General features: G+C 54.1%; 215 protein-coding genes, 2 tRNA genes, 4 pseudogenes and 1 other annotated feature (2 of these 222 only partly in view). Of the genes and pseudogenes, 98 read left to right on the forward strand and 123 right to left on the reverse strand.

What is annotated here, in order from left to right; genetic code table 11:
• On the forward strand, window positions 1–601 hold the 3' portion of the coding sequence (locus AC6I8T_RS10150; RefSeq protein ID WP_208725473.1) for a response regulator transcription factor. 20 nt of this gene lie to the left of the window's left edge; 601 of the gene's 621 nt are visible here — the last part of the coding sequence; the start codon falls outside the window, past its left edge; the stop codon is at window positions 599–601.
• 2 nt (window positions 602–603) lie between these two features.
• On the opposite strand, the gene AC6I8T_RS10155 is transcribed toward AC6I8T_RS10150, so the two are convergent.
• From AC6I8T_RS10155 to AC6I8T_RS10175, 5 genes are read right to left on the reverse strand one after another with little or no spacing between them, the layout of a single operon-like run.
• Window positions 604–6,171 carry an ATP-binding sensor histidine kinase gene (locus tag AC6I8T_RS10155; protein ID WP_497833784.1) on the reverse strand — a complete coding sequence of 1,856 codons (5,568 nt, stop codon included), beginning with the start codon at window positions 6,169–6,171 and terminating at the stop codon, window positions 604–606.
• Complete coding sequence (locus AC6I8T_RS10160; RefSeq protein WP_021183233.1) at window positions 6,171–6,554, reverse strand: response regulator transcription factor; 384 nt, start codon at window positions 6,552–6,554, stop codon at window positions 6,171–6,173. Before AC6I8T_RS10160 ends, AC6I8T_RS10155 begins: the two co-directional genes overlap by 1 nt.
• Before the next feature lie 44 nt (window positions 6,555–6,598).
• The gene (locus AC6I8T_RS10165; protein ID WP_021183232.1) at window positions 6,599–6,853 is read right to left on the reverse strand and encodes a XapX domain-containing protein; all 255 of its coding nucleotides are present in this window, start codon (window positions 6,851–6,853) and stop codon (window positions 6,599–6,601) included.
• 2 nt (window positions 6,854–6,855) lie between these two features.
• Complete coding sequence (locus AC6I8T_RS10170; protein ID WP_036625194.1) at window positions 6,856–7,056, reverse strand: DUF1427 family protein; 201 nt, start codon at window positions 7,054–7,056, stop codon at window positions 6,856–6,858.
• A gap of 49 nt (window positions 7,057–7,105) precedes the next feature.
• Complete coding sequence (locus AC6I8T_RS10175; RefSeq protein WP_036625330.1) at window positions 7,106–7,792, reverse strand: hydrolase; 687 nt, start codon at window positions 7,790–7,792, stop codon at window positions 7,106–7,108.
• A 266-nt stretch (window positions 7,793–8,058) separates the two neighbouring features.
• Here AC6I8T_RS10175 and AC6I8T_RS10180 point away from each other — a divergent pair, with 266 nt between their 5' ends.
• The 4 genes from AC6I8T_RS10180 to AC6I8T_RS10195 are packed head-to-tail and all read left to right on the forward strand — an operon-like array spanning window position 8,059 to window position 12,844.
• Window positions 8,059–9,936 carry an amidohydrolase gene (locus AC6I8T_RS10180; protein ID WP_497833785.1) on the forward strand — a complete coding sequence of 626 codons (1,878 nt, stop codon included), beginning with the start codon at window positions 8,059–8,061 and terminating at the stop codon, window positions 9,934–9,936.
• Between the two features lie 4 nt (window positions 9,937–9,940).
• The gene (locus tag AC6I8T_RS10185) at window positions 9,941–10,369 is read left to right on the forward strand and encodes a DoxX family protein (protein WP_021183228.1); all 429 of its coding nucleotides are present in this window, start codon (window positions 9,941–9,943) and stop codon (window positions 10,367–10,369) included.
• The gene (locus tag AC6I8T_RS10190) at window positions 10,356–11,975 is read left to right on the forward strand and encodes an MFS transporter (protein ID WP_497833786.1); all 1,620 of its coding nucleotides are present in this window, start codon (window positions 10,356–10,358) and stop codon (window positions 11,973–11,975) included. Before AC6I8T_RS10185 ends, AC6I8T_RS10190 begins: the two co-directional genes overlap by 14 nt.
• A gap of 50 nt (window positions 11,976–12,025) precedes the next feature.
• Window positions 12,026–12,844, forward strand: coding sequence for an alpha/beta fold hydrolase (locus tag AC6I8T_RS10195; protein ID WP_208723441.1), 819 nt, complete (start codon window positions 12,026–12,028; stop codon window positions 12,842–12,844).
• Window positions 12,845–12,891: 47 nt separating this feature from the next.
• Here the strand turns inward: AC6I8T_RS10195 and AC6I8T_RS10200 are convergent, their stop codons facing one another.
• The 4 genes from AC6I8T_RS10200 to AC6I8T_RS10215 all read right to left on the reverse strand — a co-directional run bounded on the left by AC6I8T_RS10200 (window position 12,892) and on the right by AC6I8T_RS10215 (window position 16,581).
• Window positions 12,892–13,617 (reverse strand): pirin family protein, encoded by a 726-nt coding sequence (locus AC6I8T_RS10200; protein WP_208723442.1) that lies wholly within the window; start codon window positions 13,615–13,617, stop codon window positions 12,892–12,894.
• Between the two features lie 248 nt (window positions 13,618–13,865).
• Entirely contained in the window at window positions 13,866–14,867 is a 1,002-nt protein-coding gene (gap, locus tag AC6I8T_RS10205; protein WP_021183224.1) for a type I glyceraldehyde-3-phosphate dehydrogenase, read from the reverse strand.
• A 151-nt stretch (window positions 14,868–15,018) separates the two neighbouring features.
• On the reverse strand, window positions 15,019–15,453 hold the full coding sequence (locus AC6I8T_RS10210) for a helix-turn-helix domain-containing protein (RefSeq protein ID WP_021183223.1): 435 nt from the start codon (window positions 15,451–15,453) through the stop codon (window positions 15,019–15,021).
• 246 nt (window positions 15,454–15,699) lie between these two features.
• Window positions 15,700–16,581 carry a LysR family transcriptional regulator gene (locus AC6I8T_RS10215; protein WP_497833787.1) on the reverse strand — a complete coding sequence of 294 codons (882 nt, stop codon included), beginning with the start codon at window positions 16,579–16,581 and terminating at the stop codon, window positions 15,700–15,702.
• A gap of 106 nt (window positions 16,582–16,687) precedes the next feature.
• Here AC6I8T_RS10215 and AC6I8T_RS10220 point away from each other — a divergent pair, with 106 nt between their 5' ends.
• The 5 genes from AC6I8T_RS10220 to AC6I8T_RS10240 are packed head-to-tail and all read left to right on the forward strand — an operon-like array spanning window position 16,688 to window position 20,785.
• A complete protein-coding gene (locus tag AC6I8T_RS10220) occupies window positions 16,688–17,653 on the forward strand; it encodes an agmatinase (RefSeq protein ID WP_021183221.1) in 966 nt (321 codons plus the stop codon).
• A gap of 15 nt (window positions 17,654–17,668) precedes the next feature.
• Window positions 17,669–18,397 (forward strand): transporter substrate-binding domain-containing protein, encoded by a 729-nt coding sequence (locus AC6I8T_RS10225; protein ID WP_497833788.1) that lies wholly within the window; start codon window positions 17,669–17,671, stop codon window positions 18,395–18,397.
• 12 nt (window positions 18,398–18,409) lie between these two features.
• Window positions 18,410–19,081, forward strand: coding sequence for an amino acid ABC transporter permease (locus tag AC6I8T_RS10230; protein ID WP_208723445.1), 672 nt, complete (start codon window positions 18,410–18,412; stop codon window positions 19,079–19,081).
• An 8-nt stretch (window positions 19,082–19,089) separates the two neighbouring features.
• A complete protein-coding gene (locus AC6I8T_RS10235) occupies window positions 19,090–19,854 on the forward strand; it encodes an amino acid ABC transporter ATP-binding protein (RefSeq protein WP_497834290.1) in 765 nt (254 codons plus the stop codon).
• A complete protein-coding gene (locus tag AC6I8T_RS10240; RefSeq protein ID WP_208723446.1) occupies window positions 19,844–20,785 on the forward strand; it encodes an agmatinase in 942 nt (313 codons plus the stop codon). The genes AC6I8T_RS10235 and AC6I8T_RS10240 overlap by 11 nt, the downstream gene beginning before the upstream one ends.
• Window positions 20,786–20,788: 3 nt before the next feature.
• Here AC6I8T_RS10240 and AC6I8T_RS10245 read toward each other — a convergent pair whose 3' ends face one another.
• The 4 genes from AC6I8T_RS10245 to AC6I8T_RS10260 form a co-directional block, all read right to left on the reverse strand.
• Window positions 20,789–22,117: an NAD(P)/FAD-dependent oxidoreductase gene (locus AC6I8T_RS10245; protein WP_497833789.1), complete on the reverse strand. Its 1,329-nt coding sequence runs from the start codon at window positions 22,115–22,117 to the stop codon at window positions 20,789–20,791.
• A gap of 89 nt (window positions 22,118–22,206) precedes the next feature.
• On the reverse strand, window positions 22,207–22,602 hold the full coding sequence (locus AC6I8T_RS10250; RefSeq protein WP_013509118.1) for a VOC family protein: 396 nt from the start codon (window positions 22,600–22,602) through the stop codon (window positions 22,207–22,209).
• A 21-nt stretch (window positions 22,603–22,623) separates the two neighbouring features.
• Window positions 22,624–23,079 carry a GNAT family N-acetyltransferase gene (locus tag AC6I8T_RS10255; protein WP_208723448.1) on the reverse strand — a complete coding sequence of 152 codons (456 nt, stop codon included), beginning with the start codon at window positions 23,077–23,079 and terminating at the stop codon, window positions 22,624–22,626.
• A gap of 16 nt (window positions 23,080–23,095) precedes the next feature.
• The gene (locus tag AC6I8T_RS10260) at window positions 23,096–23,539 is read right to left on the reverse strand and encodes a GNAT family N-acetyltransferase (protein WP_021183214.1); all 444 of its coding nucleotides are present in this window, start codon (window positions 23,537–23,539) and stop codon (window positions 23,096–23,098) included.
• Between the two features lie 172 nt (window positions 23,540–23,711).
• Here AC6I8T_RS10260 and AC6I8T_RS10265 point away from each other — a divergent pair, with 172 nt between their 5' ends.
• Together AC6I8T_RS10265 and AC6I8T_RS10270 are read left to right on the forward strand one after the other, a co-directional pair.
• On the forward strand, window positions 23,712–24,551 hold the full coding sequence (locus AC6I8T_RS10265) for a class I fructose-bisphosphate aldolase (RefSeq protein ID WP_021183213.1): 840 nt from the start codon (window positions 23,712–23,714) through the stop codon (window positions 24,549–24,551).
• A gap of 63 nt (window positions 24,552–24,614) precedes the next feature.
• On the forward strand, window positions 24,615–24,944 hold the full coding sequence (locus AC6I8T_RS10270; protein ID WP_021183212.1) for a DHCW motif cupin fold protein: 330 nt from the start codon (window positions 24,615–24,617) through the stop codon (window positions 24,942–24,944).
• Window positions 24,945–25,064: 120 nt separating this feature from the next.
• Here the strand turns inward: AC6I8T_RS10270 and AC6I8T_RS10275 are convergent, their stop codons facing one another.
• The gene (locus tag AC6I8T_RS10275; protein WP_497833790.1) at window positions 25,065–26,324 is read right to left on the reverse strand and encodes an acid phosphatase; all 1,260 of its coding nucleotides are present in this window, start codon (window positions 26,322–26,324) and stop codon (window positions 25,065–25,067) included.
• 75 nt (window positions 26,325–26,399) lie between these two features.
• Window positions 26,400–26,639 carry a hypothetical protein gene (locus tag AC6I8T_RS10280; protein ID WP_036625193.1) on the reverse strand — a complete coding sequence of 80 codons (240 nt, stop codon included), beginning with the start codon at window positions 26,637–26,639 and terminating at the stop codon, window positions 26,400–26,402.
• A 311-nt stretch (window positions 26,640–26,950) separates the two neighbouring features.
• Here AC6I8T_RS10280 and hpxO point away from each other — a divergent pair, with 311 nt between their 5' ends.
• The gene (hpxO, locus tag AC6I8T_RS10285; RefSeq protein ID WP_021183209.1) at window positions 26,951–28,108 is read left to right on the forward strand and encodes an FAD-dependent urate hydroxylase HpxO; all 1,158 of its coding nucleotides are present in this window, start codon (window positions 26,951–26,953) and stop codon (window positions 28,106–28,108) included.
• 100 nt (window positions 28,109–28,208) lie between these two features.
• On the opposite strand, the gene dcp is transcribed toward hpxO, so the two are convergent.
• The 5 genes from dcp to guaD all read right to left on the reverse strand — a co-directional run bounded on the left by dcp (window position 28,209) and on the right by guaD (window position 36,223).
• Window positions 28,209–30,257 carry a peptidyl-dipeptidase Dcp gene (gene dcp / locus AC6I8T_RS10290; RefSeq protein ID WP_497833791.1) on the reverse strand — a complete coding sequence of 683 codons (2,049 nt, stop codon included), beginning with the start codon at window positions 30,255–30,257 and terminating at the stop codon, window positions 28,209–28,211.
• Between the two features lie 82 nt (window positions 30,258–30,339).
• Entirely contained in the window at window positions 30,340–31,113 is a 774-nt protein-coding gene (gene xdhC / locus AC6I8T_RS10295) for a xanthine dehydrogenase accessory protein XdhC (protein ID WP_021183207.1), read from the reverse strand.
• The gene (gene xdhB, locus AC6I8T_RS10300) at window positions 31,100–33,466 is read right to left on the reverse strand and encodes a xanthine dehydrogenase molybdopterin binding subunit (RefSeq protein ID WP_208723453.1); all 2,367 of its coding nucleotides are present in this window, start codon (window positions 33,464–33,466) and stop codon (window positions 31,100–31,102) included. Before xdhB ends, xdhC begins: the two co-directional genes overlap by 14 nt.
• Window positions 33,456–34,898 carry a xanthine dehydrogenase small subunit gene (xdhA, locus tag AC6I8T_RS10305; RefSeq protein ID WP_208723454.1) on the reverse strand — a complete coding sequence of 481 codons (1,443 nt, stop codon included), beginning with the start codon at window positions 34,896–34,898 and terminating at the stop codon, window positions 33,456–33,458. Before xdhA ends, xdhB begins: the two co-directional genes overlap by 11 nt.
• A complete protein-coding gene (gene guaD / locus AC6I8T_RS10310; protein ID WP_208723455.1) occupies window positions 34,895–36,223 on the reverse strand; it encodes a guanine deaminase in 1,329 nt (442 codons plus the stop codon). The genes xdhA and guaD overlap by 4 nt, the downstream gene beginning before the upstream one ends.
• Window positions 36,224–36,856: 633 nt before the next feature.
• Here guaD and AC6I8T_RS10315 point away from each other — a divergent pair.
• The 3 genes from AC6I8T_RS10315 to ydfG all read left to right on the forward strand — a co-directional run bounded on the left by AC6I8T_RS10315 (window position 36,857) and on the right by ydfG (window position 38,949).
• Window positions 36,857–37,270 carry a glycoside hydrolase family 19 protein gene (locus tag AC6I8T_RS10315; protein WP_497834291.1) on the forward strand — a complete coding sequence of 138 codons (414 nt, stop codon included), beginning with the start codon at window positions 36,857–36,859 and terminating at the stop codon, window positions 37,268–37,270.
• Between the two features lie 2 nt (window positions 37,271–37,272).
• Window positions 37,273–37,614, forward strand: a complete 342-nt coding sequence (locus tag AC6I8T_RS10320; protein WP_208723456.1) for a hypothetical protein — start codon at window positions 37,273–37,275, stop codon at window positions 37,612–37,614.
• A gap of 588 nt (window positions 37,615–38,202) precedes the next feature.
• Window positions 38,203–38,949, forward strand: coding sequence for a bifunctional NADP-dependent 3-hydroxy acid dehydrogenase/3-hydroxypropionate dehydrogenase YdfG (gene ydfG, locus AC6I8T_RS10325; protein WP_021183203.1), 747 nt, complete (start codon window positions 38,203–38,205; stop codon window positions 38,947–38,949).
• Between the two features lie 41 nt (window positions 38,950–38,990).
• On the opposite strand, the gene AC6I8T_RS10330 is transcribed toward ydfG, so the two are convergent.
• The gene (locus tag AC6I8T_RS10330) at window positions 38,991–39,320 is read right to left on the reverse strand and encodes a YnfA family protein (protein ID WP_021183202.1); all 330 of its coding nucleotides are present in this window, start codon (window positions 39,318–39,320) and stop codon (window positions 38,991–38,993) included.
• Between the two features lie 130 nt (window positions 39,321–39,450).
• Between AC6I8T_RS10330 and AC6I8T_RS10335 the strand changes: the two genes are divergently transcribed.
• A complete protein-coding gene (locus AC6I8T_RS10335) occupies window positions 39,451–39,786 on the forward strand; it encodes a DUF1283 family protein (protein ID WP_208723457.1) in 336 nt (111 codons plus the stop codon).
• 52 nt (window positions 39,787–39,838) lie between these two features.
• The gene (locus AC6I8T_RS10340; RefSeq protein ID WP_497833792.1) at window positions 39,839–40,132 is read left to right on the forward strand and encodes a DUF1161 domain-containing protein; all 294 of its coding nucleotides are present in this window, start codon (window positions 39,839–39,841) and stop codon (window positions 40,130–40,132) included.
• A 56-nt stretch (window positions 40,133–40,188) separates the two neighbouring features.
• On the opposite strand, the gene AC6I8T_RS10345 is transcribed toward AC6I8T_RS10340, so the two are convergent.
• Window positions 40,189–41,652 carry an MDR family MFS transporter gene (locus AC6I8T_RS10345; protein WP_208723458.1) on the reverse strand — a complete coding sequence of 488 codons (1,464 nt, stop codon included), beginning with the start codon at window positions 41,650–41,652 and terminating at the stop codon, window positions 40,189–40,191.
• A gap of 322 nt (window positions 41,653–41,974) precedes the next feature.
• On the opposite strand from AC6I8T_RS10345, the gene AC6I8T_RS10350 reads away from it, so the two are divergent.
• The 4 genes from AC6I8T_RS10350 to osmV all read left to right on the forward strand — a co-directional run bounded on the left by AC6I8T_RS10350 (window position 41,975) and on the right by osmV (window position 45,427).
• Window positions 41,975–42,691: an ABC transporter permease gene (locus AC6I8T_RS10350; protein ID WP_021183198.1), complete on the forward strand. Its 717-nt coding sequence runs from the start codon at window positions 41,975–41,977 to the stop codon at window positions 42,689–42,691.
• A gap of 94 nt (window positions 42,692–42,785) precedes the next feature.
• Window positions 42,786–43,634, forward strand: coding sequence for a glycine betaine ABC transporter substrate-binding protein (locus tag AC6I8T_RS10355; protein ID WP_497834292.1), 849 nt, complete (start codon window positions 42,786–42,788; stop codon window positions 43,632–43,634).
• A gap of 9 nt (window positions 43,635–43,643) precedes the next feature.
• Entirely contained in the window at window positions 43,644–44,291 is a 648-nt protein-coding gene (gene osmW, locus AC6I8T_RS10360; RefSeq protein ID WP_021183196.1) for an osmoprotectant ABC transporter permease OsmW, read from the forward strand.
• On the forward strand, window positions 44,291–45,427 hold the full coding sequence (gene osmV, locus AC6I8T_RS10365; protein ID WP_021183195.1) for an osmoprotectant ABC transporter ATP-binding protein OsmV: 1,137 nt from the start codon (window positions 44,291–44,293) through the stop codon (window positions 45,425–45,427). Before osmW ends, osmV begins: the two co-directional genes overlap by 1 nt.
• A gap of 90 nt (window positions 45,428–45,517) precedes the next feature.
• Here the strand turns inward: osmV and AC6I8T_RS10370 are convergent, their stop codons facing one another.
• From AC6I8T_RS10370 to AC6I8T_RS10405, 8 genes and pseudogenes are all read right to left on the reverse strand, one after another.
• On the reverse strand, window positions 45,518–46,867 hold the full coding sequence (locus AC6I8T_RS10370) for a hypothetical protein (protein WP_208723460.1): 1,350 nt from the start codon (window positions 46,865–46,867) through the stop codon (window positions 45,518–45,520).
• A 153-nt stretch (window positions 46,868–47,020) separates the two neighbouring features.
• Complete coding sequence (locus AC6I8T_RS10375) at window positions 47,021–48,394, reverse strand: nucleobase:cation symporter-2 family protein (RefSeq protein WP_208723461.1); 1,374 nt, start codon at window positions 48,392–48,394, stop codon at window positions 47,021–47,023.
• A 178-nt stretch (window positions 48,395–48,572) separates the two neighbouring features.
• Window positions 48,573–49,274: a dethiobiotin synthase gene (gene bioD, locus AC6I8T_RS10380; protein ID WP_208723462.1), complete on the reverse strand. Its 702-nt coding sequence runs from the start codon at window positions 49,272–49,274 to the stop codon at window positions 48,573–48,575.
• Between the two features lie 104 nt (window positions 49,275–49,378).
• Window positions 49,379–50,596 carry a sugar metabolism global transcriptional regulator Mlc gene (gene mlc / locus AC6I8T_RS10385; protein ID WP_021183193.1) on the reverse strand — a complete coding sequence of 406 codons (1,218 nt, stop codon included), beginning with the start codon at window positions 50,594–50,596 and terminating at the stop codon, window positions 49,379–49,381.
• Window positions 50,597–50,731: 135 nt separating this feature from the next.
• Window positions 50,732–51,265, reverse strand: a pseudogene (locus tag AC6I8T_RS10390) (LysR family substrate-binding domain-containing protein); the annotation flags it as partial.
• A gap of 571 nt (window positions 51,266–51,836) precedes the next feature.
• Complete coding sequence (locus AC6I8T_RS10395; protein WP_497833793.1) at window positions 51,837–53,414, reverse strand: tape measure protein; 1,578 nt, start codon at window positions 53,412–53,414, stop codon at window positions 51,837–51,839.
• The gene (locus AC6I8T_RS10400) at window positions 53,401–53,631 is read right to left on the reverse strand and encodes a hypothetical protein (protein WP_497833794.1); all 231 of its coding nucleotides are present in this window, start codon (window positions 53,629–53,631) and stop codon (window positions 53,401–53,403) included. Before AC6I8T_RS10400 ends, AC6I8T_RS10395 begins: the two co-directional genes overlap by 14 nt.
• Window positions 53,632–53,771: 140 nt before the next feature.
• The gene (locus AC6I8T_RS10405) at window positions 53,772–53,930 is read right to left on the reverse strand and encodes a hypothetical protein (protein ID WP_497833795.1); all 159 of its coding nucleotides are present in this window, start codon (window positions 53,928–53,930) and stop codon (window positions 53,772–53,774) included.
• On the opposite strand from AC6I8T_RS10405, the gene AC6I8T_RS10410 reads away from it, so the two are divergent.
• Entirely contained in the window at window positions 53,929–54,165 is a 237-nt protein-coding gene (locus AC6I8T_RS10410) for a hypothetical protein (RefSeq protein ID WP_497833796.1), read from the forward strand. The genes AC6I8T_RS10405 and AC6I8T_RS10410 overlap by 2 nt on opposite strands.
• Before the next feature lie 29 nt (window positions 54,166–54,194).
• On the opposite strand, the gene AC6I8T_RS10415 is transcribed toward AC6I8T_RS10410, so the two are convergent.
• From AC6I8T_RS10415 to AC6I8T_RS10470, 12 genes and pseudogenes are all read right to left on the reverse strand, one after another.
• Window positions 54,195–54,515 carry a hypothetical protein gene (locus tag AC6I8T_RS10415; RefSeq protein WP_497833797.1) on the reverse strand — a complete coding sequence of 107 codons (321 nt, stop codon included), beginning with the start codon at window positions 54,513–54,515 and terminating at the stop codon, window positions 54,195–54,197.
• 2 nt (window positions 54,516–54,517) lie between these two features.
• Entirely contained in the window at window positions 54,518–54,883 is a 366-nt protein-coding gene (locus AC6I8T_RS10420) for a hypothetical protein (protein WP_497833798.1), read from the reverse strand.
• Between the two features lie 209 nt (window positions 54,884–55,092).
• The gene (locus AC6I8T_RS10425) at window positions 55,093–55,398 is read right to left on the reverse strand and encodes a hypothetical protein (RefSeq protein WP_497833799.1); all 306 of its coding nucleotides are present in this window, start codon (window positions 55,396–55,398) and stop codon (window positions 55,093–55,095) included.
• Between the two features lie 103 nt (window positions 55,399–55,501).
• A complete protein-coding gene (locus tag AC6I8T_RS10430) occupies window positions 55,502–55,984 on the reverse strand; it encodes a hypothetical protein (protein ID WP_497833800.1) in 483 nt (160 codons plus the stop codon).
• Entirely contained in the window at window positions 55,974–56,384 is a 411-nt protein-coding gene (locus AC6I8T_RS10435) for a hypothetical protein (RefSeq protein ID WP_497833801.1), read from the reverse strand. Before AC6I8T_RS10435 ends, AC6I8T_RS10430 begins: the two co-directional genes overlap by 11 nt.
• Before the next feature lie 660 nt (window positions 56,385–57,044).
• Window positions 57,045–58,376: an AAA family ATPase gene (locus AC6I8T_RS10440; RefSeq protein ID WP_497833802.1), complete on the reverse strand. Its 1,332-nt coding sequence runs from the start codon at window positions 58,374–58,376 to the stop codon at window positions 57,045–57,047.
• Between the two features lie 370 nt (window positions 58,377–58,746).
• Window positions 58,747–59,829 carry a hypothetical protein gene (locus AC6I8T_RS10445; RefSeq protein WP_497833803.1) on the reverse strand — a complete coding sequence of 361 codons (1,083 nt, stop codon included), beginning with the start codon at window positions 59,827–59,829 and terminating at the stop codon, window positions 58,747–58,749.
• Window positions 59,829–59,987, reverse strand: a complete 159-nt coding sequence (locus AC6I8T_RS10450; RefSeq protein WP_497833804.1) for a hypothetical protein — start codon at window positions 59,985–59,987, stop codon at window positions 59,829–59,831. Before AC6I8T_RS10450 ends, AC6I8T_RS10445 begins: the two co-directional genes overlap by 1 nt.
• Window positions 59,987–60,409 (reverse strand): hypothetical protein, encoded by a 423-nt coding sequence (locus AC6I8T_RS10455; RefSeq protein WP_497833805.1) that lies wholly within the window; start codon window positions 60,407–60,409, stop codon window positions 59,987–59,989. Before AC6I8T_RS10455 ends, AC6I8T_RS10450 begins: the two co-directional genes overlap by 1 nt.
• Window positions 60,410–60,500: 91 nt before the next feature.
• Window positions 60,501–60,686: a helix-turn-helix transcriptional regulator gene (locus AC6I8T_RS10460; protein WP_497833806.1), complete on the reverse strand. Its 186-nt coding sequence runs from the start codon at window positions 60,684–60,686 to the stop codon at window positions 60,501–60,503.
• 154 nt (window positions 60,687–60,840) lie between these two features.
• On the reverse strand, window positions 60,841–62,109 hold the full coding sequence (locus tag AC6I8T_RS10465) for a tyrosine-type recombinase/integrase (protein WP_497833807.1): 1,269 nt from the start codon (window positions 62,107–62,109) through the stop codon (window positions 60,841–60,843).
• 157 nt (window positions 62,110–62,266) lie between these two features.
• Window positions 62,267–62,674 (reverse strand): annotated as a pseudogene (locus AC6I8T_RS10470) (LysR family transcriptional regulator); the annotation flags it as partial.
• Window positions 62,675–62,768: 94 nt separating this feature from the next.
• On the opposite strand from AC6I8T_RS10470, the gene ynfM reads away from it, so the two are divergent.
• The 4 genes from ynfM to AC6I8T_RS10490 all read left to right on the forward strand — a co-directional run bounded on the left by ynfM (window position 62,769) and on the right by AC6I8T_RS10490 (window position 66,474).
• Window positions 62,769–64,025 carry a multidrug efflux MFS transporter YnfM/SxtP(Kp) gene (gene ynfM / locus AC6I8T_RS10475; RefSeq protein WP_021183191.1) on the forward strand — a complete coding sequence of 419 codons (1,257 nt, stop codon included), beginning with the start codon at window positions 62,769–62,771 and terminating at the stop codon, window positions 64,023–64,025.
• A 166-nt stretch (window positions 64,026–64,191) separates the two neighbouring features.
• Complete coding sequence (locus AC6I8T_RS10480) at window positions 64,192–64,443, forward strand: hypothetical protein (RefSeq protein ID WP_208723463.1); 252 nt, start codon at window positions 64,192–64,194, stop codon at window positions 64,441–64,443.
• A gap of 111 nt (window positions 64,444–64,554) precedes the next feature.
• On the forward strand, window positions 64,555–65,097 hold the full coding sequence (cybB, locus tag AC6I8T_RS10485) for a cytochrome b561 (RefSeq protein WP_208723464.1): 543 nt from the start codon (window positions 64,555–64,557) through the stop codon (window positions 65,095–65,097).
• 192 nt (window positions 65,098–65,289) lie between these two features.
• A complete protein-coding gene (locus tag AC6I8T_RS10490) occupies window positions 65,290–66,474 on the forward strand; it encodes a sugar transporter (RefSeq protein WP_021183188.1) in 1,185 nt (394 codons plus the stop codon).
• A 53-nt stretch (window positions 66,475–66,527) separates the two neighbouring features.
• Here AC6I8T_RS10490 and bhsA read toward each other — a convergent pair whose 3' ends face one another.
• Window positions 66,528–66,785 carry a multiple stress resistance protein BhsA gene (gene bhsA / locus AC6I8T_RS10495; RefSeq protein WP_021183187.1) on the reverse strand — a complete coding sequence of 86 codons (258 nt, stop codon included), beginning with the start codon at window positions 66,783–66,785 and terminating at the stop codon, window positions 66,528–66,530.
• A 270-nt stretch (window positions 66,786–67,055) separates the two neighbouring features.
• Between bhsA and AC6I8T_RS10500 the strand changes: the two genes are divergently transcribed.
• Window positions 67,056–67,703, forward strand: coding sequence for a TetR/AcrR family transcriptional regulator (locus AC6I8T_RS10500; RefSeq protein ID WP_208723465.1), 648 nt, complete (start codon window positions 67,056–67,058; stop codon window positions 67,701–67,703).
• 84 nt (window positions 67,704–67,787) lie between these two features.
• Here the strand turns inward: AC6I8T_RS10500 and rhaM are convergent, their stop codons facing one another.
• Genes rhaM through rhaB form a run of 4 tightly spaced genes read right to left on the reverse strand, consistent with a single transcriptional unit; the run spans window position 67,788 to window position 71,666 of the window.
• Window positions 67,788–68,102, reverse strand: coding sequence for an L-rhamnose mutarotase (gene rhaM, locus AC6I8T_RS10505; protein WP_208723466.1), 315 nt, complete (start codon window positions 68,100–68,102; stop codon window positions 67,788–67,790).
• Complete coding sequence (gene rhaD, locus AC6I8T_RS10510) at window positions 68,092–68,934, reverse strand: rhamnulose-1-phosphate aldolase (RefSeq protein ID WP_021183183.1); 843 nt, start codon at window positions 68,932–68,934, stop codon at window positions 68,092–68,094. Before rhaD ends, rhaM begins: the two co-directional genes overlap by 11 nt.
• A gap of 10 nt (window positions 68,935–68,944) precedes the next feature.
• The gene (locus AC6I8T_RS10515) at window positions 68,945–70,201 is read right to left on the reverse strand and encodes an L-rhamnose isomerase (protein ID WP_497829021.1); all 1,257 of its coding nucleotides are present in this window, start codon (window positions 70,199–70,201) and stop codon (window positions 68,945–68,947) included.
• Window positions 70,185–71,666 (reverse strand): rhamnulokinase, encoded by a 1,482-nt coding sequence (gene rhaB, locus AC6I8T_RS10520; RefSeq protein ID WP_497833808.1) that lies wholly within the window; start codon window positions 71,664–71,666, stop codon window positions 70,185–70,187. Before rhaB ends, AC6I8T_RS10515 begins: the two co-directional genes overlap by 17 nt.
• A gap of 292 nt (window positions 71,667–71,958) precedes the next feature.
• Between rhaB and rhaS the strand changes: the two genes are divergently transcribed.
• Together rhaS and rhaR are read left to right on the forward strand one after the other, a co-directional pair.
• Complete coding sequence (gene rhaS / locus AC6I8T_RS10525) at window positions 71,959–72,780, forward strand: HTH-type transcriptional activator RhaS (protein ID WP_208723469.1); 822 nt, start codon at window positions 71,959–71,961, stop codon at window positions 72,778–72,780.
• Window positions 72,781–72,796: 16 nt separating this feature from the next.
• Complete coding sequence (gene rhaR, locus AC6I8T_RS10530; protein ID WP_497833809.1) at window positions 72,797–73,660, forward strand: HTH-type transcriptional activator RhaR; 864 nt, start codon at window positions 72,797–72,799, stop codon at window positions 73,658–73,660.
• A gap of 93 nt (window positions 73,661–73,753) precedes the next feature.
• On the opposite strand, the gene rhaT is transcribed toward rhaR, so the two are convergent.
• Window positions 73,754–74,788 (reverse strand): L-rhamnose/proton symporter RhaT, encoded by a 1,035-nt coding sequence (gene rhaT / locus AC6I8T_RS10535; protein WP_021183178.1) that lies wholly within the window; start codon window positions 74,786–74,788, stop codon window positions 73,754–73,756.
• A gap of 367 nt (window positions 74,789–75,155) precedes the next feature.
• Between rhaT and AC6I8T_RS10540 the strand changes: the two genes are divergently transcribed.
• The 3 genes from AC6I8T_RS10540 (at window position 75,156) to aldA (ending at window position 77,241) form a co-directional block, all read left to right on the forward strand.
• The gene (locus AC6I8T_RS10540) at window positions 75,156–75,479 is read left to right on the forward strand and encodes a hypothetical protein (RefSeq protein WP_021183177.1); all 324 of its coding nucleotides are present in this window, start codon (window positions 75,156–75,158) and stop codon (window positions 75,477–75,479) included.
• A gap of 24 nt (window positions 75,480–75,503) precedes the next feature.
• Window positions 75,504–75,602 carry a YoaK family small membrane protein gene (locus tag AC6I8T_RS10545; protein ID WP_150105782.1) on the forward strand — a complete coding sequence of 33 codons (99 nt, stop codon included), beginning with the start codon at window positions 75,504–75,506 and terminating at the stop codon, window positions 75,600–75,602.
• A 202-nt stretch (window positions 75,603–75,804) separates the two neighbouring features.
• Window positions 75,805–77,241 carry an aldehyde dehydrogenase gene (gene aldA, locus AC6I8T_RS10550; protein ID WP_208723471.1) on the forward strand — a complete coding sequence of 479 codons (1,437 nt, stop codon included), beginning with the start codon at window positions 75,805–75,807 and terminating at the stop codon, window positions 77,239–77,241.
• 45 nt (window positions 77,242–77,286) lie between these two features.
• On the opposite strand, the gene AC6I8T_RS10555 is transcribed toward aldA, so the two are convergent.
• Window positions 77,287–78,561 carry an MFS transporter gene (locus AC6I8T_RS10555; RefSeq protein WP_208723472.1) on the reverse strand — a complete coding sequence of 425 codons (1,275 nt, stop codon included), beginning with the start codon at window positions 78,559–78,561 and terminating at the stop codon, window positions 77,287–77,289.
• Window positions 78,558–79,979, reverse strand: coding sequence for a M20 family metallopeptidase (locus AC6I8T_RS10560; RefSeq protein ID WP_497833810.1), 1,422 nt, complete (start codon window positions 79,977–79,979; stop codon window positions 78,558–78,560). The genes AC6I8T_RS10555 and AC6I8T_RS10560 overlap by 4 nt, the downstream gene beginning before the upstream one ends.
• 149 nt (window positions 79,980–80,128) lie before the next feature.
• Here AC6I8T_RS10560 and AC6I8T_RS10565 point away from each other — a divergent pair, with 149 nt between their 5' ends.
• A complete protein-coding gene (locus tag AC6I8T_RS10565) occupies window positions 80,129–81,055 on the forward strand; it encodes a LysR family transcriptional regulator (protein ID WP_497833811.1) in 927 nt (308 codons plus the stop codon).
• Window positions 81,056–81,058: 3 nt separating this feature from the next.
• Here the strand turns inward: AC6I8T_RS10565 and AC6I8T_RS10570 are convergent, their stop codons facing one another.
• Window positions 81,059–82,654 carry an ABC transporter substrate-binding protein gene (locus tag AC6I8T_RS10570; RefSeq protein ID WP_208723475.1) on the reverse strand — a complete coding sequence of 532 codons (1,596 nt, stop codon included), beginning with the start codon at window positions 82,652–82,654 and terminating at the stop codon, window positions 81,059–81,061.
• 131 nt (window positions 82,655–82,785) lie between these two features.
• On the opposite strand from AC6I8T_RS10570, the gene pepT reads away from it, so the two are divergent.
• Window positions 82,786–84,012, forward strand: a complete 1,227-nt coding sequence (pepT, locus tag AC6I8T_RS10575) for a peptidase T (RefSeq protein ID WP_208723476.1) — start codon at window positions 82,786–82,788, stop codon at window positions 84,010–84,012.
• Between the two features lie 118 nt (window positions 84,013–84,130).
• Here pepT and AC6I8T_RS10580 read toward each other — a convergent pair whose 3' ends face one another.
• On the reverse strand, window positions 84,131–84,910 hold the full coding sequence (locus AC6I8T_RS10580; protein ID WP_021183170.1) for a transporter substrate-binding domain-containing protein: 780 nt from the start codon (window positions 84,908–84,910) through the stop codon (window positions 84,131–84,133).
• 15 nt (window positions 84,911–84,925) lie between these two features.
• Window positions 84,926–86,092, reverse strand: a complete 1,167-nt coding sequence (locus tag AC6I8T_RS10585; RefSeq protein ID WP_021183169.1) for a methionine aminotransferase — start codon at window positions 86,090–86,092, stop codon at window positions 84,926–84,928.
• Between the two features lie 129 nt (window positions 86,093–86,221).
• Here AC6I8T_RS10585 and AC6I8T_RS10590 point away from each other — a divergent pair, with 129 nt between their 5' ends.
• A complete protein-coding gene (locus AC6I8T_RS10590; protein ID WP_021183168.1) occupies window positions 86,222–87,103 on the forward strand; it encodes a LysR substrate-binding domain-containing protein in 882 nt (293 codons plus the stop codon).
• On the opposite strand, the gene AC6I8T_RS10595 is transcribed toward AC6I8T_RS10590, so the two are convergent.
• Both AC6I8T_RS10595 and AC6I8T_RS10600 read right to left on the reverse strand, forming a co-directional pair.
• Window positions 87,061–88,734, reverse strand: a complete 1,674-nt coding sequence (locus AC6I8T_RS10595; protein WP_021183167.1) for a methyl-accepting chemotaxis protein — start codon at window positions 88,732–88,734, stop codon at window positions 87,061–87,063. The genes AC6I8T_RS10590 and AC6I8T_RS10595 overlap by 43 nt on opposite strands.
• A gap of 213 nt (window positions 88,735–88,947) precedes the next feature.
• Complete coding sequence (locus tag AC6I8T_RS10600; protein ID WP_208723478.1) at window positions 88,948–90,465, reverse strand: carboxylesterase/lipase family protein; 1,518 nt, start codon at window positions 90,463–90,465, stop codon at window positions 88,948–88,950.
• A gap of 191 nt (window positions 90,466–90,656) precedes the next feature.
• Here AC6I8T_RS10600 and AC6I8T_RS10605 point away from each other — a divergent pair, with 191 nt between their 5' ends.
• The gene (locus AC6I8T_RS10605; RefSeq protein WP_021183165.1) at window positions 90,657–91,091 is read left to right on the forward strand and encodes a DoxX family protein; all 435 of its coding nucleotides are present in this window, start codon (window positions 90,657–90,659) and stop codon (window positions 91,089–91,091) included.
• 46 nt (window positions 91,092–91,137) lie between these two features.
• Here the strand turns inward: AC6I8T_RS10605 and hglS are convergent, their stop codons facing one another.
• Window positions 91,138–92,475 (reverse strand): 2-oxoadipate dioxygenase/decarboxylase HglS, encoded by a 1,338-nt coding sequence (gene hglS / locus AC6I8T_RS10610; protein WP_208723479.1) that lies wholly within the window; start codon window positions 92,473–92,475, stop codon window positions 91,138–91,140.
• Between the two features lie 88 nt (window positions 92,476–92,563).
• A complete protein-coding gene (locus AC6I8T_RS10615; RefSeq protein ID WP_208723480.1) occupies window positions 92,564–93,898 on the reverse strand; it encodes an MFS transporter in 1,335 nt (444 codons plus the stop codon).
• 312 nt (window positions 93,899–94,210) lie between these two features.
• On the opposite strand from AC6I8T_RS10615, the gene AC6I8T_RS10620 reads away from it, so the two are divergent.
• On the forward strand, window positions 94,211–95,131 hold the full coding sequence (locus AC6I8T_RS10620; RefSeq protein ID WP_021183162.1) for a LysR substrate-binding domain-containing protein: 921 nt from the start codon (window positions 94,211–94,213) through the stop codon (window positions 95,129–95,131).
• On the opposite strand, the gene smrA is transcribed toward AC6I8T_RS10620, so the two are convergent.
• Window positions 95,128–95,685 carry a DNA endonuclease SmrA gene (smrA, locus tag AC6I8T_RS10625; RefSeq protein ID WP_208723481.1) on the reverse strand — a complete coding sequence of 186 codons (558 nt, stop codon included), beginning with the start codon at window positions 95,683–95,685 and terminating at the stop codon, window positions 95,128–95,130. The genes AC6I8T_RS10620 and smrA overlap by 4 nt on opposite strands.
• 240 nt (window positions 95,686–95,925) lie before the next feature.
• Here smrA and fnr point away from each other — a divergent pair, with 240 nt between their 5' ends.
• A complete protein-coding gene (gene fnr, locus AC6I8T_RS10630) occupies window positions 95,926–96,678 on the forward strand; it encodes a fumarate/nitrate reduction transcriptional regulator Fnr (RefSeq protein ID WP_021183160.1) in 753 nt (250 codons plus the stop codon).
• A gap of 119 nt (window positions 96,679–96,797) precedes the next feature.
• Window positions 96,798–97,760, forward strand: coding sequence for a universal stress protein UspE (uspE, locus tag AC6I8T_RS10635; RefSeq protein ID WP_021183159.1), 963 nt, complete (start codon window positions 96,798–96,800; stop codon window positions 97,758–97,760).
• Window positions 97,761–97,847: 87 nt separating this feature from the next.
• On the opposite strand, the gene pntB is transcribed toward uspE, so the two are convergent.
• Window positions 97,848–99,236: a Re/Si-specific NAD(P)(+) transhydrogenase subunit beta gene (gene pntB, locus AC6I8T_RS10640; RefSeq protein ID WP_021183158.1), complete on the reverse strand. Its 1,389-nt coding sequence runs from the start codon at window positions 99,234–99,236 to the stop codon at window positions 97,848–97,850.
• 11 nt (window positions 99,237–99,247) lie between these two features.
• The gene (gene pntA, locus AC6I8T_RS10645) at window positions 99,248–100,780 is read right to left on the reverse strand and encodes a Re/Si-specific NAD(P)(+) transhydrogenase subunit alpha (protein WP_415173717.1); all 1,533 of its coding nucleotides are present in this window, start codon (window positions 100,778–100,780) and stop codon (window positions 99,248–99,250) included.
• A 540-nt stretch (window positions 100,781–101,320) separates the two neighbouring features.
• Between pntA and ydgH the strand changes: the two genes are divergently transcribed.
• Window positions 101,321–102,274: a DUF1471 family protein YdgH gene (gene ydgH / locus AC6I8T_RS10650; protein ID WP_208723483.1), complete on the forward strand. Its 954-nt coding sequence runs from the start codon at window positions 101,321–101,323 to the stop codon at window positions 102,272–102,274.
• 207 nt (window positions 102,275–102,481) lie between these two features.
• Window positions 102,482–103,873 carry a basic amino acid/polyamine antiporter gene (locus AC6I8T_RS10655; protein WP_021183155.1) on the forward strand — a complete coding sequence of 464 codons (1,392 nt, stop codon included), beginning with the start codon at window positions 102,482–102,484 and terminating at the stop codon, window positions 103,871–103,873.
• Here AC6I8T_RS10655 and AC6I8T_RS10660 read toward each other — a convergent pair.
• A complete protein-coding gene (locus tag AC6I8T_RS10660; RefSeq protein ID WP_021183154.1) occupies window positions 103,870–104,283 on the reverse strand; it encodes a hypothetical protein in 414 nt (137 codons plus the stop codon). The genes AC6I8T_RS10655 and AC6I8T_RS10660 overlap by 4 nt on opposite strands.
• A gap of 177 nt (window positions 104,284–104,460) precedes the next feature.
• Between AC6I8T_RS10660 and rstA the strand changes: the two genes are divergently transcribed.
• The 6 genes from rstA to AC6I8T_RS10690 all read left to right on the forward strand — a co-directional run bounded on the left by rstA (window position 104,461) and on the right by AC6I8T_RS10690 (window position 109,728).
• Window positions 104,461–105,186: a two-component system response regulator RstA gene (gene rstA / locus AC6I8T_RS10665; protein WP_208723485.1), complete on the forward strand. Its 726-nt coding sequence runs from the start codon at window positions 104,461–104,463 to the stop codon at window positions 105,184–105,186.
• Window positions 105,183–106,490 (forward strand): two-component system sensor histidine kinase RstB, encoded by a 1,308-nt coding sequence (rstB, locus tag AC6I8T_RS10670; RefSeq protein ID WP_021183152.1) that lies wholly within the window; start codon window positions 105,183–105,185, stop codon window positions 106,488–106,490. Before rstA ends, rstB begins: the two co-directional genes overlap by 4 nt.
• Before the next feature lie 14 nt (window positions 106,491–106,504).
• Window positions 106,505–107,992 (forward strand): carboxypeptidase M32, encoded by a 1,488-nt coding sequence (locus tag AC6I8T_RS10675; protein WP_208723486.1) that lies wholly within the window; start codon window positions 106,505–106,507, stop codon window positions 107,990–107,992.
• Between the two features lie 205 nt (window positions 107,993–108,197).
• A complete protein-coding gene (gene asr, locus AC6I8T_RS10680; RefSeq protein WP_021183150.1) occupies window positions 108,198–108,641 on the forward strand; it encodes an acid resistance repetitive basic protein Asr in 444 nt (147 codons plus the stop codon).
• Between the two features lie 83 nt (window positions 108,642–108,724).
• Window positions 108,725–108,805, forward strand: a complete 81-nt coding sequence (ydgU, locus tag AC6I8T_RS10685) for a small membrane protein YdgU (RefSeq protein WP_462982560.1) — start codon at window positions 108,725–108,727, stop codon at window positions 108,803–108,805.
• Between the two features lie 116 nt (window positions 108,806–108,921).
• On the forward strand, window positions 108,922–109,728 hold the full coding sequence (locus tag AC6I8T_RS10690; RefSeq protein WP_021183149.1) for a trypsin-like serine peptidase: 807 nt from the start codon (window positions 108,922–108,924) through the stop codon (window positions 109,726–109,728).
• A gap of 50 nt (window positions 109,729–109,778) precedes the next feature.
• Here the strand turns inward: AC6I8T_RS10690 and hrpA are convergent, their stop codons facing one another.
• The gene (gene hrpA / locus AC6I8T_RS10695; protein WP_208723487.1) at window positions 109,779–113,675 is read right to left on the reverse strand and encodes an ATP-dependent RNA helicase HrpA; all 3,897 of its coding nucleotides are present in this window, start codon (window positions 113,673–113,675) and stop codon (window positions 109,779–109,781) included.
• A gap of 245 nt (window positions 113,676–113,920) precedes the next feature.
• On the opposite strand from hrpA, the gene azoR reads away from it, so the two are divergent.
• Entirely contained in the window at window positions 113,921–114,520 is a 600-nt protein-coding gene (azoR, locus tag AC6I8T_RS10700; RefSeq protein WP_021183147.1) for an FMN-dependent NADH-azoreductase, read from the forward strand.
• Between the two features lie 53 nt (window positions 114,521–114,573).
• On the opposite strand, the gene AC6I8T_RS10705 is transcribed toward azoR, so the two are convergent.
• From AC6I8T_RS10705 to AC6I8T_RS10715, 3 genes are read right to left on the reverse strand one after another with little or no spacing between them, the layout of a single operon-like run.
• Window positions 114,574–114,894, reverse strand: coding sequence for a YdbL family probable chaperone protein (locus AC6I8T_RS10705; protein ID WP_208723488.1), 321 nt, complete (start codon window positions 114,892–114,894; stop codon window positions 114,574–114,576).
• Between the two features lie 11 nt (window positions 114,895–114,905).
• On the reverse strand, window positions 114,906–115,094 hold the full coding sequence (locus AC6I8T_RS10710) for a YnbE family lipoprotein (RefSeq protein WP_013509194.1): 189 nt from the start codon (window positions 115,092–115,094) through the stop codon (window positions 114,906–114,908).
• Window positions 115,091–117,712: a YdbH family protein gene (locus AC6I8T_RS10715; protein WP_208723489.1), complete on the reverse strand. Its 2,622-nt coding sequence runs from the start codon at window positions 117,710–117,712 to the stop codon at window positions 115,091–115,093. The genes AC6I8T_RS10710 and AC6I8T_RS10715 overlap by 4 nt, the downstream gene beginning before the upstream one ends.
• A gap of 164 nt (window positions 117,713–117,876) precedes the next feature.
• On the opposite strand from AC6I8T_RS10715, the gene AC6I8T_RS10720 reads away from it, so the two are divergent.
• On the forward strand, window positions 117,877–118,869 hold the full coding sequence (locus AC6I8T_RS10720) for a 2-hydroxyacid dehydrogenase (RefSeq protein WP_208723490.1): 993 nt from the start codon (window positions 117,877–117,879) through the stop codon (window positions 118,867–118,869).
• Window positions 118,870–118,884: 15 nt separating this feature from the next.
• Here AC6I8T_RS10720 and AC6I8T_RS10725 read toward each other — a convergent pair whose 3' ends face one another.
• Window positions 118,885–119,157, reverse strand: coding sequence for a putative hemolysin (locus AC6I8T_RS10725; protein WP_021183143.1), 273 nt, complete (start codon window positions 119,155–119,157; stop codon window positions 118,885–118,887).
• 349 nt (window positions 119,158–119,506) lie between these two features.
• Between AC6I8T_RS10725 and nifJ the strand changes: the two genes are divergently transcribed.
• On the forward strand, window positions 119,507–123,034 hold the full coding sequence (gene nifJ, locus AC6I8T_RS10730; protein WP_497833812.1) for a pyruvate:ferredoxin (flavodoxin) oxidoreductase: 3,528 nt from the start codon (window positions 119,507–119,509) through the stop codon (window positions 123,032–123,034).
• A gap of 39 nt (window positions 123,035–123,073) precedes the next feature.
• Here the strand turns inward: nifJ and AC6I8T_RS10735 are convergent, their stop codons facing one another.
• The 4 genes from AC6I8T_RS10735 to AC6I8T_RS10750 all read right to left on the reverse strand — a co-directional run bounded on the left by AC6I8T_RS10735 (window position 123,074) and on the right by AC6I8T_RS10750 (window position 127,486).
• Window positions 123,074–123,274 carry a DUF2767 family protein gene (locus AC6I8T_RS10735; protein WP_013509199.1) on the reverse strand — a complete coding sequence of 67 codons (201 nt, stop codon included), beginning with the start codon at window positions 123,272–123,274 and terminating at the stop codon, window positions 123,074–123,076.
• Between the two features lie 139 nt (window positions 123,275–123,413).
• Window positions 123,414–124,619 (reverse strand): FAD-dependent oxidoreductase, encoded by a 1,206-nt coding sequence (locus AC6I8T_RS10740; protein ID WP_497833813.1) that lies wholly within the window; start codon window positions 124,617–124,619, stop codon window positions 123,414–123,416.
• Between the two features lie 183 nt (window positions 124,620–124,802).
• Window positions 124,803–126,935, reverse strand: coding sequence for a TonB-dependent siderophore receptor (locus tag AC6I8T_RS10745; RefSeq protein ID WP_497833814.1), 2,133 nt, complete (start codon window positions 126,933–126,935; stop codon window positions 124,803–124,805).
• Between the two features lie 272 nt (window positions 126,936–127,207).
• Window positions 127,208–127,486, reverse strand: coding sequence for a hypothetical protein (locus AC6I8T_RS10750; protein WP_208723493.1), 279 nt, complete (start codon window positions 127,484–127,486; stop codon window positions 127,208–127,210).
• Here AC6I8T_RS10750 and AC6I8T_RS10755 point away from each other — a divergent pair.
• Window positions 127,421–127,649: pseudogene (locus AC6I8T_RS10755) on the forward strand (site-specific integrase); the annotation flags it as partial. The gene AC6I8T_RS10750 and the pseudogene AC6I8T_RS10755 sit on opposite strands and share 66 nt — an antisense overlap.
• 58 nt (window positions 127,650–127,707) lie before the next feature.
• The gene (gene ttcA, locus AC6I8T_RS10760) at window positions 127,708–128,643 is read left to right on the forward strand and encodes a tRNA 2-thiocytidine(32) synthetase TtcA (protein ID WP_021183138.1); all 936 of its coding nucleotides are present in this window, start codon (window positions 127,708–127,710) and stop codon (window positions 128,641–128,643) included.
• 50 nt (window positions 128,644–128,693) lie between these two features.
• On the opposite strand, the gene AC6I8T_RS10765 is transcribed toward ttcA, so the two are convergent.
• From AC6I8T_RS10765 to AC6I8T_RS10775, 3 genes are all read right to left on the reverse strand, one after another.
• The gene (locus tag AC6I8T_RS10765; RefSeq protein ID WP_021183137.1) at window positions 128,694–128,840 is read right to left on the reverse strand and encodes a hypothetical protein; all 147 of its coding nucleotides are present in this window, start codon (window positions 128,838–128,840) and stop codon (window positions 128,694–128,696) included.
• Between the two features lie 317 nt (window positions 128,841–129,157).
• Complete coding sequence (zntB, locus tag AC6I8T_RS10770; RefSeq protein WP_021183136.1) at window positions 129,158–130,141, reverse strand: zinc transporter ZntB; 984 nt, start codon at window positions 130,139–130,141, stop codon at window positions 129,158–129,160.
• 117 nt (window positions 130,142–130,258) lie between these two features.
• Window positions 130,259–131,878, reverse strand: coding sequence for a peptide ABC transporter substrate-binding protein (locus AC6I8T_RS10775; protein WP_497833815.1), 1,620 nt, complete (start codon window positions 131,876–131,878; stop codon window positions 130,259–130,261).
• Between the two features lie 224 nt (window positions 131,879–132,102).
• Between AC6I8T_RS10775 and mpaA the strand changes: the two genes are divergently transcribed.
• Window positions 132,103–132,816 carry a murein tripeptide amidase MpaA gene (gene mpaA / locus AC6I8T_RS10780; RefSeq protein WP_208723495.1) on the forward strand — a complete coding sequence of 238 codons (714 nt, stop codon included), beginning with the start codon at window positions 132,103–132,105 and terminating at the stop codon, window positions 132,814–132,816.
• Here the strand turns inward: mpaA and ycjG are convergent.
• Window positions 132,785–133,771, reverse strand: a complete 987-nt coding sequence (ycjG, locus tag AC6I8T_RS10785) for an L-Ala-D/L-Glu epimerase (RefSeq protein WP_208723496.1) — start codon at window positions 133,769–133,771, stop codon at window positions 132,785–132,787. The genes mpaA and ycjG overlap by 32 nt on opposite strands.
• A 153-nt stretch (window positions 133,772–133,924) precedes the next feature.
• Here ycjG and tpx point away from each other — a divergent pair, with 153 nt between their 5' ends.
• Window positions 133,925–134,428: a thiol peroxidase gene (gene tpx, locus AC6I8T_RS10790; protein ID WP_021183132.1), complete on the forward strand. Its 504-nt coding sequence runs from the start codon at window positions 133,925–133,927 to the stop codon at window positions 134,426–134,428.
• 89 nt (window positions 134,429–134,517) lie between these two features.
• Here tpx and tyrR read toward each other — a convergent pair whose 3' ends face one another.
• The 7 genes from tyrR to pspA all read right to left on the reverse strand — a co-directional run bounded on the left by tyrR (window position 134,518) and on the right by pspA (window position 140,286).
• Window positions 134,518–136,083 carry a transcriptional regulator TyrR gene (gene tyrR / locus AC6I8T_RS10795; RefSeq protein WP_021183131.1) on the reverse strand — a complete coding sequence of 522 codons (1,566 nt, stop codon included), beginning with the start codon at window positions 136,081–136,083 and terminating at the stop codon, window positions 134,518–134,520.
• Between the two features lie 212 nt (window positions 136,084–136,295).
• Complete coding sequence (locus tag AC6I8T_RS10800; RefSeq protein ID WP_497833816.1) at window positions 136,296–137,369, reverse strand: TIGR01620 family protein; 1,074 nt, start codon at window positions 137,367–137,369, stop codon at window positions 136,296–136,298.
• Window positions 137,366–138,751: a YcjX family GTP-binding protein gene (locus AC6I8T_RS10805; protein WP_208723498.1), complete on the reverse strand. Its 1,386-nt coding sequence runs from the start codon at window positions 138,749–138,751 to the stop codon at window positions 137,366–137,368. The genes AC6I8T_RS10800 and AC6I8T_RS10805 overlap by 4 nt, the downstream gene beginning before the upstream one ends.
• Entirely contained in the window at window positions 138,732–138,980 is a 249-nt protein-coding gene (pspD, locus tag AC6I8T_RS10810; RefSeq protein ID WP_021183127.1) for a phage shock protein PspD, read from the reverse strand. The genes AC6I8T_RS10805 and pspD overlap by 20 nt, the downstream gene beginning before the upstream one ends.
• A gap of 14 nt (window positions 138,981–138,994) precedes the next feature.
• Window positions 138,995–139,354 (reverse strand): envelope stress response membrane protein PspC, encoded by a 360-nt coding sequence (gene pspC, locus AC6I8T_RS10815; RefSeq protein ID WP_021183126.1) that lies wholly within the window; start codon window positions 139,352–139,354, stop codon window positions 138,995–138,997.
• Entirely contained in the window at window positions 139,351–139,578 is a 228-nt protein-coding gene (pspB, locus tag AC6I8T_RS10820) for an envelope stress response membrane protein PspB (protein ID WP_013509216.1), read from the reverse strand. Before pspB ends, pspC begins: the two co-directional genes overlap by 4 nt.
• Window positions 139,579–139,620: 42 nt before the next feature.
• Window positions 139,621–140,286, reverse strand: coding sequence for a phage shock protein PspA (gene pspA / locus AC6I8T_RS10825; protein WP_021183125.1), 666 nt, complete (start codon window positions 140,284–140,286; stop codon window positions 139,621–139,623).
• Between the two features lie 163 nt (window positions 140,287–140,449).
• Here pspA and pspF point away from each other — a divergent pair, with 163 nt between their 5' ends.
• The 7 genes from pspF (at window position 140,450) to fabI (ending at window position 148,426) form a co-directional block, all read left to right on the forward strand.
• Complete coding sequence (pspF, locus tag AC6I8T_RS10830; protein ID WP_208723499.1) at window positions 140,450–141,445, forward strand: phage shock protein operon transcriptional activator; 996 nt, start codon at window positions 140,450–140,452, stop codon at window positions 141,443–141,445.
• A 782-nt stretch (window positions 141,446–142,227) separates the two neighbouring features.
• A complete protein-coding gene (gene sapA, locus AC6I8T_RS10835) occupies window positions 142,228–143,850 on the forward strand; it encodes an ABC transporter substrate-binding protein SapA (protein WP_021183123.1) in 1,623 nt (540 codons plus the stop codon).
• A 2-nt stretch (window positions 143,851–143,852) separates the two neighbouring features.
• Window positions 143,853–144,818 carry a putrescine export ABC transporter permease SapB gene (gene sapB / locus AC6I8T_RS10840; RefSeq protein WP_021183122.1) on the forward strand — a complete coding sequence of 322 codons (966 nt, stop codon included), beginning with the start codon at window positions 143,853–143,855 and terminating at the stop codon, window positions 144,816–144,818.
• The gene (gene sapC / locus AC6I8T_RS10845) at window positions 144,805–145,695 is read left to right on the forward strand and encodes a putrescine export ABC transporter permease SapC (protein ID WP_021183121.1); all 891 of its coding nucleotides are present in this window, start codon (window positions 144,805–144,807) and stop codon (window positions 145,693–145,695) included. The genes sapB and sapC overlap by 14 nt, the downstream gene beginning before the upstream one ends.
• Entirely contained in the window at window positions 145,695–146,690 is a 996-nt protein-coding gene (sapD, locus tag AC6I8T_RS10850) for a putrescine export ABC transporter ATP-binding protein SapD (RefSeq protein WP_021183120.1), read from the forward strand. Before sapC ends, sapD begins: the two co-directional genes overlap by 1 nt.
• 2 nt (window positions 146,691–146,692) lie before the next feature.
• A complete protein-coding gene (gene sapF / locus AC6I8T_RS10855; protein ID WP_021183119.1) occupies window positions 146,693–147,496 on the forward strand; it encodes a putrescine export ABC transporter ATP-binding protein SapF in 804 nt (267 codons plus the stop codon).
• A 141-nt stretch (window positions 147,497–147,637) separates the two neighbouring features.
• Window positions 147,638–148,426, forward strand: a complete 789-nt coding sequence (fabI, locus tag AC6I8T_RS10860) for an enoyl-ACP reductase FabI (protein ID WP_021183118.1) — start codon at window positions 147,638–147,640, stop codon at window positions 148,424–148,426.
• 93 nt (window positions 148,427–148,519) lie between these two features.
• On the opposite strand, the gene AC6I8T_RS10865 is transcribed toward fabI, so the two are convergent.
• Window positions 148,520–149,113, reverse strand: coding sequence for a hypothetical protein (locus AC6I8T_RS10865; RefSeq protein WP_497833817.1), 594 nt, complete (start codon window positions 149,111–149,113; stop codon window positions 148,520–148,522).
• Window positions 149,114–149,527: 414 nt separating this feature from the next.
• Between AC6I8T_RS10865 and AC6I8T_RS10870 the strand changes: the two genes are divergently transcribed.
• Window positions 149,528–150,640: a CMD domain-containing protein gene (locus AC6I8T_RS10870; protein WP_208723501.1), complete on the forward strand. Its 1,113-nt coding sequence runs from the start codon at window positions 149,528–149,530 to the stop codon at window positions 150,638–150,640.
• On the opposite strand, the gene AC6I8T_RS10875 is transcribed toward AC6I8T_RS10870, so the two are convergent.
• The 3 genes from AC6I8T_RS10875 to AC6I8T_RS10885 form a co-directional block, all read right to left on the reverse strand.
• Window positions 150,637–151,533, reverse strand: a complete 897-nt coding sequence (locus AC6I8T_RS10875; protein ID WP_208723502.1) for a LysR family transcriptional regulator — start codon at window positions 151,531–151,533, stop codon at window positions 150,637–150,639. The two genes, AC6I8T_RS10870 and AC6I8T_RS10875, sit on opposite strands and share 4 nt — an antisense overlap.
• Window positions 151,534–151,549: 16 nt before the next feature.
• Window positions 151,550–152,269, reverse strand: coding sequence for a YoaK family protein (locus AC6I8T_RS10880; protein ID WP_036625134.1), 720 nt, complete (start codon window positions 152,267–152,269; stop codon window positions 151,550–151,552).
• A gap of 70 nt (window positions 152,270–152,339) precedes the next feature.
• Entirely contained in the window at window positions 152,340–153,929 is a 1,590-nt protein-coding gene (locus tag AC6I8T_RS10885; protein WP_497833818.1) for a PTS transporter subunit EIIC, read from the reverse strand.
• A 248-nt stretch (window positions 153,930–154,177) separates the two neighbouring features.
• On the opposite strand from AC6I8T_RS10885, the gene AC6I8T_RS10890 reads away from it, so the two are divergent.
• The 5 genes from AC6I8T_RS10890 (at window position 154,178) to pdeR (ending at window position 163,249) form a co-directional block, all read left to right on the forward strand.
• On the forward strand, window positions 154,178–156,484 hold the full coding sequence (locus AC6I8T_RS10890; protein ID WP_208723504.1) for an FdhF/YdeP family oxidoreductase: 2,307 nt from the start codon (window positions 154,178–154,180) through the stop codon (window positions 156,482–156,484).
• A gap of 125 nt (window positions 156,485–156,609) precedes the next feature.
• On the forward strand, window positions 156,610–158,544 hold the full coding sequence (locus tag AC6I8T_RS10895) for an exoribonuclease II (protein ID WP_497833819.1): 1,935 nt from the start codon (window positions 156,610–156,612) through the stop codon (window positions 158,542–158,544).
• 219 nt (window positions 158,545–158,763) lie between these two features.
• Window positions 158,764–160,830 carry a carbon starvation CstA family protein gene (locus tag AC6I8T_RS10900; protein ID WP_497833820.1) on the forward strand — a complete coding sequence of 689 codons (2,067 nt, stop codon included), beginning with the start codon at window positions 158,764–158,766 and terminating at the stop codon, window positions 160,828–160,830.
• Complete coding sequence (locus AC6I8T_RS10905) at window positions 160,823–161,107, forward strand: YbdD/YjiX family protein (RefSeq protein WP_021183109.1); 285 nt, start codon at window positions 160,823–160,825, stop codon at window positions 161,105–161,107. Before AC6I8T_RS10900 ends, AC6I8T_RS10905 begins: the two co-directional genes overlap by 8 nt.
• Window positions 161,108–161,263: 156 nt before the next feature.
• Window positions 161,264–163,249: a cyclic di-GMP phosphodiesterase gene (gene pdeR, locus AC6I8T_RS10910; protein ID WP_021183108.1), complete on the forward strand. Its 1,986-nt coding sequence runs from the start codon at window positions 161,264–161,266 to the stop codon at window positions 163,247–163,249.
• A 15-nt stretch (window positions 163,250–163,264) separates the two neighbouring features.
• Here the strand turns inward: pdeR and AC6I8T_RS10915 are convergent, their stop codons facing one another.
• From AC6I8T_RS10915 to araD, 3 genes are all read right to left on the reverse strand, one after another.
• A complete protein-coding gene (locus tag AC6I8T_RS10915; RefSeq protein ID WP_208723507.1) occupies window positions 163,265–164,131 on the reverse strand; it encodes a crotonase/enoyl-CoA hydratase family protein in 867 nt (288 codons plus the stop codon).
• A gap of 140 nt (window positions 164,132–164,271) precedes the next feature.
• Window positions 164,272–165,255 (reverse strand): 2-keto-3-deoxygluconate transporter, encoded by a 984-nt coding sequence (gene kdgT, locus AC6I8T_RS10920; protein ID WP_208723508.1) that lies wholly within the window; start codon window positions 165,253–165,255, stop codon window positions 164,272–164,274.
• 244 nt (window positions 165,256–165,499) lie between these two features.
• Window positions 165,500–166,198 carry an L-ribulose-5-phosphate 4-epimerase gene (gene araD, locus AC6I8T_RS10925; RefSeq protein ID WP_208723509.1) on the reverse strand — a complete coding sequence of 233 codons (699 nt, stop codon included), beginning with the start codon at window positions 166,196–166,198 and terminating at the stop codon, window positions 165,500–165,502.
• 349 nt (window positions 166,199–166,547) lie between these two features.
• Between araD and osmB the strand changes: the two genes are divergently transcribed.
• Window positions 166,548–166,763: an osmotically-inducible lipoprotein OsmB gene (gene osmB, locus AC6I8T_RS10930; protein ID WP_013509236.1), complete on the forward strand. Its 216-nt coding sequence runs from the start codon at window positions 166,548–166,550 to the stop codon at window positions 166,761–166,763.
• Window positions 166,764–166,836: 73 nt separating this feature from the next.
• Here osmB and yciH read toward each other — a convergent pair whose 3' ends face one another.
• From yciH to pgpB, 5 genes are all read right to left on the reverse strand, one after another.
• Window positions 166,837–167,160, reverse strand: coding sequence for a stress response translation initiation inhibitor YciH (yciH, locus tag AC6I8T_RS10935; protein ID WP_021183103.1), 324 nt, complete (start codon window positions 167,158–167,160; stop codon window positions 166,837–166,839).
• Window positions 167,160–167,867 carry an orotidine-5'-phosphate decarboxylase gene (gene pyrF, locus AC6I8T_RS10940; protein ID WP_021183102.1) on the reverse strand — a complete coding sequence of 236 codons (708 nt, stop codon included), beginning with the start codon at window positions 167,865–167,867 and terminating at the stop codon, window positions 167,160–167,162. The genes yciH and pyrF overlap by 1 nt, the downstream gene beginning before the upstream one ends.
• Window positions 167,868–168,066: 199 nt before the next feature.
• On the reverse strand, window positions 168,067–169,236 hold the full coding sequence (lapB, locus tag AC6I8T_RS10945; protein WP_021183101.1) for a lipopolysaccharide assembly protein LapB: 1,170 nt from the start codon (window positions 169,234–169,236) through the stop codon (window positions 168,067–168,069).
• 6 nt (window positions 169,237–169,242) lie between these two features.
• On the reverse strand, window positions 169,243–169,548 hold the full coding sequence (locus tag AC6I8T_RS10950) for a LapA family protein (RefSeq protein ID WP_208723510.1): 306 nt from the start codon (window positions 169,546–169,548) through the stop codon (window positions 169,243–169,245).
• A 127-nt stretch (window positions 169,549–169,675) separates the two neighbouring features.
• Window positions 169,676–170,440 (reverse strand): phosphatidylglycerophosphatase B, encoded by a 765-nt coding sequence (gene pgpB / locus AC6I8T_RS10955; RefSeq protein ID WP_208723511.1) that lies wholly within the window; start codon window positions 170,438–170,440, stop codon window positions 169,676–169,678.
• Between the two features lie 226 nt (window positions 170,441–170,666).
• Here pgpB and ribA point away from each other — a divergent pair, with 226 nt between their 5' ends.
• Window positions 170,667–171,260 (forward strand): GTP cyclohydrolase II, encoded by a 594-nt coding sequence (ribA, locus tag AC6I8T_RS10960; protein WP_021183098.1) that lies wholly within the window; start codon window positions 170,667–170,669, stop codon window positions 171,258–171,260.
• Window positions 171,261–171,292: 32 nt separating this feature from the next.
• On the opposite strand, the gene acnA is transcribed toward ribA, so the two are convergent.
• The 5 genes from acnA to topA form a co-directional block, all read right to left on the reverse strand.
• Window positions 171,293–173,974, reverse strand: coding sequence for an aconitate hydratase AcnA (gene acnA / locus AC6I8T_RS10965; RefSeq protein WP_497833821.1), 2,682 nt, complete (start codon window positions 173,972–173,974; stop codon window positions 171,293–171,295).
• A gap of 444 nt (window positions 173,975–174,418) precedes the next feature.
• Window positions 174,419–174,598 (reverse strand): YciX family protein, encoded by a 180-nt coding sequence (locus tag AC6I8T_RS10970; RefSeq protein ID WP_021183096.1) that lies wholly within the window; start codon window positions 174,596–174,598, stop codon window positions 174,419–174,421.
• A gap of 3 nt (window positions 174,599–174,601) precedes the next feature.
• The gene (locus tag AC6I8T_RS10975) at window positions 174,602–174,760 is read right to left on the reverse strand and encodes a YmiA family putative membrane protein (protein WP_013509244.1); all 159 of its coding nucleotides are present in this window, start codon (window positions 174,758–174,760) and stop codon (window positions 174,602–174,604) included.
• Between the two features lie 495 nt (window positions 174,761–175,255).
• Entirely contained in the window at window positions 175,256–176,230 is a 975-nt protein-coding gene (cysB, locus tag AC6I8T_RS10980; protein ID WP_021183095.1) for an HTH-type transcriptional regulator CysB, read from the reverse strand.
• A gap of 189 nt (window positions 176,231–176,419) precedes the next feature.
• Window positions 176,420–179,020, reverse strand: a complete 2,601-nt coding sequence (gene topA / locus AC6I8T_RS10985; RefSeq protein WP_021183094.1) for a type I DNA topoisomerase — start codon at window positions 179,018–179,020, stop codon at window positions 176,420–176,422.
• A 370-nt stretch (window positions 179,021–179,390) separates the two neighbouring features.
• Here topA and AC6I8T_RS10990 point away from each other — a divergent pair, with 370 nt between their 5' ends.
• Window positions 179,391–179,639 (forward strand): DUF2498 family protein, encoded by a 249-nt coding sequence (locus AC6I8T_RS10990; RefSeq protein WP_021183093.1) that lies wholly within the window; start codon window positions 179,391–179,393, stop codon window positions 179,637–179,639.
• Window positions 179,640–179,698: 59 nt separating this feature from the next.
• On the opposite strand, the gene sohB is transcribed toward AC6I8T_RS10990, so the two are convergent.
• A complete protein-coding gene (gene sohB / locus AC6I8T_RS10995; protein ID WP_208723513.1) occupies window positions 179,699–180,745 on the reverse strand; it encodes a protease SohB in 1,047 nt (348 codons plus the stop codon).
• 176 nt (window positions 180,746–180,921) lie between these two features.
• Between sohB and AC6I8T_RS11000 the strand changes: the two genes are divergently transcribed.
• Both AC6I8T_RS11000 and cobO read left to right on the forward strand, forming a co-directional pair.
• On the forward strand, window positions 180,922–181,686 hold the full coding sequence (locus AC6I8T_RS11000; protein ID WP_021183091.1) for a YciK family oxidoreductase: 765 nt from the start codon (window positions 180,922–180,924) through the stop codon (window positions 181,684–181,686).
• On the forward strand, window positions 181,683–182,273 hold the full coding sequence (gene cobO, locus AC6I8T_RS11005; protein ID WP_208723515.1) for a cob(I)yrinic acid a,c-diamide adenosyltransferase: 591 nt from the start codon (window positions 181,683–181,685) through the stop codon (window positions 182,271–182,273). Before AC6I8T_RS11000 ends, cobO begins: the two co-directional genes overlap by 4 nt.
• Before the next feature lie 31 nt (window positions 182,274–182,304).
• Here the strand turns inward: cobO and rluB are convergent, their stop codons facing one another.
• Window positions 182,305–183,177 (reverse strand): 23S rRNA pseudouridine(2605) synthase RluB, encoded by an 873-nt coding sequence (rluB, locus tag AC6I8T_RS11010; RefSeq protein WP_021183089.1) that lies wholly within the window; start codon window positions 183,175–183,177, stop codon window positions 182,305–182,307.
• Between the two features lie 809 nt (window positions 183,178–183,986).
• On the opposite strand from rluB, the gene AC6I8T_RS11015 reads away from it, so the two are divergent.
• The gene (locus AC6I8T_RS11015; RefSeq protein WP_208723516.1) at window positions 183,987–184,643 is read left to right on the forward strand and encodes a serine protease; all 657 of its coding nucleotides are present in this window, start codon (window positions 183,987–183,989) and stop codon (window positions 184,641–184,643) included.
• On the opposite strand, the gene AC6I8T_RS11020 is transcribed toward AC6I8T_RS11015, so the two are convergent.
• Window positions 184,644–185,264 carry an L-threonylcarbamoyladenylate synthase gene (locus tag AC6I8T_RS11020; RefSeq protein ID WP_021183086.1) on the reverse strand — a complete coding sequence of 207 codons (621 nt, stop codon included), beginning with the start codon at window positions 185,262–185,264 and terminating at the stop codon, window positions 184,644–184,646.
• 12 nt (window positions 185,265–185,276) lie between these two features.
• Window positions 185,277–186,161, reverse strand: a complete 885-nt coding sequence (rnm, locus tag AC6I8T_RS11025; protein ID WP_302474890.1) for an RNase RNM — start codon at window positions 186,159–186,161, stop codon at window positions 185,277–185,279.
• Window positions 186,162–186,316: 155 nt separating this feature from the next.
• Window positions 186,317–186,421, forward strand: a sequence feature (Trp leader region).
• Between the two features lie 23 nt (window positions 186,422–186,444).
• Between rnm and AC6I8T_RS11030 the strand changes: the two genes are divergently transcribed.
• The 5 genes and pseudogenes from AC6I8T_RS11030 to trpA all read left to right on the forward strand — a co-directional run bounded on the left by AC6I8T_RS11030 (window position 186,445) and on the right by trpA (window position 193,008).
• A complete protein-coding gene (locus AC6I8T_RS11030) occupies window positions 186,445–188,007 on the forward strand; it encodes an anthranilate synthase component 1 (RefSeq protein WP_208723518.1) in 1,563 nt (520 codons plus the stop codon).
• A pseudogene (gene trpD / locus AC6I8T_RS11035) lies at window positions 188,007–189,600 on the forward strand (bifunctional anthranilate synthase glutamate amidotransferase component TrpG/anthranilate phosphoribosyltransferase TrpD). Before AC6I8T_RS11030 ends, trpD begins: the two are co-directional and overlap by 1 nt.
• 1 nt (window position 189,601) lies before the next feature.
• A complete protein-coding gene (gene trpCF / locus AC6I8T_RS11040; protein ID WP_208723519.1) occupies window positions 189,602–190,969 on the forward strand; it encodes a bifunctional indole-3-glycerol-phosphate synthase TrpC/phosphoribosylanthranilate isomerase TrpF in 1,368 nt (455 codons plus the stop codon).
• Window positions 190,970–191,014: 45 nt separating this feature from the next.
• The gene (gene trpB, locus AC6I8T_RS11045; protein ID WP_208723520.1) at window positions 191,015–192,205 is read left to right on the forward strand and encodes a tryptophan synthase subunit beta; all 1,191 of its coding nucleotides are present in this window, start codon (window positions 191,015–191,017) and stop codon (window positions 192,203–192,205) included.
• Entirely contained in the window at window positions 192,205–193,008 is an 804-nt protein-coding gene (gene trpA, locus AC6I8T_RS11050; protein WP_021183081.1) for a tryptophan synthase subunit alpha, read from the forward strand. Before trpB ends, trpA begins: the two co-directional genes overlap by 1 nt.
• A gap of 42 nt (window positions 193,009–193,050) precedes the next feature.
• On the opposite strand, the gene AC6I8T_RS11055 is transcribed toward trpA, so the two are convergent.
• Window positions 193,051–193,491, reverse strand: coding sequence for a hypothetical protein (locus tag AC6I8T_RS11055; RefSeq protein WP_497833822.1), 441 nt, complete (start codon window positions 193,489–193,491; stop codon window positions 193,051–193,053).
• A 201-nt stretch (window positions 193,492–193,692) separates the two neighbouring features.
• Here AC6I8T_RS11055 and AC6I8T_RS11060 point away from each other — a divergent pair, with 201 nt between their 5' ends.
• The 3 genes from AC6I8T_RS11060 to AC6I8T_RS11070 all read left to right on the forward strand — a co-directional run bounded on the left by AC6I8T_RS11060 (window position 193,693) and on the right by AC6I8T_RS11070 (window position 196,325).
• Complete coding sequence (locus AC6I8T_RS11060; RefSeq protein ID WP_208723522.1) at window positions 193,693–194,007, forward strand: BON domain-containing protein; 315 nt, start codon at window positions 193,693–193,695, stop codon at window positions 194,005–194,007.
• 205 nt (window positions 194,008–194,212) lie between these two features.
• On the forward strand, window positions 194,213–195,883 hold the full coding sequence (locus AC6I8T_RS11065) for a lytic polysaccharide monooxygenase (RefSeq protein WP_208723523.1): 1,671 nt from the start codon (window positions 194,213–194,215) through the stop codon (window positions 195,881–195,883).
• A gap of 91 nt (window positions 195,884–195,974) precedes the next feature.
• Complete coding sequence (locus tag AC6I8T_RS11070; RefSeq protein ID WP_497833823.1) at window positions 195,975–196,325, forward strand: hypothetical protein; 351 nt, start codon at window positions 195,975–195,977, stop codon at window positions 196,323–196,325.
• A 54-nt stretch (window positions 196,326–196,379) separates the two neighbouring features.
• Here AC6I8T_RS11070 and ompW read toward each other — a convergent pair whose 3' ends face one another.
• Entirely contained in the window at window positions 196,380–197,012 is a 633-nt protein-coding gene (ompW, locus tag AC6I8T_RS11075) for an outer membrane protein OmpW (RefSeq protein WP_021183076.1), read from the reverse strand.
• A gap of 248 nt (window positions 197,013–197,260) precedes the next feature.
• Here ompW and AC6I8T_RS11080 point away from each other — a divergent pair, with 248 nt between their 5' ends.
• The 4 genes from AC6I8T_RS11080 (at window position 197,261) to yciA (ending at window position 199,513) form a co-directional block, all read left to right on the forward strand.
• Window positions 197,261–197,677: a YkgJ family cysteine cluster protein gene (locus AC6I8T_RS11080; protein WP_208723525.1), complete on the forward strand. Its 417-nt coding sequence runs from the start codon at window positions 197,261–197,263 to the stop codon at window positions 197,675–197,677.
• A 27-nt stretch (window positions 197,678–197,704) separates the two neighbouring features.
• Window positions 197,705–198,439 (forward strand): YciC family protein, encoded by a 735-nt coding sequence (locus AC6I8T_RS11085; protein WP_021183074.1) that lies wholly within the window; start codon window positions 197,705–197,707, stop codon window positions 198,437–198,439.
• A 51-nt stretch (window positions 198,440–198,490) separates the two neighbouring features.
• Window positions 198,491–199,030: a septation protein A gene (locus AC6I8T_RS11090; protein ID WP_497833824.1), complete on the forward strand. Its 540-nt coding sequence runs from the start codon at window positions 198,491–198,493 to the stop codon at window positions 199,028–199,030.
• A 66-nt stretch (window positions 199,031–199,096) separates the two neighbouring features.
• A complete protein-coding gene (gene yciA, locus AC6I8T_RS11095; RefSeq protein WP_208723527.1) occupies window positions 199,097–199,513 on the forward strand; it encodes an acyl-CoA thioester hydrolase YciA in 417 nt (138 codons plus the stop codon).
• A gap of 36 nt (window positions 199,514–199,549) precedes the next feature.
• Here yciA and tonB read toward each other — a convergent pair whose 3' ends face one another.
• The gene (tonB, locus tag AC6I8T_RS11100) at window positions 199,550–200,293 is read right to left on the reverse strand and encodes a TonB system transport protein TonB (protein ID WP_208723528.1); all 744 of its coding nucleotides are present in this window, start codon (window positions 200,291–200,293) and stop codon (window positions 199,550–199,552) included.
• Between the two features lie 204 nt (window positions 200,294–200,497).
• On the opposite strand from tonB, the gene AC6I8T_RS11105 reads away from it, so the two are divergent.
• Both AC6I8T_RS11105 and AC6I8T_RS11110 read left to right on the forward strand, forming a co-directional pair.
• Entirely contained in the window at window positions 200,498–200,794 is a 297-nt protein-coding gene (locus tag AC6I8T_RS11105; protein WP_021183070.1) for a YciI family protein, read from the forward strand.
• Between the two features lie 200 nt (window positions 200,795–200,994).
• Window positions 200,995–201,738: a hypothetical protein gene (locus tag AC6I8T_RS11110; protein ID WP_208723529.1), complete on the forward strand. Its 744-nt coding sequence runs from the start codon at window positions 200,995–200,997 to the stop codon at window positions 201,736–201,738.
• Between the two features lie 125 nt (window positions 201,739–201,863).
• On the opposite strand, the gene AC6I8T_RS11115 is transcribed toward AC6I8T_RS11110, so the two are convergent.
• Both AC6I8T_RS11115 and AC6I8T_RS11120 read right to left on the reverse strand, forming a co-directional pair.
• Entirely contained in the window at window positions 201,864–202,334 is a 471-nt protein-coding gene (locus AC6I8T_RS11115) for an anti-virulence regulator CigR family protein (protein WP_208723530.1), read from the reverse strand.
• Window positions 202,335–202,544: 210 nt separating this feature from the next.
• Window positions 202,545–202,718, reverse strand: a complete 174-nt coding sequence (locus AC6I8T_RS11120; RefSeq protein ID WP_152521863.1) for a YciY family protein — start codon at window positions 202,716–202,718, stop codon at window positions 202,545–202,547.
• 162 nt (window positions 202,719–202,880) lie between these two features.
• On the opposite strand from AC6I8T_RS11120, the gene cls reads away from it, so the two are divergent.
• Together cls and AC6I8T_RS11130 are read left to right on the forward strand one after the other, a co-directional pair.
• Entirely contained in the window at window positions 202,881–204,341 is a 1,461-nt protein-coding gene (gene cls / locus AC6I8T_RS11125) for a cardiolipin synthase (RefSeq protein ID WP_021183067.1), read from the forward strand.
• Between the two features lie 36 nt (window positions 204,342–204,377).
• Window positions 204,378–204,707: an HI1450 family dsDNA-mimic protein gene (locus AC6I8T_RS11130; protein WP_013509338.1), complete on the forward strand. Its 330-nt coding sequence runs from the start codon at window positions 204,378–204,380 to the stop codon at window positions 204,705–204,707.
• A 45-nt stretch (window positions 204,708–204,752) separates the two neighbouring features.
• Here AC6I8T_RS11130 and oppF read toward each other — a convergent pair whose 3' ends face one another.
• The 7 genes from oppF to AC6I8T_RS11165 form a co-directional block, all read right to left on the reverse strand.
• Window positions 204,753–205,754, reverse strand: a complete 1,002-nt coding sequence (oppF, locus tag AC6I8T_RS11135) for a murein tripeptide/oligopeptide ABC transporter ATP binding protein OppF (protein WP_021183066.1) — start codon at window positions 205,752–205,754, stop codon at window positions 204,753–204,755.
• Window positions 205,751–206,764, reverse strand: a complete 1,014-nt coding sequence (locus tag AC6I8T_RS11140; protein WP_497833825.1) for an ABC transporter ATP-binding protein — start codon at window positions 206,762–206,764, stop codon at window positions 205,751–205,753. The genes oppF and AC6I8T_RS11140 overlap by 4 nt, the downstream gene beginning before the upstream one ends.
• Before the next feature lie 11 nt (window positions 206,765–206,775).
• On the reverse strand, window positions 206,776–207,684 hold the full coding sequence (gene oppC / locus AC6I8T_RS11145; protein WP_036625040.1) for an oligopeptide ABC transporter permease OppC: 909 nt from the start codon (window positions 207,682–207,684) through the stop codon (window positions 206,776–206,778).
• A gap of 15 nt (window positions 207,685–207,699) precedes the next feature.
• The gene (oppB, locus tag AC6I8T_RS11150) at window positions 207,700–208,620 is read right to left on the reverse strand and encodes an oligopeptide ABC transporter permease OppB (RefSeq protein WP_013509342.1); all 921 of its coding nucleotides are present in this window, start codon (window positions 208,618–208,620) and stop codon (window positions 207,700–207,702) included.
• Between the two features lie 80 nt (window positions 208,621–208,700).
• Window positions 208,701–210,341 (reverse strand): oligopeptide ABC transporter substrate-binding protein OppA, encoded by a 1,641-nt coding sequence (gene oppA, locus AC6I8T_RS11155; protein WP_208723532.1) that lies wholly within the window; start codon window positions 210,339–210,341, stop codon window positions 208,701–208,703.
• Window positions 210,342–210,503: 162 nt separating this feature from the next.
• Complete coding sequence (locus AC6I8T_RS11160) at window positions 210,504–212,138, reverse strand: ABC transporter substrate-binding protein (protein ID WP_208723533.1); 1,635 nt, start codon at window positions 212,136–212,138, stop codon at window positions 210,504–210,506.
• A 575-nt stretch (window positions 212,139–212,713) separates the two neighbouring features.
• Window positions 212,714–213,361, reverse strand: a complete 648-nt coding sequence (locus tag AC6I8T_RS11165) for a YchE family NAAT transporter (RefSeq protein ID WP_021183061.1) — start codon at window positions 213,359–213,361, stop codon at window positions 212,714–212,716.
• 436 nt (window positions 213,362–213,797) lie between these two features.
• On the opposite strand from AC6I8T_RS11165, the gene adhE reads away from it, so the two are divergent.
• A complete protein-coding gene (gene adhE / locus AC6I8T_RS11170; protein ID WP_021183060.1) occupies window positions 213,798–216,485 on the forward strand; it encodes a bifunctional acetaldehyde-CoA/alcohol dehydrogenase in 2,688 nt (895 codons plus the stop codon).
• A 51-nt stretch (window positions 216,486–216,536) separates the two neighbouring features.
• Here adhE and tdk read toward each other — a convergent pair whose 3' ends face one another.
• On the reverse strand, window positions 216,537–217,157 hold the full coding sequence (tdk, locus tag AC6I8T_RS11175; RefSeq protein ID WP_021183059.1) for a thymidine kinase: 621 nt from the start codon (window positions 217,155–217,157) through the stop codon (window positions 216,537–216,539).
• Window positions 217,158–217,575: 418 nt separating this feature from the next.
• On the opposite strand from tdk, the gene hns reads away from it, so the two are divergent.
• On the forward strand, window positions 217,576–217,983 hold the full coding sequence (gene hns / locus AC6I8T_RS11180; RefSeq protein ID WP_036625038.1) for a histone-like nucleoid-structuring protein H-NS: 408 nt from the start codon (window positions 217,576–217,578) through the stop codon (window positions 217,981–217,983).
• A 97-nt stretch (window positions 217,984–218,080) separates the two neighbouring features.
• Here the strand turns inward: hns and AC6I8T_RS11185 are convergent, their stop codons facing one another.
• The 5 genes from AC6I8T_RS11185 to rssA all read right to left on the reverse strand — a co-directional run bounded on the left by AC6I8T_RS11185 (window position 218,081) and on the right by rssA (window position 223,594).
• Window positions 218,081–219,088, reverse strand: coding sequence for an NAD-dependent epimerase (locus tag AC6I8T_RS11185; protein WP_497833826.1), 1,008 nt, complete (start codon window positions 219,086–219,088; stop codon window positions 218,081–218,083).
• Between the two features lie 14 nt (window positions 219,089–219,102).
• A complete protein-coding gene (locus AC6I8T_RS11190; protein ID WP_208723535.1) occupies window positions 219,103–220,443 on the reverse strand; it encodes a UDP-glucose dehydrogenase family protein in 1,341 nt (446 codons plus the stop codon).
• A gap of 23 nt (window positions 220,444–220,466) precedes the next feature.
• Window positions 220,467–221,375 carry a UTP--glucose-1-phosphate uridylyltransferase GalU gene (gene galU, locus AC6I8T_RS11195; protein ID WP_021183055.1) on the reverse strand — a complete coding sequence of 303 codons (909 nt, stop codon included), beginning with the start codon at window positions 221,373–221,375 and terminating at the stop codon, window positions 220,467–220,469.
• A gap of 194 nt (window positions 221,376–221,569) precedes the next feature.
• Window positions 221,570–222,586, reverse strand: a complete 1,017-nt coding sequence (gene rssB, locus AC6I8T_RS11200; RefSeq protein ID WP_021183054.1) for a two-component system response regulator RssB — start codon at window positions 222,584–222,586, stop codon at window positions 221,570–221,572.
• 102 nt (window positions 222,587–222,688) lie between these two features.
• A complete protein-coding gene (gene rssA, locus AC6I8T_RS11205; RefSeq protein ID WP_036625018.1) occupies window positions 222,689–223,594 on the reverse strand; it encodes a patatin-like phospholipase RssA in 906 nt (301 codons plus the stop codon).
• Window positions 223,595–223,688: 94 nt separating this feature from the next.
• Between rssA and AC6I8T_RS11210 the strand changes: the two genes are divergently transcribed.
• From AC6I8T_RS11210 to AC6I8T_RS11225, 4 genes are all read left to right on the forward strand, one after another.
• The gene (locus AC6I8T_RS11210) at window positions 223,689–224,144 is read left to right on the forward strand and encodes a YchJ family protein (protein WP_208723536.1); all 456 of its coding nucleotides are present in this window, start codon (window positions 223,689–223,691) and stop codon (window positions 224,142–224,144) included.
• Window positions 224,145–224,201: 57 nt separating this feature from the next.
• Window positions 224,202–225,050 (forward strand): formyltetrahydrofolate deformylase, encoded by an 849-nt coding sequence (gene purU, locus AC6I8T_RS11215; protein ID WP_021183052.1) that lies wholly within the window; start codon window positions 224,202–224,204, stop codon window positions 225,048–225,050.
• 144 nt (window positions 225,051–225,194) lie between these two features.
• Window positions 225,195–225,279: transfer RNA gene (locus tag AC6I8T_RS11220), tRNA-Tyr, on the forward strand.
• A 42-nt stretch (window positions 225,280–225,321) separates the two neighbouring features.
• Window positions 225,322–225,406 (forward strand) — tRNA-Tyr (locus AC6I8T_RS11225).
• Between the two features lie 15 nt (window positions 225,407–225,421).
• Here the strand turns inward: AC6I8T_RS11225 and AC6I8T_RS11230 are convergent.
• Window positions 225,422–226,315, reverse strand: a complete 894-nt coding sequence (locus AC6I8T_RS11230; RefSeq protein ID WP_208723537.1) for a LysR family transcriptional regulator — start codon at window positions 226,313–226,315, stop codon at window positions 225,422–225,424.
• A 101-nt stretch (window positions 226,316–226,416) separates the two neighbouring features.
• Between AC6I8T_RS11230 and AC6I8T_RS11235 the strand changes: the two genes are divergently transcribed.
• Window positions 226,417–227,046: an NADPH-dependent F420 reductase gene (locus tag AC6I8T_RS11235; protein WP_021183050.1), complete on the forward strand. Its 630-nt coding sequence runs from the start codon at window positions 226,417–226,419 to the stop codon at window positions 227,044–227,046.
• A gap of 149 nt (window positions 227,047–227,195) precedes the next feature.
• Window positions 227,196–228,002 (forward strand): exodeoxyribonuclease III, encoded by an 807-nt coding sequence (xthA, locus tag AC6I8T_RS11240; RefSeq protein WP_021183049.1) that lies wholly within the window; start codon window positions 227,196–227,198, stop codon window positions 228,000–228,002.
• Between the two features lie 32 nt (window positions 228,003–228,034).
• On the opposite strand, the gene AC6I8T_RS11245 is transcribed toward xthA, so the two are convergent.
• On the reverse strand, window positions 228,035–228,331 hold the full coding sequence (locus tag AC6I8T_RS11245) for a YnjH family protein (protein WP_497834293.1): 297 nt from the start codon (window positions 228,329–228,331) through the stop codon (window positions 228,035–228,037).
• Window positions 228,331–229,025: the end of a DNA topoisomerase III gene (locus AC6I8T_RS11250; RefSeq protein ID WP_021183047.1), read on the reverse strand. It continues 1,234 nt past the right edge of the window; 695 of the gene's 1,929 nt are visible here — the last part of the coding sequence; its start codon lies off the right edge, out of view; its stop codon occupies window positions 228,331–228,333. Before AC6I8T_RS11250 ends, AC6I8T_RS11245 begins: the two co-directional genes overlap by 1 nt.

Below are 229,025 nucleotides of genomic sequence, written 5' to 3' on the forward strand. Positions count from 1 at the left end.
TGTTGATGATGACGAGTCGGTACGTTCTGCTCTGAGTAACCTACTTAGCTCAGAAAATTATGACGTTATCGCTTTTTCTACCGCCCAGGCCTTTCTTGACTATGCGTTTCCACAGGTTCCCGGTTGTCTGATTCTGGATATTAATATGCCGGGTGCCGATGGTTTTGCCGTGGCGAATGCGCTGAATGCGCGTGGTTATGTTATCCCAACCATTTTTCTCACCGGTTTCGGCACCATTCCGGTTACGGTTCGGGCGATGAAAACCGGCGCTTGTGAGTTTCTGACCAAGCCAGTCGATCCGGATCGCATATTACAAGCGGTGGCCGAGGCGCTGGCGATCGCGGAAGAGAATCTGGCTTCCTCGCAGGAAAAGTACGACATCACGTCCCGCCATCAATCGCTGACGCCGCGTGAAAGTGAGGTGATGTTGCTGGCGATCAGCGGCCTGCTCAATAAGCAAATCGCCGCTGAGATGGGTATCAGTGAAATCACCGCCAAGGTACACAAACGTCGGGTGATGGAAAAAATGAATGTCCGTTCGTTATCCGACCTGGTGCGTGCTGCTGAACGACTGAATATTCTCAGCACGCGCCGTCGCTAATCTTATACGCTGGCTGGCGGTTCGGTGGGTAAGGTAAACCAGAACACACTGCCGCAGTCAGCCCGGTTTTCCCCTTTCAGCTCACCACAGTGCTTTTTAATGATGCCGTGACTGATGGTCAGACCCATGCCCATCCCCTCTTTTTTCGTGGTATAGAACGAATCAAAGATATGTTCCTTCACCGCGTCAGGAATACCTGAACCGGTGTCCCGCACCTCAAAACGGATGGTACCCGGTGTGGGGTTAGCGGTGGCAAGCGTCAGGACCAGTCCACGATCTTCGATGCCGGTCATAGCATCAATGGCGTTCACCACCAGGTTCAGTAGCACCTGCTGAATCTGGATGCGGTCACAATAAACTTCCGCGTGCTCGGCGTGCAGCTTCAGCTCCAGTGAGATCCATTTACGTTCAATCTCCGCCCGTGAAAGCGCCAGGATATCGCGCGCAATTAAATGCAGGTTGGCTTTGGCATACACCGAGTCATGTTTGCGGGTTAACGCCTGCAAGCCGCGAATAATATCGCCGGCGCGTTTGCCTTCCTGCAAAATCTCATCAAGGCTGAAGCAGGCATTCTCAATATGGCTCTGCTCACGTTTCAGCCAGCGCAGGCTGGCACCGGCATGCGCGACAATCGACATCAGCGGTTGGTTGATTTCATGCGCAATTGACGCGGTTAACTGACCGACGGTGGTGGCGCGCGAAACCCGCGCCAAATCCGCCTGCGCCATCCGGGCGGCATCTTCAGCCCGGCGTTGTACCGTGATGTCCGAAATGGTGCCGAAATATTCTTTCACCTCCGGCCAATTATTCACCGGATCGCCGATCCCTTTGATGTAACGACATTCACCATCCGGGCGGATAATACGAAATTCCGCCTGCATGCTGATGCCGTTCTGTACGCTGTCGCTGACCAGGTCGTTGATACATTGATGGTCATCGGGGTGCACGAAGGTCATAAAATCCGCCATCGACAGCGTTTTCGGTTGTTCCGGCAAACCGAGAATACGTAGGTACTCATCCGATACCGACATTAAATCCTGTTCAATCTCCCAGCTCCAGGTGCCGGTATGACTGATTTTCTCCCCCAGCATCAGCGACGTCTGGCTGGTGCGTAATTGCTTCTCCACCCGGCGGCGATGGATGTTCTCCTCCAACAATTCCGCATATAAACGGGCGGTTTCGATTGAAACGGCGGCCTGGGCGCTCAGGGTTTTCACGATATGTGATTGTTCGGCGGTAAATACATCCGGCATCAGGCGGTTTTCAAGGTACAACACCCCCACCATATTGGCCTGTTTGAACATCGGTACGCACATCACCGCCGCTCCCGAGGAAACCAGATACGGGTCCTGACTGAAGGGGCTGAAATCCTCCGGTTTGCCGGTACGGATCTCCTGCCCGGTGCGGATCACCGCGGAAAGCACCGACAACGGCAAATCGCTGGCTGTCGGGCGTTGTTTAACGATCCTGACTTTGACGCCATCGGCATTCGCTTCCGCCCAGGCTTCCGTTTCCGGGATATTGCCATCCAGCACGCGAATCAGCAGGCAACGCTGTGCGCCCGCGCGCTCCAGCAGCATACGCATCAGGATATGGATCAACCGGTCGAGATTGATCTCCTCCGTCAGGGCGCGCACCGCCGTGACCACGCTCTCGAGGTCGCGAATCGATTCATCCTCAAACGGAATGGTGGTGAAGGCATTGCCCGGTTTTTGCGTCGCCAGTTGGGGATAGCGTTGCTCAAGCTGCCGCACTTTGGCGAGCGCCCCCCAGTTTTCCCAGCCGCTGATGGCCCCTTTTAAATAGGCATCGGCCGGGACATTCAGGTTCCAGGCCTTGGCGCAATCCCCCGCCAGCTCGTAAGCCAATGCATTGATATGCACGTAACCTGCTTTGCGCGACAGATTGATCGCCATTTCGTACTGACTCAGCGCCTCGCCCACTTCACCACGCAGGCGCGCCAGTTCAGCAGCCAGTAGTGCCACCTTGTCAGCAAACAATTCGGGATTCAGCACCGACCACTGCACCAGCTGCTCAAAATGCGCGTGGACGGTTTTGTGCAGCGCAGCATTCGCCTGGCCGCTTGCCAGTGGGACGGTGAGCGTCAGGGCGCTGAAGAAATGTAAATCCATCAGGTAGATATAACCCGGTACGGCTTTGACCAGGTACGCGGCTTCGGCAAAACAGGGGGTGGCCTGCGTATATTCACCGGCATAGAAATGCGCCATACCGCGATACAGCCACGACCAGAACAACACCATCGCTTTTGGCCCGGAAACGGGGCCTGGCTCGCTGCCGACCAGGTGAGTTGGAAAGGCATCGACACCGCTAAATTTTTCCCGACGGCTGCCGCGCAGATGCATCACCAGATGCTTTTGCATCAACAACACGTTTTCCACATCGGGATAAAACGATTTCTGCGTAAACGCCAGCCCCCGTTCAATGGTAGTCTGCACCGACTCCAGATGATCGCCACGCGTCAGGTAGTTCATCACCTGATGACGCAATGAAAGACAGGCAAAGGATTTGTCGCCATGCGCCAGCGCCACATTGAAACTTTTCTTCGCGCAATCGATTGCGAAGGCCAGCGGTTGCGTCCAGATCCCCACTTGATCAAGAGGCAGCAACGTGCGGGCTTTAAAACGTAAAAAATTATGTTTCTCAGCCAGTTGGCTGGCGAGCAGCCCGGACTTAAAGCCGTAATGATATTCCTGGTAGCGGTCAGTAATCAGCACGCTAAACCACGACAGACCGAACACCGAGGCCCCGGCAATGCCATGATCCAGCGTCATATCGAGGATTTTGCACACCAGCAGCAGGTGCAGCTGGGGACAATCGTACGACGACGCAAAGATGGTGCTGGCCATCAGGTTCAGCACCGACTCTTTTTCGCGATTCGCCATCAGCGGCAATACGCCCAGTGTGGCCGCCGGGTCTGGCCCCAGCCGGGCTTTCAGGGCATACCAGGCCGCATTGCACTCCTCTTCGTCGGGATAGCGATTAAAGTGCACACCAAATACCGAAAGCCATGCCAGGGCTGTCTCCAGCGCCAGAAAGTTGTCCGACTGGCGCATATGAATTTCCGCCGACAGGCAGGCCGCGGCCGATTTCTCGGTCAAACTGCCGGGCATACCGAGCAGCGCGGTACAGCGCGTTTGCGCCTCGTTAAGATTACCCTGCAAAAACTGGCACTCCGCCTCTTCAAAGCCGAGCAGGAAATGCTCGCCCTCGCCGCGCTGATCATTCAACACGCGCGCGGTGCGCAAATAGCGTAACGCAGAGGCATAATCCCCTGCCCGTTTGGCGCGCTGCGCTGCCGTCAGGCTCAGTTGAAAGTAGTTACGATGTTGCACCGCATCTACCGGCATATCCGCCGCCATCGCAATATGATGCACCGCGCGGAACAGCATCTCATTGCCTTCGGCACGCGGTGCGGATGCAGCCAGCAACGCTGCCGCCTGCTGATGGATAAGCAATTTCTGTCTGGGACCGATCAATAAAAACGCCGCGTCATGAACTCGACCGTGGGTAAAGGCGTAGTCATTATCGGTAATGGTGATAAACCGTGCCGCCAGCGCCGGTCTTAACCGTTGCTGAACATGATGCGGGCGGGTGCCAAGAATCTGGCTGAGCAGTCCCAGTTGTCCCTTGGCACCGAGACAGGCCATGCTCCCCAACAGTTGGCGTGTCGGCTCTGGCATCCGTTCCAGTTGTCGTACCACCAGGCTGGCGACATTATCGGTGTAATGACGTGCCCGCAAAGCACCTTGATCGTAATGCCACTTCAGCGGGTCCTGGGTATAGAAAATCAACCCGTCAGCGATCGCCTGCTTGAAAAATTCCTGTAAAAAAAGCGGATTACCCCCAGTTTTCTCATGGATCAGCTGCGCCAGTTCAGTCGTTCCGCTGCTGCGGGTATGCAACATCCCGGCCAGCCAGCGCGCCACCATTTTGGCATTCAGCGGCTCAGGGGTGATCTCAGTCAGACGTGCGGCCGCGCCACGGATACGTGTGAGAAAATCCGCTACCTGCGGACAAGGCATCGATTCTGCGTCACGGTGGGCGATCACCAGCAAAAAAGGCAGATGGTCATTACGCTGAAACACATTTTCCAGCAGTTGCAGGCTGGCCTGATCGGCCCAGTGTACATCGTCAATTAACATCACCAGCGCTTTGCCAGAAGAGGCAAACGCCTTGATCAATGCGCACGCCATCTGATGAAAACGTTCGCGCGCATCGCTTAATGTATCGGTGGTCAGCATCGTCTGAGGGATATCCAGCAGTTGACGCAATTCCGGCACCAGTTCGATAGCCAGATCGCAATCATCACCCAACGCGCGCAGCAGACGCGCGCGCCAGACCATCACGTCGGCGGCAGACAAGCCAAGCAGATATAAAGTGAGCGTTCGGAACGCGGCGCTGAGCGCCGAATAAGGCACCTGCGGCGAATGTTGATCCGCTTTGCCGACCGTGAGCAGAATCGGCTTGTGTTGCAGCTTTTTCAGTGCCGACGCGATAATTGCTGATTTCCCTGCTCCCGGCGCGCCCCCAATCATCACCAGATGATGCGTGCCGCTGCGTTGTACTTCATCCAGCGCATCCAGTAACACCCGAGCCTGGGCATGGCCGGTAAACAGCGTTTCGACACGATAATTGCTGGTGAAACGCTCCTGAAGTCCGAGGGTAAAAGCAGCGATGGTGCCTTGTGGCGTCAGGGTCGCTTTGCAGCGTCGCAGGTCAGCCAGTAAACCATCGATGGTTTGGTAGCCATCCAGCGGCGATTTTGCCAGCAAACGCAGGATAATGGCCGACAGCATGGCCGGTACATCGGGGCGAATCGCTTCAGGTGGGCGCGGTGCGGTGGCCAGATGGTGATGGATCCACTCCGCCTGGCCAGCCTGCGGAGAGCCAAAGGGTAACTTACCGGTCAGCATTTCATACAGCACCACGCCGAGGCTGTAGAGATCACTCAGATTGCTGACCGGAAAAGGGGTGCGCCCGGTATGTTCTGGCGACATGTATGCCAGCGTGCCACCGGAGGCGCGCAGCGAATTTTTCAGTTGCGAATCCAGCGTCACCGAGGCAAGGCCAAAGCCCCCGAGACGAAAAGATCCATCGTTGTTCAGGAACAGATGCGCCGGTTTGATATCGCCATGCACAATGCCCTGATGATGCGCCTGGCTTAATGGCAGACAGAGTTGGATGGCATTACGCAGGTAATCGGCAATCTGCTCGGGCGGCATCGCAATAATCCCCGCCAGCGTGCGATAAGGAAAGGCCGGGTACACCAGCGCATAGTGTCCCTGATAGCGGGTGTAGCCGAGGGGTTTTACCGCCCAGCGGGTTGCCAGATGCGGGGCCAGCGTCAGCTCATTTTTGAGTAGCTGCGTCCCCTGAAATGCCAGTTCGTCACTGGCGGCGGTAGCGATTATAAAAGCTTCACCGGTCGTCTCTCGTCCCATTAGCCAGGCGATGCTGCCATCCTGCGCCAGTGGGGTCAGCACCATCTCGTCCGGCAAGGTGATTTTCTGTTCTTCGTTGCCTTCCTGCGGGAGCGAGATTATGCCCATTAGCGTGTTTCCCCGTGAGACAGTTCGTTACGTATGATGGTCAGGAGCGTATCAACATCAATAGGCTTGCGCAAAAAGGTCACCGCGCCGAGCGCAATGGCATACCATTGCACCGCCTCTTCCTGCTCCGCGGAGATAAAAATCACGGGTAAGGTCACGGATTGTTGTTGCAGGATGGCGAACAGCTCAAAACCGCTCATCCCCTTCAGTCTGACGTCGATGATCAACATGGCCGCGCCGGTTAACGCTTTGTCATCGCAGAGGAGTTCTTCGCCTGATTCGTACAGGCTGGTGGTGTATCCGTCAGAATGCAGTAAATTGCTCAGGCCATTACGGACTGAGCGTTCGTCGTCAACGATAACGATATGCTGTGGCAGCGTCATGCTGTAATCCTCCGATAATCCTCACGCAAGCGTGAGGATGTTCCTTAGGGTTCCTTCTCTCCTTCGGGCGGCGGTGTGCCACTGATTTTTGGCACACATTCGTGGCGGAACCAGGCCAGAGTCACCGGCTGACGGCGAATCAGCCGTTGCGCCAGCGGCACCAGTTGCTCCCCCACCAGCATGCCAAACAATCCCAGCAAGGCAATCACCGGTGGCGCCGGGGAATTCACATCGATCAGGCCGTAGATCACACCGGCCAGAACACCTACCCCCAACGAGATAACGTAGGATTTCAACATGTTCAGCCGACCTTATCAACGTGGGTGGTGATGGTGCTGGCCTGCGGCTGTGGCTTGACATGCGCCATAATCTGCCCACCAATAATCATGCCCAACAGGCCGACTAACGCAATCGCAGGCGGTGCTGGCGATCGTACCCGCAGTAGCGCGTAAAACAGCCCCACCAGCACGCCCGCCCCCAGAGAAATGATCAACGGATTCATCATGATCCTCCTGTGACCGGCACAACAGGTGCCGGTCAACCGCAGGGAATTAGCGTGCCGGAACCGGTGCCAGGGTGCGGTGCTCGCTCTCCTGACGTGAAGGTGCTTTGTGCACCATCGTGTAGGCATAATCCACGCCAATGCCGTATGCGCCGGAATGCTCTTTGGCGATCTTCATCACTGCGTCGTAGGTATCACGGTGTGCCCAGTCACGCTGCCACTCCAGCATTACCTGTTGCCAGGTTACCGGGATCACGCCCGCCTGGATCATGCGCTGCATGGCATAGTCATGGGCTTCTTTTGAGGTGCCGCCAGACGCATCAGCCACCATATAGATTTCGTAACCCCCTTCCAGCATGGCGCACAGCGCAAAGCTGTTGTTACAGACTTCAGTCCACAGGCCAGACACCACCACTTTCTTCTTACCGTTTGCAGCCAGCGCATCACGTACTTTCTGGTCGTCCCATGAGTTCATCGAGGTACGTTCCAGAATATCCAGCCCCGGGAACACGTCCAGCAGCTCAGGGTAGGTATAGCCGGAGAAACTTTCGGTTTCGACGGTGGTGATAATCGTCGGGATGTTAAACACCCTGGCCGCTTTCGCCAGCGCGACGGTGTTATTTTTCAGCACCTGACGGTCGATTGACTGTACGCCAAACGCCATCTGCGGTTGCTGATCGATAAAGATAATCTGGCTGTTAAGCGGGGTCAGAACTTCAAGTTTTGAGTTGGACATGAATTTACCCATTGAGGTTAGTAACTGGATTTCCGCGAACAAAGATACGGAGCAAAAGTGGCAGTCACCGGCTGGTCACTGTCCGATCTGAGTTTAGGTGGCATGGGGGGGCCGGACCATTATCTCTGTGTATAGGTATACGTTCGTATAGGTATCCCTTTGTATAACTAGACGGTGTTTCTCCCCGCTAACCATAATCCTGAGCTGATGGTGCGACCGCGCACTCCCCGTCCGGCCAACCCGGACATCTCAGTTCAGGAGGATCTATGGTGACGCTCGGTAAGGCAGAGCTGATTTTAATCAACGGCAAATTCCACACCGTCGACCGCGCCAACCCGGTAGCCGACGCTGTAGCGATTCGCGAAGGAAAATTTCTGGCGGTGGGCAGTCAGGCGGAAGTGATGGAACATCACTGCGAAGGTACGAAGGTGATCGACCTTAAAGGTCATACTGCGGTGCCTGGCCTGAATGACTCGCATCTGCACCTGATCCGTGGCGGTCTCAATTACAACCTCGAACTGCGCTGGGAAGGCGTGCCTTCACTGGCCGATGCACTGCGTATGCTGAAAGAACAGGCGCTGCGCACGCCATCGCCGCAGTGGGTGCGCGTAGTGGGAGGCTGGACCGAGTTTCAGTTTGCTGAACGCCGCATGCCGACGCTGGAAGAGATCAACGAAGCTGCACCCGACACGCCGGTGTTTATCCTGCACCTGTACGATCGCGCCCTGCTCAACCGCGCCGCCCTGAACGTGGTGGGATACACCAAAGACACCCCCAACCCACCGGGTGGCGAAATCCAGCGCGACAGCAACGGCAACCCGACCGGCATGCTGATTGCGCGCCCGAATGCGATGATCCTCTACGCCACGCTGGCGAAAGGGCCGAAATTGCCGCTGGAGCTGCAAATCAACTCCACCCGTCAGTTTATGCGTGAACTGAACCGTCTTGGCCTGACCAGCGCCATCGACGCCGGGGGCGGTTTCCAGAACTACCCCGACGATTATGAAGTGATCGCCGAGCTGCACAGCAAAAAGCAGATGACGGTGCGTATCGCCTATAACCTGTTTACCCAGCGTCCCGGTCATGAACTGGAAGATTTTGAAAAATGGACCGATATGCTGACGCCAGGCCAGGGCAGCGACTATTTCCGGCATAACGGTGCCGGTGAAATGTTGGTGTTCTCCGCCGCCGACTTCGAAGATTTCCTTGAGCCGCGCCCGGATTTGGCCCCCGGTATGGAAGATGAACTGGAGCGCGTGGTGCGTCATCTGGTGGAACACCGCTGGCCGTTCCGCCTGCACGCCACCTACAACGAATCCATCAGCCGTATGCTGGATGTGTTTGAGAAGGTGGATCGCGAGATTCCGTTTAACGGCCTGCACTGGTTCTTTGACCATGCCGAAACAGTGACGCAGAAAAATATCGACCGTATCAAAGCCCTCGGCGGCGGCATTGCGGTGCAGCATCGTATGGCGTTCCAGGGGGAATACTTTGCGGAACGTTATGGCATTGAAGCTACCCGCCATACCCCGCCGGTGGCGCGCATGCTGGAAACCGGCGTACCGGTTGGTCTGGGTACCGATGCGACTCGCGTCGCCAGTTATAACCCGTGGACCGTGCTGTACTGGCTGGTTTCTGGTCGTACCGTGGGTGGCATGCAGATGTATGACGTCAACGCGCGTCTCGACCGTGACACCGCGCTGATGCTGTGGACGCAAGGCAGTGCCTGGTTCTCCAGTGAGCAAGGTAAAAAAGGCCAGATCAAAGTCGGCCAACTGGCGGATATGGCGGTGCTGAGCAAAGACTTCTTCAGCGTGCCCGAGGAGGAGATCAAAGGGATCGAATCCGTGCTGACGGTGGTGGATGGCAACGTGGTGTATGCCGCCGGGACGTTCAGCAGCGAAGCGCCACCGACCCTGCCGGTACTGCCGGAGTGGTCGCCGGTGGTGAAGGTACCGGGCCACTACCGCAGTGCGCCTCCCGGTGCCACCACCCGCGTTGGCATGATGCCGCAGGCGCACCATTGCAGCGGCCCTTGCGGTGTGCACAGCCACCAGCATGATATCGCCCGTGGCGCTAACGTCCCGGTAGCCGAAGACAACGCCTTCTGGGGCGCGCTCGGTTGCAGCTGCTTTGCGTTTTAAACTTATGAAAACGTCATCGGTTTTCTCATTCCCGCCCCGGATCGATCTGGGGCTGTTCTTCCTGCGCCTGACCGGCAGCCTGTTGCTGCTGCATGTACATGGTCTGCCCAAGGTGTTTCATTTCCAGCAGGAACTGACGCGCATTGAAGACCCGTTCGGCATGGGGCCGTATATGAGCCTGATCCCGGCGATCATCGCCGAGGTTGTCTGCCCGATCCTGATCATTCTGGGTTGGTGGTCACGACTGGCCTGCCTGCCAATCATCGGCGTGCTGCTGGTGGCGATGCTGGTGGTGCACCCGGACTGGACGATTGCTGACGGCCAGTTTGGCTGGTTGTTGCTGATCATCTTCACTACCCTGGCGCTCACCGGTCCGGGTGGCTGGCGTATCGGCGTCAAAGCAAAACAGGAGCTGCGTCATGGCTCAGGTTAATGATATGCACAGCGCGATGGTAACGGAACTCCCGGCGCAAGCCGCCTCGCCGTGGCAACCGTTGCAGCAGCCGGTTTTCCGTATGCTGTGGCTGGCGACAGTGGTTTCCAACATCGGGTCATGGATGAACGATGTCGGCGTTAACTGGAGCATGTTGACGTTAAGCGCCGATCCGCTGTCGGTGGCGCTGGTGCAGGCCGCCAGCAGCCTGCCGATGTTCCTGTTCGCGCTGCCCTCCGGGGTGATGGCCGATATCGTCGATCGCCGTAAATATCTGCTGTTTTCGCAACTGTGGGTGTTTATCGCTGCCGCCGGTCTGACGCTGCTCTCCTTTTTGGGTCTGGTGACGCCGTGGGTGTTGCTGGTGGCGGCTTTCCTGCTCAGTACCGGTGCCGCGATGAGTTCACCGCCCTTTCAGGCCATCGTGCCGGATTTGGTGGAGAAACATGAACTGGGACCGGCCATCGCGCTTAACTCGCTCGGCATTAATATCAGCCGCGCCATTGGTCCGGCGCTGGGTGGTCTGATCCTCTCTTTTGCCGGTCCGTGGATGGTGTTCCTGCTCAATGCCCTGTCGGTGCTGGGCGTGGCCTGGGTGTTGTATCGCTGGAAAGCGCCCGCCAGCATCCAACGCCTGCCGCCAGAACACTTCTTCCCGGCGGTGCGGGTGGGATTGCGCTACGTCCACGCTGCCCCGGTGTTTCGTAACGTGCTGGTACGCACCTTTGCCTTCTTCCTGTTTGGTAGCGCCGGATGGGCATTGTTGCCGCTGGTCGCTCGGCGTGAACTCGGTCTGGGGCCTGGCGGTTACGGCATTATGCTGGCCTGTATCGGCGTTGGTGCCATCTGTGGCGCGGTGCTGCTGCCCGGCTTACGCAAAAAATTCAGTGCCGACCGCCTGATGGTGCTCGCCAGCATGCTGTTTGGTCTGACAATGCTGGCGCTGGCCTTAATCCGCCATTTCTGGTGGCTCAACGCCTGTGAGTTCTTTACCGGTTTTGCCTGGATTGCGGTGCTTTCCACCCTCAACCTCGGCGCGCAGCGGAGCGCGGCAAAGTGGGTGAAAGCGCGGGCGCTGGCGGTTTACCTGACGGTGTTTTTCGGTTCAATGACCATCGGCAGTGCCGTGTGGGGACAACTGGCGGCTCATTTCTCCATTCCGCTGTCGCTGACCTTCGCCGCCGTCGGCATGTTTCTTTCCTGCGCGACCGTCTGGCGTTGGCGGCTCGATCAGGACCCGGATTTAAATCTGGAGATCCTTAATGACACCGACAACAACCCGACGCCCGAGATCCACCACAACCGTGGCCCGGTGATGGTCAGCTATGAATATGTGATCCGCAATGAAGATGCCCATGATTTCACGGTGTGTATGCAGGATATGCGCCGGGTACGCCGTCGAGGCGGGGCCATCAACTGGTCGATTTATGAAGACGTGCTGCAACCGGGCATTTTCGTGGAAACCTTTGTCGTCGGTTCGTGGATGGAGCACCTGCGTGAAAAGGAGCGCTACACCATGAACGACCGCAAAATCCAGAGCCGGGTTTACGCCTTCCATCAGGGCGAAAGTTTGCCCGAAGTTCGTTATCTGGTTGCTCCGGCATGACGCCGCAACCCTGACATATCAACCCACAACAGCAATAAGAGGTCCATGCAATGAGCACGTTTAAAACCACAGATGGTACGCAGATTTATTTTAAAGATTGGGGCAAGGGTAAGCCGGTGCTGTTCAGTCACGGCTGGCCGCTGGATGCAGATATGTGGGACAGCCAGATGAATTTTCTGGCCGAACGTGGCTATCGTGTTATCGCTTTTGACCGTCGCGGTTTTGGTCGTTCCGATCAACCGTGGCAGGGCTACGACTACGATACCTTCGCCTCCGACATTAACGATCTGATCAACCATCTGGGTCTGGATAAAGTGACACTGGTGGGTTTCTCGATGGGCGGTGGCGATGTGACCCGCTATATCGGCAACTACGGCAGCGCGCGCGTCACCAGCCTGGTGCTGCTGGGCGCGGTTACCCCTATTTTCGGTAAAGCGGCAGATTACCAGGAAGGCGTCGATTTGTCGGTGTTTGCCGGTATTCGCGACGGTTTGCGTAAAGATCGTGCTCAGTTTATCAAAGACTTTGCTGCACCTTTCTATGGCACCAATGCCGGCCAGACTGTCTCTGAAGGGGTGCTGACCCAGACGCTGAATATCGCCCTGCTGGCCTCGCTGAAAGGCACGCTGGATTGCGTAACGGCGTTTTCTGAAACCGATTTCCGCGCCGATATCGCCAAAGTGGATGTGCCGACGCTGGTGATCCACGGCAGTAACGATCAGATTGTGCCGTTTGCGACGACCGGTAAAGTGGCGGCGGAGATGATTTCCGGTGCTGAACTGAAAGTGTACGACAATGGCCCACATGGCTTCGCCGTGACTCATCAGGATCAGTTGAATGAAGACCTGCTGGCGTTTCTGCAACGTTAAGGTCTGATACGTAGCGGCGCGATAACTCGCGCCGCTACGGAACATTATCAACGGGAAGGATGGTTCACTTCCAGCGGGCGCAGATCAAACAACAACACTTCTGCGGCCTCACCCTCGCTAAACGTCAGTGTCTTCTCATTACGTACTCGCGCGCCATCTCCGGCTTTGAAGGTCACGCCATTAACGGTGACGTTACCGCGTGCCACATGAATATAGGCGTAACGATCATCATCCAGCGTGATGGTTTGCTGCTCGCCGGCATCGAATAACCCGGCATAAATCCGCACGTCCTGACGGATGCTGAGTGCGCCCTGCTCACCCTCTGGTGACACAATCAGCCGCAGATGGCCGCGTTTTTCATTCTCTGGCACCGAGATCTGCTGGTAGCCCGGCGGGGTATTTTTCTCATCCGGCACCACCCAGATTTGCAGGAAGTGCACCCCGTCTTCGCTGGAGTGGTTGAACTCGCTGTGCGTCACGCCGCTACCGGCGCTCATCAGTTGCACATCACCGGGGACAATCACCGAGCCGGTACCCATTGAGTCTTTATGTTCCAGCGCCCCTGCCAGCACATAGGAGATGATCTCCATATTGCTGTGCGGGTGAGCGCCAAATCCACGGGCTTTTGCCACCCGGTCATCATTAATCACCAGCAGGTCAGAAAAGCCCACCTGTTTCGGGTCCCAATAGTTGGCGAATGAGAAGGTATGGTGTGAATGCAACCAGCCGTGGGCACCTACACCACGTTGTTCTGACAGGCGTTGTTCAATCATGATTTGCTCCTTAATCTTCTGTGTTTAACCGGATAAAGGGGTTGTTTCCCTTCGTTGAACACAGATTAAGGTAAACAAATTTGCCGAACAATTACGTCAATCTGCAATCAGTGTAACGATTTAGTGGACAATCATGTGATAAAAAAGCGCGAAAAATCGCGCCGCTACGCAAGTCTGTCGCGGCGCGATGCATCGCGCGTTAAAAGTCTGCCAGTTTGTAGCGGCGCGATTTATCGCGCGTCAGGCAATTACAGATTGGAGAACTTATGCAGCACCCGCACCAACTGGGTGACAAATCCGTATTCGTTGTCGTACCACGACACGGTTTTCACCAGCTGGACATCGCCCGCTTCGCTGATTTCCGTCTGGGTGGCATCAAAAATCGAGCCAAACGGCAGACCAATCACATCGGAAGAGACAATCGGGTCTTCGGTGTAATTAAAGGATTCGTTGTTTTCACATGCCAGCTTCAGCGCGGCATTGATCTCCGCCACCGTCACCTTTTTATCCAGCACCGACACCAGCTCAGTCACAGAACCGGTTTTGACCGGTACGCGCTGCGCATGGCCCTTTAGCTTGCCGGACAGCGCCGGGATCACCAGACCAATGGCTTTAGCCGCCCCGGTGGTGTGCGGAATCACGTTTTCCACCGCTGCGCGGGAAGCGCGGAAATCTTTACCCCGTGGCCCATCCACCAGCGCCTGGGTACCGGTATAGGCGTGCACGGTGGTCATGGTGCCAACCTTAATACCAAAACTGTCGTTCAACGCTTTCGCCATCGGAGCCAGGCAGTTGGTGGTGCAGGATGCCACCGAGATAATGGTGTCATCGGCGGTCAGGGTGTCGTCATTGACGTTGAAGACGATGGTTTTCATCTCCCCGGCCGGGGCTGAGATCAGCACTTTTTTGGCCCCGGCATCCAGGTGCGCCTGGGCTTTTTCCGCCGAGGTGTAGAAGCCGGTACATTCAATCACCACATCCACACCGAGATCGCCCCAGGGAATGTTCTTCGCTTCTTTTTCGGCAAACACCTTGATGTTGTTGCCGCCGACCACCAGGTTTTGCCCCTCCGCGCTCACGGTCGCCGGGAATGCGCCATAGTTGGAGTCATACTTCAGCAGGTAAGCCAGCATTTCTGGTGAGGTGAGATCGTTAATGGCAACAATTTCAACGGGTTCTTTTTGCTCCAGCAGGCGACGCAGAACCAGCCGACCGATACGTCCAAAGCCGTTAATACCGATTTTTTTCATAACAGAAGTCCTTGCCAATGGTGAAGAGGAATTCAATAACAACCGGGAAAGATGACAAATAAATTAACGCAACTGCGGCCTTTGCCCCACACATTCTGTGCGCAAAAAAACACCAGCCTGGCGGCGAGTGTTGGCAGGTTGAATGAAAGTGTTATTTTTTCATCAGGTTCCTGGTGATCCTGAAAAAGGCATGCTTATCGTTGGCATGTAAAAGCCTGATTTCACCCGGCGTGGCATGCATATATTTTTTATAGACGCGGGTGAAGGTTTGCTGGCTGGTAAAGCCATTTTCCACCGCAATCTCCAGCAAGGTTTTGTCGCTGTGGATAATGGCGAAAGTAGCTCTGATAACCCGGCGCAGACGCATATATTCACCGAGGTTATAGCCGGTCACCTCGCGGAAAATACGTTGAAAATGCCAGTGACCATAACCACTTTTGCCGGTGATGGTACTGACACGAATCGTTTCGTCATACAGGTGTTCTTCAATCCAGTGAATAATGTCATCCACCACCGAATAAATCATTTTGTCTTGCGTTGGATAAAAGGTCGGCAAAAACGGTTTTACAGCAGTGATAGCATTCATATCACACCCAGCTTTGCAGAGATTGGGTGACAATATCAGTCATGCGCGCTGGAAAAGGTAGTTATACAAATGGATAGGTATACGAAGGGATAATTGATTGTTGCTCAGGATGCGCGATAAATCGCGCCGCTACGGCTGAGCACATTTTTGTAGCGGCGCGATTTATCGCGCGTTTTTGATATGAATTATCTATCTCTGCCACCGTCAGGCCGCAGCTAACCATAACCAAAGCCGATTACCCCGCCATTACATCATCTGCTGTGCCTGCCGCAGTTCTCTGATCATTTGTTCTGCTGCCGGGGAGACGGGATAGGCGGCATGGGTGACGGCATAATGGGTCACTGTCCATGTCGGTGAGTCCGGTACGCAGACCAGCGGAAAGCGCGTCTGCATCAACTGTGCATAATGGTGCGGCAGGATACCCACCACATCGCCCGCGGCAATCAGCATCGCTACCGCCTCAATCCCCACCGCCTCCGGTCCCCGGCTCAGGTGCAGACGCGCCAACGCGTCCTCAACAAACGGCTGCTGTGCACGCCAGACTAACGGTAACTGCCGCGCGCGCAACTCATTGCCAGCCAGCGTATACAGGCCGTGCGACTCGTCAAACAGGTCGACATAGTGCAGTGATGGGGTCTTCTGGTAATCCATCACCCCTTTGATGACAATGTCCAGTCGTCTGTCCAGCAACGCCTGAATCAATTGCGATCCCGCCATGACACTTAACGATAGCTGGACTCCCGGTGCATGGTGGCGCAACGCACGCAACGCCTGTTGCAGATGCGAACCCCTGTGGCTGATGACATTGTCGGTGATCCCCATCACCAGCGGCCCGGAAATCACGCCGCGACTGGCATCCATCGCCGGGAATATGCGATCCAGCGCGCCTAACGCTTCGCGGGCATACAGCAGCGCTGACTCCCCCGCCACCGTCAGCTCGAAGCCTTTCGGCCCGCGCGTACACAGCGCCGTTCCCAGGGTTTCTTCGATCGATTTGATCTGACGACTGATGGTCGCCTTGGTCATATTCAGGGATTTCTCAGCAGCAGAAAATCCGCCAGATTGCGCCACTGCGCAGAATATTCGCAAGGCGCGCAGGTCTTTCTCATTCAATGTCCGGGGTTTCATGGTTGCTGTTTCCGTAACCGTGATTACAAATAAGATCAGTTTTCCTGGTAAACCGGCATCCCTACACTCGCCTCAGTTCGTTTTTCGCCAATACCAGGAAATCATTATGTCTTTACCGTTAACAGTGCCACCGCAAACTAATCATAAATCACTGCTGTTTTCCGAATTAGCCCTCGATCTCGATAATTTGCAAGCACATTTTGCCGTGCTGGGGATGCCTTACGGCGCGGCTTACACCCCGCAGGACTACAACAATGACCAGGTTCGCGCCCCGACCGCCATTCGTCAGGCCTCCGATCGTGTCATTCGCAGCCCCGAACGCTACGACTTCGATATCGATGGTCCGTTATTGCAGGGCCGGGATGACGTGCGTTTTGTCGACTGTGGCGATGTCCCTGCTGACCTCAATGATCCACGCGGTCACTTCGTTCGCGCCGAACAGGCCGTGCGTAAGATTCTTGCCGCCGGTGCGATTCCCATCGTCCTGGGTGGCGATCACGGCATTACCAACCCGATCCTGCGCGCCTTTGACGATCAGGGGCCGATCACTATTGTCCATCTTGATGCGCATCTCGACTGGCGTGATGACGTCAACGGCGTGACTGACGGCTTATCCAGCCCGATGCGCCGTGCTTCTGAACTGCCGTTCATCAAAGACATTATTCAAATCGGTATGCGGGCCTCAGGGAGTGCCCGCCAGGAAGAAGCCGATTATGCCCGTGAATGGGGAGCCAAAATCATCACCGCTTATGAGCTGCATGATCAGGGTATGGACGCCGTACTGGCGCAGATCCCGGACGGCGGTCGCTATTACCTGACCATTGATGCTGATGGTTTTGATCCGGCGGTGATGCCTGCCGTGGCTGGCCCGGCACCGGGCGGCGTGACCTTTGTTCAGGCACGTAAACTGATTCACGGTTTAGTGAAAAAAGGCCGGGTGGTCGGCATGGATATCGTTGAAATCCAGCCGGCCAAAGATGTTCATCAGCTCTCCTGCATGACCGCAGGCCGTCTGGTGCTCAATTTGATTGGTGCGGCAATTCGCGCCGGTTACTGCGACAGCAATATTTAACCTTTTGGAGGACCTATGACTCTTCGCTCGCTTCTGCTCAGTGCGCTGCTGTTTTCATCTGTTTCTCAGGCTGCTGACCCTATTCGGGTGGCGATTGATCCCACCTTCCCGCCGATGGAATATATCCAGAACAACCAGCGCACCGGCTTTGATGTGGATTTAGCGGCCGCCCTGTCGAAACAGATGGGCCGTCCGTTGGTGTATACCGATATGGATTTTAAAGCGATGGTGCCATCGGTGTTGGCGGGACGTCAGGACATCGTGTTATCTGCCATCTACATCACCGACGACCGCAAAAAAGTGGTGGATTTCACCGACCCCTATTTCTCTGCCGGACTGGTGGTGATGGTGAAAAAAGGCGACACCCGCATCAAAACACCACAGGATCTGGCCGGTAAACGCGTTGCCGTGCAGGTCGGCACCAAATCGGTCAAGGTGTTGGCGGATCAGTTCCCCAGCGCACAAACCGTGGAAGTGGAAAAGAACGAAGAGATGTTCAACTCACTGGAAGCGGGCCGTGCCGATGCGGTGGTGACCGGTAAACCGGCCGCGCTGCTTTACAGCAAAACCCGTGGCACCACGCAGATCCTGCCGGAACCGCTCACCCACGAAGAGTACGGCATTGCGGTGAGCAAACGTGAGCCGGAACTGCGCCAGCAACTCAATGACGCGCTGAAAGCCATCAAAGCGAACGGCACTTACGATGCGTTGCAGAAAAAATGGTTTGGCACCGCCACACAATAAGCCGGGGTAAGCATGGTTGAATTTGATTTTACCCCCGCGTTTGCTGCCTGGCCGGAGTTGTTGTCAGGGGCCTGGGTGACGATTGAGGTCACCCTGTGCGCCCTGCTGATCAGCTGCTGTCTCGGTACCTTAATCGGTCTGGGGAGGCTCAATCCCCAGCGCAAACTGGTGTGGTGGCTGTGCAACAGTTACGTGGTGTTCGTCCGTGGCACGCCGCTGCTGGTGCAGCTGTTTATCCTCTATTTCGGTCTGCCCTATTTTAACATCGTTATCCCGGCCTTCGTCTGCGGCATTATCGGTCTGGGATGCTACTCGGCGGCGTATGTCTCTGAGCTGGTACGCGGTGCAATTTTGTCGATCGATCGTGGGCAAACCGAAGCGGCGCGCTCAATGGGGATGTCCGGTGCCCAGGCGATGCGCCTGATTATCCTGCCGCAGGCGTTGGTACGCATGGTGCCGCCGCTGGCTAATGAATTTATTGCGCTAACCAAAAATTCCGCACTGGTTTCGCTGGTGACCATTCACGACCTGATGCATGAGGGGCAGAAAGTGATCAGCGTCTCCTACCGCTCGCTGGAGGTTTACATCGTGATTGCCTTTATCTATCTGCTGATGACCAGCAGCACCATGCTGCTGCTGCGCGTGGTGGAGAAAAAACTGCGTGCCGGGGGGATGGTGCAATGAGTACCGCCATCATTGAGGCGCTTAACCTCGATAAGTATTTCGACCAGCACCATGTGCTGAAGCAGGTCAGCCTGTCGGTGGCTCGCGGTGAGGTGGTGGTGATTATCGGCCCCAGCGGCTCCGGTAAAAGCACCTTTTTACGCTGCTGCAACGGCCTCGAAGTCGCACAGCTTGGCAGTATCCGCCTGTGTGGCCAGCAGTTATTGCAGGATGGCAAACTGCTGACCGAGCCGGACCTGAACATCCTGCGGCGTCAGGCGGGGATGGTGTTCCAGTCCTTCAACCTGTTTCCCCATCTGTCAATTCTCGATAATGTCGCCATTGGCCCACACAAAATTCTGAAACAGGGTCGCGCCTTCGCCCGGCAACTGGCGCTGGAACTGCTGGGAAAAGTCGGGCTGGCGCATAAGGCACAGGCGATGCCTGCCAGCCTTTCCGGCGGTCAGAAGCAACGCGTTGCGATTGCCCGCGCACTGGCATTGCAGCCCGAGGTGATGCTGTTTGATGAACCTACCTCGGCCCTCGACCCGGAACTGACCAGGGAAGTACTGGAGGTGATGAAGCAACTGGCGCAGGACGGAATGACGATGATCATCGTCACACACGAAATGAACTTCGCCCGTGAAGTTGCCGACCGGCTGGTAGTGATGGAGGATGGTGTGATTGTCGAGCAAGGTCCGACCCGCACGCTGTTCTCCTCCCCGACTCACCCGCGTACCCGTGCACTGTTGCAGCATGCGCTGATTTCCGCTGGAGAAAAACATGAGCATTAATCTGCGCGGCAGCGAACGGCTGAACCGCGCGTTTACCGGTATTCCCACCTTTCTGCGCGCGGATTATTGCGCCAGCCTGAGCGAACTGAATGCGGCGGTGGCGGTATTTGGCGTGCCCTTTGATGAAGGTTCCCCCTGGCAACCGGGCAGCCGTTTTGCCCCGCGCAGCATTCGCGAACATTCAATGCGTTTTGCCCCGACGGGTTTCTTTGATGTTGAGCGTCAGCAACATTTCCTGACCGATGTGGTGACGCAGGGGCGTCTGGTGGATGTCGGGGATGTGGATGTGTTGCCAACCAATGTGATGGGTACCCATGACAATATCAGCGCTATGACGCAGTCGATTCGCCAGCGTCAGGCGATTCCCGTCGCCATCGGCGGCGATCATTCGGTGTCCTGGCCGCTGATTCGCGGCATTCAGGAGCCGGTGCATGTGGTGCAGTTCGATGCTCATCTCGATTTCGCCCCGGTCACCAACGGCGTGCATTACAGCAACGGGCAACCCTTCCGCCATATCATGGCGCTGGAACAGGTACAAAGCCTGACGCAGATTGGCATACGCAGCCGACGTGTGCGCCCCTCGGAATTCAGCGATGCCACGGCACAGGGCAGCACCATTATCACGCACCAACAGTTCCGCCAACGCTCAGCCGAGGCGCTGTTTAACCATCTGCCCGCCGGGGAAAAATGCTACATCAGTATCGATATTGATGTGCTGGATATGGCGCTGGTGCCCGGCTGTGCGTCCGCCGAACCGGGTGGGATGCAATATGACGAACTGCTGCGGTCGCTGTTGGCGCTGATGGCACGCATGGAGGTGGTGGGGATTGACCTGGTGGAGGTTAACCCGCAACTGGATGTTGCTACGGGTGTCACCTCATATCTTGCTGCTCATCTGCTGGTGGAAATGCTGGGCCACCTGCTGCAATAAGCGTTACATCATCTGCGGTTCACGAATTGCATTGCCCCGGTCAAAGCGACTTAAACGGTAAGGCGACAAATCGGTATAGGGTTGATCGTGCATCACCATCTGCGCGCACAACTTACCGGCTCCTGGCCCGATACCGAAGCCATGACCGCTAAAACCGCTGGCGACAATCAACCCCGGAATCTGGCTGATTTCGTCAATTACCGGCACCAGATCCGGGGTGGTATCAATCCAGCCGCCCCAGGCGTGATCAACCGCAATCCCCTGCAATTGCGGGAATTCGTGCACCATTTTAGCAATCGCCTCGCGCAGAATTTGCTTATCTGCCGCCGGATCAAGCACGCGGATCTTTTCAAACGGTGAGATCCCGTCCATTGACCAGGATCCGGCAGCTTCCGGGCCGGAGAAGAAGGATCCATTGAGGCGAATTTTCAGCTTTTTGGCGATTTTGCTGCGGTACATCGGATAGAAGCGCGTGGCGTAGCGCAGGTTTTGCGGCGCCAGATCGAGCTGTCCACGCCCGGAAATCGCCACGGTGTAGCTGCCATCCAGCCGACGACGAATCGCCAGGCCCGGCACACTCAGGCACCCTTCTGTCACCTGGGGCGCAACCGTGGTTTTAAATGCCGTGCCCAGAATGTTGGCGCTCGGCAAATCAATGCCGTAGCGGCTACAAAACCGTGAACTCCAGGCGCCACCGCACAGGATCACCTTGCTGGCCTTCACCAGCCCGCGTTCAGTCCAGACGCCGGTTACCCGTCCAGCGCTGATGTCGAGGCCACGTACCGCGCAACGCTGTTGAATATTGGCCCCCAGCTTTTGTGCCCCGATCGCCAGCGCTGGTACCGCCTGGGAAGGTTCCGCACGACCATCGGTGGGGGACCAGACGCCGCCGAGCCAGGATGTCTTACCACCAATACGTTCCTGCACCTCTTTGGCAGATAAGATCTGGCTATGGAACCCGATATTTTTTGCCTGTTTGCCCCAGTTCTCCCATTTCGCCAGGTCGGCGGCTTCGGTGGTGCCATACAGGATACCGCTACGGCGAAAACCCAGGTCCCTACCAATTTCTTCACCCAGTTCGGACCAGCGTTGCAGGCTGTACATCGCCATAGGCAACTCGTACAGATCGCGATTCTGTTGTCGCACCCAACCCCAGTTACGGCTGGATTGCTCACCGGCCATCACCCCTTTCTCAAACAGCGCCACCGCTACGCCACGTTTCGCCAGTTCGTAGGTGACCGAGGTGCCAATAATTCCGCCGCCAATTACCACCACGTCAACTGCCTCAGGAAACGACGGGCTGTCCGGTACTGCATCAATCTTTACGCGCATACAACATCCTCAAGGTCACAGGCTCATCGCTCATTATTGATTTAACGGACAATAATTAACTATCGGAGTTATTTATGGCCGGTCTGCAACTAGGCGTTCTGGTAGAGATCCCAACGATTACCGTAAATATCTTCGAACACCACCACCATGCCGTACTCTTCTTCGCGCGGTTCTTCGCAGAACGTGACGCCATTGGCTTTCATCTGCTGGTAATCACGCCAGAAGTCGTCGGTTTGCAGAAACAGAAATACGCGCCCGCCGCATTGGTTGCCGATAAATTGTTCCTGGCGTGGATTGGAGGCTTTCGCCAGCAACAAATTGCAGTCGCTTTCCGGGTTGGGATTCACCACCACCCAGCGTTTGCCGGGCTGCGGCGTGTCTTCGATTAAATGGAAACCCAGTTTCTGGGTGTAATATTCAATCGCGCGGTCGTAATCATCCACGACAATTGCCACATATCCCATGCAACGTTTTTGCGTGCGCATTACTTCACTCCCTTGTCAGTTTTAAAGTGGTTTCATCATAAAGACACTCAGCGGATCAGGCTGATACGGCGGGAAGGCCTCGCACTGGCGATAGCCCAGGTTTTCATACAAACGAATGGCGGCGAGCTGCTGATTGCCGGTTTCCAGTCGGGCCTGGTCGCAGCCCTGTGCGATGGCGATCTTTTCCAGCCGCTGTACAATCGCCTCGCCCAATTGTTTGCCACGCCAGGCGCTGCGTACGTAGATACGCTTGAGTTCCGCGCTGCCATCCTGCTGCATCAACACCGCGCCACAGCCAACCGGCTGATTTGCATCACCGGTGACAATCACACAATGCAGCCCATCTTCCGCGACGGTGGTCAAATCAAGGCAATGGTTACTCTCCGCCGGATAAAGCACGCTCTGGAAGGCATCCAGCTCGGCCACCAGCAATTGGAAATGGCGGTCATGAGCAGATGTGGTTTTGATAGCAAACATCCCTGCACTCCTGTTATCACGCACCCAGCAATTTGCGATATTGAATAAATTCGGTTTTGCTGGCGATCTGATCATAAAGTTTGCGCGCGGTGGCATTGGACTCCTGCGTTGTCCAGTACACCCGCGAGCAACCCAAGGCTTCGGCCTGCTGATAAACGGCCAGGATCAGCGCTTTCCCTACCCCTTTACCCCGCGCCGCTTCACTGACAAACAGATCCTGGAGATAACAGTAATCACCGACAGTCCAGGTGGTGCGGTGCGTCAGATAATGCACCAGGCCAATCAGCTTCCCGTTCTCTTCCGCGACCAGGCAGTACATGGGTTGGCTATCGGCCATAAATCGACGAAAAGTCTGTTCGGTGGCGACATCGCTGATACTGGCTGCATAAAAACGTTGATAGCCCTTCCATAACTTTTGCCACGCAGAACGATCGTCAAAACTTAACGCGCGAATTTCCATGATGATTCATTCTCCTGTTTTGCATTGATCATTCTGTAAACGACGCACCACTATAGAACCTTTTCCAATTAAGTGAACAACTTCACAACTGCGTCACCGCAATTAGTCGCTGAGACGCAGCGGGACTTACAATGATTTTCTTATCTCGCGGTTTTTCAGGAGGAAACACGTCATGTTAGTCACCCCGAAAGTACGCATGAATCGCCTGTTTCAACAGGGCAAATGCCTCGATGTGGCGATCGATCACGGCATTGCTAATGAACCCGATTTTCTGATTGGGCTGGAGAATATTGAAGGCGTGATGCGCAACCTGATCGCCGCCCAGCCGGATGCTATTCAGGTCAACTATGGTCAGGCCGACTTGTTGCAACGCGAAGCAGGACGCAAACCGGCGCTGGTGATGCGCACCGATGTCGGTAATGCCTACAACGCGGCCCGCCATCGCGAGATGTGGGCGGTGCTGCACAACCCGGAAGAACCGATTCTGGCGGCGTTGCAGATGGATGCTGCCGCAGTGGTGGTCAATCTCTATCTGATCCCGGATGAGCCAGGCATCTTCCGTATGTGTGTCGAGAACATTGGCCGTCTGCGTCAGGCCTGCGATCGCTACGCCATGCCGTTAATGATTGAGCCACTGGTGATGGCCCCGGCCGGACAAGGTGCCGCTTACGGTTCGCTGGGCGATGTCGAAAAAATCGTGCCGCTGGTGCGACTGGCGCGTGAACTCGGTGCGGATATTGTCAAAGCCGACCCCACCGATAACGTGGAAGACTTTCACCGTGTGGTAGAAGCCGCTCGCTGCCCAACGCTGGTACGCGGCGGCGGAAAAGGTGAGCTGGGCGCAGTGCTGCAAAAAAGTGCCGCGCTGATGGCGCAAGGGGCCAGCGGCATGGTCTACGGACGCAACGTTTATCAGCACGATAATCCATCACGGGTGGTGAAAGCGCTGATGGCGATCATTCATCAGGGCGCGAGTGGCCCGGATGCGCTGGAGATTTATCAGCAGGGGTAAGGGTTTGCAGCGGGTTGAAATGCATGTATAAACAATCATCTACCTGATGAAAGGATCGGCAACATGCAGATTAACCAGTTACCTTTTGGCATTACCCAATGGGATCAGATTGAACCGGAAACTCACACCGGCGATCGCGGCTTTGCGTTGTGGCGTACCCAACGTTTCAACGATATTCGTGTGCGCATGGTGGAATACTCGCCGGGGTATCTGGCCGATCACTGGTGTCTGAAGGGACATATTTTGCTGTGTCTGGAAGGGGAAATGGTGACAGAACTGGAAGATGGTCGCCGTTTTACCCTGACGCCTGGCGTCAGTTATCAGGTGGCGGATAATGCCGAAGCGCACCGTTCCTCAACGGAAACCGGGGCGAAGCTGTTTATCGTTGATTGATGCCATTATCCCGTAGCGGCGCGATTTATCGCGCAAATCCGTGCGCGATTTATCGTGCAAATACGTGCGCGTTGTGAGAAAAATCCGCGCGATAAATCGCGCCGCTACGTGATGAAATACTTAAGGTTGAGTTGCCAGCGCGTAAGCCGCTGTCAAATCCAGACGTTGCCAGAATGACTGCTCCGCATTGCCGGAAAGCGGATAACCGCCGGGCAGTGCCGATTTCACCATCAACGCGCGCCGTTGCGCAGCAGACAATTGTGGCAGCGCGGTTTTCAGCAGCACTTCAGCCCCGGCAGGTACCGTCACCGCGACATGTTTGCCGGTTGTTTGCGGCAGGTTGTAGCTCAGGGTGAAACGGTAAAATCGTTTCATCTGCGGTGACCGATATGGATCATCCTTGCCGGTACTGCGCGCGCACTCCGCCAGTGAGGTGCCACACTCTTTCTCCAGCGCCGCACGCAGTTGCTCGCGAGCTTCACTGAACAATCCCTGATAGCGGGCATCGTTGAGATAATTCGCCACATTGCGTTCCGCCACCATGCGTGAACCCATCACGTCGAGGGGGTAATGCACCCCCAGCACCAGACGCGAGTAACCGTAACGCGCACCACGGGTGACCAGCGCTTCGAAACGCTCCGGCACCATCTCCGCCAGCAACAGCGCATCGGTATAACCGGTATTGGTATGCCCGCTCGGGAAAGAACCGCCCTCGGCGGTGTACGGGTGGTTATCCTTCACCACCACATCGTCCGGCACCAGGTGAATGGTGTTGCCTTGATGCAGGAACGGACGCGGATAGTTGAAGTGTTTTTTCGCCGCACTGGTGCTGACTTCGCTGGCTTTAATCAGCGCCGCCGCTTTGCCCAGTTCTCCTTTGTCATAGGCGGTCAGAAAGGCTCTTCCGAGGCGCGGGCCAAGCGCATCGGCGAGGAAATAGAGATGGTTGATACCTTCGGCATCAGCCAGCGCCTGATGGCGTGTGCCCTGCGTGGCATTCAGGTTGATTTGGGTGACGGTGGCGCGGTTCGCATCCAGTACGCTGGCTGGCAGCGAACTAAACCCCGCCAGCAGCGCGATACCCGCCTGCTGATTGGCTTTGGTCTGGAAATCGTAGCCACTGCTTTTCAGCCAGGCGTAATCCGCCTGCGTGGGGGATTGTTTGGCTTTTTCCAGCAGATTACGTGTGAGCTGCGGGTTGTTACCCTGTAACGCCGCACGCAACGCTTGTTGCATCTGCTGTTCAAGATCGTTGTAACCTGCCTGAGCAGAACCGATGGAAGTCTGACTGGCGAGCGCAGCGGCGTCCGGCAGTGAGAGCGCCTGCGCCTGCTGCGCCAGCAGCAGCAGGGCTGCGATCAGAGTGAAGCGGGTTTTCATTATTTTCCCCTGTTATCAGAATATTACCTTGCCGGGGAAACACGCTAACACCCTGTTATGACAGTTTTATTTCAGTTAACGACACTGGCTGGCACAGTTTTGTACACAAATTTGTGCCAGCGAGCCACATGCGCCGTTTTTGTCGTTGTTGCATTGTGACTGCTGGATATAACAATTCTGCTGACAGGCCGACACATCGCATTTCGCCGCCGCAGGCGTGAGCTGCGGGATCGGGGATTTGCCTTCTGGTTGCCAGCGGGTTTGAGCAGCTGCGCCAATGCTGACGAGCAGCAGCAACAGGATGGTCCACTTCATCGCCTTACCCTCGTGTGGTTAATCGGAAAGAGTATGGCTGTCGCGGCGCGATTTATCGCAGGCTTTTTGTCGTTGTGCGATATTGCGCGATAAATCGCGCCGCTACGAATGAAACCATTGATTCACACCTCAGCAAGAATTGAACCAATACGGTGCAAGCTGATGATGCATCGTTGTGCAGCCTTGTGAAATTACCCTGATATAAATTGATTAATATCAATAAATATCAGCGCATTGCTGCCTGGGAACCTGACCTTCCGTTATTGGTACAAAAGTTGCAAGCTTGTTCCGGTATAGCAAAGGAGAAGGTTATGAAAGCGATTGTGATTGGTGCCGGTATCGGCGGGATGAGCGCGGCAATTGCGCTGGAAAAAGCAGGCTTTACCACTGCCGTGTTTGAAGCGGTCAAAGAGATGAAACCGGTAGGCGCAGCCATTTCAATCTGGCCCAATGGGGTGAAGTGTCTCAATGCGCTGGGTATGAAAGCGTCCCTGCGGGCGCTGGGCGGCAATATGGCGTTTATGGCCTACAACGATGCCCATAGCGGCGCTACCCTGACCCGCTTTAGCATGGATCCGCTGGTGCAGCAGGTTGGCGAACATCCTTACCCGGTCGCACGCGCCGAGTTGCAGGCAATGCTGATTGATACTTATGGCCGTTCACGCATTGGCTTCGGCAAGCGCGTCACCCAGGTTGAGCAGACCGCCACTGGCGTGACGGCATGGTTTGATGATGGCAGCCAGCAGCAAGCTGATTTCCTGATTGCCGCCGACGGCACCCATTCGGTCATTCGCCATTACGTGCTGGGCGAAAGCGTCGAACGTCGCTATGCCGGTTACGTTAACTGGAACGGGCTGGTGACCATTGACGAAAGCATCGCTCCGGCGGATCAGTGGACCACCTTTGTCGGCGAAGGCAAACGTGTTTCGCTGATGCCGGTGAGCGGCAACCGTTTTTACTTCTTCTTTGATGTACCGTTGCCGAAAGGTTTGCCGGAAGATCGCAGCACGTTGAAAGACGATCTGCGTGGTTACTTTGCTGGCTGGGCCGATCCGGTGCAGCGACTGATCGATGCGATCAACCCGGAAACCACCAACCGCGTGGAGATTCACGATATCGAACCTTTCAGCCAGTTCGTCAAAGGGCGGGTGGCGCTGCTGGGCGATGCGGCGCACAGCACGACGCCGGATATCGGTCAGGGCGGTTGTGCGGCGATGGAAGACGCGATCGTGCTGGCGCAGACGCTGGCGGCACATTCGCTGGGGATTGAGGATGGCTTACTGCGTTACCAGGCGCGTCGGGTGGAGCGCACGAAAGATCTGGTGCTGAAGGCGCGTAAGCGTTGTGACGTTACCCACGCCAAAGATGCAGCGATTACCGCCGCATGGTATCAGGAACTGAAAAATGAAACCGGCGAGCGCGTGCTCGCCGGGATGTGCGATACCATTGAAGGCGGCCCGCTGGGTTGATCCTCTCCCCCCGCTGGCATAATGCACTCGTCCTTCTCCCGCTTACGGGAGAAGGACGGGATGAGGGCAACCGCACGCGCTGAACCGATAAATCGCGCCGCTACGACGACAATCCGCGGTTTTTCAGCATCGGGCCGATTTCCGGCGCTTTGCCGCGCCAGGCCAGCCACAGATACTGCAAATCGGTGCTGTTGCCGCGCGACAAAATCTGCTCGCGGAATCGCTGCCCATTTTCGCGGGTTAAGCCGCCCCGCTCCTCAAACGCCTGATAGCCATCGTCAGCCAGCATTTGCGTCCAGATATAGGCGTAATAACCTGCGGCATAGCCGCCGCCCCAGATATGGCGGAAATAGCTGGAACGGTAGCGCGGTGGCACCGCACTCAGCGCGATATTCTCCGCAGCCAGCGCTTGCAGCTCGAAATGGCTGACATCTTCCGGGTTATCCGTCGTGGTCAACGAATGCCATTGCAGGTCGAGCAGTGCCGCCGCCAGCAGCTCGGTCATGTCATAACCTTTGTTGAACGTTGCCGCACGCACCATTTTTTCGCGCAGTTCGGCAGGCATGGGTTCCCCACTTTGATAGTGGCGGGCATAGTTGGCAAACACCTGCGGGTTACTGGCCCAGTGTTCGTTAATCTGCGACGGAAATTCGACAAAATCGCGCGGTGTCGCGGTACCGGAAATGCTGACATAACGCTGCGACGCGAACAAACCATGCAACGCGTGACCAAACTCGTGGAACAAGGTGATGACTTCGTCCCAGCTCAGCAACGCAGGTTGACCACTGGCGGGTTTGGTGTAGTTGCACACGTTGTAAATCACCGGTTTGGTGTCGAGCAGCGTCGACTGATCGACAAAATTGCTCATCCACGCGCCACCGCTTTTGTTATCGCGCTTGAAGAAATCGGTGTAGAACAACGCCAGTGGCGTGTCGTCTGCATCAAAAATTTCATACACACGCACATCAGGGTGGTAGACCGGCAGATCGTGGCGTTCGCTGAAGCGAATGCCAAACAGCTGACTGGCCGACCAGAACACCCCTTTCTCCAGCACGTTTTCCAGCGCAAAATACGGGCGAATCTGGCTTTCATCCAGGTCATATTTGGCTTTACGCACCTGCTCTGCGTAGAAATTCCAGTCCCAGGCGCGCAGCGGAAAACTGTGATGGGCCTGTTCAATCGCCTGCTGGATATCCGCCGCTTCACGTTCAGCGCGTTCACGCGCCGCGGGTACGATGTTGCGCATAAAACTGAACGCGGCTTCCGGGGTCTTCGCCATCTGATCCTGCAACCCCCACTCGGCATAGGTTTTAAAGCCGAGCAGGCTGGCGCGCTGCGCACGTAACTGCGCCATCCGCAGCACCAGCGCGCGGGTGTCGTTATCGTCGCCCTGCTCACACCGTGACAGCGCACGCTGGAACAACGCTTCACGCGTGGCGCGTACGCTCAGTGACTGCAACGCGGGCTGTTGAGTGGTGTTCTGCAATGGGATCAACCACTCGCCAGATAAGCCGCGCGCCTCAGCCGCTGCTTTAGCGTGAGCCAGTTCTTCGACACTCAACCCAGCCAGCGCTGCGGGGTCGCTGACGGTATACGCCCCCATTTTGGAGGCCGCCAGCAGGCGGTTACCAAATTTGGTGCCGAGCGTCGCCAGCTCCTGATTGCAGGCGCGCAGTTGCGCTTTATCTGCGTCATTCAGTGCGGCACCGGCCAGTTTAAAATGTTGCCAGGTGACTTCCGTCAGCCGCATCGCTTCCGCATCCGGGCAGAGTGAACCCCGATGCTGATAAACATAATCCAGTCGGCTGAACAATTGGCTGTTGAGGGTGATCTCATCGGTCAGCGCGGTCAGTTTAGGGGTGATCAACTCATCAATGTCCTGGAGTCGTTCGCTGGTATTGGCTGAGGTCATGGCACCAAACACCAGGTTGACACGACTGAGCAGTTGGCCACTGCGCTCCAGCGCCTCATAGGTATTTTCGAAGCTGGCAGGCTCTGGATTGCTGGCGATCGCCGCGACTTCCCGGCGTTTTTCGTCAATGCCGGCTTCCAGCGCCGGGAGAAAATCGTCTTCCTGAATAAGGTCAAACGGTGGGGTTTGATACGGTAAGGTGCTGGCAGTGAAGAAAGGATTGGCTCTTGAATTCATTATCGCTCCTGATCATCAGCAACGCCGGAGCAAGCCCCGGCGGAATGTTTCTATCCTGGCAGTTTCAGCGCGTCTCAACAACTCACGTCTGCCGCTGATAAACACTGATGATCTCACCCGCCACCGCTACGGCTATTTCGGCGGGTAGCTTCCCTTTGACATCCGGCAACCCCAACGGACAACGCAGGCGCGCCAGCGTATCTGCCGCAATACCTTTACCTTCGAGCCGGTAACGGAAGCGTTGTGCTTTGGTTTCTGAACCAATCACCCCGGCATAACGAAAGTCGCCGCGTCGCAGGATGGCTTCGCTCAACGCCAGGTCGAGCGGATGATGATGGGTCATCACCACAAAATAGCTGCCTGGGGCGGCTTCCGCCACGCAGTCCAGTGGGTCATCCACCTGACATACCGTGACGCCTTCCGGCACGTTGCGGAACTGCGCCGCACGGCTGTCAATCCAGGTTATGTGACAGGGTAACGTCGCCAATAGCTGCACCAGCGCCTGCCCGACATGCCCGGCACCGTACACCTGAATTTCTGGTTGTTGCTGCATCAGCGGTTCAAACAAAATGGTCGCCATGCCGCCACAACACTGACCGAGCCGCGCGCCCAGCGCGAACTCTTCCGTATGCGGTGCAGCGCGCTGCTGCTGCAACATCTCGCGAGCCTGAGCGATACATTGATACTCCAGATGGCCGCCGCCGATGGTGAGAAAACTGTCACTGGCGGTGACCACCATTTTGCTGCCGCTGTCACGCGGCACCGAACCGCGCTCGCTCAGCACGGTGACCAGCACACAACTTTCCCGTTTTTCCCGCAGGCGATGCAGCACGCTAATCCAGTCATGGTAGATCATCATCCGCTCCTGAGAGGCGCTGTACGCCCCAGAAAACCCGTTCTGGCGTGGCTGGCGCATCCAGCAGCGGATGTTGACGGTAATCCGCGACACTGGCGACCGCATCCTGCAACGCGCACCATACGGCAATCCCCAGCATAAACGGCGGCTCGCCCACCGCTTTGGAATGGAACACCGTCTGCTGCGGGTTTTTGCGGTTCTCCACCAGAGTCACGCGCAGATCGGCAGGCACATCGCTGATGGCCGGAATTTTGTAGCTGGCCGGACCGTCAGTGAGCAGTCTGCCCTGGTCATTCCACACCAGTTCTTCGCAGGTCAGCCAACCCATGCCCTGCACAAAACCGCCTTCCACCTGACCAATATCGATGGCCGGATTAAGCGATGCCCCGACATCATGCAGAATATCGGCGCGTAGCAAGCGGTACTCGCCGGTTAAGGTATCCAGCAACACCTCGCAGCAGGCGGCACCGTAAGAGAAGTAGTAAAACGGCGTGCCGCGTCCGGCGTTGCGGTCATAATGGATACCCGGCACCCGATAAAAACCGGTAGCCGACAGCGGCACCTGGTTGAGCCACGCCTGCTGGCATACATCGGCGAAGGTGAAATGCTGCTCCCTGACGCGCACGATACCGTTGCTGAAGTTGACCTGCTCAGCCTCACATTGATGCAGCTTGCACAACATCGCGGTTAAGCGATCACGCAAGGTCTGCGCCGCATCCTGTGCCGCTTTGCCGTTAAGATCGGCTCCGCTGGAGGCCGCCGTTGGCGAGGTGTTGGGCACCTTGCCGGTATCCGTGGCGGTAACCTGAATGTGGCTGATGTCGATTTGCAGCACCTCCGCCACAATTTGCGCCACTTTGGTGTTCAGCCCCTGTCCCATCTCAGTGCCGCCGTGATTGAGCTGCACCGTGCCGTCGGTGTAGATCAGAATCAGCGCGCCCGCCTGATTCAGAAAGCTGGAGGTAAAGGAGATGCCAAATTTTACCGGCGTCAGTGCCAGCCCGCGCTTCATCACACGATTGGCGGCGTTAAATGCCTGAATTTCCGCGCGCCGCACGGTGTATTCGCTGCTGGTTTCCAGTTGGTTGGTGATCTCATCCAGCAGGTTATCCTCTACCTGCTGGTGATAATGGGTGATGTTGCGATCCTGCTTGCCGTAGTAGTTACGCTTGCGCAGTTCCAGTGGATCGAGCTGCAACTCGCGCGCGATGTGATCCATGATCTGCTCAATCGCCACCATGCCCTGCGGCCCACCGAAGCCACGGTAGGCGGTATTCGACGCGATGTTGGTACGGCAGCGATAACCGGTAATCAGCGCATCGCCGAGGTAATAAGCATTATCTGCATGGAACATAGCTCGATCGACTATCGATCCACTAAGATCGAGTGAAAAACCGCAATTTCCTGCCAGATCGAGCTTCACACCACAAAAACGTCCCGTGTCATCAAATCCGACATCGTAACGCACGTAGAACGGATGACGCTTGCCGGTGATACGCATATCGTCACGGCGTGCGAGGCGCATTTTCGCCGGTCGTCGCGTCTGACGTGCGGCGATGGCGCACAGGCAGGCAACGCCCGCTGCCTGAGTTTCTTTGCCGCCAAAACCCCCGCCCATCCGGCGCATATCGATGGTGACGTTATTCATGCTGATCCCCATCACCTCAGCCACCAGCTTTTGTACCTCGGTCGGGTTCTGGGTGGAGGAGAACACCTGAAGCGCATGGTCTTCACCGGGGATCACTAATGCCGTCTGGGTTTCCAGATAGAAATGTTCCTGACCACCAATATGGAAACTGCCCTGAATACGGTGCGGTGCACGGGCCAACGCTGCATCCGCATCGCCGCGCTGGTGGACGTGCGGCTGCTGGACAAAAAGCCCCTGCTCCAGCGCCTGACAAACATCGAGGATCGCCGGTAACGCTTCGTATTCGACAATCGCCGCCTCGACACCGGCGCGCGCGGCTTCCGGTGAATCTGCTGCTACGGCTATCACCACCTGGCCGAGATACTCCACCTTTTCTTGTGCCAGCAGCGGATCGCCCGGTTCTAACGGGCCAACATCGTTGCTGCCCGGCACATCACGCCAGGTCAGTACGCTGACCACGCCAGGCACTGCGTAACAGGGCTGCACATCCAGTTTGGTAATACGCGCGTGAGCATGAGGACTCAGCAGCGGGCAGAGATGCAGTAAACCCGGCAGATCGGGTTTGTCATCGATATAAATCGCTTCGCCGGAGACATGTTTATCCGCACTTTCATGTTTACGGCTACGCCCGACACCGCTTTGTATACCGGCGTCAAACTGGGTTTTTAACAGGGTTTCATTCAGTTGCGGGCGATTATGAGACATAGCGCGTCACCTCTGCGATGGTCAGTTCGCCGCTGGCCTGTGCGTAGTAGCGACGCAACAGATTCCGCGCCACCTGCAAACGGTAGGCAGCGCTGGCGCGGAAATCACTCAGCGGCTGGAAATCCTGGCTCAGGGCGGCGCAGGCCGATTCGATAGTTGTCAGGTCAAACGTGGCACCGTTGAGCACCGCTTCAGCATTGAGCGCACGTTTGGGGGTGGCCGCCATGCCGCCAAACGCAATGCGGACATGCTGCACCGTGCCGTCCTCAACGTGAAGGTTGATGGCGGCAAAAATTGCAGAAATATCGTCGTCGAGGCGTTTGGATACCTTCCAGGCGACAAAGTCAGGTGACGCTGTCACGCGAGGTATGATGATAGTGCGAATAAACTCGCCGGGTTGCAACACCGTCTGGCGATAACCAGTAAAGAACTGATCCAGCGGCACTTCCCGACACTGTTCCCCCTGCTGTAATTCGAGTCGGGCATTCAGCGCCAGCAGCATCGGCGCAGCATCACCAATCGGCGAAGCGTTGCCAATATTGCCGCCCAGCGTGCCCTGATGACGAATTTGCAACGAGGCAAAGCGTTCCAGCATACGGCTGAACGCCGGAATGCGTGCTGCGAGAAATTGATAGCATTGATGCAGTGACGCCCCTGCGCCCAGACGCCAGTGCGCTTCATCTTCGCTGCATACCTTCAGCTCTGCGACCTGCTCCAGCGCGATCAACAGCGGAATCTGCTGATATTGCTGGGTAATTTGTAACGTCAGGTCGGTGCCGCCCGCCAGCAAACGCGCGTGCGGATGTTGTTGGTAGAGGGCTGCCAGCTGATCCAGGGTTTTTGGCACCAGGCAGCGGTTGCCGTTGGCTTCCAGTATCTGCACCTCGTTGCTGACCAACGCCTGTAAGCGTTGCACCACGCTGGCTTCGCTCTGGCTGAAGTTGTCGCAGACCGGCTGCTCACAGGCCTGCTGTGCCGCATCCATAATGGGCCGATAACCGGTGCAGCGACACAGATTGCCCGCCAGCGCCTGTTCCGCCTGGTGCCGGTCCCAGCCGTGGCTGTTTTTCTGTAATGTGAACAACGACATAACAAAACCTGGCGTGCAGTAGCCACACTGCGAACCGTGACAATCGACCATTGCCTGCTGTACCGGGTGCAGATCGCCCCCCTGGCGTAAATCCTCGACGGTAATCAGTTGCTTGCCTTGCAGGCTGCTGACCAGCGTCAGGCAACTGTTCACCGTCTCATAATGCATGCGTCCATCCATCACCTTCCCCAGCGTCACGGTGCAGGCACCGCAGTCGCCCGAGGCGCAGCCCTCTTTGGTGCCACGACGTTGCTGATGATTACGCAAATAATTCAATACGGTGAGGTTCGGATCGAGATCGCGTTCAGTCACCAGTCGATTATTGAGCAGAAACTGAATCATGCCGCTTTTACCCCGCTTTCCCGTTGCCAGACCGGCTGACCATTGACCCAGGTCTGCGCGATATTGCGATCGTCACCCAGTGTCATCAGCACAAACAATTTTTCCCAGATATCTTTGCTGTTGGCGTAACGCAATTGCTGCAACGCTGAAACAGCGGGGTCGAGCACCACGAAATCCGCCTCTTTACCCGGATTGAAGTTACCGATGGCATGATCGAGATCCAGCGCATGCGCTCCGCCGAGCGTGGCATGATAAAAGGCTTCGCAGGCGCTGAGTTTATAGTGCTGAAGCTGGCCGACTTTGTAAGCCTCACCAAGGGTTTGCAATATGTTAAAGGTGGTGCCAGCACCGACGTCAGTGCCGATCCCCATCCGTACGCCCTGCTGCCAGCAGCGTTTGATGTTAAATAACCCGCTGCCGAGAAACAGGTTGGAGGTCGGACAGAAAGCAATTGATGAATCGGTATCGTGCAGGCACTGCCATTCATGGTCATCCAGATGCAGACAGTGGGCAAACACGCTGCGTTTGCCGGTGAGCTGATGCTGGTGATACACATCGAGATAGCCGTCATGCTCCGGGAACAGTTCTTTGACCCAGGCGATTTCCTGCGGATTTTCGCTCAGATGGGTGTGCAACCAGGTGTCGGGGAACTCTGCCCGTAGCTGACGGACTTTTTCCAACAGCTGTGGCGACGATGTCGGGGCAAAGCGTGGCGTCAGCGCATAACTCAGACGGCCACGATTATGCCAGCGTTCAATCAAGGCGCGGGTTTGCAGGTAGCTTGCCTGCGGGGTTTCGGTCAGATAAGCCGGTGCGTTGCGATCCATCATCACCTTACCGGCAATCAGACGCATATTGAGCTGCTCTGCGGCGCTAAACAATGCTTCCACCGACTGCGGATGCACGGTACCAAATACCAGCGCGGTGGTGGTACCGTTCGCCAGCAGCTGATGCAGAAAGAACGCTGACATCTGTGCCGCATGATCGGGACAGTGGTACTGGCTCTCGACCGGGAAAGTGTATTGGTTCAGCCATTCCAGCAGTTGCTCACCAAACGCCCCTATCATCTCGGTTTGCGGATAGTGAATGTGGGTATCGATAAATCCCGGTACGATCAGTTTGCCGCGCAGGTCGATCAGCGTGGCAGGGTTGATGCGCGACTGTGCGCTTTCCCAGCTCTCCAGGCTGACAACTTTTCCGTCGTGCAGCGTCAATACACCATCTTCGAGGTAGCGCGCCTGATCAGCAATGGTATCGGGTTGTTGTGCCACGCCGGTAAAATCAAAAAAACTGGCGCGCAGCGTGGTTTCGGATGCAAAAGGCATAAAGTAGTTCCTTGCGTTATCTTTGTTATGGCAGGTGATGGCCTTTAAGGAGTTTTGCAAACACCATGCCAACACAAATAACTTATTTTTATGTTTATATTCAATATATTAGGTTGTTATAAGGGATTTCTATGGCAGCATGCCCAGGCAACCGAATGCGCAAACGGTTGCCATGCTTCGCAATCGGTTGCGATTTAACAACCGCCGGTGAGACGGGCTTTTTGTACCCTTTGCGTGGCAATGATTTGTGCCATATTGGTGCGGTTGTGCGCTGAAATCGTGCAGGTGGAATTAAGCAAAGCCTTTGGATGGCCAAAGGGCTTGTGCTGATGGTACGGAAACATTTCTGGACAAAGTCAGTTGTTAAAATTTCTTAAAGTCACGTTACAATGAGTATCTACAGAACTGATGTGCTCAATGCTTTTTTGAATGGATGGAAGTTTCAGTTAAATGGAGGAAATCATTCAATGTTCCGCATCACACCCGTTTTTTTTATGGAAAATCGCTCAGCATTATCTTCATGAAAGAAGCCTTCTAAATTCTCAACAGCACAATGTCAGTGCTCTTGTCCCCTCACTCAACCAATGGTTACCGTTTTACTAAATCGACTCAGACCTCCGACTCGCACACTTTCTGGCACAGTCTTGTGTTGAAACTGCAAACTTTTCATCGCTGACGGAAAGAGCCAGAAACGGCGGTAAGGAGTACGAATACAACACCGCTGTTGGTCGGGCGCTCGGTAACAAATATCCGGGTGATGGTCCTAAATACATCGGCAGAGGTATGCTCCATCTCACTGGTCGCGAGAATTACGATCAGTATGGACGTATTCTCCATGAGGATTTGGTTAATCACCCTGGACTGGTTTCATCTAATCCTGATGTAGCCGTCAGGACTGCCTGTGAATTCTGGCACAAGCGACACGTAAACATACCTGCCGACCGAGATGATTTCAAAGCAGTAACCTATGCCGTTAACGGTGGTTATAACGGACTTGTTGAGAGGAAGCGTGCACTTGATCGGATCAAGAATGAGATGGGTATTTGACAATGTTAAAATTTAAATTTGTTTTCTCTTTAGTTTTTCTGCTCTCGGCTTTCAGCTCATACGCAGCCGGACAACAATCGTCAATGACGTGTAAAGATACGGCTCTTAAAGATGCAAAAAAACTCCTGTCTTTTTATCGGGATAATGATGACCGAATCTCTATAGACAACAAAGTAACTCCGCTGGAGAAAGTGAGTAATCCTCAGAATCCATCACAAAAATTCGATGTATTAGAAGCGTGGGGTTATATCTACAAAGGCAAATACAGAATGCGTTTCAGTTACTATTCCGACCTTGATTGCACGCTCATGGGCGAAGAAATTCTTGAATACGCAGATTTGTAACAATCAGGCTTCCCGACGGCTTTATCGAATATCATCCAAAAAAAACCGCTTGCGCGGGTTAATAACATGAAGCAGTGATTAGGGTTGGTACTGAAAAGCTCACATATAATATGAAAGCAAAGCGTGTCACATTCGCGTATCACACGCCTTTAATTTAAATCTGTTTTATGCCGATAATTTTGATAAATATCAATTGCACAACTTCATGTTAAATATAGATATTCTCATTTGACGCCCAATGTTAATTATATTCCGGCTGTTCAATTCGATAAAGATATTGGCTATCCACATTTTAACAATTTCAGAATGAGTAACGTATCGCCTTACAGCGCATACATCAGCCCTGTGACACTTATGCGTGATGGATGTACCTGTCCAACATGCAACGTGACCCAGATGGGCCATGAAAATGCACAGATGGTTTATGATGTTTAAGGTTCATGGATTTTGGCGTTAAGCGGCGATCAGGTCGCCATGCTTAACACCTTGCTGGCAGTTTTGTTTTGCCCTCTTTCGAATTTTAGGTGGATTTTTCCAATTTGAATCAATAGATTAATTGTGACACGCAATCGTTTAAGGAACAGTGAGATGATTATTTTTGTTACCGGTGCGACGGCCGGTTTTGGTCAAAGTATCACCCGCCGCTTCATTGCTACAGGTCATAAAGTGATCGCCAGCGGACGCCGCGTTGAGCGTTTGCAGGAATTGAAAGACGAACTGGGCGACAATCTCTACACCGTACAACTGGATGTGCGCAACCGTGCCGCTATCGAAGAAGCTATCGCCGCACTGCCGGCTGAATGGCGCAATATCGATGTGTTGGTCAACAATGCCGGTCTGGCGCTCGGTATCGAACCCGCGCATAAAGCCAATATCGAAGATTGGGAAAATATGATCGACACCAACAACAAAGGTTTGGTGTACATGACGCGCGCCCTGCTGCCCGCTATGGTGGAACGCAACGTTGGCCATATCATCAACATTGGTTCGATTGCCGGAAGCTGGCCGTATGCCGGTGGCAACGTCTATGGTGCAACCAAAGCCTTTGTGCGCCAGTTCAGCCTGAATTTACGTACCGATCTGCACGGCACCGCGTTGCGCGTCACCGATATCGAACCGGGTCTGGTGGGCGGTACGGAGTTTTCTAATGTGCGTTTCAAAGGTGACGACGGTAAAGCCGATAAGGTTTATGAAGGGACTACCGCACTGACCGCCGAGGATGTCACCGAAGCGGTATACTGGGTGGCGACGCTACCGAAGCACGTCAATATCAACACGCTGGAAATGATGCCGGTGACGCAAACCCTGGCGGGTTTGAAGGTACATAAGGACTAAAAATACCTGGCGGCGCGATCAATCGCGCCGCTACGCGAAACTCAGGCCCGTCCCCAACCCGCGACAATAATCAGCATGCCGCTCAAGGCAATCAACGCCCCGGCCCAATCCCACGGGCTGAGTTTTACCCCATCCACCACACGTAGCCAGATCAACGCGGTCAACACATAAACGCCACCGTAAGCGGCATAAACGCGACCACTGGCCGCCGGATGCAGGGTCAGCAACCAGACAAACAGCATCAGGCTGGCCGCCGCAGGCAGTAACAACCATGCTGTCGCGCCCTTCTTCAGCCATAACCACGGCAGAAAGCACCCAACAATTTCCGCAATCGCAGTTAAAAAAAACAGCAAGGTGGTTTTCACCAGCATAAAAAGTCTCTCAGAAGTCTCAACAAATGCCTCACCGCTGGTGAGTAAAGAAGCAGCGATGATATACTACCGGGCATTGTTGTTACAGCCACCATCGCGATGGTGCTGGCGTTAACTAAAGGAAAAGACGATGAAAAAATTGTTTCCCGCACTGCTTGCAGCGGTACTGACTTCCAGCGTTTTGCTGGCTGCCCCACTGGCTTCAGCGCAAACCGATCGCCTGATCATTGAAAACGGCAACAGCGCGTCCAGCAATGAGGCGGCACGTCAAAGCAAGGAGCAATGGAATGACACCCGCAACCTGCGCAATAAAGTGAATACCCGCGTCGAGAAAGAGTTTGATAAAACCGATAAAGCGTTTGATAGCCGTGATGCCTGCGAGAAAAGCTACAACGTTAATGCCTATTGGGAACCCAACACGCTGCGCTGCCTTGACCGTCGCACCGGTCGTATCGTCACACCATAAGTTGCTGACGCTGCTATAGTTATCAAGGGAGTTCAAACCAAAGGAGTGTGTGATGAAAAAGCGTCTTGCCGTGATGTTGCTGTCCCTGCTGGCGTTACCGATGCTTTCGCAGGCCTCCTGCGAAAGCGTTAAAGCAGAGATCAGCAAGAAACTGGTCAGTAACGGGCTGGCTGAATCGGATTTTACACTGGAGATCGTCCCTAACGATCAGGCCGACCAGGCGGGTGGTCAGGTGGTGGGCCATTGTGAAAATGACACCCAGAAGATTGTCTACAAGAAGCTGAGTCGCGACGCACAAAGCAACGTCCCGAATGATGCTGGCAGCTCACACGATACACCACAGTAAACGATCGTAGCGGCGCGTTTTTTCCTGCAATGCGAACTAAATTGCGCCGCTACGGATTAATCCTCGTTCTCCGGCCGCTGGTGCGGCATCAGCCAGGCGATCCACAGCGTCAATGCGGCAATCAACAACGCCACCACGAAAACCCAGTGCAATGAGCTGGCAATTTGCGTAATCCATTCCTGTAAAGTGCCGTGTGGTAACGCCTGGCGGCTCTCGTGCGACATGATTTTTTGCATCGGATCGCTGGCCTCCGGTAAGCGCCGCATCAGATTGTAATTCAACACCGCCCCCATCAACGCCGTACCAATCGCCGATCCCAGCATCCGGCTGAACATGATTGAGGCAGTGCAAATACCGCGAATTTCGTAATGCGCGTGATTCTGTACCGAGACCAGAAAGGTCGTGCTGGTCATCCCCATGCCGGTACCGATGACAAAGGCTGTCAGCCCCGCCTGCATCAGCCCGCTGTCGGCGCGCAGCAACAGCAATAAGGCGCTACCGGCAATCAGCAGCAATGCGCCCAACTGCGCGGTAAATCGGTAAGACGTGACCAACATCAAACGACCACTCAGGGTGCTGGCAAGCGGCCAACCAATTGACATCATTGCCAGCGCACTGCCCGCCTGCAACGGCGTACCGCCAGTAATTCCCTGAATCCAGGTTGGCAGAAAGGCACTGATCCCCATCATCGCTGCGCCAATGATCAGATTTCCGGCATTCCCCGCCACAATCAATCGACTGCGCCAGATAGCCAGCGGAAACAGCGGCGCGCTGGCGCGTTGTTCATGACGTTTGAGGAACACAGCGGCGATCAATGCCAGCAGCAGAAATAGCAGCAACCAATAGCCCAGCACTTCGGCCTGCAATAAGGCGATTAACAGCGCGCTGACGCTGATCATCAACCAGGCACAGCCGGTTATATTCAGCGAACTGTGCTGCCGCCGTTCCCGCGCCGGCAGAAAACGCGCCAGCAACAGCATCGAGATCAGGCCAATTGGTACGTTGACCCAGAAAATCACCGCCCAGCTAAAGTGCTGCACCAGCCAGGCTCCGCTTAACGGGCCGAGTATCGCCGCCACGCCCCAAACGCTGGAAAGCCAACCCTGCACGCTGGCACGCTCGCGCGGTGAATAAATATCCGCCACGATGGTGGTGGTCAACGGCATGATGGCACCCGCGCCTAAACCCTGAAACGCACGGAACAGAATCAGCCACGTCATGGTATGGGCGAAACCGCACAGCACCGACCCAATAAGAAACAGCGAGACGCCAATAAAAAATAGCGTCTTACGCCCCCACAAATCCGCCAGTCGACCATAAAGCGGCACTGTGACCGCCTGTGTCAGCAGATAGATAGAGAAGACCCAGCCGAAATGCGAAAACCCGCCCAGGTCGGCAATGATGGTTGGCATCGCGGTGGCGACGATGGTGACCTCAATTGCCGCCATAAACATCGCCAGCATGCAGGCCATCAGGATCCAGTGGCGGTTACCCGTTTGAATTTCTGCGCTCTCAGTCATTTTTCTTCCTTCCTTTGTCGTAATCCTGGCCGAATTTTTTAGCCGTCGATTTCCTCTGCGTGCTCCGCGTGTGTGACGGTGTCACAAAAAATCGATGAATTTTTTTTATTGAGGATTGTGCCTTATTTCACGCGGTTTAAGCCGGTTTTTTCCTCTTTTCTATCTGTCTGATTTTCCCCTAAAAACTGGCATGTCGCGATTAACGTTGCTATAGGTCTAAAACCACTTTCCCGATTCTCACTGGAAAAGTGGCATTAGATAGTCGTTTTATCTGTAATCAGGCAATTTTGGTTGTTTTTCACGAATCAGGGAGACATTCGCTATGCAAAACGCATCGCTCGCCCGACGCACCGGGTTAGCCGTGCTGGCCATTGTGCTGGTGGTGGGCCTGTTGGTTTGGGGGCTTGGGCTGGATACTCTGCGCGCCCGTAGGGTCGATCTGATCTACCTTGGGCAGCAGCACCTGTTTCTGGTGTTCTGGTCCATGTTTTTTGCGCTGCTGGTCGGCATCCCCAGCGGCATTCTGCTAAGCCGCCCGTTTGCCCGCGGGTGGGCTGAATACGTGATGCAAATCTTCAACGTTGGCAATACGCTACCGCCGTTAGCGGTGCTGGCACTGGCGATGGTGATTGTCGGCATCGGCGATCGTCCGGCGTTGATTGCGCTGTTTCTCGCCTCTCTGCTCCCCATCGTGCGTAATACCTATGCCGGACTGAGCGCGGTTCCCCCCTCGCTACTGGAAGCCGCCAACGGTATTGGCATGACGAAATTTCAGCGTTTGCGTCAGGTGGAAATCCCCAACGCGTTGCCGGTCATTCTCGCCGGGGTACGCATTTCCACCGCCATCAATGTCGGCACTGCACCACTGGCGTTTTTGATTGGCGCCAGCAGCTACGGCGAGCTGATTTTCCCCGGCATTTACCTCAACGACTTCCCGACGTTGATCCTCGGGGCAGTGGCAACCGCCCTGTTCGCCCTGATCCTGGACATGCTGTTAGCGGCGCTTGGACGTTACCTCAGCCCGCATGCAGCGGCATAACAACAGGAGTTTTGTGATGGCCACTGCCAACCGATTTGCGCGCTGGATAAAACGCAGCGCGCTGGTTCTGACCGCCACCCTGGCGCTTAGCCAGATGGCTGCTGCTGCCACACCGCTGGTGATGGCGACCAAAAGTTTTACCGAGCAACACATCCTTTCCGCCATGACGGTAATGTGGCTGGAAAAGAAAGGGTTTCAGGTGATCCCGAAAACCAATATCGCGACCACTATCGGTCGTAACGCAATGATTAACAAACAGATTGATATGACGTGGGAATACACCGGCACCTCACTGATCATCTTCAATCACATCACCAAACCGATGTCGTCACAGGAAGCCTATAACACGGTGAAACAACTCGACGGCAAGCTGGGACTGGTCTGGCTCGACCCGGCACCGATGAACAACACCTACGCCTTTGCCATGCAGCGCGCCAGGGCTGACAAGGAAGGCATTAGCACCATGTCGCAACTGGTGGCAAAGCTGGAGCAGATTCGTAAAACCGACCCGGACCATAACTGGAAACTGGGCCTGGATCTGGAGTTTGCCGGGCGTTCAGATGGCCTTGTTCCGCTGCAAAAAGCCTACAACATGCCGCTTGACCGCCCACAGATTCGGCAGATGGACCCTGGGCTGGTGTACAACGCCGTCAAAGAAGGGTTTGTCGATGCGGGGCTGATCTACACCACCGACGGGCGAGTAAAAGGCTTTGATCTCAAGCTGCTGGAAGATGATAAGCACTTCTTCCCAAGTTACAACGTCACGCCGGTAGTGCGTAAAGATGTGCTGGAGAGCCATCCCGGACTGGCGGCAGCGTTGAATCAACTGTCACCGCTGATTACCGACGCAGCGATTACCGAAATGAATAAGCGCGTCGATATCGATCACCAGTCACCTGAACAGGTGGCGCGTGATTTTCTCAAATCAAAAAACATGCTGTAAGGAGGCGTGATGGATACCCTGCATTACATCATGGATAACTGGGACAGCCTGCTGGCTCTGACATGGCAACATACCTGGCTGGTACTGGTGGCGGTCGGTTTTGCCATCTTGGTTGGCGTCCCGCTGGGGATTCTGATTGTGCGCTTTAAATGGCTGGCGACGCCGGTTTTGGGCATCGCCACCATTGTGCTGACCATTCCAACTATCGCGCTGTTTGGTTTGATGATCCCATTGTTTTCGCTGATCGGTCAGGGAATTGGTGCCCTGCCTGCCATTACCGCCGTGTTTCTCTATTCGCTGCTGCCCATCGTGCGCAACACCCACACCGCGCTGGAAAACCTGCCGCCGGGTCTGCGTGAAGCAGGTCGTGGTATTGGCATGACCTTCTGGCAGCGTTTGCGCTGGGTTGAAATCCCCATGGCGCTGCCGGTGATTTTTGGCGGTATCCGCACCGCCGTGGTGATGAATGTCGGCGTGATGGCAATTGCTGCGGTGATCGGCGCGGGTGGTTTGGGTTTACAGCTGCTGGATGGTATCAGCGGCAGCGATGTTCGTATGTTAATTGCCGGTGCGTTGATGATTTGTTTGCTGGCTATTGTGCTTGACTGGCTGCTGCATCGTTTGCAGTCAGCGCTGACTCCAAAGGGGATTCGCTAATGATTAAACTGGAAAACCTGACGAAAACCTTTACCCAGAAAAACGGTACGACCTTTAACGCCGTTGATAACGTCAGCCTTGACGTTCCCGCCGGGGAAATGTGCGTGCTGCTCGGCCCTTCCGGATGTGGCAAAACCACTACGCTGAAGATGATCAACCGTTTGATCCCGGCGACCAGCGGCAACATCCTGATTAACGGTGAAGATACCAGCGCCCAGGATACGGTGACGCTGCGCCGTAACATCGGATATGTGATTCAGCAAATTGGTCTGTTCCCGAATATGACTATTGAAGAAAACATCACCGTGGTGCCGCGCATGTTGGGCTGGGATAAAAAGCGTTGTCGTGAGCGCGCCACTGAACTGATGAGTATGGTGGCGCTCGACCCGACGAAGTTTCTGCATCGCTACCCGCGTGAGATGTCGGGCGGTCAACAGCAGCGCATTGGCGTGATCCGTGCACTGGCAGCAGATCCACCGGTGCTGCTGATGGACGAACCTTTTGGCGCGGTCGATCCGATTAACCGTGAGGTGATCCAGAACGAGTTTCTTGATATGCAGCGGCAGTTGAAAAAGACCGTGATGCTGGTCAGCCATGACATTGATGAGGCACTCAAGCTGGGCGACCGCATCGCGGTGTTTGGTCAGGGAAAAATCGTTCAGTGCGCCAGCCCGGATGAGCTGCTGGCAAAGCCCGCCAACGACTTTGTTGGATCTTTTGTCGGCCAGGACCGCACGCTGAAACGTTTGTTGCTGGTACAGGCGGGCGATGTCACCGATCAACAACCGACCATCACCGTGCAGCGCAGCACGCCACTCGCCGAGGCCTTTGCCACTATGGACGACAACGATATGCGTTCAGTGACGGTGGTCGATAACGACGGTAAACCGCTGGGATTTGTCAAACGCCGCGAAGCGCGTGGTGCCAGTGGTCGCTGTGAAGAGATGTTGCATACCTTCACCGTCACCGGCAAGGCGGAAGAAAACCTGCGCGTGGTGCTGTCGAAGTTGTATGAACACAATCTGGTCTGGATGCCGATTGTCGATGAAGAGGGCCGCTACAGTGGCGAAATTTCGCAGGATTATATTGCGGATTATTTGAGCTCCGGCCGGACGCGGCGGCGGTTAAATCCCTGAGAGGGATTGCCTTGCATTCACCTGATCTGACAATAACACCCGCTTTATCCGTTATTTGTCAGATCAGCTATCTACCTGGTTGCTGCTGCTTTATTCGCGATAATGCAATGATCTTATGCCAACCCTAAAGCTTTTAATTGCGATATGCTGGAATGATCTTTCCTCTGATTTCTTATTAGCGAACATAAAGGCCATTGCCTCATCTGCATTTATTTCACTATCATCCAGTAATACCGACAAAAACTGTTCATGACTTGCGCCCTTCTCACTACCAAGTTGAGTAATAATGCCATTGATAATGGTGATTTTTGGTTTTTCATTGCTCAGGAAAATATTCTTATAACGCAAACAGGCACTGTCATTTTTCAGGTTATTTACCTCGCTTCTTATTTCATTTTTCATCCCCTCCAGGTCAACACATTGGTCGAGACCAAAAAAATGTCCAATTTTGTTTTTAATTAAAAATGAGACGATATCTATCATACAATCCGTAATAAGTGGCCGCGATGAGATGATGCAAGTGAAAACACTGAGATTGTCTAGTGTATTGAGTTGTTTAATGACTCGTTCGATTTTATCAAGGTATGAGCCTTGAATGTCATCTGACTTGCTAAGGTTTACTGCCTCTGGATTGGTACCACCAACGATAACCGGGCCATGTCCGCGCGCCAGCGTATCGTCAAAGTCAAAAACGATGACAACTTTTCTGTGCTGCGTATTCACGTCACTGATTATCTCAACGACCTCACTCAGGGTGACATCCAATGGTGAATTGCAAACGTGATGACCTTTAGCGCGCCCAGTGTTGTCAGTGTGATCGGGTAGCTCGACACGCAGATAATTTGTCAGAAATCGACTATCGATATCGTTAATCACCCTGTCGGTAAGGCTATTCAGTTCATCAATTGAAAGTGGATATTCCACAGCAAGGCGCTGTTTGAAGCATTCAATATCAACCGGAGATGACAGAATTTTTTCCATGCTATAGAACAGGGCAATGTCTATTTCTTTTTTATCATGCAGAGTTCTATCATCATGGCTTTCTCTTTGGTAGAAATTAAAAGCAGTTAATATCTGTGAGGCTCGCATTTCAAAAGCCGTGATATGTTTACTTTCTGTCAGTCTCTCTGCGATCTTCAGGCAGCCGTCTTCGAACATCTTATATTTATTAAATAACGCAATGCATAAGTCTTGTGTCTCCATATAGGCATGTTTACGCAGGTCGGTAGGCTTGATGCGTAGTCTGGTAAAAATAGTTTTAACGGTTTTTTGGGCTGTTGAATGAATTTCGGTCACTGATGTTGTGGTGGGACGCGTGAACGTAACAGGTATCTCGGTTGTATTGATGCATCTGTTGATTAACCAGGTCGTGCTGCTGTCCGGGCTAATCAACGAAGCGGGCGTTGCTGTTGGTTCTGTTGCTCCTGTTGATGTAATCATATTCATCCTTAATTAAGATTAAGTGAGTGCGAATACGGTCAACATTAAAACTGAATGTTGACCGTATTGGCTCTTCATTATTCAATAATCAGGATAATCAAATGCTGATTTTTATCTGAGTATTCTCTTCATGTTGCGCTCTGGCACTGACACTTAATGTGACTCTTCTGCTGCTGAAGCGAGGGGCTGATGACTTTGCTCCGTGGGCAAAATCACGTTCAGCACAATCGCCAGAATCCCGCCGGTTGTCACCGCATGACCAAACAGATTGGTTACCAGCATCGGGAACTGTTTCAGCACATCCGGCACGGCTTCCACTCCCAGGCCCAGGCCGAAAGAGACGGCCACAATCAGCATTTCGCGGCGACCCAGCGGCGACTGTGTCATTACCCGGATACCGGCAGCCACCACGCTACCGAACATCACCAACGTCGCTCCGCCCAGCACGGGGGCGGGAATTTGCTGCAACAGGTTGCCAATCACTGGAAAAATACCCAACAGCACCAGCATCAAACCAATCACCATCCCCACATAACGACTGGCGACGCCGGTCATCTGAATCACGCCGTTGTTTTGGGCAAACGTGGTGTTGGGAAATGCGGAGAACATCGCGGCCAGCACACAACTGATACCATCCGCCAGGATACCGCCTTGCAGGCGGCGCTGAAAACCCTCGCCCTCAATCGGCTGACGCGATAACAGGCAGTTGGCAGTTAAATCCCCGACCGCTTCGATCACGCTGATCACCGATACCAGCGCAATCGGCACAAAGATCGCCCAGTCAAAATTAAAACCAAAGCGGAAGAAGCCCGGCATCACCAACCAACTGCTTTCGGCCATCGGTTTAAGTTGCAGATGGCCGGTCAGGGCGGCGGCGATACAACCCACTGCGATGCCCGCTACCACGGCCACTAAGCGCGCCCAGCGATTACGCGAACGGTTCAACGCCACAATCACCAGCAAGGTCAACGCCCCCAACGCCAGATTCCACGGAGCGCCGAAATCGGCAGCATTGTGACCACCCGCCCAGTCGGTGATGCTGACCTTGATCAGGCTGATACCAATCAGGGTAATCACCGTACCGGTGACTACCGGCGTCAGCACCTTACGCAACGGCGCAATGCAGCGGCTAATCAACATCGGGATTAATGCGGCTATCAGGTTACAGCCAAAAATCATCGCCATAATGTCTTCTGGTGAACCGCCCCGCGCTTTCACCATCAAGCCACCGGATAAGATCACGCCAAGAAACGCAAAACTGGTGCCTTGCAGGCAGATCATCCCGGCACCGACACCCATAAAACGGCGCGCCTGAATAAAGGTTCCCAGGCCTGAAACCAATAACGACATGCTAATCAGATAAGGAATGTAAGCCTGTAACCCCAATACCGAACCGATAATCAGTGGTGGCGTGATAATGCCCACCACGCTTGCCAGCACATGTTGCAGTGCGGCAAAAAATGCGGGGGCTGGGCCAATGCGTTGTTCCAGCCCATACAGCAAACCTTTTTCATCTGAGTGCGACATAACGGTGCTCCGGCAGTAAATTCATCAGACCAGCTGATGCATGAATCACGCCAGAGCAATAAGATTCAGTGATATTTTTAACATATCATTGAATTTAAAAGAGATTAATCAACAAAAAAATACGGCTGAATCTGCAACCTTAGATTCAGCCGATTATCATTTGCCACTTTTCGTTTCATCATGCCGCAGGTTTTGCACTGTCGTTGTGCGCAACATGCGTCGCAAGCAAGGATAGATCGAGATAGCCGCTTAGCTCTCGTTGCTCGGCACGGGGTAAGTAAGGCAACTCACCTAACAAAGGGGCATGCAGTTTTTCACTCAGTACATCAATGATTTCAGCATAATGCGCAAGGCCAGGGTTGATACGATTTGCCACCCAACCGACCAGCGGTAAACCATCCTGAGCCACTGCCTCTGCGGTCAGTAAAGCGTGGCTGATGCATCCCTCTTTGATGCCCACCACCAGCACAACCGGTAATTGCTCCTTTTTGACCCAATTTGACAGCGGTTGCAGATCATTCATCAGGCTGCGCCAGCCGCCTGTGCCCTCCACCACCACATGCGGCGAACGATCCTGCAATGCGGCCAGTCCCTTACTCAGCAACGGGTAATCAATTTGGTGCGTTGGGCTGGTGCTGATTTCATCCTCTTCCAGGGTAATGGGGTTAATAGCGGCATAAGGTAATGCCAGGCCCGAAGCCTGCTGCAACAGCAGCGCATCTTTGTTGCGTAAACCCTCAGGGGTGGGTTTAGCACTTTTGGCAATAGGTTTATAACCTACGGCGCACTGACCATTCTGTGCAAAGCACTGTAACAGCGCGCGAGAAACCACGGTTTTGCCCACCGCGGTGTCGGTACCGGTGATAAAGAGTGTTTTCACCCTTCCTCCTTCGTTTAGCGATGTGAACCAGAGGTGACGAAGGAGCAGTTTAAGGAAATGTCGTACCTGACAGATTGCGTTAGAACAAACTTAAGGCGGGCGGATTAGCCCTGAAGCAGTTTTATCAGCAGATAACCGGAATAAAGGGCATCTTTCACTAACGCCGCGGCACCTAATGTGCCGGGATCGTTAAACGCGGTGGGAGCCAGTTGGATTTCATCGCTATAGGCCGGTAACGCCTGCTGACGGATGGTGCTACTCACGGCAGGAAACAGCACGTCGGCGGCCAGATTCAGTGGCGAGCCGATAAGAATTTGTCGCGGGTTGAAGATATTCACCATCATCGCCAACATGCGACCGATATGGTGCCCGACACCGGCAATCACATCACTCGCGAGACGGTCACCCTCCTGGGCGGCCTGACACAGGGCTTCAATGGTCAGCGGCACACCGTGCAAACGGCTTTCCGGCTGAGCGGGTAAACGCTGCGCTGCCAGGCCGAGCAGGCTACCGATGCTGGCCACGGTTTCCAGACAGCCATGATTACCGCAGTAGCACTGCTGACCATAGGGATCAATCTGGGTATGGCCAATTTCCACCAGCGCCCGCCCGCTTTTGTGCAGCAGCTGCCCGCCAGTAATCACCCCGGCACCCACGGTTTCATCAATCACAATCTGGATGACGTCCTGCGCACCGCGCGACGCGCCAAACAGCGATTCGGCCAGCGTCCAGGCAGAAATATCGTGCTGGACAAACACCGGCACGCCGGTGCGTTGCGACAGGGTTTCGCCCAGCGGCATATCCTGAATGGCGTAACCGGGCATACGATGCACCACCCCCGAGGCCGCATTGATCAAGCCGGGTAAGGTGATGGCGATGGCTGTCAGACGTTCAAGTTGTTTCTGATGGCGAATAAAAAAGGCATCAACCAGCTCCTGTAGCTCCTGCAACAGCGGTTTGTCCGGGCTGGCAATCAGTGGCAGACGATCTTCCTGTAAGGCGCGACTGCTGAGATCGCGTAATGTCAGGGTGATGTAACCCGGTTGAATGCGGATTGCCAGATAGTGCCAGGCAAGGGTATCGAGAACCAGACCAATAGCCGGACGGCCACGGCTGCCAGGCTCCTGAAACTCGGTTTCCTGCACCAGATGCGCGTCCAGCATTTCACGCACGATTTTGGTGATGCTGGCGGGAGCCAGTTGAGCACGTTTGGACAGTTCAATACGCGAAATCGGGCCGAAATGATCGATCAGTCGGTAAACCACGCCTGCGTTGGTCTGCTTTATTTGGTCAATGTGGCCAGGTTGACTGTCCAGATTCACGCCCTGCTCCCGGTTATTTTCGCGCTTCTAAATAAATAGCAACTATGGTGCGGCAGATTGGCGGATAGCGCCAAATATTTGATTAGATATGTGATTTGTCGCACATAATGTCGGGCTGTTTTCGCACCGTCTGGCTTAAGTTTCAGCGTTACGTTGTAACAGCTTCATCATATTTGCCATTTGCGCACTCGGCTCGCGCGTCGCTGACCACACCAGCCACACTTCAGACAACGCATCAGCCTCATGCAGCGGTAACCACACCACATCGGCGAGCCGTGCACGACGGAATGAGGCCGGTAAAATCGACACTCCCAATCCGGTAGCGACCAGGCCGAGGATGGTCATCGCTTCCCCGACTTCCTGGGTAATAAAGGGTTTGATCTGGTAGCGGTGCAGCAACGCCAGGATCTCGCCATATAAGGCGGTGCCCCCAAGTGGATCGAAAAAGACAAAAGGTTCGTTCGCCAACGCCTGAATCGAGATAGCCTCGGCATCGGCCAGTGGATGCGCCCAGTGCACCACTGCACACAAGGGTTCGCGCAGCAACAGCTGATGCTGCAAATCACTCGGTAACGGCGTATTACGCATCACACCAAGATCGAGACGCCCTTCGTGCAGCGGTGCCAGTTGTTGTCGGGTGTTAATCTCCTGCATCTGAATATGCATTCTTAGCGCGCTAATCGTCTTTAACCCCATTTAAATATGATGTTTTATCCTGCTGGTCGGTGGGGTAATGTTTTATTTACCATTAAGTTTACCACGATTCTGGTTTTGTCTGACGGGTGTCAAAACGGGTGGTCATTAAAATCCCTCCCCCGGCTTCGCCGGGTAAACCCCATAGGGCCGGGTGATTAAGCAAAGTGGAAAGTGTGACCCTTATGTGTTGCTCTCTTGCCGTTGCAGCATTGGGAGACATGCGAAGGACCAAAACCAGCGGCCACGATCTGAGCGCTACCCGTTAGGGTGAATGACACGCCTGTCTCCACGCTGGTGGCGATAACCGGCTTGGTTCTGGCAAGGCTGGCGGCGCGCGTCTGTGCCACTGTATCACGCAGTTTTCTCTCGGTGGTGGCGCGGCGCGGCCTGGGCGGCCTGTCCCGCAATGCAAAGAAATCATCGACCGCCTGCCGCCGATATTCAGGCAACCATGCCAGATGGCGCGCGCGTTGTGTGTTGATACTTCACCTCATCAACAAAAAAGGCCCACACGAGGCGGGCCAAAGGTACAGCTACAGGGTTTTTAAAAGGTGTCACTCATGGTCGAAAGGATTTGTGATCCTGACCGGAACCCGGCCGGAGCATTGAACTGATCCGCCATGCCTTTGGTAAAGTTTCTGCCAGCCTGCTCCGCCTGCGATGCGTCTGGAACTTGGACGGTTACGTTGATGCGTTGATTGTTATTCACGACATTATCACCAGGGATCGCCATTGCGGCACCGCCTGGCGTCGGGGCTGAGCTTTTCGGGTTAGAACTTTTTCCCCATCCGAAGGTATCTGATAACCACTGGTCGGCACTGCCAAAACCTAAGCCGTTATAGATACGGGTGAGCGCGTTATCGCTACCAGGACCTTGCCCGCCCTCCGTGCCACCCCCTTCACTAAATCCTTTCGTCGGCGCAAGCCCCACCATACCGCGCAGGGTGTTGGCGCTGTTCTGGAATTTAGTCAGGAAGTCAGCAACCTTTTCCAACCAGTCGTAAAACTCTTGCAGCTCTTTAATGCTTTCATCCTTGAAAGCCTTGATGGCTTTGCCAGCATCATCAAATACCGGTTTAACGTCTTTCCATGAGCCGAGCCATCGACCAATAAGCGAGTCTCCGCCATCCATCCAGGTGGCAACATCATCCCACGCCAGCGTTACCAGCAGCAGACCAATGAGCAGGAGTCCGAGAGGAGACAGCAGCATCATTAGCCCTTTATACAACGCCCCAGCGGCAAGGATAGCCCCAACAGCTTTCAGCATGTTACCGAAGTGATAGAAAGCCTGCTCGGTTCCGCCCAATGCATTCATCAGCCGGGTGGTGCCTTTGCGCAGCATTTCCCATGCGGTCATGATAGCTTTGGCGAGGCGAGGAATAATGCTCATTTGCTCGTTGATGCGGCGTGCACCAACGCGCACGTCGTTGGTGATGATCGTCCATGTATTAGCAACGGTCATGGGCGTTTTTTCCAGCAGCGCGAGCCACTTCTCATGCTGGGCGTTGACCGAGTCCATGAGCATTTTGGCCGTAACCTTGCCCGCCTGCTGCATCTTCTTATAGCCGGTAACGGTGCCGCCGATAGCCTCCATTACCTCTTTGGCTAAGGTGCCCTGAGCGTCAAGGAAACTATTCATCTCCTCGCCCTGGACGACCCCGGATTGCATCGTCTGGCCCAACTGGAATAACGCAGCGTTGGCCGACTCTGCCGCCGTTCCGTTAACTGTGAAAGCCGCTGATAGCGTATCAACGAATTTGGTTGTGTCGTCAGCCGTCCCGCCAAACCCTTTAATGCCCTGATTCATTTTCGCCCACGAATCAACGTAGGCGTCAACGCTGGTGCGGGTCGTGTTGGCGTGCTGCGCCAGCGCATCAAACACAGCGCCAGCAGTCTGGAAATTACCTGTTGATGCGCCAATCTGGCTTTGCAGTCGCTGCACTGAGTCCAGCAGGTTGATAATGCCGCGAACCGTCTGTGCGGCACCAATTGCAGCAATTGCAGCGCCTAGTGCCTGGAATCCGCGCCGCACCTTATGGACAGTATTGTCCACAGAACTCAGCTCACTTTCAGCCCCCCGCCCATCAACGCCGATGCGCACAAGAAGATCACGGATTACCATGTCGTGCCTCCAGGGCTTCCAGTCTGGTCAGGATTACGAAAAGCTCTTTGGCAATAGCGCTTTCATTTTTCGCGGCTTGCGCAAGGGTATCTTGCAACTCGTTGATAACAGCCTGTAGGCGTAGCTCGCGCTGCTGCACGTCACTGACGGCAAGGGCAAGTGTTGTTAGCCCTTTTTCAAGCTCTGCGAGTGTTAAAGGGGTTTGTTGTTTGGACATAATAGACACCACTGACTGATTAAAAAATAGCCAGCGATATCGCTGGCGTCTGTGTGTGATTGGCAATCTGGTTGGTAAATATCAGGCCCGGCATTGATATTACTGTGTTAGCAATATTCCAGCGCCAAATATTCACGGTGTTACGACGCGTTAGCGCCGGAAAGTAATTGTGCGGCCAGGGCGGCAATTGGCTGTTGTGACGCTTCACCATTGCCGGGTTGCTGCTTAGCAACTTCCGCTTTAATTGCGATCGCAGTCTCGACCGCCTCTTTAATCTGATCTGCCGTCGGCTTAGCCATGATGTTTAGTACCTCGTTTTTGATGGCGGAATTCGCCATGTGCTGGCGACCAGTGATAATCCTGGCCGGTGTAGTTTTCGCCGTGGCGCTGGTGGGTTGTCTTGGTGCTGCTTCTCGCGCCTCGCGGCGCTTTCTGGCGCGCTTCGCGCTCCAGCGTAGTCACATCAAGATGATCAGCCCGCTGGTGACAATCAATGAGGTGATCGCCATCCAACGCAGCCAGGGCGGCGTGTAATTCGTCCGATGCACGCTCATGGGTTCGCCTCACTTTTTATTCCCGTACAGGCGCTGATGGTATTCAGCCTGTGCCTGATCCGCTGACTTGGCCGGGCGCAGATCATCAACGATGCCCTGCACCTGTTTAGCGATTGGCTGGCCGCTGTTGGCCTGACCGTGGAAAGCGTTATAGCGGCCTTCGGGCTGGTTGGTTTCGCGCATATCGTAATTTCCTCGGTTGGCGAGTGTTCTGAAAATAATCTCAGCGTGATCCTGAGCGGCTTCAAAATCGCCGCTGGCGACCGCTTTTTGCAGGTCGGCCAATGTGTCTTTAACCCGCTTGCGGGTCTGTGCGTTGGGCTGGCTCATGCTCACTCTTCCAGACTAATCATGATCACGCGGTCATTTGCGCCACGGTCAGCAGACGGGCGGAAACGAAAACGAGCGCGTGGCTCTAACTTGTTTTTGTCGTACTGGCGACGGCGCTGTAATTCGCGCTGGAGCGATGCGGAGTTTTCGCACTTAACAGCGAAACCGTGTTCACTATTCAGCCAGCCATAGATAACCTCAGCAGCGGCTGAGACGCTATCGACAATAACAGGCTCACCCCTGTCGATTTGGTCAGCGACACGCAAGCGCGCGAATTCTTCCACGCTCAGGGCGGTGCGCAAGCCGGTATGGTCGCGGTGCTTTTTCAGCAGCTCAGGAAAGTCGCTGGTTTGTAAAATACTGGTCATCGTAGTGTCTCGCTGTGTGATTGGTTTGCCGAGCGCTGACGCCCCGGCGCGGCGTTGTTGGTGGACGGCCTCGCGTGCCGCTCAAACTTTCGACCGGGTTGGGGAGGATGGCCCGCCCGGTAGAATTACGATAACCGTCCGGTTGTCGGAAATACAGCGAATCATCATAGGGGCCACCCACTGTATCTATTTGATTTGTAAAGTGGTCGCTAGATTTCCGGGGCCATCGACTCGCAAGCCAGCGCCAGCGCGCATTGTGCGATCTCGTCGTGCGACGGCTCCCATCCGTGACGCCTGGTGACGGTTTGCTGAATGGTGTACGCGATCTCGTTCAGTCTCCCGGCGTGGTTTAACACCTCTTTTTCACACCCTTTGCGAGGCTTCATAAAAACGGCGTGGCTTTCCTGCGTAGCCGTCTTAAATTCCGCGCGCCACTCACCCATAACTCGCATGGTGCCCCGGATGATTGACCGGCGATTCTTCAGCGCGATTTGTCGGCAAACGTCTTTGATCATGTTGATTATCCTGGTATCACTTAGCTTTGGTGTTTAACTAATGATTTAAAATCATACTGTTATTAAGTGGTGTTAATATTCACTACTCGAATATTAATGGCGATTAATCCAGCGGGATTACGTCGAGTGATAGCAGCCATCCGCGCAGTGCATTAACCTTGCGCGCGCGGTCTACCGGCTCCCATACGCGACCGAAATTTATCAACCACTTTTCGCGCTGCTGGTGGTCCAGCCAGAGCAGCCATTCGCAATTAAGTTGACGCGGGGTGCCTTTATCTCCGTCGATGTGAATTTCAGTGTTTTTTAGTGCGTTAAAATCGAGCTGTAACGAATTCGGAGAGGCGCTATTTTCGGCCATGCGAAGATATTGCTCTGAGGATTTAACGCGTGAGAGCCACGCCAGCGCGTCAGATGGCTTATCAAACGGCGGCAACTCACCTACCCAAATTTTCCACGAGTCATCTTTAACAAAACACCAGCGTTCCAGCTCTTTCGACCAGGTTGCATGAGCAGGCACACAGGCCGGGCGCTTTGACGTTTTGGCCCGGCGCTCGCTCCGGGCCAGCCCACGAGGTTTAAATAGCATCAGCTTTGGCCTCCATTTGTTTGCGCATTTCTTCCAGCGCGTCACGCATTTCAGTAGAAATGATCGCGCGGTTGGTGTGGTTGAGCTGCGCAATCAGACCGCTGGCAACATCCGGGGCAATCTTTCCCTGTGCAACCGCCGCCATGAGCTGTTGAATAATTTCCAACAGGTCGCTGCCTGGCTTAATCGTGAATTTGACCGCCGCCTGCACCGGTTTAACTTTGCCGCGCACCAGTTCGATGATTCTCACCGCTCGGTTAAATTGCGTGTCGCTGACTGGCTCCTGCCCCTCATCCAGTGGAATAACGCCGATTGCCTGGTTAACGATCTTGTCGGCGGCAGGTAGCGCCATCCCCAATGGGTTGCCGGTGCGGTTGCGGCGCTTAACTTCTTGTTTCATTGTGTTTTCCTCACGCGTGCGCGCGCGTAGTCGCTGAATTTCGGTGGTCTGGCTGATGGCGGTCTTATATAAGCAATTGATTTTATTGTAATCACTCGCTTTTCCAGGCTTTATGCTGGTGGCTTCGCACGCACCAATAAGGCCGTATAAGGTCCATTTAAGGGACTTCTAAGCGAAAAAGCACATCTGTAACGGAGCAAAATATTCGGGGGTGGGATATTCAGTTGTTAGCGGTGTCGCTGTCTGGCTGGTTAGTTGTCAGTGGTTTTACCACGGGTGGGCTGATTCGGGCCTGCGGCCCTCGCTTCGCCGCTTCGCGGCTCTGGTGTGGGTTTTGGGGTTGGTTTTGGCCTGCGATAGCAGGCTGGATTGGTTTTGAACCACCCGAATTAACCACTTATCGATAAATCATAGTGGTTAATGCCCGTTTATAGAAAAAATAACCATGATTTTCAATTCTTTAATTAACCATTATGGTTGTGGTTAATTTAGTGGTTAATCCTTTCCGCACAAGCCCGAACGACAAATAAAAAAAGAGAGTCATCTAACTCTCTTTTTATTTATCTGGAGTGACAACGAATCAATTCAATTAACCAACCACTACCGTTTTATCTATAGGGTAGTGGTTAATGGTTGATTGTATTTTGACCAGATGTAAACCTACTCGAAATCGTCTTCGGCGTTGAGTTGTGACCACTGCGGATCACGCTGAGCATTGAATACAATTTCATAGTCGGCGCGGCGATTCTCAGTTTTTCCAACAAAGGCGATTGAGCCGCACGCCTCCAATTCGTTAATCACATAGTCGGCGCGTGACACGCCAGCAATCCCGGCATCAATGATTGCCTGTTTAAAATCACGACGCATCATGCGGCCAGAGGCGCGGATGATCGCTACAGCCTCACCCTTTGTGCGGTTCCCTTTGGCTTTCTGCGTTTTTGGCGCGTCTGGCGCGTCTTCCGTCGGCATATCGCAAGGGGTAGTCTCCAACACCAGGCTATCAACCCATTGGCCCGTCTTCTTGCTCTGGAAGATGTTTTGTTTAACTAGCTCAATCGCCATAGCTGCCGGTTCCTCTGATTCTTTCATTTCGGTGCATCGAATGATCACAGTTGGCTTTTGCACTGGCTGATCCTCACCCATAGCCGGGCGGTTGATAATCAGTTGCGCATCCAGAGCGCCCACAAGAGCCGTGGAGCCGCGCGCTTTTTTGGTCACGTCTTTACCCATGTGATGTACCACCAGCGCGCCAGTGTTGTGCTGTGTGCGCACGCGGTCAATCGCCTGGATAAAGTTACCCATGTCTTTAGCGGTGTTTTCGTCGCCGTCAAAACAGCGCGCCAGGGTGTCCCATACCACCAGCTCAACTTTTTGACCGGTCTGACGTTCGACCGCTGTGATCGCCTCACTGAGCGCCCGCTCATAGTTCTCCTGGGTCGGAAACACCGGTTGCGGGATAATCACGAGGTGATCGGCCTGCGTTTTACGGCGCAATTCCCATGCGCGTTTACGGCGGATGACGCCCTTGCCGGACTCGGCGGCGATATAGAGCACTGCACCGCGACAATCTACAGCGTTCCCAATCCACGGCGTACCGGTGGCGATTGAGGCGGCCATGTCGATGGCTACAAAGGTTTTGAATGATTTAGCGGCGGCGGTCATGACGCAAAAGCCCTTCGGGAGCCATGAGCGGATAAGAAAATCCTCCTCGTCGTCATAGCCTTCGGTGCCGTAAACCAGGGGGAGAGTGATCTTGCCCTTGCGTGGCTTGCGGTCGCTCTCAACCTTGCGGTCGCCAGAATATTCAGGGGGCTGTGCAAAGTTAAGGCCAGCGGCGGCAATTTGCCCCACCAGCGCTGGGAAATCAAAGTCATGCTCAAAGCAGTGCTGATCCGCTTCCGGCTTTGTCATGGACGACCATTCCTTTAACGTTTTGCCGTGGAAAAGGTCGCTAGATTCTTTGTTAATTGACTGGTTTTTGTCCTGAGACATTGATAAAATCCTTACCGAGATTTAGAGAAACCCCGCTGGCTGGCAGGCCATCAAGGCGGGGTTTTTTATTGCCCGCGTCCGGGGGATAGATGGTAAAAAGGCCGGATCAGAGTCAACGTGGTTGCAGCACGCATCATCATCACCAGCCTTTTCACCGCGACCCCTGCAACGGGGCGGCGGATCTGACCCTAACCGCATACGACAAATGATCTCAATTCTGTAACGGGTCATATATGTCATATACGCCGCATGACATTTTCTAATGCGTCGGATTATAAAAAGTAATGATAAAGGCGTCGGTATTCGCGGCCAGGATATGAAAAACCCCGCAGGAGCGGGGTTGTGGCAGTTGTTAACTCGCTGATTACCACTACAGTTTGTGAACCCACGAATTAGCCGGGATCAGTTTCATGGCTTCGCTCATTTCCTGCTCATCCTGGGTTTGCCACCCATTTCGGCGCGCGTTGGCGTAAATCGTGGCCGGACCATAAACTGCGCCGGTTGAATTCAGCGTTGCAACAATTCGGTCATAACGTTCCGGTGGTGCCACGGTCATTGGCGACTGACGGCGGGCCATCCAGTCAATAAGCGTATCCTCGTCGCCACCCGCGCGGAGCCACGCGCTACCGATAGCGAAGTGACCACACGCGACTCCATCCGGGGTTTCATCCGTCCATCCAACATCAGGGTCGCAGGCGTTGAGCGCGTCGCGTAATTCGGTCAGATCCGCCGTGAAATCGTGGTTTTCCGTGGCAACGCCACGGGAGAGGTTTTCAAGCCCACCCGGACGCCACAATCCCAGCGCACTGGACCGGCCATAAGGTGACGTTGTCACATAAGCGCCACGCGGTGGTAAATAGAACATGCGGCCACGGCTCCAGCTTTCCGGGCCTGCAATGACGCCGGTTTCCTCTCTAATGATCCCGGCCATGTGATACGCGGCCGCCTGGCGCTGGTCGCCGTCCAATGGTTCGGCCAGAGGGATGATCACCCGGAAAGAATCGGTAAACATGCCGTAACTGTCCACCTTCAGCGCGGAGCGGTGGCCGGTTGAGTGGTGCATCAGCCAGGAAAATTCCTGGTCGCGGAGCCATTCACAAACGCGCTCATAATCGCCTAACGGGCATTTATCAAAATCCAGAAACACCAGGCTGGTGGGTTTCTCGGTATCGCGGCGGCGATAGTTGCCGACATGCTGCGCACCAATGAACGGTTGCAGGCATTTGGCGACGTCATAGGCGGCTGCGTCCATAACCATGAATTCGCGCAATGATGGCCGGGAGTCGTCGGCTTTCGCATCCAGGAAAAGTCTTACTACATCCTCCCAAAACGTTGAGCGGTCATAATTAGAGCTGCCGGGCTGGGTTCGGGTGTCGCGATCCTGGTAGTTGGCCGGGTTAAATCCATACAGCAGGCGCGCGGTGCGTGGGCGGGTGTCAAAACGGGTGATCATTAAAATCCCTCCCCCGGCTTCGCCGGGCATTTGCGGCGTATAGCTTCCAGTTTGCGACGTTGCTCGCGGTTGAGTGGTTGCCGGTATTTCGCCCCGGCGTTATGGCATGAACCACCAGCGGCCAGCTCGTGTTGTGATTGGGCCAGGGGCTTGCTCATTATTTAACCGCCGAAAACAGACTGATCACGCGGTCAACGTCTTCAGGTTCGTGACGGCGTTTGATTTCTTCCAGGAGTGCCCCTGCTACGTTGAGGCGGTGATCCTGCTTTGCGTCAATCATCATGGAGTTGAGAAACTCGTCATCAAAGTCGTCGGCGGAATCTTCGCGGAACTGGTCAGTAATCAGAGGCCCGCGACTGGCATTCTCGCGTTCAAATTTAACCACCTCGCCGAGGGTCGGGAATTCCGACTCCGGGTCGCGCAGTAGGTTGTCCAGTGTCTGCCCCTCCGGACGGCGGATAAGCTCAAAGGCCAGAAAGGTGGCGCGGGTGGCCGCATATGCGAAATCGCCGCGCTCAAGGTCTGCCACCATGAGTTTTGCGATTTTGATCAGGGTGTCGTCATCAATTTCTTGTGACATGGCAAAAAATCCTTATTCGGTTGGTAAATTATTTGGTATCAAGCCCCACCAGCGTTTTTTGGTGGGGTGATTAATATTCAGGATGAGAGTATTAGCCGCGCGCGCCGAGGTTGGCGATATACGTTTCGACGTCGCTGAGGCGATATTGTGACTCGCGTGAGCCGGTTGCCAGCGGGCGCAATTTCTTACCGTGGTGGCGATAAAATGAAACCTGGGAGCAGCCCAGCATTTTCATTACCTCGGTACGTTTTATCAGTGTAGTTTCGGGGTTGCTCATGACTCATTGCCTTTTCTGTAAGTGATAAAGCAATGATAAAGATATGACAGGGATTGAGTAGCGAGCGAACATCAATCAAGGCGCTACGCTCAAAAAATAGACAGTGCCACGGGGATTCTGAGTGGGTCGGCGGGTATTACCCCGCCAGAATCCGTCATACAGCGCGAAGCGCGCCAGCATCAGTTGTTGCCACCCGGTCCCACCAGCTGGAAATCCATTCCTGCCACGACGGCCAACCCTCAGACATAACACGCTCACGTACTGCCGCGTCGCCGCCATAAGTATGGAAAACCTTATCCCCAATCTTATGACCGGTCATCGCATGTGCTATCACCATGTCGGTTTTGGCGTACTTCACCGCCAGCGGCATAAGTGAGCGCCGGATATCATGCACTGTAAAATCGATGCCTATTTCGCCCCGTAGTCGTTTGGTTGCGTTGTTCAGGGTGTTATCGGCCAGTTTTGTTCCTCCCTGCGTGAAAACCAGGCCGTTAGGATTAATCTCACTTCGGCGCAATGGTGCGACAATGGCGGCCATTTCAGCAGACCACGGGATCACCCTGTCCTCTTTCTCTGATTTCAAACGCCATTGCGGGATTATCCAGAACGGCGCGCCGTTAATGGTCTGGATTTCTTCCCAACGCATTCCCAATACCTCGTTTTTACGACAGCCCGTTAGCATCAGCATGAGCACTGCCCGACCGCTTAGCGTGCCCTTGTCGCCCATAATCCGGCGCAGTCTCTGAAACTGATCAAGGTCCAGCATTACAGACCGGGGTTCCGCGTTCTCGGTAATCCGCCCCCACCTGGCACGAGGTAGCACATATTTCATACGGCGCGGGATGGTTGGTTTACCCGGCTTGCCTGCAAAGTAATCATCCACCAGCGCATTAACCCGGATGATCAACTTTTCGGCCTGACTGTGTGACGCGTCGGCGCACTTTAGTAAGGCGGCTTTCACCTCGTCATAGTCCAGCGAATTAACCAGCATTCTCCCCAGGGTGGCGGCAGCGTGATTATCCCACCGGCAGCGCTCGTTTTTTTCGGTGTGGCGCGGTTTGGGTACTTCACCACGGGCGCGTGCCTCGCGGGAAAGCCTGCGACCTTCCTTTTCGAGGTCGCTGTGATAGTCGTTAAACAAATCACTCAGGGTTACTGGTTCGCCGTCTGGCTTGCCGTGTTTCCCTTCCCCGATAGCTGAAAGCATGGCCTCATGAGCCACCTGCGCGCCCTTCCAGTCTAACGCGTCGATACCCTTCAGGGTTTTGGATTTACCACGGCTGACGGTCTGCCAGAAAGGTGATTTTCCGGCGTGCTTAACGAGGTATAAGCCCTTAATCGTGGTGGTGCGTTTTATGGTGCTTTCACCAGCTTCTTTAAGTGCTTTCCTGATGCTGGCGATTGAATTTAGTTTGTCGGCCATTGTGCCCCCGCGAGCTGCGTTACCATACTTTTTACCAGAATAAAGCAGTATAAAAGCATGATAGGGCAATGATAAAGAGTGGTAAAGTAGTGATAAAAATTGATTATAAGTCGCTGTTTTTGCTCTGATATTCTAAAAAGTGGTATGCAAATAATTCAAGGAGTTGCGATTCTGGAATATTTTGCATCTGGATATGCACGGCCGGCCAGCGCTGGCGGAAATGGTAGAGTGCATCGGATACCAGCCCGGTAAAGGGTGCTGAGGAGGTGAAACCAATGCGCAGTTCCCCTTCCTGACCGTTATGGAGCCGCGCCGCACGGCTGGCCGCCTGTTCGACCTGAAGCAAAATCCCACGCGCATCCTGCAAAAATTGCTGCCCGGCGGCGGTGATCTGCACGCTGCGATTGGTGCGGGTGAACAGTTGCGCGCCAATTTCCTGTTCCAGTTGCTGAATCTGTTGGCTGAGTGGCGGTTGCGAAATATTGAGGCGGAGGGCCGCGCGACCAAAATGCAGCTCTTCAGCCACTGCAATGAAATAGCGAAGATGACGGAGTTCGATATTCATATTTTAAACGTCTCATTCGAGATTATTAATATATTGTACAACCTATTATCACTTTCCTACGATAGCAATACCTTTTGAAATTTGAGGATTTTCCGTGAGTCGCTCTTCTCAGGCGGTGACACTCGATGAGGACGAAGTGTCCGTCGTGCCTGCTTCTGCTCCAGCGTCAGTAACATGGATTGAACGCGGTTCGCCGCAATTTATGCGTGTTACCCTTGCCCTGTTCTCGGCTGGTCTTGCCACTTTTGCCTTGTTGTATTGTGTCCAGCCGATTCTGCCGGTGCTCTCCCAGCAGTTTGGCGTTTCGCCTGCGGCCAGCAGCATCTCGCTGTCGTTATCCACCGGCCTGATGGCGCTGGGTTTGCTGGTCACCGGGCCGCTCTCCGACGCTATTGGTCGTAAGTCGGTGATGGTCACCGCATTGATGCTCGCTGCGTTATGCACCGTGATTTCCGCCATGATGACCAGCTGGCACGGCATTCTGTTGATGCGTGCGCTGATTGGTTTGTCGTTGAGTGGGGTCGCCGCGGTGGGCATGACCTACCTGAGTGAAGAGATTCATCCGCGAGTGATCGCCTTTTCCATGGGCCTGTATATCAGCGGCAACTCGATTGGTGGCATGAGCGGTCGTCTGCTGACCGGGGTATTGACCGACCTCTTCTCGTGGCGCATCGCCATTGGTGTGATCGGCTGTTTTTCGCTGGCATCGGCGCTGATGTTCTGGAAAATCCTGCCGGCTTCCCGTCATTTCCGTCCGGCTTCATTACGTCCGCATAATTTGCTGATTAACTTCCGTCTGCACTGGCGTGACAAAGGCCTGCCGCTGCTGTTCGCCGAAGGTTTCCTGCTGATGGGCGCATTTGTCACCCTGTTTAACTACATTGGTTATCGCCTGCTGAGTGCGCCGTGGTTTCTCAGCCAGGCCGTGGTCGGTTTGTTGTCGGTGGTGTATCTGACCGGGTCCTGGAGTTCACCCAAAGCCGGAGCCATGACCAGTCGCTTTGGCCGGGGGCCGGTGATGATTACCGCCACGGCGATCATGCTGTGCGGCCTGCTGCTGACGGCGTTCAATACCTTGTGGATCATCCTGCCGGGTATGATGCTGTTTACCGCCGGATTTTTTGCCGCCCACTCGGTTGCCAGCGGATGGATCGGCCCACGCGCCCGTCGGGCAAAAGGCCAGGCCTCGTCGCTCTATCTCTTCAGTTATTATGTGGGTTCCAGCGTTGCCGGTACGTTAGGTGGCGTGTTCTGGCACAGTTTTGGCTGGGGCGGTGTGACCGCTTTTATCAGCGTGTTGCTGGTGCTGGCCTTGCTGGTCGGCTGGCGTTTGCAGTGCCGCCAATTGTAATTCTCTCCATCAGTATGCGGGGCCACTGTGCCCCGTTTCCCCTCGCGTAATCACACCTGTCGGCAAACTTTCAGTGCCAGTGAAAACAAAATAGCAATCGCTAGCTATAATTTATTCTATTCCAAAAATAGTTAGATTTTTTCTTTCACAGCAACGAGGAAGCCAAATGGAACTTTACTATTACGTCGATAAATACGCCGGCTATAACGACAATCATGTGGTACATGCAACGGGTTGCCCTTTCCTTCCTCCCGACGCCGCAAGGCGCTTTCTTGGCACTTTTTATACCGCTAACGCTGCCATTCAACAGGCGCGCAAGTTTTATCCTTCTGCACTGGGCTGTGAACATTGTTGCCCAATTACGGTAAAAAAAAACCTGACCACACAGAATAGCGTGGCGCTAAAACACATGGTCTGACTCTGATATTCCCAGTCTGAGACGGCCCGCGACGTTGCGCCATTTTGTTAAGTTTTCCTGTGGCATTTCGCTATGTTAGACACCAATAATATTGCTTCAGGTAGAACGCTCATGCGGGAAAAATACGCAACGTCGCAAATCGCCCTCCACTGGTTGACCTTGTTATTAATCGCTGTTGCCTATACCACCATTGAGCTACGAGGTCTGGCGGCCCGCGGTACGGTTGCGCGCAGCCTGATGATCATGACGCACTTTAGCTGTGGCGTATCGGTGTGGGTGCTGATGCTGGTGCGTGCCGCATTACGTCATCGTCATACATCGCCTGATATCAATCCCGCACCACCACGCTGGCAGCATATGCTCGCCCATCTGATGCATTTCCTGCTGTACGCGCTGTTTCTGGCGTTACCGACTCTCGGCGTTGCCTCGAAATATCTCAATGGTCGTCCCTGGCAGGTATTTGGCTTGTCGATGCCGGTGAGCAGCACACCGAATTTTGACCTCGCCGATACCTTGATTGGCTGGCATGAAACCCTGGCACCGCTCGGCTACTGGCTGATTGGCCTGCATGCCGTCGCCGCACTGCTGCATCACTATATTCTGAAGGACAACACGCTGATCCGCATGATGCCTGCGCGCAAGCGCAACCCGTAGCGGCGCGATGGTTCTGACGATAACCCCAGGCTATCAACCTGGGCGTCGGTGATAAAAAATATTCAGCAATAAAATACGGTTAGATGGTTTCCCTCAGCGTATTAATCCTCCACAATAGGCATAATTTGTGACAAAGGTCACTTTACATCGGGCCTTTCGCCCCTCATTTGCTGCCTGACTGATCTGAATTTCATGCAATCAACAACCGTCTCCCGTAAAACGGCCTGGCTACGCGTCGTGTTGCTGGCCATCGCTGCTTTTGTCTTCAATACCACCGAGTTTGTGCCGGTCGGCTTACTGTCAGATATCGCCGCCAGTTATGGGATGAGAACGGCAGATGTCGGCATCATGCTGACCATTTACGCCTGGGTGGTGGCGCTGCTGTCGCTGCCGCTGATGCTGCTGACGCGCAATATTGAGCGTCGTCTGCTGCTGTCGATTCTGTTTGTGTTGTTTATCGCCAGCCATGTGCTCTCCTCGGTCGCCTGGGATTTCACCTCGCTGGTTATCTCCCGCATTGGTATCGCGCTGGCACATGCGGTGTTCTGGTCAATTACCGCCTCGCTGGCCATTCGTGTCGCGCCGGCAGGTAAGAAAACCCAGGCGCTCAGTATGCTGGCGACCGGTACGGCGCTGGCGATGGTGCTGGGCGTGCCGATTGGTCGTGTTGTCGGCCAGTATCTCGGCTGGCGAACCACCTTCGGCATGATTGGTTTGTCTGCGCTGGTTTTGCTGGTGCTGCTGGCACGTATTCTGCCACGCCTGCCCAGCGAGCATACCGGGTCACTCAGCAGCGTGCCGATGCTGTTTCGCCGCCCGGCGCTGGTCAGCATGTATGTGTTGGTCACGGTAGTGGTGACAGCGCATTACACCGCCTACAGCTACATTGAACCCTTTATGCAGGTGGTGGCGAACGCCGGGGAAAACTTCACCACGCTGTTGCTGCTGCTGTTTGGATCGGCAGGAATTATCGGCAGCGTGCTGTTCAGCACCCTCGGCAATAAATATCCTTCGGCGCTGCTGATTGCTGCGATTGCGGTGATCACCTTATGCATGGGTCTGCTGATTTTTGCCGCCGTGCGCCCTGCCGCGATTACAACCCTGTGTATTTTCTGGGGCATGGCGATGATGATGATTGGTCTGGCAATGCAGGTGCGTGTGCTGTCGCTGGCACCGGACGCAACCGACGTTGCTATGTCACTGATGTCCGGTATTTATAACATCGGCATCGGTGCGGGTGCGCTACTCGGAAATCAGGTCAGCCTGCATTTGAAAATGGCGGATGTGGGTAATATTGGTGGGTTAATCGGCCTGGTAGCGCTGTTCTGGTGTATCTATATCTTCCGTCGTTATCCGCAGTTACGTTCCAACGGTTAAAAAAAGGGGCTTCAGATAGCCGCTATCTGAAGCCTGTCCCCTCTCGATCCCTACTATTTATAAAGCTCTGCGGTGCCATGCAGGTTGTTGTTGCCAGAGGTCGAAGTGATGCGGAAAGACTTTGCTCCCGCAGCGCTCGCCTTCTCCGCCAGTTGATTTTCCAGTGAAGTCAGATCCGTACTGCCAGATGCGCTTACCACACCGATTTGCTGTTGATTAACCGGTGCTTCGCTTACCAGGTCAGCCGCCATTGTACCGAATGCGATTGATGACAGGGCCACAGCGGCCAGGGTCAGTTTAATGCTTTTCATGATCGTCTCTCTTTGCAGATGAAGTTGGGTGGGTCGCCATTTAATTAACAACCGTTAAATAAATACTAAATCCAAAGTCGGATGCGCGTCAACTATTTTATTAACGGTCGTTATTTTAATGAGAAGTGGCGTAAGTATGGGCTTCAGCGCGTACCGGGACTTTACCATTCAGGGGATTTTGCCCAGGAAGGCACAAACGGACAAAGTGGTGTTGCATATTAATTTAATGATCGGTAATTTAATAAGCATGTTGAGCTGTGGTGAGGATCTATGAGCCAGATAACTGAACCGACCCTGCGTAAAAGTCGTGGCAGACCTAAAGTCTTCGATCGTGACGATGCGCTGGATAAAGCCCTGATGCTGTTCTGGGCACACGGCTATGAAGGCACCTCACTGGCGGATCTGGTCAGTGCCACTGGCGCCAAAGCGCCAACGCTTTACGCGGAGTTTGCTAACAAAGAAGGTTTGTTTAAAGCCGCCATGCAGCGCTATATCGAAAGGTTTAGTGCGCAGCGTAACGCGGTGCTGAATGATGCCTCGCTGGATGTGAAAACCGCGGTTGAGTCCTATTTTCGCGCCACCGCAGCCTGTTTTACCGAATGTGATAAACCCGCTGGCTGCTTTTTTATCTGCACCTCCAGCGCCCTGTCGGCCAGTTCTGAAGAAGTGGCGCACATGCTGGAACAACAGCATCATGCGCAGGAACGGGCCTTGCAGCAGTTCCTTGCCGCACGCCAGCAGCGCGGTGAGTTACCCGCGTGCAGCAATACCGCAACGCTGGCGAGCTTCCTCGCCTGTGTATTGCAGGGTATGTCTGTGCGCGCCCGTGAAGGCGCAAACCGGGAAGATTTAGAACAGATTGTGGATACGCAGATGGCGATCTGGCCCGCTTTGGCGGGATATTGCGCGCTTAACTAACCTGCCGCTTACATCCGTCCCCTCATCCCGGCCTTCTCCCGCAAGCGGGAGAAGGAGACGTGCAATATGTGGGATGGTCGTGGTTTAAGGCAGGAAAAACATCGGTTTTAGCTCAGCGCTGACCGGGCTGTGATCCGCGTTCGACGGCATCAAATCCTTCATGGACGCCCACCAGCGTTGGCAAACCTCGGTTTGCGCCACCGCCTGCCAGCGGGCTTCCGACTCGATTTCGACACTGGCAAACAGCAGATTGCGTTCCGCATCCAGCCAGATGGCGTAATTACTCGCGCCATGCGTCTTCAGCGTTGCCGCCAGTTCCGGCCAGATGGGTGAATGGCGACGCAGATACTCATCATGGCAATCCGCATGCACCTGCATCACGAAGGCTCTACGCAACATTGGCGCGCTCCACCTGTAAAGCCGCCTGCCACGGCTGCACCCCAAAACGCTCACCCAACGCAATCAACTGCTCGGTGGTGATACTCTGGCGAATCCCGCCCATTGATAGCGCCTTCACCACCACCTCTGACGACTTCTCGGCGGTGTCGATCAGCCCAAAGGTTTCATCAAGCGTCGGTCCGGCACCAAAAATACCGTGGAACGGCCACATCACCAGGCTGTGCGTCGCCATCTCATCCGCCGTGGCCTGGCCGATACCATCGGTGCCCGGCACCATCCACGGCAGAATACCCACCCCATCCGGGAACACCACCAGACATTCGGTGCTGCCTTCCCACAGCAGACGGGTGAAACGTGCCGCATCCAGTTCCACCACGTAGCTCAGCGCCATAAAGTTGGTTGCATGGCAATGCATAATCACGCGGTCGGCGCCGTTGCTCACCTGTTTGCGTACGCTATGTGACTGGAAATGCGCCGCCAGCTCTGAGGTTGGCAGCCCACCGTTGCTCAGACCCCAGTGGATTTTGTACGACAGCCCTTTATCATCCACCTGCAACAACACCAGGCTGTCAGCCGGATCCAGTTGCACATTGCGGAAAAACTTGCCGGAACCGGTCACCAGAAACCAGTCGTTCGCCAGCGCCGGGGCGGGTTTACTCAGTTCGATACAACGCGGTTCAGCATAAAAGTCGGCAGCATAGGGCTGCACCTCGTCCGGCAGCAGGCGCAGGCTGACATTCCCCCCGTTGCGCTCATCCCAGCCCTTCAGCCACATATCACTAGTCGCTTTAACCATTCCCTGTACAAACGCAGAAGAAAGAATACTTTGCATGGTGTGTCCCTTAACGTTGAGCCAGAATTTGTTGTTCATAGTGACGGACATCGCTCAGCCAACTGGCGTCGGCCGGGACATCGTGACGCAGGCACCAGGCCTCCCAGACTGCCTGCCACGGCAGCGATTTTTGTTCTTCCAGCAAGGCCAGACGAGCGGTGTAGTCCCCTGCTGCTTCCAGTTGGCGTAATTGATCCGTTGGCTCCAGTAAGGCACGCAGCAACGCTTTCTTGGCATTGCGCGTACCAATCACCCAGGCGGCGATGCGGTTGATGGAAGCATCAAAGAAGTCGAGGCCGATATGCACTTTGTCGAACAGTTTCTGGCGGGCGATTTCATGGGCGATCGCCTGGGTTTCATCATCCAGAATCACCACATGATCGCTGTCCCAGCGTACCGGACGGCTGACGTGCAGCAGCAGGCGCGGCACATACAACATGGCGGTAGAGATTTTGTCGGAGATCACCTCAGTCGGATGAAAATGGCCCGCATCCAGCGTCAGCGCCGTCTGGCGGCTACAGGCATAGCCGAGGTAGAACTCGTTGGAACCCACGGTGTAGCTCTCCGCACCGATACCAAACAGCTTGCTTTCCACTGCATCGATATGATGCTGAGGATTAAGTTTTTCGCTGATGATCTCATCCAACGCCGCCAGCAGACGCTGACGCGGGGCCAGACGATCGACCGTCAGATCTTTCATGCCGTCCGGCACCCAGATATTCATCACCGAAGGCGTCCCCAACTGCTCGCCAAAGAAGGCCGAAATGTGGCGACTGGCTTTGCAGTGATCAATCCAGAACTGGCGAATCCCCTTATCCGCGTGGGATAAGGTAAAGCCGTCGGCACTTAGCGGATGGGAAAAACAGGTGGGGTTGAAATCCAGCCCCAACTTATTATTTTTCGCCCATGCGACCCAATTGCTGAAGTGCGCCGGTTCAATCGCATCGCGCTCCACCGGTTTATCGCTTTCCAGGTAAATAGCGTGCAGATTGAGGCGCTTCGCGCCGGGGATCAGCGACAGGGCTTTGTCGAGGTCAGCACGCAGTTCCTCGGCATTACGCGCCCGGCCAGGATAGTTGCCGGTGGCCTGAATCCCGCCGGTGAGCGCGCCGTGCGGATTCTCGAAGCCGCGTACGTCATCGCCCTGCCAGCAGTGCATCGAGACTGGAATGCGGTCCAGTTGTGTCATCACCTGTTCTACATCGACGTTAATCGCAGCGTAACGTTGTTTCGCCAGGTCAAAGGCCTGTTCAATCAGCTTTGTCATAAGCAAGTTCCTTAGCGGGTTGGCTCAGCGCGGCGAAGCGTGCCAGGTTGGCAGCAAAAGCGCTGTTGTTAAGCGGGGCAAATTTTTCTAACGGAAAGTTCTGGCTGATGCAGCGACGCAAATCCGCCACATCGCGCAATTCACCGAGGGCGATCAACTGGCAACCGACATTACCCAACGTTGACGCTTCTACCGGCCCGGCGAACACCGGTAACTGGCAGGCATCTGCACACAGTTGGTTCAGCAGCGGATTCTGACAACCACCGCCCACCACATGCAGTTGACGCAACGGTGACGCACGCAACTGGCCGAGTTCACCCATCACCTGGCGATACAGCAACGCGAGGCTGTCAAAAATGGTTCGCGCCAGCGCGGCAGCAGTTTGCGGCACCGGCATCTGCTGCTCCGCACAGGCATCCTGAATTTCCTGCACCATATTGGCGGGGTTAATAAAGCGATTGTCATTGGGGTTGATCAGCGCGATACAGGCGGGTTCATCGGCGGCTTGCTGAATCAAGGCGCACAAGTCGCTGATGTGCAACTCGCTGCATACGCGCTGCAACAGCCACAGGCCCATGATATTTTTCAGCACCCGATAACCTTCTGCGCCACCCTCGTTAGTGATATTGGCGTCGAGCGCTGCCGGGCTGAGCCAGGGTTGCAGGCTTTCAATGCCCATCAACGACCAGGTGCCTGAACTCAGATAGGCGGCGGCGTCCAGCATCAGCGGCGTCGCCAGCACCGCACTGGCGGTGTCGTGGGTCGCCACCGCGATCACCGGGATATGATGACCGCGTGGGCTGACCCAGTGGCCGACGGTGTTACCCGGTGCGCTGGGTTTGCCGAACCAACTGGCCGGTACGCCGGCCCAGGCGAGTAACTCGTCATCCCAGTCGCCATGAGTGATGTTCAGCAACTGCGTGGTAGTGGCATTGGTGTATTCCCAGTTCAACTGACCGGTCAGGCGATAATGCAGGTAATCAGGGATCATCAACGCATGGCTGACCTGCGCCTGCCAGTCAGGTTGTTGCAAATGCAGCGCGCGTAGCTGGTACAGGGTATTGAATGGCAGAAACTGAATACCGGTGCGCTGATAAATGTTGGATTTACCCAGCTCGTTGATCGCCTGCGCCATCTGGCCGTCGGTGCGGGCATCGCGGTAGCTGACGGCCTCGCCGACCCGCTGGCCGTCGGCATCCAGCAGGACGAGGTCCACGCCCCAGGTATCGATGCCAATGCTGTCCGGCACGATGCCTTCTTCATCCAGCTGTTGCAGTCCCTGACGGATCTCCTGCTCCAGCCCCTCCAGATCCCAACTGTCATAACCGGCACGCCGTACGCGCTGATTAGCAAAACGACGCACTTCACGCAGCGTGAGTCGCTGGGTTTCTGTGGTCCATTGCGCGAGCATCACGCGCCCGCTGGATGCGCCTAAATCAATGGCAACAATGTTACGCATACTCATGGCGTGTTCTTCCTGTAATGAGATGCGTACAGAGTAAAAATCCCGCCTTTTCCTCACCTTCCCGTTACTGCCAGCGCGTCAGACCCGCTGGCACCGTGGCAAAGATGTTCGTGAGACAGCTCACAGAACCACACAAGCGCCGAGTTGTGAGCTTTGCCGCATTTTCTGCATCAAGCCCGGAGATCTTGAAAAATTAGCCATTTTCCTGCATCACCCGGTGTGAAATTCAAGGTAAGGTGCTGATCGCCTGAGTAGACTCGGTTACGGTTTTGTTAATAATGAGAGGCGAACCATGACCGTGTTACACAGCGCAGATTTTTTCCCCGCTGGGGAGTACACCATTGCCGTCGAGCCGCGCGTGCCACAGCTGGCCTTCCCCGAACATCACCATGATTTTCATGAGATCGTGTTGGTGGAACAGGGTTCCGGCATCCATGTGTTTAATGGTCAGCCGCAGGCGTTGTGTGCCGGGTGCGTGTGTTTTGTACGCGATCACGATCGTCATCTGTATGAGCAAACCGACAATTTATGCCTGACTAACGTGCTGTATCGCAGCCCGGCCTCGTTTCGTTTTCTCTCCGGTTTGCAGGCGTTGCTCCCGCGTGAGGAAGAGGGCCAATACAGCTCGCACTGGCGCATTAACCACAAGGTGATGAACCAGGCGTTGCAGATCGTCGCGCAGATGAACCAGCCGGGCGTCTGGTCACTGGAGAAACAGGCGCGCCAGGAGCAAGCTTTCCTGCAACTGCTGGTGCTGCTGCGCGAGGCCGGTCATAACGAAGAAGCACAGGACCAGGAAGCTCGCCTGCATCGTTTGCTCGACTGGTTGAATGAACATTACAGTGAAGAAATTGCCTGGGAGGCGCTGGCTGACCAGTTTTCGCTGTCGCTGCGTACCCTGCATCGGCAGATGAAGCAGCAAACCGGCAATACGCCGCAACGTTATCTGAATCGGTTGCGTCTGTTGCAGGCGCGCCACTTGCTGCGGCACAGTGATATGCGCATTACGGATATCGCCTATCAGTGTGGATTTGGTGACAGTAACCATTTTTCCACGCTGTTTCGGCGGGAATTTGGCTGTGCGCCCCGAGCGGAGCGCCAGCAGATGTTGTAACCTGGAGTGCATCCTCATGTCGCTAATATTGACGCGCGAAGACTACTTCCCGGCCCCGAATCTGCCGATTGCGGTGGCCGAACGCCTGCCGCAACCCTCCTTCCCGCCGCATCGACATGAGTTCAGTGAGATCGTTATCGTCTGGCGCGGCAACGGTCTGCATATTCTCAATGACCGACCGTGGCTGATCACCTGTGGCGATGTCTTTTATATCCGCGATAACGACTGCCACAGCTACGACAGCGTAAACGATCTGGCACTGGATAATATTCTCTACTGCCGCGACCGTTTTCAGCTTGGGCTGGACTGGAGCCAGTTGCTGCCACCGGAAGATGCCGCCTGCCCCGGCTGCTGGCGCTTAACCACGCGCGGCATGGCGCTGGCTCGCGGCGTAATCACTCAACTGGAACGCGAAAGCCGCAAAAGCGACTCACTGTCGATCCAGCTCTCCGAAGCGTTGTTTTTGCAGCTGGCGCTGATATTGCGTCGCCACGGTTACGCCGCGGATCGGCCGTGGGCGTTACCGGAAGGCGAACAGTTGGATCTGCTGATGTCAGCGTTGCAGGGTGCGATTGACCGCCCCTTCGACCTCGCCGTTTTTTGTCAGCAGAATAAATTGAGTGAACGCGCGTTGAAGCAGTTGTTTCGTCAGCAAACCGGCATGACCGTTGGTCATTATCTGCGTCAGTTGCAGTTGTGCCAGGCAAAATACCTGCTGCGCACGCAGGATTGGTTAATCAGTGAAGTGGCCGCGCGTTGCGGTTTTGATGACAGCAATTACTTTTCGGTGGTGTTCACGCGGGAAACCGGTCTGACGCCGAGCGCCTGGCGGCAGCGATTTTTACCGCACCGCCCGGCGCTGATTGGCACACCGCATTAAGCCCCGGTAACGGCGCGATGCTGGAAAAAACAGCGCGATAAATCGCGCCGCTGCAAATCAGGCCATCGGATATACGTTATTAATCACGCCCCATCAGGATGCCATCCCCAGCCCGACAATGTTGGCCGCGATAATAATCACCACGCAGCCCAGTGACAACACGCGCACCGGACGTTGTCCTACGGCCTTCCACTCCTTCAGCACCAATCCGACCAAACCGCCACACAGCACATACAGGCTCATATGCAGCATCCAGCTGACAAAATCATACTGCGGCGGGATTTTGGCATGACCCCAGGCGTAGAAGAAAAATTGCAGATACCACATGGTACCGCCCAGCACCGCAAAGGCGATGTTGGCCAGCAACATCGGTTTGGCTACGGAGAAGTCAGCGCGAACGGAAAGTTCAGGTTTCACCGCCAGGCGGATAAAGCAGTACGCGAGGTTAACCAGCGCCCCGCCGCCCATAATCACCACATAACTGGGCAGCGCCACGTACAACGGATTGATACCCAGGCTGGCGGCTGCTTCGTGCATCGGTTTGGCCGCATCCATCGCAAAAGACATCCCGGCGGAGAAAATGCCGCATATTACCGCCAGCACCAGCCCCTTCTTCAGGTTAAACTCTTCCGCGTTAATCCCCAGCGCCCGCTCTTTTAACAATCCGGCACGGGAGACAATCGCCACGCCGATCAACGCAACAAATACGCCCAACAGCGTCAGCCGACCACCTTCTGAGCTGAACAGTTCGACAAAACGCCCCTGTAACAACGGCGTCATCAGCGTGCCCACCACCAGCGTAATGCCAATGGCAATACCGATACCCATCGACATCCCCAGATAGCGCATGGTCAGACCGTAGTTGATGTTGCCGACACCCCACATGGCACCAAACAGAAACACCGGCAACAGCTGGGAGAAGCTAAAGCTACCGTAGTAGGCCCAGAAATTCGGCAGCAGCACCGCGCTCACGACCCAGGGCAGAATCAGCCACGACATCACGCCACCGACCGACCACATGGTTTCCCATGACCACTTTTTCACCTGTTTAAACGGAGCATAAAAACATGCAGCACTGGCGGCACCCACCAGATGCCAGAAGATACCTGCAATGATGGCACTGTTCATTGTTATTCCTTCGTAAGGTTGAGGCCAACAGGAAACCGGCGGTCTCCCGATTACCCGGCAGTCTACGGCGGGCAGCTTTTCCTCAGCCTTTGAATGGCTGCCGGAGAGTGGGCGGAATTGGCAATATCCGGTGGGTTTTCAACATAAGGATCACAAAATCGCATTTGCAGGCAGGCACGTCAGAAAAAAAGATAACCTGTTTATTATTATCGATATTTTCTGGAAATGTTGTGTTGATCAGCACAGTTTTAACCTGACTGCCATGCGCATCGTTAACATGGCAATCACACAAAGCACGGATCGTGGCTTCCCCCGACTGCAATTAATCCGTATAACGTTGAGAAAAATCATCAGGACAAGGATTGGGATGAATACCAAGAGGTTGACGCTGTTGCTCTCACGTCCGGTGAGTCGCGTAATGCTGGATGATATCCGCGCCATTGTGCCGCCCGAGTCACTCAACATCTTTATTAACGGGCTGGAAGATATACACTATGCCCGTCTTGAGTGCGTGCAGAGCGAAGATAACTGTGCCCTGCTGGCCTCAGCGATTGTGGTGTGGCGGCAACTGGGTCATATTCACAGTATCCATTATCAGAAAGGTGAACACCTGCGTGAAATTGACGATGCCACGCAGTTCCAGCTGTTCAGTATGATGAAAACGCATCGCGCACTGGTTCAGCTTACCTGAACCCGCTTTCACTTTAGGATAATCATGAAAATCGGACTGCTTTTCCCCATCGCTATTATCATTGCCGGTGTCAGCTTTCTCGCCTGGTTTATCGCCAGTGGCGCGATGATGCCGGGGTCGTGACCTTTTTCAGACTTGGCCGTTCTGCCAGCTAACCTGCTGAATACGCAGCATTTCGCCAGATATGCTGCGCTTGTCATCTGTTTCTTCCCTTCGCTGCCATCTGCCCCCTTACCCTGGCAATGACAAAAAGGTGCTACACCTTGATCTGCTTCACTCTGCATTTCACACAAATTTAACGAAACCGATCGCGGAGACCCTACAGATGACAACGCACCATCAACATTTCATCAATGGCGAGTTTGTTGCCAATCAGAACGACAAATGGATTGAAGTGATTAACCCGGCCACCGAAGCGCTGCTGTCACGCGTACCAGAAGGCACCAGACAGATCGCCAGTCAGGCGATTGCTGCCGCAGAAGCGGCACAACCCGGCTGGGAAGCGTTACCGGCAATTGATCGCGGTAACTGGCTGCGCAAAATCGCCAATGGTATTCGTCAGCACGAGGCAGAACTCACCGCGACTATCGTGGCCGAGGGCGGGAAAACTCAGGGACTGGCGCAAACCGAGGTGCTGTTCACCGCGGATTATCTCGACTATATGGCCGAGTGGGCACGCCGCTACGAGGGCGAAATCGTCAACAGCGACCGCCCGAACGAAAACATTTTCGTGTTTAAGAAAGCTATCGGCGTGACTACAGGCATTCTGCCGTGGAACTTCCCCTTCTTCCTGATTGCGCGTAAAGCGGCACCGGCGCTGGTCACCGGCAATACCATCGTGATTAAACCGAGTGAGCTGACACCGAATAACGCCGCCATTTTCGCCGGGATCCTGCATGATATCGGTCTGCCGGCTGGAGTGATCAACGTTGTTTACGGCTATGGGCCGGAGGTCGGTCAGGAGCTGGCAGCTAACCCGAAAGTGGGACTGGTCAGCCTCACCGGCAGCGTGAATGCCGGTATCGCCACCATGGAAGCGGCAGCGAAGAATGTGACCAAAGTGTCGCTGGAGTTGGGTGGCAAAGCCCCGGCGATTGTAATGGATGATGCCGACCTCGATCTGGCGGTAAAAGCCATTGTCAGTTCCCGCGTCATCAATACCGGACAAGTGTGTAACTGCGCTGAGCGTGTTTATGTGCAGGAAGGTATTTACGATCGCTTTATCAGCGCCCTGACGGATGCCTTTAAACAGGTGAAATTCGGGAATCCTGCCGAGCGTACCGATATTGATATGGGACCCCTGATCACCGCGGCGGCGCTCGGTCGTGTCGAACAAAAAGTGGCGAAAGCCGTGGAGCAAGGCGGGAAAGTGATTCTCGGTGGAAAGCGTGTCGGAGAACAGGGCTTCTATTTTGAGCCGACCATCATCACTGACGTGCGTCAGGAGATGGAGATCATGCGCGAAGAGATCTTTGGTCCGGTGCTGCCGGTGATGACCTTTAAAACGCTGGATGAGGCGATTGGCCTGGCAAACGACTGCGAATATGGCCTGACTTCATCGATTTATACCCAAAATCTGAACACCGCGATGATTGCGCTGCGTCAGCTGAAATTCGGTGAAACCTACATTAACCGCGAGAATTTTGAAGCGATGCAGGGCTTCCATGCGGGCTGGCGGAAATCCGGGGTTGGCGGCGCGGATGGTCGCCACGGTCTGGAAGAGTATCTGCAAACCCATGTGGCCTATTTGCAGTTTGCATAAAAATAACCCGTCGCGGCACGACGTATCGCGCCGCGACGTAAGCTATTAACTCAGGCGTTGTTTACTACGGACCAGCGCAATGCCGCTCAGCAATGCGACTGCCATCAGATAATAACTCGGTGCCAGACTGGTGCCGGTCGCGCTAATCAACAGGGTACAAATCAACGGTGCAAAACCGCCAAACACCGTGACCGCAATGTTATAGCTGATCGCCATGCCACTGGCACGGGTGCCAATCGGGAACAGATCGGCCATCACCGAAGGCACCGTCGAGAAGTAAACTGATTTCAGCAGTGCCATCCAGCCCACCAGCAACATCAGCGTCAGCGGTGTGGTGTGATTGACCACCAGGGTAAACGCCGGATAGATGGTCACCAGCAGCAGAATCAACGATCCCCACATCAGCGGTACCCGACCGACCTTCTCGGCCCACAGCCCCATCAGCGGCGTCACCACCGTCAGGATCACCCCAGCCAGCAAAGTGGCGCTGAACGCCGCCGAACCCGGCAGATGCAGCGTTTTGGTGGCATAGGTCGGCACATAGTTGAGCATGTAGTTAACGGCGGTGGAGATCACCATCAAACCAATCGCCAGCAGCATCAGCTCCTTCTGACGACCAAACAGACGCTTCAGCGGTGCTGCTTCCGGCTGCTGCTGTGCAAAGCTGGCCGGTTCATGTACATGACGACGGATGTAAATACCCAGCGGGCCAATCAGCAGGCCAAAGGCAAACGGAATACGCCAGCCCCAGTCCTGAATCTGGCTTTCGCTCAGAATCTGCGTCAGACCCAGGCCAAACGCCGATGCCATCAGGGTACTGGCCCCTTGCGTAGCAAACTGCCAACTGGCGATAAAGGCTTTACGCTCCGGGAAGTGTTCCACCAGAAACGCGGTGGAGCTGCCGAATTCACCACCGGCGGAGAAGCCCTGAATCAGACGCGCCAGCAGAATCAACACCGGAGCGGCCAGGCCAATTGAGGTATAACCCGGCATAAAGGTGATAATCGCCCCGCCGAGCATCATCAGGTTGATCGACAGCAGCAGCGCCTTTTTACGGCCATGACGATCGGCGTAGTTACCGAGCACAATCGCCCCCAGCGGGCGGATCAGGAATGAGACGCCAAAGCTGCCAAAGGTCAGCAGCAGCGATACCGAGGGATCGCTGGTCGGGAAAAAGGCATGGGCGATATAGCTGGCGAAAAAGCCATACACCGCAATGTCAAACCACTCCAGCGCATTGCCGATGCAGGTGGCGAAGAGGGTTTTATGCAGATTGGGTTTAACCGCGCTGGTGGGTGCGCTGTGACTGATGCTACTCATTTGGCACCTCCGGCATGCGCCTGGTGACGGGCAATCAGGTCTGCGCCTTGCTCACCCAGATCCCACAACAGACGCGTCATGATTTGCAGCCCCTCACGGGCGATGGATTTCAACATATGTTCGTTAACGCCGTGCTGACCGCAGGCCGGATAGGAATGCGGCACCCACAGCGTCGGCAAGCCGAGGATGTCGGAGAACACTTCATTGGGCAGTGAACCGCCGAGATTCGGTAACAACGCCGGTTTTTTTCCGCTGGTTTGCGCCATGCTCTCCAGCACCCAGCTCACCAACGGATCGGTGGGGTCGAGACGGGTAGCTGGCGATCCGCGCATAAACTCGACCTTCACCTGGTCAAAGCCGTGGTTTTGCAGATGCGCTTCAATGTGCTGTGCCAGATTTTCCCAATCTGTTCCCACCACAAAACGTAACTGACACACGGCGGTCGCGCTGCCGGGAATGGCGTTCATAGGACGTGCCGGGTTGCCGGTGAGAAACGCCAGCACTTCCAGCGTGTTCCAGCCATACAGGCGTTCGGTCGGTGTCAGGCCCGGCTCACCCCAGTTCACCTCGATCGCCGGATCGCCGGGCATGCCACCCACCTCGATATCGCTGAGGATGGCGCGCACGTCGTCGGTCAGAGAGGTCGGTTTCAGTGCTTCAACCTGCAACACGCCCTGGGCATTGACCAGCGTGGCGATGGCATTTGCCAGTTGTGTTCCCGGATTGGTCAGTAAGCCACCCCAGTTACCGGAGTGGTACGCATTGTCGCGTGCGTTGATGGTCAGGCGGAAATTGACGCAGCCGCGCGATCCGAGGAACAACGTCGGACGCACCGCATTCAGGCGCGGGCCATCGGAGGCGATAAACAAATCGGCCTTCAGCAGATCGCCGTATTGCTCGCACAGCTCCGCCAGACCCGGTGAGCTAATCTCTTCCCCCATTTCAAACAGCATTTTGCAGTTAAAACCGAGGCGTCCACCGCGTGCCTGAAACACCTGCTCCAGCGCGGCCAGATTGACGCAGTGCTGGCCTTTATTATCTGCGCTACCGCGACCATACCAGCGATCGCCCTCTTCTTTCAGTTGCCACGGCGATAACCCGTCACGCCAGTTTTCATCATCGCCAAACACCACATCGCCGTGACCGTAGCTCAACAGCGTTGGCAGCGCCGGATCTTCGATGCGCGCCGCCACCAGGAACGGGCGATTTGTGGTGACGGGATTGTCGATAAAGTGCAGCGTGAAACCGAGCGCCACCAGTTGTGGGCCAATCTCCTTGTGCAAATAATCATGCAGCTGCTGGTCACGATCCGCACGCTGGCTTTCGGTGACCTGCGCCACCCGGCGCGTCAGCAGTTGCTGGAATTCCCCGCAGTCAAAATAGTCGCTGGCCTGTTGTACGGCCTGTTGTGCTGTCATGTTTGCCTGTCTGTTGTTGGTTTTATCATCATCCTTATCTTTGCGGAAAGGCTGATTTGCCACAATTATCAATTTATCGAGTAAGATTTGCTTTTAAAGCAAAGCTTAGCTGCCCGATTTTGAGGCATGCACCACCAGGAAGCAGAAATATGCAAAGCAGTGAAATCCGATATTTTCTCGCCGTCGTGAATGCCGGATCGCTAAGTGCTGCCAGTGAACAACTGTTTGTGGCGGTATCCGCCATCAGCCGTCAGATTCAACGCCTTGAGGCACAGGTTGGCGTGCCGTTGTTTGAGCGCCACGCGCGCGGCATGGTACTGACCGAAGCGGGGGAAATTTTTGCGCATCAGGTACGTAAAAATATGCTGGAGATGGAGTATGCGCTGGCGGAGATTAAGGGCTTAACGGCGGTACGCCGCACACAGATCCGCGTTGCCTGTACCGATGGCATGGCCTTCACCCTGTTGCCGCGCTTGTTTGCCGATTTTCGCCTCAGCAATCCCGGAGTGCTGTTCAGCCTGAAAGTTGGCAGCACTCAGGGGGTAGCCGAGTGGGTGCGCAACGGCGAATGTGATCTGGCGTTGCAGTTTAGTCTGCATGCCGAACGCGGTGTCGAAGTTATCGGGTCGTGGCCAGCACCGGTGCAGCTGGTGATGCATCACACCCATCCACTGGCAAACGCGACACAGGTGTCGCTGGCTGACCTCAGTCAATACCCGGTGGCTCTGCCGGAGCAAAACACCACGGTGCGCCAGCTATTTGATCTTTCCTGCCATATGAGCGGCTATGTGATTGAACCAGTGCTGACCTGCGATAACTTCTCCACCCTGTTCCATTTCTTACTGGGTACGCCGCTGGCGGTGACCATTTGCAGTCCGTTTACCGTGCGTTACGAGGCGAAAACGCACGGGTTGATATTGCGCTCGGTTGGCATCGATCAGCTGAATCAACGCACGTTGCAGCTCCAGACGCAATCAGGGCGGCCCCGTAGTGCCGCCCTGAATCTGTTGCTGGACTTTCTCCATCAGCAGCTCAACGCGCTGGAGGAACCCCTGCGCCAGCGCTGGAAGCCCTGAGATTTACTGCTGGATATCCACCGGATAGAGGATGTGTTTGCCAAACGGGTCCACCTGATAACCGGTAACCGATTTGCGTACCGGTTCGAAGATGGTCGAGTGGGCAATCATCACCGCAGGCATCTGGTCATGCATGATTTGCTGTGCCTCCAGGTACAGCGCAATGCGTTTGTTGTGATCCTGTTCGGCACGCGCCTCAGTGATGATTTTATCAAACGGTGCATAGCACCACTTCGCCGAATTCGAACCGTCCTTCGCCGAGGTGCAGCTATACAGCGGGCCGAAGAAGTTATCCGGATCGCCGGTAGCGGTGGTCCAGCCCATCAGCGCCGCCTGGTGCTCGCCATTGCGGATACGTTTGAGATATTCGCCCCACTCATAGCTGACGATATTGGCTTTGATACCCACTTTCGCCCAATCAGCCTGAATCATCTCAGCCATTCGTCGCGCATTGGGGTTGTAAGGTCGCTGGACCGGCATCGCCCACAGCGAGATCTCGGTGCCCGGTTTGATGCCCGCTTCCTGTAGTAAGGCTTTCGCCTTCTCAGGATCGTAGTCGTAATCTTTCAGATTGTTATCCGCACTCCAGACGCCGGGCGGCAGAATGTTTTTTGCCACCGTACCGGTGCCCTGGAACACCGCATCGATAATCGCCTGTTTGTTGATCGCCATCGCCAGCGCCTGGCGCACTTTCACGTTATCCAGCGGTGCTTTGGTGGTGTTGAAGGAGAGGAAGCCGGTATTTAGACCGGACTTTTGCATCAGGGTCAGGTCAGGATTTTTGCGCATTTTGTCGAGATCAGCCGGATTGGGGAATGGTATGATCTGACACTCGTTTTTCTCCAGTTTGGCGTAACGCACTGACGCATCCGGCGTGATCGAGAATACGATGCGATCCAGCTTCGCCTTGCCCTGCCAATATTCCGGGAAGGCTTTGTAGAGAATGCGGGAGTCTTTCTGATACTGCACCAGCTCAAACGGGCCAGTGCCAATCGGTTCCATATCCACCTTTTCCGGTGTCCCGGCTTTCAGCATCTGGTCGGCATATTCCGCCGAATGGATGGAGGCAAAATACCACGCCAGATCGGCGAGGAAAGGTGCTTCAGCATGCGTCAGCGTGAAACGGACCGTGTGGTCATCAACCCGATCGATTTTCTTAATCAGCGTGGCGAACTCCAGGCTGTTGAAGTTGGAATATACCCCGCCGGAAACGTTATGGTACGGATTGTTCGGGTCCATCTGCCGCATAAACGAGAAGATGACGTCATCAGCGTTAAAATCTCGCGTTGGCTTGAAGAATTTGTTGCTGTGGAACTTCACGCCCTGGCGCAGGTGGAAGGTATAGACCGTGCCGTCCGGGCTGATATCCCAGCTTTGCGCCAGGCTCGGCACCAACTCGGTGGTGCCTGGCGTGAAATCGACTAACCGGTTAAACACCGGCACCGCACTGGCATCGACGCTGGTACCTGCCGTGTAAAGCTGTGGGTTGAAGTTTTCTGGTGAGCCTTCGGAACAGTACACCAGGGTTTTGGCTGAAACGCTGCTGGCGATCGCCAGACCCAGCGCGGTGAGCGCCAATTTTGCCATCACATTTTTCATCTTGTTTCTCGCTTTTTATTGACTTCCATGAGCCAGCATCGGTATATCAGTCGTTCATCTGATTAATAATTAACATGATTTAGTCGCGCTGCGAACCCTCAACCACGCAATGAGACTGATAAGGAATTGTGATGACAGACCAACTCGCCCGCCAACTGACTCAGCGCTTCTATCGTTACCTGGCGGTCTCCAGCCAGAGCGATGCCAAATCCACCACGCTGCCGAGCACGCCATCACAACACGCCATGGCCGAGCTGTTGGCCGCAGAACTGCGCGAGTTGGGGCTTGAAGACATCATCATAGATGAGCATGCCACGGTGACGGCGCTGAAGCGCGGCAATCGTCCCGATGCACCGCGTATCGGTTTTATTACCCATATCGATACCGTCGATGTTGGGTTATCACCAGACATCCATCCACAAACCTTAACTTTCCAGGGGGAAGATCTGTGTCTGAACGTTCAGCAGGATATCTGGCTGCGCGTGGCGGAACATCCTGAGATTGCCCCTTACCTCGGTCAGGAGATTATCTTTAGCGACGGCACCAGCGTACTCGGCGCCGATAACAAAGCGGCGGTCACGGTGGTGATGACGTTGCTCGAGAACCTGCACGGTGACCACGGTGATATCCGGGTCGCGTTTGTGCCGGATGAGGAGATTGGCTTGCGGGGAGCCAAAGCGCTCGATCTGGAGCAACGTTTTAACGTCGATTTCGCCTGGACTATCGATTGCTGCGAATTGGGTGAGGTGGTTTTCGAAAACTTTAACGCTGCCGCTGCCGAGATTGTGTTTACCGGCGTGGCGGCACATCCGATGTCTGGCAAAGGCGTACTGGTCAATCCGCTGCTGATGGCGCATGACTTTATTGACCATTTTGATCGTCTGGCGACACCGGAGCATACCGAAGGCCGCGAGGGATATATCTGGTTTAACGATATGCAGGCCAACGCCAGCCGCGCGGTGCTGAAAGCCTCCATCCGCGATTTCGACCTTAAGGGTTTTGATGCGAAGAAACAGCAGTTGGTGGAGGTAACCGATGAGATTGCCGCCCGCTATCCCACCGGTACGGTATCCCTGAGTATCAATGATACCTACAGCAATATCAGCAATGCGATTGGTGAAGACCGCCGCGCGATTGATTTGATTTTTAGCGCGCTGGCGCAATTGGGCATTGAACCGAAGGTGATCCCGATGCGTGGGGGTACGGATGGTGCCGCATTGTCAGCCCGTGGATTGCTGACGCCGAATTTCTTTACCGGCGCGCACAACTTCCATTCTCGCTTTGAGTTTTTGCCGGTGCCGTCGTTTGTGAAGTCATATCAGGTGGCGGAAGCGTTGTGTTATTTAGCGGCTAAATAACGCAAAACATTGCGCGATAAATCGCGCCGCTACAGAAATAAAACATTGCGCGATGAATCGCGCCGCTACGACCCTGTACCATTTCGTAGCGGTGCGATTCATCGCGCGGTTTTAAACTTTATTTCGCGGCGCTAACGTCGATGCCAGGGAAGAACTTGGCGGCCAGCTTGGTAACCGTGCCGTCAGCCTGCACCTTGGTGATGGCTGCATCCAGCTCCTGCTTCAGTTTGGCATCACCCTTACGCAGGCCAAAACCGATGCCTGAACCCAGGATGGTGTCGTCTTCCACCGGTTTACCGGCAAACGCAAAACCTTTGCCCTGCGGCTTATCGAGGAAGCCTGACTGGCCTGCGGCAGACATCACCAGCGTGCCATCCAGACGACCGGCGACCATGTCGTTATAAACCTGGTTCTGATCCTGGTAAGAGGTGACGGTAACGCCCTGTGATTCCCAGTGCTTCTTGGCATAGGTTTCCTGAATGGAACCCTGCAACACGCCGATGTTTTTCCCTTTCAGTGACTCCGCGGTCGGCAGCAGGCCCTGGCCCGCTTTTGCCACCAGCATGGTCGGGATACGGTAGATCGGTTTGGTGAAATCGATGCTTTTCGCGCGTGCTTCGGTGATGTTCATCGCCGAGTTGATGGCGTCAAACTTCTTCGCCTGCAACGCCGGAATCAGCGCGTCAAAGCTGCTTTCTACCCAGCTACATTTGAAGTTGCCGGTCTGGCAAATGGCTTTACCCAGCTCGATATCGAAGCCTTCCAGCTCGCCCTGTGCATTACGGCTTTCAAACGGCGGATATTGTGATTCGAGGCCGTAGCGTAATGTTTCCTGCGCCAACGCATGAGCAGAGGTCAGCATACCCAGCGCGATAAAAAGTGCGTTTAATTTTTTCATTGTTATACCCTTGAGTTACCCTTTGACCCGGCAGAGCGCTTCTGCACCGGCCTGTAATGTCGCATCGTCTTTGGCAAACGACAAACGGATTAATTTATTGTCTGTGCCGTCCATATAAAACGCCGACAACGGAATGGTTGCCACACCGTGTTCGACGATGAGACGTTTTACCATTTCACTGTCGCTCTCGTCACTGAAATGTCCATAACTGGCTAAAACAAAGAAGGAACCGGCGCACGGCAGCAGCTTAAACGGCGAATCCTTCATCAGCGACATCAGACGATCGCGTTTCTGCTGATAGAACGGTGACAGCTGCAAATAGTTTTCCGGCCGTTGCAGGTAATGGGCGAAACCAACCTGCATCGGCGTATCAGCGGCATACATCATAAACTGATGCACTTTGACGATTTCGGTCATCAGCGCGGCCGGTGCCAACGCATAGCCAACGCGCCAGCCGGTAACGTGGAAGGTTTTGCCGAATGACGAGACGATAACGCTGCGCTGCGCCAGCTCTGGGTGTGTCGCCATGCCGCAATGGGGACGTCCATCAAACACGATGTGTTCATAGACTTCATCCGACAGCACCACGATATCGGTATTACGCGTCAGTTGAGCCAGTTGATCCAGATCCGCTGGAGTTAACACCTGCGCACTCGGGTTGTGCGGCGTGTTGATGATGATCATCCGGGTACGCGGCGTGATGGTGGCACGCAGTTCGTCCCAGTTGATGGCAAAATCCGGCACCTGCAATTTCAGGCCGATCGGCTTACCACCCTGTAAACGCACCACGGGCGCATAGCTGTCGAATGCCGGCTCGAAGAAAATTACTTCATCGCCCGGATGCACCAGCGCGGAGATCGCCATGTAGATACCCTGGCTGGCGCTGCCGGTGATCAGCACTTCGCTGCCCACATCATATTGCTGGCCATACAGGGTGTGTACTTTCTGCGCCAGCGCTTCTTTCAACGCCGGCAAACCGGTAAGCGGCGCATACTGGTTATGTCCTTCGCGCATCGCGTTGCTGACCAGTTCAACCAGTTGCGGATCGCACGGGAAGTTAGGCGCGCCCTGGGACAGGTTGATGGCTTTGTGTTGTGCCGAAAGCTGCCCAATCACGCTGAAAATGGTGGTGCCAACATCGGGTAATTTTGAAGAAGTCTGAACACTGGATTGGATGGACATGGTAACTCCGCCTAAAGGATTGCATAACCACGTAAGGAAATCAGATTTCTATTCAACGGTCTGTCACTTGAGTCGACAAGCGAATTGTTGTCATAATAGCCATGACTTTTAATCATAGCTGAGGCTGTTATGTCCCGCTCCGCTCTGCCACTCAACGCCATTCACGCCTTTCTGGTCACGGCACGTCACCTCAATCTGACGCGTGCCGCCGACGAGTTATGCATCACCCAGGGCGCGGTGAGCCGCAAAATTGCATCCCTGGAGAGCTGGCTGGGCTTTGCGTTATTCGAGCGCCATGCGCGAGGCTTGCACCTGACATCGCAAGGCGCAGCCCTGCTGCCGGAGTTACAGCAAGGTTTTGCGATGCTGGTGAATGCGACAGAGAAAGCCAGCCGCAGCAATGTGTCGATTCGGCTGAAAGCCCCAACCTGCGCGATGCGCTGGCTGGTGCCGCGCCTCGTGGCGCTGGAGCAGGAACGGCCGGAGATCCATGTGGCGCTCACCACCACCCTCGACCATGCCTCGCAACTGGATAATTTTGATGCGGCAATCGTCTATGGCAGTGCGCCGGCGGAGGCCATCCTCTTGTTTGATGAGCGCCTGACACCGGTGCTGGCCAGCAGCGTGACGCCACCCGCTAACGTGGCCGGGTTAGCGCGTTTTACCTTTCTGCACCCCACTAATGACACGCGTGACTGGCAGTTGTGGTTGAATGCGCAGCAGGTCAGCGTCCCCATGGCACGTAATCAACACTTTGCCACTATGGATTTGGCGATCAGCGCGGCGATTCAGGGATTTGGCGTAACGGTGGCGGATATGTCATTGGTCCAGAACGATCTGGCGAATGGCCGACTGATCGCCCCGTTTGACCACTGCGTCACTACCGGGGCGAGTTACAGCTTGCTCCATCGTGCAGAGCGGGATGCGCCACCGTTCCTTGAGGAACTGGTGGCGTGGCTTTGTCAGCCTCAGAAAGAAACCCACTCGTCTGCGCTGGCCGATTTAGGCTGATTGGCAGGCGGTGCGCTTAACGTCGGGCGACGTAACGGTGCCGCAGGTGGCGTGGCAGAGGCGATAGCCGCCGTCGCGGGTGCGAGACGGAATTTGGCGACCGATGCCTGAAGTTCTTCCGTCTGACGCTCCAGAGCGCTGGCCGCCGCCGACACCTCTTCCACCAACGAAGCATTCTGCTGGGTGACGCTGTCCATCTCCGTCACCGCCGTGCCCACCTGAGAAATGCCTTTGCTTTGTTCTTCTGACGCCGAGGCGATGTGCTTCATGATCTCATTCACATCCTGCACCGACTTCAGAATGTCGTTCATGGTATGACCGGCGCTGTTCACCAGATCCGAGCCTTTTTCGACACGCTGCACCGAATCTTCAATCAGGGTCGCAATCTCCTTCGCCGCGTTGGCGCTGCGTTGTGCGAGGTTACGCACTTCACTTGCCACCACCGCGAAGCCGCGGCCCTGTTCACCGGCACGCGCCGCTTCTACCGCGGCGTTGAGCGCCAGGATATTGGTCTGGAAAGCGATGCTGTTGATGACGTTAGTGATTTCGGCGATTTTCTTCGAACTGCCGGAGATGCCAGCCATCGTGGTGACCACTTCACCCACCAGACGGCCACCCTGTTGTGCGGTGCCGGTGGCGGTTTCCGCCAGTGAACTGGCCTGACGCGCGTTATCGGCGTTGAATTTCACCGTGGCGGTTAACTGTTCCATGCTGGCCGCCGTCTGCTCCAGGGCGGAAGCCTGTTCCTCGGTACGCGAGGAGAGATCGTTGTTACCTGCCGAGATTTCTGCCGCGCCGCGATAGATATTTTCTGTCCCGCTGCGAATCGCGCTAACCGCTTCACGCAGGCTGTCCTGCATCGCCCGCAATAACGGCACCAGTTTACCGACACAGTTACGACCAAACTCCTGCACCGGCTGGCTGAGATCGCCCTGCGCGATAATCGCAAAGTGATCGCGGATGCGATCCAACGGTTTCACCAGCATGGCAACCAGGTAGCGGTCAGTAAACAGCAGAATCAGCAGTCCCACCACCACCGCTGACAGAATGATCACCTTGGTGACATTGGTCAGTTTGTCCACGGTGACGCGTGTGTCATCCAGCTTGATGCCTGCCGCCTGGTTGAAACTCTCGGCGCTGGCACCAAAAGCACGGCTCAGGGCCGGGGTCACTTTATTGGCCTGGGCGCGGTAAGCGTCCAGCGTCCCTTGCTGGGCCAGTGAAACCTGCGGGGCAATCCCCTCATCCAACAACTTTTGCCAGTTGGCAATCACGCTATTGGCGGTGTCGGCATCCATCGGACCGGGTGCCATCGCTTTGAATTGTTCGAGCTGCTGCTTCATGCTGTCCAGCGCCTGCTGGACCGTAGCAAACGCATCAGCAGGCAACTCGGTGCCCGCCGCACGCATTTCCATCACGCGAGAAAGACGCGTCACCACCCGGAAATATTGATCATTACCTTTACTGAGCACCGTCATCTGATTCACCAGTTGACGATCCACTTCGTTACCCTCACCCAGAGCATTGAGAGAATGGACGCTAAATAAGCCGACGGCACACCATAACAGGCAAAACAGCCCGAGAATGGTCAGCATAACGGCGCGAATAGTAAAATTTTTTAAGATACCCATACGAAATCCCTTGATGTGAACCGCAATGGAGGCCCGATAAAATCGGGCATATTGCGTTTATCGGCAGTAGATTCAGAAAATGTACCGCTTTCGTAAGCTAATAAATTGCTGGTTCGCTCGGGCAAAGGAAAAGATTGTATGAATGAAATCAGAGGGATGCAGGAAAATTTGTTTTAAAAAAAGGTTTGCGAAATTTAACCATTAGCCAGTGAACTAAAGTTTCACCATGCTGCGCATCATCAGGCGGAACAGACGCAGCCGCCCGCGCATAAACCGGCGCTGCAAACTGAACGGTTTTTCCGCATCACGGCCAACCATCAGGGTGACATCGTTATCTGAACGCCACACCGGCCAGTCAATCTCACTGCGCAACTGGTAACTGAATTCGCTGGCATCGCGGGCAAAGGTGATCCACAGGGCGCTGAGGCGCGTCGCAACAGCATAATCAGCGGCGGTGTAACTGCGGCCCTCGGCTGGCGTCTGCGTATCTAAGGTATTAAACACATAGGGGACTTCATTACCGTGCCAGGCACCGTGGGGATAGAGGTCGTGCGACTGTTCAGAAACGTAATCAAACCAATAACGCCAACCAGACATACCAATATTGTGTTGGGCCTGCACGACCAATAATGGCAGCACGGAAAAGGCCATATCACGAGCCACGGCGCGCCCGAGCAGGGCATCATCGTGGATATCATATAACCATTTAATTAACTGATAACTCAGGCGATTTTTTTGGCGTAGCTGTTGCAGAACCTGGGTGGCATCCACACCAAAAAAATCGAGAACGCTGGCTTCATCGCTGTTGCTGCCGATCATCAAGGGAACCCGATGCTGCCTGCCAGCCATAAAGGTCGCCAACATCGGTTGTGGCAGGACGATATCGCCGCTGATCGGCACCGGACCAAGCGCCAGCGGGCGTTGCAGCGGCCAGAATCCATCCGCCGGTAACGCACGGAGATCGCTGGCGCTGGCATTCGCAGCCAGTCCAAAATGGGCCGCCACCTGTTGACCTACCTGCTGCGCTTGCACGCGCGGCGTATCTGGCAGGCTGTAGGCGCTCTGTACTATGCCCTTATGAAATAACCCCTCCGCCAATGGCGAGCAGCACAAGGACAGCACGCTACGCGCGCCTGACGATTCGCCAAACAGCGTGATATTGCGGCGATCGCCGCCAAACGCCGGGATATTACGTTGCACCCATTGCAGCGCCGCGATCTGATCAAGCAGGGCGAAATTATTCACCACGCTGTCGGCGGGATACTCTGCATCCAGCGCCGGATGGGCAAAAAAGCCGAAATGGCCGAGGCGATAGTTGAGCGTCACCACCACCGCGCCCTGCGCTGCCAGCGCCTTGCCGCGATAAGGATCCAGGCTGCCTGCGCCGATGCTGAATCCACCGCCGTGCAGCCACACCATCACCGGGAGCGGGCGCGCGGGTTCAATATCTGGCGTCCAGACATTAAGGTAGAGACAATCTTCGCTGAAATGACCCGGGTCGCCACCACCGGCAAGCAGACAATAGTCCCGATTTTGCCAGCTGGCCGGCCCCCATGCCGTGGCGTCACGTTCACCCTGCCAGGGTTGCAGCGCCTGCGGCGGCCGCCAGCGCAACGCGCCAACCGGGGGCGCGGCATAGGGTATACCTTTGAAGACAAACAGCTCATCATCCATTGAGCCTCTGAGTTCTCCTTCCGCAGTCAAGATCCTCAGACGTCGTTGGTTTTTCATTTCGGCTTCCCTGATCATCATTTCTCCATTATTTGCAGGACCGGGGCGAATGTCCATGTCGCTCAGGAATTTGCAGATTAAGCTGAATCATCACGCGAAATGCTGAACATCTCGTTCAAATTTTTTGGCTGGCAAACGTTTGGCAGTCTACATTAAGGTTACACGTTAACCTGGCGAGACGGAGAAGCGCGATGTTTGGTGGAATTAACCAACTGTTTACCCGGATGTGTGATCACCCGGATTTCGCTAAGCTGCTGCTCCGCCTGACATTTGGCGGTTTGCTGCTGTTCCACGGTGAATTTAAAGTGGTCCACGGAGTGGCATGGATCGAACATCTGCTCACCGTCAGAGGCATGCCAGGTTTCATCGCTTACGGTGCTTACATCGGGGAAATTTTGGCACCCATTATGATGATCGTTGGCTTAATGACGCGCCCTGCGGCCTTCATTATTGTGATCAACATGATTGTCGCCACGCTATTGGTAAAAATGGGGGTTGTCTGGCATCTGACGGATGTCGGTGCATGGTCCCTGGAGACGGAAGCCCTTTACACGCTAGGCGCACTTGCCATTATGTTTTTGGGTGCCGGGAAGTATACGCTGGTGCGCAATCCGCGCCTGCAATAATGAAAAAAACCGCCGGTCTGCCTGACGCAGACCGGCTTTTTTTATCTTATGCCAGACCACAACGCGCCAGGCTGCGCTGTTGCAGCTGTTGATATAACACCATTTCATCCTGCACAGCCGCACCGAGCGCCGTTTCAAACGCCGCCTTGCTGGCATGACCGGCACTGCGGACGTGCGCCTCATCACCCAGGTTGGACTGAAAAATCCCCGCAGCGCTGACCGGCAAAAAATCTTCATAGGTGATCGGTTCCGCCAGCAAGCGTCCTTCTGCCATCAACTGTTCCATACTCTCTTCGGCTCCGGGCGGTGACTGAATCCCTTTTTCCGTCAGCCGATAGCTGAACCACGCCAGTTGTTCGCGGCGCAGGCTGACTTCATCATCGGGAAAGGCGCGAAACACCTCCGCCAGATGCTGCTGATGCTGCTGGTTGTCCTTACCGGTACCTGCTTCCGCCAGCAGTTTGTCGTACAGGGCGCGACCTTTCGGCGTTAACGCCACGCCACGTTGTTCGATTTCACCAAAGCGGGCGGTGTGCGTACCCTGAAAACCATCGCGAAAATGCACCGGTTCCTCCAGCGCTTTAAAGCTGGTCTGACGCAGCAGGATCGGCACCTGACGTTGTGGTGGACCTTCAATCAGGGTTTTGGGATCGATACCGCGTGTCGGCATCAGCGTCTGCACCCGGTCAATGTCCAGGGTGCGGGGCGTCAGGTGGTTGATATGACAGCCGCGGAAGCAGACAACGTCGGCTATCAAACGGTGTTGATGGCTGAGCGCCAGATAGGTGGCGCTGTCGACCGTGGTATCGGCGTGCCAGCGGAAGGTTTCCAGCGCCTCTTTGACAAACTGCGCCGCATCCGCCGCGTTAAGACCACCCTGTTGCTGATGTTGGGCGATTAACGCCCGGCAACGTGGCGTGAAGATGTCGCGCGCCGCCAGAATGTCGGCGGCTTTCGCACGCAACGCCTCATCATTGATCAACTCCAGCCGCAGCAACGAGGTAAATACCCGGAACGGATTACGTCGCAGCGCGCTGTCACTGACCGGACGAAACGCGGTGGAATGCACCGGAACACCGGCCTGCGACAGGTCGTAATAACCCACCGGATACATCCCCATCACCGCAAACATCTGGCGCAACATGCTTAACTCTGCTGCGGTGCCCACGCGAATCGCGCCGTGGCGCTCCACACTCAGGCGGCTCAGTTCATCCGCCGCCGCCAGACGGTTTTTCAGATCAGGATTGGCTTCCAGCACGCGTTCATTCACGGCGCTGACCAGTTGGGTCAGCACACCGTACTGCGGCACTTCCTGCTGGTACATCGCCGACATGGCCTGGGAAAACAGCGTGCGGATGGCATCGCTGGTGAGGAAATTGTCCATGGTCATCACCTTGTGCTACGGGGGTGATGCTAATGTAGATCAACCCTTTAGCGCCGGGTAACAATTTCCTCGAAGTGTGATCGCGCTGTCACTCGTCGGCGGCTCGCGGGTCACCAAAGCGACATTTCAGCAACAGCATCACGGTGGTCAGCAGCGCCGGTAGCGCCAGCATCAGGAAGATATGGCTGAATGACCAGCCGAGGGAAAGCAGTTCCGCGCCGATAAAGGCACTGAGGATCGCCCCGACCCGCCCCACGCCATGCATCCAACTGGAGCCCGTGGCGCGTGCATGCGTGGGATAATAGCTGGCAGATAACGCATTCATCCCGGTGTTGGCACCGTTAAAACAAAAACCGCTACAAAAAGCGATGGCGCTCATCAGGTCGACCCGCGCCGGAGAGAAACCCATCGCGACAATGGCGATGCCGCCACAGAAGTAGATCACCGCCAGCGCCAGATTCGCGTTAACACGGTCCATCAGCCAACCGGTAAACAGCGAGCCGAGGGTGCCGCCCGCCTGATACATCGCGGTGATGATCGCGGCTGCGGTCACTGACATGCCAAGGGTATGGACCAGCGACGGTAACCAGCTACCGACCAGGTAGACCAGAAACAGCGCCATGAAGTAGCCGCCCCATAGCATCAGGCTGCCAAACAAATAACGGCGTGAGAGGACGGTGGCAATTGCGCCAGCACGCACGGTGGTGGGTTCAACGCTGTGGAAATGGCTGTTGGCCTGCACCGCGCCCGGCAACATGCGGTCGAGAATGGCGTGGATACGTGCCGCCGGTGCCTGACGGCTGATGAGAAAACGTACCGACTCCGGCAGGCCGCGCAGCAGAAAAGGCAACACCACCAGCGGTAGCATTCCGCCCAACAACATCACCGAGTGCCAGTCATAACGAGGCAGGAGCCAGGAAGCGGCAAAACCACCAGAGGCCGCGCCAAAGGTAAACCCGCAGAACACCACGGTAATAATGAAGGAGCGGCGGCGTTCCGGCGCGTATTCCGCCACCAGGGTGCCAACATTCGGCATCGCCGCGCCTAATCCCAGCCCGGTGAGAAAACGAAACAGCATCATCTGTTCGATGTTCTGCGCCATCGCTGTGGCCAACGTCCACAAGCCAAAGAACAGGACGCTAAGCAGAATCATCATGCGGCGACCATAGCGATCCGCCAGCGGCCCGGCGAACACCGCGCCCAGCGCCAGTCCAATCAATGCCGCACTGATCACCATACCCAGTTGATGATTGCTGACACCCCAGGCCGCGCGCAGCGTCGGCGCGATAAATCCCATCAGCGCGATGTCCATGCCATCCAGCGCCACGACGAGGAAGCAGAGCGCAATTAAGCGCTTTTGCCAGCGACTCAGCGTGCTCTGATTAATCAGCTGGCGTACATCTACTGCTTCAACGCTGGTCACGGCCGAACTCCTGCTTTTAAACATCAGTTTTGGTAAAAAAAACGGCGCTTATGATAGCGCATTGTTAATAATAACGGGCAGGATTTTTGAATGTAACTGAGAATTATTCAGGCTTAGCCATCTTAAGCATCTGAAACTTAAGAAGCTGATAACGACTCAACCAGATGAATATTCGGGATTTATTGTGATAACAGCAGCTTATGCGTTTGCCGTATTGCAAGCTAATATTGTTAATATAATTTTGCAGGTAAGTTAACAGAATTTCGTTTTGCCAGTTGCCTGCAACCCGGAAATCTCATTAAGTGTGAGGTTATGGACAAAAATATCCTTTTCAATCAGCGCATTCGCTTGCGCCATTTACATACCTTTGTTGCTGTCGCGCAACAAGGCACGCTGGGTCGGGCAGCAGAAACGCTGAACCTGAGCCAGCCTGCACTCTCGAAAACCCTTAATGAGCTGGAGGAACTGGCTGGAGCACGTTTATTTGAACGCGGTCGTCTCGGCGCCCAACTGACCACCCTGGGCGAACAATTCCTGACCCACGCGATTAAGGTGCTGGATGCCCTGAATCATGCAGGACAAAGCTTTAACTCACCGTTACCCGGACGCCCGATGGTCATCCGCCTCGGCGCGCTGACCACCGCCGCAATGGGTATGCTGCCGCAAATTTTAGATCGCTTTCACCAGCAGCAACCCAACACCACGGTACAGGTGGCGACGCTGCATAATAATGTGTTGTTAGCGGGCCTGCGGGCTGGCGAATTTGATATCGGTATTGGCCGTATGGCCGACAGTGAAATGATGGCGGGCCTGACTTACGAGTTGCTGTTTCTTGAATCGTTAAAGCTGGTGGTACGCCCGGAGCATCCGCTGTTGAGTGACAACGTCACGCTATCGCGCGCGATGCAGTGGCCCGTGGTGATCTCCCCGGAGGGCACGGCCCCACGTCGTATCGCGCAACAAATGCTGGATGAACAAGATTGTTCACTCCCCGCCAACTGCGTGGAAACGTCCTCAACGTCCCTGGCACGCCAGCTGGCGTTACGCTACGACTATGTCTGGTTTGTGCCTTCCGGGGCGGTTAAAGAGGATTTAAATCATAATGCGTTGTGCGCCCTGCCCATCTCGTCAGCCGGGCCAGGTGAGCCGGTCGGTATTATCACCCGTACCGGCAATACCCTGAGCCTGAGCGCAGAGGTGTTGATGGCCACCATCCGTAAGTTCCACAGCTAACGGCTGCGCTTGGCGTGCCGTTCGCGGTTATCCAGGCGGGCCTGATCGGTTTTACGCAAGCCAACATACAGCGCCCCGGCCCCGCCGTGGTGGGGTTGCGCGACGCAGAAGGTTTGCACCTCGTCGAATTGTGTCAGCCAGCGCGCCACATAGCTGCGCACGATATTGGCATGTGACTCGTCATCACGTCCCTTGCCGTGGATGATCAACAAATTACGTAACCCCTGCTTGCGCCCCTGCATCATAAAGCTGAACAGCGACTGACGGCAGGTTTCAACCGGCTGACGCAATAGATTGAGGCTGGCATCCAGCGGATATTTGCCCAGCCGCAATTTGTCCAACACGCCCTGCTGGATACCGTCCGCTTTATACTCCAGCGGCGTCGCCAGCGGAATAATTTCCAGAAAACCACGCGTCAGAAAGTTCTCTTCTTCCTCAATACGTTGCGGCACCCTGGTCGAGGGCGCACGCAGCCACTGGGTATTCGCGCAATCTTTCAACGGTGTCACATCACCCACGGCATCGCGGAACAGATCATCATCATCGAGGTTCATGGTTTTTTCTCCCAAGACAATTTAGCGTTGCAAGCTTAGCATGCACGCTGAGTGTCAACAAAACGTGCCAGATCAATATTCCCGTTGTAGAAATTATCCGCAAATAGCGGAGTTAGCGCTGATCAACTATTTTTGCGCCAGCCACACTTTTTTTGAGGATTATTACAGCTCGGACGAGTGCCCTTTGCATGAAAAAATGTTAAAATTGACGGCAGTCAATAATCATCGAGCGTACATATTATGATCCCGGAAAAACGCAGCATTCGACGTATTCAGTCTGGCGGTTGTGCCATCCATTGCCAGGATTGCAGTATCAGCCAGTTGTGTATTCCCTTCACGCTGAACGAACACGAACTGGATCAGCTGGATAATATTATTGAACGCAAAAAGCCCATTCAAAAAGGCCAGACGTTGTTCAAAGCCGGTGATGAATTGAAATCGTTGTATGCCATTCGCTCGGGCACCATCAAAAGCTACACCATCACCGAACAGGGTGACGAGCAAATTACGGGTTTCCATCTGGCAGGTGATTTGGTCGGTTTTGACGCCATTGTTAGCGCCCATCATCCCAGCTTTGCGCAAGCGCTGGAAACCGCGATGGTGTGCGAAATCCCGTTCGAAACCCTGGATGACCTCTCCGGTAAAATGCCCGCACTGCGTCAGCAGATGATGCGTCTGATGAGTGGTGAGATCAAAGGCGATCAGGACATGATTCTGTTGCTGTCCAAGAAGAATGCTGAGGAGCGTCTCGCCGCCTTTATCTGGAACCTGTCGCGCCGTTTTGGTCAACGTGGTTTCTCCCAACGAGAGTTCCGCTTAACCATGACGCGTGGCGATATTGGTAACTATCTGGGACTAACCGTAGAAACCATCAGCCGTTTACTCGGTCGTTTCCAGAAAAGTGGCATGCTGGCGGTAAAAGGCAAATATATCACTATCGAAAACCACTCAATGCTGGCAGAACTTGCTGGTCAGACTGAGCAAGCCGCCTGATACTCAGCCGGATCAATAATTGTTATTTTATTGATCCGGCAACAACTTTTTCCTTTCAGCACTGTCATAACTTAGGCTATCTTTAACCCAACTTGCTTTGGTTTTGAGGAGATTGCCCTATGTCCCGGTACCAAAATATTCTGGTCGCGATTGACGCACAACAGGATGATCAACCCGCGCTGCGGCGTGCGGTTTATCTCAATCAACGTATCGGCGGAAAAATCAAAGCTTTCCTGCCTATCTATGATTTCTCCTACGAAATGACCACCCTGCTGTCGCCGGATGAGCGCGCCAACATGCGTAAAGGTGTGATCAGCCAGCGTACCGAATGGATCCGCGAGCAGGCCCACGCTTATCTGGAGGCGGGCGTTGATATTGAAATTAAGGTTATCTGGCACAACCGTCCGTACGAAGCGATTATTCATGAGGTGATGACCCATCATCACGATTTGGTGCTGAAGATGGCGCATCAGCACGATCGTCTGGAAGCGGTAATTTTTACCCCCACCGACTGGCACCTGCTGCGTAAATGCCCTTGCCCGGTATGGATGGTAAAAGATCAGCCGTGGCCGGAAGGCGGTAAAGCACTGGTGGCGGTGAACCTCGCCAGCGAAGAACCCCATCATGACGCCCTCAATCAAAAATTGATTCGCGAAACCACCCAGTTGGCCGAAATGGTCAACCATACCGAAGTGCATCTGGTCGGTGCTTACCCGATTACCCCAATCAATATCGCTATCGAACTGCCGGATTTTGACCCCAGCGTGTATAACGACGCCATTCGCGGTCAGCATCTGGTGGCGATGAAAGCGCTGCGGCAGAAGTTCTCGATTAGCGAAGAGTTTACCCACGTCGCGAAAGGTTTACCGGAAGAAGTCATCCCGGATATCGCCAGCCATCTTAGTGCCGGTATTGTGGTGCTTGGCACCATCGGTCGCACCGGGTTGTCGGCGGCGTTCCTGGGAAATACAGCGGAACAGGTGATTGATCATCTGCGCTGCGATCTGTTGGCCATCAAACCTGATGACTTTAAATCGCCGATCGAGCTTGATGATGATGACGAAGAGGATGATGACGACTAACCTGCTGTGCTCGCTGGCAGAAAAAGCCGCGCGATAAATCGCGCAGCTACAGATAATGAAGGGCGACGGTATGTCGCCCTTTTTGTTTTATAACGCGCGCAGAATGCCTTCTACGCTGGCCTTCGCATCACCAAACAACATCTGGGTGTTGTCTTTGAAGAACAGCGGGTTCTGCACCCCGGCATAGCCGGTATTCATGGAACGCTTAAACACGATAACGTTCTGCGCTTTCCATACTTCCAGGACCGGCATACCCGCAATCGGGCTGCGCGGATCTTCCTGCGCGGCCGGGTTGACGGTGTCGTTCGCGCCGATAACCAGTACGGTGTCGGTATCGCTGAAATCATCGTTGATTTCATCCATCTCCAGCACCACGTCGTACGGTACTTTCGCTTCCGCCAGCAGCACGTTCATATGACCAGGCAGACGCCCTGCCACCGGGTGGATACCGAAACGTACCTTGATGCCGCGCGCGCGCAGTTTCTCGGTGATTTCCGCCACCGGATACTGCGCCTGCGCCACTGCCATGCCGTAGCCTGGGGTGATGATCACCGAAGATGACGCTTTCAGCAGTTCAGCGGTTTCTTCTGCGTTGATTTCGCGGTGTTCACCGGCTTCTTCGCTTTCACCACCGACGCTGGTGTCAGTACCAAAACCACCGGCAATCACGCTAATAAAGGAACGGTTCATCGCCTTACACATGATGTACGACAGGATGGCACCGCTCGACCCCACTAACGCACCGGTGACGATCAGCAGATCGTTGCTCAGCATAAAACCGGCGGCTGCGGCTGCCCAGCCTGAGTAGGAGTTCAGCATCGACACCACGACCGGCATATCGGCACCACCGATAGAAGCCACCAGATGCCAGCCAAACGCCAGCGCAATCACGGTCATCAGCAACAGCGCGAACACCTGTGCGCCGGTACTTTCGGTACGAACAAACCACACCAGCAGCAGGAACGATACCACCAACGCCAGCAGGTTAAGCTTATGACGATGCGGCAGCATCAGCGGGCGAGATGAAATCTTACCGCGCAGCTTACCAAAGGCGACAATCGAACCGGTGAAGGTCACCGCACCGATAAAGATACCGAGGAACACTTCGGTCAGATGGATATTTTCCATCACCGCCGACAGACCCGGTGCGTGGTCGAGGTAGCTGTTGAAGCCCACCAGTACCGCCGCCAGACCCACGAAGCTGTGCAGAATCGCCACCAGCTCCGGCATCTCGGTCATCTCGACTTTCTTCGCCAGACGTACGCCAATCGCACCACCGATCACCATCGCCAGCAGGATCCACGCAACGTTGCCGCTGTTGGGGCCAAAGATCGTAGCGAGCAGCGCAATCGCCATCCCGCTCATACCAAAAATGTTACCCTGCTTTGACGTCTCGTGTTTCGAGAGACCTGCAAGGCTGAAAATAAACAGAATCGCGGCAACAATGTATGCTGCAGTGACTAATCCGCCAGACATGTTGTTACCCCTTAATTCTTACGAAACATTTTCAGCATGCGCTGGGTGACGGTAAAGCCACCAAAGATGTTGATACTGGCGATCAGCACCGCGATAAACGCCAGCAGCGTAACCCAACCACCGTGGCCCATCTGCAACACCGCACCAACCACGATAATGCCGGAAATCGCATTGGTGACCGACATCAACGGCGTGTGCAGCGCATGGCTGACATTCCACACCACGTAGTAACCCACCACGCAGGAGAGCGCAAACACGGTAAAGTGCGACAGGAACTCTGGTGGCGCTACATTCGCCAGGCAGGCGAACAACACCACGGCCAGCGCCAGCAGCACCAACTTACGCCACGGTGACGCCGGTTTCTGCTCGACTTTCTCTTTCGGCGCGACGGCAGCCGGTGCCGCTTTTGGCGCAGCAGATACCTGAATCGGCGGAGCCGGCCAGGTGACTTCGCCTTCACGGATGACGGTGACACCACGAATCACCACGTCTTCGAAATCAACGGTGATTTGACCGTCTTTCTCTTTACACAGCAGCTTCAGCAGGTTCACCAGGTTGGTGCCGTACAACTGGGATGACTGGGTCGGCAGACGGCTTGGCAGATCGGTATAACCGATGATCTTCACGCCGTTTTCGGTCAGTGTGACTTGATCCGCCACGGTCAACTCGCAGTTACCGCCGGTTTGTGCCGCGAGATCGACGATCACGCTACCCGGTTTCATGCTGGCGACCATCTCTTTGGTGATCAGTTTCGGTGCCGGACGGCCAGGGATCAGGGCGGTGGTGACAATGATGTCGACCTCTTTCGCCTGATTAGCAAACAGCTCCATCTCTGCCTTAATAAAGGCTTCTGACATCACTTTAGCGTAACCATCGCCGCTGCCCGCTTCTTCCTCGAAGTCCAGCTCAAGGAACTCGGCGCCCATACTCTGCACCTGTTCCTTCACTTCCGGACGGGTATCAAAGGCACGCACGATAGCGCCAAGACTGCCCGCCGCACCGATCGCAGCCAGGCCCGCCACGCCTGCACCAATCACCATCACTTTGGCGGGCGGCACTTTACCTGCGGCGGTGATCTGTCCGGTAAAGAAGCGGCCAAATTCGTGGGCGGCTTCAACGATAGCGCGATAGCCCGCAATATTCGCCATGGAGCTGAGTGCGTCCAGTGCCTGAGCACGCGAAATACGCGGTACTGAATCCATTGCCATTACGGTCACGTTACGTGCCGCGAGTTTCTCCAGCAGCGCCGGGTTCTGCGCAGGCCAGATAAAGCTCACCAGCGTGCTACCTGCACGCGTCAGGGCAATCTCGTCATCATCAGGTGCATTCACTTTCAGCACGATATCAGACTGCCACACCGCGTCGGTGTTGCTGATGGTCGCGCCTGCGGCAACAAAACTGTCATCATCGAAGCTGGCCCGAATACCTGCGCCCTGCTCGATGGTTACGCTGAATCCCAGCTTGATCAGTTGCTCAACGGTTTTCGGCGTGGCAGCCACGCGCGATTCGTTGGCTAACCGCTCTTTGGGTATCCCAATTAACATACTGTTTCCTTTCATCGGTTAAAGGATGAGGGTCTGTAAGCGGCACAAGCTCATGCAACTGAAACAATGTTTCAGCTACTTATGAGCGAAATGCGCAATGTAACAAAGTCTTTATAACCTACTGAAAATATGAATAGCGATCCACAGCGATAATGCATACTTATGACATTCACACAAATATTCAGAAGCAAAGATTGATTGCCGCGTTTTGCCACTAGATTTCGGCCATAATAAAAAATTATATGCTGAGCAAAATCGTGTCACGGCGAATTAAGTGTTATTAAAAACCTTTATTTAACAATACTTTAACTATTACGGTACTAAGTATTACCAGATTTAGTGGTAACGCGCACAAAAAAACGCCATAGCAGATAGTGATGACAACCAAATGAATAATTCGGGATGATTGTCAATTCAGGCCGCATAAATTGGCTGAGACAGGCTGATTATTACATGCAATAATCAGCGGCTAATCTGTTATACATCAAGAGTCCAGCACGTTTTCGTACTCATTTTTGCGTAAGGCGAAGGATCATTTTTATGAAGCTGAAGAACACCATTCTGGCGTCCACCTTGTTATCTCTGCTGGCAGCCAATGCGTTTGCTGCGCAGGAACTGACGCCGGAAAAAGCGGCCGCTTTGAAGCCATTCGAACGTATTAATATCACCGGCCGTTTCAACGCCATTGGCGACGCTGCTGACGCTGTCTCAAAACGTGCAGACGAATTGGGCGCAGCCTCTTTTTATATCCAGGGCATCAACGATGCCACCGGTAACAGTGGTAACTGGCGTGTGACGGCTGACCTGTATCATGCCGATGCCCCAGAAGCGTCCAAAACGACGGAATACCTGACCTACAACGGCGTTAAAGCGCTGCCGAAAGCGGAAGCCTACCGTCTGGAACCGTTCGATACCGTTTCCGTCAGCGGCTTCTTTTCCAGCCAGCCGGACGTCAACGATGCCATTTCAAAAGCGGCCAAAGAGAAAGGTGCGGCTTCCTTCTTTATTATTCGTCAAATTGACGCCAACAACGGTGGCAACCAGTACGTGACGGCCTATGTCTACAAGGCCGATGCCAAAGAACGTAAGGTACAAAGCCCGAACCTGATTCCGGCCGATTCTGAAGCCGGTAAAGCTGCGCTGGCAGCCGGTGGCGCAGAAGCGAAGAAAGTGGAGATCCCGGGTGTTGCTTCATCAGAAACGCCAAGCAACAGTGTAGGTCGTTTCTTTGAAACCCAATCCTCCACCGGCCAGCGCTATACCGTCACCCTGCCAAACGGCACCAAAATTCAGGAAGTGAATGCCATCACGGCGGCACAAATGCAGCCGTTTGATACCGTGACCTTTACCGGCCACTTCGGTTCACCGACTGAGATCTCTGAAGAAGTGGCAAAACGCGCCGCGGATAAAGGGGCGAAGTTCTACCATGTCACCCGTCAGTGGCAGAACCAGAGCGGCGGTAACCTGACCGTCACGGCTGATCTGTTCAAGTAATCTCCCTACAGGGCGGCACCCGTCGCCCTGCTATTTGCATAAATGCTGAGCATCTCTGCATCATCATGCATTGCCTTCCCGTGTTGCACTCCGTAGAATCTGCCGCCTGATTTTCAGGGTATTCCGTGTTAACGACGGCAATTCGTCGCATTAATCTCCAGCGGAATCGTTTTTACCCAGCAGACTCTGCTGTTCAGGAATGGCGTTTTGGATAAAAAATTAGGTCTTAGCGCGCTCACCGCGCTGGTGCTCAGTTCAATGCTCGGCGCAGGGGTATTTAGCCTGCCACAAAATATGGCCGCAGTTGCCGGTCCTGCGGCATTGCTGATTGGCTGGTTAATCACCGGCGTCGGAATTCTGTTGCTCTCACTGGCGATGCTGTTTCTGACGCGTCTGCAACCGGAGCTGGATGGCGGCATCTTCGCCTATGCGCGTGCCGGATTTGGTGAGTTGATGGGCTTCTGCTCGGCGTGGGGCTACTGGCTGTGCGCAGTGATAGCCAACGTCTCCTATCTGGTGATTGTTTTTTCCGCCCTGAGTTTTTTCACTGACAGTCCGGGTCATGTGGTCTTTGGTGACGGCAACACCTGGCAGGCGATGCTCGGTGCATCGGTGCTGTTGTGGCTGGTCCACGCCCTGGTGCTGCGCGGGGTGCAGACGGCAGCCAGCATCAATCTGTTGGCAACTCTGGGTAAACTGGTGCCGTTGCTGCTGTTTGTGGTGCTGGCCGTGCTGGCGTTTAACCTCGACCGTTTCCGTCTCGATTTCACTGGCGTTGCCCTGGGCAAACCGCTGTGGGAACAAGTAAAGCAGACCATGCTGATTACCTTGTGGGTATTTATCGGCGTGGAAGGTGCAGTGGTGGTGTCAGCTCGCGCCCGCCATAAGAAAGATGTCGGACGCGCCACCCTGCTGGCAGTGCTGGCGGCGCTGCTGGTGTATCTGCTGGTGACGTTGCTGTCGCTTGGCGTGGTGCCGCGTGCCGAACTGGCGCAGATGCGCAATCCCTCGATGGCGGGCTTAATGCAGCATCTGATCGGCCACTGGGGTGACGCGGTGATTGCCATCGGGTTGATTATCTCGGTGTGCGGCGCTTATCTGAGCTGGACCATTATGGCAGCCGAAGTGCCGTTCCTCGCGGCGCAGCAAGGGGCCTTCCCGCGCAGCATCGCCCGCCAGAATCGCCACAACGCGCCTGCGGCATCGCTATGGCTCACCAACGCTAGCGTTCAGGTCTGTCTGATTCTGATTGCCGTCACCGGCGCCGATTACAATACCTTGCTGACCATCGCGTCCGAGATGATCCTCGTGCCCTATCTGCTGGTTGGCCTTTACCTGATCAAGGTGGTACGCGGCCAGCAGAAACCGTTATTGATGCTGACCGGCATCGGTGCCAGCCTGTATGGCATCTGGCTGCTGTACGCCTCTGGTCCACTGCATCTGCTGCTTTCGGTGGTGCTGTACGCGCCGGGTGTGTTGCTGTTTCTCTATGCGCGCCGTGGCGGCCGTGCCAGCAACGCGCTGTCACAGCTGGAACGTATCGCGATTATGATGTTGATGGCCGCGTCCCTGCCCGCCGTGTGGCAGCTGGCGAATTAATGCGGCTTGCCGGGAATGGTGACACACAGCAGGTCGCCCTGCTGTGTCAGGTTGAGCGGCTTACGGTATTCATGATGGATAGCGTCAAGCTGCTCCGCCGACAGCGGATAAGGTAACTGGATATCAAAGCGGCTGATGTGCTGCTGTTCAGCAAGGGTAATCAGGCGAGCAATGTTAATCTCGTCACTGACCTGGGTTGAAATGATTTGTAATGCTAATTCTTTCAGATGGTCATCGCTGGCCTGTAAACTGTGCGCTGATTTACGGGTGACCATGCCGAAAATTGGCAACACTCCATAGATAGCATCGACGAAGCTCCAGCGTTTTTTACACGAGGCGGAAAGGAAATCACTGTAATTGAAGCAGATGCGGTCACTGTATCCGGCTGAAGCCAGCTCTTTATCAGACACCCTCGCACTCCTCCTGTTTTTCATTACGGTTCCGAACCTTGCGCTACAACGCGTCGGTAATAATGGCACATTTCACCGTGCGGATACCAGAGAGCAAAGGATATTTCGTGCTGTAGCATAGAGCTGAAAGGCCGAAAAAGCTATGCTGCTGTCCATACTCACCAGTCGCAGTGGATTATGAACAAGATTGTATATGTGGAAGATGAACCGGAAGTCGGCGAACTGATTGCCGCCTACCTTGGGCGTCATGATATTGACGTGATCGTGGAAACGCGCGGCGATCGCGCTGAAGCCACCATTGCCGCTGCGGATCCTGACCTGGTGATGCTGGATATCATGTTACCAGGGAAAGACGGTATGACCCTGTGTCGCGACTTACGCGCCAGCTGGCAAGGACCGATTGTGTTGCTGACCTCGCTGGATAGCGATATGAACCACATTCTGGCGCTGGAAATGGGTGCCAACGACTATATTCTCAAAACCACCCCACCCGCTGTGCTGCTGGCACGTCTGCGTCTTCATTTACGCCAGGCGCACATCGGCCAGCCGGAAATCGCACCGGCGGTCCAAAGCTCGCAAAAAGTGTTGCGTTTTGGCTCGCTGACCATCGATGCGCTGAATCGTCAGGTCACGCTGTTTGATGAAAACATCACCCTGTCGACCGCTGATTTCGATCTGCTGTGGGAGCTGGCGAACCACGCCGGACAGATCCTCAATCGCGATGCGCTGTTACAAACCCTGCGTGGCGTCAGCTATGACGGGATGGATCGCAGCATTGATGTGGCAATTTCGCGCCTGCGCAAAAAATTGTACGACAGCGCAACCGAGCCGTTTCGCATCAAAACCATCCGTAACAAAGGTTATCTGTTCGCGCCGCAGGCCTGGGATACCCGAACCGCATGAGAAAGCTCTTTATCCAGTTCTATCTGCTGCTGTTTGTCTGTTTTCTGGTGATGACCCTGCTGGTTGGGCTGGTGTACAAATTCACGGCCGAACGCGCCGGACGCCAGTCGATGAACGATTTAATGGCCAGCTCACTGTTTCTGATGCGCAGCGAGTTGCGCGAGATCCCGCCACATGACTGGAACAAAACCATTCGTAGCCTCGATCTCAACCTCTCGTTTGACCTGCACATCGAGCCAATGAGTAAATATGAACTTGATGAGCTGAATATGAAGCGGTTGCGCGCGGGGGAAATCGTCGCGCTCGACGATCAATACACCTTCCTGCAACACATCCCGCGCAGCCACTATGTATTGTCGGTCGGCCCGATCCCTTATCTGTTTTATCTGCACCAGATGCGCCTGCTGGATATCGCGTTGCTGGCGTTTATCGGCATGTCGCTGGCATTGCCGGTGTTTATCTGGATGCGCCCGCACTGGAAAGAGATGCTGCGGCTGGAAAAAGCTGCGCAGCGCTTCGGCCGCGGCGAGCTGGACGTACGTACCCATTTCGACAGCACCTCCAGCCTGTTCCGCCTCGGCGTGGCTTTCAACCAGATGGCTGATAACATCAACACGCTGGTCGCCAGCAAAAAGCAGCTGATTGACGGCATCGCCCACGAATTACGCACCCCGCTGGTACGCCTGCGTTACCGCCTGGAGATGAGCGAAAACCTCAGCGAAAGCGAATCTGCCGCGCTTAATCGTGACATCGGGCAGCTGGAGAGTCTAATTGAAGAGTTGCTCACCTATGCACGTCTCGACCGCCCTCGGGTCGACCTGAGCCTGAAATCGTTCGATCTTGCTGAATGGCTGCGGCTGCATATTGAAGATGTACAGGCGATCAATCCACAGGCGCAAATCGATCTCGACATTCCGCAACGTGAAAACTACGGCGTTGCCGACACCCGTTTGATGGAACGCGTACTGGATAACCTGGTCAACAATGCGCTGCGCTACGCCCAGTCACGGTTGCGTGTCAGCCTGTGGTTTGACGGCAGCGTTGGTTGTTTGCAGGTGGAGGATGATGGCCCCGGCATCCCGCAGGAAGAACGCGAACGCGTGTTTGAACCCTTTGTACGACTCGATCCCAGCCGCGATCGCGCCACCGGGGGTTGTGGTCTGGGGCTGGCGATTGTCCACTCCATCGCGCTGGCGTTGCAGGGCAACGTCACCATTGAAAGCAGCCCGCTGGGCGGAGCCAGCGTTCGCTTTTGCTGGCCGGTTGACTTACCGTTGCGGGAAATCCCCTCGCGCTTAACTTAACAAGGAGTTTGCCTGTGTCCTCAGCTTATCAGGAACTTAGCCGCACTTTTCTGCGCCTGTCTCGTTTTGGTCATTTAGGTGCCATTGCTGGCGTAGATATGCAAACCGCCATGCCAGCCGGAGGCAGCCGTGCCCGGGGCGAAGCGATGGCGGAACTGAGCGTGTTTATGCACGAACTGCTGACCGATAAACGCCTTGGTGGCCTGTTCGCGGCGGCGCAGCAGGAGTCGCTCAACGATGTTGAGCAGGCAAACCTGACGGAAATGCAGCGTGCCTGGCAGCAGGCTACCCTGCTGCCCGCCTCGTTGGTGGAAGCCAAGTCTCTCGCGGGATCACGCTGCGAACATGCCTGGCGTACCCAGCGTCCGGCCAACGACTGGCAAGGTTTCTCCGCCAATCTGAAGGAAGTGGTGAAATTAAGCCGCGAAGAAGCCCAACTGCGCGCCGAAGCGTCCGGTAACTCGCGCTACGATGCCCTGCTGGATGTGTTCGAACCGGGGATGACCAGCGCCCAACTCGACCAGACGTTTGGTGATTTAAAAAGCTGGCTGCCGGATCTGCTGCAAAAGGTGGTGGCAAAGCAACAGCATCAGACCACCCTCGCCCCGGTTGGTCCCTTTGCCATTGAGGCACAAAAGCAGCTCGGCCTGAGCCTGATGGCGACGCTGGGCTTCGATTTTAATCATGGCCGCCTCGACGTCAGCGCTCACCCGTTTTGTGGCGGGGTACCCGAAGATGTCCGTATCACTACGCGCTACAACGAGAATGACTTCCTCAGCGCCATGATGGGGGTGATCCACGAAACCGGTCATGCCCGTTATGAGCAAAACCTGCCGCAGCAGTGGCGCGGCCAGCCGGTCGCGCTTGCACGCTCCACGGCGATGCATGAATCGCAGAGCCTGTTTATGGAGATGCAACTTGGACGCAGCCGCGAGTTTCTCCAGCATATCCAGCCGCAGGTTATTGCCCTGATGGGTGATCAACCTGCCCTGAGCAGTGAAAACTTTATTCGGCTGACCCAACGCGTGAAACCTGGTTTCATTCGCGTCGATGCCGATGAACTGAGCTATCCGGCGCATGTCATCCTGCGTTACGAAATCGAACGCGCATTGATTGAAGGCGAAATTGAAGTTGATGACATTCCGGCGCTGTGGGACGAAAAGATGCAGCAGTCTCTGGGTATCGACACCCGTGGTAATTACCGCGACGGTTGCATGCAGGATATTCACTGGACAGACGGTGCCTTTGGCTACTTCCCGACTTATACCCTGGGCGCAATGTATGCCGCTCAACTGTTCCAGGCGGTTAAACGCGCGCTTCCACAGATTAGCGAGCTGATTCAGCACGGCGAGCTGCAACCGGTGTTTGACTGGCTGCAACAAAACATCTGGCAACACGGCAGTCGTTTCCCCACCCAACAGTTACTGGTGAACGCCACCGGAGAAACCTTAAATCCGGCCTATTTCCGTCAGCATCTTGAACAACGTTACCTGACTGATTAAACTGCGCGGCGTTTTCGTAGCGGCGCGATTCATCGCGCCTTTTTCGCCGTATAAAAACCCACGCGATAAATCGCGCCGCCACCTTTGTACATTCCGTTACACGCCGATACCAATCCCTCACGGAAAGAACTGTTGCGATTACATATAGTCATTTCACCGGCCCCGCAGTGGGCTACACATGAAAAAATAGTTCGAGGAATTTGCAATGAAAAAATTATTTGCGCTGGTGATCGCCGCTGCTATGGGTCTGTCTTCTGTAGCTTTCGCAGCTGAAACCACTGCTACTCCGGCTCCGGCTGCTGCTGCAACCACTACTGCTGCACCGGTTAAGCACAAAGCAACTACGCACAAACACAAGAAAGCCGCTGCTCAGAAAGCTCAGGCTGCCAAGAAGCACAAAAAAGTAGCTAAGAAAGCCCCGGCTGCACAGAAAGCTCAGGCTGCTAAAAAGCACCACAAAAAAGCAACCAAACCAGCTGCACAGAAAGCCCAGGCTGCTAAAAAGCACCACAAAAAAGCAACCAAACCGGCTGCACAGAAAGCCCAGGCTGCTAAAAAGCACCACAAAAAAGTAACTAAACCTGCTGCACAGAAAGCTCAGGCTGCTAAAAAGCACCACAAAAAAGCGACCAAAAAAGCCGCTAAATAAGGTTGCCTTCGCGCGCCCGACCTTGCATTAATGATTGAAAACACCCGGTTCTGCCGGGTGTTTGTTTACTGGAGTAGCGGAATATGGTGCGTCGCTATCGCTTCGAAATCATTTTGATTGTGGTGATCCTGTGCGGCATTGTCGCAGCCAGTTTTTTTATTTAGTCGTTGTAGCGTGCTGATTATTCCAATATTTCTCCCTTTTTTACCGCTCTCCGACTATAGTTATCGCTCAAGCGTGATGACAAAAACCTCTACTTATTCTCGCCATTGAGAGAACTATGCGCCTGGCTATCCTGTTATTTGTTGGTATTTTCAGCTTTAACCTCGCAGCACATGCCGATGATGAAGACGGGCCAAGCCCTGATGACATCAAAACCCTGTTCTTTGGCAAGGATCACCGCAAAGCGATCAGCGATGTCAGCGCTGCCCCCTGGGACGCCATTGGTCAACTGGAGACCGAAAGTGGCAACCTGTGCACCGCGACGCTGATCTCTGCCCATCTGGCGCTCACCGCCGGTCATTGCCTGCTCACCCCGCCCGGTAAGTTCGACAAACCGGTGGCGTTGCGTTTTATGGCAGGCAGCAAGGGCTGGCGTTATGAAATCCATGATATCGACGCCCGCGTCGAACCGTCGCTGGCGCGTAAGTTAAAAGCCGATGGCGAAGGCTGGATCGTCCCGCCTGACGCCGCCCCTTATGATTACGGTCTGGTGATTCTGCACAATCCACCCTCGGCGATTACCCCGATTCCCTTGTTTGATGGATCACGCGGCGATTTAACCGATGCGTTGAAAGCCACCGGTCGTAAAGTGACACAGGCGGGTTACCCGGAAGATCATCTGGATACGCTGTATTCACACAGCGATTGCCTGGTGACTGGCTGGGCGCAACGCGCGGTGCTATCGCATCAATGCGATACCCTGCCCGGCGACAGCGGTTCACCGTTGTTGCTGAAGAAAGATGATGGCTGGCAGCTGATTGCGGTACAAAGCTCGGCACCTGCCCCGGCCGACCGTTATCGTGCGGATAACCGTGCGATTGCCGTCACCTCGTTCCGGGACAAGCTGGAAGCATTAGCGCAATAGCATTGCGCTAATGCCCCGTATCGGCGCGATAAATCGCGCCGATACGAAGGTCATCCCATCTGCTCCATAGTCTGCACAATACGCTTATCCGAAATCGGATAAGGGGTGCCCAGTTGCTGAGCAAAGTAGCTGATACGTAATTCTTCCAGCATCCAGCGAATCGCCAGCACCTCTGCATCGTCCTGACGTTGCGGCGGCAGCTTGTTACGCCAGCTCTGCCACGCCTGCTCCACCGCCTGCACTTTCAACATCCGCGCCCGATCGCTGTGCGGGTCCACCGGCAGCTTCTCCAGACGGCGTTCGATGCCCTGCAAATAGCGTAAGGTATCCGCCAGCCGCTGCCAGCCATTGCTGGTGACGAAACCACGGTATACCAGGCCATTCATCTGATTTTTGATATCAGCCAACGCCAGCGCCAGCGACATATCCACCCGGCCCTTCAGGCGTTTGTTGATATTGAATACGCAGGTCAGAATCTGCTCCACCTGCTTCGCGATGGTGACCACCGTTTCATTCAGTTCGGCACGCACTTTGTCACGTAGCTGCTCGAAATTCTCCTGCTGCCACGCCGGACCACCGGCTTCACCCATCAGCTTATCCACGCCACAGGCGATGCAGTCATCAATCAAATCCAGCACTTTGCCGTACGGGTTAAAGTACAGACCGAGCTTGGCTTTGTTCGGCAGCTTCTCATGCAGATATTTGATCGGTGACGGGATATTGAGCAGCAGCAAACGCCGCTGACCGCGCCACATCATCTTTTGTTGTTCCTGTTCGCTGTCGAACAGGCGGATGGCAACGCTGTCTTTTTCATCCACCAGCGCAGGCCAGGCTTTGACCTGATAACTGCCCCGCTTCTGTTCATAGCTTTGTGGCAAATCACCAAAGCTCCAGATATGCAGGCCGCTCTGCTCCAGCCCATCATCCGCCACTTTCGACAGGGTTTCCTGTACTTTGCCTTTCAGCGCCTGCTTCAACTGATGCAGGTCCTTGCCTTCCTGCAACTTACGGTTGTGTTCGTCAACCACGCGGAACGTCATTTTCAGGTGATCGGGCACCTGATCCCACTGCCAGGCTTCGCGGTCAATGGTGACACCGGTCATGCGGCGGAACTCACGCTCCAGCGCATCCAGCAACGGCAGCTCCAGCGCCGTAACGCGTCCAAGGAAGGCCTCAGCATAGTTCGGGGCGGGCACCAGATTACGTCGAACCGGTTTCGGTAATGACTTAATCAACGCAATCACCAGCTCGCGGCGTACGCCCGGGATCTGCCACTCAAAGCCACCTTCCTCCACCTGATTGAGTAGCGGCAGCGGAATATGCACCGTCACCCCGTCAGCATCTGCGCCCGGTTCAAACTGGTAACTGAGTTTCAGCTTCAGGTTGCCCTGATGCCAGAAATTCGGGTAATCGAGTTGGCTGACCTTTTCCGCGCCATCTTTGATCAGCATCTGCTTATCAAAACTGAGCAAATCCGCGTTTTCTTTGCTGGCCTTTTTCCACCAACTGTCAAAATGGCGCGCGGAAACCACCTCGCTGCCGATACGTCGGTCGTAGAAAGCAAACAAGGTTTCATCATCAACCAGGATGTCACGGCGGCGTGATTTATGTTCCAGGTCTTCCACTTCGCTACGCAGTTTTTGGTTGCTGCGGAAGAAGGCGTGACGGTTCTGCCAGTCCCCCTCCACCAGCGCGTGACGGATAAACAATTCACGGCTTAGCTGCGGATCAATCTGGCCGTAGTTGACCTTGCGCGCCTGTACAATCGGCAAACCGTACAGCGTCACTTTTTCACTGGCCATTACCGCACCCTGGGCTTTTTCCCAGTGCGGTTCGCTGTAGCTGCGCTTCAGCAAATGCTGCGCCAGTGGTTCGATCCATTCAGGATCGATGCGTGCCGCAATGCGTCCCCACAGACGGCTGGTTTCCACCAGCTCCGCCACCACGGTCCACTTGGGCGGCTTCTTAAACAGCCCGGAACCGGGGAAGATGGAGAAGCGGGCGTTGCGTGCGCCGGTAAACTCTTGTTTTTCTGCGTCTTTCTGCCCGATATGTGATAGCAAGCCCGTAAGCAACGCGCAGTGTACTTCTCGATAAGGCGCAGGTTCGCTGTTGACCGGCATACCTTGTTCACGCACCACCTGACGCAACTGGGTATAGATATCCTGCCATTCACGCACACGCAGATAGTTGAGATAGTCGCTTTTACACTGGCGACGGAACTGATTGCCCGACAGCGCCTTTTGTTGTTCCTGGAGATAGTTCCACAAATTAACGAAAGCGAGAAAATCTGACTCTTTGTCAGCAAATCGCCGATGTTTTTCGTCTGATGCCTGCTGTTTCTCCACCGGACGCTCTCGCGGATCCTGAATCGACAACGCAGCGGTGATGATCATCGCTTCACGTACGCAGCCAAATTTCTGCGCTTCCAGCACCATGCGCGCCAGACGCGGATCGACCGGCAGCAACGCCAGTTGCCGTCCTGATGCCGTCAGTTTGTAGTGACCATCCTCATTGACGGTGATCGCCCCCAGCTCCTCCAGCAGACGCACCCCGTCCTGGATATTGCGCTTATCCGGTGCTTCGACAAACGGGAAGGCAGCGATATCGCCCAGCCCGAGCGCAGTCATCTGCAAAATAACCGACGCGAGGTTGGTACGCAGAATCTCCGGGTCGGTAAACTCAGGACGGCTGAGGAAATCGTCTTCTGAGTAGAGACGAATACAGATACCTTCCGAGACGCGACCACAGCGGCCTTTACGCTGATTAGCCGATGCCTGGGAAACCGGCTCAATCGGCAGGCGCTGCACTTTGGTGCGGTAGCTGTAGCGGCTGATACGTGCCGTGCCGGGGTCGATAACGTACTTAATACCCGGCACGGTCAGTGAGGTTTCCGCCACGTTGGTCGCCAGCACGATGCGGCGTCCACTGTGCGACTGGAACACCCGGTTCTGTTCGGCATTCGACAATCGCGCGTACAGCGGCAGAATCTCGGTATGCGGCAAATCGCGTTTCATCAGCGCATCGGCGGTATCGCGAATTTCGCGTTCACCACTCATAAAGATCAGGATATCACCCCGACTTTCCTGTCCCAGTTCATCCACCGCATCGAAAATCGCCTGAAGCTGGTCACGATCGGTATCCTCGGCTTCTTCAACCACAGGACGATAACGCACCTCCACCGGGAAAGTGCGCCCGGAGACTTCAATCACCGGCGCATTGTGAAAATGGCGTGAAAAGCGCTGAGGATCGATGGTCGCCGAGGTGATGATCACCTTCAAATCGGGACGGCGTGGCAGCAATTCGCGCAGATAACCGAGCAGAAAATCGATGTTCAGGCTACGTTCATGCGCTTCATCGATGATGATGGTGTCATATTGCAACAACAGGCGGTCCTGCTGGATTTCTGCCAGCAAAATACCGTCAGTCATCAGCTTCACCTGGGTGGTGTCGCTGACCTGATCATTAAAACGCACCTTGTAGCCGATGCAGCCACCGAGTGACGTCTCCAGTTCATCCGCGATGCGGTTCGCTACGGTGCGCGCCGCCAGACGGCGGGGTTGCGTATGACCAATCAACCCTTTAACCCCACGGCCCAGCGCCAGACAAATCTTCGGTAACTGCGTGGTTTTCCCCGAACCCGTTTCACCGGCAACGATCACCACCTGATGGTCGCGAATCGCTTCAGCGATCGCCTGCTGCTTCTGGCTGACCGGTAGATTTTCCGGAAAGGTAATGCGCGGCGTAGCCGCCATACGTTGCGCCACGCGCTGCTCCGCGAGGGTGAACTCGGCGGCCAGATCGGTCGCAATCCCCTGTTGTGCTTCAGGATTTTTTACTTTTGTCGCGCCCTGGAGTCGCCGTTGTAACCGTTGGCGATCGCGTAACATCAGGTTATCAAGTCGCGTCCAGAGCGGCGCTAAAGGAGAAGTAACGGATGATGACATAGTAATGAGTTACCTGTTGTGGCAGGGCAACCGGTGCGCTGCCGGCCGAAAATCACGGCGGATTCAATCAATTAATGGACGGCATCATAGCATAATTTGCCCCTGCCGCCCTGACCGCGCGTGCGGCCTTATTCAATAAATTCGAACATAGCTCTCGAAATATTGCGCTTTTCACCGCAGGGGGATCTCCGTAGAGTGTAACGCATTGAGCGGTAAGCCTTCCGCGTAACAAACAGGAAAACACCATGAGCAAAGTATTAGTTCTGAAATCCAGCATCCTCGCCGGTTACTCTCAGTCCAACCAACTGGCTGATTTCTATGTTGAACAGGCACAGAGCAAAGGTGATACCGTCACCGTTCGTGACCTGGCCGCGAATCCGATCCCGGTTCTGGACGGTGAGCTGGTGGGTGCGCTGCGTCCGTCTGACGCACCACTGTCTCCGCGTCAACAAGAAGCGCTGGCTCTGTCAGACGAACTGATTGCTGAACTGCAAGCTCATGACGTCGTAGTTATCGCTGCGCCGATGTACAACTTCAACATCCCGACTCAGCTGAAAAACTACTTCGACCTGATTGCCCGTGCTGGCGTAACTTTCCGTTACACCGAAGCAGGCCCGGAAGGTCTGGTGAAAGGTAAACGTGCAGTGATTCTGTCCAGCCGTGGCGGCATCCACAAAGATACCCCGACTGACCTGCTGACGCCGTACGTTAAGCTGTTCCTCGGCTTCATCGGCATCACTGATGTGAACTTCGTGTTCGCAGAAGGTATCGCTTACGGTCCGGAAGTGGCGACCAAAGCGGCCAGCGATGCGAAAGACGCGATCAAAGAGATTGTTGCTGCGTAATCTTTAAAAAGAATGCTATCTTTTTGCCGGGCCTGAGTGCCCGGTTTTTTTTGCTATTTGCGCAACCATTGTCCATTGATGCCCTGCACATATTCGCCAGCACCGGCACGATCCACCAGTTTTTCCCCGGCAATGCGTGCCACCTCACTGCTGGTGAGATTGTTCTGCTGCGCCACGCGTTGATATTGCTGGCTGCGTCCCTCATTGATACGTTTCACCAGCGCCAGGGTTTCACTGTCCTGCTGACGCGCCGCAATATAACCGCTCAGGGTTTCGCCGACGCGCCCCTGCTGACGTGCCTGATCAAGCGTCAGTGCCCAGGCGGAAGGTACCAACAGCATCGCCAGCAACCACGCGATTCCTTTTTGTTTCATCGCTGCCCTCCTCAAAATAAACCGCTCTGATTTTTCAGCAGCGCTTCCACATCTTTATCGACCTTGATGTGGATTTCATGCTCGATTTTCACATTCATATTGATGGTGATTGGCTCTTTCGGCGCAGCAACTTCAATGCGCGGCACACAGCCGATCAGCGGCAGCCCGGCTGCCAGCACCAGTAATGCCCTCAGGCTCATGGTTGGGGATCCTTCTTGGATGGCAGGGTGGCGTTTTGCTCCACCCAGGATTGCAAATTATCGCCAAAGCGCAGGCTGCGCCACAGCTGGAACAGGTTTTCCTGATGACGGTAGTTAAGATTGACCGACTGCCGCCGGTTGCTGAACTGGCTGGTGCCCTTTACCTCAGATTGCAGGGTCAGATTGCCAAAGTTATCCAGATCCAGCGTGGCCCATGAGCGGGAGATCTCCATATAGCGCAGCCAGTCCATCGCCGCGCCTGCGGCAATGTTGTTTGTGGTGATGGCATCGGCCATATCTTTATCCATGCGAAACGTCAGTGGTCCCCCATTGGCAATCCAGCCTTTTTCAATCAGCCAGCGCGGATTGTTGACCCACAGCGGCAGCTCGCCATTCACCTTGCCGGACATGGCAAATTGCTTTGGTTTGATGGCGGTGATCAGGCGGCTGAGATCAATGTCACGCAGAGAAATCAGCGCCGCTTCGTGCTGTGGCAGGCGCAGATCTGGCAGGCTGACATGCCCGCCCAGCAGGTCAAGATTGACGTTAGATAGCCGCAACGGCTGACGTTCCTGCCACGGATAATGCCCCTGTAAATCGGCGGTGATGTTCTGCAAGGCAAACTGGTTTTTTATTTCAGCAATGCGCAAAGAAACCGGCCCACGTCGTCCCAACTGCCACTGGTCGGCCTTCAGTCGAAACGGCAGCGAGAAATCGATGCCGTTGATTTCGCTATCCGGCATCCAGACGCTGCCATTTTTCACTGTCCAGTGACCACCCGCCTCGAAACCTTGATCGGTAGCGGCGGAGAAAGCCACCTGTGCCTGGAGTTGACCAGACTGAATGCGCATCTTCAAATCGCTACTGAGCAACGGCTGAAATACCGCCAGTGATTGTGCTGGCCACCAGGCCTGGCCGCGCAGACGCGCACCATCCCAACGACCATTCACCCGCAACGGACCGATCTCACCCGCCTTAAGCTGGCCGTGCCAGATAAACTGACTGGGGTCGCTGCCTTTGGCCGCAAACTCAAGCTCTGACGGCGGCAGCCAGCCGCCATAGCTGAAATGCGTCTGGCCGGATTTCAACACAAAGCCACCAGCAAAGCTGGGTTGCTGCGCATCGCGCTGCCAGCGTACCGGTGCGGTCAGGGTCAAACGCGGTTTGCTCACCTGCGCCATACCATATGCCAGTTGGTCAAATCCGGTGTCCAGCGTATCCAGGCTAATCAGGGTATCCTGCCAACTGCCGGTCCCTTTGACATCCCATTTAGCGTTGAGCGGCTGCATCATGCCATCGCCCCAGTAGCGCCAGTTCCAGCGTCCACTGTCCGGCCAGAATTGCGTGGCGCGCCCGTCGAGGTGCAGCCGCAAACGGCCAAAACTGGGGTCGTGCGCTTGCAGAATCGCCTGCAAACGTCCGTTGATCCCCTCGCTGCTCAGGGTCACGCCCGCCAGCGGCCAGCGCGCCTCATCCACCTCCAGCGTTGACAACAACCGACCACGCAGGCGCAACAAGGCACCCGGTTTCAACACCAGCTGCGGGTCGGTCAGCATCCCCTGCAACTCGCCGGGGATGGCGCCATATAATTGCAACCGGGCGAATTTGCTTTCGCCAGTAAGCTGGAATGGCAAGGCGCTGTTATTCAGGCTGAGCGTCCCTGGCCCGACACTCAACACCAGGTTGCCCTTGCCCCCTTTGCCTTGTGTCAGCAGGTTAAATCGTCCCTGAACCTGGGTGTGATCCAGTCCCTGCTGCCAGTCGGTTAAGGTCAATGCCAGACCGCCCGACAGCGGCTGATCGGGCTGTGGCCAGCGCCAGTGTCCCTGGGTAATACGAATGTGTTGTTGATCGACCTGCCACGGTAGTTGCAGCAACGGCTGATCGTCGCCCTGCTGACTCACGGTTAGCGTCCCTTGCTGCTGCTGCCAGTTCAGCGCCAGCCGCAGTGGCTGCGGCCATTGGCTCAGACTTGCATCCCCCGTTAACTCACCCGCGACCGGAAGGCCGTCGGCAAAGGTGGGCAGCGTCAGCGTACCCTGGAGATCCAGTGGTTTGGGGAGCAACGGTTGCGTTAGCGTCAACCGCGAGAGTTGCAGTTGTTGTCCTTGCAGACGGGCGTCAACGGTAAGATTCTCGCCCTGATAACGCAGTTGCTGCGCGGTTTTATCCAGGGTGAGATCAAACTGCCCGGCATATTGCTGCCACGGCAGCAACACCAGTTGGTCAAGGTGGATATCCGCGCCGGGCAGCAATGCCTGCCACTGCGCCAGCGTACGTGGCGCATCGTTCGGGGTGGTGTTTTGCGGCAGCGATTGCAGGCAGTTGCTGTCGAGTTGTACCTGGCGGGCGTGCAGTTGCCAGCGATGCTGGTGCCAACCGAGGATGGCATCGCTGACTTTCGCCAGCTCACAATCACCCGCCAGGTAACGCACTGCCGGGAAATAGAGGCCACCCTGCTGCCAGCCTGGCGCGCCGTTCAGCTCCACGCGGGTATCTTCCGGCAGCCAGATGCCTGCCAGCCGGGGTAACCATTGCGTCACCGTCAGCAGCAGTCCCAGTAGCAGCAGTATCAGCGCCAGTAGCGCAGCAAGTGTTCGGCGAAGGCCCCGCGTCATGGCAGCTAACGTTCCTGTTCCTTACAAAATCCTGACGAAGATGATGGCATGTTATACCGGGTAAATGAAGGTTTTACCCGGTGGCATGCGATCATTGCGCGCTGTTTCGACCAGAAAACGTTATCCTGTCCTCTGCCAACATGCCATTTTTCAGGAGCGAAACAATGAAAGTTGCGGTTTACAGTACCAAACAGTATGACCAGAAGTATCTTGAACATGTTAACGCCAGCTATGGATTCGAGTTGGTGTTCTTCGACTTTCTGCTGACGGAAACCACAGCCAAGAACGCCGTAGGCTGTGATGCGGTGTGCATCTTCGTGAATGATGATGGCGGCAAAGTGGTGCTGGAGGAGTTGGCTGCGCTGGGCGTGAAATATATCGCGTTACGCTGTGCCGGTTTTAATAACGTCGATCTGGACGCTGCCGCCGCTCTCGGTTTGCAGGTGGTGCGTGTTCCCGCCTATTCGCCAGAAGCCGTTGCGGAACATGCAGTTGGCCTGATGATGACGCTCAACCGGCGTATCCATCGCGCTTATCAACGTACGCGTGATGCGAACTTCTCGCTGGATGGCTTAACCGGCTTCAATATGCACGGTAAAACTGCCGGGATCGTCGGCACCGGCAAGATTGGCGTGGCGGCGATGCGTATTCTGAAAGGGTTTGGTATGCGCCTGCTGGCGTTTGATCCCTATCCCAGCGCCCAGGCACTGGAATTGGGAGCCGAATATGTTGATCTAAAAACCCTGCTGTCACAATCGGATGTCATCACCCTGCACTGCCCGCTGACGCCAGAAAACCACCATCTGCTGAATGCCGCGGCCTTCAGCCAGATGAAAGATGGCGTGATGATTATCAACACCAGCCGTGGCGGCTTGATTGATTCACAGGCAGCAATCGATGCGCTGAAGCAGCAGAAAATCGGTTCACTGGGGATGGACGTGTATGAAAACGAACGCGATCTGTTCTTTGAAGATAAATCGAATGATGTCATTCAGGATGACGTGTTCCGTCGTCTCTCTGCCTGCCATAACGTGCTGTTTACCGGCCATCAGGCGTTTCTGACGGCGGAAGCATTGACCGCCATCTCCGAAACCACGTTAAACAATCTGGGTCAGCTGGAACGCGGTGAAACTTGCCCTAACCAGGTGAAAGCCTGACACCCGGCGCCTGCGTTAGCGGGCGCAGCTTCCACCGATCAGCGCCTGCTCATCGCAGCGACGGCCATTCGCCATCTGGCACATGCCGATGCGCGAACCATCTAACTGGCGTGAAAACGCCAGTGTTCCCCCGGCATTGGCACAGTTAGTTTCAGCCAATGACGACATCACCACCTGCGGTTGAATATGCGCAGCGGTCGCCTGTTGTGGCGGTTCATTATCACTATTGCTGCTGCAAGCGGAAAGTAACAGCGCAACACCGGCCAGCAGGAAGGAAGCGGCTTTCATCGATCAGGCTCCGGGCGGTTCGGGGGAAAAATTCGAACCAGCATATGTCAGGCGCAGCAAGGGGTCGAGAGGCGACACAGCTTTTTACAAAATTTTCTTTCACACTTTGCAACCAGAATTATCCTGATTACCCTTTTTTCACCTCTTATCCGCACCCGTCATGATGTAAAAAGCAGCAACCTTAGTCAGTGGTGCGACAAGCCACTGACATCACACGGATGAGAAAGTGATGCCTGCCCGCTTTGCTAGACTGAGATAATTAACCCCGGAAACTTTATGGCAATCCGTATCGCGCGATAAAGCATGACGTAATGTTTACGGGCATTCTCAGCGAAGCAAAGGACGATTTATGATTACCGTCGACGGCAATGGCGCAGTGGCTTCTGTCGCCTTCCGCACCAGCGAAGTTATCGCCATTTATCCCATAACCCCCAGTTCAACCATGGCTGAACTGGCCGATGGCTGGTCCGGGGAAGGCCGCCGCAATATCTGGGGCGATGTGCCACGCGTGGTTGAGATGCAATCCGAAGGGGGGGCGATAGCCACCGTGCATGGCGCGTTGCAAACCGGGTCGTTATCCACCTCCTTCACCTCATCGCAGGGGTTACTGCTGATGATCCCTAACCTGTACAAACTGGCTGGGCAATTGATGCCGTTTGTACTGCATGTCGCCGCACGCACCGTCGCCACCCATGCGTTATCCATCTTTGGCGACCACTCCGACGTGATGGCGGTGCGCCAGACCGGCTGTGCGCTGCTCTGCGCCTCCAGCGTGCAGGAAGCGCAGGATTTTGCCCTGATCGCCCAGATGGCGTCACTCAACAGCCGCATCCCGTTTATCCATTTCTTCGATGGCTTCCGTACCTCACACGAAATCAACAAAATCGTGCCGCTAAGTGACGAAACATTGTTGGCGCTGATGCCGCAGCAGGCGATTGCGCAGCATCGCGCCCGCGCCCTGACGCCGGATCACCCCACCGTTCGCGGCACCTCGGCCAACCCGGACACGTACTTCCAGTCGCGGGAAGCAACCAACCGTTGGTATGACGCCTGCACCGGGCATGTCGAAAACGCCATGATGGCGTTTGCGGAACAAACTGGCCGCCGCTACCAACCCTTTGAGTTTTATGGCCATCCGCAGGCGGAACAGGTGATTGTCATGATGGGGTCCGGCTGCGGTACCGCTGAAGAGGCCATTGATGAGTTGCTACAACGCGGTGAGAAAGTCGGGCTGGTCAAGGTACGTCTGTATCGACCGTTCTCGGCTCAACATCTGTTAAGCGTGTTGCCGACAACGACGCAACGTGTGGCGGTGCTGGATCGCACCAAAGAACCTGGCGCGCTGGGTGAACCGCTGTTTCTTGATGTGATGACCGCGCTGGCAGAAGCCTTTAGTCGTGGAGAACGCAGCACTCTGCCGCAGGTGTGTGGCGGGCGTTATGGCTTGTCGTCGAAAGAATTTGCTCCCGATGCGGCGCTGGCGGTGTTCCGTGCATTGCAACGCCCACAGCCGCCTGCACGCTTCACCGTGGGGATTTATGACGATGTCACCCATCTCTCGTTGCCGCCTGAAGCCAACATTGTGCCGAATCGCGCCCATCTTGAAGCGTTGTTCTACGGGCTGGGCAGCGATGGCAGCGTCAGTGCCACCAAAAACAACCTGAAAATTATCGGCAACGCCACACCGTGGCAGGTGCAGGGCTATTTCGTTTACGACTCGAAAAAGGCGGGCGGCCTGACGGTTTCACATTTACGCGTCAGCCAGCAACCGATTCAGTCGGCCTATCTGATTCAGCAGGCCGATTTTATTGGCTGCCACCAATTACAATTTATCGACAAATATTCGATGCTCGATCAACTGAAACCAGGCGGCATTTTTCTGCTGAATACCCCTTATGCCGTCGATGAAGTGTGGCATCGCCTGCCGCAGGAGGTACAGACGCAGCTCAACGATAAACAGGCGCGTTTTTATGTGATTAATGCAGCGCGAATTGCGCGGGAATGCCAGCTCGGCGCGCGTATCAATACCGTAATGCAGATGGCGTTCTTCCAACTGACACAAATTCTGCCAGGCGACAGCGCCCTGACCGAACTGCAAAACGCCATCGCCCGCAGTTATCGCAGCAAAGGCGAGGAGCTGGTGCAGCGTAACTGGCAGGCGCTGGCAATGGCACAACAGGCGCTGGAAGCAGTGCCGTTGCAGGCGGTGGATGCGAGCAGCCCACATCGCCCACCTGTGGTTGCCGACAATGCCCCCGACTTTGTTAAAACCGTCACCGCCGCCATGCTGGCCGGGCTGGGCGATAAGTTACCGGTTTCCGCCCTGCCGCCGGATGGCAGTTGGCCTACCGGCACCACGCAGTGGGAAAAGCGAAATATTGCGGAAGCGATCCCCATCTGGCAGCCCGACCTGTGTACCCAGTGCAACCATTGCGTCGCGGCCTGCCCACATGCTGCCATTCGCGCCAAAGTCGTGACACCGGAAGCGCTGGAGGGTGCCCCCGCCAGTCTGGCGTCGCTGGATGTCAAATCGCGTGATATGCGCGGACAAAAATACGTGTTGCAGGTCGCTCCCGAGGACTGCACCGGATGTAATCTGTGCGTCGAAGTCTGTCCCGCCAGCGACCGCCAGCACCCGGAAATCAAAGCCATCAATATGCAATCGCGGCTGGAACACGTTGAAACGGAGAAAATCAATTATGACGCGTTCCTCGCCCTGCCGGAGATCACCGCAGAACAACTGGAGCGTATTGATATCCGTACCTCACAGCTGATCACCCCGCTGTTTGAATATTCGGGAGCCTGTTCCGGCTGCGGTGAAACGCCGTATATCAAGATCCTCACGCAGCTGTATGGCGATCGACTGTTGATTGCCAACGCAACAGGTTGCTCCTCCATCTACGGCGGCAATCTGCCTTCCACGCCTTACACCACCAACGCCGAAGGGCGCGGCCCGGCGTGGGCCAATTCGCTGTTCGAAGATAACGCCGAATTCGGCCTTGGCTTCCGCCTGAGTGTTGATCAGCAGCGCCAGCGTGCCCTGCGCTTGCTGGATCAGTGCGCCTCTGCGTTGCCAGCAGCGCTGGTGGCGGCACTAAAAAGTGACAACGTCACCACTTCACAACGTCGCGAACAGATTAGTCAGCTACGTGCTGAGCTGAAGAATGCGCCGCACGCCGCTGCTCAGGCGTTAATCTCTGCGGCTGATGCGCTGGTTGATAAATCGGTGTGGTTAATCGGCGGAGACGGCTGGGCCTACGACATCGGTTACGGCGGGCTGGATCATGTGATGAGCCTGAGCGAGAACGTCAATGTGCTGGTGCTGGATACGCAATGTTATTCCAACACCGGCGGTCAGGCGTCAAAAGCCACCCCGCTCGGCGCGGTCACCAAATTTGGTGAGCAGGGAAAACGCAAGGCACGTAAAGATCTCGGCATGGCGACATTGTTGTACGGGCATGTTTATGTGGCGCAGATTTCCCTCGGCGCGCAGTTGAATCAAACCATGAAAGCGATACAGGAAGCCGAAGCCTGGCCCGGTCCCTCGCTGATCATCGCCTACAGCCCGTGCGAAGAACACGGCTATGACCTGGCGTATAGCCATGAACAGATGCGCCTGCTGACCACCAGTGGATTCTGGCCGTTGTATCGTTTTGATCCGCAACGCGCGGAACAGGGAAAAGCTGCGTTGTCACTGGATTCGCGCCCACCGACTTCCGAGCTGGAGCAGGCATTGATGAATGAGCAGCGCTTCCGCCAGTTGCAAACCGAACAACCGGAAGCCGCTGCGCAGTTGTGGCGGGATGCCAGCGAGGCCGCTAACCAACGTTATCAGCGGTTAGCGGAGCTGGCTGGCAAAGCGGAGAAAAGCGAGTGATAAACAAAGCCCGGCACAGATGGCCGGGCTTGATGATGATTAACAGGGCTTGAGTTGCGTGATTGCCATCTCCACCGCCCGGTTGGGGGAACCGGTTAATTCGCGGTAACGGAGTTGCAGATTTTGTAACTCCGTTGCCAACACATCTTTTTCTGTTGCCACGCCACGCTGTGCCAGTTCCAGGTAACATTGACCGACTAACCGGCACGCTTCTTCAAAAACCATATCGTAAGTTTGCATCCGCCTCTCCTCACCCTTTAGAAACTAAAGTAACTCATGCCTTCATCCTGTCAGCGTGGCGCATGCAAAATCTTCGCGCAGATCAATAAATGCACAAATAATTCGGGCAAAGAATGCTGATCTTTATTCTGAGCGGCAATTAACCGGAAAAACGCGGCTTCTCCATCCGGAATCCCAGCCCGATCAGGCGACCAAACACAAAACGCAGGAACGGGAAACGACGGATAAGGGTCGGCATCGGGCTTTTCTTACCGGGCTTGCGTTTATTGCTGCTCATTTTAATTTGCAGGAACTGGGTGGCCACCGTCGGGAACTGACGCCGCTTCTGGACTTTCGCCAGGTCACGCAGGGTGACATCTCCCCTGCGCAACGGCTGCGTCAGATAATTGGCGGCGGCGACCGCATCCTGTATCGCCAGATTCACGCCAACACCGCCAATCGGCGACATGGCGTGCGCCGCATCACCGATGCAGAGTACACCGGGTTTCATCCAACTATCGAGGCGGTCAATACGGATCGACAGCAACTTAAATTGCTGCCAGTCGTCAATCTGAGACAGTCGTGCCACATCAAAGGGCGCGACTTGCGCAATCGCCGCCTTGAATGGCTCCAGACCCGCCGTTTGCAGCGCAGCAAACTCTCCTTTGGGGATGGTGTAGCCACATTGCCAATACTCACCCCGGTCGATAACGATAAAGTTTTGCCGTGGCCCTTTATGCCCCATACCCCAGGTGGGATCGCCCTGCTGCTTATCCAGCCGGAACCAAACCACATCGCGCGACGCACCAAACGCCTGGCTGGTTAACCCGGCAGCGGCACGGACAGCGGAGTTTCGTCCATCAGCGCCGACCACCAACTGCGACCGGATTTCCACCGGCCCCTGTTTGGTGATGGCGTGAATGCCACCCACGCGCCCCTGATTGTCGATGAAGCGATCAAACGTGGTGGATTGCAGCAAGGTAAATCCGGCAAAGCGCGCGCTTTGCTGTGCGAGAAAGTTGAGGAAATCCCATTGCGGCATAAAGGCGATAAAACGGTACTGGACGGGAAGGCGGGAGAAATCGGCCATCGTCACTTCCTGACCGGCGATTTCCGCCTGTAACTTTTCGGCACGCTGATGCGGCAGTTGCAGCAGTTCCTCCACCAGACCAAGCTGATGCATGATCTCCAGGGTCGAAGGATGAATGGTATCTCCACGAAAATCACGCAGAAAATCGGCATGTTTTTCAATCACCACCACCCGCAGACCAGCACGCACCAGCAGATACCCCAGCATCAACCCGGCCGGACCGCCGCCAACAATGCAGCAATCGGTGTTCAGGATCGCATTCGCTTCAGGCTTCATTATCGCTCCTTGGTCAGCACCACCAGAGTTTATGATAATAATTATCATTTGTGTATAGCGATTGGTGCTGCGGGCTTAATGTCCACCCATGACGTCATGGTCGTAATAATAAACGGCTCCCTATCCAACAGAGCCGTTTGGTATTCCTGAACTATTTTGGAATAACTGTGAAGAACCTCAGCCTCAGAACTCGACGCTTGCGCTGAGCACCAGATTGCGCGTTTCACCTTCAGCAACGCGCAAATTGCCGCCACTTGAGGTGTAATAGTGCTTGTTAAACAAGTTGTTGAGGTTCAATTGTAAATGCGTTTTTTTACCCAGCAGTTGATTGTCCCAGCCAATAAAACTGTCCGCGACGGTGTAAGCAGGCAGGGTGAAACTGTTGCTCGGATCACCCGCACGCGTGCCCATATAACGAACCCCGCCGCCAATACGGAAACTGCCCGGCAACAGATTGAAGCGCAGATCGTGGCTTAAATAGACCGCGCCAGAATTTCGTGGTGCGTTTTGCAGACGGTTACCATTATTAGTCGGGTCGGTTTTATCGTTAACGATTTTCGCCTCGTTGTAACTGTAATTGGCGCTAATATCCCAGTCAGGATAAATCTCACCGTTAACCTCTAATTCAATGCCACTGGAACGAGCTTTATCTACGGCATAGGTTCCATCGTTTAATGCTAAGGCAACATTGCGCTCATCTATACGGTAGAGCGCAACCGTGGCAAGCAGTGCCGGTGTCATCTGCCATTTGCTGCCGACTTCATAGGTCGTACCCTGTTCCGGTGCTTCAACGTCGCCGTTGTCATCCGGATTAGTCGATGGCGTAAACGATTTACTCAAACTGCCATAGAAAGATACTGCCGGTGTCAGCTTATAAATCAGCCCTGTTTGAGGCAAAAACTTATTACCTTCATCGCTATAAGTCAGAGTGGAATCACTGCCTCTTGATTCACGTTGTTCGAAGTGCTGATAACGAGCGCCAGCTACCACGGTCCATTGCGACGTCAGGTCAATATTGTCTTTAAAATAGACCGAGCGATTGTGAATGCGATTGAGCAAATTACTGTCGGCAGTTTTTTCCGTACTGCTGTCGGTGATGGTTGCTAATCCATAAACCGGGTTGCTCAGAGTGAAGTCAGTATTTTTTGTACCGTTATAAGCGTGTGCCCGGTAGGTTTGGTTCATTTCATAATCAGTACCGACCACCAGGTTATGCGTCATGCCAAATATTTCGGGCGTCCCGATGGCATCCCACGAAACATATTTTGTTTTGTGGTTAAAGCCGCGGAAGGCATCCGGACGTCGCGTAACGACACCGGTGGTTGTATTAATGGCGGTGGTTGTCACGGTATTGCTGTTGTACTTGCGCTGGTTCATCCCTACGGTAACGCGGGTCGACCAAATGTCATTGAACTGATAATCCCAGTAGCTGTTGAAGGTCTGATTACGCCCCCACGCATGGTTGGAATAATCATCCAGACGGGTTTTATAACCGATATTGATCGGTTTCCCATTAATAAATGCCGTGCCGCGATCGTACGGAATATCATACTGATAACTTTCATAGCTGATATTAAAACTGGCTTTTTCGCCATACCACTGTAATGAAGGTGCCAGCAGATTATGTTTTTCGTTACCGTATCCGCGCCAGTAGTTCTGCGCTTGTTTTTCGGCAATCAGACGGAAAGCAAAACCATTGCCCAGTGGGCCGGTAATATCAATATTTCCTGCACCGCCTCCAGTACTGTTGTAGTGTCCACCAACAATTGTGTGCCACTCATATTGCGGTTTTTTACTCACGACATTAATCATCCCACCGGGATTTAAAATACCGTATAACAGCGAAGACGACCCTTTCAACACTTCAACGTGATCCGTGGTGGCATCGAGATTGAGTCCCTGGCTACTACGGATACCGTCACGGAACACAGAACCATCGGAGTTTGAACCAAAGCCGCGGCGAACAATACCATCTTCCGTCTGGCCCAGCGTATTCGCCTGCGCAGCGCCACTAACAAAACGCATAGCATCGGACAGGGTGGTGGATTGATAATCACTCAGTTGTTTATTTGTCACCACGCTCACCGACTGCGCTTCATTCAGTTTAGAGGTGGGCGTTTTACTGGCGACCGACGTAGTTGGGCTGGAATATCCGGTGTCGGGTTGTTCTGTCTGTTGGGCGGCAGTCACCGTCAAGGTATTATTGTCGGTAGCGGCATAGCTGCCACCTGAAGAAATTAACGCACCACTGTAAACCGCAAGCCATATTTTCCCCAAAGGGCGCTTGTGGTGTTGAATATTTTTATATTCATTCATTTCTGATTTTTTTCCCTGGCAATTATCACAAACTGTTTTTTCATACTCTGACGCAATCCTGTCATGCTGCCGGCTGTTGTTGCGCGGAAGTGCGTGATCGGCAGGTCCGGTATTGTTATCAAGACAAGGCGCAGTTGATAATGTAATTGATAATCATTCAAACATGAGGAATTGTAGTAGTAAATATAAATTTTAGCTTTTCCGCTACAGATGCCCCCGCCACTTCCCTGGCAAAAAAATGGATATCAACAATACAAATAAATACTTATATTTCATTGATTTAAATTAAGATCACCTTGCCGGGCAATCATCGACAAATTGAAATTGACCTTGCTTTTTTTGCCTGTATTTTTCGCTTTACTACTACATTCTATGCGCGCAGATCGCGAAAGATAATGATACTTATTACTTTTTGCAAGGGTGTATTCCACGTTACCAAACGGCTTATCGTCAACGTCACCCTTCAGCACCGAGCATGATCGGAGGCAGCCTGGAATGCTGCTATAAAACGTGCTGGCATTCGCCGCCGTAATCCGTACCATACGCGACATACTTTTTGCCTGCTGGCTGATGCCAGCAGGTGCGGTCCCGTCGTTTATTGCGAATCAGATGGGGATCGAGAATGCGCAGAGGGTGTACCAGATTAATGCTACGGGGATTGAAGAGATGAATAGCAAGCAGGTTAAAATACTGAACGCTACAGTCGCCTGGTAGTGGATAGTGCCCCCGTCATGCCCCTTTTGCTGAAAATCGCTGGCTGAGACAGTAAATAATGCAACATAATCAAGATAATACAAAAAAAGAGCAGTACAACCTGAACAAATTGCAAAAGCGTCTGCGTCGTAACGTGGGCGAAGCGATTGCCGATTTCAATATGATTGAAGAAGGCGATCGCATCATGGTGTGCCTGTCTGGAGGTAAAGACAGCTATACCCTGCTGGAAATTCTGCGCAATCTGCAACAAAGCGCGCCGGTTAACTTCTCGCTGGTGGCGGTCAATCTCGACCAGAAGCAACCCGGTTTCCCGGAACATGTGCTGCCAGCGTATCTGGATGCACTGGGCGTTGAGTATAAAATCGTTAACGAAGACACTTACTCCATCGTTAAAGAGAAAATCCCGGAAGGAAAAACCACCTGTTCGCTGTGTTCACGCCTGCGTCGTGGCATTCTTTACCGCACCGCGACGGAACTGGGTTGTACTAAAATCGCGCTCGGACATCATCGCGATGACATCCTGCAAACCCTGTTCCTGAACATGTTCTACGGCGGCAAAATGAAAGGTATGCCACCGAAGTTGATGAGCGACGATGGTAAGCATATCGTGATCCGCCCGCTGGCCTACTGCCGCGAGAAAGACATCATCCGCTTTGCCGAAGCCCGTCAGTTCCCGATTATTCCGTGTAACCTGTGCGGCTCTCAGCCTAACCTGCAACGCCAGGTGGTGGCGGATATGCTGCGTGACTGGGATAAACGCTATCCGGGACGGATCGAAACCATGTTCAGCGCGATGCAAAACATCGTCCCTTCGCATATGGCTGATATCAATCTGTTTGATTTCAAAGGTATTCAGCACGGTGATGCGGTGGTTGACGGTGGCGATCTGGCGTTTGACCGCGAATCGCTGCCGGTACAACCTGCGGGCTGGCAGCCGGAAGAGGAAGACGCACCCGATTTAAGCGCCCGTCTCGACGTATTGCAGATTAAGTAATTTCTCCCGGCACAAAAAAGGCGCGTCGCTTCGGCTACGCGCCTTTTTTATTAACGATGTGGCGGTGGATCGATGATCGGTGGATATTCGGGATCGTATGGCGGATCAGGTTCCGGCAACGGTTGTGGACGCGGAATCGGCTCCGGGATGGGAGGTGGATCGGTTGGAATGGGATCGGTGGCGTGGAATGTTTGCATGCCCTTCTCCTGGTTGCGAATGTCCTTTAAGCATAGGAAAAGGTCAGCGGCACTGGCAAACGGGCAAAAAAAAGCCGGCGGATAAGCCGGCGTTGTACGAATCAAATGTGCTATGCAGTAATTCAAAAAAGGAAGTAAGACAATATGGAGCGCAACGCCCATCGCTTGACGTTGCATTCACCTGCGAGAGAGAGTTTGCCCCTGTTGTCGGTTGCGGATATTGACGTCGATCAGTTTTTTTCCGCTTTTTTGCCCTTCTGGCCTTAATTTACAGCGAGTTACCTTTCGATAACCCATTGTTAACATTCGCAATGCGCTTATAACCATTTACGCCGTCTTAACCACCAGGCGAGTCCCACCACCAACACCAGCAGTAAAAAACAGAAAACGCTGAAGCCCATATGCCACGCGCCACCCGGTATCCCACCAAGGTTGACACCAAACAGGCCGGTTAAAAAAGTAGTCGGCAGGAAAATCATCGCCAGCAGAGACATGGTGTAAGTACGACGGTTCATCGCTTCCGCCATCACCGACGCAATTTCATCGGTCAGCACGGCGGTGCGCGCCACACCGGCATCCAGATCGTCCAGTCCACGACCCAGGCGATCGGCGATATCCTGCATACGCCGCCGTTCATCATCATCCATCCAGCCGAGTTTCTCGCTCGCCAGTCGCGCATAGACATCGCGCTGCGGGGCCATATAACGTCGCATCACAATCAATTGCTTGCGCAGCAGCGCCAGCTCACCGCGTGGTGGGATCTGCTGATCCATCAGCGCATCTTCCAGCTCGATAATCTTATCGTGCATCTCTTCAATAAATTCGCTGGCGTGATCGGTAAGTGCATCACAAACGTCAACCAGCCAGCTACCACCGTCCACCGGACCGTTACCGTTTTGCAGATCGGTAAGCACTTCATCAATCGCGTACACCTTGCGACGTCGCGTCGAGACAATCAGTTTGTCATTAATAAACACCCGCATCGCCACCAGTTGGTCCGGGCGCGAGTCGCTGTTGTGATTGACACTGCGCAGCACAATCATAAAGCCATCACCCAGACGAGTAACACGCGGGCGCATGCTGTCGCCCGCCAGCGCATCACGCACCGAGTCGGGAATTAACGGGGTGTTTTGCAACCATTCAGCGCTTTGCTGCTGGGTGTAATTGAGGTGCAACCAGCAGGGGCGCTCACAATTGACGACGTCAGTGTCCTCAATGGCGATCAATCCCCCCTGACCGTCAAGCTGACAAGCCACAATGGCATCCGAAACCTGCAATGCTTTACCTTCAATGACGTTCACGTACTCGCCTCTCTATCAAAATCAATACGATACAGTCTAGCGTGGCGGCGAGGAGTTGCAATCTTCAGGCTGTGAGCAAACATGACAGGCGGCCAGAAAGGCCGCCAGAAAGGTAACTTAGTGTTTAGCAATCCACAGTTCGCGACTGTAGGCCACATCTTCCGGGTTGGTGATCGGGTAGCCCTTCACCCACGGCTTAATCAGACGCCCATTGGTGTACTGATAAATCGGCGCAATCGGGGCCTGCATCGCCAGAATTTGCTCGGCGCGGTTGTAGTCCTGATTACGCGCCTGCGCGCTCGTCTCGTTACTGGCTTTTGCCATCACCGCATCATAATCCGCGTTACGGAAACGCGCGATATTACCGGTATGACTGGAGGTCAGCAGGCTGAGGAAGGTGGACGGTTCGTTATAATCTCCCACCCAGGAGGCACGGATCACATCGAAGTTACCGCTGTTACGGCTGTCGATGTAGGTTTTCCACTCCTGGTTTTGCAGCGTGACATCAACCCCCAGATTCTTTTTCCACATCGACGCCACCGCGATAGCGATTTTCTGGTGACTTTCTGAGGTGTTATACAACAACGTCAGGTGCAGCGGTTTAGCCGGACCATACCCGGCGGCACTCAGCAGCGCTTTGGCCTGAGCGTTTAACTCCTGCTGACTGTGCTGTTGCAGATAGCTCTGCTGCGGGGTAAAACCTGCGGTGACATCCGGCGTGAAATGCCAGGCCGGTTTTTCACCGGTACCTAACACTTTTTCCGCGATGATGCGGCGATCGATAGTCCATGTCAGCGCTTTGCGCACCCGTACATCCGCTGTTGGGCCTTTTTCGGTGTTAAAGGCGTAATAGTAAGTGCCTAGCTGGTCCGGGGTGTAGACCTGACCCGGCAGCTCCTTCTTCAACAACGCGTACATGTTTTTCGGGAAGGATTCGGTGATATCGATATCACCGGCACGGTAGCGTTTGGTGGCGCTTGATTCTTCATTGATGGGGATAAAGGTGACTTTAGTCAGCACCGAATGGGCGTCATCCCAATAATGCGGGTTGCGCACCAGCACAATTTTCTCGTTCACCACCCGCGACTGAAGCTGATAGGCACCATTGCCGACCAGCTTGCCCGGCGCCGTCCAGCCATCACCGGATTCGGCGATAACTTTTTCAGGCACCGGAAACAAAGCGGCATTGGCAACCATACTTGGGAACCAGGGGACCGGGAGTGACAATGTCACCTTCAGTCGATTGCCATCCAGTGCCGTCACCCCAAGTTTATCGGCACTCATCTGGCCTTTGGTGATGGCCTCGGCATTTTCGATACCACTCAGGGCCGCGAACCAGGCGGAGGATGAGCTGTTTTTCGGATCAACCAGGCGCTGCCAGCTGTAAACAAAATCCTGGGCGGTGACCGGATCACCATTGGACCAGCGCGCATCTTTACGCAGGTTGAAAATCCAGGTTTTGTTGTCGTTACTGCTCCAGCTTTGCGCCACACCCGGCACGATATGACCTTGCGCATCCTGATTGGTCAGTCCTTCGAACAGGTCACGCATCACCTGGATTTCCGGCAGACCGACGGCTTTCATCGGGTCGAGCGAGGCGGGTTCATCTTTGATGTGGCGCACGATTTCCTGCACCGGGGCCAACTGCGCCCCGGATGGCACGGAAGCGGCCAACGCCGGTGTGATAGCACCGATAACCATTAAGGCAGCCAGGGTCTTGCGAAACGCTATTTTCATCACCACTCCTTTTACCCGAAAAAAGGCGGCTGCGAAAAAGGGAGGCGCCGCCAGCGACTTTTGGCACTTTATCGCAGATTGATGATTGATAAATAGCTATTTTCTGATGTGCTGTTTACCGTTATGTTGAGGCTGGAGCCACGGTCACACTTCGCGTCATGTCGGGAATTGTTGGCACATTAAAACACGCGCGATAAACCGCGCTGCTACGAGGAAGTTTGCTTATGTCGTCACTACACCCGCGCCCGTTGCGCGGCACGCTGGATGCTGTCTGGCAACAATATGGGCAATCGGTATTGGGTGCCCCGCTGCTGTGGTTTCCTGCGCCAGCGGCAGACGCCGATAGCGGTTTGATCATTGCCGGTACCCACGGCGATGAGAACGCGGCGGTCGCCACCTTGTCCGGCGCCATGCGTACCCTGCCGGAATCCCTGCGCCGTCATCACGTTATTCTGGCAGTGAATCCTGACGGATGTCAGCTTGGGCTGCGCGCCAATGCACGCGGTGTCGATCTCAACCGTAATTTCCCGGCCGCCAACTGGCAAAGCGGTGACACCGTGTATCGCTGGAATAGCGTGGCGGATGAGCGCGATGTGGTGTTGTCGACTGGAGAGCATCCCTCTTCCGAACCGGAAACCCAGGCGTTGTGCCAGCTAATCCATCAACTTAAACCACGCTGGGTGGTGACCTGGCATGAACCGCTCGCCTGCATTGATGATCCCCATCACAGCGAGCTGGCGCAGTGGCTGTCGCAGCAAACCCAATTGCCGGTGGTGAGCAGCGTCGGTTATGCCACGCCAGGCTCCTTCGGTAGCTGGTGCGACGATATCGGCCTGTTGTGCATCACCGCCGAAATGCCACCGATTTCGGTGGACGAAGCCACCGAAGTCTATCTGGAAACCATGATCAATCTGCTACGCTGGCAGCCGCAGGCATAAGCACACCGTTGGCAAAGTGTAACGACGGTTCCACATCTGCGGCCAGCCAGGTGGGGCCGTCGAGATCGGCGAATTGCGCCAGCGGCGTCAGCGGTAAGGCCGCCCGAATTGCACGCGAGGTGCACAGCATGCAGCCGAGCATAATAGCGAAGCCCTGCTGCCGCGCACTGACCGCCAACGCCAGCGCTTCCGTCAGGCCACCGGTTTTATCCAGTTTGATATTCACCATGTCATAACGCCCGCGCAGGGCTGCCAGGCTGTCACGCGTGTGGCAGCTTTCATCGGCGCAAATCGGCAGCGGGTGGATAAAATTCGCTAACGTGGCGTCATGCGCCGCGGGCAATGGTTGCTCCAGCATTGCTACCCCGAGGTCGGCCAGCAACTGGCAGCGCGCCGCCAGACCTTCTGCCTGCCACGATTCGTTAGCATCGACAATCAGCGTGGCCTCCGGCACCGCGCTGCGAATGGCGACCAGACGTTCGCTGATAAAGTTATTATCCAGCTTTATTTTCAAAAGCTGCGCACCATGTTGCCACAGCGCCAGCGCGCTACTGGCCATAGCGTCAGGGGTATCGATGCTGACGGTATGGGCGGTGACGATGCGCGATGCCAGAGTGACGCCACATAACTCAGCCAGGCTTTGCTGCTGTTGCTGGCGCTCCAGATCCCACAGGGCGCAATCAATCGCGTTACGTGCTGCGCCAGCCGGCAGCGCCTGCTGTAACGCCGCGCGCGTCATACCGTTCTGCAACGGCGTCAGCACTGAGGCAATCTGCGCCAGCACCGAGGCTTCACTTTCGCCATAGCGCGCGTAAGGCGTGGCCTCACCGATGCCACGAACGCCATTTTCTTCCATTTCCACCACCACCACCTGCGCCTCGGTGCGGCTACCACGCGAAATCACAAAAGGGGAATGCAGCGGCCAGGCTTCCGGATAACTTTTCACCTTTCTCATTATTTCTCCTTAAATCCATCACTTAAATGCGAGCTGGCGCAGTTTCCGCTACGATTTGCCCTCGAAAACCCTTAAAAAATATGTCATAAACAACGGCTATACCTGTTCTGACCAAGTAAAAGTCAGATTTTTTCATCGTTAAAAGGAAATCGTATGTCTCAGAATGTTCACTTCCAGGGCAACCCGGTGCCAGTAGCAGGCCAGTTCCCACAGGCAGGCGCACAGGCTAAACCGTTCTCTCTGGTAGCTAAAGATCTCGCTGATGTGACCCTTTCTCAGTATGCAGGCAAACGTAAAGTCCTGAACATTTTCCCGAGCATTGATACCGGCGTTTGTGCCGCTTCTGTGCGCAAGTTCAACGAACTGGCTGGCAAAGCTGACAACACCGTGGTGCTGTGCATCTCCGCTGACCTGCCGTTTGCGCAGTCACGTTTCTGTGGTGCTGAAAGCCTGAATAACGTGGTGACATTGTCAACGCTGCGCGGTGCAGAATTTAAAGAAGATTACGGTGTGGCGATTGCCGATGGCGCGCTGAAAGGCCTGACCGCCCGTGCGGTGGTGGTACTGGATGAGAACGATAAAGTGATTTACAGCGAACTGGTGAACGAAATCACCAGCGAGCCGAACTACGATGCGGCGCTGGCTGCACTGAACTAAGTCACGGCACTGACCCGTAGCGGCGCGATTTATCGCGCGTCTGATAAAGAATCGCGCGATAAATCGCACCGTTACGGGATCATTCCCGGTTATTCGCTGTCGTTACGCTTCTGGCTCAAGCCGTATTCACGTAACTTGTTGGCAATCGCGGTATGCGATACACCGAGTCGTTTCGCCAACTTGCGCGTACTGGGATAAGAAAGATACAGCCGCGTCAGGATTGAACGCTCAAAACGGCTGGTGATCTCATCCAGCGTACCTTCCATCGCCTCTTCCCCCATGGACACATCCAACGCCTGTTCCGGCAGGACGATATCCTGTGGGCGCAACTCGTATCCTTCCAACTGCGTCATCGCGCGATACAGCGCGTTTTTCAACTGTCGCACGTTGCCGGGCCAACTGTAGCGTGTCAGGAAAGCAGTCAGTTGCGGTGACAACCGAGGTCTTGGCAACCCCTGTTCATCGGCAAAGCGCGCGACAAACATCTCGGTCAACGGCAGGATATCCTGCGGGCGCTCACGCAGCGGCGGCAGATTGAGCGTCAGCACGTTGAGGCGATAAAACAGGTCTTCACGGAATTCGCCGCGCTGCACCAGTTCCACCAGATTCTTTTGCGTCGCGCAGATCACGCGCACGTCCACATGCACTTCGTGTTCTTCACCCACCCGGCGGAAAGTACCATCGTTAAGGAAGCGCAGCAGTTTGGTTTGCATACGCGGTGACATCTCACCGATTTCATCCAGCAACACCGAACCGCCGTTAGCCTGCTCGAAGAATCCTTTTTTGCCTTCCAGCGCATTGGGATAAGCGCCTGCGGCGTGACCAAACAGTTCACTTTCCGCCACGTCATCGGGCAACGAGGCGCAGTTCAGCGCGAGGAACGGCTTCTTGCCGCGCGCGCTGCGCAGATGGCAGGCCCGCGCCAGCATATCTTTGCCGGTGCCGGTGTCACCAACAATCAGCAACGGGGCATCGTGCATCGCCAGCTTGCGCGCCTGGTCCAGCACCTGACGCATTTTCGGCGTCACCGCGACGATATGATCAAACTCCGATTCATCCGTCACAGTCAGATTCTGCAACTGACGTCCCATGCGGGCGGTGGATTTCAGGGTGATCATTGCGCCAACCGGCTGATCGCTCTGCCCCTCTTCTTCCGCCAGATAGATTGGCCGTGCTTCCAGCAGGAAATCACGCCCCTGAATCACCACATGTTGCACTTCCGCTTCCACGCGATCGTTTTCAATCCAGCGTTGGAAGTTAAAACCGCTGATTAAGGAACCGGCATTCTGGTTGCGGATCTTTTGTTCGTCGAGGTTAAACAGGTTTTGTGCTGCCGGGTTAGCCAGTTCGACTTTACATTTCAGGTCGATAGACAGCACTGGCTCCGGCATCGCCACCAGCAAGGCGCTGAGCGCACGGTGCTCGCGTTCTGACGGCATGTACGCCACGGTACGAACGTCTGTCACGCCAGGTGTACGGCGGATCTCCGCCATCAGCGAACTGAAAGATTCGAATTCCAGGGCAGAAAAGTTGAGGTAGATACGGCCAAGCGGGGCAATTTCAATGCCGCGCAGGTCGATATTGCGTGCAACCAGCAGGTCGAGCAGCTCGCGCGCCAGACCGATACGGTCCTGGCAGAAAACTTCCAAACGCATTGCGATGGCCTTAATCAGGTTTCGATTTTAGTGATAATACGCTAACTTGCGACGCCTCAGAAGGGGCCTGTCAGGAAAAGTTGACAGTCAGAGGCAGGCGATGGGCAAAATTGTAACGGAACAACCACGATTAATCCCGTCAAAAATCACAATTAACAAAGAAAATCTCACCTTTCACAGACTTTTTAGTGTGAAAGGTGAGCAGGCAGCGATTATTTAGCACTCTGCCCTGCTTTGCCCTCACTTTTTCTCAGGGTTTCTTTCAACTGGCCGATCAGCTCGCGGCGGAAGTCACCCAGTCGCGGTTTATCATCTTCCAGCCACGGCAGCGGGCGGCACAGCTCCATCGCTTTGATGCCAAGGCGTGCCGTCAACAGCCCGGCACCAATCCCCTGTGCGGCTCGGGCTGACAGGCGAGCGGCAATATCCTGTGACACCCAATCCATACCCACTTCGCGCACCAGTTCAGAGGCACCGGCAAACGCCATATTCAGCAACACCAGACGGAACAAACGCAGACGACTAAAATAGCCCAGCTCAATGCCGTAAACAGTGGCGATGCGGTTCACCAGCCGCAGGTTGCGCCAGGCGATAAACGCCATATCCACCAGCGCCAGCGGGCTGACGGCGATCATCAGCGTCGCTTCTGCGGCATGGCGACTGATTTCGCGCCGTGCCTGGCGGTCCAGCACTGGCTGCACCAATTGGGCATACAACGTGACGATCTCGCGATCGTTATGGGTTTCATGCAACGCCGCGTGCCAGCGTTGCAACGCCGGATGCGCTTGATCGAGTTGGGCCTGCTGCGCCAGTTTTTCACAGAACGCACGCGCCTGACCGATGCCGTGGCTGTGCAGCAACTCGCGCCCCACATCGCGCTCCTCCGCGCGCTGGCGCAAGCGATACAACCGACGCCACTCACCAGCCAACGCTCCGGCACCCGCAGCGACAATCAAGCCACCCGCCACGCCGCTGCCCAGCGCAAACCAGTCGCGCGTCAGCCAGGCATCATGCATCCACTGCACCCCCTGGGCCACCACGCTGACAGCAAAAATCGCCAGGCCTGCCCCCACCATTTTGCGCCACAGGCTGCGTTTCGGACGCAGGGCGGCTTCCACCGCTTTTTCACCCGCGCCCTCCTCCAGCGGCTCCTCTTCACGCAGAGCAAGAAAGGCTCCTTCGGCATCAGCGTCGAAGGTCTGCGCGGCACGGAGTGGTTTCTCCACGTTGCTTTCCAGTGGGCGGGCAAAATCAATCCGCGGTTTTAACGGTGTTTCATCGTTCATCGCAATTTATCTCCCAGTAAAAATTCCAGCGCGGCATCCATGCGAATATGCGGCAGCGGACGATCAACATCGAGCTGCTGCGGCCGGAACTGTTCAAACTGAAATCCCTGTTGCTGCCAGAAACTGTGGCCAGGCAAACGTGGCGGCACTTCGCCGGGATAAAATGTCAGGGCTTCGCCATCTTCAAGACGATGCCCGCGCAGCGCTGGCAGTTTTTCGCCCCGATGATCCACCAGCCCACTCTCGGTCGCCTGCACTGAGGCAAGGCCAAGACAATCCATGCTGATACCTTCGAACGCCGCGTTTTGCCACGCATCCTGCACCAGTTGTTGTAACAGCGACACCATATTGGCGTGCTGATCGGCGGTGATGTGATCGGCCTTGGTGGCTGCGAATAACAACTTATCGATCACCGGGGAAAACAGGCGGCGAAACAGCGTGCGTTGACCGTAATGAAAACTCTGCATCAGTTGCGTCAGTGCCAGTCGCATGTCATTAAACGCCTGCGGCCCGCTGTTCAGCGGTTGCAAACAATCGACCAGGACAATCTGACGATCAAAACGCAGAAAATGATGCTTGTAGAAGCCCTTCACCACATGCTGGCAATAGTAGTTAAATCGCTGTTGCAACATCGCGTAGTTGCTGCCTGCCGGGGCCTGGCGCTGGATGTCCTCCACCTGCGGCCACGGGAAAAACTGCAACGCCGGTGCGCCTGCCATGTCTCCCGGTAAAACAAAGCGGCCAGGCTGGATAAAATGCAGACCCTGGTTTTTGCATTGATGCAAATAATCGGTCCAGGCAGCGGCAATCGCCGCCAGCCGGTTTTCATCAGCAGGAGCATAGGGATCGAGATCGGCACACAGGCTGCGCCACTGCTGCGCCCATATCGCGCGATCGCCCTGCAACAAACCGAGCATCTGCCGCGACCAGCCCGCATAATCCTGTGCCAACATCGGTAAATCGAGCAGCCATTCTCCCGGATAATCGACAATTTCCAGGTACAGCGTGGCGGTATCTTTGAAATGCCGCAGTAGCGATTCATCCGGACGATAGCGCAGCGCGAGACGGATTTCACTGACACCCCGGGTAGGTGTGGGCCAAATGGGCGGCGTGCCATAGAGCTGGGCCAGGCCTTCGTCATAGGTGAAACGCGGCGTACCCAATTCGCGCTGCGGCACCCGTTTCACGCCCAACAGACGCTCTTCGCGCACCACGCTGAACAGCGGCAATCGGGAGCCGCTGTGGACATGGAGAAGCTGATTAACCAGCGAAGTAATAAAGGCGGTTTTGCCGCTACGGCTCAGACCGGTCACGGCAAGGCGCAGATGACGATCGACACCGCGATTCACCAACGCCATCAATTCATTTTGCAGTCTTTTCATCGCTCTCCCTGATGAAGCGTGCTGACAGGCGGTTAAACACCTTGCTCAGCAACGGTTCCAGCGCGACCGCCAGTAACAGACGTAACGGACGACGCGCCACCGATTTTACCGCCCAGCCCGCAATGCCGCCAGGCGCGTAAGTGACTGCACTGATAATGATAAATTTCCCCGCCGACTTCAACGCCGGTGCTGCGCGGCGGCGCAGAGTAGAAAAACGTTGGTCAGACAAGGCAACCTCCAGCATCAGATTTGACGAAAACGACTACGCACACTGAATGTTTCCGAGGTGACGTAGCGTTCAATATCCCGCACATGGCGTTCATCGAATTTGAGCGCGTCATCCAGCTCATCCAACAACTGGCTGGCGCTCGGCGCGCGGTCAGCCGGTTCATCATCGGGTTTTACATCCAGCACAAAGCCAAGAATAAAGTAGATGATCAGGGTGAAGCCGAACAAACCAAAAAACATCGACAACACCACAATCACTCGCAGCAGCGTCACCGGAATGTCGAGATACTCGGCCACGCCCGCGCAGACGCCACGCACTTTGCCCTGCTGAGGAATACGCCACAGCTTGCGCCCCTTCAGGCTGTTTCCGCTCATGGCTGCCTCCAGTTCGGGTGTTCTGCATCCAGAATCGCTTCCAGTGCTTCAACACGCTCGCGCATCCGGCGTGCATCCTGGGTCAGCTGCTGCAAACGCTGCATATCGTTTGATGATAGCTCCGCACCGCCGTTGCGTTTGTTGCTGTAGTGGAGCCATAACCAAATCGGTGCGACAAACAGCACGAAGATGGTCAGCGGTATGGCCAGAAAAAGTGCGCTCATTGACTCTCCTTAATCATTTAACCGGTCGCGGGGGCAGCCCAATTATTCGCCGCGATTCATTTTTTCTTTCAGTGCAGCCAACTGCTGGCTGATTTCGTCATCAGCTTTCAATTCTGCGAATTGCTGGTCCAGGCTTTTCGGCTTACCAAAACGCTGGCTTTCAGCTTCGGCTTCCATGTGGTCGATACGACGTTCGAATGATTCGAAACGTGCCATCGCGTCATCCAGTTTGCCGCTGTCGAGCTGGCGACGTACATCACGCGATGAAGAGGCGGCCTGATGACGCAGGGTCAGCGCCTGCTGACGGGCACGGGTTTCGCTGAGTTTTTTCTCCAGCTCACCAATCTCGCCTTTCATCCGTTCCAGCGTCTCTTCTACCTGCGTCACTTCCTGCTGCAACGCCGCGATTAAATCGGTCAATTTCTGTTTTTCGATCAACGCCGAACGCGCCAGGTCATCTTTATCTTTGCGCAGCGCCAGTTCGGCTTTCTCCTGCCATTCGGCCTGCTGAATATCTGCCTGCTCAATGCGGCGCAGCAGTTGTTTCTTCTCTGCCAGCGCCCGGGCTGAGGTGGAACGCACTTCCACCAGCGTGTCTTCCATTTCCTGAATCATCAGGCGTACCAGTTTCTGCGGATCTTCGGCGCGCTCCAGCAGCGAATTGATGTTAGCGTTCACGATGTCGGCAAAACGAGAAAAAATACCCATAATGATGTTCCTCTAAGTGTCATAGGTTGGCGCCAGGCGCTCATCACTAATACAAAAGCCGTGCCAGTTTTTATCTTATTGAATTAACTGCAATTGATTATTTTACACTCCCCACTTTTTCCCTTAAGGTAGTGAAATTGATTAACTGATAGTGAAATTCATCATGGCGAATGGCAACGATAACCTGCTGGGCGAATCTAACAACTTTCTTGAAGTGCTGGAACAGGTTTCCCGCCTTGCCCCACTGGAAAAACCGGTGCTGGTGATTGGTGAACGCGGCACCGGCAAGGAACTTATTGCCAGCCGCCTGCATTTTCTCTCCGACCGTTGGCAAGGCCCGTTTGTCTCCCTGAACTGTGCCGCATTAAATGAAAACCTGCTCGACTCTGAATTGTTCGGCCATGAGGCAGGGGCATTCACCGGCGCACAAAAGCGCCATCTTGGCCGCTTTGAACGTGCCGATGGTGGCACATTATTTCTGGATGAGCTGGCGACAGCACCGATGCTGGTACAGGAAAAACTGCTGCGGGTGATTGAATATGGCCAACTGGAACGCGTGGGTGGCAACCAGTCGTTGCAGGTAAACGTCCGTCTGGTGTGTGCCACCAATGAGGATCTTCCTGCGCTGGCGGCGGCGGGAAAATTTCGCGCCGACCTGCTGGATCGACTGGCGTTTGATGTGGTGCAGCTACCGCCGCTACGCGAAAGGCGCAGCGATATTCTGGTGATGGCGGAGCACTTTGCGATTCAGATGTGCCGTGAACTGGGCTTGCCGCTGTTTCCCGGTTTCACCGAACAGGCGCAGCAGACGCTATTAAATTACGGCTGGCCGGGAAACGTGCGAGAGCTGAAAAACGTGGTGGAACGTTCGGTTTATCGCCATCACAGCGTCGACACTCAACTGGATAACATCATTATCAATCCGTTTGCGCCACGAAATACGCCTGCGCCCGATGTGGTCAGTGGAGAAAGTGGCGTGCCTGCCCTGCCACTCGATTTGCGTCAATGGCAAAATCAGCAGGAGCGCCAACTGGTTGATCGCAGCCTCGCAGAGGCGAAATATAATCAACGCCGTGCGGCCGACTTGCTGGGGGTGACCTATCACCAGCTACGGGCAATGATGAAAAAACACGGGATTCAGGTGCGGGACGAAGGTTAACTCCCGCGCATGTCCGACTCGTAGCAGCGCGATTTAGCGCGCTGTTTTGGAAAGGCGCGCGATAAATCGCGCCGCTACGGGAGCATACCTGAGTATATGACCGGGGTGAGCAATCACAGCCAACGCCGCTACGTTGTTGTAAACAGGCTTTTCGAAATATTTTGTGCTGTAGCAAGGCGGCAAGGGCGCGAATCCCCGGGAGCATACCTGAGTATGTGACCGGGGTGAGCAATCGCAGCCAACGCCGCTACGTTGTTGTAAACAGGCTTTTCGAAATATTTTGTGCTGTAGCAAGGCGGCAAGGGCGCGAATCCCCGGGAGCATACCTGAGTATGTGACCGGGGTGAGCAATCGCAGCCAACGCCGCTACGTTGTTGTAAACAGGCTTTTCGAAATATTTTGTGCTGTAGCAAGGCGGCAAGGGCGCGAATCCCCGGGAGCATACCTGAGTATGTGACCGGGGTGAGCAATCGCAGCCAACGCCGCTACAGTGCAAAATATGAAGAAAAAAAAGCCCGCAGAAGCGGGCAACTTAATACTGGAAGCAATGTGAGCAATGTCGTGCTCTTCTTCGGTAGAGCCACCGTCGAAGCGCAGAAGAATAATAATCATTCTTATTATCATCTGTAAAGCCCTAATTGAGAATTTTTCTCATTTCCACACTAACGGTGTGATTACCCCGCCGTCGGTATGGCGAAAAAGACAGCACAATTCGCCTTAATTTGGGGAGTACCCGGCGTTTGCGATACACTCTCGCTATTGCCTCAGAATCGTTGAGTTCTATGCCAAAATTAATCCCCACGCTGCTGCTCGGTCTCAGCGTATTGAGTGCGTCTGTCTGGGCTGCACCTGCGAACGACATCCGTCAAAGCGGCTTTGTTTATTGCGTTAACGGCACGGTAAATACCTTCAATCCGCAAATGGCGAGTAGCGGTCTGGTGGTCGATACCCTCGCCGCGCAGCTTTACGACCGTCTGCTGGATGTCGATCCTTACACCTATCGCCTGGTGCCTGACCTCGCGCAGAGCTGGGAGGTGCGGGATAACGGCGCGACTTACCGTTTCCATCTGCGCAAAGATGTGCCCTTCCAGCACACCAATTGGTTCACCCCTACCCGCAATATGAATGCCGACGATGTGGTGTTCAGCTTTGCCCGCATGTTCGATCGCCAGCACCCCTGGCATAACGTCAACGGTGGCAGCTATCCCTATTTCGATAGCCTGCAATTTGCTGACTCGGTGCAGAGCGTGAAAAAACTCGACAACGATACCGTCGAAATTCGCCTGAACAGCCCGGATGCATCATTCCTGTGGCATATCGCCACCCATTACGCACCGGTGCTCTCCAAAGAGTACGCTGACAAGCTGACTGCTAAAGGCCAGCAGGAGCGACTGGATCGGGAACCGGTCGGCACCGGCCCGTTCCAGCTTAGCGAATACCGTACCGGGCAATACCTGCGCCTGGCGCGCAATCCCCATTACTGGAAAGGCGTGCCGCGTTTACAACAGGTGGTCATTGACCTCGGTGTCGGCGGGACCGGTCGCTTATCAAAATTGCTGACCGGCGAGTGTGATGTGCTGGCCTATCCTGCTGCCAGTCAGCTCAGCATTCTGCGTGACGATCCCCGCCTGCGCATGACGTTACGTCCGGGGATGAATATCGCCTATCTGGCATTTAATACCCGTAAACCGCCGCTGGATCGCCCCGAAGTCCGCCACGCGCTGGCGCTGGCAATCAATAATGAGCGTCTGATGGAGTCGATTTATTACGGCACCGCGGAAACGGCGGCCTCGATTCTGCCGCGCGCGTCCTGGGCGTATGATAATGATGCGCGGGTGACCGAATACAATCCGGCCAAAGCGCGGGAACAATTGAAAGCGTTGGGGGTGGAGAATCTCCATCTGCGGCTGGTGGTGCCGACAGCATCGCAGGCGTGGAATCCCAGCCCGCTAAAAACTGCTGAATTGTTACAGGCCGATTTGTCACAGGTGGGGGTACGCGTCACCATCGTGCCGGTAGAGGGGCGTTTTCAGGAAGCGCAACTGATGGCGATGAACCATGATATTACCCTGACCGGCTGGGCCACCGACAGCAACGATCCCGATAGCTTCTTCCGCCCGCTGTTGAGCTGTGCGGCGATTCGTTCGCAAACCAACTACGCACACTGGTGCTCGCCAGCATTTGATGAAGTGTTGCAACGCGCCCTGCTGTCACAACAGTTGTCAGCTCGCATTGAGAGTTATGACGAAGCACAGCAGATCCTGGCGCGAGAGTTGCCGGTGTTGCCACTGGCGTCATCGCTGCGATTGCAGGCGTATCGCCACGATATTAAAGGTCTGGTACTGAGTCCATTTGGCAACGCCTCGTTCGCAGGCGTTTATCGTGACGAACGCAGCGAGGAATAATCATGATCATCTATATCTTGCGTCGTCTGCTGCTACTGATCATTACGCTGTTTTTGCTGTCGCTGGTCAGCTTCAGTCTCAGTTACTTCACCCCGAATGCCCCGTTGGAAGGTGCGTCGCTGTTTGATGCCTGGTGGTTCTGGTTTAAGGGGTTGTTGCAGCTCGATTTTGGTGTTTCCAGCACCAACGGCCAATTGATTGATCTCCAGTTGCGCGAGGTTTTTCCTGCCACCCTTGAACTGTGCATTCTGGCGTTTATGTTGGCCCTGCTGGTCGGTATTCCGCTAGGGATCTGCGCCGGGGTGATGCGTAATAAGTGGCAGGACAAGGCCATCAGCGCGCTGGCACTGCTTGGCTTCTCTATGCCGGTGTTCTGGCTGGCGCTGCTGTTTACCCTGTTCTTCTCATTAACCCTCGGCTGGCTGCCGGTATCAGGGCGTTTTGATTTGCTCTACCCGGTGCAGAACGTCACCGGTTTTGCGCTGATTGACGCCTGGATAAGCCATTCACCGTGGCGTCATGAAATGTTGATGAGCGCGCTGACCCATATGATTTTGCCGGTGATCGTACTGGCGGTGGCACCCACTACCGAAGTGATTCGCCTGCTGCGCGGCAGTACCAGCGAAGTGATGGATAAGAACTATGTCAAAGCAGCGGCCACGCGGGGTTTGTCACGCTTTACCATTATCCGTCGTCATGTGCTGCATAATGCGTTGCCGCCAGTGATCCCACGTCTGGGTTTGCAGTTCTCCACCATGTTGACGCTGGCGATGATTACTGAAGTGGTATTCAACTGGCCGGGGCTGGGCCGTTGGTTGATCAACGCCATTCGCCAGCAGGATTATGCAGCGATTTCAGCTGGCGTGATGGTGGTGGGTAGCCTGGTGATTGTGGTTAATGTGTTATCTGACATTGTCGGTGCCGCACTTAATCCATTGAAACATAAGGAATGGTATGCCCTACGATAATATCTACGCCGAAAAACGGCAGCCCGGCACCTTCCGCCTTAGCTGGCAGCGTTTTTACCACGACACCAGCGCGATGATTGGTCTATACGGCTTCGGCGCGTTGCTGTTTTTGTGCCTGTTTGGCGGTTTGCTGGCCCCTTATGGCATCGACCAGCAGTTCCTGGGCTACCAGTTGCTACCGCCGTCGTGGTCCCGCTATGGCGATGTGTCGTTCTTTCTCGGCACTGACGATCTGGGCCGCGATGTATTGAGCCGTCTGTTGAGCGGTGTCGCGCCCACAGTGGGATCCGCCATTCTGGTGACATTGCTGGCCAGCTTCTGCGCCCTGTTACTCGGCGTGCTGGCGGGCATTACCCACGGTTTGCGTTCAGCGGTGATGAATCACGTACTGGATACCCTGCTGTCAATTCCGTCGCTGCTGCTGGCGATCATCGTGGTGGCGTTTCTTGGCCCGCGCCTCGAACATGCAATGCTGGCGGTATGGCTGGCGCTGATCCCGCGACTGGTGCGCGAAATCTACACCGCCGTGCATGACGAGATGGAAAAAGAGTATGTGGTGGCGTTGCGCCTTGATGGTGCGCGCAATCTGAATATTTTGTGGAACGCGGTGCTGCCGAATGTGCTGCCGCTGCTGGTTGGGGAATTTACCCGCGCCCTGTCGATGGCGATCCTTGATATCGCGGCCCTCGGCTTTCTCGATCTTGGCGCACAGCTGCCTTCGCCCGAATGGGGCGCGATGCTGGGTGACTCGCTGGAACTGATTTACGTTGCGCCCTGGACCGTGATGCTGCCCGGCGCAGCGCTGATGGTGAGTGTGTTGATTGTTAACCTGCTGGGCGATGGCATCCGTCGCGCCGTAGAAGCGGGAGCTGAATAATGCCGTTACTTGATATTCGCAATCTGACCATCGAATTTATGACTGCCGAAGGGCCGGTAAAAGCCGTCGACCGCATCAACCTCACCCTGACCGAAGGCGAAGTGCGCGGTCTGGTGGGCGAATCCGGCTCCGGCAAAAGCCTGGTAGCGAAAGCCATCTGTGGCGTCACCAAAGACAACTGGCGCGTCACCGCCGACCGTATGCGTTTCGATGATATCGATTTACTGCGCCTTTCGCCGCGCGAGCGCCGTCGCATCGTCGGCCATAACGTGTCGATGATTTTCCAGGAGCCGCAATCCTGCCTTGATCCCTCAGAAAGTATTGGTCGCCAGTTGATGCAGGCCATCCCACGTTGGACCTTTAAAGGTCACTGGTATCAACGGCTGTGGTTCTGGCGCAAAGCGCGCGCCATTGAGCTGTTGCACCGCGTCGGCATCAAGGATCATAAAGACATTATGCGCAGTTTCCCCTATGAGCTGACCGAGGGGGAGTGTCAGAAGGTGATGATCGCCATCGCGCTGGCGAATCAGCCACGTCTGTTGATCGCCGACGAGCCGACTAACGCGATGGAGCCCACCACCCAGGCCCAGATCTTCCGCCTGTTAAGCCGCCTTAACCAGAACAACAACACCACCATTTTGCTGATCAGCCATGACTTACGCACCATGAGCCAGTGGGCCGATCGCATTAACGTGATGTATTGTGGCCAGACGGTAGAAACCGCGCAAAGTGAAGACCTGATGGGAACGCCCCACCATCCCTACACCCAGGCGCTGATCCGCGCGATGCCCGATTTCGGTAGTGCACTGCCGCATAAAAGCCGTCTCAATACCCTGACCGGGGCGATTCCCTCGCTGGAGCATCTGCCAATTGGCTGCCGTCTCGGGCCGCGCTGTCCCTATGCACAACGCAAATGCATTGAGACACCGCGTCTCAACGGAAACAAAGCGCATCTCTACGCCTGCCACTTCCCGCTGAATATGGAGGGCCAGTAAGCATGGAAACGCTGCTTGAAGTGCGCAACCTGAGCAAAACCTTCCGTTATCGCACCGGGTTATTCCGCCGTCAGCATGTGGAAGCGGTGAAAGATGTTAGTTTTACCCTGCGCGATAAACAGACGCTGGCGATTATTGGTGAGAACGGCTCCGGCAAATCCACGCTGGCGAAGATGTTAAGTGGCATGGTCGCGCCGACTGAAGGACAGATCCTGATTGACGATCATCCGCTGGAGTATGGTGACTACGGTTATCGTAGCCAGCGCATCCGCATGATTTTTCAGGACCCGTCGACCTCACTCAATCCACGCCAGCGCGTCAGTCAGATCCTGGACTTCCCCTTACGGTTGAACACCGAGCTGGACGATGAAGAGCGCGAGAAGCGCATTATCGCCACGCTGCGCCAGGTCGGTTTGCTGCGCGATCATGCCGGGTATTACCCGCATATGCTGGCCCCCGGGCAAAAGCAACGCCTGGCACTGGCGCGTGCGCTGATCCTGCAACCAAAGGTGATTATCGCCGATGAAGCACTGGCGTCGCTGGATATGACCATGCGCTCGCAGTTGGTCAATTTAATGCTGGAACTTCAGGAGAAGCACGGCATCTCCTATATATATGTCACGCAGCATATCGGCATGATGAAGCACATCAGCGACCAGGTGCTGGTGATGCATCAGGGCGAGGTGGTGGAACGTGGCGGCACCGCCGATGTGCTGGCCTCCCCGCTGCACGAGCTGACCAAACGGTTAATTGCCAGCCATTTTGGTGAAGCACTCACCGCCGAAGCCTGGCGGCGTGAACGTTGATTGTTCGCTGCATCGCGGAAAACGCGGTGCGATTTACCGCATTTGACAGAGACGTGCTAGAATCCGCACGTCGATTAACGTCGGTCGCACACTTTTTAATCATTGCGACCGCCAACAACAATGACCATAAGGATTACAGCTATGGGTTTTCTTTCCGGTAAGCGCATTCTGATTACTGGCGTTGCCAGTAAACTTTCCATCGCCTACGGTATTGCGCAGGCGATGCACAAACAGGGCGCAGAACTGGCTTTCACCTACCAGAACGACAAACTGAAAGGTCGTGTGGAAGAGTTTGCTAAAGAATTGGGTTCAGACATTGTTCTGCCGTGCGATGTGGCAGAAGACGAGAGCATCACTGCGCTGTTCACCGAACTGGCAAAAACCTGGCCGAAATTTGACGGTTTCGTTCACTCCATCGGTTTCGCCCCAGGCGACCAGCTGGATGGTGACTATGTCAACGCCGTTACTCGTGAAGGCTTCAAAATCGCTCACGACATCAGCGCCTACAGCTTCGTCGCGATGGCCAAAGAGTGCCGTGCGATGCTGAACCCGAATTCAGCACTGCTGACCCTGTCTTACCTGGGTGCAGAGCGCGCTATCCCGAACTACAACGTGATGGGTCTGGCGAAAGCGTCTCTGGAAGCCAACGTTCGTTACATGGCGAACGCGATGGGTCCGGAAGGCGTGCGTGTTAACGCCGTGTCTGCTGGCCCGATCCGTACTCTGGCTGCTTCAGGCATCAAAGACTTCCGTAAGATGCTGGCACACTGCGAAGCGGTTACCCCGATTCGTCGTACCGTGACTATCGAAGACGTGGGTAACTCTGCGGCTTTCCTGTGCTCCGACCTGGCCGGTGGTATCACGGGTGAAGTGGTACACGTTGATGGCGGCTTCAGCATTGCCGCGATGAACGAGCTGGAACTGAAATAAGTTCCTGAGAATGCAACGCTTAAAAATATTTCCTGCCATCAGGAAATAGCATAGAAAGCCCGCCTTATGCGGGCTTTCTTGTTTCTGAGTACATCAATTTTTGTTGCCACTCCATATTGGCTCGCCAGGTGAAGATGAACCCGGAAACTGATACCCCATATATGTGACTGTATTGATGACCTCACATATGAGCATAACAACATGCTGCCTGATGGTGTCCAGAGATGTTTCATCAAGAGCCGTATCAAACTGCTCACCTTTCCTGGTTACAAAAAACGGTTTCGAGGCACCGCTGGCATCCGGTTTTTGCCATGAACCGTGGCAGAGAACATTTCTTATTATCGATGCCTCACGCAGTTGCGCCAATAAATCATCGTAGTGAAAGCTGGCAATCTCAGTATGCTCACGGAGAGATTTTCCGTAAGTATCAATCAGAGGAGCAAGCGTATCACTGACTGATCTTTCTAGCTTCACGACCCAATTTTCATACGCATCCAAGATCTGTGAATCGTTGTATTTTCTGGTGCTAGTCATCGCAAAAATTGCTTTACCGATAACTTCCTCTAAAAAACCGAATGTCGCCACTGTCCGTCCCAGTGTCTCCCAAAATTTTGAAGAATGGGCATGCGTAGGATAGTTATTTGGCAACTCCGATAAGTTAATGATAGATCGTTTAATTTCTCTCATGTTGGGCTTGCTCGAAGTGAATGTTGGGCAGGTTTAGTACATCAACTGCATTCCATGACTACATTATTATGACAACTAAAATCTATGTGGGAGCTAGTTCCGCTCTTAGCCCGCAACTCAGGAACATTCTGTAGCGGCGCGATTTATCGCGCTGTTCTTTTACAGAGTGTACAAAAATCGCGCGATAAATCGCGCCGCTACAAATTCATACCAAAACACTCGCCACACGCTGGCTCAATACTTGCTCAAACAATGCGATAAATCGCCCCTTATACATTCTTGCTATTAATTATCACCGATCATTCTTTTGCCCCGGACCGCCCTTCGGCGACGATAAGCTAGCCCTTTGGTGCGCCCAGAATTTTCAGATTGTGGCGACCGACACCGAGTCCGTTTTTTGCAAAAGGAATGACCATGGAACAACGGCGTTCTCCAGGCCATGACCAGTGGTTTTACGAAAGCCAGACCCGCCCGCAGCATAGCGCCGCCGCGCCGCTGGTGCCCGAGGCGGCTTATCTCGACGATCGTTTTCTGCTGGGTTTGCAGCAAGAAGCCAGTGCGTTACAGCCGCTGTTGCTGCGTTTTCAGCCGGCGCTGCTGGCAGCGCGCGATCTGAGCCAAATCCTGTTTCCCGATTCATTAACCCCCAGCCTGACCCATACGCTGACGTTGTACGATCGCCTCAGCACCGCGCTGACCGTGGCGCAGGTCGCCGGGGTGCAACGGTTGTGCAATCATTATGCGGCACGTTTGAATCCGCTGCCCGGCCCTGATTCATCGCGTGAAAGCAATAACCGGCTGACGCAAATCACCCAATATGCACGCCAACTGGCGATGCAACCGGCATTGATTACCGCCAACAGCATCAGCGCACTGGACGCCGTTGGACTGACCGAACCAGATATTGTCACCCTGAATCAGTTAGTGGGGTTTGTCAGCTATCAGGCGCGCGTGGTGGCCGCCTTGCAGGCGATCATGGGCCTGCCGGTGCGTTGGATCCCTGGCGTATCACCGCCACCCGATGCCGATGCGGCGCTGTTTCAACCGTCCCCGGTCTGGCAGCATGCGTTAAAACCGGTAGAACTGCGTTACGCCAGCGCAGAACAACTGGCAGCCATCACCTTTTGTCAGGGGATGGATGGTCTGGAAGATGCGGTTTGGCTGCTGGTGCATGACGCCCAGGCGCTGTATGGCTGGGCAACTTTACAGCAGCGACTCAACGATCATTTTGCGCAAGATGAAGCGTTGGTGCAGGCGGTGAGCGCACGCATCCTCGGCTGCCAGCGCCAGTTCGACCGCTTCGCGGGTAGCGCACGACAGACGCTGCTCAGGGAGGTTGCCGGTGACAATCCACTGGTGACGGTGAGCGCCCAGCTGACCCGTTTACCTGAAAGGTTCAGTGCTGCCCATCTGCAACCGCTGTTGAACGCGGGCTGGAGCGCAGAGCGAATATTTACCCTGCTTCAGGCGGTGGCACTGGCAAACTGGCAGGACCGCCTGTCGATGGCGTTGGGCGAGACGCGTTAATCGGGCAAATGCCCGCGTGCCTCATCGAAGAAGTGCTGAGCCAGCGGCGTCGCCCTGCCCGGCTCAGCAATCACCAACGCCGCCTGCCGTCCCATTGGGGCGATCGCAATCGGGCGGCGTTGCAGGTTTTGCAGCATTTCCGGCAACAGATGCCCGCACGGTGACACCATCACCCCCAATCCAACCTGTGCGCTTTGCAATAGCTGCATAATTGACGCGCTTTCGACGATCACCCGTGGCAGCAACTCCCGCGCTCGCAACTGGCTGTCGAGATAACGTCGGAAATAGCGAGTTGGCTCCGCGAGACATAAAGGCTGACTGGCAAGCAGTGGCAGATCCAGCGTCTGATGTTCCAGCAACGCCGGAAAAAATTCCGGGTTGAACACCGCCTCCACACCACTGTCCTTCAGCAGCGCCGTCTGGAAATGCAGCTCGCGCAGGGCATTGAGTTCAAAAAAACCAATCCCGCCATCAACGGTATGGCTGTTGAGCGCATCCAGCAGTTGATCGGCGCTCATGGCTGACACCCGGTAGTCAAGCTGCGGATAGCGGGCTTCCACCGCCTTCAACAACGCAGGTAACGCCACGCTGCACTGCGGCATCACGCCGAGACGCAGGGTGCCATTCACGCCGTGTTTTAGCGATTCCACTTCCAGCTTCAGTCCCTGATAGACGGAAACTATCTCGCGCGCCCACGCCAGCACCCGTTCACCTTCCGGGGTGAAGCCATCAAAATTGTTGCTGCGATTGATCAGCGATAACCCCAGCTCGCGCTCGAGGTTTTTCAGGCGCATCGACAGCGTGGGCTGGCTGACAAAGCTCGCCTCCGCCGCGCGGCCAAAATGGCGCTCGCGCTCAAGATTGCAAAGATAGATTAACTGTTTGATGTCCATACTTTTTTCACAAGGATTATCGTGCCACCTGGCGGGCGCGATGCAAGGCGGTCAGTGACATCATCGTCAACATCAGGCCAATCATTAATAACAATTTAAAGCTAATGGCTTTTAACAGCACGATACCCACTACCCCGCCACCGAGGAACGCCAACACCGTGAACAGATGCAGCTTCAACCGTTCAATGTACAACGGGGCATCCTTGGGGGATTCTTTGCGCCGCAGCACATCCAGCAGCATCGCCAACTCGATACCGATGTCGGTAGAGGTGCCGGAAACGTGGGTGGTTCTGACGCGCGCGTTGGAAATCCGCGTCACCACCGCATTCTGCAATCCCAACAAAAAACTCAGGCTGAAGATCAGTTGCACGCCAGAATCGTTATTGGGAAACCAACTCTCCAGCACGCCGAGCACCAGCAAGGCAATGCCCTCAATAAAGATATTAATGGCATAGATGCCACGAATTTCACGCCGCCGCCCGGCATTGATAATCAGGGTCGAGACGGAGGAACCGGCGATAAACAGCAGGATAATCACCAGGAAAAACAGGCCGATGTGGAGATCAACTTTTGCCAGGTGATCCGACAACAGCGAGACGTTGCCGGTCATATTGGCGGAGAAAAAACCCACGGTTTCAAACGCCGCGGTGTTCAGTGCCCCGGCCACCGCCGCCAGGGTACAAGCGAGGCGGCGGTCGGTATTGTAAGTTCTGGAACTTTCAGTGCTTAACAGCATGGTATATCCCTGACTACCATCAATTTGGCTATCATCCTGCCAGCGCTGAATATTCTCAAGCGCTTTCCGGTCAGGCGACACCCAACGCACTTTTCACCTCGTTGGCAATCTTTTCCACCTGGGGACCGTAAATCACCTGCACGTCATGCTCGCTGACTCGATTGACGCCATTGGCACCGGTGGTCATCAGTGTCTGGTCCACCACTTCATTCATCTGTTTGACACGTACGCGCAACCGGGTAAAGCAGCAATCGACGTCCTCGATATTGGCTTCACCACCCAACCCGCTGATGATGACCCGGGTACGTTCATCGACTGCCACCTGTACAGGTTTGTGTTCATCGTCAGATTCACGTCCCGGTGTTTCCACCCCCATACGGGTGATGACAAAGCGGAATCCGTAGTAGTAAATCGGTACGTAAATCACCCCCAACACCAGCGTCCACCACCACTGGGTTTTGCTGCCGCCGAGAATGCCGAACACCACCAAATCGATGGCACCACCCTGCACGTTTCCGATCATCAGGTGCAGCATCGACATCAGCATAAACGACAACCCCATCAGCAGCGCGTGCAGGATATACAGCACCGGCGAGACGAAGATAAAGCAGAATTCCAGCGGTTCGGTAATGCCGGTGGTAAAGGAGGTCAGCGCACCGGCCAGCATCAGCGCTTTGACGCGCTGCTTATGCTCCGGGCGGGCGGTGTGGTAGATCGCCAACGCCGCCGCAGGCAAACCGAACATCATCACCGGAATTTTGCCCTGGGCCAGAAACTGCGTCGCGGTACGCACGGTAGCATCCGGGATCGCGCCGGGATTAGTCAGCGAGGTGTTGAAAATGTTTAGCGCACCGACAATGGTTTGCCCGTCTACCGTCGCCATGCCGCCAATCGGGGTGAAACGGACGGTTTCATTGAGGATATGGTGCAATCCGGTCGGGATCAGTAACCGTTCGCAGGCACCCAGTAAAAACGCACCGTACTGGCCGCTTTTCCCAATCATCTGCCCCACCCATGCAATGGCGGCACCGATGGTCGGCCAAATCAACGCCAGCAACACCCCGATCAACGGCAACACCACGATGGTGACAATCGGTACAAAGCGTCGCCCGCCAAAAAAGCTAATGGCGGTGGGGAGTTGCTGAGTATAGAAGCGATTGTGCAGCGCCACGGTGGTAAGCCCCGCAATCACCCCTCCCAGCACGCTCATGTTGTAGGTGAAAATGCCCAGCATCTCGATATATTCCGCTGAGGTCATCATCGCGGTGGTCTGATCCATCCCCGCCTGTTGTAGCGCCTGCGGCGTGGTGGTGGCGGCTGTCAGCCCTTTGGCCGCCAGCGTGGTGCTGATACCGACATTCATGGCGATATAGCCAATCACGGCGGCAAAGGCGGCGGTGGGCTTCTCTGCTGTTGCCAGTCCAATCGCACTGGCAACAGCAAAGAACACCGGGAGGTTGGCGAACAACGCGCCCGCCACTTTACGGATAAAACCAATGATCAACTGCGGCACCTGCATCTGTACGAAGGCGTCACCGGTGATCGCCGGATTCTGCATGGCGGCGGCAAGTCCGAGGAAGATCCCGGCAGCGGCAATCACCGAGATGGGCATCATCAAGGCTTTACCGAAAGCGTGAATTTGGCTGGCCAAAGGCTTCATGGTTCAGTTCCTTGCAATAATTGAAAGTACAATTATTAGCCAGTTATCGACATCGCACGTAACCGCACCGCGTTGGCGATCCGCCAAAGTTTGAACTGGCTCACGCTTCTGTCCGTTTTACGCGATAAACGCCACCTATCGCACCATTAAGTCAATCAATTAGACAACTTTTGCTGTCAGTCGCAAACTTCTTGCCAACAGTCGTCATATCCTGATAACAACTCCTAAACAATAAGCCTGCATCTACTATGAAATTTAAACGTAAAATTCAGCCCTACCGCGCTGCTGCTGGTGGATGGGGCTCTTTGGAAGCGACCACCCGTTTTGTCCTTGACAGTAAAGCTGCCCTGAAAAACATGCGTAACCTGTTGCGCATGAATAAGGCGCGCGGCTTTGATTGCCCCGGCTGCGCGTGGGGCGATGACAACAAAAGTACTTTTAGTTTCTGTGAGAACGGTGCCAAAGCGGTCACCTGGGAAGCAACCCGCCGTGTGGTTGAGCCGGCGTTCTTTGCCCAGCACAGCGTCAGCACGCTGTATCAACAAAGTGATTATTTCCTCGAATATCAGGGCCGTCTGACCCACCCGTTACGTTACAACCGCGAAACCGACCATTATGAGCCAATCAGCTGGGACGACGCTTTCGCGCTGGTTGCCAGCCATTTACAGGCGATGGACAATCCCGACCAGATGGAGCTGTATACCTCCGGTCGCGCCAGTAACGAGGCGTCCTGGCTGTATCAATTGTTTGGCCGCCTGATGGGTACCAACAACTTCCCCGACTGCTCCAACATGTGCCACGAAGCCAGTGGCTCCGGCCTGAAACGTAGTATCGGCGTGGGTAAAGGCACCATTCGTCTCGACGATTTTGATCATGCAGATGCGATTTTCGTCTTTGGTCAGAATCCGGGGACTAACCACCCGCGTATGCTGCACAGCCTGCGTCATGCCGCCGACCACGGCGCACGCATCGTCACCTTTAATACCCTGCGTGAGCGTGGTCTGGAGCGTTTTGCCGATCCACAAAAACCGCTGGAAGTGGTGACCTCGATGGCGGGCACCATCAGCTCCGCCTATTACCAGCCGAATCTCGGCGGTGATATGGCTGCGATACGCGGCATGGTGAAAACGCTGCTGGAAACCCATCGCGCGCTGATTGCCGCCGGGGAAAAAGGTCTGTTTGACGAAACCTTTATCAACGCCGCCACGCAGGGCGTGGAAGCTTACCTGGCAGCGGTGGATAACACTCGCTGGGAAGATATTGTGCGTCAGTCCGGTCTGAGCGAAGCGCAGATCCGCGAAGCCGCCGCCATTTACCAAAGTGCTGACCGGGTGATCTGTACCTGGGCGATGGGCATCACCCAGCACAAGCATTCGGTGGATACGGTGCGTGAAATTGTTAACCTGCAACTGCTGTTTGGTCAGCTCGGCAAAAAAGGGGCGGGCCTGTGTCCGGTTCGTGGCCACAGTAACGTGCAGGGCAACCGTACCATGGGCATTGACGAGAAGCCGAGTAAACCCTTCCTCGATGCGTTAGGTCAGCATTTTGATTTTGAACCACCGCGTGAGCACGGCCACAACACCGTTGAGGCGCTGAACGCCATGCTGCGTGATGAAGTGAAGGTGTTGATCGCGCTGGGTGGTAACCTGGCAGCAGCCGCACCGGACTCGCCGCTGACGGAAGAAGCGCTGCAACGTTGTGGTCTGACGGTACATATCAGCACCAAGCTCAACCGCAGCCATCTGGTGCCGGGCCATGAGGGCTTGATTCTGCCGACGCTGGGCCGCACCGAGCGCGATCGTCAGGCAACCGGTAACCAGTTTATCACCGTGGAAGACTCCTTCAGCATGGTGCACGCTTCTGAGGGCGTAGGCATTCCGCTGGCGGATACCCAACGTTCTGAAACCGCGATTGTCGCCGGTATCGCTCATGCCACTCTCGGCAGCGATAAAGTGGACTGGCTGGCGCTGGCCGGGGATTACAATCTGATCCGCGATCATATTGCCGCCACCATCCCTGGCTTTGCCGACTTCAACACCAAATGTGACATCCCGGGGGGGTTCTACCTCGGTAACGCCGCCGCAGAATTGCGTTTCAACACCCCGTCGCAGAAGGCGGAGTTCAGCAATGCCGCCCTGCCCAGCTCGTTGTTCCCGCAGTTGGGCGACGTGGAAGTGCCGTTTACGCTGCAAACCCTGCGTTCACATGACCAGTACAACACCACCATTTACGGCCTCGATGACCGTTATCGTGGCGTCTACGGTCAGCGTGAAGTGGTGTTTATTCACCCGGATGATATGCAGGCACTGGGCTTCACTGAAGGCCAACTGGTGGATATCGAAACCCTGTGGAACGACGGTTTGACCCGTCGCGTCAGCGGTTTTAAATTGGTGCCCTACAATATTCCGCGTGGCAACCTGGCGGCGTATTACCCGGAAACCAACCCACTTGTCCCGCTTTCCAGCTACGGTGACGGCAGCGGCACACCGACCTCAAAATCGGTGCCAGTCAAACTGGCATTAACTGCCGCCGTACCCACCCAACGTATTGCCTGATCTGAAGGTTATCAGAAGGTAAAAAAGCCGCGTTAAGCGGCTTTTTACCCTGTTTTGGCCTTGCCGCGCGGGCATGATTCGCGTAAAACTGTCAGCCGCTCTTAGGCCACGAAACTAAATAAATTATGTTCCAGGATAACCCGCTGCTCGCGCAGCTGAAAGAGAAGCTCCACGCGCAGACGCCGCGCGCCGAAGGCGTGGTGAAAGGCACGGAAAAAGGTTTTGGCTTTCTGGAGGTTGATGCTCAGAAAAGCTACTTCATTCCACCGCCGCAAATGAAGAAAGTGATGCACGGCGACCGCATCGTTGCTGTGATCCACACCGATAAAGATCGCGAAAGTGCCGAGCCGGAAAGCCTGGTTGAGCCATTCCTGACGCGTTTTGTCGGCCGCGTACAGAAGAAAGATGATCGCCTGTCTATCGTGCCAGATCATCCGCTGCTGAAAGATGCTATTCAGTGCCGTGCTGCCCGTGGCGTGACCCACGATTTCCAGGCCGGTGACTGGGCCGTGGCTGAAATGCGTCGCCATCCTCTGAAAGGCGATCGTGGCTTTTATGCCGAACTGACCGAATTTATTACCACTGCGGATGACCATCTGGCACCGTGGTGGGTCACGCTGTCGCGCCACAACCTGGAGCGTGAAGCGCCGGAAGTCGGTTTTGGTGAGATGATTGATGAGCATCTGACGCGTGAAGACCTGACCGCGCTCGATTTCGTCACCATCGACAGCGCCAGCACCGAAGATATGGACGATGCGCTGTACGCAGAAGAGACTGCCGAAGGCAACCTGCTGCTGACTATCGCCATTGCCGATCCTACCGCTTATGTGCCGGAAGGCAGCGCGCTGGACAAACTGGCCGCGAAACGCGCCTTCACTAACTATCTGCCGGGCTTCAACATCCCGATGCTGCCGCGTGAACTGTCTGATGACGTTTGCTCGCTGCGCCCGAATGTACGCCGTCCGGCGCTGGCGTGCCGCGTTACCGTGTTGAAAGACGGTAGCCTGGCCGACGATATCCATTTCTTTGCCGCCTGGATCGAATCCAAAGCTAAACTGGTCTATGACGAAGTATCAGACTGGCTGGAAAACAACGGTAGCTGGCAGCCCGCCAGTGATGCCATTGCCCAACAGATTCGTCTGCTGCATCGTCTGTGTCTGGCGCGCGGCGACTGGCGTCAAACTCACGCCCTGGTGTTCAAAGACCGTCCGGATTACCGCTTTGTCCTGGGTGAAAAAGGTGAAGTGCTGGATATCATTGCCGAGCCTCGCCGCATCGCGAACCGTATCGTAGAAGAAGCGATGATCCTCGCGAACGTCTGTGCCGCCCGCGTGCTGCAACAGAAGCTGGGCTTCGGTATCTATAACGTGCATACCGGTTTCGACCTCGCCAACGCCGAACAGGCAGCAGGCGTGTTGGCCGGACACGGTATCACCGTTGATGCGCAGGCCATCACTACGCTGGAAGGTTTCCGTCAGCTGCGCCGTGAGCTGGATGCCCAGCCGACCCAGTATCTCGACAGCCGTATCCGTCGTTTCCAGGCCTTTGCTGAAATCAGCACCGAGCCAGGCCCGCACTTTGGCCTTGGTCTTGAGGCTTACGCTACCTGGACCTCACCCATCCGTAAGTTCGGCGATATGATTAACCATCGCCTGCTGAAAGCCATTATTCGCGGTGAAGCGATCAATCGCCCGCAGGATGATGTGACCGTGACCATGAGCGAACGTCGCCGCCTGAACCGTATGGCCGAGCGCGATGTCGGTGACTGGTTGTACGCGCGTTTCCTCGCGCCGTTTGCCGGTGGCGATCGCAAGTTCAGCGCAGAAATCATCGACGTTTCCCGTGGTGGTATGCGTGTGCGTCTGCTGGAGAATGGCGCGGTAGCCTTTATCCCTGCCCCGTTCATCCACGCGGTGCGTGATGAGCTGGTGTGTTCCCAGGAAAACGGCACCGTACAGATCAAAGGTGAAGTCGTTTATCGCGTCACCGATGTGATCGACGTGACCATCGCCGAAGTGCGTATGGAAACGCGTAGTGTAGTGGCGCGTCCTGCCAGTTAAGTTCTGACATCACCCGTAGCGGTGCGATTTATCGCGCAGGTTTTAAAAAGCGCGCGATAAATCGCGCCGCTACGGGACTCCTCCTTTTAAGTAATTGTTAAATTTGCACCTCGCTTCACACTTCTTCATCGATTCGCTGTCGCTTACATTCCATTACATTATTTTTAACTTGTTGTATTCGATCGTTTATTTTTCCCGGTCCCTACAAGGAGTTAACTCATGAACAACGTCAAAACCGGATTGATCTGGTTAGCGGTGGCGTTAATTGGTGCGGCGTCGTTCGCCATGCTGGCGCTAAGCCGTGGTGAACACGTCAATGCCGTCTGGTTGGTGATTGCCGCCGTGGCGTGCTACAGCATCGCTTATCGCTTTTACAGCCTGTTTATTGCCCGCCGTATTTTCGAACTGGACGATCGCCGCCGTACGCCAGCGGAGCGCTTTAACGATGGTCTGGATTACGTGCCTACCAACAAGTGGGTGCTGTTCGGCCACCACTTTGCCGCCATTGCCGGTGCTGGCCCACTGGTCGGCCCGATCCTCGCGGCACAAATGGGTTTCCTGCCAGGCACCATCTGGATTCTGGTCGGTGTGATGCTGGCTGGCGCAGTACAGGATTTCCTCGTGCTGTTTATCTCCACCCGCCGCGATGGGCGTTCGCTGGGTGAAATGGCGCGCCAGGAACTCGGCAGTTTTGCCGGGGTGATCACCATGCTTGGCGCACTCGGGGTGATGATCATTATTCTTTCGGCCCTGGCGTTGGTGGTGGTCAAAGCGCTGGCGAACAGCCCCTGGGGGTTGTTCACCATCGCCGCGACTATCCCGATTGCGCTGTTTATGGGCGTGTATATGCGCTTTCTGCGCCCGGGAAAAATCGCTGAGGTGTCGATTATTGGTTTTGTACTGATGATGGCGGCGATTATTTTTGGCGGTGATATCGCACAACATCCCTTCTGGGGACCGTTCTTCACCCTGAAAGGCACGGAACTCACCTGGGTGCTGGTGATTTATGGTTTTGTTGCCTCATCGCTGCCGGTATGGCTACTGCTGGCACCGCGTGACTATCTCTCTACCTTCCTGAAAATTGGCGTGATTATTGGTCTGGCGATCGGCATTTTGTTTGCCATGCCAGAATTGAAGATGCCTGCGGTAACTAAGTTTATCGATGGTACCGGCCCGGTGTTTTCCGGGGCGCTGTTCCCGTTCCTGTTTATCACCATCGCCTGTGGCGCGATTTCTGGTTTCCATGCGTTAGTCTCCAGCGGCACCACGCCGAAACTGGTGGAACGTGAAAGCCATATTCGTTTTATTGGCTATGGCGCGATGCTGATGGAATCCTTTGTCGCCATCATGGCGCTGATTTGCGCGTCGGTGCTGGATCCGGGCGTCTACTTTGCCATGAACGCCCCGACGGCGCTGATTGGCTCCACCGTGGAAAACGCGTCGCAGGTGATTAATGGCTGGGGTTTTGTCGTCACACCGGAAATGCTGACCACCATCGCTTCTGAAGTGGGTGAGAAGACCATCCTGTCCCGTGCGGGTGGTGCGCCAACCTTCGCCGTAGGAATGGCACATATCATTACTGAGGTGTTCAACAGCCGCGCCATGATGGCGTTCTGGTATCACTTCGCCATTCTGTTCGAAGCCTTGTTTATCCTTACCGCCGTGGACGCCGGTACGCGTGCCTGCCGTTTTATGGTGCAGGATTTGGTCGGCACCGTGGTGCCTTCACTTGCCAATAACCGTTCATGGCTCGGCAATATGGCGGGAACCACCGTGGCTGTTGCGGGTTGGGGTTTCTTTGTCTATCAGGGCGTGGTCGATCCCCTGGGCGGCATCAACACCTTGTGGCCATTGTTCGGTATTGGTAACCAGATGCTGGCGTCGATGGCGCTGATTCTCGGCACCGTGGTGCTGTTTAAGATGAAGAAACAACGTTACGCGTGGGTGACGATTCTGCCAACTGCCTGGTTGTTTATCACCTCAATGACCGCCGGATGGCAAAAGATTTTCCATGAAAAACCGTCGATTGGTTTCCTTGCCCAGGCGAATAAGTTCCGCAAAGGTCTGGATGAGGGCGTGATTATCGCACCCGCGAAAACCGTCGCTGATATGCAAACCATCGTGTTCAGCAACCAGATTAACGCCCTGCTGTGCGGTTTCTTCATGCTGGTGGCCGTCACCATGTTGATCGCGGCCTTCTTTGTCATTCGCCGTGCCCTGCGCAGTGACGTGCCGACCGTGCATGAGGCACCGGTGTCGCTGCGTAAGGAGGTGCGTAATGTCTGAGGCGATTTTAGCCTGGCGTAAACCGGCCGGGCGCTGGCAGATAAATCAGTGTCTGCCGCTGGGAGAGCCGCCGCGCACCCGCTGGCAAAAAATCTGGCGTGGCTTGCAGCAGAGCTTTCGCTTAATGGTCGGCGTACACGATTATCAAAATTATCTACAGCATATGCGTCTGCATCATCCCGAACAGCCCCCGATGAGTGAACGCGAATTTTATCGTTACTGCCTCGACGCCCGCTTTCCCAGCCAGCCAGGAAAATTGGGTAAGTGCCCGTGTTAATCCTGTTTAGCCCCAAATTTTTGGGGCTTTTTCGTGCCATTCATTTATCTAAACAAAAATATATTTGGATTGCATCTTGTGCTTACGCAAGAGGATGAATACTGTTGCTAAAATAATGAGATACCGCCTGCTGAGAACTCCCTGGAGGAAGTTTCCATGACCGATGAACAAGGGCAAACGTTGCTATACACCTTGTTTGGCACCACCAGCCCTCATTGGCGTCTGACTGCGGACAGCGATGCTTTACATTTTGCCGAAGAGGAAAATGCCCATACCAATCTGGCCGTTCCGCTAACCCCGGCACAGGCGAGTTTGTTGCGCGCCATGACCGTGATTACCTCCAGCATCAACCTGACGCTGTCGCTGCATGGCGTACCGGTGCCGATGCATTTTGTCGGTCGTAAAGTGAACCAGGCGACGTGGGCAGGCACCGCATCAGCCTGGGGAGACACCTCTTCTGTCGCACGCGATTTGACGCTGGGCCTGTCGTTTGCTGAGCAAGTGGTTTCCGAGGCCAACTCGGTGATCGTTATCCTCGACCAACGAGGTAACATTCAACGTTTTAATCGGTTAAGTGAAGAATACACTGGCCTGAAAGAACACGAAGTGATTGGCCGTAATGTGTTCCAGCTATTCATGACCAAACAGGAAGCCCAGGCCTCCCGCCGCAACATCGCCGGATTTTTTCGCGACGGCAACTCTTATGAAGTGGAACGCTGGATCAAAACCAAGAAAGGTCAGCGACTGTTTCTGTTTCGTAATAAGTTCGTTCACAGCGGCAGCGGAAAAAATGAAATTTTCCTCATCTGTTCAGGAACGGATATTACCGAGGAGCGCCGGGCCCAGGAGCGTCTGCGCGTGCTGGCCAACACCGATACGGTGACTGGGTTACCCAATCGCAATGCCATCCATCAGCAAATTAGTCTGGCACTTGAGACGGCGAAAGGCACGCAAACCGGCGTGGTGTATCTCGACTTAGACAATTTCAAGAAGGTGAATGACGCCTACGGGCACATGTTCGGTGACCAGTTACTACAGGCGGTTTCGCTGGCGATCCTTAGCTGCCTCGGCAAAGATCAAACCCTGGCGCGCCTCGGCGGTGACGAGTTTGTGGTACTGGCAGAAAATACCAGCCAGGCGGCGCTGGAAGCGATGGCTTCGCGGATCCTCGAACGGCTGCGTCAGCCTTTTCGCATCGGACTGATTGAGGTTTATAGCGGCTGCTCGCTCGGCATCGCCCTTGCCCCCTTGCATGGCGAAGACCGTGAAAGCCTGATCCGCAATGCCGATACCGCCATGTATCACGCCAAAGAAAATGGCCGCGGCAAGTTTTGCGTGTTTGCCAGCGAGATGAATCAGCGCGTGTTTGAGTATCTGTGGCTGGATACCAATCTGCGTAAAGCCCTGGACCAGGATCACCTGGTGGTGTATTACCAACCGAAAATCGACCGTGATGGCGAGGTGCGCAGTGCCGAAGCGCTGGTACGCTGGAATTCGCCGGAGCGTGGCCTGGTGCCACCAGGTGATTTTATTGCTTATGCGGAAGAATCCGGTCTGATTGTGCCGCTGGGGCGCTGGGTGATGCTGAATGTGTTGCAGCAGGTGATTGCGTGGCGCAAAGAAGGGATCTGGTTGCGGGTGGCCGTGAATGTTTCAGCCAAGCAATTGATTGATCAGAGTATCTATAGCGATCTGAAGCAGGCCCTGATTGAGAGTGGCATCAAGGATTGCCCGATTGATATCGAACTGACTGAAAGCTGCCTGATCGAAAACGAAGCCGATGCACTGAAACTAATGAAACAGTTTCAGGAGCTGGGGGCACAGGTGCATCTTGACGATTTCGGGACCGGTTACTCTTCCCTGTCACAGTTGGCGCGAGTACCGATTGACGCCATCAAGCTGGACCAGAGTTTTATTCGTAATATCAATAAGCAACCGGTGGCACAGTCCCTGGTGCGTGCCATTATGGCTGTGGCCAAAGCCCTGGAGTTGCAGGTGATTGCCGAGGGTATTGAAACCAAAGCCGAAGAAAAATTTGTGATGGCTAACGGCGTCGATGGGCGTCAGGGTTATTTTTACGCAAAACCAATGCCCGCAGACCAGCTCGGGCATTGGCTGGCTAAGCATCCTGCCCGCGTTTAACGCTGAACTGCGAGATTATCCGGCTTTGCGCAAGGATGCGCTATGACGGTTTTGCAGTTGCACCAGACGTTCCATATAAGCAATGTCTTTCGGTTCCAGCGTGAAGGCATAATCCACCCAATCTTCCGTTATATCCATCAGTTCCGCCCTTGAGAGTTGCAACACGCGCTGACGTGCTTTAAGCATCGCCCGTATGCCATTCAGTTTGGGACGTAAAGTGTCGATGAAGGTGCGTGTAGTGCGATAGCTGTCACCAGGCTGGAACACTTTGTCGACCAGACCACGGGTTTCATACCACTCCGCGCTGTGTGACTCCCCTTCACAAATTAACTCTTCAGCCAGCTTCATCCCCGCGCGGCGCGCCACTAACGAGTATCCGCCCATGCCGGGGAACAGGTTAAACGCAATTTCCGGGAACCCCATGCGTGCGCTGTTTTGCGCCAGAATGAAGTGGTGCGCCAGGGCGGCTTCAAATCCTCCGCCGAGAGCACTACCCTCGATCATTGCCAGCGTCACCGCGCCAGTATCAAAGCCTCGGGCGGCTGAATGGATGCAATCCACGCAGGCACGGGCGTAGGCACGCAGAGCTTCGCGCCGGTTGTTGCGAATGCATTCAACAAAGAAGCGTAAATCGCCCCCGGCGTTAAACATCTGAGGAACTAACGATCCCGTCACCCAGAAATCAATCGGTAAACCGGAACGCTGCGCCGCGTAGCTCAGGTTCATGATCTCTTCGATTAACTCGTGGTTGAAACTGGGTCGAGGTTGCGCCCGCAGCATCATCCACATGGTGTGACGCCCTTCTTCATAATAGGCAGCCAGTTGAGTGGTTTGTCCGACTTCGGTGAACAGTCGGCATGTCGGTTGGTTAATCACTGTCATAGTCTCATCCTCTAGTTATGTGATGCGTTAAACGCAATATCAGCGTAATCCAGAGTGAGGCCAGACCAAATGAGAGATTGATTTATAAAGCAAATTCCAGAGATTTCCCCGACACAGGGGTCGGGGAAAGATTAGCGGGCTTACTTAATAGCGGCGCGTTGGCCCACCGCAGCATGAAAACGCTTAACGCGGCGTGAATAAAGCGCCGTAATGATCGGCACCAATACTGAAGTGACAATTACTGATGTGGCCACTAAAGCGGTGGCGGCAGGCGCAACCGGTTTAAACTGCGGCAGCATTTCGGCAATCAACACCGGTGTCGCTACCGCTGCACCAGCGGTGCTGGAGGCAGCAATACCCGCCGTACCATCGCCGCCACCAATCAAGCGATCCGCCAGGATTAACGGAATGCCGGTGATGATGATGACCGTAACGCCAAGCAAAATACCGAGCAAACCGGTTTGGGCAATTACCGCTAAATCAATGGTGTTGCCGAGGGCAAAGGCAAAGAACGGAATCAGGGTGTGCACCGCCTTACCGAAAAACTCACGTAATTCAGGGTCAAGGTTGCCCAGGGCGAAGCCAACCAGGAATGGCAGAACTGCACCCACGAAGACGTGAGGTTCAAATGAGGCGATACCTGCGGTGCCCAGAATAACCATAGTCATCAGTGGTCCTGATTCGAGCGACATCAGCACAAACGCGCCCGCCTCCTCTTTCGAACCATATTGCTGCATGATTGACGCGTACAGGCCACCATTGGTCATATCCATCGCCGCCACCAGCGCCAGGGTGGAAAGACCGGCGAACATGCCCACTTCAACGCCATTTTCAGGCATGACGCGCGAGGCAATCGCAGCAACCACCCAGGCAACGGCGATTTTCGTTAATACCAGGGTGCCGGATTTACGCAGCACGGTACCGGTGGCACTGAGTTTGATCGATGCCCCCATACAGAAGAACCACACCGCCAGAATTGGCACGGTGCCGGTCATTAATCCATTGGTAAAGGAACCAAAATATTTGCCCGCGCCAGGGGAAAAGGTATGGCAAAGCGCGCCGAGAAACAGCGGGATCAACATCATACCGCCAGGAATTTTATCGATTGCACGTTTAATATGCATTTGAGTATCACCTGTACTAAGCCAGAGGGAGGTGCGTTATTTGTTGCCGTCAGGCATTACGGGCAAGATACCGGCTCACCACAGGCAAAAAAGTGATCGCAAATATATTTATGAAACGTTGTTTTATTTTTATTGGATTATCATTTTATTTTTTGATCAGCGTCGCCATACCAGTTGGTTGAAGGCAACAAAAAAGGCGCCAGATGGCGCCTGAAAGAGCTGCGCGATCAAGCGCGCCTGTTTATCACTTCTGCCCATACCAGGCGTTTTTGCCGTGTTTGCGCAGGTAATGCAGATCAAGCAACGTTTGCGAAATCGGTGGGAGTGCCTGGTGTAGTTGCTCGGTATGCAACGCCATATATGCGACCTCCTCCAGCACCACCGCGCTGTGCACTGCCGCATCCGCATCTTTCCCCCAGGCAAAAGGGCCATGCGAATTCACCAGCACCGCGGGAATCGCGGTGGGCGATATTTCGCGCTTAGCGAAGGTTTCGATAATCACCTGTCCGGTATTCCACTCATATTCCTGCTCGATTTCTTCACGCTGCATAGCCCGTGTGCAAGGAATGGTGCCGTAAAAATCATCCGCATGAGTGGTGCCCCAGGCGAGAATATCCCGCCCTGCCTGCGCCCAGATGGCAGCATGACGTGAATGGGTATGGACTATGCCGCCAATATCCGGCCAGGCGAGGTAAAGCGCGCGATGGGTGGCAGTGTCAGATGAGGGGCGCATCTTACCCTCCACCACTTTCCCGCTTTCCAGCTCCACCACCACCATATCGTCACGTTTCATATCAACGTACTTCACCCCGGAAGGTTTGATCACCAGCAGACCGCTTTCACGATCGAGGGCACTGACATTGCCCCAGGTAAAGGTCACCAGGTTATAACGTGGCAGATCCAGATTGGCTTCCAGCACCTGTTGTTTCAGCGCTTCCAGCATGTTTTTTCTCCCGTTAGATGTGATGGAGAAATTGTGCAAAGCCTGGCGCAAAAGCGTTATGGAAGGAATCGCTGTAAAAGCTGCTGAAAGTGGCTGAGGGCGTAAAAATGTGGCGTGAATTCGGAGTTTTCCATCTTCGGAAAAATCCCGTAATGATTAGACTGTCTCCAGCCAACCACGGGACGATTTTATTGCCCGGTGATGCGGCTATCACGCTGTTTTTGCATGCGGGCTGCGGATTGCAGGCTCAGGGATGAGAACCGTTATGAAACCACAGGGTGAAACGATTGCAGGAAACAACACCTATACTTAAAAGGTTGTCCCTGTATGTACAATCAAGGAGAAGTTTATGACAACAACAATGAAACGTCTGACCGCCGCCGTGCTGGCTACCACCCTGGTTATTGCCCTGAGCGGTTGTTCAAACTGGTCCAAGCGTGACCGCAATACCGCGATTGGTGCGGGTGCGGGTGCAATTGGCGGTTCTATTCTGACTAACGGAAGCGCATTGGGCACCATTGGTGGTGCTGCTGTTGGTGGCATTATCGGCCATCAGGTTCATTAATTCCGACTACATAACAAAAGGCTTACGCAGCGCATCTACATAAACAGGCCACTCACCGAGTGGCCTGGTCATTTCAACCGCCAGCCAGTTTGACCTTCATGCCTTTAGCTTCAAGCAGCGATTTCAACAGGTCGCGCTTATCGCCCTGAATCTCAATCACGCCGTCTTTCACCGCCCCACCGCAACCGCATTTTTTCTTCAGTTCGGCGGCCAGTTTGGTCAGCGCGTCATCATCGAGATCGACACCGGTGATCAGGCAAACACCTTTACCTTTACGACCACTGGTCTGACGTTGAATACGTACGATGCCATCGCCTTTCGGGCGTACAGCTTTCTCTTCGGTTGGCGTAATGCGGCCGGTTTCGGTGGAGTAAACCAGCGGATTGTCCTGAGCCATTAGCCCTCCTGTAAACTTTGCAGAATCTGTTGCAGGGTGGCGGCAGGATCGGCAGATTGGGTGATCGGACGCCCAATTACCATATAATCCACCCCTGCCTGCTGCGCCTGCTGTGGCGTCATGATACGACGCTGATCACCCGCGTCACTGCCTGCCGGACGAATTCCTGGTGTCACCAGCTTAAAGTCTTTGCCAATCACCTGTTTGAAATGTGCCGCTTCCTGTGCGGAGCACACCACGCCGTCAAGGCCACAGTCACGCGTCAGGCATGCCAGACGTTCGGCCTGTGCCGCAGGAGACAAGGTAATACCAAGCCCTTTCAGATCCTCTTCATCCATGCTGGTGAGTACGGTGACCGCAATCAGCAACGGCGCATCTTTACCGTACGACACCAGCGCCTCACGCGCTGCGTTCATCATGCGTGCCCCACCACTGGCGTGTACGTTAACCATCCATACGCCAAGGTCTGCTGCCGCCGCAACCGCATGCGCCGTGGTGTTCGGGATATCGTGGAATTTCAGATCGAGGAAGATTTCGAAACCACGATCCTGCAACGTTTTCACCAGCGTTGGCCCAAACAACGTGAACATCTCTTTGCCCACTTTCAGGCGGCATTGGCTCGGGTCGATGCGATCGACAAATTGCAGTGCGCTGTCGAGATTATGATAGTCGAGTGCCACCAGAATAGGTGAAGTGGTAACAGGCATAACGTTTCCTCAGTTACAGGCACCCGCAGGCGCGTTAGACAAACGGCAAGCATTCTACCTGCGCGACCTGATGACGACAATCACGGTGCCAGGATTTGTAACCTGTTTGACCGAACCCTGCACGATGCTGGAATGAATAAATAGTTTAAATTTCTAGTATGTTGTAACTATAAAATGACTTTTTTAGAAAAGACGGCCGTTATTGGCCGTCAAGTCCACGAATCGGTTTCACCGAAGACCAGGTGCGGCAGGAAGGACAATGCCAGTACAACGCATGCGCAGTGAAACCACATTTCTGGCAGCGATAGCGCGGCTTGGTGCGGATTTGCTCCCCCACCATATCGCGTAACACCATCAGACTCTCTTTTGCCCGACCATCTTCAGCTTCATGCAGGTGAAAATCCATTAAACGATGGAAAACCCGCATCGTCGGATGACGTTGCAACTGGCGATTAATATAGAGTTGCGCCGCTTCCGGGCCTTGTTGTTGTTCAAGGATATCGGCGAGATAGAGTTCAGCGACCGCTCCGGTATTCTCATCCACGCAACGTTGCAGGAATTGCGCCCATTGTTCGGGCTGATCCAGGCGCTGATAACACGTTTCGAGCATTGGCAAGGCTTCACTGACCAACTCTTTATCCTGTTCCAGCACCCGTTGTAAACGTTCGACCGCTTTTGCGTATTCGCCCTGCTCCATAAAAATGCGGCCGGTCATTATCGACACGCGCGCACTTTGACGATCCGCCGCCTCACCTTTTTTCAGCAGCGTCATGGCCCGTTCAAGATCGTCACTGCTGAGTGCCTGCAAAGCGAGTTCGCAGTAGAAATGGGCAATTTCGCCTTTCTGCTTGTCCTTTCCCAGCTTGACCAGTTTTTCTGCCACTTCAATGGCCTGCTGCCAGTCACTGGTTGCCTGGTGGATCAGCAGCAGTTGCTGCAACGCACCGATACGAAAATCCGTCTCATCCACCAGCTGGCTAAACATATCTTCTGCGCGGTCATACAAACCAGCCGCCATATAATCGCGGCCAAGTTGTTGCACCGCCAGCAGACGCTGGTCATAACTGAGCGATGCACTTTCCATCAGGGATTGGTGAATGCGGATGGCGCGGTCAACTTCGCCGCGTGAACGGAACAGGTTACCCAGGGTGAGATGGGCTTCGACCGTGCCGCTGTCTTCTTTCAACATGTCGAGGAAGAGATCAACGGCTTTGTCCTGCTGATTGGACAGCAGGAAGTTAACCCCCGCAACGTATTCACGCGACAGGCGATTGGCTTCCTGTTGCTTATCCTGTTGCGCACTGCGTCGGCCCATATACCAACCATACGCCGCAGCCACAGGAAGAAGCAGAAACAGCAATTCAAGCATCTAAGCTTAATCCCGACGACCGGCAGAAGGCGACGTTGTCACCGCCGTCGATTGTTCATTCTGTGCCTGCATACGTTTCAGTTTACGCTGCGCGTGTGCCAGCGATACCCGTAAACGCAACCAGAACAGGCCACAGATCGCCCATCCCAGCAAGAATCCCGCACCAAACAGAACAGCCAGCAATGTGGAAATACGAAATTCGCCCTGCGCCAGCAGATAGTTAAAAGTGATGATTTGGTCGTTATGTGCCCCGAGCGTCACGGAGATGATGAAAATGACCAATACCACGAGAAAAATCAGCAAATATTTCACAATGCATCCTGTCGTGAGGTTATCCAGTAGGAGTATGCCAAAAAAACCGCGCCGATGCTGCTTATCAGCGCATCAAACCGCCTGATTTAGGCAAGTGCAATCAATAATATGGGGCCGGATGCAAAAATTACAATCCGTCTTCACGCTGTGCAATCTCTTTTGCCTCTGCTGGCGGCACCGTCAACGGCCCGCAAAAACGTTGTGCTAACCAGGTCGCCACCGTGACCAGCAACCAGGAGATCAGTGTCGCCATCACCAAATCGCGTGGCCAATGCATCCCTAGCATCAGGCGGCTTCCCATCACCAACGTGGCCCAGAAAAATAACACCACAATTGTCAGGGTATGGCGACGGGGCCAGAGCAGACCTATAACCAGCAACGCCCAACTGGCTGCAAACATCGTATGGCCGGAAGGAAAAGCGAAGCCGGTTTCAAAAGCCCAATGCTTTTTTAACCATCCTGGTAGTTGCGTATCATCCGCCACCAGTTGCTCTACCAACTTGCCGCGCTGTTTACGCTTCAATTCATAGAATGCGCTTTCATTGACGCCATGACTTTTTTCCAGCCACACCACATAAGGTCGAGGTTCCTGGACCTGATCTTTGATGAAGGATTTGGTGTACTGACCGACCAGAATCGCGCCATTCATGATGACAAGCAGCAGGATGGCAGGCTTGAGCCGGAAACGCAGGCACCAGAGTACCCAGGCACTGAGGATCAGGCTGGTGAGGATTCCCCACGGGCTGGTGACCGTTTCAGTCATCCAGAATAATAGCTTTAACAGCGCACCATTTTCTCCTGGTTGCCACTGCCAGCCAGAAAGCCAGACGCTCAGCGGCATAATCAGCAACAGAAGCGTGCCAAGGGTGGTGCGTTGTATAATCTTTAACATCCATCGTCCTTAAAACCGCGCAAAACACTATGTCAGGCATAACTTTAGCTGAAAAAAGAATAACATAACCGTTGCAGCTTGGATAATTGTGCTTTATCACTACAATAACTCTGACTGATTAACTGCCTGCACCCAGGTTGTGGCACAATATTGTCAGTTTTCGGGCCAATCAGGCCCGTGCGTTATCATGATGATAGCGCATCCTCTGAAGGTTCTGGAGAGTCACATGCAGCTTAAACGGGTAGCAGAAGCCAAACTGCCCACGCCCTGGGGAGATTTCCTCATGGTTGGTTTTGAAGAACTGGCAACCGGTCACGACCATGTCGCGCTGGTCTACGGTGATGTTAGCGACCACAATCCGGTGCTGGCACGCGTCCACTCCGAATGCCTGACCGGTGACGCACTGTTCAGCCTGCGTTGCGATTGCGGATTTCAGCTGGAAGCCGCGCTGACCGCTATCGCTGAAGAAGGACGTGGTATCCTGCTTTATCATCGTCAGGAAGGTCGTAATATCGGCCTGCTAAACAAAATTCGCGCCTACGCCTTGCAGGACAAAGGCTACGATACGGTAGAAGCCAACCATCAGTTAGGTTTTGCCGCCGATGAGCGTGATTTCACCCTGTGTGCAGATATGTTCAAACTGCTGGGTGTCAACGAAGTGCGTTTACTGACCAATAACCCACGTAAAGTGGAAATTCTCAGCGAAGCTGGCATCAACATCGTTGAGCGCGTCCCGCTGATTGTCGGGCGTAACCCGAAGAACGCGCATTATCTCGATACCAAAGCTGAAAAAATGGGCCATTTGCTGCCGAAGCAATAAAACAAAGCCGGGAAATTATCCCGGCTTTTTTCTTAGTTCAGCATATTACGGATCACGTAGTGCAGAATGCCGTCATTCTGGTAATAGGTCAGTTCATTGCCGGTATCGATGCGACAACGTGTCTCCAGCGTCTCTGTAGCACCATCCATGCGCGTCAGCGTCACCTTAACTGTACCGCCAGGCTTGAGCTGATTCAGGTTCGCCACATCAATGTGTTCCTCTCCGGTTAAGTTGAGCGTTTTACGCGTAACGCCCTGTGGGAACTCCAGCGGCAGAATCCCCATACCAATCAGATTGGAACGGTGGATACGTTCAAATGACTCGGCAATCACCACACGTACCCCCTGCAATCGTGGCCCCTTGGCTGCCCAGTCACGACTGGATCCCGATCCATATTCTTTCCCGGCAATCACCGCGAGCGGAACCCCCTCGGACTGATACTTCATGGCTGCATCGTAGATCGCCAATTGCTCATTACTGGGGAAATGTTTGGTGTAACCCCCCTCCACGCCCGGCACCATCTCATTGCGAATACGGATATTGGCAAAGGTACCGCGCATCATCACCTCATGGTTGCCGCGTCTTGATCCATATGAGTTGAAGTCCGTACGTTCCACACCGTGCGCCAGCAGATAACGCCCTGCCGGGCTTTCTGCCTTGATACTTCCCGCCGGGGAGATATGGTCGGTGGTGACGGAGTCTCCCAGCATCGCCAGAATGCGTGCTCCTTTGATGTCCTGCACCGGTTTCGGTGTTTTTTCCATATCGTCAAAGAACGGAGAAAGTCGGATATAGGTTGAATCTTCATCCCAGTCATAGGTGGCCGCTTCACTGACTTTAATCTGCTGCCATTCCGGGGTGCCATCAAACACTTCGGCATACTCTTTGTGGAACATATCGCTGGTGACTTTTTGCACATACTCGGCAATTTCTTCCGGCGACGGCCAGATTTCTTTCAGATAAACATCCTTCCCGCGCTGATCCTGACCGATGGGATCGTTTTGCAGATTGAGTTTCATGTTGCCCGCCAGCGCATAGGCCACCACCAGCGGTGGCGACGCCAGCCAGTTGGTTTTCACCAGGGGATGGATACGACCTTCAAAATTTCGGTTACCCGAGAGCACCGCGCCGACAGTCAGGTCACCCTCTTTAATGGCGCTCTCAATGCTGTCTGGTAATGGCCCGGAGTTACCAATGCATGTGGTGCATCCATAACCCACCAGATTAAAACCCAGCTCATCCAGATAGGGCGTAAGTTGCGCCACGGCCAAATAATCGGACACCACTTTAGAGCCGGGGGCCAGTGACGCTTTGACCCACGGCTTACGCATCAATCCCTTTTCCACCGCTTTTTTCGCCAACAGTCCCGCAGCCATCAGCACACTGGGATTCGAGGTGTTGGTGCAGGAGGTAATCGCCGCGATCACTACCGCCCCATCATCCAGTTGATGGCTATCCCCCGTCTCACTGTCACGATAGCTGACACTTTTATGCGGTTTCTGTGCCTGGTTCACCTCCAGTTCATTACTCGCCGCGAAGGCCGCAGGGACATCCGCCAGAGAGACGCGGTCCTGTGGACGTTTCGGACCGGCGAGGCTGGATTCAACCTCGTTCATATCCAGCGCCAGCGTGCTGGTGAAGATCGGTTCATCACCTGGATTACGCCACATACCTTGTGCTTTGGCATAGGCTTCAACCAATTTAATCTGCTCGCTGTCACGTCCTGTCAGCGTCATGTAGCTAAGAGTAATGTCATCTATCGGGAAAAAGCCGCAGGTGGCACCATATTCGGGAGACATATTGGCGATAGTTGCACGATCAGCCAACGGCAGATCCGCCAGACCATCGCCATAGAATTCAACGAACTTGCCTACAACGCCGTGCTTACGCAGCATCTGCGTGACGGTCAATACCAGATCGGTCGCCGTGATCCCTGGCCGCAGTTTGCCGGTCAGTTTAAAACCGACCACGTCGGGAATCAGCATCGATACCGGCTGGCCGAGCATTGCTGCCTCAGCTTCAATACCGCCAACCCCCCACCCCAATACACCGAGCGCATTGATCATCGTAGTGTGGGAATCGGTGCCAACCAGGGTATCGGGATACGCTACCTCGTTGCCATCCTGGCTTTCATGCCAGACCGCCTGGCCGAGATATTCCAGATTTACCTGGTGACAAATGCCGGTGCCTGGCGGCACCACGCGAAAACGATTGAAAGCTTTTTGCCCCCAGCGCAGAAAGACATAACGTTCATGGTTGCGCTCCATCTCCAACCGCACGTTCTCTTCAAATGCCTCATCGTCACCAAAATGGTCAACGGTGACAGAATGGTCAATCACCAGGTCAACCGGAGAGAGCGGATTTACTCTGGCGACATCGCCGCCAAGGCGTTTCACCGCCTCGCGCATTGCCGCCAGGTCAACCACCGCGGGAACGCCGGTAAAATCCTGCATCAGCACGCGCGCCGGACGATAGGCAATTTCACGGTCGGCGTGCGCATCGTTTTGCCATGCGGCCAGCGCCTGAATATCTTCCGCCGTCACAGAATCGCCATCCTGCCAGCGCAGCAGATTCTCCAGCAGGACTTTCATGGATTTAGGCAGGCGTTCAAGGGTTCCAACGTGATGGGATGCTTTTTGCAGGCTGTAGTAGTGATAAGTATGGTTACCAACTTCGAGCGTCTCCCGGCTCTGCTCGCGCAACGTTAACGACATAGCTCCTCCTCATGGGTTTCTCTTAACCTCAGTAACCGCAAGGTTTAGCTTAAAGATAGACCACATTTTCGTTAACGTTTTGATAACAACACGAATTGACACATTGATCCAAAAACAAAAATGCCCTGGATATTGGCCAGGGCATTTAAAAAAAGAAATAATTTGAGTTATTAAATTACATCATCGTCCACACGGCAGCAGCCCAAACAGCGAATGAAAAGGCATATACGCTGAACCATGACAGGGTAATTGTACTATTCATTGAGTTCATTAAGTCACTCCCTCCCGGATTCCGGGTAAAAAAGGGCTACGGTCTTCAGCCTTAGCTGATGACACCATTTTTTATATGCTGAGTGTTATAGGAAGGGCGTTCAAATTGCCCACCGGATAACCCGGTAAAGAGAAGGACTATTCGTCTATATAAAGAACTGAACGCAGACTGCGTTATTTGGACTTCGGATCCATGAATGATTCAATAAAACCGCGCTGCTTTTCACTCAGTTCCCAGGATGCCGGTATCGCTACATCTTGTTCTGTGCTGGCAACGTCTTTCGCTTTACACGCAGGCGTGTTGGGCTGACGTGCAGAAACCGGAGATTTACGACTGAGTGTATTTGCCCACATGGCTTAACCCCACATACGCCAAATCATTAATGCCACCACTACCCAGAACAAGGCTGAAGCAGCGAAGACAGTCAACCAGGCTTTGCGACGGATGTTCCCTGAACGCTCAACCTTGGTGCTTTTAGCCCGGAAGTCCGGTTGTACAGTTAATCTCGTAGCCATAGTTTTTGATAATCACTCTCAATAAAACGATTGTTAACATCGATTAAGATTTAGGACGAATCCTAAACGCCTTAAGTCCAAAAATCCAGTTATTTTTATTGAGCACAACGATTAATGCTATTTATCAAAACACCGAAAAATGATGAGATAAATTTAATAACTAAGCAAACTATTAATTAAAAACTAACTTTGTAAATTTGGGTTAAATCAAAATTAGATCCATTCTAAATTCAAGTTTAAATTAGCGAGGCAGCTAAAAAGCCCTTCGCCATCAACTCTTAACTGGAGTATGGGAATATTCCTGGGATCACGCAAAGCGGTAAAGTAAAAAATGTGTACTAATTCGCATTTAACAACTAACAATGAAAAAACATGTGACCGATGTTTCATTTACATAAAATTAATCTAATTTTTGAGCTACCAATGGCGCTAAGCAACGGCAAAAAAAACAAAGGGTGCCCAATGGGCACCCTGTTAACATAATGAGTTTACAGGCTATTTGAAGGGTAACTTGATATCACGGAACATCGCTTCGATATCTTCGTTGGAGCGCAATGCCACCGCAGTATCCACCACATCGCGGGTCAAATGCGGTGCGAAACGTTGAATAAAATCATACATATAGCTTCGCAGGAAAGTGCTACGTCTGAAGCCAATTTTTGTCGTGCTATTGGTAAAGATCTCTGATGCTTCAATGCGTACCAGATCAGGGTCAGAAACCGGATCTACCGCCATGCTGGCAATCACCCCAACCCCCAGCCCCAGACGGACATAGGTCTTAATGACGTCAGCATCGGTTGCAGTAAACACAATACGCGGCGTCAGCCCCGCACGATTAAACGCCGTATCCAGTTCAGAACGCCCGGTAAAGCCGAAGGTATATGTCACCAACGGAAACTCCGCCAGTTCCTCTATCGTCACCTGCGCTTTGCCTGCCAGCGGATGGTCTGGCGTCACGACAATCGCACGATTCCAGTGATAGCAAGGCAGCATAATCAGGTCATCGTAAAGATGCAGCGCTTCGGTGGCGATGGCAAAGTCAGCATTACCTTTTGAAACTGCTTCCGCAATTTGCGTCGGTGAGCCTTGGTGCATATGCAGGGAAACACGAGGATAGCGTTCAATAAAGCCTTTGATTACACCGGGAAGCGCATAACGTGCCTGGGTATGGGTGGTGGCGACGTATAAAGAGCCTTTATCAGGCCAGGTATGCTCACCCGCCACCGATTTGATGGCATCCACTTTTGATAACACTTCACGGGCAATGCGGATGATTTCCTCACCGGCTGGTGTCACCTGCGTCAGGTGCTTACCGCTACGGGCAAAAATCTGCACCCCCAGCTCATCTTCCAGCATTCTGACCTGCTTACTGATGCCCGGCTGCGACGTATATAAGCCTTCTGCCGTCGAAGAAACATTGAGGTTGTGATTGACCACTTCAACGATGTAGCGCAACTGCTGCAATTTCATAGTTATATCTTCCCGGTAGGCGACAGAGGAGCAATCCCGGCGAGCGTATTTTCGCCTTGAGCGAGGTTTTCAGGGAAAGCGTGTCAGCGAAACGTAAAATCTATAACCACTATATCAGTTAAAGAAAGAATGTAGAACGATTAGCTATAAGGATGGTGAAAAGGCCAGCTGACGCTGGCCTTGGGGGGATTACTTCTTCGCTTCCTGCCAACTGCCATCGATATAGAAGGCAGACCAACCGGTCGCTTTGCCCTCTTTCTCCGAAGCAACATACTGTTGTTTCGTTTTACGGCTAAAACGCACCATGGTTTTGTTGCCTTCCGGATCGGCTGCCGGCGCTTCCGCCAGGTACTTCAGTTTCTCAGGCAGGCGATCGGCGAAACGCTGCAACTCTTCCACCAGTGGTGCACGGGTTTCGCGTGATTTCGGGAAGGTGTTGGCTGCGAGGAACACGCCAGCAGCACCGTCACGCAACACAAAATAAGCGTCTGACTTCTCACACGGCAGTTCTGGCAACGGGACCGGATCTTCCTTCGGCGGTGCCACTTCACCATTACGCAGGATTTTACGGGTATTTTTACACTCGTCGTTGGTACAGGCCATGTACTTACCAAAACGCCCCATTTTCAGGTGCATTTCCGAGCCACATTTTTCACACTCAACAATCGGGCCGTCGTACCCTTTGATACGGAACTCACCTTGCTCGATCTCGTAGCCGTCACATTCCGGGTTATTACCGCAGACGTGCAACTTGCGCTGATTATCAATCAGATAGCTGTCCATCGCGGTGCCGCATTTCTGGCAACGACGACGGGCGCGCAACGCGTTGGTTTCGGCGTCGTCACCTTCCAGCACGTTGAGTACTTCATTTTCCGGGATCAGGTTGATGGTTTGCTTGCAACGCTCTTTCGGCGGCAAGGCATAACCTGAACAGCCAAGGAACACGCCGGTGCTGGCAGTACGAATCCCCATCTTACGTCCACAGGTTGGACAATCGATAGATGTCAGCACCATCTGGTTCGGCTGCATGCCGCCCTCTTCCGGTTCTTTTTCCGCCTGGTCCAGCTGCTGGCTAAAATCGCTAAAGAACGAATCCAGCACGCCCTTCCATTCAGCCTGATTATTCGCGACCTGGTCGAGGCTGTCTTCCATATGGGCTGTGAAATCGTAGTTCATCAGCTCGCGGAAGTTTTCTTCCAGACGATCGGTCACAATCTCACCCATCTTCTCGGCATAGAAACGGCGGTTTTCTACCCGCACATAACCACGATCCTGGATGGTCGAGATAATCGAAGCGTAGGTCGAAGGACGACCAATACCGCGTTTTTCCAGTTCACGTACCAGCGAAGCTTCGCTGAAACGGGCTGGCGGTTTGGTGAAATGCTGGCTTGGCAGCACTTCTTTGAGATCCAGCACATCACCCACGTTTACCGGTGGCAGCGTCAAATCTTCATCATTTTTACGCAGCGCGGGCATCACGCGCGTCCAGCCGTCAAAACGCAGTGTGCGTCCTTTGGCTTTCAGTTTGAAATCACCTGCGCCAACGGTCAGGGTGGTGGAATCATACTGCGCCGGTACCATCTGACAGGCGACAAACTGACGCCAAATCAGCTGATACAGTTTCTGCGCATCTGTTTCCATATCTTTAAGTTGGTCTGCTGCCACAGCCACATCAGAAGGACGAATCGCTTCGTGCGCTTCCTGCGAGTTATCTTTGCTGGCGTAGGTATTTGGCGCATCCGGCAGATATTTGGCACCGAAGTTTTTATCGATATAACCGCGTGCCATAGCAATGGCATCCTGACTCAGGTTGGTGGAGTCAGTACGCATATAAGTAATGTGGCCCGCTTCATACAGACGCTGTGCCATCATCATGGTTTTCTTCACCCCGAAGCCGAGACGCGTGCTGGCCGCCTGTTGCAACGTGGAAGTGATAAAGGGCGCAGAAGGTTTGCTGCTGGTCGGTTTGTCTTCACGGTCCAGTACGTCGTAACGCGCTTTTTGCAGCAACGCCACCGCGGCATAGGTTTGCTCGCGGTTAACCGGACGGAACGCCTTGTCACCCTGATGAGTCACCTGCATAGCCAGTGCATCACCTTTCGGCGTCACCAGGTCAGCATCAACTTCCCAGTATTCTTCCGGAACGAAGGCTTTGATTTCACGTTCGCGCTCAACCACCAGGCGCACTGCCACCGACTGCACACGTCCGGCAGAGAGGCCTCGGGCGATTTTTTTCCACAGCAGCGGAGAAACCATATAACCCACCACGCGGTCCATAAAACGGCGCGCCTGTTGGGCATTAACACGTTCGATATTCAGTTCGCCAGGCTTCTCAAACGCCTGACGAATCGCATTTTTGGTGATTTCGTTAAACACCACGCGGCTGAAACGCTTGTCATCACCACCGATCACTTCCCGCAGGTGCCAGGCAATGGCTTCCCCTTCGCGGTCAAGGTCGGTTGCGAGATAGATATGGTCAGCATCGGCAGCCAGGCTTTTTAGCTCAGAGACCACTTTCTCTTTGCCTGGCAGAATTTGATAATCTGCCTGCCAGCCATGCCAGGGATCCACGCCCATACGGTTGACCAGCGCGGCTTTTTCGTCTTTTTTGACCTTTTTGCCAGCCGGTTTCGCTTTTTCCCCATCGGCAGTTTTACGGGCAGTTGAACCACTGGTCGGCAAATCACGGATATGACCGACGCTGGATTTCACCACGTAGTCATTACCGAGGTATTTATTGATTGTTTTGGCCTTTGCCGGGGACTCAACGATGACGAGTGCTTTACCCATATGTACCTTTACCTAATTGAAACGTCCTGATAAACGGGAGAGGATTGAAGACCCTAAAACCCAATGGGTTCAATATTGCTGCCACTGTTTCACTTTTCAAGGCAACCGGGACAATCTCAGGTCAGATTGCATCGACTTATGCAACTTTATGATTAGGAGCGAGTTTTCCATCTGACAATATCACACATCCCAGTGTGATCTCCCTGAAATCTGAATCGCCCACACTCTACCTGATAAAATCCGTTACGCAACTTAATTAGCATCCTGGTTAATTTTGCGCCAACTTAACACTCCCGCGCGGGTTTGCACCTTATGCTCACTGGCAAGTAATATAGAAGGAGAAAAGAGGCTGTCAAAAAAGGAGTGAATAATGTCAGCATTTACGGAATCCATTTCGCGCCAGGCGTTACTGGAAAAGGCCAATCAACTGATCAAAGAACACGATGATTATTTTGCCGGTATGGAAGCGACTGATGTCATCCAGCAACGCGATGTGCTGGTGTTTCGCGGCCCGTTGTTTCTCGATAACGACGAGTTACCGACCGCCAAAACCACCGCGGTATTTAACGTGTTTAAATACCTGGCTATCACCTTCTCGTCCCAGTATCACCTTGAATAAAACGGCTTATCAGCTGTGATACGTAGCAGCGCGATAAATCGTGCCGCTACGTATGTGCTTTACAGCAGCGGCTTATTACCACGCTGCCACATTTTCAGAATCAGTCGTTCTGCGGCAAGACTGGCGCTATGGGTCATACGATCGATCATTTTACGTTTGCGCGCATAATGCACACCCAGCACGGTGAAGCGTTCCATCTGATTGATAATCAGCGCATCGCTGGTGCCAATCTCATCCACCAGCCCCAGTTCCAGCGCCTGGCGCCCGTACCAATGTTCACCCGTAGCGACTTTTTCCACATCCAGCCCTGGGCGCATCTGATGGACAAAATTTTTGAACAGCAGATGAGTTTCATTCAGGTCTTCACGAAACTTGTCACGCCCTTCATCGGTATTTTCACCGAACAAAGTCAGGGTGCGCTTATATTGCCCGGCGGTATGCAGTTCAACATCAATATCGTTTCGCTTTAGCAGGCGATTAAAATTAGGAATCTGCGCCACTACCCCGATTGAGCCGATGATTGAGAAAGGTGCGGCAACGATACGATCGGCCACGCACGCCATCATATAACCGCCGCTGGCCGCTACCTTATCTACCGCTGCCGTCAGCGTCAGGCCAGCATCGCGCAGACGTTGCAGCTGCGAAGCCGCCAGGCCGTAGCCGTGCACCACACCGCCCGGGCTTTCCAGCTTCAGCAGCACCTCATCGCCAGGCGTTGCCACCGCCAGCACAGCGGAGATCTCTTCACGCAACGAACTGACTTCTCCGGCGTCCATGCTGCCTTTAAATTCCAGCACGTAAAGCGTCGGCTTTTCGGTCTCCGTCACGCCTGTTTTCGCCTGTCGTTTGGCGAGTTTAGCTTTTTGTTTCTCTTCTTTTTTATGTTGCTTCAACCAAACTTTTTGCGCTTGCGGTTTCATCTTCGCCAACTGCAAATCTTCTTTCATCTGGCGGTAGTCTTCATCCAGATGGGTTAAGCGCAGCTGACCACCGCTGTGACGTTTCCGCATCGCCGCATTGAGCACAATCAGAACAATAGCTGCGATCGTCACCACTAAGGTGACGGCCTTGGCCAGAAATAATCCATAACTGGAGAGTAAATCCATTCTGCCGCCTTATTAAACAGTGAATTACAAACAAAGCCCGAGTTTACCCGCTTTAGTGGCATTCGTCGCCTGAATTGCCCGCGGGCGGCACAGAAAGCGCGGTTGAGCGATTGCGCCAGCCCGCAAATTAAGGCATAAAGCCAAAAAACCTTCTGACCTGTGCAAAGGACATCGCTGTGCATTATCAACCGAAAAGCGATCTGCTTGAAAACCGTATTATCCTGGTAACCGGCGCTTCAGACGGTATTGGCCGTGAAGCCGCGTTAACCTATGCGCGCTATGGCGCGCAGGTGATCCTGCTGGGGCGCAACCCGCACACCTTGCAGCAAACTGAACAGGCGATTAATCAGCTGCAAAAAAAACCGGCATCCACCCTGCTGCTGGATTTTGCCCATGCCACGCCTGAGAGCTGCCAGCAACTGGCGCAACAACTGGCGCAGCAAGTGCCGCGCCTCGACGGGGTGCTGCACAACGCGGGCATCCTCGGTGAGATTGTCCCCCTGGCAGAGCTGGAGCCGCATATCTGGCGTCAGGTGATGCAGATTAACCTTGATGCTACCTTCTACCTCACTCAGGCCCTGCTGCCATTGCTGCTGAAATCCGATGCCGGATCGCTGATCTTTACCACCTCGAGCGTCGGTCGCGTTGGTCGCTCCGGTTGGGGGGCGTATGCGGTATCGAAATTCGCCACCGAGGGGATGATGCAGGTGCTGGCAGATGAATACAAAAACCGCCATTTACGGGTGAACTGCATCAATCCCGGCGGCACCCGCACCAAAATGCGCGCCAGTGCCTTCCCGCAGGAAGATGCCAGCCTGCTGAAAACCCCGGCGGATTTGATGCCGTTGTATCTTTATTTAATGGGTGATGACAGCCGCCGCAAGACTGGCATCAGTTTTGATGCTCAGCCAGGACGCAAACCCGGACCGGCCAGCGCATGAGTGAACAACGACATCAACAACGTCAGCAGCGTTTGAAAGAACAGGTTGATGCACGCATCAAAGCGGCGAATGAGGTGCGCGGCATTCTGATGGTGTTTACCGGCAATGGCAAAGGCAAGACCACCGCCGCGTTTGGCACAGCCCTGCGCGCTTGTGGTCACGGTAAAAAAGTTGCTGCTATTCAGTTCATTAAAGGTGAATGGCCCAACGGCGAGCGTAATCTGCTGGAACAGCACGGAGTGGAATTCCAGGTGATGGCGACCGGCTTTACCTGGGAAACCCAGAACCGGGCGACCGATACCGCCGCTTGCCAGCAGGTGTGGCAACATGCAAAACGTATGCTGGCGGATCCGCAACTGGATTTAGTGATTCTGGATGAGATCACTTACATGGTTAGCATGGATTATCTGGATCTGGATGAACTGGTCGCCGCATTGCAGCAACGGCCCGCGGGACAGAGCGTGATCATTACCGGCCGCGGCTGCCATCGCAGCTTAACCGAGCTGGCGGATACCGTGACGGAAATGCGTCCGGTGAAACACGCCTTTGATGCCGGGATTCAGGCCCAGCAGGGTATTGACTGGTAAAAAAGACGCCGGGCTGGCGTCCTTTTTATTCTCAGGCGCCGCGTTTGCTGCTACGGCGTGGTGAGTTGCTCACCTGGCTGTGCCGCTTCACCGCACGGCGGATCTGGTTGGCTTTGGTACGACGGCGATCTTTCTCCACCGCAACTTTGGTCACCGTCTCTTCCGGCATCCCCACCAGGGTACGCAGATAGTTCACCGCCGGTAATTCCAGCTCCATCCAGCCACCGCGCGGCAGCCCCTTCGGTAGTTGGATATCACCATAACGCACACGCATCAGGCGGCTCACCTGCACGCCTACCGCTTCCCATAAACGACGAACTTCACGGTTACGTCCTTCGGTCAGCGTGACGTTGTACCACTGGTTGATCCCTTCACCACCTGCAAAACGCAGGGTTTTGAACGCAGCAGGACCGTCTTCCAGTTGCACGCCCTTGCTCAGTTGACGAATTTTATCGTCGCCCACTTCACCGAACACGCGCACGGCATATTCACGCTCGACTTCACGGCTGGGATGCATCAGGCGGTTCGCCAGTTCCCCGTCGGTGGTGAACAGCAGCAAGCCACAGGTGTTCACGTCCAGACGGCCAACGGCAATCCAGCGGGAACCGCGCAGGCGCGGCAGACGATCAAACACCGTCGGACGACCTTCCGGATCGTTACGCGTACAGAGTTCGCCTTCAGGTTTGTAGTAGGCTAACACCCGGCATACTTCGGTGGTGGATTCAGCGATGGACACCAGATGCCCATCGATGCGGATTTTCAGGGATTTGTCGCTTTCGATGCGATCGCCCAGCGTCGCCAGTTTGCCGTCAACGCTGACGCGTCCGGCTGAAATCATGGTTTCGATTTCACGGCGCGAGCCATGACCGGCGCGCGCTAACACTTTCTGTAATTTCTCGCTCATTGAGCAGCCTCGTTGTCGCCTTCCCAGGCGTCGTGGTAAGAAGGTACAGATACAGGGATTACCAGTTCCCATATCGGAATTCGGATTAACCGCCAGACCTTCAGGCGGCCCGCGATTTTACACTAAGCATAGCAGCGTTAAAACCTTTTACTTTTCTGCCGATAACAATGGTCGCGCAGATTTCCATCACCCTGGGGTCAAAAATCCCATCCATTCGCCAGACTAATAAATCACATTCTGCGCTACGCAGCGACTTTGACTCAACCCTCTGAATTTTTGTCTTTTTAGCTTAAGACTTTCCTGGCTTAAACCGACCTCACTTAAACAAACTGATACATTAGCCAGACTCAAGGCTCATATCGCAGCAGAGCTATCTGTACTTATGATAAAGTGCCATTTCAAAGACCAAGCCTTAAGGTAAAAACAGGATAAAACTCCACTCAAAAAGGTTAAGTAAGTTTCGTAAGCGCATTAAATGTAAATCCTCAGCCAAATAATATCGTGGATTGGATTATATCTATATTTTCCGATTTATTTGATAAAGGTTAAATTTCTGAATTGTTCTGAATTAAAAATTGTGTAAAATTTGAGCCTGAAATCCAGTGCATCGTAAAAATAAAAAAATTAAGCCTTACTTTTTATTATCGATTTACCAACAAATCATTAACGAGCACTGTGAAATTTCATTGATATTATAAACCGGCGCGCGCGGGAGCTGTTGCGTTAATTCATTCAGGTACGAATTAAACTTGCATGCCAAAAATCTTCACCAGGGATTTTGCCGGCATGCCTGAATAAAGATGACTATTATGAGAACGTCACTGCTTTGGCCTGCGCTCGCCGCGCTGGCACTGAGCGGTTGTTCCGTGGGCCATACTGAGTACAGCCGTGCGGCGCTGCAACACGTTGATATGAGCGTGACCGGCATCCCGACTGTACTGGGTTTAGGTGTCCTTGGCACAACCATTCCCTTAACGCCAGAATACAGCCTGACCGCCGCGCACGTTGCAACCACTGCCGTCCAGCGTGTGAAGGCTTATCATCCGTATTGTGATGTGGCAATTATTTATCACAAGAACGATCCCAGTACCCTGGTTAAATTCCGCAAAAGCAACATTGGCGAACCGATTAAGATGTACGGTTACAGTTTTGTTTCTGCCATGCCAGTGGAATCAAGTGGCGTTAATTTAGCGCGCACTGCAATTAACAATCGCTGGAATAAAAAACCTTGTGTCGCAATGGCAACCAATGCCGGTGTTGTACAGGGAATGTCGGGCGGCGCGGTTTATAATGCAGACCAGACGATGGCCGGCGTTATTGTCGGCTATAGCCACCGGATTGATAATATTCGTAGCGGTCAGGCAGTGTTGAAAGATGTGTCGCTGTATATTCCGTACGGTGAATTCAGGAGCTGGCTGGAGAGAAATATTGGTCAGACACCCGACAGCGCACCTGACCACACATAATTACTGGAACGGGCGAATATCGCCCACCCCTTCACGCACGATGACCGGAGCATCGCTGGTGAGATCGATAACCGTGGTCGGCTGCTGTCCCAGCGTGCCGCCATCGATGATCAGGTCCACCAGCTTGCCGATGCTGTGCTGAATCTCTTCCGGATCGGATTCGGTGAAATCGTTGCCTGGCAGCATCAGCGAGGTCGACATCATCGGTTCGTTGAGCGCTTCCAGCAGTGCCAGAGCCACCGGGTTCGACGGCACACGCAGACCAATGGTCTTACGTTTGTCGTTCATCAGGCGACGCGGCACCTCTTTGGTCGCTTTCAGAATAAAGGTGTAGCTTCCCGGCGTGTTGTTTTTAATGATGCGAAACGCCGAGTTGTCCACCTGTGAATAGGTCGAAAGCTCCGATAAATCACGGCACATCAGGGTAAAGTTGTGATGCCCATCCAGCTGACGAATGCGGCAAATACGCTCCATGGCATTTTTCTCTTCGAGACGGCAGCCCAGCGCGTAACCGGAATCGGTCGGATAGACAATCACCCCACCTTTGTTGAGATAGTCAACCGCCTGGTTGACCAGACGCGGTTGCGGATTTTCCGGATGAATATGGAACAATTGACTCATAAAAACCTCATATCACCTGTCGCTGGGGTTCAGCTCAGGCGCAAGCACGGGAAAGCGTTCCCAGATCGGTTCCACACCGCCTGGTAACCACAGCTTGCGACCCAGTTCGATCCACGGACAGGGTTGGTGAAAATCAGATCCCTGCGACGCTGCCAGCTGATGTTCGCGGGCATACGTTGCCAGCTGGCTACGTTCGTTTGGTGCCTGCTGGCATTGCGCCACTTCCATTGCATCGCCACCTGCATCCGTGAAATGGGCGATCAGTCGTCTCAGCCATTTGCCGGAAAGACCGTAACGTCCGGGGTGTGCCAGCACGGCAAAGCCACCAGAATCATGAATTGCATCAATGGCTTGTTTAATTGTACACCATTGCGGAGGCACATAACCGGTTTTCCCACGCGCCAGGTAGTTCTTAAACACCTGGGCAAGGTTATCCGCTTTCCCGATTTCAACCAGATAGCGGGCAAAATGGCCGCGCGTGATCACCCCACCCTGTGCCAGACGCTGCGCTCCGTCCAGCGCACCAGGAATTCGTGCGCGCTCCAGCCGTTCGGCGATCAGCAGCGCCCGTTGCTCACGGCAGTGATGTTGCTGCGCCAGGAATTGGGTCAGTGCCAGATGCTGGCAGTCGACATGCAATCCGACAATATGGATTTCATGATTTTCCCATAACGTTGAGGCTTCCAGCCCGGCGACCACTTTAAGCGGCAAGTTCTGCTGCGCTACCGTTTGTTGCGCTTCCGCCACCCCGGCAACGGTATCGTGATCGGTAATGGCGAGCACGCCGACACGCATCTCCACTGCACGCTGCACCAGCGCCGCAGGGGTCAGCACGCCGTCAGAAGCCAGCGTATGGCTGTGTAAATCGTAAAGGGGAAAACGGGGAATGTCCGACAAGGATAGCTCCAGCAACTGCATAAACCGGCAGGCATGATACCGATTTTGCCCTTAACTGAAAAAGGGTATTGACTTTTTTCAGCCGAACCAGTTAACTAGTACACAAGTTCACACGTAACGGGTATTTAATCATGGCTGTTGTTCACACGCATTCAAATGGTTGGTGGCGCGATGTTCCCGAACACGGGCGACGTCGTCGTGCACAACTTGCGTAAACGCTGTGCAGATACCTGAGCCCGCCACCGAGCGGGCTTTTTTTTGAGCTAAATTCAGAGAATTCATCATGCCAAATGCGAAACCTACATTGAAGTTGATTACCGGCACCGCGCCCTATCGCGAAGATCCGGCCGCAGTGTTTCATCAATTATGCGGCGCACGTCCGGCAACCCTGCTGCTTGAATCCGCCGATATCGACAGCAAACGTAACCTGAAAAGCCTGTTAATCGTGGATAGCGCCCTGCGTATCAGCGCTACCGGCAATGTGGTCACTGTTCAGGCACTGTCTGAGAATGGCCGCTCATTGCTGGCGCTGCTGGATGAAGCATTACCGCAGGCGGTGCAGATTGCTGTACGTCCCGATGGCCGTGAGCTGCACTTCCCGCAACCCCAGGATTTACAGGATGAAGATTCGCGCCTGAAAGCGTTGTCGGTGTTTGACGCGTTACGTCTGATTCCGCAACTGGTGCAAAGCCCGGAGGAAGAGCGTGAGGCGATGTTCCTCGGTGGATTATTCGCCTATGACCTGGTGGCCGGTTTCGAAGAATTACCTGAGCTTCGCAATGATCAGCGCTGCCCGGATTACTGCTTCTATCTGGCAGAAACCTTGCTGGTGATTGACCATCAGACGCGCAGTGCTCGCCTACAGGCCAGCCTGTTCTGCCCTTCCACCAGCGAGTTCCAGCGTCTGCAAAGTCGTGTCGAACAGTTGCGTGGACAGATGACACAGCCCGCACCCGCCTTGCCGGTGCAAACCGTAGAACATATGGCCCTCAGCACCAACCAAAGCGATGAGGTCTATTGCAACGTGGTGAGCCAGATGCAGGAAGCCATTCGCATTGGTGAGATCTTCCAGGTGGTGCCATCGCGTCGTTTCTCGTTGCCTTGCCCGTCACCGCTGGCGGCCTATGACACGCTGAAAAACAGCAACCCCAGCCCGTATATGTTCTTTATGCAGGACCAGGATTTCGCGCTGTTCGGTGCCTCGCCGGAAAGCTCGCTGAAATACGATGCCACCAGTCGTCAGATTGAAATCTACCCAATCGCCGGTACACGCCCGCGTGGCCGTCATGCCGATGGCTCGCTGGATCGCGATCTGGACAGCCGTATCGAGCTTGAAATGCGTACCGACCATAAAGAGCTGGCCGAACATCTGATGCTGGTCGATCTGGCGCGTAACGATCTGGCACGCATCTGTGTGCCGGGCAGCCGCTATGTCGCCGATCTGACCAGCGTTGACCGCTACACCTATGTGATGCATCTGGTTTCCCGCGTGGTGGGTACGTTACGTCATGACCTGGATGTGCTGCATGCCTATCGTGCGGTGATGAACATGGGCACCCTGAGCGGCGCGCCTAAAGTGCGCGCCATGCAACTGATTGCCAACGCCGAAGGCACCCGTCGCGGCAGCTATGGCGGTGCGGTCGGTTACTTCACTGCGCACGGCGACCTCGACACTTGTATCGTCATTCGTTCTGCCTGGGTGGAAGATGGCGTCGCCACGGTGCAAGCCGGTGCCGGTATCGTGTTGGATTCTCAGCCCCAGGCGGAAGCCGATGAAAGCCGTAATAAAGCCCGCGCGGTGCTGCGCGCGATTGCCACCGCCCATCACTGCAAGGAGATTTTCTGATGGCCGATATCCTGCTGCTCGATAATATCGACTCCTTTACTTACAACCTCGTTGATCAGCTGCGGACTTTCGGCCACAACGTGGTGATCTACCGTAATAACCTGCCAGCGGAGCTGTTGGTTGAACGCTTACAGCAGATGGAAAACCCGGTGCTGATGCTGTCTCCCGGACCGGGCGCGCCGAAAGATGCCGGTTGTATGCCGGAACTGTTGCGCACCCTGCGTGGCCGCCTGCCGATTATCGGTATCTGCCTCGGCCATCAGGCGATTGTTGAAGCCTATGGCGGCCAGGTAGGTCAGGCCGGTGAAATTCTGCATGGTAAAGCGTCCTCCATTACCCATGACGGGATTGGCATGTTTGCCGGTCTGAGCAATCCCCTGCCCGTCGCGCGCTATCACTCACTGGTGGGGAGCAATACCCCAGCCGAGCTGACGGTGAACGCCAGCTACAACGGCATGGTGATGGCGGTACGTCACGATGCCGATCGCGTATGCGGCTTCCAGTTCCATCCTGAATCTATTCTGACCACCCAAGGCGCACGTTTGTTAGAGCAGACGCTGGCCTGGGCGCTGGCGAAGTAATAGGGAGATAATGATGCAAGCTATTCTGGAAAAACTTTATCAGGCCCAGACGCTGACTCAGGCAGAAAGCCATCAGCTGTTTAGCGCCATTATTACCGGCCAACTGGAACCGACCCAACTGGCGGCTGCGCTGATTGCCATGAAAGTGCGTGGCGAGCGCCCGGAAGAGATCGCCGGTGCTGCGTCAGCGCTGCTGGAAGATGCCAAACCCTTCCCGCGCCCGGATTACACCTTTGCCGATATCGTTGGCACCGGTGGTGATGGCAGCAACAGCATTAATATCTCCACCGCCAGCGCCTTTGTTGCGGCGACCTGTGGCCTGAAAGTCGCCAAGCATGGCAACCGCAGCGTATCGAGCAAATCCGGTTCGTCCGACCTGCTGGCGGCGTTTGGCATCAATCTGGACATGCCGCCAGAGCAAGCGCGCCAGGCGCTGGATGATCTGAACGTCTGTTTCCTGTTCGCGCCGCAATATCACAGCGGTTTCCGTCACGCGATGCCGGTACGTCAGCAACTGAAAACCCGCACCCTGTTCAACGTACTCGGTCCGTTGATTAACCCGGCGCGTCCACCGCTGGCGGTGATCGGCGTGTACAGCCCGGAGCTGGTGCTGCCGATTGCCCAGACGTTGAAAGTGCTCGGCTACCAGCGCGCCGCCGTGGTGCACGGTGGCGGAATGGACGAAGTGGCGTTGCATAGCCCAACCCAGGTGGCGGAGCTGCGTGACGGCGAAATTACCGGCTATCAGCTGACGCCAGATGACTTTGGTTTCCGCTTCCACGACAAAGAAGCGCTGGCGGGCGGTACACCGGAAGAAAACCGTGACATTCTGACGCGTTTACTCCAGGGTAAAGGCCAGCAAGCGCACGAGGAAGCCGTTGCGGTGAACGTGGCGATGTTGCTGAAAGTATTTGGTAATGAAGATTTGCGTGACAACGCACAACGCGCCATAACCGCCATTCGCAGCGGTCAGGCCTATGAACGCGTTGTCGCACTGGCAGCGAGAGGATGAGATGAGCATTAAGGGAACCGTGTTAGAAAAAATTGTGCTGGATAAAGCCGTCTGGGTCGAGGCGCGTAAAGCGCAGCAGCCGCTGACCACTTTCCAGAACAGCCTGCAACCGGCCGAACGCCATTTTTACGATGCGCTGCGCGGTACACGAACTGCCTTTATTCTGGAATGCAAAAAGGCGTCACCGTCGAAGGGACTGATTCGCGAGGACTTTGATCCCGCGACCATCGCCGGTATTTATCGGAACTATGCCTCCGCCGTTTCCGTATTGACCGATGAAAAATACTTCCAGGGCAACTTCGAGTTTCTGCCCATCGTCAGTGCGGCGATCACGCAACCGGTGCTGTGCAAAGATTTTATCATCGACCCTTATCAGATCTACCTGGCGCGTCATTACCAGGCCGATGCCATTCTGTTGATGCTGTCGGTGTTGGATGACGAGCAGTACCGCCAACTGGCCGCGGTGGCCCACAGCCTGAAAATGGGTGTGCTGACCGAGGTTAGCAACGAAGAAGAGCTGGAACGCGCCATCGCGCTGGAAGCCAAAGTGGTAGGCATCAATAACCGCGACCTGCGCGACCTGTCGATTGACCTGAATCGTACACGCCAGCTTGCCCCACGCCTCAGCCACGGCGTAACAGTGATTAGTGAGTCCGGCATTCATAACTATGCACAGATCCGTGAACTCAGCCATTTTGCCAATGGTTTCCTGATTGGTTCGGCGCTGATGGAAGAAGATGACCTCAACGCAGGCGTGCGTCGCGTATTGTTGGGTGACAACAAGGTGTGTGGCCTGACCCGTGCGGAAGATGCGCGCAGCGCCCATGAGGCCGGTGCCATTTATGGTGGGGTGATTTTTGCCGCAGGCTCGCCACGTCAGGTGAGTACGCAACAGGCGCAGGCGGTGATCGCCGCTGCACCGTTGAAATACGTTGGCGTGTTTCGCAATCAGGGCATAAGTGACATTGTCACGCAAGTCACTGCGCTCAACCTGTTCGCCGTCCAGTTGCATGGCGATGAAAACCCGGCATTTGTTGCCGAACTGCGTCAGGCATTGCCGGAAACCGTACAGATCTGGAAAGCGCTGAGTATCAAAGATACGCTCCCTGCGCGCGACTGGCCGCATGTTGACCGCTATGTATTGGATAATGGTCAGGGCGGTACCGGCCAGCGTTTTGACTGGTCACTGTTGCAGGGACAGGATCTCAGCAATGTGCTGCTGGCGGGCGGATTAAGCGCCGACAACTGTGTCGAAGCGGCACAACTGGGTTGCGCCGGTCTGGACTTCAATTCTGGTGTGGAATCGTCGCCGGGCATTAAAGATGCCAGCAAAATTGCCGCAGTGTTCCGCACCTTACGCGCCTATTAATTTCTCTTGCCCGCCGGGAGCGGGCTGGATAAGGAAGATGAGAAGATGACGTTACTGAATCCCTATTTTGGCGAGTTTGGCGGGCAATATGTGCCGCAAATCCTGATGCCCGCTCTGCGTCAGCTGGAAGCGGCATTTGTCGAAGCCCAGCGCGATCCGGATTTTCAGGCCGAATTTACTGACCTGCTGAAAAACTATGCCGGTCGCCCCACGGCGCTGACGCTGTGCCGCAACCTGACCAAAGGCACCAAAACCCGCCTGTATCTGAAGCGTGAAGATTTGCTGCACGGCGGCGCGCACAAAACTAACCAGGTGCTTGGTCAGGCATTGCTGGCAAAGCGCATGGGCAAAAATGAAATCATCGCGGAAACCGGTGCGGGTCAGCACGGCGTCGCCTCTGCCCTGGCCTGTGCGCTGCTGGGTATGAAGTGCCGCATTTATATGGGCGCGAAAGACGTGGAGCGCCAGTCACCTAATGTGTTCCGTATGCGCCTGATGGGTGCAGAGGTGATCCCGGTGCACAGCGGCTCCGCCACGCTGAAAGATGCCTGTAACGAGGCGTTGCGTGACTGGTCCGGCAGCTATGAAACCGCACACTACATGCTCGGCACCGCGGCAGGTCCACACCCCTTCCCGACCATTGTGCGCGAGTTCCAGCGTATGATTGGCGAAGAGACCAAAGCGCAGATTCTGGAAAAAGAAGGTCGCTTACCGGATGCAGTTCTGGCATGTGTCGGCGGTGGCTCGAATGCCATCGGCATGTTCGCTGACTTTATCGATGAAACCAGCGTTGGTCTGATCGGCGTTGAACCGGCAGGTCACGGTATCGAAACCGGTGAGCATGGCGCACCGCTCAAGCATGGCCGAGTAGGCATCTACTTCGGCATGAAAGCGCCGATGATGCAGACCGAAGAAGGCCAGATTGAGGAGTCGTACTCTATCTCGGCGGGTCTTGATTTCCCGTCGGTGGGACCACAACACGCCCATCTCAACAGCATTGGTCGTGCTGAATATGTGTCGATCACCGACGACGAAGCACTGGACGCCTTTAAGCAACTCTCCCGTGCCGAGGGGATTATCCCGGCACTGGAGTCTTCACACGCCCTCGCCCATGCGTTGAAGATGATCCGTGAAAACCCGGAAAAAGAGCAGTTGCTGGTGGTTAACCTGTCTGGCCGCGGCGATAAAGACATTTTTACCGTTCACGATATTTTGAAAGCGAAGGGAGAGATCTGATGGAACGTTACAATCAGCTGTTTAAACGTCTGTCGGCGAACAAAGAAGGTGCGTTCGTTCCTTTCGTCACGCTGGGCGATCCGTCGCCAGAGATGTCGCTGAAGATTATTGATGCGCTGGTCGCGGGTGGTGCCGATGCGCTGGAATTAGGCATTCCGTTCTCCGATCCGCTGGCCGATGGTCCGACCATCCAGAACGCCACTTTGCGCGCTTTTGCCGCCGGAACCACCACCGCACAATGCTTTGAAATTTTGGCAGCCGTACGCCAGAAATACCCTGAGCTGCCAATTGGCCTGTTGATGTACGCCAACCTGGTGTTCAGCAAAGGGATCGATAACTTCTACGCCCAGTGCGCAGCCGTTGGTGTCGATTCCGTCCTGGTGGCCGATGTGCCGGTGGAAGAATCCGCCCCGTTCCGTCAGGCGGCAATGCGCCACAATGTGGCACCGATCTTTATCTGCCCGCCGAATGCCGATGATGATCTGCTGCGTGAAATTGCTTCGCATGGCCGTGGTTATACTTACCTGCTGTCACGCGCCGGAGTGACCGGTTCTGAAAACCGTGCCCATGTGCCGTTGCAGCACCTGATCGACAAATTGCGTGAATACCATGCTGCTCCGCCGTTGCAGGGCTTTGGTATCTCTGAACCGGGTCAGGTGAAAGAAGCCGTCAGCGCCGGTGCTGCCGGTGCCATTTCTGGTTCTGCTATTGTGAAGATTATTGAACGTAATCAACATCAACCAGAGACCTTGCTGAGCGAACTGCAAGCCTTTGTCAGCAATCTGAAGGCCGCAACCCGTTAATCGCCCCGCCTTATCTGCCGCACGGCGGATAAGGCGTTCTCCCTACTCCAGTGGAAAGGTTTGCTCATCACCAGAGCCATCCGGATAAACCAGCCTGAGAGTGAGATTGTCTTCGCTGATACGCCAGGTGATCTTCTCATCGTCCGGACCGATGCGCCAACGTGCATCACTGTCGGGATTATCCGCCATCCAAATCACCCGGTCCTCCTGTAAACGACAACGAATCGCCCAGCGCGAATGATCCGATGGACGCAGATAATGCACCCAGGCAACGCCCTGTTCGTCGACTTTGTCCAGTTGCATGATGCGGAAATTACGCCCGAAGCTAATGGCGGCGGTCGCCTTACAGATGGTGCCCAGGTGCGGATTAATCAGCCGGGATTCCGCCTGCGCGTGTGGCACCGGCAATGTCTGGCTGGCAAAAAGTTGTAACCAGGAAAGGTAGCCAACGGTGGCGATGATCAGGATAAGGGTTTTTTTCATTGTTTGATCCCTGAAGGCAGCGGCTGAGGTGTTCACAGCGTAACCGATTGCCAAATAAAGCAATGGGATCAATAAGTGGCAAAAAACGCCATATTCCGTGTTTTTTCCACCCGGTCATTTGACCATTCCCAACCGCCACACCACACTTTAATCGCACCGTCACATCGCGGTGAAACATCATGTATGACAAGGAGATAACCGATGAATTTGTTCAAAGTCGTTGCAGGATTGCTGATGGCTGCGGTGATGGCGCTGGCACTCAGCGCATGTGCACCTACGTCAACGCAGGAAGGAACCGGGGGTTACATCGATGACACGGTGATTACCACCAAGGTGAAAACAGAGTTGTTGAAAGATGACTCGCTGAAATCCACGGAGATCAATGTGGAAACTTTCAAAGGGCGCGTACAGTTGAGTGGATTCGTCAGTTCACCGCAAATGGCGAACCGTGCCGTGGCGGTGACACGCACCGTCGCCGGTGTTAAATCTGTCGTAAATAATATGCAAATCAAATAAGTTATCGGGCGACTATCTGGTCGCCCGATTTTATTGCACTACATCTTAATATTATCAGGACATTTCTAAATCAACCCGTCTTCTTTCTCATCCTTTGATTATTTTATCCCGTCTGTGTCGTTTTTATAATTCACACGAAAAAAGGTGATAACCACCGTTTCTTGTTAATCACACAGCAAATGAATAATCAAAAGGATATTCCCTGATGAAACTTAAACATCGGACGTTGCTATCTTTAGTAATTGGTAGCATCTGTGCTGGCTCCGTACCCAGTGTATTTGGTCATGGTGGCTTAGTTGAGCCACCAGCACGTCAGTATTATTGCAATCAAAACCAGAATCTTGATGTCTGCAAAAAAGCCTCCGCAGAAAGCAATGATGGTGGTCAGTCGATTTATACCTGGCAAGAGTTGACAGGTTTTGTTGGTGGTAATCACAGCGCAGAACAAGCCAGAAAAGAGATCCCCAGCACCCTCATTTGCTCAGGTACCGATAAAGGGAGAGGATTCAGTTCACCGCGCGCCGAATGGCACACCACGCTGATCAAGCCAGACAGCAACGGTAAGGTCAAAATGCGTTATGGCTATACGCAACCTCATGACCCTTCATGGATTGAATTCTATATCAGTAAAAAAGGGTACAATCCGGCAGAGAAAGCCCTGGGCTGGGACGATGTGGAGTTACTGGATACCGTTGTTTCTTCCAAAGCAACTCAAAAAAGACCAGGAGACGTTCCGGGCGCTTACTCCAGCTACGAAGATTTTAATATCACCATTCCGGCAGACCGTACCGGCCGTGCCGTGATTTTTTCACGCTGGCAGCGTAATGACCCCGCTGGTGAAGGCTTTTACAACTGTAGTGATGTGATAATCGATCAGCCAGGAAGTGGTGAATTACCGACTGAACCCGAGAATCCGGGTGGTGAGGATGGCGGTCAAACTACCGATTGGTTTGAATACAGTAAATTTGCCCACGAGCACAAACCGGTAGCCGGTGAATATGTTCACTTCCGTTTGATGGGTGGCACTAAAGGTACCAACCTGGTTGATATTAAAAAAGAGATCACTGCCGCTAACGTTAATGATAAATGGATTGCTGAGCTGGCAACTGAAATTAACACCAACCATTCCAATTTTGTTCTGATCGGTAAGCAAAGCACCAGCGGCAGTATTTCATTTGACCCAACCGATCTTCGTAATAATGGTATCTTCTTACAAGATAATATGCAGTCAGTTGTTATGACTGTTGAAAAAGCAACGAATGCACCGGTTGCGGTGGCAGGGACCAACTTTACCGTTGAGAGCAATAAAGAATCCCGTAATTATCCACTGGATGGCTCTGCCAGTAAGAATGCGGATACCTATAAGTGGACGATTGTCTCGGGTCACGATATCGGCGCAATGCAAACCCTGGACAATGGAGCATGGGTGCAGAGCGTCAGCACAGCGAAAGCCCGTGCGCTGATCAAACCTGGCACAAGCGGTAAGGTTACCTACCGCCTGACAGTGAAAAAAGGTGATAAAACCGATAGCAGTGATATCACTGTGACGGTAAAAGCGACAGAAACCAAACCGATCGCCAATCTGGAAATTCAGGGTAACGACACCATTTCAACAGGAAACCTGCGTGCAACCCTGAGTGCGGCCAATTCAACCTTACCGGGTAATGCTTCACTCGATACCGCTAAGTTTGAGTGGTCGGTGCTGAACAACGCGAATAAGATTGTGTTCAAACATCGACATGGTCAGATTGCGACTCTCGATTATCCGGCCTCAGTAGTAATGGAAGATTTCGATGTTGACGTTCAGGTAAAAATTACCGACCCCAACACGGGCCTTTCTTCAACTGCCACCCAGACGGTTAAAGTTCGCCGTTAATCACCTGTCACACGCCTTGTAATTATCAAGGCGTGTTGATTATCTCATCGCCTCCGGTTTCGTCAGGAGGCGAATGCTCAGGAAGTCGTATATGACAAGGACAATTAAGGTTCTTTGCCTTGTGCCTTCAGCACTGCTGCTATGCTCGCTGTTTTCTCAGGCAGTACAATCTGCCCCCCTGCCACTGGTATGGGGAATAAAAGAGCAAAGACTGACGGTGACGAATAACGGTAAAGTGCCGATCCAACTCGACAAAGATATCAAACTGCTTCCGGATGATGCGCTTGTGGCGTTGAATGAAACCACAGTACTTCCGGGACAAACCGTCATCGTTTACGGTGCCTGTCCACACCATCTGCCGCTGCAAAAAGAGGTGATGTTTACGCCAATAACAGCCGATGGACAGCAGGAAGCATCGCAAACGTTGCCGCTTACCCACTGATATTCAGACCAGGTCGCCATATATGGCGACCTGGAACTGTCATCCCATCGCCAATCAGAAACGATAACCGACACCAAAGAAGAACACCCAGGGATCGATACGGGTATCAATATTCTGTTGTTGTCCATTCGCTTTAAATTTTACGGTGGTATCGATATCCATGTACCACAGTGAAGCATTCAGCATCCAGTCGCGGTTGATTTGATAATCTACGCCCACCTGACCCGCCGCTCCCCAGGAATCTTTCACGCTAAGGTCGGTCAGACCCGCATCACGACCGGTCTGGTTGAATTTGGCATCATAAAATGTGGTGTAGTTTATACCCACACCCACATACGGACGGAATTGGCTTTTACTGTCGAAGAAATAATATTGCGCCATCAAGGTGGGTGGCAGCTGGCGTACTGTTGCCAGATTACCTGTTGGTCCCAGACCAACCTTATGACGGAATGGCGTCGCAGCCAACAACTCGACACCGATGTTATCGGTGGCCATATAGGTAAAAGTCAGACCCAGTTGCGTATCATTACTCACGTTAAAACCGCCCATACCCAGCACATTGTCAGAGCCTTCGGTCGGACGTACTGTCGCGCTACCCGCACGCATAAAGAAGTCACCCGCCTCATGGGCCAGTGCCAATTGTGGGATCGCCAGTGCCACCAGCAGCGCGCATTTTGCCAGTTTCATATTCACTCCTTTGCCAGAATTGTTGATGTTATTGATCAGCGTTGGTGGCAAAGATCTAACGCTTTTTCAGGCAAAATGCATGTGAATCAATTCAAATAAATCACTTATAAAACAATGAATTGATTCAGATCAATTTTGGCCTTACACAGCGTAATAAAAATCCCCTTGCGAAAATTTCACAGCGTGACTACTTTGCTATTTCTCTTCCGTTGATTTTGGTTCGATGCTTAGGAGAAGCGGGCGATCAAATGAGCGATTCACTTAACCCTTGTATGACCTGTGGCGCCTGCTGCGCCCATTTCCGTGTTTCTTTCTATTGGGCCGAAGCTGACGATGCGGGCGGCCTTGTTCCCGTTGAATTAACCGAACCCCTCAGCCTGTTGATGCGGAATATGCGCGGCACTAACGTACGCGAACCGCGTTGTGTGGCATTGCAGGGCGAGATCGGCGGCTGCGTCTCTTGCGGCATTTATCAACACCGTCCTTCCCCTTGCCGTGAATTTGAGATGTCGGGTGAACATGGCGTGCTGAACGAAGCCTGCGATCGGGCCAGAGCGCGCTATGGTTTACCTGCTCTTTTTCACCCTTCTTTACCTGAGATGACAGAAAGATGTCCTAATCCGGGTGCCAGCCTGCCCGCAGAACATGTACAATCGCCGGGTTAATTAACCCGGTTTCTCCAAGGAGTGTACATGTCTATCACGGCAAGCTCGTTATACCGTGACACAGGAAATTTTCTGCGCCATCAGCTGATTACCATTGTGCTGATGGCGTTGCTTACCTCATTTATAACCGTGATTATCGGCCACGCCCTGACGCCTGGTGCTGACCAGTTGTCGCTGTTGAGTCAGAGCGATGACAGCGCTTCTTCGCTGTTTGAACTGGTACAGAATATGTCGCCGGAACAGCAGCGTATTTTGCTGCGCGCCTCAGCAGCAGGCACCTTCGCGGCGCTGGTGGGAAATACCTTGTTATTAGGCGGTATGCTGTGCCTGATCCCGATGGTATCAAGCGGTCAGCGTGTGAGCGCGCTGCGTGCCATCGGTGCTTCAGCACCAACGCTGCCCAAATTGCTGCTGCAAACCTTTTTAATCACCCTGCTGGTGCAACTCGGCTTTATGGTGCTGATGGTGCCAGGGGTGATGCTGGCGATCCTGCTATCGCTGGCACCGGTGATGCTGGTCAATGAGAAGATGGGTGTGATGAGTGCGATGCGCGCCAGTATGCGCATGGCATGGAAAAATATGAAACTGATCGCGCCGGCCATTATTGTCTGGCTGCTGGCGAAAATTGCGCTGATGTTCTTTTTCTCCTCGCTGACGGTACTGCCCGCCAATGTCGCGTCTGTGGTTTTGAACGCGTTGGGGAACATGGTTTCCGCCATCCTGATTATCTACCTGTACCGGCTGTATATGCTGTTACGTTAACCTTATGGCGCTCGTTGAGCGCCTGAATTAACGCCCCTGACTGGATATTCTATGAAGCAGTTACTCGATTTTCTCCCTTTGGTCGTGTTCTTCGTTTTCTACAAGCTTTACGACATTTTTGTCGCTTCGGGCGCGCTGGTGGTTGCCACGGGTATCGCGCTAATCGCCAGTTGGGTGCTGTACCGCAAACTGGAAAAAATGACCATCATCACCTTCGTACTGGTTGCCGTGTTTGGCACGCTGACGCTGGTGTTCCATAACGATGAATTTATCAAATGGAAAGTGACGGTGATTTACTCTCTGTTTGCGCTGGCGTTGCTCTACAGCCAATGGTTTATGCAGCAACCGCTGATTCAAAGCATGCTGGGTAAAGAGTTGCAGCTCCCGGATTCGGTCTGGCGTCGTCTGAATATTGCCTGGGCGATTTTCTTCCTCGCCTGTGGCCTGGCGAATATTTATGTTGCATTTTGGTTATCGCAGGAGTTTTGGGTTAACTTTAAGGTGTTTGGTCTGACAGGTCTTACCCTGCTGTTTACCCTGTTAAGTGGCGCATACATCTGGCGACACATGCCACAACAAGAAGAAAAATAATCTCTGATGCCCGGCTCTGCCGGGTTTTTTGGCGCTTGCCGCCTCACCTGCATAAGAACTGAAGCAATGGACGAAAAACATAAATTGCCGCAAGGCGAAATGGTGCTGCGCACGCTGGCGATGCCAGCAGATACCAACGCCAACGGTGATATTTTTGGCGGCTGGCTGATGTCGCAGATGGATATGGGCGGTGCCATCCTGGCAAAAGAGATTGCTGAGGGCCGTGTCGCAACAGTACGGGTGGATGGCATGAGTTTCCTGAAACCCGTTGCGGTAGGTGATGTGGTGAGCTGCTATTGCCGCTGCATTCGCACCGGTAACAGCTCGATGACCATCAACGTGGAAGTGTGGATCAAAAAAGTCTCGTCGGAACCGATTGGTCAGACATATTGTGCGACCCAAGCGGTGTTTATTTATGTCGCTATTGATAACTCCGGCAAGTCACGACCACTGCCACCGGGTAAAGCCAATCTGAGTGATTAACAGCGCTAAAAAAAGCGGTCATTGACCGCTTTTTTCTTATTCGATATTCGCGCCACCGTTGATGCGGAACACGATATTCATCGTCAGGTTGGTGCCGGGACGCCCTGGCTGATAGCGCCATTTCTTCATCGCCTGCTTCACTTCACGTTCAAACATGTTGCGCGGTTCCGCAGACAGAATCTGAATGTTATCGACACGACCGTCACTATCCACATCGAACTGTACCCGCACCCGTCCCTCAACGCGCAGCGCGAAGGCGCGTGCCGGATAGGCTGGCTTACTGACACTCATCGCTTTCGGACCATCAGAAACCGAAGGCGTGGAGGTTGGCGTGGTTCGCGGTGCGGTCGTCGGGCGCGTCTGGGTAGTTGGGGCGTCAGTTTTCACCGGAGCCTGCGGCTTCGCCTCTTCGCGTGGTTTCACCTCACGTTTCGGCTCATGCTTCTTCTCTACCTTCGGCTTGGGTTTTGGCTTCGGCTCAGGTTTTGGAATCGGGATCGGAACTGGCTCGGCTTTTGGTGGTTCCGGCGCGACTTCTGGTACTGGCTCAGGAGTGGGTTCTGGCTCTGGTGGCGGCGGGGTCTGCACGGTTGGCGCAGGTTCAGGCTGCACTTCAGGCGCCACCATTGTAACGCTGATCGGTTGGGATGCTTTCGGAACCTCAATGACCTGATGAAACGATGCATAAAGAATGCCGGCAATTACCGTACCGTGAAGAACCACAGATAACAGCACAGAAACCGGGGTACGTTTGGGAAAAGGCGTAGTCAGCGTCGTCATAACAGTCATGTTCATTGAGTGAAGCGCAGATTTTAAATGCAAATAGCAATCAGTTTCAACAAGCAGAGTTAAGTGTGTACCGTAAATGCCTTTTTTAGCCTCATTTGCGCTGGATGGCAGTGGGATTATCTTTCGTTTGCACTCTGATTAACGATCACTTAACGTGTTCGGCAAATCAGACCAGTCTAACGGGAGTTCCCTATCGTGCTTTATGTCATTTATGCGGAAGACAATGCTGACTCGCTCGAAAAACGCACCGCTGTACGCCCTGCCCATCTGGCACGTCTGCAATTGTTGCAGGATGAAGGGCGTTTGATTGTGGCTGGCCCAATGCCCGCCGTCGACAGCAACGATCCTGGCGCGGCCGGTTTTACCGGTTCAACGGTTATTGCAGAGTTCCCGTCACTGGAAGCGGCACAATCCTGGGCCAATGACGACCCTTATATCGCGGCGGGCGTGTACAAGCAGGTGGCAGTAAAGCCGTTTAAACGGGTATTCTAAATATACCTTTACGATAAAGAACAAACGGTTGCATGTAAATTGCAACCGTTCATTTTGAAAGATACGCAATAAGCACCTTGCTAATTATTTATAATTAAATAATTATCAGAAAAATTAAAATACAATAAAAAATAATAAACACGAAAACCATACTCATTTGCTACTATGAATTCATCTCAACACACATCGGAGATGTAATCATGGTTATACGCATGATCATCTGCTTTGCTTTCCTTTTTTCATCATCGACATTTACGCATGCAGAGCAAAAGAAGATAACAATTTATTCAGATGGTGTTTCCTGCCCTGCAAATTGCGATGCACATGTTGTCTTTGATAAGCGAATGAATGGTACTGAATTCGCTTACAAGCCAAATACTCAATATGAACCGTGTAAACCTAACAGCGAATGTCGTATTTGTCTGGAGTCAGGAGGGAAGCAATGCTTGAATGTAATGTATCGCGGACCTGGTCCCCACAAAAACACGTTCGATTTCACACCTGCATTCTACATACAAGCTTGTGGTAAAAACCCAACGCAAAGACTATTACTTGAGATGTGCTCATCTATGCAAAAGAGTGCAAGTAGACTCAACACAAGAATCAATTGCATACAAAACCCCAGCAAAGATGTTTGTGTAAACATTATGATGAGTGCAAATAAGGAAAAAACCAAAGATACTGAGAAATATAAACAATGTCTCACCCAGGGCGAGACATCTTATAATCGAGGGGTAACTAAGGTAGATATGCGGTCAGAAAAGTGTGCCTATGAACGCTATGGTACGGGAAAAAATAGCGATGGTAAAACATGGAGAAAATTATTACCCGCCGCATGCAGAAATAACACTTATGTTGGAAGAGATGGTTTAGACTGTTGTAGTGGTAATACTCTGACAGATGGCCCGTTAGCCCATGAGTGCACCATTTATTATCCTAAGTAATGGCATGAGCTTATTGAAATTGTGGTGAAACCACAGTTCGGTTCCGCAACCATTTTCTGGAGAAAAGAGGGGGTGATATTTATCACCCCCTCTTTTCTATTATGGGTAAATGTGCTGAGGGACAGTTAATCAAAAACGCCATTTATAATTGCAGTCACCACCGCAGTACTTAGCGCAATAAGAACAAGGTCGTCACCAACAATACGCCATTCATAACCTGGATAGTAAGGCAGTTCACTGAGCATTGATTTGGGAACATACCGCTTCGCGATTCCTGGCGGTAACGGTTTACCTCTCGCCAGATTTTTCGCAATTCCCGGAGGCAACGACTTATAACCCGTCATCCCCATATCAATGGCTAAACCTCTTGCAAATGAAAATGAAACTTCGGTGTCTGCATTACGTGGATTTTTTCCTTTTACACCCGAACTATAACTGCTGTCATTATATCCTTTCTTACTATTCCCACTATTGTTTGCGTGTCCATTCCCATTGCCGTGTCCATTGCCATTACCCGGATTTGCAAATACATATGTGGATGACAACATTAGACATAATGTTGTAACGAGAAGATTTGACTTGATTTTGTTTAACATGATATTGCTTCCAGAGGGGCTTTTTATAAAGTTATCCCTGGAACTACTAAACTGCAATTTCATGCAATCCTAAATGCGACCACAACAACGCTGATACAATAAAGAATCGATACCGATCACATTAAGAGAGACAAAATTGGAAAACAGCGCGGTTAATCGCGCTGTTTATTATTCATCCGAACATCAGATGCCTGTGTTAACGCTTTCTTGTCAGGCATTCTGGGTGATAAACAGGATGGAGCGGCGATGCTGCTGCGCGACCTGATGACGAATAGCGTGAATACGCTTGTAACGACGTGATTGCCCTTCCAGCCAGCGCGCACGACGACGCTGCACCTGACGTAACATTCTCCAGCGAGCCACTTCATTTCTGCTTCGTCTCATCACATCCTCTCAGACAGGCTAATCACCGGCACGCATTATAGTGATCTGCCATAAAATGCCAATTCGAATCGCTTATCGTTACCCCGTTATGATTAAAGGTTTCGCTACCGTTCAGCAACACGTAAACTTTGCTCATCAAAGCGCGAACGGGACGTCCACTTAATGACCACATTTTATACCCTTATCAGTTGGTTGCTGCTTTTTGGCTACTGGTTACTTATCGCCGGGGTGACGCTGCGTATTCTGATGAAACGCCGTGCCGTCACCTCCGCAATGGCCTGGTTGCTGATCATTTATATTCTGCCGCTGGTGGGTATCATTGCGTATTTGTCATTTGGTGAACTGCATCTGGGTAAACGCCGTGCGGAACGCGCGCGCACCATGTGGCCTTCTACCGCCAAATGGCTGAACGACCTGAAACAATGTCGCCATATTTTTGCCACCGAACATAGCGACGTGGCGCTGTCGCTGTTTCAGCTTTGTCATCACCGCCAGGGCATCGCCGGGGTTAAAGGTAACCAGTTGCAGTTGCTGACCAACTCCGACGATGTCATGCATGCGTTAATTCGCGACATCCAACTGGCACGCCATAACATCGAGATGGTGTTTTATATCTGGCAACCCGGCGGTCTCGCCGATGAAGTGGCAGAATCGCTGATGGCCGCCTCACGCCGTGGTGTCCATTGCCGCCTGATGCTCGACTCCGCAGGCAGCGTCGCCTTCTTCCGTAGCCCGTGGGTCGGCATGATGCGCAATGCCGGTATCGACGTGGTGGAAGCGTTACAGGTCAGCCTGCTGCGTGTATTCCTGCGCCGGATGGATTTGCGTCAGCATCGCAAAGTAGTGTTGATTGATAACTACATCGCGTACACCGGCAGCATGAACCTGGTCGATCCGCGCTTCTTTAAACAAGATGCTGGAGTCGGTCAATGGATTGATGTGATGGCACGTATGGAAGGCCCGGTGGCGACCACCATGGGGATTGTCTACTCGTGCGACTGGGAGATTGAAACCGGCAAACGTATCCTGCCCCCGGCACCCGATACCAATATCATGCCGTTTGAGAAAGAGAGCGGCCACACCATTCAGGTGATCGCTTCTGGTCCAGGATTCCCCGAGGACATGATTCATCAGGCGTTGCTGACTGCCGTTTACTCGGCTCGTCATCAGTTGATCATGACCACGCCGTATTTCGTGCCGAGCGATGACTTGCTGCATGCCATTTGTACCGCTGCACTGCGCGGGGTCGAGGTCAGCATTGTGGTGCCACGCCATAATGATTCGCTGCTGGTGGGCTGGGCCAGTCGTGCCTTTTTCACCGAGCTGCTGGAGGCGGGGGTGAAGATTTACCAGTTTGAAGATGGCCTGCTGCATACCAAAAGCGTGCTGGTTGATGGTCAGCTCAGCCTGGTGGGTACGGTGAATCTGGATATGCGCAGCCTGTGGCTCAATTTTGAGATTACTTTGGTGGTGGATGACGCCGGTTTTGGTAGCGATCTCGCCTGCGTACAGGATGATTACATCGCGCGTTCACGCCTGCTGGATGGCGCTCGCTGGGCAAAACGTGCCTGGTGGCAACGCATCGTCGAACGACTGTTTTACTTCTTCAGTCCTTTACTGTAAAACGAGCGGAAATATTTACCGCCGCAGGGCACGCCAATGACTATGGATTTAAATAACCGCCTTACCGAAGATGAAACGCTGGAGCAGGCTTACGATATTTTTCTTGAGCTGGCAGGCGACAATCTCGATCCCGCAGATATCATTTTGTTCAACCTGCAATTTGAGGAACGCGGTGGCGCAGAGCTGTTCGATCCGTCAGAAGACTGGCAGGAGCATGTCGATTTTGACCTGAACCCTGACTTTTTCTCTGAGGTGGTGATTGGTCTCGGTGAAGCCGATGGTGAGCCGATTACCGATGTGTTCGCGCGTATTCTGCTGTGCCGCGAGAAAGACCACAAGTTGTGCCATATTCTCTGGCGCGAATGATCGCAGCACGATAATGAACGCCGGGCACTTGCCCGGCGTTGTGTTTTATAGCGGATCGACCTTCAGACAAGACACCGCATGACGGAAGCTGCCTTCCAGCAATGGACGCGTTTTGGCACACTCCGGCCCGGCTATCGGACAACGAGTGCGGAATACGCAACCTGATGGCGGATTGATCGGCGACGGCAGTTCCCCTTCCAGTAGCTGAATCTGTTTGTTCTTCTCCAGATCCGGGTCGGGAATCGGCACCGCTGACATCAACGCACGCGTATACGGGTGCTGCGGATTGCTGTAGACCTCATCGTAAGTCCCCAGCTCCACCGCATGACCGAGATACATCACCAACACACGGTCAGAAATGTGTTTAACCACCGCCAGATCGTGCGCGATGAAGATCAGCGACAGCCCCATTTCACGCTGTAGCTGCTGCAACAGGTTCACCACCTGCGCCTGAATCGACACATCGAGCGCAGAAACGGGTTCATCACAAATAATCAGCTTCGGTTCGAGGATCAACGCACGCGCAATGCCGATACGTTGACACTGACCGCCCGAAAACTCATGCGGATAACGGTTGATGAGGTTGGGCAGCAGGCCAACCTTCATCATCATGTTTTTGACCTTGTCCTTCACTTCCTGACGCGGCATCTTCGGATGATAGGTGCGCAGCGGCTCCGCAATGATATCGCCGATGGTCATACGCGGGTTGAGCGACGCCAGCGGGTCCTGGAAGATCATCTGAATATCACTGCGCGCTTTGCGCCACTCTTCCTGACTCTGTCCCAGCAAATCGCGTCCCAGCCACGCCACACGACCATCAGTGGCCTTCACCAACCCGATGATTGCGCGTGCCAGCGTCGATTTACCACAGCCGGATTCGCCCACCACGCCGAGGGTTTCCCCCTCGTACAGGCGCAGGCTCACGCCATCCACCGCCTTCAGGGTTTTGGCGGGTTGCCAGAACCACTGCTTGCCATCTTTGATATCGAAATGCACCTTCAGATCGGCGATTTCCAGTAACACTTTTTTCTCAGCTACGGCGTTCATACTAACTCCTCCACCGGCTTGAAGCAGGCGCGCAGACGACCTTCACCAAAAGGTTCCAGTGCCGGGGCTTTGGCACAGACATCCATCGCATGCGGGCATCGCGGTTGGAACGGACAGCCCTGCGGCAGACGCAACAGGTTGGGCGGGTTACCCGGAATCGTCATCAGCGACTCCCCTTCGGCATCGAGACGCGGTACCGCGCTCAGCAGACCAATCGAGTACGGATGCGCCGGTTGATAGAACACATCACGCGCCCGGCCATACTCCATAGTACGCCCGGCATACATCACCAGCACCTTGTCGCAGATCCCGGCAACCACGCCCAGATCGTGCGTAATCATGATGATCGCCGTGTTGAACTCGCGCTTCAGTTCGTTCAGCAGCGTCATGATTTGCGCCTGTACCGTCACGTCTAATGCGGTGGTGGGTTCATCGGCAATCAATAATTTCGGACGACACAGCAACGCCATAGCAATCATTACGCGCTGGCGCATCCCGCCTGAGAATTCATGCGGATACATTTTCATGCGTTTGTGTGCTTCCGGCATTTTTACCGCATCCAGCATACGCACTGACTCTTCAAACGCCTGGGCGTTGCTCATCCCTTTATGCAGCTTCAGTACTTCCATCAGCTGTTCGCCAACGCGCATGTAAGGGTTCAGCGAGGTCATCGGGTCCTGGAAGATCATCGCGATCTGCTCGGCGCGCAGTTTATTCAGCGTATTTTCCGGCAGGTTGAGGATCTCCTGGCCGTTAAATTTGGCAGATCCGCCAATGCGACCGTTTTTCGCCAGCAGCCCCATCAGCGCAAACGCGGTCTGCGATTTACCGGAACCCGACTCGCCAACGATACCGAGGGTTTCACCGGCTCGCAGCGAGAAGTTGAGATCGTTGACCGCAGTGACATCGCCATCGTGCGTACCAAAGGTGACACGCAGATCTTTAACATCTAACAACAGGTTGCTTCCCGCACGGGCCGCCATTGCTGGCTGAAATTCATGAATGGTCATCGGGAAACTCCTCAACGATCTTTCGGGTCGAGGGCATCACGCAGGCCATCGCCGATAAAGTTAAAACAGAACAACGTGATCACAAGGAAACCCGCCGGGAACATCAGCAACCAGGGGGAAACTTCCATCGAGTTTGCCCCGTCGCTTAACAACGCCCCCCAACTGCTCAGCGGCTCCTGCGTACCCAGGCCGAGGAAGCTGAGGAAGGATTCGAACAGGATCATGCTGGGTACCAGCAGCGAGGCATACACCACCACCACCCCGAGGACGTTAGGTACGATATGGCGCAACACGATGTTCATCGTTGATACCCCACCAACCTGCGCGGCTTCGATAAACTCTTTGCGTTTCAGGCCCAGGGTTTGCCCGCGCACGATACGTGCCATATCCAGCCACGACACCATGCCGATGGCGACAAAAATCAGCAGGATATTACGGCCAAAGAAGGTCACCAGCAGAATGACGAAGAACATAAACGGGAAGGAGTTGAGGATCTCCAGAATACGCATCATCACCGAGTCGGTTTTACCGCCAAGATAACCGGCAGCCGAACCGTACAAGGTGCCGACCAGCACCGCAATCAACGCAGAGGCAATCCCCACCATCAGCGAGATACGGCCACCGATGGCCACGCGCACCAGCAGATCACGCCCGGAAGAGTCGGTACCGAACCAGTGACCCGAAGTGGTATCCGGCGGAGCCGACATCATGCCCCAATCGGTATCGTCGTAGCGGAATTGCGACAGCATCGGCGCAAAAATCACAAACAGCGCGATCAGCACCAGCACCAGCAAACTGAGTAGCGCGGCGCGGTTATGAATAAAGCGACGACGCGCATCCTGCCACAGGCTGCGCCCTTCCACTTCCAGCTTTTCACTGAAGGCATCCAGAGCTTCGCTGTTTTTCTTACTTAACATCATGGGCGAACTCCGGCGTCAGTAGCGAATCTTCGGATCGATAACGGCATACAGCACGTCAACGACCGCGTTAAACACAATAGTCAGCACACCAACCAGAATGGTCAGGCTCATCACCAGCGAATAGTCACGGTTCAACGCACCATTCACAAACAGCTGACCAATACCCGGCAGGCCGTAAATCGACTCGATCACCATTGAACCGGTGATGATACCGACGAAAGCCGGTCCCATATAGGAGATGACGGGCAGCAGTGCCGGTTTCAGCGCATGACGCAGCACGATACGACGCAGCGGCAGCCCTTTCGCCCGCGCGGTGCGAATAAAGTTGGAGTGCATCACTTCAATCATTGAACCACGCGTGATACGTGCGATGCTGGCGATATACGCTAACGACAGCGCTACCATCGGCAGCAGCATATATTGCAGTTGCCCACCATTCCAGCCGCCGCCAGGCAGCCAGCGCAGGGTGATGGCGAAGATCAGCACCAGCAATGGCGCTACCACAAAACTGGGTATCACCACGCCGGTCATGGCGACCCCCATCACCGCGTAATCCCATAAACTGTTCTGTTTTAACGCGGCTATCACGCCCGCCGCAATGCCCAGCACCATTGCCAGCACAAAGGCGGCAAGCCCGAGCTTGGCTGATACCGGGAAGGCATGTCCCACCAGATAGTTAACGCTGTAATCCTTATATTTAAAGGAGGGACCAAAGTCGCCGTGCGCCAACTGGATCAGGTAATCAACGTACTGTTTGCCGATGGGGTCGTTGAGATGATATTTGGCTTCGATATTGGCCATGACCTCGGGCGCCAGGGTACGCTCACCGGTAAAGGGGCTGCCGGGGGCCAGTCTCATCATAAAGAAGGAGATGGTGATTAGAACAAAGAGCGTCGGAATCGCTTCAAGAATCCGGCGCAGGATGAATTTTAACATTGCCGTACCTACCAGGCTGTTGCTTCACAAAGTAATGGGCGGTGCCGCAGCACCGCCTCTGTCTGATAGCCTGTGTGCTATTAGTGTTTAATTATATAAAAGTTCTTATCGAGGGTTTTATCCAGCGGATCTTTGCCGGTGTAACCACCCACATAGGTTTTCACCAGACGCGCGTTCACGTAGTAGTAAACCGGCACGATGGTGCTGTCTTTATCCAGGATCTGCTCGGCTTTCTGATAATCGGCAGCACGACCTTTGGCGTCAGGCGCTTTAATTGCGTCTTTGATCACCTTGTCAAATTCTGCGCTCTTATAATGCGAGGTGTTACTGCTGCTGTCAGATACCATGATGTTCAGGAACGACGTTGGTTCGTTATAGTCTGCACACCAGGCGGCACGGGACACATCAAAGTTGCCCTGATGACGGGTATCCAGGAAGGTTTTCCACTCCTGGTTTTCCAGTTTGATGTTCACGCCAATGTTTTTCTTCCAGATAGATGCCGCTGCGATCGCCAGTTTTTTATGCAGATCGGAGGTGTTGTACAGCAGGTTAAACGTCAGCGGTTTATCAGCGGTATAACCGGCTTCAGCCAGCAGTTTCTTCGCTTCTGCGTTACGTTTTTCCTGTGACCACTTGAACCAGTCTGGCGGCAGAATCTCCATGCCATCGGTGGCTGGCGGGGTGAAGCTGTAGGCTGGCTGCTGGCCCTGTGCCAGAACTTTGTTCACCATGATGTCGCGATCAAGGCCGAGTTTCAGCGCAGCACGCACACGCGGGTCAGTGAACGGTGCTTTCTGGTTGTTAATTTCGTAGTAGTAAGTACACAGATACGGATCTACATGCAGTTCTTTCGGGTTATCACGTTGCAGCTTTTTGAACAGCTCGATCGGCATGTTGTTGTAAGTCATGTCGCTGCCGTTCTCGGAGAAGAAACGGTTCACATCACTGACTTCTGAGTTGATCGGCAGGAAAGTGACCTTGTTCAGCACGGTATGTGCGTTGTCCCAATATTCCGGGTTACGTACCAGCGTAATACGCTCGTTGATCACATGGTCCTGTAATTTAAAGGCGCCGTTACCCACCCAGTTTTGCGGCTGCGTCCACTGGTCGCCAAATTTTTCAATTGCCGGTTTGTACACCGGAGACATCACGGAGTTGATCAGCAGTTTGTCGAAATAAGGCACCGGCTCGCTGAGGGTCACTTCCAGCGTATGATCGTCAAGCGCTTTCACGCCCAGATCGGTAATCGGTTTTTTACCGGCAATGATGTCATCAACGTTGGCGATGTGACCATATTGCGGATAGCTGGCGTACGGTGACGCGGTTTTGGGATCAACCAGACGCTCCCAGCTGTAAACGAAGTCCTGTGCTGTTACCGGCGCGCCATTGGACCATTTGGCATTTTTACGCAGATGGAAAGTCCAGACTTTAAAGTCTTTATTTTCCCAGCTTTCAGCAACACCCGGAACCGGTTTGCCATCGCTGTCGCTGACCAGCAGACCTTCATACAGATCGCGCGCCACGTTGTCTTCCGGCACACCCTCAATTTTATGCGGGTCCAGAGATTGGACCTCGTCGCCATTACCGCGCACCAGCTCCTGCTTTGCTGCCAATTCAACGCCTGCTGGCACATTTGCTGCCAGCGCGGCATTCCCTGCCAGCGCGCCAATCGCCGCAACCACACCTAAGGCGATCAGGCTTTTTTTCGTGATGTTGTTCATTATTACGCTCCAGTTTTATTATCGTCACCGGGAAGTTAACACCGCCCGGCGTACCCCGTATCCGGGAGATCTCCGCCCTGTCTGGTCAGAGATCGCAATCACCTTTTCAGGTGTTGCCACGGTAACGTGCCGCCCGACTGTAGCGCCGGATCAGCCCATTACTCAATGTTTCTTTATGTAATAGTATTTCAGATTGATGAGATCCTGCGGGTCCTGGCCGGTAAAGCCCCCCACCCAAGGTTTCACCAGTCGCACGCTGACACGGTAATAGACCGGAATGATCGCCGAGTCTTTATCCAGTTGCGTCTCAGCCTGTTGATAAAGCGCCGCACGCGCTGCCGCATCCGGCACCGTGAGGGTTTTATTCATCAACTGGTCAAAAACCGGGCTGCTGTAAAACGCGGTGTTAATTGAGGCACCAGTCAGCAACATATTCAGAAAGGTCGATGGTTCGTTGTAATCAGCGCACCAGGTCGCGCGCACCACGTCGTATTGCGCCTGATGACGTGTTTCGAGTAGCGTTTTCCACTCCTGATTCTGTAGCGTCACCACCGCACCAAGGTTTTTCTGCCACATAGAAGCCGCAGCAATCGCCTGTTTTTTATTTTGCTCGGAGGTGTTGTACAACAGCGTGAAACGCAGCGGGTGCTGATCATTAAAGCCGGCTTCAGCCAACAGCTTTTTGGCTGCGGCATTCCGTTCCGCCTGCGTCTGCTTAAACCAGGCGGGCGGGGAAAGCGTGATGCCATCGGTAAACGGCGGCGTCAGGCTATACGCGGGAATTTGCCCCTGCCCCATTACTTTCTGCGCGATGATGTCACGATCCAGCGTCAGCTTCAGCGCAGTACGCACCCGTGCATCGGTAAACGGTGCTTTCTTGTTATTGATTTCGTAATAGAAGGTGCACAGTAGCGGGCTGACTTTGACCTCATCACCCAGGTCCTGCTGCAATTTATGGAACATATCGGGCGGCACAACGCTGTTGGTCATGTCCGTGCCGCCGCTGCGATAGCGATTAACGTCGCTGTTTTCCGACGACAAGGGCAGATAAACACCCTCTTCAATCACCGTGTGGGCGTTGTCCCAGTAAAGTGGATTACGCTTTACCACGATTTTTTCATTCACCACCCACTGGCTCAGGGTATAAGGACCATTACTGACGTAGTGTTCAGGCTGAGTCCATTGTTCGCCCCACTGCTCCACCGCCGGACGATAAACCGGCTTCATCGCAGTGTTGGCGACCATTGAAAGGAAATAGGGAACCGGTTCAGAGAGCGTAACCTGGAAATGACGGGCATCCAGTGCTTTGACGCCCAGCGCTGTAGGTTTGGCTTTCCCCGACATCACCGCATCAATATTCTCCACATGCGCCGCCTGTAAATAGCTGGCATAAGGGGAAGCGGTTTTGGGATCAGCCAGACGCTGCCAACTGTAGACAAAATCCTGCGCCGTTACGGGTTCACCGTTGCTCCAGCGCGCGTTATCACGCAGGGTAAAGGTCCAGACGCGTCCCTGATCGTTCTGCCACTTTTCCGCGACGCCGGGCACAATCTTCCCGTTGTTGTCAGTGTTGACCAGACCATCAAGCAGGCTTTGGATCACATTGGATTCCGGTACGCCTTCGATTTTTTGCGGATCAAGGGACGCCACTTCGCTGCCATTATTAATCACAATGCGCTGGGTATCGGATAATTGTGTCCCCACAGGAATCTCAGCCGCCTGGCTTTGGCTAAACAAACCCCACAGGCAAAAGGCGAGAGGTGAAAACGCCGTGACCTTCGCTACCTTCCATTTCATCAACAGAAATCAACCCTAAACATAAACCTGATAGCGTGTAAGCAAGAACCGTACACATTTTTGACTATCAGATAAAAAAATTGTGATGGTCCGAAAATTATCAGAACAAATACCCGCACGCCAAAGCTAAACCGCAAAAATGTTAGCTAATTCTCTTTTATCACGTCCTGGTGAGAAGGAAAAGTGTTAATTCTTAACCAGAATTATCATCTAATTCATTGATTTTAATTTATTTATATCAATTTTTGCTGACATTATGCGCATGCGCGACTGGCTTATATCTTAAATGCGTTATATGCCATTAGTTAGCATTCCAATGGCATATCAATTCACTAAAATAACCCCATGCAGAGGTTTTATTTATATCATTGGCAATTATGCCAGATATGATGCTGTGATAATTATCACAATAAAAAACGAGAATCACACAAGGGAAGGAGACGGCAGTAGCAAAATTGATATCAGCACTGCGCTGTTAAGCACGATGAATAAAAGCACTTAAATGGTGCAATATTTTACCTGATTGCACCATTCAGGATCATCCATTGATGACGTGAGAAAAATTAAGCCAATTTTTAACTTAATAAACCAGGGAAAATGGCTTTTAGTCCGGTGACTACAAATTCAATTCCTAACGCCATCAACAGCAAACCCATAATACGGGTAATAACGTTGATTCCGGTCTGGCCAAGTACGCGAACCATTAACGGTGCCGCTCGAAACAACAGCCAACAGCAAAAGGCGAATATGGCAATAGCGACGGTGAATCCCAGCAGATTTTGCCAGTTGTGATACCGGGTACTCCAGACGATGGTGGAACTGATGGCGCCGGGACCGGCCATCAGCGGCAATGCCAGAGGCACCACACCAATGCTTTCGCGAATCGCGGTTTCTGATTTCTCCTGCTTGTTCTGCTTATCCTCACCCAACTTACCGCTGATCATCGACATGGCAATGGTCACCACCAGGATGCCACCAGCAATGCGGAAGGAATCAATGGAGATGCCGAACAGATGCAAAATCGCATCACCAAGGAACAGCGAGGTCCACAGGATGATCGCCACTGCAAGGTTAGCCGTAAGATTGGTTTTATTGCGCTCCGCAGCCCCCTGGTAGCTGGTCATGCTGATAAACACCGGAATGATGCCCACCGGGTTCACCAGGGCGAACAAACCGACAAAAAACTTAATATAGCCGGATAGATCAAGTAGCACGGGGGTCACAGTCAGCTCCAGAAATGGTCACAGTGAAAATCGCGCTTAATGTAGTGCAAAAGCCGGGAGAAAAACCAGTGGTTTAAGCAGAAAACTATGCTGCTTTTTTACCTTTAATCCAGTGCATCTGACTGGCGTTAATGGTGAGTTACCACTTTGCTGCTGAGCAGTCGTCATTTTGTGGCGCCCGCGATTACTTTACTTGCGAAAGTGGGTGCTGAAAGGTGTCAGCTTGGGGCAAAATTGATCTGCATCATAATTCTCCTACCTCATCGGGGGTAATCTTACCCCATCGAAACAGAATCCTGAGGCTTTAGTATCCAGACCGGAAAACCTTTTTAGTAAGCAACTGCGAGTTCCCTCGCTTCTCCTGACCAGTGCACGACTATACTTCTGGATCCAGGCTTGTTTACTAAAAAAGTTTAACTTCCTTCAGGAGAACACCATGGCCGTAACTAATGTCGCCGAACTTAATGCACTGGTAGAACGTGTTAAAAAGGCACAGCGTGAATACGCCAACTTTAGTCAGGAACAAGTTGATGCAATCTTCCGTGCTGCCGCGCTCGCTGCTGCTGATGCACGTATCCCTCTGGCTAAGATGGCCGTTGCCGAATCCGGCATGGGCATCATTGAAGATAAAGTAATCAAAAACCACTTTGCTTCCGAATATATCTACAACGCTTATAAAGATGAAAAAACCTGTGGTGTGCTCGAAACTGATGACACTTTCGGGACTATCACCATCGCTGAACCTATCGGCCTGATTTGCGGTATTGTTCCAACCACCAACCCGACCTCTACCGCCATCTTCAAAGCACTGATTAGCCTGAAAACACGTAACGGTATTATCTTCTCACCACATCCGCGTGCTAAGGATGCCACCAACAAAGCCGCAGATATCGTGTTGCAGGCAGCTATCGCCGCAGGCGCACCGAAAGACATTATCGGCTGGATCGATGCCCCGTCTGTTGAGCTGTCAAATCAGCTGATGCATCACCCGGATATCAACCTGATCCTGGCAACCGGTGGACCGGGCATGGTGAAAGCCGCTTACAGCTCAGGTAAACCTGCCATTGGTGTGGGTGCCGGTAATACCCCGGTAGTGGTGGACGAAACAGCGGATATTAAACGTGCTGTTGCTTCCATACTGATGTCCAAAACCTTTGATAACGGTGTGATCTGTGCTTCTGAACAGTCAGTGATTGTCGTTGACTCCGTTTATGAAGCAGTGCGTGAGCGTTTTGCCACCCACGGCGGCTATCTGTTGCAGGGTAAAGAGCTGAAAGCCGTTCAGGATATCATCCTGAAAAATGGCGCACTGAATGCCGCCATTGTTGGACAGCCAGCGCCTAAAATTGCGGAAATGGCCGGTATCACCGTCCCGGCTAACACCAAAATCCTGATTGGTGAAGTAAAACTGGTTGATGAATCAGAACCTTTCGCGCATGAAAAATTGTCCCCGACTCTGGCGATGTATCGTGCCAAAGATTTCGAAGACGCGGTGGGTAAAGCGGAAAAACTGGTTGCTATGGGCGGTATCGGCCACACCTCCTGTCTCTATACCGACCAGGATAACCAGGGTGAGCGCGTACACTACTTCGGCGACAAGATGAAAACGGCGCGTATTCTGATCAATACCCCGGCCTCACAGGGTGGTATCGGTGACCTGTATAACTTCAAACTGGCTCCGTCACTCACGCTCGGTTGCGGTTCATGGGGCGGTAACTCCATTTCTGAAAACGTGGGACCCAAACATCTCATCAACAAGAAAACCGTGGCCAAGCGAGCTGAAAATATGTTGTGGCATAAACTTCCGAAGTCCATCTACTTCCGTCGTGGTTCTCTGCCAATTGCACTCGAAGAAGTGGCAACGGATGGGGCCAAACGCGCCTTCATCGTTACTGACCGTTTCCTGTTCAACAATGGCTATGCTGACCAGGTCACCCGCGTGCTGAAATCACACGGTATCGAGACTGAAGTGTTCTTCGAAGTCGAAGCTGACCCAACGCTCAGCATTGTGCGCAAAGGCGCTGAGCAGATGAACAGCTTTAAACCTGACGTGATTATCGCCCTGGGTGGTGGTTCACCGATGGATGCGGCAAAAATCATGTGGGTGATGTATGAACATCCGGAAACCCATTTTGAAGAACTGGCCCTGCGCTTTATGGACATCCGTAAACGTATCTACAAATTCCCGAAAATGGGTGTGAAAGCACGCATGATCGCCATCACCACCACTTCCGGTACCGGTTCTGAAGTAACGCCGTTTGCTGTGGTAACGGATGACGCGACCGGTCAGAAATACCCACTGGCTGACTATGCGCTGACTCCGGATATGGCAATTGTCGATGCGAACCTGGTGATGGATATGCCGCGTTCACTCTGCGCCTTCGGTGGCCTGGATGCGGTAACCCACTCGCTGGAAGCCTACGTTTCCGTCCTTGCCAATGAATACTCTGACGGCCAGGCGCTCCAGGCACTGAAACTGCTGAAAGAGAATCTGCCAGCCAGTTATAAAGAAGGTGCGAAAAACCCGGTAGCGCGTGAGCGTGTGCACAATGCGGCCACCATCGCCGGTATCGCGTTTGCTAACGCCTTCCTTGGTGTATGTCACTCAATGGCCCACAAACTGGGTTCTGAGTTCCATATTCCACATGGTCTGGCGAACGCCCTGCTGATTTGTAACGTCATTCGCTACAACGCCAATGACAACCCAACCAAGCAGACCGCCTTCAGCCAGTATGACCGCCCGCAGGCACGTCGTCGTTACGCTGAAATCGCTGATCATCTGGGTCTGAGTGCCGATGGCGACCGTACCGCGCAGAAAATTGAGAAATTGCTGGCGTGGCTGGAAGAGATGAAAACCCAGTTGGGTATTCCGACCTCAATTCGTGAAGCCGGGGTACAGGAAGCCGATTTCCTCGCGAAAGTGGATAAGCTGGCTGACGATGCCTTCGATGACCAGTGTACCGGTGCGAACCCGCGTTATCCGCTGATTGCTGAGCTGAAACAAATCATGCTGGATACCTTCTACGGCCGTGAGTTTGTCGAAGCGACAGCCGAAGTGGCGGAAGCCGTTGACTTACAACCGGTGAAAGTGGTGAAAGCAGAGAAAAAAACCAAAAAAGCCTGAGTTTGAATAATAAAAAAACCCGCCTCGGCGGGTTTTTTTATGCATGCAATTTTATAATTCGGGCTGGCGATTCCCGTATATGGCTTTTAATGATCCTTCATCAATCGCCTGTTTATAATGTTTACGGCAGACAGATATATATCGCTCATTTCCACCGATCACCACCTGCTCACCTTCACTAAAAGGCTTACCGCTGGCGTCGAGGCGTAAAACCATGCTGGCTTTACGTCCACAATGGCAGATGGTTTTCAGCTCAACCAACTTATCAGCCCATGCCAACAGATATTGGCTACCGACAAATAATTCGCCACGAAAATCGGTGCGTAATCCATAGCACAGCACCGGAATATCCATATTGTCGACCACATCCGACAACGCCCTGACCTGCTCGCGCGTCAGAAACTGGCTTTCGTCGACCAATACACAATGAAGCGGTTGACGGGCATGTTCTGCGGCTATTTCCACATCGAGTTGAGTTTCTGCATTATATAAGCAGGCAGGTGATGACAGACCGATACGTGAACTTACCTTGCCCGCACCAAAGCGATCGTCAATTTCAGCGGTATAGACCAGGGTGCGCATACCACGCTCCTGATAATTATAGGATGACTGTAGCAGCGCCGTTGATTTGCCCGCGTTCATCGCTGAGTAATAAAAATAGAGTTGAGCCATTGGTAAATCTCTTCAGGGCCAAAATCAGATGCGCGCAAGTCTACCATAAAGGTATCACGCTGTAGCGTAGGATTGTTTTTATCATTTGCTCAAATTAACAGCATAAGTTCACTTAACAGAATGCCGCTTGAGCACGCAAATAGCACTCAATGATAAAGGAGTGGCCATGCCGACTTTTTATTCATTTTTATTCCTTTAGCGGATCAACTGCATGCCTTCACCGCACCTTTGAACCACAAACTTTAAGGGCTATCGAATACAATGTGACAAGTTAAATAGACTACATCTGTCGCTAAAAATGCCTTCTGCGTTTTAATTTACGTTTTACTTTTTAATCTGGCTATTGCAGTTATTTTTTTCCGCCACTATTATGAGCTGGCAGAACAACTCCCATTAAATATATTTTGAGATTAGGACAATGAGCGAAGCACTTAAAATTCTTAATAATATCCGTACATTGCGCGCACAGGCTCGGGAATGCACTCTGGAAACTCTGGAAGAGATGCTGGAGAAACTCGAAGTTGTGGTGAATGAACGTCGTGAAGAAGAGTCTCATGCGCAAGCAGAAAATGCCGAGCGTACGCGTAAACTCGAACAATATCGTGAGATGCTGATTGCTGATGGTATCGACCCGAATGAGTTATTGCAGGCTTTATCAGAAACTAAAGTTGCGGGTAAAACCAAGCGCGCAGCTCGTCCGGCAAAATATCAGTATGTTGACGAAAATGGTGAAACCCGTACCTGGACTGGTCAGGGTCGTACACCAGCCGTGATTAAAAAAGCGATTGAAGAACAAGGCAAACAGTTGGACGATTTCCTGCTGTAACCCCACCAGTGCTTAGCAATTTTTGTGATTACACACCCATTTGGTGAATTCACCAGGTAAAAAAAGGAAGCCTGAGGCTTCCTTTTTTCATGCATGATTACGAGTGGTAAAATTCACGATACCAGTCAACAAATTGCTGCACGCCTTCAGCGACGCTGGTTTGTGGCCGGAAATTGATCGCATCATACAATGGTTGCGTATCCGCGCTGGTCTCCAGCACATCTCCCGGCTGCATCGGCATCAAATTCTTATTTGCTTCGATGCCCAGGGCATTCTCCAGTGCCTTGATATAATCCATCAGGCTCACTGGCTGGCTATTCCCGATGTTATACACGCGATAAGGTGCTGAACTGCTTGCTGGCGTTCCGGTCTCCACCGTCCATTGCTCATCGGGTTGCGGAATCACATCCTGCAAACGCACAATGGCCTCGGCAATATCATCAATGTAGGTGAAGTCGCGTTTCATTTGCCCGTTGTTGTAAACATCAATGCGCTCACCTGCCAGCATTGCGCGCGTAAATTTAAACAACGCCATATCAGGACGTCCCCACGGACCGTATACCGTGAAGAAACGTAAACCTGTAGTGGGCAATTGGTAGAGATGCGAATAGGTGTGCGACATCAGCTCATTAGCTTTTTTGGTCGCCGCATAAAGTGAAACAGGATGGTCAACCGAATCATCAGTTGAAAAAGGCATTTTGCGGTTCAGACCATAAACTGAACTGGACGAGGCGTAAAGCAAATGCCCAATTTTATGGTGGCGACAACCTTCAAGAATATTCAGGTGCCCGATCAAGTTTGCATCGGCATAGGCATGTGGATTTTCTATGGAATATCGCACCCCTGCCTGCGCGCCTAAATGAATAACCCGGTCGAAACCTTGCTGCTCAAATAAAGAAGAAATGGCCTGGCGATCTGCCAGGTCCATTTTGCTAAAGCTGAATGCGGGATGTTGCGCTATCTGGTCAAGGCGGGCTTGTTTCAAGCCGACATCATAATAGTCATTAAGGTTGTCGATGCCGACAACCTGGTGACCGGCAGCCAGCAGACGCTGACTCACATGAAATCCAATAAAACCTGCTACACCGGTAACCAGAAACTTCATACATCCCTCATCTATTACGCAATTTGAATTGAAGCCCCGCGGCCGATTGCATAATAAACGAAACCGCGTTTGCTGATACGCTCCGGATCATACAGGTTACGACCATCAAAAATCACGGGTTGTTTTAATGCTGTTTTAATCACATCAAAATCAGGGGCACGGAAGTTTTGCCATTCAGTGCAAATCACCAGGCCATCAGCTCCCTGCAACGCCGCTTCTTTGGTACCCATAAGCTTCAGGTCGCTACGGTGTCCGTAGATACGCTGTGCTTCATCCATCGCTTCCGGATCGAACGCCTGAACGGTAGCACCTGCTTCCCATAACGTTTCAATCAGTACACGGCTGGAGGCTTCACGCATATCATCGGTATTCGGTTTAAATGCCAGCCCCCACAGAGCAAACGTTTTACCACGCAAATCATCGCCGAAGTGACGTTTGATAAAGCCAGGCAGCTTGCTTTTCTGCGAGTCATTCACATCTTCAACCGCCTGCAACAGACGGGGTTTGTAACCGATAGACTCTGCTGTGCGGATCAGCGCCTGCACATCTTTCGGGAAACAGGAACCACCGTAGCCACAGCCCGGATAGATAAAGTGGTAGCCAATACGGGAATCAGAACCGATACCCTGACGCACCTTCTCAATATCCGCACCCAGTCGTTCAGCCAGGTTAGACATCTCGTTCATAAAGCTGATTTTGGTGGCAAGCATGCAGTTTGCTGCGTATTTGGTCAGCTCTGCACTACGGATGTCCATCAAAATCATACGATCGTGATTACGGTTGAACGGCTCATACAGCTCGCGTAACAGCTCGACCACGTCGTCATTGTCGGTGCCAATAACAATGCGCTCAGGACGCATGCAGTCATTAACCGCTGCACCTTCCTTGAGGAATTCCGGGTTTGAAACCACATCAAACGCGATATTAGCATCACGTTTTTTCAGGGTTTCGGTCATCACTGCGCGCACTTTATCAGCAGTACCGACCGGTACTGTCGACTTATCGATAACCACTTTGTGATCATTCATATGTTGCGCAATGGTACGCGCAACCGCAGTCACATATTTCAGATCGGCAGAACCGTCCTCATCCGGGGGCGTCCCCACCGCGATGAACTGCATCACACCGTGGTTGACACCCTCTTCCGCGTTGGTGCTGAACTTAAGGCGACCTGCCTCATAGTTCGACATCACCAGCGGGGTTAAACCGGGTTCATAAATCGGAATGATGCCTTTTTTCAGGTTTTCGACTTTTTTCGCGTCGACATCAATACAGAGAACGTCATGTCCGACTTCGGCTAACACCGCAGCCTGAACCAGACCGACATAGCCGATACCAAATACAGTGACTTTCATTGAATTATCCTGTTTTTAATGGATTACTTTTTGTTTCCTACAGCGCCTTCAAGCCATTGGGTGAAATCTTTACCCAGAACCGGATGACGAACACCGTATTCAACAAAAGCCTGCATATAACCCAATTTGTTACCGCAGTCGTGGCTCACACCTTTCAGGTGGTAAGCTTCAACGGTCTCTTTTTCCATCAGCATGGCAATGGAGTCAGTCAGCTGAACTTCACCACCTGCACCCGGAGGGGTTTTTGCCAGCAAAGGCCAGATGTCAGCAGACAGTACATAACGCCCCACTACCGCCAGATTTGACGGGGCTTCAGCGGCTTTCGGCTTCTCAACCACACCGACCATCGGTGCGCTTTGACCCGGAGCCAGATCGGCACCTTTGCAGTCAACCACGCCGTATGCCGTCACGTCGGCAACCGGCTCAACCATAATCTGGCTACGGCCACTTTCTTCATAGCGAGACAGCATTTCTGCCAGGTTGTCTTTCGTCGGGTCGGACTCGTACTCATCGATGATCACGTCCGGTAGAATGACTGCAACCGGCTCATCACCAACCAGCGGGTGTGCACACATCACAGCGTGGCCCAGACCTTTGGCGATGCCCTGACGAACCTGCATGATGGTGACATGCGGTGGGCAAATAGACTGGATTTCATCCAGCAGCTGACGCTTAACACGTTTTTCCAGCATCGACTCCAGCTCAAAACTGGTATCAAAGTGGTTCTCGATGGCGTTTTTAGAGGAATGGGTGACCAGCACGATCTCATTAATGCCGGCAGCGATACACTCGTTCACGACATACTGGATCAACGGCTTATCAACCAGCGGTAACATTTCTTTCGGGATAGCTTTGGTGGCTGGCAGCATACGCGTGCCCAGGCCAGCTACAGGGATTACCGCTTTTTTTACTTTTGACTTAAAGGCAGACATCAAGATACCTCTCTTATAGGCCGCTCAAGTTAATACTTGATATGTCGGTTTAAAAATCGAAATTGAGTATATCAGTTACTCTTTGACGGATTTATCCTGGATGAAGTTAATCCGCGGAATTTAAGACTATTACCCAAGTGTAAAGCTAAGCCCTGGTCCTGTCTTCAACCCGCGAAAAATATAAATGTAATCGTTTATTCTTCAGCCGATAACATCAGGCGGAGTCGGCCACCAGCGCCCCATACATGGCACTGCCAGGACTCGGCACGTTGGCTAATTTGATTAAGATGCGTACTCCCCATAGTGCCAAGCGGTACGCCATTACTGAGTTGAATTTGATGGGTGTTAATGTGCAGGGTGGCATTCAGACCGGCTGACACCAGAATAAGGTTTTTCAGCTGCCGATGGTAATAACCGACCAGCAGCGGGAATTGACCATTAAGGTTTGCCTGCCGCAACAACATATTGACCTGGCGCAGCAGACCATTTAACTCGGGCAACCGCTGCTTTTGACCGGAAAGTTGTTCCTGCAACAAGCCATTGAATAATGCACGCAGCAACAAGGCCGCCAGTACGCCATTATCGCCCGCCCGGGTGACATCCAGACAATAAAACGCCAGATCTTTATCTGACAGGGCAGCAATATCCAACACCAGGCCAGGCTGTTCTGCCATAGTGAGTTGTCGGTAATTGATTCGGCAATTGGCAATATTTTGTTGGACCGGAGGCTGCAATTGTTTCAGTAACTTTGCCGCCGCCAGAGGATCGCTCACCAGCGCATCCCAGTCCTGAAAAAGTTGTTCGTCTTCCTCAACTTTTGAGGTAAACATCGAAGGATAGAGACATTCGTACACCGCTTCGCGAAAACGATCGAGATTTCTCAGCGGTTTAAGCAGTACATCCTGAACGCCAAGGCGTAACACATGGGCAATATCCGCCATGTTCTGGGTAGCGGATATGATGAGGATTGGCACGCTGTTACCCCGGCTGCGGATGCGTTCCACGAACTGAATTCCACCCATACGCGGCATTTCCAGATCGCATATGACCAGATCAACCGCCTGTGCGGTGAGCAGCGTCAGCCCATCAAGACCATCTCCGGCCTGCATGGTCTGCGCGCCAAGACTGATTAAAAAGTTATCAAGCAACGAACGGAAAACGACCTCATCTTCGACAATGAGTATCTTTTTGCCGATTAGCGGTTTTTCCATTCTCTCCCCCTGCGTACCAGACATTTCAATAGTGGTTCATAAAACGCAGTTGTGCCTTTCAGAATTAACCGAAGTCACAACACCTGTGAATGAACAACCTGACTATCTGCTACGGACCAGCGGTAATAGTTCATCCATTTTTTTCTCGACGGCGGCCTTGCCTGCCGCAATGGCCTCTTCAGCCCGGTGAAAGTCCAGCGTAGAAATTTGCGGACAAAAGGGTTGAATCAGCACATCCGGCGGATCGCCTGCCATACGATTGCGCTTCAGGCGATTTTCCAGCACCTGGATGGAGGTCGACATAATCTCCATGGCACCAGGCGTTTGATTTGCACGACGCTGGGTAAGTCCCAGTAGTCGCTGACGTAATTTTTTACCCCAGCTCAATGCTTCTGCTGCCGCCTGCTCCTCACCACTCTGCGGCGTCACTGACAGTAAATCCTGCTGCATCAGATGCGCATCATGCTGGAGATCGACAGCAATCACGATGTCAGCCCCTAACGCACGCGTAAGCGAAATGGGTACCGGGTTGACTACCGCACCATCGACCAGCCAGTACCCATTGTAGCCAACGGGTGGTAATAAGCCTGGCATACTGCATGATGCGCGTACCGCCTGATGCAGGTCGCCATCGGTTAACCACAACTCACGACCGGTACTAAGATTGGTGGCAACGACACCGAAAGGTTTTTCGCATTGCTCAATTAATTCATGGGGTATCAGTTGCCGAACATGGCTGAACACGCGATCACCGCGCAATAGTCCGCCACGTTGCCATGAAAGGTCCATCAGGCGAATCACATCCCAGTAGCGAAAGGCGCTGACCCAGCGTTCCATCATACCAAGACGGCCACTGACATACGCTGATCCCACCAGCGCCCCCACCGAACAGCCGGCAACCACATCAATCTCGACCCCGGCCCGTTCTAACGCATTGATCACGCCAATATGCGACCAGCCTTTGGCGGCACCTGAACCCAGGGCCAGCCCGATCCTCACCTTTCTCATCTCACCTCGGGATTTACCTGGTACGTAGCTTCGCGCCCGACAGTCAGCTACCATAGCGCGCAATCTTTAACTTTAATCACCTTGTGGAGATGACGTGTCCGAAACGTGCCCCTGCTGTAGCGGAAAGCAGTATAGCCTATGTTGCCAACCCTTTCTGACCGGGCAGGCTACCCCGGCAAGCGCCGAACAGCTGATGCGCTCACGCTACACGGCATACGTGGAGAAAAACGCGGCATGGTTGGTCACAACCTGGCACTCCAGCCAACGTGTGGCCGAACTTGAGACGTTATTATCTGAAAGTTTTTCCGGTACTGAATGGCTGGGCCTGAATGTAACCCGTTGTAATCAGGGAAGCCATCAGAATGAAGCATTCGTGACCTTTTTTGCGCGATACCTCGAAAAAGGACGCACATCGGCCATCTATGAATGTTCACGCTTTCTTCGTGAGGATCAACGCTGGTACTATGTGGACGGAACAACGCCCCCGCTGGGGCGAAACGATCGCTGTCCTTGTGGCTCCGATAAAAAATACAAAAAATGTTGTGGCTGATGTGGACATCAACCCAACAGCATTACCATTCATCGCTTTGACAGGACTCTGATCGAGATGCAAGCGCAAACCATGCAACGAAAAGTTTTACGTACCATTTGCCCCGATGCGAAAGGTCTGATCGCCAAAATCACCAACATTTGTTACAAGCATGAACTCAACATCGTGCAGAACAACGAATTTGTCGATCACCGTACCGGGCGCTTTTTTATGCGCACAGAGCTTGAAGGCATTTTCAACGACAACACCCTGCTTGCGGATCTTGATAGCGCCTTACCGGCGGGTTCAATTCGCGAACTGAACAGCGCAGGTCGCCGTCGTGTGGTGATCCTGGTGACCAAAGAGGCGCACTGCCTTGGCGATCTGTTGATGAAAAGCGCCTTTGGTGGTCTTGATATGGAAATCGCTGCGGTGATTGGCAACCATGAAACGCTGCGCTCGTTGGTTGAACGCTTTGATATTCCCTTTGTGCTGGTCAGCCATGAAGGTCTGACGCGCGAAGAACACGACAACCGCATGGCGGATGAGATTGATCGTTATCAACCCGATTATGTGGTGCTGGCGAAATATATGCGCGTCCTGACGCCCGCGTTTGTGCAACGCTATCCGAACCAGATCATCAACATTCACCACTCCTTCCTGCCGGCGTTTATCGGTGCACGCCCCTATCATCAGGCGTATGAACGTGGTGTGAAAATCATCGGTGCGACCGCGCATTATGTGAACGACAATCTCGATGAAGGCCCGATCATTATGCAGGATGTGATCAACGTTGATCACAGCTACACCGCTGAAGAGATGATGCGCGCCGGTCGCGATGTAGAGAAGAACGTTTTGAGCCGTGCACTGTATAAAGTGCTGGGTCAACGCGTATTTGTATACGGCAACCGCACGATCATTCTTTAACCACTTTGGCGCTGAACTGCACAAGCCTTCAGCGCCACGAGTAAAAAGTGGGCAATCGATTCATAAATTTAGTGCGGGCGCTTTACAGATGAAGCGCATTTGGTATTATGCGCCCCGCTTTCAGGCGTAATGATTCAGGCCAGTGGTGGGATTCCCGAGCGGCCAAAGGGAGCAGACTGTAAATCTGCCGTCACAGACTTCGAAGGTTCGAATCCTTCTCCCACCACCATCTGAATCGCCGCGACCTGTTGCCACAATATGCCTTATCCCTGGTGGGATTCCCGAGCGGCCAAAGGGAGCAGACTGTAAATCTGCCGTCACAGACTTCGAAGGTTCGAATCCTTCTCCCACCACCATCCAAATATTCTCCCTTATTTATTCGCAAACTCAGTCCTCACCGCATCAACAAAACAACGTATCTTGGTCGTTTGCTTACGCGCCGATGGCACCAGTATATGCATTGGGCGAGAGGGTCCGCTGTAATCCGGCAGCACCCGCACCAGACGTCCTTTATCGATTTCCTCTTTAAGCACATCTTCTGGTCCAAGAGTCACACCATAACCCTCAAGTGCAGCATGCATCAGGGCTTTCCAGTCGTTGGAGCGTAAGCGCCCTTCCGGCCTGACTTCTTCAATCTTGCCCGCTTTATGAAAGATCCAGCGACAGGGCATCGTGGCAGACCAGTAGCCATAAACCAGGCAGGCGTGGTGTTGCAGTTCTGCCGGTGTCTGGGGCATGCCATGACGCGCAATGTAAGACGGGGCTGCACAGGCAATCAATCGATAGGGTGCCAGCGGCCAGGCTACCATAGAGCTATCGGTCAACTCCCCAATGCGGATCAAAACCTCCGCTTCTTCTTCGGTGGCATTGATGATTCTGTCACTCAACGTCAGTTCGACCTGTACTTGTGGCCAGGCAGCGAGGTAACGACTGATGAAAGGCGAGAGTGTGTATGACCCAAAGGTCACCGGGGCATTCACACGGATAATACCGGAAGGCGTGGCCTGCATATTCAACACTACGGCATCCGCCTCCTCCACTTCGGTCAGCACCACGCGGCAACGCTCATAGTAGCGACGGCCGATTTCAGTCAAATGCTGACGTCGCGTGGTACGGTTGATTAGTGCGGCACCCAGTCGTGTCTCAAGCGCTGCAATGTGTTTAGCCACCATCTGTGGTGACATCTCCAGTGCATCAGCAACAGCGGCAAATGACCCTAATTCAGCGGCTTTGACGAACACCTTCATCCCGGCCAGTTTGTCCATGATTCCCTCCTGAGAGTTGTTTTTAAAACAACATTAATGCGATTTATCTTCTTATGGGAGGGAATCATATTACAACTCACAACAACCCGATGGAGTGAAAAATGAAGACAGGAATTATTGGCGCAGGATTCGTAGGCCGGGCGATCGCCAAATTAGCCATTCAGGCCGGTCATCAGGTCATGCTCAGTAACTCACGCGACCCACAAACGCTGTTCAGCCTGCGCCCGATGATCGGTTGTGAGATCGGCACAGCACGCGAAGCCGCCAGCTTCGGTGATATCGTCATTATAGCGGTGCCGCTGACCGCCATTGATGCTCTGCCTGCCACTGAGATTGGCAGCAAGCCCGTCCTTGATGCGGTGAATTACTATCGCGAACGCGACGGCGACATCGCCGAATTATCTTCCCGCGCCACTACCACCAGCGAACTGCTGGCCCGTTACCTGCCAGAGGCGCGGATCACCAAAGCCTTCAACGCCATTCCAATGACCCAGTTGGAGAGTGACGGTCAGGCCGCAGCCACATCCGGTCGACGCGCCCTGCCGGTAGCCGGTGACGATGCAGAAGGTAAAGCAATCGCGGTCGCGTTGTACGACGCCTTCGGCTTTGATGCCGTTGATGCCGGGCCGCTGGCTGAAGGCTGGCGTTTTGAACGCGGCATGCCGTCTTATTGCGTGCGAATGAACAGCAGTGAATTGATTGCCGCACTGGCCCGGGCTGTCAGATTCTGAAGCACAGCGGCGTGATTTATCGCGCATTTTCAGCACGGAAGAAACGCGCGATAAATCGCGCCGCTACGCAATGCCGCTTCTGACCATGACATTTACCGCAAAACTCGCTACCATCCCGCCATACTTTTGCGGATAAAAATGGTAGCGAAATGAAATTTGTCTCATTTAACATCAATGGTTTGCGTGCACGCCCTCATCAACTTGAAGCGCTGGTGGAACAGCATCAGCCGGACGTGATTGGCTTGCAGGAAACCAAGGTCCATGACGACATGTTCCCGCTTGAAGAGGTCAGCAAACTCGGTTACCACGTCTTTTATCATGGACAAAAAGGCCACTACGGGGTCGCGCTACTGACCAAAGCCGAGCCGGTCGCGGTACATCGCGGCTTCCCGCTTGATGGCGAAGATGCCCAGCGCCGTCTGATTATGGCTGAAATCCCCAGCCCGATTGGGAATATCACGGTGATCAACGGTTACTTCCCGCAGGGTGAAAGCCGTGACCATCCGATCAAATTCCCGGCAAAAGAGAAGTTTTATCAGGATCTGCAAAGCTACCTGCAAACTCAACTGGCAGCAGACAAACCGGTGCTGATTATGGGTGATATGAATATCAGCAGCACCGATCTCGACATCGGCATCGGTGAAGAGAACCGTAAGCGTTGGCTGCGCACCGGTAAATGTTCATTCTTGCCGGAAGAGCGTGAGTGGATGGACCGCCTGCTTAACTGGGGTCTGGTTGATACCTGGCGTGCACAATTCCCGGAAACGACTGACCGTTTCTCATGGTTTGATTACCGCTCCAAAGGCTTTGATGATAACCGCGGTCTGCGTATCGATTTGCTGCTGGCCAGTCAGCCTCTGGCATCGCGTTGTATCGACAGCGGTATTGATTACGACATCCGCAGCATGGAAAAACCGTCGGACCATGCGCCGGTATGGTCAACCTTTAAATTGTGATGACGCTGCGTGGCCTACTCAGGCCACGCGACTTATTTGATAATTTTCCAAATCAATGGATTAGTACCCATCACTTTCTCATCGCGCGAACATTGCAGCAGCACACCTTCCGCTTTGACTACCGCACCCTCCGAGTAACTCCGGTTCTCATAGGTACAGCATTGCAGACAGTTGCTCTGCTGATTATTTTGCCCCTGCGTCCAAACTTCTGGTGGCATATCCACCACCACGTCGGTGTTACCCGTGCGGCCAGAATCAGGGGTGCGATTCGCCAGTGCCGCGCTGCTCAACAACAGAACGCCACTCAGCAACACCATCAGATATCGCATCACTCGGTCTCCTTCATTTTGCGCCGGGCAGGTTTGCGTGTCCGTTTTTTCTCACTCGCGCCCCCGCTTGCGGCAATGCCACGAAATGCCTGTAGCGATGGCTGCTGGCGCGCCTGGCCAATCAGGCCAATTAAGGTGCTGACCAGCGGTTGCATAAACTCATCGTAACGACAGGCTTTTTCACTGATGCGGGTTAGCGTCGATTCCCAGTGGGCAGTCATATCAGGCCGTGCCGCCATTTCCGGCAGCGCATGGATCAATGCCCTGCCCGCCTCGGTAGAGTGAATATAGCGGCCCTTTTTCACCAGGAATGTTCGCCGGAACAATAATTCAATAATGCCGGCTCGCGTCGCTTCCGTTCCTAAACCATCGGTCGCACGTAGCACTTTCTTTAGATCTTTATCCTGCACAAAACGTGCGATGCCGGTCATGGCCGAAAGCAACGTGGCATCAGTGAACGGACGGGGCGGCTGCGTCTGCTTTGCCAATACTTCACCACGTTCACATAACAGTTCGTCGCCTTTACTGACCACCGGCAATGGCGTGCCGTCGTTCTCTTCATCGCGCTCCTTGCTACCAAGCAACGCTCGCCAGCCCGCTTCCGCCAGGAAACGTGCCTTAGCAACGAATTTGCCACCCGCAATGTCGAGATCAATGACGCACTTGCGAAACACCGCGTCGGGACAGAACTGCA

This window comes from Pantoea sp. X-Soil-OKNW-556, assembly GCF_059730695.1.

Excerpts from the sequence above, each read along its gene's own strand:
- AC6I8T_RS10155 (WP_497833784.1), bottom strand. The coding sequence starts at position 6,171 with ATGGGCATAATCTCGCTCCCGCAGGAAGGCAACGAAGAACAGAAAATC.
- AC6I8T_RS10160 (WP_021183233.1), bottom strand. The coding sequence starts at position 6,554 with ATGACGCTGCCACAGCATATCGTTATCGTTGACGACGAACGCTCAGTC.
- AC6I8T_RS10165 (WP_021183232.1), bottom strand. The coding sequence starts at position 6,853 with ATGTTGAAATCCTACGTTATCTCGTTGGGGGTAGGTGTTCTGGCCGGT.
- AC6I8T_RS10170 (WP_036625194.1), bottom strand. The coding sequence starts at position 7,056 with ATGAATCCGTTGATCATTTCTCTGGGGGCGGGCGTGCTGGTGGGGCTG.
- AC6I8T_RS10175 (WP_036625330.1), bottom strand. The coding sequence starts at position 7,792 with ATGTCCAACTCAAAACTTGAAGTTCTGACCCCGCTTAACAGCCAGATT.
- AC6I8T_RS10180 (WP_497833785.1), top strand. The coding sequence starts at position 8,059 with ATGGTGACGCTCGGTAAGGCAGAGCTGATTTTAATCAACGGCAAATTC.
- AC6I8T_RS10185 (WP_021183228.1), top strand. The coding sequence starts at position 9,941 with ATGAAAACGTCATCGGTTTTCTCATTCCCGCCCCGGATCGATCTGGGG.
- AC6I8T_RS10190 (WP_497833786.1), top strand. The coding sequence starts at position 10,356 with ATGGCTCAGGTTAATGATATGCACAGCGCGATGGTAACGGAACTCCCG.
- AC6I8T_RS10195 (WP_208723441.1), top strand. The coding sequence starts at position 12,026 with ATGAGCACGTTTAAAACCACAGATGGTACGCAGATTTATTTTAAAGAT.
- AC6I8T_RS10200 (WP_208723442.1), bottom strand. The coding sequence starts at position 13,617 with ATGATTGAACAACGCCTGTCAGAACAACGTGGTGTAGGTGCCCACGGC.
- gap (WP_021183224.1), bottom strand. The coding sequence starts at position 14,867 with ATGAAAAAAATCGGTATTAACGGCTTTGGACGTATCGGTCGGCTGGTT.
- AC6I8T_RS10210 (WP_021183223.1), bottom strand. The coding sequence starts at position 15,453 with ATGAATGCTATCACTGCTGTAAAACCGTTTTTGCCGACCTTTTATCCA.
- AC6I8T_RS10215 (WP_497833787.1), bottom strand. The coding sequence starts at position 16,581 with ATGAAACCCCGGACATTGAATGAGAAAGACCTGCGCGCCTTGCGAATA.
- AC6I8T_RS10220 (WP_021183221.1), top strand. The coding sequence starts at position 16,688 with ATGTCTTTACCGTTAACAGTGCCACCGCAAACTAATCATAAATCACTG.
- AC6I8T_RS10225 (WP_497833788.1), top strand. The coding sequence starts at position 17,669 with ATGACTCTTCGCTCGCTTCTGCTCAGTGCGCTGCTGTTTTCATCTGTT.
- AC6I8T_RS10230 (WP_208723445.1), top strand. The coding sequence starts at position 18,410 with ATGGTTGAATTTGATTTTACCCCCGCGTTTGCTGCCTGGCCGGAGTTG.
- AC6I8T_RS10240 (WP_208723446.1), top strand. The coding sequence starts at position 19,844 with ATGAGCATTAATCTGCGCGGCAGCGAACGGCTGAACCGCGCGTTTACC.
- AC6I8T_RS10245 (WP_497833789.1), bottom strand. The coding sequence starts at position 22,117 with ATGCGCGTAAAGATTGATGCAGTACCGGACAGCCCGTCGTTTCCTGAG.
- AC6I8T_RS10250 (WP_013509118.1), bottom strand. The coding sequence starts at position 22,602 with ATGCGCACGCAAAAACGTTGCATGGGATATGTGGCAATTGTCGTGGAT.
- AC6I8T_RS10255 (WP_208723448.1), bottom strand. The coding sequence starts at position 23,079 with ATGTTTGCTATCAAAACCACATCTGCTCATGACCGCCATTTCCAATTG.
- AC6I8T_RS10260 (WP_021183214.1), bottom strand. The coding sequence starts at position 23,539 with ATGGAAATTCGCGCGTTAAGTTTTGACGATCGTTCTGCGTGGCAAAAG.
- AC6I8T_RS10265 (WP_021183213.1), top strand. The coding sequence starts at position 23,712 with ATGTTAGTCACCCCGAAAGTACGCATGAATCGCCTGTTTCAACAGGGC.
- AC6I8T_RS10270 (WP_021183212.1), top strand. The coding sequence starts at position 24,615 with ATGCAGATTAACCAGTTACCTTTTGGCATTACCCAATGGGATCAGATT.
- AC6I8T_RS10275 (WP_497833790.1), bottom strand. The coding sequence starts at position 26,324 with ATGAAAACCCGCTTCACTCTGATCGCAGCCCTGCTGCTGCTGGCGCAG.
- AC6I8T_RS10280 (WP_036625193.1), bottom strand. The coding sequence starts at position 26,639 with ATGAAGTGGACCATCCTGTTGCTGCTGCTCGTCAGCATTGGCGCAGCT.
- hpxO (WP_021183209.1), top strand. The coding sequence starts at position 26,951 with ATGAAAGCGATTGTGATTGGTGCCGGTATCGGCGGGATGAGCGCGGCA.
- dcp (WP_497833791.1), bottom strand. The coding sequence starts at position 30,257 with ATGAATTCAAGAGCCAATCCTTTCTTCACTGCCAGCACCTTACCGTAT.
- xdhC (WP_021183207.1), bottom strand. The coding sequence starts at position 31,113 with ATGATCTACCATGACTGGATTAGCGTGCTGCATCGCCTGCGGGAAAAA.
- xdhB (WP_208723453.1), bottom strand. The coding sequence starts at position 33,466 with ATGTCTCATAATCGCCCGCAACTGAATGAAACCCTGTTAAAAACCCAG.
- xdhA (WP_208723454.1), bottom strand. The coding sequence starts at position 34,898 with ATGATTCAGTTTCTGCTCAATAATCGACTGGTGACTGAACGCGATCTC.
- guaD (WP_208723455.1), bottom strand. The coding sequence starts at position 36,223 with ATGCCTTTTGCATCCGAAACCACGCTGCGCGCCAGTTTTTTTGATTTT.
- AC6I8T_RS10320 (WP_208723456.1), top strand. The coding sequence starts at position 37,273 with ATGTTAAAATTTAAATTTGTTTTCTCTTTAGTTTTTCTGCTCTCGGCT.
- ydfG (WP_021183203.1), top strand. The coding sequence starts at position 38,203 with ATGATTATTTTTGTTACCGGTGCGACGGCCGGTTTTGGTCAAAGTATC.
- AC6I8T_RS10330 (WP_021183202.1), bottom strand. The coding sequence starts at position 39,320 with ATGCTGGTGAAAACCACCTTGCTGTTTTTTTTAACTGCGATTGCGGAA.
- AC6I8T_RS10335 (WP_208723457.1), top strand. The coding sequence starts at position 39,451 with ATGAAAAAATTGTTTCCCGCACTGCTTGCAGCGGTACTGACTTCCAGC.
- AC6I8T_RS10340 (WP_497833792.1), top strand. The coding sequence starts at position 39,839 with ATGAAAAAGCGTCTTGCCGTGATGTTGCTGTCCCTGCTGGCGTTACCG.
- AC6I8T_RS10345 (WP_208723458.1), bottom strand. The coding sequence starts at position 41,652 with ATGACTGAGAGCGCAGAAATTCAAACGGGTAACCGCCACTGGATCCTG.
- AC6I8T_RS10350 (WP_021183198.1), top strand. The coding sequence starts at position 41,975 with ATGCAAAACGCATCGCTCGCCCGACGCACCGGGTTAGCCGTGCTGGCC.
- AC6I8T_RS10355 (WP_497834292.1), top strand. The coding sequence starts at position 42,786 with ATGGCTGCTGCTGCCACACCGCTGGTGATGGCGACCAAAAGTTTTACC.
- osmW (WP_021183196.1), top strand. The coding sequence starts at position 43,644 with ATGGATACCCTGCATTACATCATGGATAACTGGGACAGCCTGCTGGCT.
- osmV (WP_021183195.1), top strand. The coding sequence starts at position 44,291 with ATGATTAAACTGGAAAACCTGACGAAAACCTTTACCCAGAAAAACGGT.
- AC6I8T_RS10370 (WP_208723460.1), bottom strand. The coding sequence starts at position 46,867 with ATGATTACATCAACAGGAGCAACAGAACCAACAGCAACGCCCGCTTCG.
- AC6I8T_RS10375 (WP_208723461.1), bottom strand. The coding sequence starts at position 48,394 with ATGTCGCACTCAGATGAAAAAGGTTTGCTGTATGGGCTGGAACAACGC.
- AC6I8T_RS10395 (WP_497833793.1), bottom strand. The coding sequence starts at position 53,414 with ATGGTAATCCGTGATCTTCTTGTGCGCATCGGCGTTGATGGGCGGGGG.
- AC6I8T_RS10400 (WP_497833794.1), bottom strand. The coding sequence starts at position 53,631 with ATGTCCAAACAACAAACCCCTTTAACACTCGCAGAGCTTGAAAAAGGG.
- AC6I8T_RS10410 (WP_497833796.1), top strand. The coding sequence starts at position 53,929 with ATGATGTTTAGTACCTCGTTTTTGATGGCGGAATTCGCCATGTGCTGG.
- AC6I8T_RS10405 (WP_497833795.1), bottom strand. The coding sequence starts at position 53,930 with ATGGCTAAGCCGACGGCAGATCAGATTAAAGAGGCGGTCGAGACTGCG.
- AC6I8T_RS10415 (WP_497833797.1), bottom strand. The coding sequence starts at position 54,515 with ATGAGCCAGCCCAACGCACAGACCCGCAAGCGGGTTAAAGACACATTG.
- AC6I8T_RS10420 (WP_497833798.1), bottom strand. The coding sequence starts at position 54,883 with ATGACCAGTATTTTACAAACCAGCGACTTTCCTGAGCTGCTGAAAAAG.
- AC6I8T_RS10425 (WP_497833799.1), bottom strand. The coding sequence starts at position 55,398 with ATGATCAAAGACGTTTGCCGACAAATCGCGCTGAAGAATCGCCGGTCA.
- AC6I8T_RS10430 (WP_497833800.1), bottom strand. The coding sequence starts at position 55,984 with ATGCTATTTAAACCTCGTGGGCTGGCCCGGAGCGAGCGCCGGGCCAAA.
- AC6I8T_RS10435 (WP_497833801.1), bottom strand. The coding sequence starts at position 56,384 with ATGAAACAAGAAGTTAAGCGCCGCAACCGCACCGGCAACCCATTGGGG.
- AC6I8T_RS10440 (WP_497833802.1), bottom strand. The coding sequence starts at position 58,376 with ATGTCTCAGGACAAAAACCAGTCAATTAACAAAGAATCTAGCGACCTT.
- AC6I8T_RS10445 (WP_497833803.1), bottom strand. The coding sequence starts at position 59,829 with ATGATCACCCGTTTTGACACCCGCCCACGCACCGCGCGCCTGCTGTAT.
- AC6I8T_RS10450 (WP_497833804.1), bottom strand. The coding sequence starts at position 59,987 with ATGAGCAAGCCCCTGGCCCAATCACAACACGAGCTGGCCGCTGGTGGT.
- AC6I8T_RS10455 (WP_497833805.1), bottom strand. The coding sequence starts at position 60,409 with ATGTCACAAGAAATTGATGACGACACCCTGATCAAAATCGCAAAACTC.
- AC6I8T_RS10460 (WP_497833806.1), bottom strand. The coding sequence starts at position 60,686 with ATGAGCAACCCCGAAACTACACTGATAAAACGTACCGAGGTAATGAAA.
- AC6I8T_RS10465 (WP_497833807.1), bottom strand. The coding sequence starts at position 62,109 with ATGGCCGACAAACTAAATTCAATCGCCAGCATCAGGAAAGCACTTAAA.
- AC6I8T_RS10480 (WP_208723463.1), top strand. The coding sequence starts at position 64,192 with ATGGAACTTTACTATTACGTCGATAAATACGCCGGCTATAACGACAAT.
- cybB (WP_208723464.1), top strand. The coding sequence starts at position 64,555 with ATGCGGGAAAAATACGCAACGTCGCAAATCGCCCTCCACTGGTTGACC.
- AC6I8T_RS10490 (WP_021183188.1), top strand. The coding sequence starts at position 65,290 with ATGCAATCAACAACCGTCTCCCGTAAAACGGCCTGGCTACGCGTCGTG.
- bhsA (WP_021183187.1), bottom strand. The coding sequence starts at position 66,785 with ATGAAAAGCATTAAACTGACCCTGGCCGCTGTGGCCCTGTCATCAATC.
- AC6I8T_RS10500 (WP_208723465.1), top strand. The coding sequence starts at position 67,056 with ATGAGCCAGATAACTGAACCGACCCTGCGTAAAAGTCGTGGCAGACCT.
- rhaM (WP_208723466.1), bottom strand. The coding sequence starts at position 68,102 with ATGTTGCGTAGAGCCTTCGTGATGCAGGTGCATGCGGATTGCCATGAT.
- rhaD (WP_021183183.1), bottom strand. The coding sequence starts at position 68,934 with ATGCAAAGTATTCTTTCTTCTGCGTTTGTACAGGGAATGGTTAAAGCG.
- AC6I8T_RS10515 (WP_497829021.1), bottom strand. The coding sequence starts at position 70,201 with ATGACAAAGCTGATTGAACAGGCCTTTGACCTGGCGAAACAACGTTAC.
- rhaB (WP_497833808.1), bottom strand. The coding sequence starts at position 71,666 with ATGAGTATGCGTAACATTGTTGCCATTGATTTAGGCGCATCCAGCGGG.
- rhaS (WP_208723469.1), top strand. The coding sequence starts at position 71,959 with ATGACCGTGTTACACAGCGCAGATTTTTTCCCCGCTGGGGAGTACACC.
- rhaR (WP_497833809.1), top strand. The coding sequence starts at position 72,797 with ATGTCGCTAATATTGACGCGCGAAGACTACTTCCCGGCCCCGAATCTG.
- rhaT (WP_021183178.1), bottom strand. The coding sequence starts at position 74,788 with ATGAACAGTGCCATCATTGCAGGTATCTTCTGGCATCTGGTGGGTGCC.
- AC6I8T_RS10540 (WP_021183177.1), top strand. The coding sequence starts at position 75,156 with ATGAATACCAAGAGGTTGACGCTGTTGCTCTCACGTCCGGTGAGTCGC.
- AC6I8T_RS10545 (WP_150105782.1), top strand. The coding sequence starts at position 75,504 with ATGAAAATCGGACTGCTTTTCCCCATCGCTATTATCATTGCCGGTGTC.
- aldA (WP_208723471.1), top strand. The coding sequence starts at position 75,805 with ATGACAACGCACCATCAACATTTCATCAATGGCGAGTTTGTTGCCAAT.
- AC6I8T_RS10555 (WP_208723472.1), bottom strand. The coding sequence starts at position 78,561 with ATGAGTAGCATCAGTCACAGCGCACCCACCAGCGCGGTTAAACCCAAT.
- AC6I8T_RS10560 (WP_497833810.1), bottom strand. The coding sequence starts at position 79,979 with ATGACAGCACAACAGGCCGTACAACAGGCCAGCGACTATTTTGACTGC.
- AC6I8T_RS10565 (WP_497833811.1), top strand. The coding sequence starts at position 80,129 with ATGCAAAGCAGTGAAATCCGATATTTTCTCGCCGTCGTGAATGCCGGA.
- AC6I8T_RS10570 (WP_208723475.1), bottom strand. The coding sequence starts at position 82,654 with ATGAAAAATGTGATGGCAAAATTGGCGCTCACCGCGCTGGGTCTGGCG.
- pepT (WP_208723476.1), top strand. The coding sequence starts at position 82,786 with ATGACAGACCAACTCGCCCGCCAACTGACTCAGCGCTTCTATCGTTAC.
- AC6I8T_RS10580 (WP_021183170.1), bottom strand. The coding sequence starts at position 84,910 with ATGAAAAAATTAAACGCACTTTTTATCGCGCTGGGTATGCTGACCTCT.
- AC6I8T_RS10585 (WP_021183169.1), bottom strand. The coding sequence starts at position 86,092 with ATGTCCATCCAATCCAGTGTTCAGACTTCTTCAAAATTACCCGATGTT.
- AC6I8T_RS10590 (WP_021183168.1), top strand. The coding sequence starts at position 86,222 with ATGTCCCGCTCCGCTCTGCCACTCAACGCCATTCACGCCTTTCTGGTC.
- AC6I8T_RS10595 (WP_021183167.1), bottom strand. The coding sequence starts at position 88,734 with ATGGGTATCTTAAAAAATTTTACTATTCGCGCCGTTATGCTGACCATT.
- AC6I8T_RS10600 (WP_208723478.1), bottom strand. The coding sequence starts at position 90,465 with ATGAAAAACCAACGACGTCTGAGGATCTTGACTGCGGAAGGAGAACTC.
- AC6I8T_RS10605 (WP_021183165.1), top strand. The coding sequence starts at position 90,657 with ATGTTTGGTGGAATTAACCAACTGTTTACCCGGATGTGTGATCACCCG.
- hglS (WP_208723479.1), bottom strand. The coding sequence starts at position 92,475 with ATGGACAATTTCCTCACCAGCGATGCCATCCGCACGCTGTTTTCCCAG.
- AC6I8T_RS10620 (WP_021183162.1), top strand. The coding sequence starts at position 94,211 with ATGGACAAAAATATCCTTTTCAATCAGCGCATTCGCTTGCGCCATTTA.
- smrA (WP_208723481.1), bottom strand. The coding sequence starts at position 95,685 with ATGAACCTCGATGATGATGATCTGTTCCGCGATGCCGTGGGTGATGTG.
- fnr (WP_021183160.1), top strand. The coding sequence starts at position 95,926 with ATGATCCCGGAAAAACGCAGCATTCGACGTATTCAGTCTGGCGGTTGT.
- uspE (WP_021183159.1), top strand. The coding sequence starts at position 96,798 with ATGTCCCGGTACCAAAATATTCTGGTCGCGATTGACGCACAACAGGAT.
- pntB (WP_021183158.1), bottom strand. The coding sequence starts at position 99,236 with ATGTCTGGCGGATTAGTCACTGCAGCATACATTGTTGCCGCGATTCTG.
- pntA (WP_415173717.1), bottom strand. The coding sequence starts at position 100,780 with ATGTTAATTGGGATACCCAAAGAGCGGTTAGCCAACGAATCGCGCGTG.
- ydgH (WP_208723483.1), top strand. The coding sequence starts at position 101,321 with ATGAAGCTGAAGAACACCATTCTGGCGTCCACCTTGTTATCTCTGCTG.
- rstA (WP_208723485.1), top strand. The coding sequence starts at position 104,461 with ATGAACAAGATTGTATATGTGGAAGATGAACCGGAAGTCGGCGAACTG.
- rstB (WP_021183152.1), top strand. The coding sequence starts at position 105,183 with ATGAGAAAGCTCTTTATCCAGTTCTATCTGCTGCTGTTTGTCTGTTTT.
- asr (WP_021183150.1), top strand. The coding sequence starts at position 108,198 with ATGAAAAAATTATTTGCGCTGGTGATCGCCGCTGCTATGGGTCTGTCT.
- ydgU (WP_462982560.1), top strand. The coding sequence starts at position 108,725 with ATGGTGCGTCGCTATCGCTTCGAAATCATTTTGATTGTGGTGATCCTG.
- AC6I8T_RS10690 (WP_021183149.1), top strand. The coding sequence starts at position 108,922 with ATGCGCCTGGCTATCCTGTTATTTGTTGGTATTTTCAGCTTTAACCTC.
- hrpA (WP_208723487.1), bottom strand. The coding sequence starts at position 113,675 with ATGTCATCATCCGTTACTTCTCCTTTAGCGCCGCTCTGGACGCGACTT.
- azoR (WP_021183147.1), top strand. The coding sequence starts at position 113,921 with ATGAGCAAAGTATTAGTTCTGAAATCCAGCATCCTCGCCGGTTACTCT.
- AC6I8T_RS10705 (WP_208723488.1), bottom strand. The coding sequence starts at position 114,894 with ATGAAACAAAAAGGAATCGCGTGGTTGCTGGCGATGCTGTTGGTACCT.
- AC6I8T_RS10710 (WP_013509194.1), bottom strand. The coding sequence starts at position 115,094 with ATGAGCCTGAGGGCATTACTGGTGCTGGCAGCCGGGCTGCCGCTGATC.
- AC6I8T_RS10715 (WP_208723489.1), bottom strand. The coding sequence starts at position 117,712 with ATGACGCGGGGCCTTCGCCGAACACTTGCTGCGCTACTGGCGCTGATA.
- AC6I8T_RS10720 (WP_208723490.1), top strand. The coding sequence starts at position 117,877 with ATGAAAGTTGCGGTTTACAGTACCAAACAGTATGACCAGAAGTATCTT.
- AC6I8T_RS10725 (WP_021183143.1), bottom strand. The coding sequence starts at position 119,157 with ATGAAAGCCGCTTCCTTCCTGCTGGCCGGTGTTGCGCTGTTACTTTCC.
- nifJ (WP_497833812.1), top strand. The coding sequence starts at position 119,507 with ATGATTACCGTCGACGGCAATGGCGCAGTGGCTTCTGTCGCCTTCCGC.
- AC6I8T_RS10735 (WP_013509199.1), bottom strand. The coding sequence starts at position 123,274 with ATGCAAACTTACGATATGGTTTTTGAAGAAGCGTGCCGGTTAGTCGGT.
- AC6I8T_RS10740 (WP_497833813.1), bottom strand. The coding sequence starts at position 124,619 with ATGAAGCCTGAAGCGAATGCGATCCTGAACACCGATTGCTGCATTGTT.
- AC6I8T_RS10745 (WP_497833814.1), bottom strand. The coding sequence starts at position 126,935 with ATGAATGAATATAAAAATATTCAACACCACAAGCGCCCTTTGGGGAAA.
- AC6I8T_RS10750 (WP_208723493.1), bottom strand. The coding sequence starts at position 127,486 with ATGTCGCGTATGGTACGGATTACGGCGGCGAATGCCAGCACGTTTTAT.
- ttcA (WP_021183138.1), top strand. The coding sequence starts at position 127,708 with ATGCAACATAATCAAGATAATACAAAAAAAGAGCAGTACAACCTGAAC.
- AC6I8T_RS10765 (WP_021183137.1), bottom strand. The coding sequence starts at position 128,840 with ATGCAAACATTCCACGCCACCGATCCCATTCCAACCGATCCACCTCCC.
- AC6I8T_RS10775 (WP_497833815.1), bottom strand. The coding sequence starts at position 131,878 with ATGAAAATAGCGTTTCGCAAGACCCTGGCTGCCTTAATGGTTATCGGT.
- mpaA (WP_208723495.1), top strand. The coding sequence starts at position 132,103 with ATGTCGTCACTACACCCGCGCCCGTTGCGCGGCACGCTGGATGCTGTC.
- ycjG (WP_208723496.1), bottom strand. The coding sequence starts at position 133,771 with ATGAGAAAGGTGAAAAGTTATCCGGAAGCCTGGCCGCTGCATTCCCCT.
- tpx (WP_021183132.1), top strand. The coding sequence starts at position 133,925 with ATGTCTCAGAATGTTCACTTCCAGGGCAACCCGGTGCCAGTAGCAGGC.
- tyrR (WP_021183131.1), bottom strand. The coding sequence starts at position 136,083 with ATGCGTTTGGAAGTTTTCTGCCAGGACCGTATCGGTCTGGCGCGCGAG.
- AC6I8T_RS10800 (WP_497833816.1), bottom strand. The coding sequence starts at position 137,369 with ATGAACGATGAAACACCGTTAAAACCGCGGATTGATTTTGCCCGCCCA.
- AC6I8T_RS10805 (WP_208723498.1), bottom strand. The coding sequence starts at position 138,751 with ATGAAAAGACTGCAAAATGAATTGATGGCGTTGGTGAATCGCGGTGTC.
- pspC (WP_021183126.1), bottom strand. The coding sequence starts at position 139,354 with ATGAGCGGAAACAGCCTGAAGGGGCGCAAGCTGTGGCGTATTCCTCAG.
- pspB (WP_013509216.1), bottom strand. The coding sequence starts at position 139,578 with ATGAGCGCACTTTTTCTGGCCATACCGCTGACCATCTTCGTGCTGTTT.
- pspA (WP_021183125.1), bottom strand. The coding sequence starts at position 140,286 with ATGGGTATTTTTTCTCGTTTTGCCGACATCGTGAACGCTAACATCAAT.
- pspF (WP_208723499.1), top strand. The coding sequence starts at position 140,450 with ATGGCGAATGGCAACGATAACCTGCTGGGCGAATCTAACAACTTTCTT.
- sapA (WP_021183123.1), top strand. The coding sequence starts at position 142,228 with ATGCCAAAATTAATCCCCACGCTGCTGCTCGGTCTCAGCGTATTGAGT.
- sapB (WP_021183122.1), top strand. The coding sequence starts at position 143,853 with ATGATCATCTATATCTTGCGTCGTCTGCTGCTACTGATCATTACGCTG.
- sapC (WP_021183121.1), top strand. The coding sequence starts at position 144,805 with ATGCCCTACGATAATATCTACGCCGAAAAACGGCAGCCCGGCACCTTC.
- sapD (WP_021183120.1), top strand. The coding sequence starts at position 145,695 with ATGCCGTTACTTGATATTCGCAATCTGACCATCGAATTTATGACTGCC.
- sapF (WP_021183119.1), top strand. The coding sequence starts at position 146,693 with ATGGAAACGCTGCTTGAAGTGCGCAACCTGAGCAAAACCTTCCGTTAT.
- fabI (WP_021183118.1), top strand. The coding sequence starts at position 147,638 with ATGGGTTTTCTTTCCGGTAAGCGCATTCTGATTACTGGCGTTGCCAGT.
- AC6I8T_RS10865 (WP_497833817.1), bottom strand. The coding sequence starts at position 149,113 with ATGAGAGAAATTAAACGATCTATCATTAACTTATCGGAGTTGCCAAAT.
- AC6I8T_RS10870 (WP_208723501.1), top strand. The coding sequence starts at position 149,528 with ATGGAACAACGGCGTTCTCCAGGCCATGACCAGTGGTTTTACGAAAGC.
- AC6I8T_RS10875 (WP_208723502.1), bottom strand. The coding sequence starts at position 151,533 with ATGGACATCAAACAGTTAATCTATCTTTGCAATCTTGAGCGCGAGCGC.
- AC6I8T_RS10880 (WP_036625134.1), bottom strand. The coding sequence starts at position 152,269 with ATGCTGTTAAGCACTGAAAGTTCCAGAACTTACAATACCGACCGCCGC.
- AC6I8T_RS10885 (WP_497833818.1), bottom strand. The coding sequence starts at position 153,929 with ATGAAGCCTTTGGCCAGCCAAATTCACGCTTTCGGTAAAGCCTTGATG.
- AC6I8T_RS10890 (WP_208723504.1), top strand. The coding sequence starts at position 154,178 with ATGAAATTTAAACGTAAAATTCAGCCCTACCGCGCTGCTGCTGGTGGA.
- AC6I8T_RS10895 (WP_497833819.1), top strand. The coding sequence starts at position 156,610 with ATGTTCCAGGATAACCCGCTGCTCGCGCAGCTGAAAGAGAAGCTCCAC.
- AC6I8T_RS10900 (WP_497833820.1), top strand. The coding sequence starts at position 158,764 with ATGAACAACGTCAAAACCGGATTGATCTGGTTAGCGGTGGCGTTAATT.
- AC6I8T_RS10905 (WP_021183109.1), top strand. The coding sequence starts at position 160,823 with ATGTCTGAGGCGATTTTAGCCTGGCGTAAACCGGCCGGGCGCTGGCAG.
- pdeR (WP_021183108.1), top strand. The coding sequence starts at position 161,264 with ATGACCGATGAACAAGGGCAAACGTTGCTATACACCTTGTTTGGCACC.
- AC6I8T_RS10915 (WP_208723507.1), bottom strand. The coding sequence starts at position 164,131 with ATGACAGTGATTAACCAACCGACATGCCGACTGTTCACCGAAGTCGGA.
- kdgT (WP_208723508.1), bottom strand. The coding sequence starts at position 165,255 with ATGCATATTAAACGTGCAATCGATAAAATTCCTGGCGGTATGATGTTG.
- araD (WP_208723509.1), bottom strand. The coding sequence starts at position 166,198 with ATGCTGGAAGCGCTGAAACAACAGGTGCTGGAAGCCAATCTGGATCTG.
- osmB (WP_013509236.1), top strand. The coding sequence starts at position 166,548 with ATGACAACAACAATGAAACGTCTGACCGCCGCCGTGCTGGCTACCACC.
- yciH (WP_021183103.1), bottom strand. The coding sequence starts at position 167,160 with ATGGCTCAGGACAATCCGCTGGTTTACTCCACCGAAACCGGCCGCATT.
- pyrF (WP_021183102.1), bottom strand. The coding sequence starts at position 167,867 with ATGCCTGTTACCACTTCACCTATTCTGGTGGCACTCGACTATCATAAT.
- lapB (WP_021183101.1), bottom strand. The coding sequence starts at position 169,236 with ATGCTTGAATTGCTGTTTCTGCTTCTTCCTGTGGCTGCGGCGTATGGT.
- pgpB (WP_208723511.1), bottom strand. The coding sequence starts at position 170,440 with ATGTTAAAGATTATACAACGCACCACCCTTGGCACGCTTCTGTTGCTG.
- ribA (WP_021183098.1), top strand. The coding sequence starts at position 170,667 with ATGCAGCTTAAACGGGTAGCAGAAGCCAAACTGCCCACGCCCTGGGGA.
- acnA (WP_497833821.1), bottom strand. The coding sequence starts at position 173,974 with ATGTCGTTAACGTTGCGCGAGCAGAGCCGGGAGACGCTCGAAGTTGGT.
- AC6I8T_RS10970 (WP_021183096.1), bottom strand. The coding sequence starts at position 174,598 with ATGTGGGCAAATACACTCAGTCGTAAATCTCCGGTTTCTGCACGTCAG.
- AC6I8T_RS10975 (WP_013509244.1), bottom strand. The coding sequence starts at position 174,760 with ATGGCTACGAGATTAACTGTACAACCGGACTTCCGGGCTAAAAGCACC.
- cysB (WP_021183095.1), bottom strand. The coding sequence starts at position 176,230 with ATGAAATTGCAGCAGTTGCGCTACATCGTTGAAGTGGTCAATCACAAC.
- topA (WP_021183094.1), bottom strand. The coding sequence starts at position 179,020 with ATGGGTAAAGCACTCGTCATCGTTGAGTCCCCGGCAAAGGCCAAAACA.
- AC6I8T_RS10990 (WP_021183093.1), top strand. The coding sequence starts at position 179,391 with ATGTCAGCATTTACGGAATCCATTTCGCGCCAGGCGTTACTGGAAAAG.
- sohB (WP_208723513.1), bottom strand. The coding sequence starts at position 180,745 with ATGGATTTACTCTCCAGTTATGGATTATTTCTGGCCAAGGCCGTCACC.
- cobO (WP_208723515.1), top strand. The coding sequence starts at position 181,683 with ATGAGTGAACAACGACATCAACAACGTCAGCAGCGTTTGAAAGAACAG.
- rluB (WP_021183089.1), bottom strand. The coding sequence starts at position 183,177 with ATGAGCGAGAAATTACAGAAAGTGTTAGCGCGCGCCGGTCATGGCTCG.
- AC6I8T_RS11015 (WP_208723516.1), top strand. The coding sequence starts at position 183,987 with ATGAGAACGTCACTGCTTTGGCCTGCGCTCGCCGCGCTGGCACTGAGC.
- AC6I8T_RS11020 (WP_021183086.1), bottom strand. The coding sequence starts at position 185,264 with ATGAGTCAATTGTTCCATATTCATCCGGAAAATCCGCAACCGCGTCTG.
- AC6I8T_RS11030 (WP_208723518.1), top strand. The coding sequence starts at position 186,445 with ATGCCAAATGCGAAACCTACATTGAAGTTGATTACCGGCACCGCGCCC.
- trpCF (WP_208723519.1), top strand. The coding sequence starts at position 189,602 with ATGAGCATTAAGGGAACCGTGTTAGAAAAAATTGTGCTGGATAAAGCC.
- trpB (WP_208723520.1), top strand. The coding sequence starts at position 191,015 with ATGACGTTACTGAATCCCTATTTTGGCGAGTTTGGCGGGCAATATGTG.
- trpA (WP_021183081.1), top strand. The coding sequence starts at position 192,205 with ATGGAACGTTACAATCAGCTGTTTAAACGTCTGTCGGCGAACAAAGAA.
- AC6I8T_RS11055 (WP_497833822.1), bottom strand. The coding sequence starts at position 193,491 with ATGAAAAAAACCCTTATCCTGATCATCGCCACCGTTGGCTACCTTTCC.
- AC6I8T_RS11060 (WP_208723522.1), top strand. The coding sequence starts at position 193,693 with ATGAATTTGTTCAAAGTCGTTGCAGGATTGCTGATGGCTGCGGTGATG.
- AC6I8T_RS11065 (WP_208723523.1), top strand. The coding sequence starts at position 194,213 with ATGAAACTTAAACATCGGACGTTGCTATCTTTAGTAATTGGTAGCATC.
- AC6I8T_RS11070 (WP_497833823.1), top strand. The coding sequence starts at position 195,975 with ATGACAAGGACAATTAAGGTTCTTTGCCTTGTGCCTTCAGCACTGCTG.
- ompW (WP_021183076.1), bottom strand. The coding sequence starts at position 197,012 with ATGAAACTGGCAAAATGCGCGCTGCTGGTGGCACTGGCGATCCCACAA.
- AC6I8T_RS11080 (WP_208723525.1), top strand. The coding sequence starts at position 197,261 with ATGAGCGATTCACTTAACCCTTGTATGACCTGTGGCGCCTGCTGCGCC.
- AC6I8T_RS11085 (WP_021183074.1), top strand. The coding sequence starts at position 197,705 with ATGTCTATCACGGCAAGCTCGTTATACCGTGACACAGGAAATTTTCTG.
- AC6I8T_RS11090 (WP_497833824.1), top strand. The coding sequence starts at position 198,491 with ATGAAGCAGTTACTCGATTTTCTCCCTTTGGTCGTGTTCTTCGTTTTC.
- yciA (WP_208723527.1), top strand. The coding sequence starts at position 199,097 with ATGGACGAAAAACATAAATTGCCGCAAGGCGAAATGGTGCTGCGCACG.
- tonB (WP_208723528.1), bottom strand. The coding sequence starts at position 200,293 with ATGACGACGCTGACTACGCCTTTTCCCAAACGTACCCCGGTTTCTGTG.
- AC6I8T_RS11110 (WP_208723529.1), top strand. The coding sequence starts at position 200,995 with ATGGTTATACGCATGATCATCTGCTTTGCTTTCCTTTTTTCATCATCG.
- AC6I8T_RS11115 (WP_208723530.1), bottom strand. The coding sequence starts at position 202,334 with ATGTTAAACAAAATCAAGTCAAATCTTCTCGTTACAACATTATGTCTA.
- AC6I8T_RS11120 (WP_152521863.1), bottom strand. The coding sequence starts at position 202,718 with ATGAGACGAAGCAGAAATGAAGTGGCTCGCTGGAGAATGTTACGTCAG.
- cls (WP_021183067.1), top strand. The coding sequence starts at position 202,881 with ATGACCACATTTTATACCCTTATCAGTTGGTTGCTGCTTTTTGGCTAC.
- AC6I8T_RS11130 (WP_013509338.1), top strand. The coding sequence starts at position 204,378 with ATGACTATGGATTTAAATAACCGCCTTACCGAAGATGAAACGCTGGAG.
- oppF (WP_021183066.1), bottom strand. The coding sequence starts at position 205,754 with ATGAACGCCGTAGCTGAGAAAAAAGTGTTACTGGAAATCGCCGATCTG.
- AC6I8T_RS11140 (WP_497833825.1), bottom strand. The coding sequence starts at position 206,764 with ATGACCATTCATGAATTTCAGCCAGCAATGGCGGCCCGTGCGGGAAGC.
- oppC (WP_036625040.1), bottom strand. The coding sequence starts at position 207,684 with ATGATGTTAAGTAAGAAAAACAGCGAAGCTCTGGATGCCTTCAGTGAA.
- oppB (WP_013509342.1), bottom strand. The coding sequence starts at position 208,620 with ATGTTAAAATTCATCCTGCGCCGGATTCTTGAAGCGATTCCGACGCTC.
- oppA (WP_208723532.1), bottom strand. The coding sequence starts at position 210,341 with ATGAACAACATCACGAAAAAAAGCCTGATCGCCTTAGGTGTGGTTGCG.
- AC6I8T_RS11160 (WP_208723533.1), bottom strand. The coding sequence starts at position 212,138 with ATGAAATGGAAGGTAGCGAAGGTCACGGCGTTTTCACCTCTCGCCTTT.
- adhE (WP_021183060.1), top strand. The coding sequence starts at position 213,798 with ATGGCCGTAACTAATGTCGCCGAACTTAATGCACTGGTAGAACGTGTT.
- tdk (WP_021183059.1), bottom strand. The coding sequence starts at position 217,157 with ATGGCTCAACTCTATTTTTATTACTCAGCGATGAACGCGGGCAAATCA.
- hns (WP_036625038.1), top strand. The coding sequence starts at position 217,576 with ATGAGCGAAGCACTTAAAATTCTTAATAATATCCGTACATTGCGCGCA.
- AC6I8T_RS11185 (WP_497833826.1), bottom strand. The coding sequence starts at position 219,088 with ATGAAGTTTCTGGTTACCGGTGTAGCAGGTTTTATTGGATTTCATGTG.
- AC6I8T_RS11190 (WP_208723535.1), bottom strand. The coding sequence starts at position 220,443 with ATGAAAGTCACTGTATTTGGTATCGGCTATGTCGGTCTGGTTCAGGCT.
- galU (WP_021183055.1), bottom strand. The coding sequence starts at position 221,375 with ATGTCTGCCTTTAAGTCAAAAGTAAAAAAAGCGGTAATCCCTGTAGCT.
- rssB (WP_021183054.1), bottom strand. The coding sequence starts at position 222,586 with ATGGAAAAACCGCTAATCGGCAAAAAGATACTCATTGTCGAAGATGAG.
- rssA (WP_036625018.1), bottom strand. The coding sequence starts at position 223,594 with ATGAGAAAGGTGAGGATCGGGCTGGCCCTGGGTTCAGGTGCCGCCAAA.
- purU (WP_021183052.1), top strand. The coding sequence starts at position 224,202 with ATGCAAGCGCAAACCATGCAACGAAAAGTTTTACGTACCATTTGCCCC.
- AC6I8T_RS11230 (WP_208723537.1), bottom strand. The coding sequence starts at position 226,315 with ATGGACAAACTGGCCGGGATGAAGGTGTTCGTCAAAGCCGCTGAATTA.
- AC6I8T_RS11235 (WP_021183050.1), top strand. The coding sequence starts at position 226,417 with ATGAAGACAGGAATTATTGGCGCAGGATTCGTAGGCCGGGCGATCGCC.
- xthA (WP_021183049.1), top strand. The coding sequence starts at position 227,196 with ATGAAATTTGTCTCATTTAACATCAATGGTTTGCGTGCACGCCCTCAT.
- AC6I8T_RS11245 (WP_497834293.1), bottom strand. The coding sequence starts at position 228,331 with ATGCGATATCTGATGGTGTTGCTGAGTGGCGTTCTGTTGTTGAGCAGC.